Raw genomic sequence first — 217216 nt, 5'->3', positions numbered from 1 at the left:
CTCGGCGGCGGTGAGTACGCCGTCGTTGTTCTTGTCCAGGTACACCCAGATGTCGTGCCGGTTCACCCCGCCCGTGGTGATGGTCATGGGGTAATTGACCCCGACAATCAGCTCGGTGCGCTGCGTGCAGGTAAAATCCTGGTAGCCCGCGCTGCCATCGGCCGAGGTGTTGTCAATGGTATTGAGCCGAAAACGGGTGATGCCGTAGTTAGCGAAGTAGTTGATGGTCTGCGGGGTGCAGCTAGCAGTCAGCGGCACCGCGCCGTTGTACACAATGCTGGTGGCGGCGCTGGTGTTGGTGCCGGCCGCGTTGGTGGCTTGCAGCGTCACGGCGTAGGTGCCGGCCGTGGTGTAGCAGTGGTTGGGGCTTTGAGCGGTGCTGGTGGTGCCGTCGCCGAAGGTCCAGAGCCAGGAGGTGGGCAGGTTTTGGCTGGCATCGGTGAACTGCACGCAGCCCGTGCAGGTGGTGGTGCCGTTGGTGGTAAAGGCCGCCGCCGGTGCGCTCACGTTGGCCGCCAGGGTCACGCTGTAGTCTTCCGTTTGGGAGTACTGGGGCGTGGAGCAGGGCGTGGGAATGGTGCCGTTGGCAAAGTCGGCGGCCACGCGCAGGCGCAGGCGGGTGCCCAGGGTGGCCGTGGCGGGCGGCGTGATGATGCCCGTGTGCAGTTTCAGGTTGTCGGAGCTGAACACCAGGCTCGTTGTTGCCGGTGAAGGCCCCGTCGTTGTTGTAGTCTATCCAGACCCGCACGTTCTCCGCGGTGCCGTCGCTGGTGCGCACGCTGATGGCGTAGCTCTGGCCCACCACCAGGGCTGCGTTGGTGGTGCAGCTGTAGTTCTGGTAGCCGTCAATCTGGCCCGCGGTGCTTTTGTTGATGAGGTTGTTGCCCAGCGTTACGTTGAGGATGCCCATGTTGAAGGCCGCCGCCTGGGGGCTGCTGGCCCGGCCCGGGGTGCAGGTCGCTGCTACCGGGCAGGTCGCCGTCTGCGCCCGGACAGCCGATGGCAGCCCGAGTGCCAGCAAAACCGCCACAAAACCCGGTGCAATGCGGGCCCAAGAACGTAGGAGTGGGTTCATAGAATTTGCAAGGAGAAAACTATAGAATTCAGAGGATAAATGTAAGCAGGAAAGGCCGACAATACGGCCAAAATCAGGCATAATTATGTTTTAATCGGCTATTTGCCAGGGAGGTCTGCCTTCGTTCCGTTTTGCAACATGGCGTGAGCCGGAGTTAATGGCTGAGCTGCCACGGGGCTCAGGCGCTGCCGGCCCGCCGGATTCGTACTGCCGGGGCTTAATTTTGGCCCCGCTGCTTGCTTCACGCGCTGGCAAAGCGCTGCCAACTCCTCTTTTCTCCCGGCCATGTCCACTTCCACAGTTCTCATCACGGGCGGCACTTCCGGCATCGGCCGGGCGTGCGCCCTCGCATTTGGCCGCGCCGGCTACCAGGTGGCCTTCACGGGCCGCGACGAAGCCAAACTCGCCGATACCGCGCAGGCCCTGGCCGCCGCGGGCGTTGCCCACCTGGCCGTGCGGGCCGACGTGGGCGACGAAGCCGCGGCCGAGCGCGCCGTGCGCGAAACCGTGGCCCGCTTTGGCCGCCTCGACGTGCTGCTCAACAACGCGGGCATTTCCATGCGCGCCCGCTTCCAGGACGCCGACCTCGAGGTCATCAAGCGGCTCATGCAAACCAACTTTTTGGCACCGTTTTCACCACCAAATTTGCCTTGCCGCACCTGCTGGCTAGTAAGGGCAGCATCGTGGGCATCAGTAGCATAGCGGGCTACCGGGGCTTGCCGGGCCGCACCGGCTACTCGGCCTCCAAGTTTGCCATGAACGGCTTTCTCGAAGCCCTGCGCACGGAGCTGCTCGACCAGGGCGTGAACGTGCTCACGGCCGCGCCTGGCTTCACGGCTTCCAACATCCGGCAAGTAGCCCTGGCGGCTGACGGCTCGGCCCAGGGCGAATCGCCGCGCGACGAGGGCGCCATGATGAGCAGCGAAGCCGTGGCCGACGAAATCCTGAAAGCCGTGCAGCAGCGCCGCCGCACGCTCGTGCTCACCAGCCAGGGCAAGCTCACGGTGTTCCTCAACAAGTGGCTGCCCGGCCTCACCGACAAGCTCGTATTGAGCCATTTTCGCAAGGAGGAAAAAGGCGTGGATGTGGGGTAGCGGGGAAACCTCACCCCCGGCCCCTCTCCAAAAGAGAGGGGAGACTGACGTTAATCCAGTAAAAAAGCCCCAGCTCAATTGAGCTGGGGCTTTTTGCTTTTATCATTTATTGAGCTGCCGTGGCTCCCCTCTCTTTTGGAGAGGGGCCGGGGGTGAGGTGATTCAGCTCAATTTGTCTGCAGTGATGCTTTCTGAGCCAGCTTCACCGCTTCGTACATATCCACCACGCCGCCCGTGACGGAGAGCGTGGAGAAATCGACCAGCTTTTCGGTGCCGGGCACCTGGACTTTGGTGTGGTGCACCCGCGCCGACTGCATGATGATGCGCTTCAAATCGGCGGCCGAAAGCTTGGGGAAATACGCCTTGAGCACGGCGGCCACGCCGGCCGTCACGGGCGAGGCCATGCTGGTGCCGCTTTCGTTGCCGAAGGTGCTGCCGGGCAAGGTGTTGTAGATGGCCACACCGGGAGCAAACACGTCCACGGCTTTCTTGCTGTAGTTCGAGAAGTTGGCCGTGAGTGGGCGTTGTCGCGCGGGCCCGAAGCGCCGATGGTGAGCAGGTTCGGCACGGTCGTTTTGTTGATGTAGAACGAGGCCGGGTAGTTGTTGGTCACGTCGAGGTTGGCGTTCTCGTTGCCGGCGGCGTGCACCAGCAGCACGTTCTTGCTGGCGGCGTACTTGAAGGCCGCCTCCACGGCCTGGCGCTGGGGCGAGAATTCCTTGCCAAAGCTCATGTTAATAATCTGCGCGCCGTTGTCGACGGCGTAGCGAATGGCGTTGGCCACGTCCTTGTCGCGCTCGTCGCCATCGGGCACGGCCCGCACCGTCATGATGCGCACCACGTTGGGCGCGATGCCCTGCACGCCCAGGTTGTTTTCGCGCACCGCCGCAATGATGCCCGACACGTGGGTGCCGTGCATGGGGTCGGGGCCGTGAATGTCGTTGTTGCCGTAGTAGCGCTCGGTCAAATCGTTGGGGTTGTCCTTCACGATGTCGGCGCGCGGGTTAAACTTCAGGTTCAGCGAGTTTTCAATCATGCTGCGCTCTTGCTTCACGCCGGCGTTCAGCTCCTTGAGCAGGGCGTCGGCGTCGGTGGCGCCGGTCTGGCGCATCATCTCGAGCATGCCGGCCGTGGCCCGGCGCAGGTTGGGGTCGTCGGTTTTCACGTTGCGTAGCGCCGTGGTGTCCAGCACGGTTACGCCAAGGGCCTGCTTCATGCCTTCCACCATCTGGGTGATGGGGCCGGTCATGCTTTCCACCTGCTGGCTGCGCTCTGTTTCCTCCTTGAGGCGCGCGGTGTAGGCCTTCTCGGCTTTCACGTATAGAGCGTATGCGGCTTTGTCGGCGGGCTTCACGGTGGCGGCGGTTTTGCCTTTGAAGCGGGTGCGGCCGGCGGCCACAATGCGGGTCATTTCCAGGGTTTCGGCGTTGATGTTGCGGCCGTCGGCCCCACCCAGGAAGTTCCAGCCGTGCACGTCGTCGACGTAGCCGTTCTTATCGTCGTCGATGCCGTTGCGGGGAATCTCGCGGGGGTTAGTCCAGAGCATAGGCTTCAGGTCGACATGGGCCGTGTCAATGCCCGAGTCAATCACGGCCACGATTACAGCTTGGGGAGCCAGCGTCTGCAGCAGCTCCGAATAAGCGCGGCTGGCGCCCACGCCCGGCACTTTATCGAGGCGTGGGTCTTTCAAATACCACTGCGCCGCACTCAGGTCGCCCACCACCGGAGCGGGCTTGGCCACAGGCGCCGGCGGAGCCGTGGCAATGGGTTCGGGCGCCGCAGCAGGCGTCGGCGTGCTGATGGCGGTAGAAGCGGCCGTGGTAGTGGCCTGAGGCCGGCGAGCGCAGGAGGAAAGCAGCGTGGCCGCCAGCAGCACCGGTAGCGTGACGCGAGAGAGTGTTAATGTCATAGGAAATGAAAAAGCCGCTGGAGGCGACTGAGTAGCAAAGTAACGGGTGTCTGGGCTGAGAAACACCGGCGCGGCTAAAGACGTGCCGGGTGTTGTCATTGTTGCGCCGGGCCTGGGGCTGGGTGTTTATTTAGTTGCGCCCTAATGCTCGAAGCGCATTTCCAAAAGAGAAGGGGCACCGGTTATGGGCGAGTGTAGCGCGGACTTTGTAGTCCGCGTCCGGAACGGTCTTTATAAAACTAAGGCGGGGACGCGGACTACAAAGTCCGCGCTACAATTGTCCAACTCCCCAAGGAGAGGGACCGGGGGCGTGCGGTAGGGGTGAGGCTCCGGCGGCGGCGCTCTGCATGACTTTCCGGGGATTTTACTTGCCTTTTTGATGAGTTCTCTTGAGCCCGTCGGCTTTACTAACCCCTCCAGCCGGCGCTGCCGCTTGCCGTGCCCAGCGGGCAACCGGTAACTTCACGCCCGCAATCCGATTTATTTGCTCATGCGCCCCTCGTTCCGCTTCCTCGCCCTCGCGGCCTTGCTCACCGTTCACGGTTCCCTCATCACCGAAACCCAGGCCCAGACACCCAAAACCTACACTTCCTCGGAAATCCTGCTGGGCCTGAAGAAGCTTAACGTCCTCGGCTCGGTGCTCTACATAGCCGCTCACCCCGACGACGAAAATACGCGTCTGATTGCCTACATGGCCAACGAGCGCCTGCTCGAAACCGGCTACCTGAGCTGCACCCGCGGCGACGGCGGCCAGAACCTCATCGGCCCCGAGCTGCGCGAGGGCCTTGGCGTGATTCGCACGCAGGAGCTGCTCGCGGCCCGGCGCCTCGACGGCGGCCAGCAGTTCTTCACCCGCGCCAACGACTTCGGCTTCTCCAAAACCGCCGAGGAAACCTTCAAAATCTGGGACAAGGAGCAGGTGCTGGCCGACATGGTCTGGGTCATCCGCCAGCGCCGGCCCGACGTGTGCATCACCCGTTTCCCGCCCGATGCCCGCGCCGGCCACGGCCACCACACCGCCAGCGCCATGCTGGCCATCGAGGCGTTTGATGCCGCCGGCGACCCCAAACGCTTCCCTGAACAGCTCAAGTACGTGCAAGCCTGGCAGCCCAAGCGCCTGTTCTGGAACACCGGCAGCTTTTTCGTGAAGCCCGGCGAAGACATGAGCGGCTACCTCAAGCTTGATGCTGGCGGATACAACCCGCTGCTGGGCCAGAGCTACGGCGAAATCGCAGCCCGCAGCCGCTCTAACCACCGCAGCCAGGGCTTCGGCTCGGCCGCCACTCGGGGTGAGGCGCTGGAGTATTTCCAGCCGCTGAAAGGGGAGAAGGCACAGAAAGACCCATTCGAGGGCGTGGATATGAGCTGGAAACGGCTTGGCTCCGAGGGGGTCGCCATTGGTAAGCTGGTGGAAGGGGTGATTCGCAAATTTGATGCGAGCAATCCGTCTGCTTCCGTCGCCGACCTGCTGGAGGTTCGCAAGAAAATGGACACTTGGGGAGGGCTATACGGCACCAAGGGCCGCACCGAAAGACCCGGTTACGGGTGGATTCAGAGCAAACAGCAGCAGGTCGATGCGCTCATTCGGGCATGCTTGGGCTTGCACATGGAAGCTACTGCCGAGGCTGCCACCAGTGCGCAGGGAGAGTCGGTCAACATTGCCTTGCAGTTTCTGAACCGTTCGCGGGTAAGCGTTAGCATCATCCGGGCGTGGACGGATGGCATTTATAATGAGCCCCCTTCAACAAGGATTTGCAGCCAGAGCAGCCTTTCACGGCAAAGCTGGTCGTGCCGTTGAGCAAGCAAACGCCCGTATCGCAGCCCTACTGGTTGCGCGAGGCCGGGACGGCGGGCATGTACGCAGTGCCCGCGCAATTGATGCTGGCTCAACCCGATACGTCCGTTGCCCCTCGTGCTCGCGGCCTTGATTCGCGAAGTAAATTGAATTGGCCTGCAGTCGTTACCCGGCAGCAGGCTGATTGGGCAGCCCGAAAACCCGTCGTCGCCGGCGGTAAACGTGGAAGTAGCGGTGAAGGGGCAGCGGATAGGGTACCAAATACCCGTCCAGTACAAGCACACCGACCCTGTACTGGGCGAACTATATCAGCCGCTGGCCGTGGTGCCGCCCGTAATGGTGAACCTGCCGCCTGCCCGTTCCTACGTCTTCGCTGACAACCAGCCCAAGACCGTGCCCGTGACGCTCCGGGCCGGGCGCGCCGGGGTGAGCGGCAACCTGGCCTTGGCCCTGCCCACCGGCTGGAAGTGCGAGCCCGCCACCGTGCCTTTCACCCTCGCCAATAAGGACCAGGAGCTGACCGTGAACTTCCAGGTGCAGCCCAGCGCCAGTGCCGCCTCCGGCCACTCCGAGCTGCGCGCTACGGCTACCGTGGCCGGCCAGGCGTACAGCCGCGGCTTGCAGCCCATTGTATACCCGCACATTCCCACGCAGTACCTGTTCCCCGAGGCCGTGGCCCCGCTGGTGAAAGTCGACCTGAAGCGGCGCGGCCAGAACGTAGCCTACCTCATGGGCGCCGGCGACGAGGTGCCCGATGCTCTCCGCCAAATCGGCTACAACGTCACTATCATCGACCCGCACGACCTCACCGCCGCCCGACTCAAACCCTACGATGCCCTGGTGGTGGGCATCCGGGCCTACAACACCGTGGACCGCCTCAAAGCCCAGCAGCCCGAAATCCTCAAATACATCGAGGGCGGCGGCAACGTCATCGTGCAGTACACCGTGGCCAGGGGCACGGTGATGCCCGAAATCGGCCCCTATCCCATGAAGCTGAGCAACGACCGGGTGACCGTAGAAGACGCCCCCGTCACCTTCCTCAAGCCCAAGCACCAGCTGCTCAACTACCCCAACAAAATCACCGAGCAGGATTTTAAAGGCTGGGTGCAGGAGCAGGGCCTGTACTACCCCAGCTCCTGGGACCCCAAGTACCAGACCGTTATCAGCAGCCACGACCCTGGCGAGCCGGCCAAGGAAAGCGCCATCCTGGTCACGGACTACGGCAAGGGCCATTACATCTACACGGGCCTGTCGCTGTTTCGGGAGCTGCCCGCGGGCGTGCCTGGCGCGTTTCGGTTGATTACGAACATGATTTCCTACGGCAAAGAGCCGGCGCAATAAGACAACTGTAGCGTGGACTCTGCGAGTCCGCGTGTGTTGGAGAGTTCTTCTACGCGCGGACTCGCAGACTCCACGCTACACCCGGCCATCATACAGAGCGCAGCCGAAGCATCTCTACTTCCATACTAATTTGAATTAGTTGAACAGTAGGGATGCTTTCGCTGCGCTCTGCATGACGTTCTTTTGTGTTCAGATTATCCTTATCAGGCTTTTTTAGCCTCTCGCTTTACCACCGTGCTCACAGTAGAAAAAATCGGCGGCACTTCCATGACCGCCTTCGCCGATGTTCTCCAGAACATCATCTTTCACGGCCGCCAGGGCCAAGACTTATACAATCGCATTTTCGTGGTTTCGGCCTACGCCAACGTCACCAATTGGCTGCTGGAGAACAAGAAAACCGGCGCGCCCGGCGTGTACCACCGCATCACCCAGCACCAGGAGTTTAGCCAGGCGCTGCAGGAAGTCTCGGCCAAGCTCCAGGAGCTGAACAAGGCCTACGCGCCGCTGGGGCTGGACCTGGCCGTCGCCGATGCCTTCATTCAGCAGCGCATCAACCAGGCCCAGACCTACCTCGAAAGCCTGACCAATGTGCTGGCTTCCGGCTACGTCAACAGCACCAACATCCTGCAGGCGGCGCGCGAAATCCTGGCGTCCATCGGCGAGGCGCACTCGGCGTTCAACTCGGTGAATATCCTGCAAAACCGGGGCGTGCACGCCACCCTCGTCGACCTCAGCGGCTTCGACGACGCCCACCCGCTCACCATCGATGAGCGCATCAGGCAGGCCTTCGCGGGCATCGACTTTGCCAATACCATCTGCGTGGCCACCGGCTACACCAAGGGCACCGAAGGCATCATGCGGGAGTTCGACCGCGGCTATTCGGAAGTAACGTTCAGTAAGATTGCGGTGGCGGTGCGGCCCCAGGAAGCCATTATTCACAAGGAATACCACCTCTGCTCGGCCGACCCCAACCTAGTGGGCCTGGAGCAGTGCCGGCCCGTGGGCTTCACCAACTACGACGTGGCCGACCAGCTGGCCGACGTGGGCATGGAGGCCATTCACCCCAAGGCCTCGAAGCCGCTGGAGATAAACGCCATCGACCTGCGCATCAAAAACACGTTCGAGCCCGAGCACCCCGGCACGCTCATTACCCGCGACTACGTGTCGCCGCGCAAGCACATCGAAGTCATCACCGGCACCGACAAAGTGGTGCTCATCGACATCCACGACCCGCTGATGGTGGGCACGGCGGGCTTCGACCTGCACCTCATGCAGGTGTTTTTCGACCTGAACGTGAGCTACATCTTCAAGGCCACCAGCGCCAACAGCATCACGCTGCTCATCTGGCAAAAAGACCTCAAGCCCGAGCTCCTGGCCGAGCTGGAGGCCAAGTACGACAAGGTGACCATCGAAAATGCCGCCCTGGTCTGCCTCATCGGTTCCAACATTGACGAGCCTGGCTTGCTGGCCCGCGCCGCCGGCGCGCTGGCCGAGGAGGGAATTAATATTCGCAGCGCGGGTTTTGCCTTGCGTAAGGTGAATATTCAGTTCATCGTGGGGCGCGAAGATTACAAAGGCGCTATTGTGGCCTTAAACAAGGCATTGGGGCAATAAACCGGCCTTTTAATTGCACTGTCGCGACCCTTACGCCACCAGGTATTTAGCTCAATAAAGGTCCCCGAACCAAGCCATGACGCTCCGCCAGTTTCTGATTTTTTCGGCTCTTACGTTACTGGCTTGCTCGCTGCTGATTCCTTTTCTTGACCAACCGCTGGCGCTGTTTATCCACGCGTACCTGGGTTGGGCCGCGCCCTTCTTTGGGGCCCTCACCGCCGCGGCCGATGCCGTGCACGGCGCCCTGATGGTGCACCTGCTGGGCGTTCCCGTCCTGTTTCTGGGCTTGGGCCTGGCCTTTGCGGTGGGCCGCTATGGGCTCAAACAGCGCAGTGCCACACTCTTCCTCATCATCCTGCTCACCCACGAATTCAGCATGGTGCTGGCCAAAGTGCTAAAGGGCAGCGTGCTTCGCCTGCGGCCGGAGGTGCTGTTCGGGCCGGGCTACACGGGCACCGGGCTGTGGGCGAACGGGCCGCACAACGACTCTTTTCCCTCGACGCATACCGCCGTGTATTTCAGTTTGTTCTTCCCGCTGGCGGTGGCCTTTCCGCGGTGGCGGGTGCCGCTGCAGGTGCTGCCGGCGCTCATTGGCGTGGGCCGGCTGGTGCTGGGCGCCCACTACCTGAGCGACGTGTGGGCTTCGCTATGGCTGGTAGTGGCCTTCACGTTCCTGTTTGGGCTGTTGGGCCGGCCCAGGTCGGCCGCCGAAGAGCTGGCGGTGGAGCTGGGCCCCAACCCTTAAGGCCGATTACCGTTCAGTGGGCACCGGCGCGTATCGGCTGGCTCTGTACATGAAAATTACATCGTTTCTGGCGGGGGCTGTGCTGGCGCTGACGCTGGTCGCCTGCACCACCACCAGGCCCGTAGCCAACCCCAAGCTGCTGGTGTTGGGCCACGCCGGCTCGGGCTTTTTACGCCCATCAGCCCATTCAACTTCCGGCCGCCGAGCAGGCTGGCGCGGCATCCGCCACGCTTTGCGGCTGGGCGCCGATGGGGTCGAAGTAGACATTCAGCTCAGCCAGGACAGTGTGGTGATGCTGTACCACGACCAGAAGCTGGAAGACAACAGCACCGGCAAAGGCTGCGTGAGCCAGCTGCCGGCCGCCCAGCTGGTGCAGCTGCGCTACCGCGGCGGCTGGCCCTACGATTGGGTTCAGCACGAGCGGCCCATCACCTTCGACACGCTGCTGGCCCGCCTGAGCCGGCGCGGCCCCTTCCCGCGCCTGCACCTCGACCTGCACGAAGACGACCTCTGCCTGCCCGCCGGCCATCAGCAGGACCGCACGCCCGCCCTTCTGCGCCAGCTGGCCCAAAGCCTGCGCCGCTACCGCGTGCCCCCGCAGCAGGTGCTGCTGGTGACGCAGCAAGCCACCACGATTCCCTTGGCCCGCACTTTCCTGCCAGCTCTCCAAATCGGCCTCGAAATCGCCTCCGATGAATTTGAAGCCGGCCTGCGCCTTGCCAAAAATGCCAAGGTCCATACCGTGGTATTGGACGCGGCCCGCGTGACGCCAGCTCAATCTGCCGCTGCCCACGCCGCGGGCCTCTCCGTGGTGGTCTTCGGCGGGCGCTCCCCAAGGCCATCCGGCACCTGCTGGCCACTCAGCCCGACGAGGTGGAGGTCGACAACGTGAAGCGCCTGCTGATTATGCAGGGACGGCGGTAGTAGGAGGGAGCGTTCAAGCGCTTCAGAATAATGGTTCTGCCGTGATGCAGAGCGGGGCGACCAGTCGCCTCACCCCCGGCCCCTCTCCGGTGGAGAGGGAAGCCTGACGCTAACCACAGAAAAGCCCTGGCTCAATTTTGAGCCGGGGCTTTTAATTTGAAGTTGAGCTGAGCCTTGTGCCGTGGCTCCCCTCTCCACCGGAGAAGGGCCGGGGGAGGTGTCACCCGCCCATTCGCAGAGGTTCATAAACTGCTCTGGTATTGAGCTGGGAAATCCGCTGCAGCCCAATGCCGGGGCGTGTGTCTTTGTAATGAGTTTGAAAGGACGAAAGACTGAAACCTGTGAAGATGCTCCTGAGAAACAGGTCCCGCGGATAATAAACAAAAATTATGTAAATTATACAAGCTGAAGCTTCTGCCTGAAGGGCGGCGCTTAGAGCTTCGGGGCAACCAAGGGGCCCGGTGTGACTAGTTCCCTTGGCTGGCAAGTTGATGAACTGCTGCTTTTCGGCAAGAAATATTACACCTAACCCCTTTAAAGCCATGAACGACCAAACCGCATTAATTACTGGAGCATCGAGTGGCATCGGTTTCGAACTGGCCCGATGCTTCGCCCGCGACGATTATCGGGTAGTGCTGGTGGCCCGCCACCTCGACGAGCTCAAGGAAGCAGCCCGCCTGCTGCACCAGGAGTTCGAGGGCGTCGACATCGTGCTCCTGCCTTACGACCTGAGCCTGCCGGATGCACCGGCCCAGCTGTACGCCGAAACCACGGCGCGCGGCCTGCAGATTGACGCGCTGGCCAACGACGCCGGCTTTGGCGAAACCGGTTACTTCTCCGATACCGACATGGCCACCGAGCTGGCCATCATTCAGGTGAACGTGACTGCGCTGGTGCACCTCACCAAGCTTTACCTGCGCGATATGCTGGCCCGCAACGCCGGCCGGATTCTACAGGTAGGGTCGTTGGCGTCCTTCACGCCCAGCCCCTGCCAGGCCGTGTACGCCGCCACCAAAGCCTTTGTGCTCAGCTTCACCGAAGCCGTGCAGCACGAGCTGAAGCAGCAGAAATCGGCCGTAACCATGACCGTGCTGTGCCCGCCGCCCACCGATACCAACTTCTTCCAAGTGGCCCACGCCGAGAACACGCGCGCCGCCCAGCACACCGTGTCGGCCCGGGCGGTGGCCGAAGAAGGCTATGATGCCCTGATGGAAGGCGACGCCCGCAGCCTGCCCACCATGGCCGCCAAGGTCAACTTCTTCAGCAGCCTGGTGCTGCCCGATTCCATGTTGGCCACCATCATGAACAACCAGCTGCATCCGGCGCACAGGTAAGCCTTTTGGGGCTTGCCCGCAGCCCAAGCCGGCATAAAAAAGGCCGCAGCACTTATGCTGCGGCCTTTTTAGGCAAATAACCGGATGATTTCCTTCAGGTGAAAATCCGGCCCGAAATGCTTCCGGATTTACTTGCCGGCCTTCTTGGCCTGGGCAATCAGTTCCTCGTTCATCTTCACGTACTCGCCGTTGGCGGGCGTGGCGGCGAGGGCAGCTTTCTTAGAAGCCTCGGCGGCTTTGATGGCGCCGGCGTAGTCCTTCATTTTCAGGCGCATTTTGGCTTCCGAGTGCAGGTTCCAGTACTTGGCGTCGGTGGCGTTGGCTTTTTCCATCCAGGCCACGGCTTGCTTCGGGTCCTTGTTGTTGTCGGCGTAGTACACGGCCGCGGCGGCCAGGTCGCCGGCCGAAGGGTTGGCGTTCTTGGTGATTTTCTCGTCAATCTGCGCCATCACCTTGCTGTCGACGTCAGCGGTGATTTTGAATTTGGCGCCGGTGTTGCCCCATTCCATGGCCACGTTGGCGGTGCCGGGGGTGAGGTCCGTGAAGTTGATGGTAAAGCTCTCCACCTTGCCGGCCACTTTGTAGGGCTTCACGGTGAGGCGAGCCACGTCCTGGTCTTCTTTAAAGCCTTCCACATCGGCGCCTTGCTTCAGGCTCTTGTTCAGCACCACGGTCCACTCATTGGCGCGGGGAATGGTGTAGATGCCGTACTCGCCGGCGGGTACTTTCTTGCCATCAATGGTCACGTCATCCGAGAACTTGATGCTGGTGGTGGCGTTTGCGCCCGTGCGCCAGCGCTGGCCCAGGGGAGCCAGGGGCGTTTTTTCGCCAAACGCCGCGCGGCCTTTCAGGCTGGGGCGTGAGTAAACAATCGTCACATCGGTGAGACCGATGCGCTGCGTAACGGTGCTTTGGGGGCTGGCTGCAGGCGTCCGAATTTGGGCCTGGGCCGCCGGTGCCGCCAGCAGCGTAACGGCCGTAGCCAGGGTAGCGGTAAGATTCAGCAAGTGCTTGCTCATCAGAAGGGGAGGGAATTGGTGATGGGTTTGTGGGGCTAAAAATACGAAACCCGCGCCGGGGGCGCGGGTTTTGTTTTTCTGCATCGAGCTACAAGACCAACAAGCCGCTTACATAATTAATAAGAATGCATGCCGCTGCCTAGCTTCTTGCAATATTTTCCGCAGTATTTCAAGCTGTGAAGCGTGAGGTATGTAAAACCGGATTGATTCTTCCGAAGCATCCTTGTACACGAGCCGGATACAATTTCCAGTTCCGTTTGCCATACTTCTTAATGAGCCACCGTGAGTAATTCCGCCCTTATACTCAAGCGTTGCATCAATGACTTTTACGGTATGCAAGTCTATGTTGCGATGAGGCAGGGCAATGGTGTCAGGCTGAATTAGTACCTCTTGGTCATTGATTCTACGGCCGCTCTTTCCTGTGGCTATCCGAATTGCGAACCACAAGCAGGCGGCAAAGCCAAGTAGCACGCCTATTGGTTGCAAATCTGTGCCTAGCGAGTAGGCAAACTTGCTGAGAGTAAAACCAACGCCAAAAATGAAAATGCCCGTTAAGAATGCGTAAAACGCTATTTTATGAGACCTAGGTTCTTCTCCTACTGTATTAAAGCGGACTTCACTCGCTATCACGTTCGCGTGGCTCATTACGAATGCCTAAGGTAATAAAGTCCTGCATCCAGATGGTATGTATTAATTGGTGGGAACTACCAAATCTAGCTCAACTCAAACTGCAGTTTCAATAGGTTCGCATACAGCCCATTCTCGTTATCGGCCAGTTCCTCGTGCGAGCCTTGCTCTACGATGCGGCCGCCGTCAATCACCAGTATTTTATCCACCTTGCGAATCGTCGAAAGACGGTGAGCAATGATGATGGAGGTGCGGTCTTTCATCAACTCGTCCATGGCGCCTTGCACTAGTTTCTCCGACTCCGAATCGAGCGCGGAAGTGGCTTCGTCGAGCAGCAGGATGACGGGGTTTTTCAGGATGGCGCGGGCAATGGCCACGCGCTGGCGCTGCCCGCCCGAAAGCTTGATGCCACGCTCGCCCACCACCGTGTCGAGGCCTTCGGGGAAGGAGGCGATGAACTGCCAGGCATTGGCTTTGCGGGCGGCGGCAATGATTTCCTCATCGGTAGCCGCCGTATTTCCATAGGCAATGTTCTCGCGGATGCTGCCGCCGAAGAGCAGCGTTTCCTGGGGCACAATGCCGATGTGGCGGCGCAGCTCCGTGAGGTCGTACGAGCCGATGGGCCGGTCATCAATCAGGATTTCGCCGCCGCTGAGGTCGTAGAACTGCATCAGCAGCGACACGATGGTGCTTTTGCCGGCGCCGCTGGGGCCCACCAGGGCAATTTTTTCGCCCGCCGCAATTTCAAAGTTGATGTCCTGCAGCACCGGCAAATCGGGCCGGGTGGGGTAGGTGAACGCCACGTGGCGGTACTCGATGTCGCCGTGCAGCTGCAGGGGCGCCTGGCCCGCGGGCAGCGGCAGGTGGGTGGGCTCGCTCTTCTCATCCAGAATTTCCAGAATGCGCTCGGAGGCTCCCAATGTACTTTGCACCTTGCCGTAAAGCTCGCCCAAGCCGGCCACCGAGGCGCCGATAAACATGGTGTAGAGCGCAAACGAGGTGAGGTCGCCGATGGTCATCTGGCCCGACTGGGTGAGCGTGGCCGCCCGCCACAGCACCAGAATGATGCCGCCAAACAAGCCAATGATGACGAAGGAGACGAAGGCGCCGCGGTACAAATTGCTTTTTAGCGCCGCCCGCACGGTCTTGGAGAGCGAGGCAGTGTAGCGCCGGGTTTCAAACTGCTCGTTGGTAAACGCCTTCACGGTGTTGATGCCCTGCAGGGTTTCCTCCACGATGACGTTGGCCTTGGCCAGGCTCGTCCTGGGTGGTTTTGGCCAGCACCCGGATTTTGCGGCCAAACACCATGGCCAGCACCACAATGGGCGGAAACGTGGCCAGCATGAACAGCGACAGCTTCACCGACACCACCATGATGAACACAATGCCGGCCAGCAGCGTCGTAACCTGCCGGAACAGCTCGGCCAAAGTCAAGGAGAAGGTGTCCTGAATCTGGGCTACGTCCGAAGTAATGCGGGAGGTGATAGCACCCACCCGGTTTTTCTCGAAAAACGGAATGGGCAGCGACACAAACTTGGCGTAGAGCGCCTGCCGGATGTCGCGCACCGTGAACTCGCTAACGCGGGTAAAAAACCAGATGCGCCCAAACGAAAAGAGGCCCTGGCACACAATCACCCCAAAAAGCCCAATGGCAATGCGGTCGACGCCCACTATCATGCCGCCGGGCAGTATCACGGGCTTGCCGTTGGCCACGTCCACGAGCTTGCCGATTATCCACGGAAACATCATGGTGGTGGTGCTGCTAAGCAAGAGCAGCACCATGCCCACTATGAAATTGCCCTTGTAAGGCAGCACGTAGCGGAACACCCGCAGGGTACGCCGAAAGGCTTCTTTGGTGAGCTTGGGCTTGGGGACGTCGGCGCCGACATCGCCGCTGGTATTCAATCCACTACGAGCCATTCAATAAATAAAATCAGAGCCTTGCGCGGGCGCAGCTCTCACGAATAATAGTCTTAACGTCGGGGCTTGGGCTGAGGGCGGGCGTTTTGCTCCACCTTGATTGCGCCAGCGCCACCGAAGGGCACGGGTAACTGAATAAGCACGGCCAACGGGCGTCCGCGCCGCATGGCGGGCTGCCAGCCGGTCATCAGCGGCACCACGCGCAGGGCCTCGGCGTCGCACTCGGGCGAGAGCGACTTGGCCACCACGGGGTTGGTAATGGTTCCGTCGGCGTTCACCGTAGCCGTGACCAGCACGATGCCGCTAAGCTGCTTGACGCGCGCGGCCTCCGGATATTTTATGTTCTCCAGAAAAAACAGCCCAAGGGCCTGCTCTCCACCCGGGTACACCGGCGCGCGGTCGGGGCGGTTGGCGGCGGGGCGGGCCTGCACCTGCATCTGCCCGGGCTTGAGCACAATGGGAGCCTGAGCGGGAGCGGCCGGAGTCGGCTGCTGGGCCATAGCCACCGGAGCAGCCGCGAGCAGCAGCAAAAACGCGAAGAGTGTCTTGTTCATAAGTCGTTAAACCGCAGGTTGAGTTATCGGGTTCACGCCGGCGGGGCGCGAAATGGCGAGCAGGCCCAAGTACACCAAGGCCCCATTCAAAAGCAAGATTTCGAAGCCGAATTTGTAGCCGTTGAGCCACTCCACCGAGTGCGATACGATGAGCCAGGTGAGCAGCACGGCCGTGACGCAGGTGGGCAACACCAGCCGGTCGCGCAGGCTCCGCTTGGTGAGGATGCCAAACGCAAACAGTCCCAGCAGCGGCCCGTAGGTGAAGCCCGCCGCCTTGTACACGGCGTCAATCAGGCTCTGCTCGTTGATGACGCGGAAAATGAGGATGATGATAATCAGCACCACCGACCAGCCCAGGTGGGTGAGCTGGCGCAGCGTGGTCTGCCGCTTCTCGGGGTACTTGCTGATGTCGAGGAAATCGACGCAGAACGAGGTGGTCAGGGCCGTCAGAGCCGAGTCGGCCGAGGCGTAGGTCACGGCAATGATGCCCAGCACGAAAATGATGCCAGCTACGAGCGAAAACTGCGTGGTGGCCAGGAAGGGAAATACCTTGTCGGTATCGAGGGTGCCTTTGAGGTTGAGCAGTTGGGGCAGCTGCTCGAGCTTGAGGCCGCGGGCCTCGGCGTACTGGTACATCAGCACGCCTAGGGTGAGGAACAGGATGTTGACGCACACGATAACCGGCGTAAACCAGAACAGGTTTTTCTGGGCCTCGCCCAGGCTGCGGCAGCTCAGGTTTTTCTGCATGAGGTCCTGGTCGAGGCCGGTCATAACGATGGTGATGAACATGCCCGAGGCAAACTGCTTCCAGAAGAACTTATCGTCCCGGAAATCCGAGAAGTACACCTGCGACATGGGGCTGTCGGTGACCGCGGAGACGAGCTGCTTGAACGAGTAGTTCAGCGCATCCGACATGAAGTAGATGCTCAGGGCCACACAGCTGAGCATGGCCAGCGTCTGGAAAGTATCGGTCCACAGAATGGTTTTGAGGCCGCCCTTGAAGGTGTAGAGGTAGATGAACATGATGCTGACCACCACCGTCACCGAAAACGGCACGCCCATGGCATCGAACACGGCCAGCTGCAGCACGCCCGCCACCAGGTACAGCCGCAGGGCAGAGCCCAATGACCGGGAAATCAGGAAGAAAAGCGCGCCGGTCTTGTAGCTCCAGTAGCCAAAGCGCTGGTCGAGGTAAGTGTAGATGGACACCAGCCGCAGCCGGTAGTACAGCGGCATGAGCACCGTGCCAATGACTACATAGCCGGCCACAAACCCCAGCGCCACAGCCAGGTAGCTCCAGCTTTTGCCGTACACGTTGCCCGGCACCGAAATGAACGTGACGCCCGAGAGCGAGGTGCCAATCATGGCAAACGCCACCATGTACCACGGGGCGTTGCGGTTGGCTACAAAGAAACTTTCGCTCGTGGCCCCCGCGAGGTGAGGACGGCAATGACGATGAGAACGGCGAAGTAGCCCGCAACGAGGCTTAAAACTAGAGTTGGCGACATAAGGGGCAAAGGTAGCGCGCATAAGCGCTGCCGTGTACCATAGCAGTGGCCCAGCAGCGCAGGCTAATGCACGAGGCTTCGACCTGTAAGGAATAATCATGCCTATATTTCAGCCTCAAGGGTTTTGCTCAACCCCATGCCACCTGTTTCTACCATCTCTTTCCGGATGCGCTACCTCTTCAACCTGATTTTAGTGCTGTGCTGCAGCACGGCGGCATTTGGGCAAACCACTGCCGTAAACTTTCGAAGTGCGGCATGGGCGCAGGTGCTGGCCACGGCCAAAAAGGAGCACAAGCCCATTTTTTCTATGCGTGGTCGCCCAGCTGCGGCCCCTGCGTGGGGATGTCGCGCGATGTCTTTCCCGACAGCGCGGTGGCCCGTTATTATAACGCCCATTTTGTGAGCTACAAGGCCAATATCGACGAAGGCGAGGGCAAACTGCTGGCCGCCCGGTATGGCATTCAGTCGCTGCCCGCCTACCTGTACTTCACGGCCGAAGGCAAGCCGCTACACCGCAGCGGTAACGGCAAGCCCGCCGCGGAATTTATTCAGGATGGCAAGGATGCCCTCGACCCCAGCAAGGCCTATTTCGCCCTGAAAGACCGGTACGCTGCGGGAGACCGGACAGCACCTTTCCTGTACGCCTTCAGCAGCGCCCCGGGAATCATGCAGGAACAAGCGCTTCTTAACCAAGTAACGGGCGAGTACCTGAAAACCCAGAGTGCGAAGGAGATGACTTCCCGGAGAAACCTGGAATACGTCTTCAATCAGTACGTGGCTTACGAGTCGCCGGCGTCGCAGTATTTCCTGCAGCATCAGCCCGCCTTTGTGGCGCAGTTTGGGCAAGAGGCTGTAGCTAAGAAAAGCCGGAATATCATCAGCAATGCAGCCCATACCCTTGGTGAGAAGAATGACTTGGTTGGGCTGGGAAACCTGCAGAAATCAATTGCGCGGCTGCTGCCCACTCAGGCCAAGCAGTGGCAGGAACTTGCCCAAGTTCAGTACTTACTAAGGCAGCGCAACTGGCCGGCTTACGTTGATGCCACGCTTGCCTACGGGAAGGAGTTTGCTCCTCAGGACACTTACACCCTTTACGAGGCCACGGCCTTCCTCACGGCTTTTGTGAATGACAAAGCCCTGCTGGCCAAAGCCGACCCGATAATTCAGCAAGTCATTGCCGCCGAGAGAAGCGAGCTGAATCTGCTTACGAGAGCCAAACTGCTGCACAAGCTGGGCAAAGACACCGAAGCTGCTACCGTTGCAACCGAGGCCCTGGCATTGGCAACCAAAGCCGGCACAAGCCCCGAAGACGCCACTGCGCTTCTGGCAGAAATCAGGAAATAGGACCGGCTATTCCCAATCCTGCCAGCGCAGTACCTCGCCCACGGCCGGCGCGTGTAACTCGCCGCGCAGCATGCCGCCCGCTGCAATGTCGGTGAGCTGCCGTAGGGGTTCCGAAGCGGGCTCGTCGGATAGGCTGAAGGTGCCGTAGTGCATGGGCACCACGTGGCCGGCCCGCAGCACGTTGGCGGCCTTGGCGGCCTCGTGCGGGTTCACGTGGCTCTTGGCCATCATGTAGGCAGGCTTGTAGGCCCCAATGGGCATCAGCACAATGTCAACGGGCCCGAACTGTTTTTCGATGGCTTCGAAATGGTCGGCGTAGGAGGTATCGCCGGCAAAGTAGATGAGCTTGTCGGCGGCCCGAATCAGGAAGCTGCCCCAGAGCACGCGGTTCATGTCGGCCAGCCCGCGGCGGTGCCAGTGGGACGCGGGCAGGTAAACGATTTCCAGCGGCGCGTTGGGGCCCAGGTCGTATTGCTGCCACCAGCCGGCCTCCTGTACCGGCAGGGTGGGCGCCATGCCCTGCAGCAGCGGCGCCATGCGCAGCGACGTGAGCACCTGCATCTGCGGATTCTGTTGGGCCAGCAGCCGCAGGGATTTTTCGTCCAGGTGGTCGCGGTGGCCGTGCGAGAGCAGGAGGTAGTCGATGCCCCGCACCGCCTCGGGTTGGAATGGCAAGGGGTGGCGGTGGCGCAGCCCAATTGAGCTAAAAAGCACTGGGTCAAACAGGAGGGTTTTGCCCTGTACCCGCAGCAGGAAGCTGGCGTGCCCCAGCCACACCAGCAGGTCTTCGGTAGCCGAAAACGCGGCGTTGCAGTCTACTACGGCCGGAACCCAGGTGTCCTGCTTCTTTTCTTCCTTTTGCGGATTGGTGGAAAGCTGCCATTTCAGCACGTTGGCAAAGCTGGGCTTAAACAGGTCCTCGCCGTTGGCAAAGGCATCGCCGAAAAGCTTGTTGCCCGGGTAGCCCGGCCGCACGGTTGGCAGCTTGTCGTTGCGGAGGTAGGAAATCTTGGCCATGATAAGGAATTATAAAAATTGCCCGACCACGCGAGGCAATCGGGCAATTATACTCGTCGCGAGGCGGCTTGCGAGCACGAGTCGTCGAACGTCCTGCGCTTGGCTCATCAGACGATTTCGTTCAACGACGAGACGCAAAATATTGCGTCTCTACATCCGCCTGCTTTTCGCAGCTCATTTCGCGACGAGTATAGAAGAGTATAACAAGGTGAATTCAAACCGAGCGGGGCGGCATTAGTTCGCGGCCTGGCTCGCCAGCCAAGCTTCGCGCAGGGATTTTTGGGTGGGCGAGTACACCATCTTTTCCATGGTTTCAACCGGCTTCACCTGCACCACAGGGTCATCGGCGAGGATGAGCTGGGTGGTTTTTTCCAGGCCGCCGCGGGTTTTCACTTTCACAAACACCACGTCGCTGGGCGAGTGCTTGCGCAGGGCGCCCTCCAGGTCGGCGGCGCTTTTGATGGGTTTGCCATCGAGCACCAGAATCTGGTCGCCGCGGTCGATGCCGGCTTTGTAGAGGCCCGAGCCGATTTGCGTGTTGGCCGCCACCAGGCAGCGCCCCTGCTTGTCGAACTCCACCTGCCGGGATAGGGCCGGGCCTTGCGTGCGGCTGGGAACCAGGGCCAGGCCCGCCGCCAGCAAGCTCTCGCTGAAGCGGGGCTGCTCGTGGCCGTACACGTACTGCCGAAAGAAGCCGTTGGCAAACACCGTGTCCTTGCTGATTTCGCCCAGCACGCGCCGCAAATCCCTTACCGTGTACGGGTTAGCCGGCGCGTAGCCTTGCTGCTTGCTGCCGAACTGCTGCCATAGGGCCTGCATGTACTTGTCGAGCGTGGTGTTGTGATTCTGGCGCAGCTGCAGGTCGAGCACGAGGGCAATGCCGGCGCCTTGGTCGTAGTACGACAGGTAGGTATTGGCCGAGTTGAGCGGGTCGATGCTCGAGGCGGCATCCATAAACGCGGCGTAGCGGCTCATGTCGATGGGGGAGGCGAAGCGGGCGCCGGGGCTGTTCTGGCGCAGGTTCACCCAGCGGCCGATGTCGCCCCAGAATTCTTCGTCTTCAATCAGGCTGGGCCCGGCGCAGGGCCAGGCGCCCGTAGTATTGGGTAAAGCCCTCGGCCAGCCACAGCGCGTCGCTCATGTTGGCGCGCTGGAAGTCGAAGGGCTCGAGGTCTCGCGGGCGCAGGCGCTCCACGTTCCAGGCATGGAAAAACTCGTGGGCCGCCGTGCCCAGGTTGCGCGTGCCTTCTTCGGGGCGCAGCGAGCGGGGGCTGGTGAGCGAAGTGGAGTTGCGGTGCTCCATGCCGTCGCTGGTAGCCTGCGGCAGGTAGTTGGCAATGAAGGTGTAGCGCGCAAAGTCGAAGGTGGGCAACTCGCCGAACACGCCTTTTTCTTCCTTAACCATGCGCTGCACCTTCTTGGCGTAGGCATCAAGGTCGGCCGCCGGTCCCTGAAACAACACGGCCAGGCTCAATGGTCTGGTCGCCCTCGGGCCAGGTGCGCACCTGCTGCTCGCCCAGCGACACCGGGCTGTCCATGAGGTACTGCAGGTTGGGCGCCGTGAAAGTGTTTTTGTCGGCGCCGGCCCGGAGCTGGGTGGCCACTTTCCAGGTGGCGGGCAGGTCAAACTTCACCTCGGCGGGTCGGGCTTCCAGGCCCGTGGCGTAGCAGAGCGTGGCCGGGATGTTGAGGTGGGCATACTGCTGGTCGATGCCGGCGTAGGTGCCGTCGGTGTGGTCGCCGTACAGGGTGTAGCTAAACACTACCTTCCCATCGGGCCCGGGCGTTACGTCCCAGCCGTACTGGTCGGGCCGGTTGATGGACAGGGGGCGGTTGTTGCCATCGGTGGCCACCACATAGTACACGTTTTTGGCAAACTCGTGCAGGGAGTAGCGCCCCGGCGAGCGCGCCATGCGCACGTGCAGCGGCCCTTTCGGCAGCCCCGCAAACGTGGCCGTCACCCGGGCCTCGTGGTGCACCGCGTTGGGAAACGACACGGCGTATTGCACCGCCGGTCCCACCTCGGCCTTGGACTGGGCTTGAGCTAGAGGGGTGCCTAAAAAACAGACTGATAGAATGGTAGCCGTAACCAGCTTTTGCATGAGCAGGAAGAAAGTCGCAATGAATTTGCCAGCTGTGAAATTGAGCTGAATGTGAAAGCAAAGTTGCGGAGAACCTGCAACAAGAATAGCAAATTGAGCTGACAACAGGCCTCTACCAATGAAAAAGTTATGTTTTGCGCCTGCTGGGCTGAACCCCTGCTACGCAAGGCCGGTGGCGGAAGCTCCGACTTCGGTGAAAACGGCGGCTTCTATCGCCCCGCTATAAAACACACTGCTATGGGCCGGCTCCAGCCCCAGGCGAGCCAGAGCCGGGTGCAGGTCGGGCAGTTCCCGCGCCCGCAGGCCCGTGGTAAGTTGAAAAAACGCGTACATAGCCTGGAGCAAAGCCCGGCGCCAGCCGCGCCGGGCCGGCCGGAAATCGGCCAGCAGCCACGGCGCCCCCGGGCGCAGCGCCGCCCGCAGGCGGGCCAGCGCCGGCTCAATTTCCGGCAAAGCAATGCAGTCGAGCACAAAAAAAGTGATGATGCAATCGAAGCCCTCGGTTGGGCTGAGCGCCGCCTGGGTCCCGTGCCGAAACTCAACCTGGGCCACTGCCTGCGGGCAGTCCTGGCTCAACCGCTCGCGGGCCCGGACCAGCATGTTGGGCGATGCTTCCAGGTACAGCACGGTGGCCCGGGGACGGCGCTGCAGTACTTCCGTCAGCACCCAGCCCGTGCCCCCGCCCAGGATAAGCACGTGCGGAGTACCCTGGGGAAGGCCGTCTAGTGCGGCCCGCTGCGCCGCCTTCTGAGCCGGCCCAAACACGAGGCCCGCCAGCGCATCGTAGCACCACGCCACCCGGTCGAAACCGGTAGGCGGTTCGGTGTTGGCCGGGGGCAGGGGAGGGCTGGCAGACAGGTTAGGCATGCAGAAAAGCGGGGTGGCAAGAAAAAAATGCCTCGGCAAGTAACTGAAAAACAATCGCCGATGTGGCCTGAACTGGTCAAAACGCGAAAAAGATGCTGGGGGAGTTGCGCCGCTGCAAAATGGGCGTGTATCTTTGCACCATCAAAAGGCCCACTTCCTAACGGGAAGCGCGGTTTTTGGTCCACTGCATGCGCTTGTGGCGAAATTGGTAGACGCGCTGTCTTCAGGCGGCAGTTCCGCAAGGTGTGGGAGTTCGAGTCTCCCCGAGCGCACGTTCTAAAAAAGCCAGCCCCTGTGGGCTGGCTTTTTTGTTTTGCGTATTGGTGCTAGTCTTGTGCCTCTTTTCGTCTACTCTCTTCACCGGCAGCCCTGCCTATGAATCGCCTCACCGCCCGTTTGCTGGCCCTGATTAGCCTGCTGACTGTTGAAATTGTGCTGGGAGCAGTGTTGTTTGTGGCGGCGTTTGGAGTGTTTTTCTACTTGACCCGGGTCGTGTTTGTCGACAAGTCTCTGGCCCTCGATAACTGGGCTTCCGGCTTGATGGACGAGCTGCGCTACGCCATGCCGGGGCTCACCGGGCCCGTGCGGTTTGTTACTTTTTTGCGGCGATGCCGTTTCTGCTGCCCGCTGGTATTATTGGGCCGCTGCTGCTGCGCCGGGCCGGCTACCATCGCGAAGCCCTGGAGCTGGTGCTGGCCATGGGCGGCGGCATCCTGCTCAACCAGCTGCTGAAGGCGTATTTTGGCCGTCCCCGGCCCAGCAACGCCCTGCTCCAAACCCTGGGTTTGAGCTTTCCCAGCGGCCACGCCATGCTGGCCATGACCACCTACGGCTGCTTGGCCTGGCTGATGGCCAAGCACTTTGGCCGCCCCGGCTGGGTGGCGCCTCTGCTGCTTTGGGCCGGCCTGATTGGGCTGACGCGGGTGTACCTGCACGCCCACTACGCCACCGACGTGCTGGCTGGTTTTGCCGGTGGGATAGCGTGGCTCGTGGCCTGCCGGCTCGGTATTAAGCTTTTCTGGAAAGAGGAAAGAGAAGTGCTGGGGGATAGTGAAGAGGTAATGAGGTGATGAGGTGATGGGGTTGAAATGTGATGGAGAAAGGAAGCGATAAAGCAATGGGTAAAGCGGAACAAGCTTTTAACCTCATCACCTCATCACAGCTTCACTTGCACCCGGAGCGCAAGCAGGCCTTTCACGCCCTGCAGCTCTTCGAGCTCCAGCTCTTCCACGGTGTCTTCAAGCAGGCCGCGGTCTTGCAGGTAGTCGATGTATTCGTAGTATTCCACCGCCTCGCGGCTTTGGGCGTACACCAGCGCAATGGTACCGGGCTGCGTGAGGCGCTCGCCGGTACCCAGCACGGTGGCTTTGTCAATCCGCTTTTTGATGATTTCGTAGCGGATGTTGTACGCCCCGTCCACGTCGAACTGCCGCTCGTCTTGCCGGAAGCGAATGCTCAGCGACTGGCCGTGAATGAGGATGAGCTGCGTGGTTTCGAGCGGAACGGGCAGGCTTTCCTTGAGCGCGGCGGTGCGGCGCGTAATCTCTACCATGGTGAGCAGCTGCCACAGGCGCAGGTTCTTCAGAAATACCAGGTCAAACGGCTTGTTCTCGACCAGCGCCGCGCCCACGTAGATGTTGTACTCCACGCCGTCGGTCTTGTAGCGCTGGAAGTAGTGCGGAAACATGTGCTGCGCCTTTTCCTCCTCGTCGTCGAGAAAGTCGCTCACGGCGTCGTTGAGCGTGGTTACGCTGATTTCGAAGTCCTTGCGGCGCTTGTAGAGAATGCCCAGCTTGGGGTCGATGTTGTCCCAGTATTTGCCGATGACCGGCTGCAGCTCGGGCGTGTGCTTGGCCAGGTACTCAAACAACGGCTCTACTTCGCGGCTCAACGAGTCGTAAATGTTGGCCTCGTCGCCGGTCAGCATGCCTTCGCGGAGGCGTTTCAGGTTTTTCGTCACGTAGAACTTCAGCTCGTCCAGAATGGGCAGGTGCTGGTAGTCCGACGCTTTTTCAGGACCTTGTTGGCCAGGGTCAGGTGCTCAATCAAGTCGCCCTGAATGGCTTCGTTGCGGGCCGTGCTGCTGCCGCGGATGTCGCAGGAGCCGTGCAGCGGGTACACCTCCTCAAACACGATGGGCTCCATCTCAGCCGTGCGGTTGCCGGCATCAATCTGGCCGAGCAGGTTGCGGGCCGCGTCCATGAAGCGCCATTCCATGGTGGGGTGAATGGCCGTGAATTTCTCGCGGATTATGGAGTGAATGCGGGTCTGCAGGTCCTCGGCATTGCGCTTCACGGCCACGGCAAACAAGGGCAGGAATTGAGCCACTTTGTCGAGCGAAAACTCGTCGAGCCCGCCCACTTCCAGCGTGCCCAGCTCCAGCAGGCCCACCGTATCGTTGCCGTAGGGCAGCAAGGCCAGAATAGCCGAGTTGATGCCCAAGCCAATGATTTGCTCGCGCAGGTCCTCGGGGATGTCGGCCGTGGCCACGTTCTTGAGCACCAGCGGCTCGCGCTCGCGCAGCAGGCGCTCGTAGATGAGGCGGAAGCTGCTATCGGCCGACTGGTGCTGCACCTGCTTGGTGAGGAAGCTGTGGTTGATTTTGCGGCCAAAGTCCACAAAAGCGCGCTTCTTTTCATCGTAGGCCGCGATGCCCAGCTGCAGCGACGGCTGGGCAAACAGCACCCGCAGTTTCTCCTGAATCTGCTCGAAGCGGGCCGGCGTTTGCAGCACGTTGTGCTCGAGCAGGTCGTACTTCAGCTCCGACAGAATCTCCTGCTCGGTCACGTCCACGAGCTGGATGAGGTTGAAGCCTTCCAGCTCAAAATGCTCCGGCGGCAGCAGCTCCAGCCATAATTCGGCCTGCTGGCGGTTATGAATCAGCGCATCGAGCTGCTCCGGGGTGAGCACCGGTGGCTCGCCCACCACCTTCACCGTCACAAAATCAGAGTTGAAGCCCACGCCGTAGTGGCGGTACAGGCCCACCTGGTAGTCGGGCACCGTGAAGATGATGTTGCCCAGGGGCGGCAGGCTCGGCGCCGTACACCCGGTGCAGCACCAGGTGGTAGGCCATCAGGCCCATCTGGCGCTCCATGGCGGACAGGTCGATGTTCAGCGGCTGCTTGATGGTGCGGTCCTTGTTGAGCATCACCTCATCAAACAGCTTCGTGGAATAGAAGCAACGCCGCTGAAAAGGCCCCACCACGCCGCTGATGTCGGTGGCAAACGAGGCCGGCGGGAACACGGCCAGCATCAGGGTCTCAATAAGGTCGCAGCCGCCTTCCAGCGCCTTGAGGTCGGTGAGCGGCCCCCGCACCCACGGCGACTCCGCCACCTGGGCCGAGATGGCGCGGGCCAGCAGGGCCACGCCGTGGTTGCTGGCTTGCTCCCGCTTTTGCCAGTAGGCAATGAGCGGCTCAAGGCTGAGCGTGGAGCGAAACGGAAACAGCGAAGGCGCGGCCGCTTTGCGGGCGGCGGAGAGGGTCGGGGCAGCTAGCGGGAGTAGAGATTCAGCAGGCATAGGAACAAAAAACACGCGGGGCCGGCCATTCGTTGCAGCGCGGCGGGTACTATACGCCGGCGGCTACCGGCCCGGCTATTTGGTGAGTTCGATGGACTGCCTGGGCGCTTGCTTCAGGTCCACCACCAGCGCGCTGTCGGGCGTTGTGCTGTTGCGCCTGGCTCGGAGCGCAAATACCGTCTTGGCCGTGTTGGTGTAGCAGGTGCAGCAGCCGCTGCCGTCGAGGCTGCCGCGCAGCCGCACGCTGTCGATAACAAGCACGGTGGTGGGCACCGGCTTGCTTTTGGGCTTCGGCACCAGGTACTGAACCTCATAGCGGTAGCCGTTGAGCTTGGTGGTGCCGGCCTGGGCAAAAGGCGTGTTGTTGTTGATGACAATGGTGTCGCGAAACCGCGCCGCGGTCCGAATCAGCGTCACCGACTCGAACTTGTTGGTGGCCTGGTAGGGCAGGGGAGAGCGCTGAATAATGACCGTATCCGCCTCCGTTGAGCTAAACCCGCGGGCAAAATGCAGCCGAATGGCATCGGCCTCCTCGTCCTGGCAGTCGCAGACACTGTTGGCGCAGCAGCCGCTGAGCAGCAGCGCGAGCGTGAGGCAAAGCAGGGTAGAAAACCGGAAGGGCAGAAGGTGGGCCATAGGGAGCACAAAGGTAAGGCCCGCAGCACCTGCCACCCCGATACCGGGAGAGGCGAGGCACTACGGGCCGAACGAATACTGTAGAGGAATACGGGAACGGTGCCCGCGGCGGTTTAGCGGCTGCCCGTAACCACCGACGACGAAGGCAGTGTGGGGTTCTCGACGGTGCCGCCGGCCATCAGCAGCGGGCGCAGGCGGGCCGTGGCGGTGTCGAGCTGGGGCCGAATCTGGGCCATGGCGCCGCGCAGGGCAATGATGTCGGCCAGACGGGGCGCCGTGGTCTGGGAGTAGCCGTGGTACATGGCCACTTTCACCGCCGAAGTGCCGGTGCCCACATACGAGCCAATCAGGTTGCCGGCGGCGTCGCTCACCTGCACCTCCGCCTGCAGGGTGGTTTTGTACCACTCCAGCGGAATGCCCAGCACGGCCGGCAGCATAAACGTGACAACCTGAATGCCCTGCAGGCCGCGGCCCGTGCGCACGGTGCGCACCTTCTTCACTATCAGCTTGGCGTAGCCGAACGTGGCCGTGTCGGTGGGCTCGGTCAAGTTGGTCATGCACTCCTGCTGAAACAGCTTCAGGGGGTCTTCGGGCAGCGCGCCGTCGTTCATGGCCAGCGGGCCTTGGTCGGCCAGCACTTCCAGGGCCGGCAAACGGGTGGAGATGGCGGCCGAAGGAGTCCCTTTCATCATGGACTTTACCGACACGCAGGCAGGGGCTACCAGCAGGGCCGGGGCCAGTGCCAGTAGAGCGAGTTGACGAGTAAGTTTCATAGATGTAAGTTAATGAAGATTAGAGAAAAGGAAAAACGATAAGCGAAAAATGCTAAAAACCAGCGGGTAAGCCGGGCAATGCTGCAACGGAAGGCTAAAGTAGACAAGGCGGTTGGCACGCGGGCCTTTTTTCGGCGAATGGCGCGAAAAAACGTGGCCGAAGCTATATCTTGTTTGTTAATGCCCGGCTTTCTGATAGTCCGGGAGCACTTCTGGCACCAGCGTCGGGTCGGGCCCCTGGTAGTCGTCAATAAACTCGCCTTCCCAACGGGCCACCACCGCCGAGGCCAGGCAGTTGCCCAACACGTTCACGGCCGTGCGGGCCATGTCCATCAGGGCATCGATGCCCAGAATGATGAATACGGGCCAGGCCGGCAGGTTAAACGAGGCCACCGTGGCCAGCAGAATCACGAGCGAGGCCCGGGGCACGCCCGCCACGCCTTTGCTGGTGAGCATGAGGGTAAACACCATGAGCAGCTGCTGGCCGAAGGTGAGGGGCACGCCCGCCGCCTGAGCCACAAATACGGCTGCCAGCGACAGATACAGCGTGGTGCCGTCGAGGTTAAAGGAGTAGCCCGTGGGCATCACAAACGCCACAATGCGGCGCGGCACGCCAATGCTTTCCATGGCTTCCATGGCCCGCGGCAGGGCGGCCTCGCTGGAGGTGGTGGCAAAGGCAATGCTCACCGGCTCGGCCACGGCGGCAATGAAGCGGCGCAGCGGCACGCGCGCAATCAGGGCCACCGGCAGCAGCACCACCAGCACGAAGGCAATGAGCGCGCCGTAGAGCGTGAGCAGCAGGCTGGAAGGCATTGAACAGCGGCGCCAGGCCCATTTTGCCTACGGTGTAGGCCAGGGCCCCGCCCACGCCCAGGGGCGCCAGAAACATCACCACGTTGGTGAACTTAAACATCACCTCGCTCAGGCCCTCGCTCCAGGCCAGCATGGGCCGGCGAAACTTGTCGGGCGTCATGGCCAGGCCGATGCCGAAGATGATGGCGAAAATCACGACCTGCAGCACCTGCCCCTCGGCAATGGACTTGGCTATGTTTTCGGGGAAGATGTGCAGGATGATGTCCGATACCGTTTGGGGGGCGGCGGCCTGCAGCTTGTCGGCCTCGCCGGCGGCCTGGGTGATACCCACGCCGGCCTTGGTTAAGTTGATGGCCGCCAAGCCGATGAAAAGGGCAAACGTAGTTACCACCTCAAAGTATACCAGGGCTTTTATGCCCATGCGGCCCACCTGCTTCAGGTCGGAATGCCCGGCGATACCCACCACCAGCGTGCCGAATACCAGCGGCGCGATAATCGTCTTGACCAGCCGCAGGAAGGCGTCGCTCAGCACTTTCAGGCTCATGGCCACCTGGGGCGAGTCGTAGCCCAGGGCAATGCCCACCAGCATGTTGAACACTATCCAGAGCGTGAGCGAGCCGCGGCGGGACACGAACACCGCCAGCACCAGCAAGGCCAGCCAGCGGGCCGCCATGCCCAGCGACAGGGGCAGGGTGCCGGGCACGGCCAGCAGGTTGGTGCTATTCAGCAGCAGCACCACAAGGCCGGCGATAAAGGGCAGCAGGAAGAATATAATGGCGGGACGCGACTTCATCAGGCTATTAAATGGGAAACTTAGAAAAGGGGCGGGAACGAATTGCGGGCTTAAAGAACGGCAATATCCAGCCAGCAATTTTGCTCCGCCCGCCGCTGTAGGGGTTGAGCCAATAAAATTGCCGCGTTCAAGCCAGGCGAGTCGTATCCGAATCGGGCACCGGGCCTGCCCGGGGCGGCACCCATCGGCCAGCTGGAAGTTGAGCTAACCTTGACTTACAAGCGGCCCGCGTCGATAGGGAGGAGCCAGCAGGGTAGAAGTCCTTTGCACATTTGAGGTCGCTAGCGCTCAGGCCTGTAGCGACGAAAGCTTGCTCTCAGCTGTCCGATTTCGTAAGCAGGACGTAGGCTGTTCGGTTTTTGGCTGCATCTTCGGCCCTGCTCCGCCGGCCACCGGCCTTCCCATTTCCCTCATGCCCATTTGGTCGCTCACTTCCCAGCAACTGCAGCTGCGCTACGTCTGGAAAATTTCCCGCAACGCCTCCAGCACCAAAACCAATCTGCTTCTTAAGGTAGAGGGCCACGGCCACGCCGGCCTCGGCGAAGCCGCCCCCAACGTGCGCTACGGCGAAACCCCGGAATTGCTCGCCGAGCAGTTTGCCGGGCTGCAGGCCAACGGGCTGGCCGCGGTAGCCTCCTTGCCGGAGCTGGATGCGCTGCTCAGCGCGCACCCCGTGGCCCACGCCCTCAGCTTTGGCTTGGAGGCCGCCCTGGTGCAGTGGCTGGCCGCCCGCGCCGGGCAGCCGGTGTGGCAGTGGCTGGGCGTGCCGCGCCCGGCTGCCCGGGTGGCCACGGCGTTTTCGCTCCCCATCATGGCGCCCGGCGAGGTGAGCGCCTTTCTGCGCGAGCAGAACGCGACCCGCTTTGAGCTGCTCAAAATCAAGGTCAACCAAGCCGAGGGACTCGACTTGCTGCAGGAAGTAGGGCGGGTGCTGCCCAATCACGCCCTGCTGGTCGACGGCAACGAGACCTGGCCCGATGCCGACAGCGTGTTGCGCTTTCTGGAGCAAGCGGCCGCCCTGCCCGGCCTGAACCTGCGCTTTCTGGAGCAGCCGCTACCGGCCGCGCTGGCAGCTGACTACCGCTACCTGCGCCAGCGCAGCGCCGTGCCGCTGCTGGCCGATGAGTCGGTGACCGATACGGCCGACTTTGCCGACATCGCCCGGCAGTTTCACGGCGTGAACGTGAAACTCATGAAGGCCGGCGGCTTCCGGCGGGGAATTGAGCTGCTGCGAAGCACCCGCGCGCACGGACTGGTGCCCATGCTGGGCTGCATGGTAGAAACCACGGTGGGCATTGCGGGTGCACTACACATCAGCGCGCTGGCCGATGTGCACGACCTCGACGGCTTCCTTATTGTGAAGGACGAGCCGTTTGGGTTGGTAGGTGAGGAGGGCGGGAATCTCACCCTCCTCGATTAATAAGCTACCTGGTTATTTGGGCGCCACACCCGGCGCAAACGGCGCGTTGAGCTTGACATCGAGCCTGCTCGATTTGGGCGTCGAGGGCTTTGGTGTCTGGCAGGTCGGTGCGGCCCTGGCTCAATACCGTGATTTTCTGGTTCAGCAGCTCAATTTTTTTGTTGAGCAAGGACATCTGCATGGCCGGGTCGGCGTAGCCCGGACCGCGCTGCACGTAGGTTTTAAACTTGCCGCTCGGGCCATTGGGCGCACCGCCGCGAGCGGCTTCTGCGCTGCCTGGCGTGGCGAATACCACGCCGCCATCGGCCTTCACGTAGTCGCCTTCGCGCAGCGTAAACTTTTTGCCCTGGGGGTTCAGCTTGTCGGCCGGCAGCTCCACGATGCCGCTTTTGTAGTTGATTTTCACGCCGCTCTCCAGCTTCACGTTTTGGGTGAGGGGCGTAAGCTGCTTGCCTTCGCGGCGCATCACTTCGCCGTTTTTGAATACAAACTGGGTGCGAGCGGTGGTTTGCACGGGGAAGCCGCCGTCTTGGGCCGCGGCGTGGCGGGGGGCGGTGGCCAGGCAGCCAGCGGCCAGGAGCAGGAAAACAATGCGATGCATGGGGAAGGAATAAGAGAATGAGTTTGCGAGATTACGAGTTTCCGCGCAATAAGGTGGACAATGGCCCTAGGGCTCAAAGAATTTTCGAAAATAATCGGGAACCATGTTGCAACATTAAATGTACGTACATAAATTTGCATCCGATTCCACCGCTTACCATGCGCATCGAAGACGAAATCAAGCAGCCCATTTTCCGCGACGAGCACCAGAAGGCCCACATCAATCTGGTGTACACGGCCGGCTGGCTGCAGCTGCGCCAGGCGGCGGCGTTTAAGCCGTATGGCCTCACGCTGCCGCAGTTCAATATCCTGCGCATTCTGCGCGGCCAGCACCCGCTGCCGGCCACCGTGGCCCTGCTCATCGACCGCATGCTGGACAAAACCAGCAACGCCTCCCGCATCGTGGACCGCCTGGAAGAAAAGCAGGCCGTGACGCGCACCGTGTGCCCCGCCAACCGCCGGGCCGTCGACATCCGCATCACCAAAGCTGGCCTCGACCTGCTCGCCACCATCGAAGCCGCCGGCGTCATCGATGTCAACGGCCTCAGCCAATTGAGCGAAGCCGAAGTGCAGCAGCTCAACCTGTTACTTGACAAGATTCGCACGGAGGAATAACCTGCATGCGCCAAGCTTATTGAACCCGCCTTCTGGCACCATTCTTCGTTACGGCCCGCCGTAGCGCTTCTCAGATACTACTTACTTTTTCAATTTTCTTTTTCAGATGAAAAAATTCCTGTTGCCCGCCCTGTTTGCTGTTGCTGTCCTCGGCGCTGCGCCCGCTGCTTCGGCCCAAAAAAATAACAGCGTTAAAATGGCCACCAACGCGCCGGCCTTCAAGCTGCAGCCGCAGTGAGCACCCTGGGCTGGGACGGCAAAGCCGTAACGCACGGCCACAACGGCACCATGCAGTTCGCCGACGGCGAGTTGCTCGTGAAAGGCAATGCCATCGTGGGCGGCACCGTGACCGTGGACATGAAAACCATGAAAGCCACGGACATCACCGACCCGGCCGACCACACCAAGTTTGTGGGCCACATGAGCAGCGACGACTTCTTCGGCGTGGAGAAAAACCCCACCTCGACCTTCAAAATCGTGAGCGTAGCCCCCATCAAGGGTGCCGCCAAAGATGCCAACAACGCCACCATCACCGGCGACATGACCATCAAGGGCGTAACGCAGCGCCTGAGCTTCCCCGCCAAAGTGGGCGTGAAAGGCGGCGTAGCTGCTGCAACCGGCAAGATGACCATCGACCGCACCAAGTTCGGCCTGAAGTACGGCTCTAAGTCGTTCTTCGAGAGCATCGGCGACAAAGCCATCTACGACACCTTCGACCTGACCTTCAACGTCATCGCCAAGAAGGCTTAAGTTGCGATTGTCGGCATCTGTTGCAGAGCAGATGCAAAAACGAAAAGGCTCCGTCGGTACCGACGGAGCCTTTTCGTTTTTTCAAGGACTTGTATGTATTAGCGCGGGGGCACGGCAGGCGTTGCGCTTGGAAGCGCGGCGGCGGGTGCCGGGGAGTGGTAGCCGTACGCATTTCCAGGCGCAAGGGGGCAACGGCGGTTTCGCGCAGGCTTACAATGCCGTACACCGTTTCGCCGGGCTTTAGCGTACGGTTGGTGAGGTCGTGCGCTGCAAACTCTTTGCGCATGTTGGTATTGGCACTGCCGGCGCCGAGCATGTTGCCACCGGCAATGAACGGACCCAAAGGCAGGGTCGTGCCGCCGCTGACAGCGCCCGTCATGGGGTCAGTTTTCGCGCCGATTCGAGGATTGAGCAGTATATACAGCAAGTAAATAGCTACTCCCTGCTTCATGTCTTTCGCCGCGATTTCGCCGGGAATTGGCGTAATGGGCCGGTCGCCATACATCAGCACGAGGTCGCGCGAAAAATTTACTTCGCGGTCCCAGTTGTTGGTGACGCGCACGGCGGCCACGTGGTAGCCGCGCTTCGCTTCTTTTTTGACATATTTCTTGTTGCCGCCGTTCAGGCGCAACGCGTCAAACTGATACCCCATGTCCACGGGCCCGGAAGAAGGCGAGGAGATATAGGTAGCGATTTTATTGGGTCTGATTTGGCTGTAGGAGCCGGCACATCCCGTAGTGAAGGCCAGAACACCAGCCGCGCAACAGTGAATAAAACGTGTTGTCATAAATTGTTTTGTGGTAGAAAATGAGCAGCAAAGCTAGTGTGGAATATTGAATTCTTTCACTAATTCAAATTTCAAATTTCTGCTTTTGCTGCGGCTGTGCAATTGGCCAAGCACCTCATCTACCTCGGCCTTGTATTCGACCCACAGGTCTTCGTGCAGGTTCTTGAGAATCATGGCCGGCAGGCGAGCCGCCAGCCGGGCCGTGGCGTTGAAAAAGCCGTCGTACACGCTGTCGAACTGCCCGGAGTAGTTGTCGATGCACTGCCGCAGGATGTACACGAGCAAGTCCACCTCCACCTGCTTGTTTTTGGTGATACGGCGCGCCCGGGCTGCCTCCTGCACGCTCGCCCGCAGCGCCTTCACCAGGCTGCGGTTGAGCAAGCGCCCCGACACGGCCAGGTTAAAGGTTTCGTGGATGCGGTCGGCCGCTTCTTCCTGCACCTGGGCCAGGCTCACATCGGCCACCACTCGTAGCGAAACGTTTCGTACAATTCCGCGTCGCGGCGCACGGCCCGCAGGAGCAGCGCCTCTTTCTCGCTATCGGACAAGCGCTTAAGGGCTTTTTTGAAATCGGGGGAGGGTACGGGCATATTCTAGAATTATTTACAGCTTTATGTGTAAATATTTATGTCTTTGATAGACACGAGTTAGCAAAAGAAACGCAGGAGGTAAACAAAGGTTCGGGGTAAAATAAATAAGAACATTAGTAGCTTAAATGGGAAATATATTCTTATTTAGTGCTCTAAGTTCTGGTTTTTCTTAGAAAAGTTTTATTTTCAAACCTTCTACTTATTTTTTATGAAGCTTTTTTCCTCTCTACTTTGCTCCGTTGGGGCAACGGGTTTGGTCCTGCTAGCGGGCGCCACCGACGCGCAAGCGCAAACCGGCATCGGAACCCGAACGCCTGATGGCTCGGCGGCACTGGACATTACCAGTTCCAACAAGGGCTTGCTAATCCCGCGCGTGGCACTGCAAGGTGTCAATGATGGCCAGACGGTTCTCAATCCGGCAAATTCGTTGATGGTTTACAACACCAACTCAACAATTGCCGGCAAAGGGATTTATTATAATGCGGGGGAAAGTAATGCGCCGAATTGGGTGCGATTTATAAGTTCTGCTGCCCCCGTTGGGCTGGATTTCTGGCTCACGACCGGCAATGGTGGTACAACGGCAGGTACTCACTTCTTGGGCACTACCGATGCCCAGGACTTGGTCTTTAAGGTTAACTCCAAAGAGCGGTTCCGCATTAATGTGGGCGGGTCCTCAAACGGCACCTCTCTTTTAAGCTCAGACTTCGAAGTTAAAGGCAGAACAACACTGTCCGGGGATGTGAATGTGACAGGCAAAAATTCCATTACAACGTTGCGTAATACAAATATTGGAAATGATAGCGACAAAGCCACATTTACAGTCTATGGTGAGGCCATCATTACTGGGGCAACTGCAAACGGACAAAGTACCCCTGGAGCAGGGACTTTAACTGTGACCGGTGCCACTACCTTGAATAATACGTTGTCAGTAGTAGGTGTGCCTAAATTTAACGCCCTGGGAGGGACGGGTACTCGCGTAGTAGTAGCTGATAACCAGGGAAACTTAAGTACGCAAACAATTGCAGCCTCAGATTATGCTATCCAAAATCAGAGTGCAAGCATCCAAAATGCCAGCTTCAATATTAATGGGACAGGTAGGATTGGGTCTACACTGAATGTAATCGGCGCTACTACCTTGGCTGGTCTTTCTGCTGGCGCTAGCACGTTATCCACTCTAGGCGTAACAGGCAATGCTACAGTAGGTGGTACGCTTGGCGTGACAGGCAATACCACCCTAACTGGCCTCACAGCCGGCGCTACCACTCTGAATTCAGCTATTGTGAGCACCTCGCTTGGCGTAAGTGGCCCAACAACATTGAGTAGCACCCTGGGTGTATCCGGCAACACTAGCATGACTACGCTTGGTACCTCGGGCTTGGCTACGCTGAATTCGGCCCGGGTGACAACCCTAGGTGGTACGGGTATTAGATTAGTTGTAGCCGACGGCTCTGGCAACTTGAGCACGCAGACCGTTGCAGCGTCAGATTATTCTATCCTGAACCAGAACAGTAGTGTCCAGCCTGCCAACTTTAATATCAGCGGCTCAGGCCAAGTGGGTGGTGCGTTGGGCGTAGCAGGAGTCAGCACGCTAAACTCGGTGGGCGTAATCAACAACGCGACGGTGGGGGAACACTCGGCGTAACGGGCAATACCACCGTAGCTGGCATTACCACATTGAATGGTGCTACTACAGTTAACAACAATTTGGCCGTGACGGGCAATACCGGGCTGTTCACGCTCGGTACCTCGGGTTTGGCCACATTGAATACAGCCAAGGTGAACAACCTTACAGGAAATGGCAACCGCGTTGTAATAGCTGCCCCCGACGGTACATTGACTACTGCTATTTCGGCAGGTACCACGAACGAATTCGTTCAAAACCAAAACTTTAATGACCAGTCCGCTAGCTTCCGAGTAAACGGAACGGGACAGATTGGTGGTACCCTTAACGTAGGCGGCGGTACTACTCTCAATAATACCCTAAACGTGGCGGGTCAATCAACCTTTAATTCATTGACAGGTGAGGGTACTCGACTGGTAGTAGCTACCAACACTGGTCTTTTGGCTACCCAGCCTATTCCGGCACCCATCGATGCAATCTTGAACCGGAGTTCCCCTGAGCAAAGCGCTAATTTCAATATCAACGGCTCGGGCCGGGTGGGTGAGCTGACCGTGAACAGCTCCGCAACAATCAATGGCAACAGCACCGTAGCCGGCACTTTAGGGGTTTCCGGCGCGAGTACTCTCAATTCGCTAGGTGTTACTACTAGTGCTACGGTGGGCGGTCCACTGACGGTAACAGGCGTCACTACTTTGAATGGGGTCAATACCTTGAATGGCGCCACAACTGTTAACAATATTCTTGCGGTAACTGGCAACACCAGCCTGAGCACTGTAGGCACTTCCGGTCTGGCTACGTTGGGTTCGGCTCGGGTAGCAAATCTTAACGGGACAGGTAACCGCGTAGTACTTGCTACTGATAACGGCACGCTCGTTGTGGGCGGCGCATTTCCTGGCAGTGGTGACTTTATTTCCAATTCGGGCTCCGCAGCGGCCCCGGTATTCAATGTAAGCGCTGGTCAAATCACGGGTGATATTGGTGTTGGCGGTACCGCCACGTTGGCGGGGTTGACCGCTGGCGGTTCTACACTAGGGGCAACAACCCTCACCAGTACCCTAAACGTGATGGGTGAATCGACCTTTAATTCATTGATAGGCTCAGGTACCCGCCTAGTAGTGGCTAACAACGCTGGAACTTTGACTACCCAAGCATTGCCAGACCCAAATTCGGTGATAAAAAATGATGCCTCCAATCAACAAAACGCAAGCTTCTATATAAGCGGTTCGGGCCGGGTGGCTTCTACTATGGGTGTGGGCACAGAACTTACAGTAGGCACTACACTCAATGTAGCTGGTTTAAGCACGTTGGGCCAAGTAACGGCTGGTGCAACCTCGCTTGCTTCAGCTAATGTTTCTGGCGCTTTGATTACAAACACGTTGCAAACCAACACAACGAGCAGCTTGTTAGGCAATGTGGGGATTGGCACTGTTGCAGGCCCTGAGCGCCTTACTGTAGCTGGCAACGTTGTACCGAGCAGTGATGGAGATTATAATCTTGGTTCTGAAGGCACCGTTGCTAATACTGCGCTTTTACGGTGGAACAAGGTATTTACAGTTAACGGTACAGTTCAAACCTCCGACGCCCGCCTGAAAACCAATATCACCGGCCTGGGGTATGGCATGAGCACCGTAATGGCCCTGCGCCCCGTGCGCTACGCCTGGAAGAAGACCCCGAACCAGACCAACAAAATCGGCTTCATTGCCCAGGAGTTGCAGAAGGTAGTGCCTGAAGTGGTTTCCGTTGGTACCGATGCCAACCAGACCCTGGGCGTGAACTACGCCGAACTGGTGCCCGTGCTGGTGAAAGCCCTGCAGGAGCAGCAAGCCCAACTCGACACCATGCGCGGCCGGGCTGAGAAAGCTGAAGCTGCGGTGCAGTCGTTCGAGTCGCGCCTGCGGGCACTGGAGGCCGGCAGCACGGTGAATGCTACAGCTCAGGGCCAGCGCTAAGCGGTTTCATTTTATATGCAAACCAATATGGCCTATTTTGATTTTATGCGGCCGGGACGCTTAGCGGCGGCCCTGCTGCTCGGAGGCCTGGGGCTGGCTTCGGCCACTCAGGCCCAGACCCTCTATAACGGCTCAGGTGCCATCCTGGCCGTTGCCGATACTGTGTTGTATGTGCGCGGCGATGCAGCCGGCAAGGCCTTCGAAAACAACGGTACATTCAACCAGGGAGCTACTGCTACGGCCCGGCCCCGACTGTTTCTTGACGAAGGCGACCTGCTGAATACCGGTGCCTGGGAGCAAGGCATTGGCACGGTAGTCTTCAACGGGGCCAGCGGCACCCCGCGCAACCTGACACTGAACGGTGCCACGCTGCACCACCTGCGCATCGACAACCCCGCCGCAAACGCTAAGGCCGGGGGTAGTGCTCGGCTCAGATGGGCAGGCAGACGGCGTAGTACGAATGGTCAATGGCCATTTGCTCACCAGTACTTCTCCCACCACTGACTACCGCCTGCGTCTTACAGCAACGGGTAAGGTTTTCGGCGAATTGGATGCTTCCTACGTGAAAGGCTTCCTCGTGCAAGAACTCAATGTGGCCGCTACCAACTCCGATGTTAATTTCGGCGGTATGGGGTTTGTTCTGAATCCCGCAGGCCAAGCCTTTACCTTAGAAGTGGAGCGGCGTACTGGCCTCAACCGGCCTAATGTCACCTTCGGGCAAAACCCTATTCTCACCGGAAATCAAGGCATCGACCGCATCTGGAGCCTGAAAACGTCTACCCCACCTGCTACGCCCGTTACCCTGACCCTGTCGTGGCTGGCCGACAACGACCATGGCCTGGACTTCAGCACTCACCAGGCGCAGGTGTGGCGTAGCAGAGACAATGGTAAAACTTGGGAACGCCAAGGAGTGCCTCAGTCAGGCATCAATCGGGTAGTAACGGTGAGCACCACGCTGGTAGCCGATGCCTTGTACACGGTGAGCACCTACGAAGTGCCCCTGCCCGTGGAGCTCACGGCGTTTTCGGCCACGGCGCGCGAGCTGGACGCTGTGCTGAAATGGAGCACCGCTTCGGAGCGCAACAGTGCCTGGTTTGCCATTGAGCGCTCGCTGGATGGGAAAAGCTGGTCGGAAATCAGCCGCAAGGCCGCGGCGGGCAACAGCAGCGCTGCGCTATCCTACAGTGCCACCGACCTCGGGGCCGGGCGCAAGGCCGCAGCATTTTACTACCGCCTGCGCCAGATAGACGTGGATGGCACGGCCCACTACAGCGGCGTGCAGCACGTGCGGTTCAACAAAACCATTGTATTTGCGGTCGAAGCGTACCCCATCCCCATGCAGGCTTTCCTGACTGTGGACCTAGTGTCGCCGACTGCCGGCCCGCTGCAAATTGAGCTGTACGACATGACGGGTCGTCTGGTAATCAGCCAGAAGGAGGAAGCGCCCATGGGCAGCAGCCGGTACCAGGTAGATGTGCGGGCGCTGGCCACGGGCCACTACACCCTGCGCACGGTGCAAGGCACCCAGCAGATAACCCGCAAGGTGTTGCGCCTGTGAGCCGGAAGGACACCGTAGCTGGACAATAAATGCACCTTATTGAGCCCAGCGCCACCAAAAAGCCCTGCTGCCCCGAATGGGACGGCGGGGCTTTTTTCATTTGGAAAACATCAAGTCAACCGAAACGATTTGCGCCTCGCTGGGGTTTAAAAAAACGCTCATCAATCGCCCGTCTACCGCGTAAATTTGCCCTATGAATACCCGCCCACAAATTGAGCATGATGAGGAAGTACTGCTGCTCGAAGAAGAAGTTGAGCTGCGCAACCTCGTCGTGTACAACGACGAAGTCAACACCTTCGAGCACGTCATCAAAACCCTGATTGACGTGTGTGGCCACCAACCCGAGCAGGCCGAGCAATGCACCCTGCTCATCCACTACAAAGGCCAGTGCGCGGTCAAAATGGGCACTTACGAGGAACTGGAGCCGCTGTGCACCGCCATCCACGACCGCGGCATTTCGGCCGACGTGGTCTAGTTGTCAGTTGCTCGTTGTCAGTTGTCAGGTTGCACTGGCAATTCACAACCGTCGACTAACAACTGACAACCATCAACTAATAACCTGAATGGAGTTTCCCTCAAAATTGATTGAAAACGCCGTGGGCGAGTTGGCTCGGCTGCCCGGAATCGGCCGCAAAACGGCCCTGCGCCTGGCCCTGCACCTGCTCAAGGCCGAAATGGACACCACCGCATCGCTGGCCGAAGCCTTGGCCAAGATGCGCTTTGAAATAACCTACTGCCGCACCTGCCACAGCATTTCCGATGCCGAGGAGTGCGACATCTGCGCCAACAAGCTGCGCGACCACAGCCTGGTGTGCGTGGTATCGGACGTGCGCGACGTCATTGCCATCGAAAACACGGGCCAATACAAGGGCGTGTACCACGTGCTCGGCGGCGTGATTTCGCCCATCGAGGGCGTGGGTCCATCCGACCTGCACATTGATTCGCTGGTGGAGCGGGCAAGCACCGAAGACTCGGAAATCCGCGAAGTCATCCTAGCCATCAGCCCCACGATGGAGGGCGATACCACCGCTTTTTACCTCTCGCGACGCCTGCGCGACTTGCCCCATGTGCACATCAGCACCATTGCCCGCGGTATTCCCGTGGGCGGCGAGCTGGAGTACGCCGATGAAATCACGCTTGGCCGCAGCATCGTGGAGCGCCTGCGGCAGGCGCGTTAAGCCGCTGTTGCTTAGTTGCTCAGCCAGGTGAGTTGAGCGAGTTACAGATCTTATAAGTTGAAAAGCCCCGGCTCTGCCCAGAGTTGGGGCTTTTTGCTGGGGCTTAATCTGGGAGGGCTTGGAATCAGCAGATTTCGTCAGCTTATTTTTAAGGCCCAGGTTTCGTAACGAGAACCGTAATTTCGCCGGCTGTGGTGAAGCTCTCCGTCGTTATTGTCAATTACAACGTCTGCTATTTTTTAGAGCAGACGCTGCTGTCCGTTCGGCGGGCGGTGGAGAAACTGGCCCAACCGGTGGAGGTGTTTGTGGTCGACAATAATTCCGTCGACGGCTCGGTGGCCATGGTGCAGGCCCGCTTCCCGGAAGTACAGCTCATTGCCAACCGCGACAACCCCGGCTTTTCCAAGGCCAACAACCAAGCCCTGCGGCGCGCCACCGGCCAGTACCGCCTGCTGCTCAACCCCGATACCGTGGTGGAGGAAGACACCTTCCGGGCCTGTTGCGACTTCATGGACGCGCACCCCGACTGCGGCGGCCTGGGCGTGAAAATGCTCGACGGCCAGGGTCAATTCTTGCCCGAAAGCAAGCGGGCGCTGCCCACACCGGAGGTGGCTTTCTATAAGATGTTTGGCTTGGCGCGGCTCATGCCCAAGTCGCGCACCTTTGGGCGCTACCACCTGGGCTACCTCAGCCCCGAGGACACCCACGAGGTGGAGGTGCTCAGCGGCGCGTTTATGATGCTGCGCCAAACCGCCCTCAACCAGATTGGGCTGCTCGACGAGGACTACTTCATGTACGGCGAGGACATCGACCTCTCGCACCGCCTGCGGCAGGGCGGCTGGAAGAATTACTACTTCCCCGGCACGCGCATCATCCATTACAAGGGCGAAAGCACCAAGCGCACGAGCGTCAACTACGTGTTTGTGTTTTACCGGGCCATGGTCATTTTTGCCCGCAAGCACTTTGCCCCGGGCCGGGCCGGGCTGTTTTCGCTGCTGATAAACGCGGCCATCTGGCTGCGGGCCGGCGCCGCGGTGCTCGAGCGGCTGGCGGTGCGCGTGGCCCCGCTGCTGCTCGATGCCGGCCTGATTTGGGCCGGGATGTACGTGCTGAAATCCTACTGGGAAAACAACCACAAGTTTGTGCCCGGCGACTACCCGCCGCAATACATGACGGTGGCCGTGCCCGCCTACATCCTGGTGTGGCTCACGTCGGCGTACCTGAGTGGCGCTTACGACCCGCCGGTGAAAACCTCGCGGGTGGTGCGGGGCGTGTTTCTGGGCACGCTGCTGATTTCGGCGGCGTCGAATTTTCTGGACGCCTGGCGCTTCTCCAAGGCCCTGATTATTCTGGGAGGCGCCTGGGCGGTGGCCGCCATCGTGGGCCGGCACCTGCTGGCGCATTTCATCAAATACCGGGACTTGCGCCTGAGCGAGCACCGTCAGAAAACCATTGCCATCGTGGGCTCGGGGCCCGAAAGCCGCCGCGTGCGCCACCTGCTGGAAGCGGCAGGCGTGCAGGCCCGCGTGATTGGCCACGTAAGCGTGGCGCCCAAGCCGGCCGATACGCTGGTGCCGCCGGCGGCCATTCCCCTGCCCGTGCCGCCCCCGAAGAGCCGTTGGGCGAGCTGCGGCAGCTGGCCGATATCATCCGCCTCTACGCGCTCGATGAACTGATTTTCTGTGGCAAGGACCTGCCCGCCAGCCAAATCATCGCGCTGATGCTCAGCCTACCTACTGACCCGCCGGTGGCCTACAAAATCCTGCCCGAAGACAGCCAGTACATCATCGGTAGTAGCAGCAAGGACACGCCCGGCGACTATTATACCCTCGACATTGCCCTGAACCTCTACCAGCCCCAGCAGGCCCGGGCCAAGCGCCTGCTCGACGTGGTGAGCAGCTTGGGGCTGCTGCTGCTGGCGCCGCTGCTCATCTGGTCTCAACCCCAGAAAAATGGCTTCCTGCGCAACTGCCTGGCGGTGTTGCTGGGCAGCCGCACCTGGGTAGGCCTGCGCCATATGCCAAATGCCGCCCACGCCGTGCCCGCCGTGCTTTCACCCGCCGATGCGGCCGTGACGGCCTCGCCCCTGAACGAGGTGACCCGGCGGCGGCTAGAGCTGCTCTACGCCAAGGACTACGAGCCCAGCACCGATTTGAGCGTGCTCTGGCGCTGCTGGCGGCAATTGGGGCAGTAGCGGCGGCTTCGCAGGTCAGTTGAGCTAGGGTGTGTGGACAATCGCCGACCTTTGGGTGGTGCGACGCTATGAACTCAAAGATGCCGATTGGGCGCGATTAGCGCCCCTGTTGCCGGGCAAAGCCGGCGATGCCGGCCGCTCGGCGGCAGACAACCGCTTGTTTTTAAACGCCGTGCTCTGGATTGCCCGCAGCGGCGCGCCGTGGCGCGATTTGCCCGAGCGGTTCGGGCCGTGGAACTCCACGTACCGCCGCTTCCGCCGCTGGGCGCAGAAAGGCGTCTGGCAACGCGTATTCGAGGCCGTACAAGACCCGGACCTGGACTGGGCCATGCTCGATTCCACCAGCGTGCGGGCCCACCAGCACGCCGCGGGGCAAAAAAGCAGTGCCCTAGCCGAAGCGCTGGGCCGTTCGCGCGGCGGGTTCACCAGCAAGCTCCACGTCGTCGTAGACGCGCTGGGCAACCCGCTGCGCTTGCGGTTGACGCCTGGACAGCAGGCCGATTGCACCGTGGCCGCGGACTTGCTGGCCGGATTGGCGGTGGGGGCCGTGCTGGCCGACAAGGCCTACGACACCGATGCCCTCGTGGCCGGCTGCGCCCAAACCGGCGCGGCCCTCGTCGTGCCCAGCAAGCGCAGCCGGCGCGTGGCGCGGGTGCTGGACCGCAACCTCTACGCTGACCGCAACAAAGTCGAGCGCTTCTTCAACCGCCTCAAGCAGTACCGACGCCTGGCCACGCGCTATGAAAAAACGGGCGCCTCCTTTCTCGCTTTCGCGCATTGCGCCGCTACTCTCGTCTGGTTGCTCTAATTGTCCACACACCCTAGTTCGGCAATTTCTTAGGCCCTCGTCGATTGCACCGGGGGTAATGCCGTTATTGTTAATCGTTTGGCCGGCCCGGGTGTTTCTGCCTGCGCCGCATAGCCCGGGCCCTTACCTTTGCTTTCCATCCCACCGCTGCTGCCTTATGTCCACCACTGCTACACGCCCGCCCGCCTCACCGCTTTCCGACCGCCTGAAGGCCATGAACGAATCGGCCACCATTGCCATGGCCAAGAAGTGCCGGGAGCTCATTGCCAAAGGCTTCGACGTTATTAACCTCAGCTTTGGCGAGCCCGACTTTCAGACCCCGCAATACATCAAGGACGCCGCCAAGCAGGCGCTCGACGACGGCTTTACCTTTTACACGCCGGTGCCCGGCATACCGGAGCTGCGGCAGGCCATCTGCGACAAGTTCAAGCGCGACAATGAGCTCGAGTATCTGCCCAACCAGATTGTGGTGAGCACGGGCGCCAAGCAGTCCTTGGCCAATGCCGTGCTGAGCCTTGTGAACCCCGGCGACGAAGTCATCGTGTTTTCGCCCTACTGGGTGAGCTACGAGGAGATGGTAAAGCTGGCCGAGGGCACGTCGGTGCCACTGGTGGGTACGCTGGAAAACGAGTATAAAGTGACGGCCGCGCAACTCGAAGCCGCCATCACGGAGCGCACCAAGCTCATCATGTACTCGTCGCCCTGCAACCCCACCGGCGCGGTGTTTAACCGTCAGGAGCTGGGCGAAATCGCAGCCGTAATGGCCCGGCACCCGCACGTGTACGCTCTGGCCGACGAGATTTACGAGTACATCAACTTCGTGGGCGAGCACGTGAGCTTAGCTCAATTTCCGGAAGTAAGCGAGCGGGTAATTACCGTGAACGGCTTCTCGAAGGGCTACGCCATGACGGGCTGGCGCCTGGGCTACCTGGCGGCCCGCCCGGACATTGCCTCGGCCTGCGAGAAAATCCAGAGCCAGATAACGTCCGGTACCTGCTCCATCACCCAACGGGCCGGCCTGGCGGCCTTGCGCGGCGGCCGGGCCTCGGCCGATGAAATGGTGGAAGCCTACCGCCGCCGCCGCGATTTGGTGCTGGACATCGTGAAGGACATTCCCGGCTTCAAAACGCCCACGCCGAGCGGGGCCTTCTACATTTTCCCGGAAGTGTCGGCCTACTTCGGCCGCACCGCGCCCGACGGCAGCACCATCCACAACTCGCTGGACTTATCCATGTACCTGCTCAACGATGCGCTGGTATCGGCCGTGTCGGGCGATGCTTTTGGGGCGCCGGAGTGCATCCGCTTCAGCACCGCCGCGGCCGACGACAAGCTGGTGGAGGCGTTCCGGCGGGTAAAGGCGAGCTTAGCCAAGCTGTAGGCGCGTCGCGCGGTTGGCAACCAAGCTCCACCATTTAGCGGACGTTCTGGGATAGAACGCGCCGAGGCGCGTCCCTACCTTTGCACAATGTCTGTCGATTCCCTGCATACGCTTTTCGAAAACTTCAACAACCTGCGCGTCCTCATCATCGGGGATGTGATGGTGGACGCCTACGTGTGGGGCCGCTCGACGCGGCTTTCGCCCGAGGCGCCCGTGCCCATCGTGCACGTGGCCCGCACCGAGCAGCGCCTGGGCGGGGCCGCCAACGTGGCCCTGAACGTGCAGGCGCTGGGCGCCACGCCGCTGCTCTGCGCCGTAATCGGCACCGATGCGGGCGGCGACCAGCTCATTCAGCTGCTGCACGAGCGCAACCTGCTGGCCGACGGCATCATCCGCAGTGCCGAGCGGCCCACCACGGTCAAGCAGCGCATCCTGGCCCACGGCCAGCAGGCGCTCCGCATCGACTCCGAAGTAGAAACCGACCTCAGCAGCGAGGAGTCCACGCAGCTCCTGGCGGCCTACGACGACTTGCTGACCCGCGCCGATGTGGTGGTGTTTGAAGACTACGACAAGGGCGTGCTCAACGAAGCCATTATTGAGCAGTGCATTGCCCGGGCCCGGCAGCGCGGCATCCCCACGGTGGTCGACCCCAAGAAAAAGAACTTCCTGGCTTACCGGAATTGCACGCTCTTCAAGCCCAACCTAAAGGAGCTGCGCGAGGGCCTGAAGCTAGAGTTCGGCGACCCTGATTCCGACCGGCCCGGATTTGAAGCGGCCGTGTCGCGGCTGCGCGAGGTGCTGGAGCCCGAAACGGTGTTGGTGACCCTTTCCGAATACGGCGTATTTGCGCAGCGCGACAGCCAGAAAACCTATCTGCCGGCCCACCTGCGTACTATTTCGGACGTTTCGGGAGCCGGCGACACCGTGATAAGCATTGCTGCGCTATGCGTGGCCCTGGGCTGCCCGCCGGCCTTCACCGCCGCGCTGGCCAACCTGGGCGGCGGGCTGGTGTGCGAGCAGGTAGGCGTGGTGCCTGTGGAGAAACAGCTGCTGCTGCAAGAAGCGGTAGAAGCCGGCATTTAAAACCGAAACCGGCACATAAAACGAATGGCGCGGGATGCTCTCCTGCGCCATTCGTTTTATGTGCCGGTTTCGGTTTTAAGCCTTCTTTAAAAACTCGGTCTTCAGCACCATGGTGGAGCCACCGGCGCGGCCTTCTATCTCGCCGGGGCTGTTGGTGAGGCGGATGTTCTTGACCACCGTGCCGCGCTTGAGCGTCAGCGACGAGCCTTTCACTTTGAGGTCTTTGATGAGAGTGACTGAGTCGCCTTCGGCCAGGAGGGTGCCGTTGCTGTCTTTTACATCCATGAGGGGGTGGGAAGGGTATAAAGTTGAACTGCTTTAGCGGCGGAACAGCAGCAGATAGAGCAGGAATAAAACGGGCGAGAGGCTACTGATTGATATCAGCACGACCATGAAGGTTTCGATGCCAGAGCGCTCGGGCTTGCGCAGGTACCACCGCCACATAAAGAACAGCAGGCCCAGGAGTAGGGCCAGTGTAATGTAGAAGGCGGAGCCGAAGGTTGTAGCCATGGGTATTGATTGCTGCTTACCCGCGCCACGCCTTCACGGTATCCACAAACACGCGCACGTTATCCGGGTCGGTGTCGGGGTACACGCCGTGGCCGAGGTTGGCTATGTGGGGGCCGCCGGCAAACTTGCGGAGCATGGTTTCGGTGGCAGCTTTAATCTGCTCGCGGGTGCCGTAGAGGGCGCAGGGGTCGAGGTTGCCTTGCAGGGTCTTGTCGCCGGCATCGCGGCGCACCTGGGCGGGGTCCTGGTTCCAGTCGAGGCCGATGGTGCGGCAGGGCATGGCGGCGAACTCGGGCACGGCCCACCAGGCACCTTTGGCAAAGACCGTGACGGGCACTAGCGGGGCCAGCGCTTCGCAGATTTCGGCGATGTAGCGGCTAGAAAACTCGCGGTAATGGTCGGGCGGCAGGATGCCCGCCCAGGAATCGAATACCTGGACCACCTGGGCACCGGCAGCTACCTGGGCCTTGAGGTAGGCGATGGTCGTGGCCGTGATTTTCCCTAGGAGCTGGTGGGCCAGGGCGGGCTCGCGGTAGAGCATGCCGCGCGCTTTGCTGAAGGTTTTGGAGCCGTGGCCCTCCACCATGTACGCCAGAATGGTCCAGGGAGCGCCGGCGAATCCGATGAGCGGCACCCGGCCGTTGAGGGCGCGGTGGGTGATGCGGATGGCTTCGAGCACGTAGCCGAGGTGCTCTTCGGGGTCGGCGATGCGGAGCTTGGCCACGTCGGCGGCCGTTCTGATTACTTCCGGGAAGAGCGGGCCGCGGGCTTCCACCATCTCATAGGTCAGGCCCATGGCATCGGGCACCACCAGAATGTCGGAGAAGATGATGGCGGCGTCCACGTCGAGCGCATCGACGGGCTGGATGGTGACTTCGGCGGCCAGAGCGGGGTTTCTACCAGTTCTTTGAAGCCGGAGAGGCGGGCACGCAGGGCGCGGTATTCGGGAAGGATGCGGCCGGCCTGGCGCATCAGCCACACGGGCGTGCGCTCGGTGGCTTCGCCGCGAGCGGCACGGAGGAAAAGGTCGTTTTTCAGCATAAGCGAGGGCAAAGGTACACCGCTAGGTAGTCGAGTGTGTACCTGCCTAATCAAACTAAACCAGGCTCGGCATGCAGAGCGCAGCAGACCGCAGGTCGGCGTAGCCAGGCATCTTTACCGCTTCGATGTAGGAGCATTAATTACTTCCGAGGTAAAGATGCTGCGCTGCACTCTGCATGACGCTATTGATTTTTACCGCGTGAGCCCCGGAAACAGGGCTGCGATGGCCGAAGCAAAGAAGTTAACCCCAATGGCTAGCGTAATAAAGCCGATGATGCGCGCCATGGCCGCCATGCCGGGCTTGCCCAACACGCGGGTGAGCCGCAGCGAGAAGAGGAGGATGATGAAAGCCGCCAGCGCCACCAGCACAAACCCGGCGATGGTCATGGCTTTGTCGAGGTAAGTGGGGCGGATGAGGCCGATGCAAATGGCCATGGAGCCCGGCCCCGAGAGCATGGGCATGGCCAGCGGCGTGAAGCTGATGTCGTCCTTGTGCTTGCTTTCTTCGAGGGCGGCGGGACCCACCCGGTCGCGGTTGGCGCCGGGCGTGAGCAGGCTCGAACGCCGAGCGCATGAGCAGAATGCCGCCCGCGATGCGCAGATGCTGAATGTTGATGCCGAAAAAATTGAGAATGTACTGCCCGCCAAAAAAGGCCACGCTCAGGATGGCCACCATGTAGATGCAGGCCCGCAGCGCGGTGCGCGCCCGCTCCGAGGCCCGGTCGTCGGCCGTGAGGGTCAGAAAAACCGGCATCGCCCCAAACGGATTGACGATGGAAAACAAGGTGGTGAAGGTGGCGAGGAGAATTTCCATAGGTCGCAAAGGTAGGAGAAGGCAGGGGCTGGACGGAAAAGCCTTATTTTGCCGCTTCAACAGCGGAGTTTAGCTCTGCGCCGTATAAATCTCCGTTACTTCCCGCTTCCCACTCAATGATTCCTGACGCTACTGCCGGCAGCCCTTCGTCTAATTCCGACGATGACCGCCCCAACCTTGAAATACCTTTAGTCGGCATCATTATGGGGTCGAAATCGGATTTGCGGACCATGTCGGCCGCTTCCGATGTGCTCCGCCAGTTCGGCATCCCGTTCGAAATCACGCTGGTGTCGCCGCACCGCACGCCGCACCGCATGGTGGAATACGCCGAGAATGCCCGCAAGCGCGGCCTGCGCGTGCTCATTGCCGGTGGGGGCGGGGCTGCCCACCTGCCGGGCATGGTGGCGGCTTTTACCACGTTGCCCGTCATTGGCGTGCCCATCAACAGCACCCTTTCCATTCAGGGGCTGGATTCCATTCTGAGCATGATTCAGATGCCGACTGGTGTGCCCGTGGCCACGGTAGGCGTCGACAGTGCCGCCAACGCCGCCGTGCTGGCCACCCAGATGCTGGCCATTAACAATGCCCGCCTGACCGATGCGCTGGAAAAATACCGCATCACGCTCAAAGACCGGGTGATGCGCACCATCGAAGAGCTGCGGAAAGGCGGCTTTCAGGACGATGTATAATACTTTGCCCCGCCTCGATGTCTGATTTTCTTACCCTGTTTGTTACCGTTGGCCACTGGGTGGTGTGGCTGGTAGGCGGGCTGGCCATCGTGGCCACCCTCTTGCCGATTTTGCGCGAAACCGCGTGGTGGATTCGGGCGTTCGATTTCCCGCGTCTGCAAATTGTGGCCGGTCTGGTCCTGAGCTTTGCGGCGGCCCTGGCGCTGCCGGAAGAGCCGGGGTTTGGACGCACCTTTTTCACGGTGAGCCTGGGCGTAGCCCTGGTGTACCAGGCGTATCGCATCTGGCCCTACACGCCGCTGCACAGCCTGCAAGTGGTGGCCTCCAGCCGCCCCGCCGACGACAACGACAACCACATCAGCCTGATGGTGGCCAACGTGCTGATGTACAACCGCGATGCCTCGCGCCTGCTGGGCCACATCAACAAATTACAGCCCGATATCGTGCTGGCCGTGGAAACCGACGACTGGTGGTTGAGCCGCCGAGCGCATCGAAAAAACGTATACCTACACCTGCCACGCCCCGCTGCCCAACACCTACGGCATGCTGGTGTTTTCGCGGCTGCCGCTGCTGGAGCCGCAAATCCGGTACATTCTGGACAAGGAGATTCCCTCGTTCCACGGGTGCGTGGTGCTGCCCAACAAGGTGTCGGTTAACCTGCACTTTCTGCACCCCAAGCCGCCGGCGCCGCAGGAATCGAAGAGTAGTGCCAAACGCGATGCCGAGCTGCTGGTAGTAGGCAAGGTGATTCACCGCCAGGACGCCCGCCCCACCATCGTGGCCGGCGACCTCAACGACGTGGCGTGGTCGCACACGTCCGAGCTGTTTCGGCGCATTTCGCGCCTGCTCGACCCGCGCATCGGGCGGGGCATGCTGCCCACCTTCCACGCCGACCACAAGCTCCTGCGCTGGCCCCTGGACCACGTGTTTCACTCGGCCCACTTCCGCCTGCAGCGCCTGGAGCGGCTGGCCCACATCGGCTCCGACCATTTTCCCATCTACATCCGCCTTAGCTACGAGCCCAGCGGCTGGCACGAGCAGGAACGGGAGCTGGAAGTGGCCGACGCCGGCGACCACCAGGAAGCCGAAGAGAAAATAGAGGAAGGCGTGGCCGAAGCGGCCGACCCCAACGCCGATTAGCTCAATGGAGCTAAACCCAAAAGCGAGAAGCGGGGCTTCGCGTCCTTAGGATACCAGGAATAACGCTGGTGCCCAGGACGCGAAGCCCCCTTCTCGCTTTTTATTGGCGGCTAACTTTTAAACCGATGAGGCAGCTAGCGGCGGGCCGACTTGCCTGATTCGCGCTTGGCCGTCACCAGGTCAATGGTCTGGAAGTCGGTGGGCTGGCTCACCCGGCCCGAGGCGCTCACGTAGGTGGGGCGCACGCGCATGGTCAGGCGGCGGCCGCTGCCGGTAAAGTCGGCGAGGCCGGCGGCGAAGGCGGCGGGCGTGGAGCTGGCCGTCAGCTCCTTGGGCACGTTCATGTCGATGGCGATGGGCAGTGTCACGATTGCGCTCGACTCCAGCTCGGTGTTGGTGCCGGTTACGCCTTTAGTTAGCTCCTTGCCATCGAGCAGCACCTGGTAGTCGAGCTGCTTGAGCTGAATATTCTCCTGGCTGGAGTTGCGGGCGTACACGCGCATCCGCAGGCGCAGGGGCAGGTTGTTGGCTTGCTGCGCGGTTTGCAGCTTAGCTTGTTGGGCGGGGGTGAAGTCGCTGGCTTGGCGCACAAACAGTATGTCCTGGCCGCCGAGCTTGGCTTCGTCCATGAAGTTGAGCCGGAACTGCATCTGGTCGTAGGCAAGGTCCTCTTTGGCTTCGTTCGAGATGTTGCTCTTTTTGGAGCTGGGCGACTCTTTCACTTGTTCGCTCACGCTGCATTGGCTGGTGGCAAACAGCAGCGCACCAAAAGCAAGCGCCCGAATCGGAAATAAGTAGGAGGTTGGTTTCATAAGTAAAAAAGGCCTGGGGAGGGAGGCGAATGCCGCGCGAGCTATTACGGGCTGTAATCGGGCTTGCTTACGCGAAAGGGTTAATGTTGGGCTAAAAATAACGCTTCGCAAGGCGAATGCCCGAAAAGTAACCAAACTATCTGCTGCGGCTACTACTGGAAAGCTGCTTCCAGACAGGCCCCCCACTGCGGAAAAGCCCACAAAAAAGGCCGGAAGCTTACGCCTCCGGCCTTTTTTAGCTTAATCGGCAACCGATATTATTTGCCGTCTACTTCTTCGTAGTCGACGTCGGTTACGTGGTCGGCGGGCTGGCCCTGGCCGTTGCTGCCAGCACCTTGGCCGTCGCCGCCGGGGAAGCCCGCGCCGGGCTGGCCGGCTCCGCCGCCTTCGCCACCGCCAGCGGCGTACATCTCCTGCGAGGCAGCCTGCCAGGCGGTGTTGATGGCCTCCATGGCCGTGTCAATGCGGGCGAGGTCTTTGGCTTCGTGGGCCGATTTGAGGTCGGCCAGCGCGCCTTCGATGGCCGTTTTGTTGCCACCGCTCAGCTTCTCGCCGTACTCTTTCAGCTGCTTCTCGGTCTGGAAAATCATTGAGTCGGCGGCGTTCACCTTGCTGATGCGCTCGGTTTCGGCTTTGTCCGATTCGGCGTTGGCCGCGGCCTCGTCGCGCATGCGCTTGATGTCGGCTTCGCTCAGACCCGAGCTGGCTTCGATGCGGATTTTCTGCTCTTTGCCGGTGCCTTTGTCCTTGGCGGTTACGTTCAGGATGCCGTTGGCGTCGATGTCGAAGATTACCTCAATCTGCGGCACGCCACGGGGTGCGGGCGGGATGCTGTCGAGGTGGAACTTGCCGATGGTGCGGTTCTGAGCAGCCAGCGGACGCTCGCCCTGCAGCACGTGGATTTCTACCGAAGGCTGGTTGTCCGACGCCGTCGAGAAGGTCTCCGATTTCTTGGTCGGGATGGTCGTGTTCGACTCGATGAGCTTGGTCATCACGCCGCCCATGGTCTCGATGCCCAGCGACAGCGGGGTCACGTCGAGCAGCAGCACGTCCTTCACTTCGCCAGTGAGTACGCCGCCCTGGATGGCCGCGCCGATGGCAACCACTTCGTCGGGGTTCACGCCTTTCGAAGGCTTCTTGCCGAAGAACTTCTCCACTTCCTCCTGAATGCGGGGAATGCGGGTGGAGCCACCCACGAGGATAACCTCATTGATGTCCGAAGTCGACAGGCCAGCGTCTTGCAGGGCCTTCTTCACCGGCTCCATCGAGCGACGCACGAGGTCGTCGGCGAGCTGCTCAAACTTAGCGCGGCTCAACTTCACCACCAGGTGCTTGGGCCCGAGGCCGTAGCGGTGATGTAGGGCAGGTTGATTTCAGTTTCGGTCGAGCTCGACAGCTCAACTTTGGCTTTCTCGGAGGCTTCCTTCAGACGCTGCAGGGCCATGGGGTCCTTGCGCAGGTCGAGGCCTTCGTTTTCGCTGCTGAACTGGTCGGCCAGGAAGTTGATGATAACCTGGTCGAAGTCGTCGCCGCCGAGGTGGGTGTCACCGTTAGTGCTCAGTACTTCAAACACGCCATCGCCGAGCCTCGAGGATGGAGATGTCGAACGTACCACCGCCGAGGTCATACACGGCAATTTTCTGGTCCTTGTGCTTCTTGTCGAGGCCGTAAGCCAAGGCCGCGGCCGTGGGCTCGTTGATGATGCGCTTCACGTCGAGGCCGGCAATGGCACCGGCTTCTTTGGTGGCCTGGCGCTGGGCGTCGTTGAAGTAAGCCGGTACGGTGATAACGGCTTCGGTTACGGTAGTGCCCAGGTAATCCTCGGCGGTCTGCTTCATTTTCTGAAGCACCATGGCCGAAATCTCCTGCGGCGTGTAGTTGCGGTCGCCAATTTTCACGGCCACCGTGTTGTTGGCGCCGCCGAGTACCTCATAAGACACGTGCTTCTGCTCCGCCGTAACTTCGTTGAAGTGGCGGCCCATGAAGCGCTTGATGCTGGAAATCGTGTTTTTGGGGTTGGTAACGGCCTGGCGCTTGGCAGGGTCGCCCACCTTGCGCTCGCCCTTGCCCCCGTCGAGAAACGCAACGATGCTGGGGGTGGTGCGGCGGCCTTCGCTGTTGGGAATTACAACGGGTTCGTTGCCTTCCATTACGGCCACGCACGAGTTGGTGGTGCCGAGGTCAATGCCGATTATTTTGCCCATGTTTTTGGGTGTTGGTTAGTTAGGAGTGGAATGTCAGGTCAAGGCAGCTTTTCAGCCGCTACCAGGAGATTACAAGCAACGTACCAGCGTCGTTTCAATGACAGATTGTCACCGATTGGCGGCCAGCGCCCAGGTTATGCGACGCAGTGGCGCAAGGATTGCGGGCAGACGGATTTTTCCTGACAGGGGTGCAGGAGGCGGGAGTTGTTGAAGCTTCAGATTCAGCTCAAGCATCTTCAGGAAACTTAGCGCTTCAGAAAAGTCCGCACTGCTGCTTCCTTTTTGCCTATAATAGCATTTCAAGTACGGTCCGTGGCCCAGGGCGGCAAAGTCATGCAGAAGGGGGTAGAGACGCATACTTGCGTCTAGTCGTAGAACGATAACGCCCGAACAATTTTCAGACGGCGCGGACGCCGAGACGCAAGTATGCGTCTCTACATCGCTCGAAACGCCAAAAACTAAACCAGTCGCTATGGCTTCAGTGGGCGACGCGGTGCAGCTTGCGGCCCTTTATCGCCTTTCACAGCCACCGAACGATGCGCCGGGTTTTTGGTGGCCGAGAACTTGGCCTTCAGCTTCCGGGACTCTTCGGGCGTCAGCTCACGCCATTGGCCGGGTTCCAGGCCCGAGACTTCCAGGCTCGTCGATGCGGGCCCGGATGAGGCGCAGGCAGGGCAGGCCCACGGCCGCGCACATTTTGCGCACCTGGCGGTTCATGCCCTGCGAAATGGTGATTTGCAGCCAGCCTGGTGGGAATGCTGGCCCGAAACCGAATGGGCGTGCTGCGTTCCCAGAGGTCGGGGGCTCGGGCAGGGCGTTGGCTTGGGCCGGCGCGGTGCGGCCTTCTTTTATCTGCACGCCCTGCCGCAGCTGCTGCAGCGCTTCTTCCGAAACGGTGCCTTCTACCTGGGCCCAATAGGTTTTCGGGACTTTGAATTTGGGGTCGCTCAGGCGGTGCTGCAGGGCCTTGTCGTCGGTGAGTAGGAGCAGGCCTTCGCTGTCAAAATCGAGCCGCCCCACCGGGTATATGCCGGGTACGGGCACAAAATCCTTGAGCGTGGCGCGGCCGTGCTCGTCGGTAAACTGAGTGAGGACTTCGTAGGGCTTGTTGAGCAGAATGTAGCGCATGGGGGCAGATGATGGTAGGAACGCGCCATGGCGCGTTCAATCGTTGAACGGTAAAGGAGGGCGCGGAAGCAACCAGGCGCCGAACGCGCCTAGGCGCGTTGCTACTGCCACCAGCGAGAGCGTGGCAGCTCGGTGCCCAAAGTTACCGGTTCGCCCAGATGCGGGGTGGTGATGGGCTGCTGCAGGCGGGCAGCCTCGGCGGTGGCGCGCGTCACGGGCTCGTTCCAAGGGTGGTTGGCCTCGGTGAAAGCGCCCCAGTGTACGGGCAGCATCAGCTTGCTGCGCACATCGAGGGAAGCCTGCACGCTTTGCTCGGGCATCATGTGAATCTGGGCCCATTGCGTGTTGTATTGGCCGCACTCCATCAGGGCGAGGTCGAAGGGGCCGTGGGTGGCACCGATGGTGCGGAAGTGCGGCCCGTAGCCGCCGTCGCCGCTGTAAAAGACGCGCTTAGTGGCCGACTTCATCACCCACGAGCTCCACATGGTGGAGTTGCGGTTGGTGAGGCCGCGGCCAGAAAAATGGCGGCTGGGCGTGCACACCAGCGTGAGGCCGTCCACCCGGGCGCTGTCGCCCCAGTTCATCTCGGTGATGCGCTCCGGGGCCACGCCCCAGGCTCGCAGGTGTGGGCCGATGCCCAGCGGCACGTAGAAATGAGCCACTTTGCCTTTGATGCGCTGGATGGTTGGGTAATCGAGGTGGTCGTAGTGGTCGTGCGAAATCAGCACGGCGTCGATGGGCGGCAGCTTCTCGGCGCTGATGGGCAGGCTGGGGTTGTAGCGGTTCGGCGTAGCCCAATTTACTGGTCCCATTTGCACGCTCAGCATGGGGTCGAGCAGAATGTTCTTTCCCGCCAGCTCCACGAGGCTGGCCGAATGCCCAAACCACGTCACGCGCACCAACTCGGGCGATTTGCGCACGATGGTGAGCGAATCCAGCGGCTGCATGGGCAAGGGGACTTTGGGAGTCGCATTAGGAGATTTTGGAACAAAAACTTCCAGAGCACGCCCAAGGTGCTGCCGCCGGTCATTACCTCGGTGGGCACCAGATTCACAAACTCACCATCCCGATAATGCCCCGATTTGGCATATTCCTGCTTTTCGGCTGGGGTGGGCTTGCCACCAAACTCGGGGCTGATGCCGGTAAAAACTACTGCTGCGATTAGTGCCGCTGCAATCAGGCCGCTCGATGCCATGAGAAAATATCTTAGACGTTTGCTCATGAATGGGCGAGGGAGTTAGCATGGGCCAGCGCCACGATGTCGGGCACTTCGAGCACCGGCTTCGGGTAGCCTTGCTTCACGGCTTTCAGCATGGCAGTGCCCACTTCCTGCATCGTCGACACGTATTTGGGCATCAGCCGGCGCAAGATGGGGTAGAGCCAGTCCAAGTACTTATAGGCTTTCTGGGCATGGCGCTGGCCGGGCGTGGGGCGCATAAAGCCGGGTCGGAACATGTAAGCGGCCCGGAACGGCAGGCGCAGCAGCTCGTTTTCGGTTTGGCCCTTCACGCGGGCCCAGTGGCTGCGGCCGCGTTCGGTGCTGTCGGTGCCCGCGCCGGTCACGTAGCAAAACACCATATTGGGGTTCAGCCGCGCGAGCTTTTGGGCCACGGCCAGCGTGGTGTCGTGGGTGAAGTGGACGTAGCCTTCCTTGCTTATGCCCAGCGAGGAAATGCCCGCACAGTAAAAGCACGCATTGTACCCCATCAGCCTGGGCCTCAATGCCCGCCAGATTCTGGAAGTCGGGGACGAGCAGCTCCCGCACCTTCGGATGCGTCAGGCCGCTGGGCCGGCGACCCAGTACCAGCACTTCTTCCACATCAGGGTCGCGCAGGCATTCGAGCAGGACGCCTTCGCCTACCATGCCCGTGGCGCCAGTCAGTATGGCTTTGATTTTCATAAGCGGACGCGAGAAATAATATGATTGCGCAGGTAGTGACGCGCAGGCCGCGTTTCTACTTTGAGCAGGGTCGTTATTTCTCGCTTTTGGGTTGGAAAGCGCTGTTTCAAACCATCCTGCTGAGCCGAACGACATGCTGACGCAGGACTGTCATGCTGAGCGTAGCCGAAGCATCTCGCGTGTGGTAGTAACTCAATCGATTGAATTAGTTGTGCAAGCGAGATGCTTCGGCTACGCTCAGCATGACGGTCTATTAACAAGCATAATCAGCCCACCCGCTACACGCTGCCCGAATACTTCCGCACGGCCCACTCCACCGTCAGGAAAGCCAGAATTACGAAGAAAATCCACTTCAGATTGATTAAATCCTTGAGGTCTTCTTCGGCGGTGATAACCGGCTTGTAGTTGGCTTTCAGAATGTCCTGCGCCAAGCGGTCAAATTGAGCCGGGTAGTAGAGCCGCGAGCCGGTGCGGCGCGAAAGTTGAGCCAACAGGTTGTGGTCGGCTCGCGACTCCAGGGCTTCGAGCGGCTGCGACTGCACCAGCAGCTCGCCGGCATCCTGCTGGGGCTGGCCGCCGAGGGTGGCGCGGGCCTGGTATCGGTAGAGGCCGGCCGGCAGCGGGCCCAGGTGCAGGGGTGAGCCGTCGTCAGGGTTGGAGAAGCTGAAGCGGCGCACCTGCTTCTTTTCGTCGGTGAGGGTGAGGTCGATTTTCTGGTTGTAGAGGCGCTCGAACACCGCGTTGTAGGTTTCAGCGCCCAGCGTCACGTCGTCCTGGGTGCCGAAGCTTTCCTGCGTGGGGTACACGTCGAGGCGCTTTTTGTTGGCGTTTTGGGTGAGCAGGCTGCAGCGTGCGGATGATGAGCCGGTCGTAGGCTTCGGGCTTGTCGTCGTGCTCCACGGCTTCGCTCAGGCGCCACTGCCAGCTGCCATCAGTGAGGAGGGTGGCCTGGCGGCGTTCGGCCGGGCCACCAAAAACCAGCAGCGGCTTTTGGGTGGCCACGCGGCCCACGCGCTGCCACAGCGCGGCCTCGGCCCCGGCGCCCAGGCGCAGGTCGCCAAACGGAACTGGGGCGGGCGGGTACGCGGCGTAGCGCCGGGCGGCTTCTTCGTCGGTCGCGAAACGCGCAAAGCCGGGGTTGGGCAGCGGCGTAACTTCGTCGGTTTGGGCACCTCGGGCCTGGATGGTGAGGCCCGTGCCCAGGCCTGGTTGTAGGCCGGCAGGTCCGACTGCGCCCCAATGATGTAGAAAGCCGGCGTGCGCTTGGCTTTTACCTGGGCCAGAATTTCGTTGCCCAGGCCGCCCTGGGCGGGCAACTGGTGCAGGATAGCTACGTCAAAATCAGCCCCGGCCCGCAGCGGTGCCACGCCGGGCAGGGCCAGCGTCAGGTCAAAATTGTCGTTGGCCAGGATGGCGGCGCGCAGCGCCTTCAAATCGGGGTGGGGGGCGGCGCCGGCCAGCAGCACGCGCAGCTTGCCTTTCACAATTTCAATAAAAGCCGTGCGGGCGTTGTTCAGCTCTGTGAACTCACCGGGCTGGGGCACCACGCGCACCTCGTAGCGCCGCTTGCCGGGGGCCGGCGCCGTAATCTGGAACACGGCGCGCGCACGCCGGCGGCCGGCCGGCAGCGTCACGCGGCGGCTGTCGAGCACGCGGTTGCCCTCGCGCAGCTCAACCGTGGCGGTGCCGCCCGCAAAGCCCTCAAAGCCCAGGCTCGGCCTCCAGCGGAAACCGGTTGCCGCTGAAGGCGACGCGGTTGTAGGTGAGGCCGGTGAGGCGCAGGTCGCGCTTGGGCACGGTGTCGCCCACCGCTACGCTGTAGATGGGGAAGTTATAGTCGGAGTAAGCGGGGCTGCGGCCCTGGTTTACGAGGCCGTCGCTGAGCAGGACCACGCCGGCCAGGTTGCGCCCTTCGTAGGCGTCGCGGGTGGTGGCCAGCAGGCGGTCGAGGTCAGTGGCGGCGGCGCCAAAACGCAGCGAATCGAGCCGCGCCGCCCGCCAGGGGTAGGGGTGAGCGCGCGGGCTTCCACCGTGAAGCCCTTGCCGCGCAGCGTTTCGGCTAGGCGGGCCAGGCCGGTGCTGGCCTGGGATAATACGTTTTTGGGGGTGAAGAGCTCGACGGACTGCGAGTTATCGACCGCCAGGACCACGGTGGGCTGCTCGGTGCGCGTGGTGGTGGTCTTCACAAACGGGCCCAGCAGCAGGTAGCAAAGGAAGCTGACCACTGCGAAGCGCAAGGCGGCCAGCCCGTAGTTGAGCTGCCTGCTCCACGGCGCCTTTGCCGAGTATTGCAGGGCCGCGTAGCCGGCGCCCACGGCCAGGCACAGGAGAATAAGCCAGGGAGAATAGAGAGTGGTCAGCAAACGAAAGTCGGATAGAATCAGCGCTAAAGGTCGTCACCGGCCGCTAAGGTTGCAGGCCATGGTTCAACGGCGCAGCACCGTAACCAGGCTCGGGGCTGGTAAAGATGCTGACGGGTGAAATTACACTTTCTGACAACGGCAGGCGACTGCCGTACCGTTCTATCATTTTGGCTTGCACGGCGGGGTGGCTCAAATCAAAGTCACGCAGCTGTTGCAGCTTGCCAATTCGGCGATTAAGGCCCCGCTCGTACACTTTCCAGATTAGCTCCGAGCAATAAATCCGGTCGTCGGACCAGCCAAAATACAGGTCGTAGTTGTGCCCCAGCATCGGCCGGCCCGCGGCTTTAAGGCGGGCTAAAGCTGCGGGCGTCAGCGCCGTTTGGGCATCATGCAGCCGCTTGGTGACGAAGTGGCCTCCTTTGCCGCGGGCTATCCAATCGTCCAACGGCGTCAGCTTCACGGGCTGCACCGCTTCGAATACTTGCCATTGGCCATCTTGTTGATACAAAATGCCGCAGTGGCTGTATTGGGAATGTGTAGCCAATTGGATGGCCTGGCTCTGGGCCGATTGCGAGGTATGAAAAATCAGGTCGCCGTCGTGGAGCTGATGGACGAATGAATTTGATGCCTCTTGGTTGAATTGGGCTATGCGCCGCATCACAGCCTTTCCCTTGGCATAAGGAACATAGAAGTGCGCAAAGCCCAAGATTAGGAAGTATAGCGTAAGTAACCCCAACGCAAGCCAGATAATAATGCGAGTTGTCATTTTTGCTATCTGCACGTTCCTTGAAGACCTTACCTAATACTGGTGCTTTAGAAATGATAAACGTCCCAAAAAGCAGTGAATTGCTTAATGGGACGTTTTATTTGAATCACTAGGTTTTCCTTAGGTCAGCATGCCGCCATCTACCTGCAGCACCTGTCCGGTGATGTAAGCAGAATCGTCCGACGCCAGAAACGCCGTGGCTTTGGCTACGTCTTCCGGGGTGCCGCCGCGCTTGAGCGGGATGGCCTTGCGCCACTCGTCTACCTGCTTGGGGTCGAGGGCGTCGGTCATTTCGGTTTCGATAAAGCCCGGGGCAATTGCGTTGCAGCGGATGTTGCGCGAGCCCGGCTCCAGCGCCACCGACTTGGTGAAGCCGATGATGCCGGCCTTGCTGGCGGCGTAGTTGGCCTGCCCGGCATTGCCTTTGATGCCCACCACGCTGGTCATGTTGATGATGGAGCCGGCTTTGGCGCGCATCATGGGCTTGGTGGCGGCTTTGGTCAGGTTGAACACTGACTTGAGGTTGACGTTGAGCACGTTGTCCCACTGCTGCTCGCTCATGCGCATGAGCAGGCCGTCCTGCGTGATGCCGGCGTTGTTGACGAGGATGTCGAGCTTGCCGAAATCGGCCACCACGTCCTCAATCAGCTTTTCGGCCTGGGCGTAGTCGGAGGCGTCGGAGCGGTAGCCTTTGGCTTTGGTGCCGTGAGCCGAGAGCTCGGCTTCCAGGGCCTGGCCTTTTTCGACGGAGGAGAGATAGGTGAAGGCCACCTGGGCACCCAGTTGGGCAAAATGTGCCGCGATGGCGCGGCCAATTCCTTTGGAAGCGCCCGTTACGAGGGCCACTTTTCCGGTCAGCGTTTGAGTCATGGGGCGAAGGTAGGTATTCCAGCTGTTAGCTTTTAGCCGTTAGCTGTTGGCTTTTGGAGGTAGCTTGCAGGCCTGAAAAGCTAGCTTGATAAAGAAGCTAACAGCTAACAGCTATTAGCTAACAGCTTACGAAATGGATATTTGTATTTTGGGCGCGGGCCCCGGCGGGGCCACCGCCGCCCTGCACCTGGCCAACGCCGGCCAAACCTGTTTACTGCTTGACCGCGCCGCTTTCCCGCGCGACAAAGTTTGCGGCGATGCCCTCAGCGGCAAGGTATTGAGCGAGTTGAAGCGCATCGACGAAAAGCTGACCGGGCAGCTGGCCGCCGCGCCCATGCAGGTTCCGAGTTGGGGCATCGATTTCTTTGCGCCCAACGGCCGCCGCCTCGGCATCCCGTTCAAGCCCAAGTTCGACAAAGCCACCGACCGCGCCGCCGGCCACGTGGCCAAGCGCATTGATTTCGACAACTTCCTAGTGGAAGAAGTGCGCCAGCGGCCCGAAATTGACTTCCGCGAAAACGTGGACGTGGCCCGAACCGAGCGCACCGCCACCGGCTGGCAGCTGCTCGACAAAGCCGGCCGCGAAATAGCCACCTGCCGCATCTTGCTGGTGGCCAACGGGGCCCAATCGGAATTTGCCCGCAAAGTGGCCGGCCATGCCCTCGAGCCCGACCACCACTGTGCCGGCCTGCGCACCTACTACGATAAAGTAACCGGCCTGAGCCCCGACAACTTTATTGAGCTGCATTTCATCAAGGACTTCCTGCCCGGCTACCTCTGGGTGTTTCCCTTGCCCAACGGCCAGGCCAACGTGGGCGTGGGCATGCTCTCCAAAACGGTAGCCGCCAAAAAAATCAACCTCCGCCAGCGGCTCGATGAAATCCTGGCTACGCACCCCACGCTGGCCCCGCGCTTTGCCCAAGCCGAGCGGCTGGGCCCCGTGCGCGGCTTCGGCCTGCCGTTGGGCTCCAAGCGCCGCTCGCTGTCGGGGGCTAATTACATGCTGCTCGGGGATGCCGGCTCGCTCATCGACCCCTTCAGCGGCGAGGGGATATCGCACGCCATGGTGAGCGGGCGCCACGCGGCCATCTGGGCCGCCCAAGCCGTGGCCAAGGCCGATTTCAGCCCAGAATTTCTCAAGAACTACGACAAAGCGGTGTACAACCGCCTCGGCCAGGAGCTGCGCCTGAGTCGCGTGATGCAGCGGCTGCTCAACTTCCCCAGCCTGTTCAACATCGTGGCCAACCGCGCCGTGAACAACCCCACGCTGGCCGAAACCCTCTCCGCCATGTTCATGGATTTGGACTTGCGCGAGCGGCTGCGCCAGCCCAGCTTTTACTTCAAGCTGCTGTTTGGCGGGAAGTAGAAGTGCGTTGGGCTTAATAAAAACTGCGTCATGCTGAGCGAAGCGGCGGCACCTCACCCCCGGCCCCTCTCCCTAGGAGAGGGGAGCCACGGCACAAACTTCAGCTCAATTGCCAAAAACAGAAAGGCCCGGCTCAAGTGAGCCGGGCCTTTCTGTTCGATTGCATTACGTCAAGCTCCCCTCTCTTTTGGAGAGGGGCCGGGGGTGAGGTGCCCCGGTTGCGGCTCAAAAGGCAAGCGGGATGCTTCGGCTGCGCTCAGCATGACGCTCTTTTACGACTAATTTTTAGCTCAACTTCCCTAGCGCTTAGTAGCTGGGCGTGCCGCCGGCTTTGCGCCCGGCGTTTTGACGGGCTCTTTTCCTTCGTTTTTCACATATCGCCGGAGGCTCTTCGCAGCTTCGGGGTTGAGCTTGGTGGCCCGCTCCAGGTCGCGGCGCGCTTCGGGTAGCTTGTCAAACGATGAGTAGCTGATGCCCCGGTATTCCCACGCGTCGGCATAGGTGGAGTCGAGCTGGATAGCGCGGGTAAAATCGGCCACCGCGGGCTTGTATTGGTACATCTGCATCTTGGCCACGCCGCGGCCGAAGAAAGATTCTTTATCGTCGGGTCGGTACTTGAGGGCACCTGAAAAGTCCGAGGCAGCCGCTTTGTATTGCTTCATCATCAGGCGGTTTACGCCGCGGTTGTAGTACGCGTCGGGGTTGGTGCGCTCGTAGCGCAGAGCGGCCGTGTAGTCGGGGAGGGCTTCTGCGTATTTTTTGAGGTAGCTCTTGGCTTTGGCCCGCTGCAGGAGGGCCGTGGCGTTTTTGGGGTTGGCTTTCACGGCCGCTTCGGCGGTGGTCAGCATGGTGCGGTATTCCGCCGTGGTCATCTTCTTTTCCTTGGCCCGCTCGGCCGAGGCTACGGCGGCGCTGGGCACGGCGACAGGGGCCGCGGTGGCGGCCGCAGCATTGTCCACTACGTCCATGCCCTCCTTGGTGGCATCGGGTACGGGAGCGCCGGTCACTGTGGGGGTGGCGTGGTGGCATCGCTGGGGGTGCGCGCATCGGGAGCCGTGGCCGCGGCCCCGGTGGAATCAGGGCGCAGGGCACCCGTGGCGGTAGGCGCCTCGAGGGGCTGGCTCATGGCCGAGGGTTTCTCCTTCTCGGTAACGGTAGAGGCGCAGTTGGTTAGAAAGGCCAGCAGCCCAAGGGCGGCGAGGGGCGTGCGGAAAAGTGTTTTCATGGCGTGGGGTAGGGAAAGGCGGAGGCGGGTTGAGCTATAAGCCGGGGCTTATACGGTGCCCGAACAAGATTGGCTGCTGGGCCGCCCCTCGGGCCAACCCCAGCAGCAAGTTTCGGGCACGTGGGCCGGAATAGCCGCGCGGTACGGGGCCGCGGCTATCTTTGCCCCACAATGGGTGGGTCCCCCAGGCGGGCCCGGTGTACTTTTTCTTCCTGAGCATTTTATGGCATTGCAATTTGATTTGGTCGTGGTCGGCAGCGGCCCCGGCGGGTACGTGGCCGCCATCCGGGCGTCGCAATTGGGCTTGAAAGTGGGTGTTATCGAGCGTGAATCCCTCGGCGGAATCTGCCTCAACTGGGGCTGTATTCCCACCAAAGCGCTGCTCAAGTCGGCGCAGGTGTTCGAATACCTCAACCACGCCGCCGACTACGGCCTGAAAGCCGAGGGCGTGAGCTTCGACTTCGGCGCCGTGATTGGCCGCAGCCGCGGCGTGGCCGACGGCATGAGCAAGGGCATCAACTTCCTGTTCAAAAAGAATAAGATTGAAACCGTGATGGGCACCGGCAAAGTGCTGGCCCCCGGCAAAGTAGAAGTAACCAAGGCCGACGGCAGCAAAGAAACCGTGGAGGCCAAGAGCATCATCCTGGCCACCGGCGCCCGCTCGCGCGAGTTGCCCACCATGCCGGTTGACAACAAGAAAATCATCGGCTACCGCAAGGCCATGAGCATGGAGCAACTGCCCAAGCGCCTCGTGGTGGTGGGCTCGGGCGCCATCGGCGTCGAGTTTGCCTACTTCTACCGCACCATGGGTTCGGAAGTGACGGTGGTGGAATTCCTGCCCCGCATCGTGCCGGTAGAAGACGAGGAGGTGTCGCGCCAGATGGAGAAGTCGTTCCGCAAAATCGGCGTGAACGTGCTCACCAGCGCCGAAGTAACCAAAGTGGATACTGCTGGCGAAGGCTGCAAAGTGACCATCAAAACCGCCAAGGGCGAGCAGGTGATTGAGTGCGACGTGGTGCTAAGCGCCGTTGGCGTAACCACTAACCTCGAGAACATCGGCATCGAAGAGCTGGGCATCAAAGTAGAGCGCAGCCGCGTGATTGTCGACGACTTCTACCAGACCAACGTGCCCGGCATCTACGCCATCGGCGACATCGTGCCCGGCCCCGCGCTGGCCCACGTGGCCTCAGCCGAGGGCATCATTTGCGTTGAGAAAATCGCCGGCCACCACCCCGAGCCGCTCAACTACCAGAACATCCCCGGCTGTACCTACGCCTCGCCCGAAATTGCCAGCGTGGGCTACACCGAAGCCGAAGCCAAAGCCAAAGGCTACGATGTGCTGGTGGGCAAGTTCCCCTTCTCGGCCTCGGGCAAAGCCAGCGCCGCCGGTGCCAAAGACGGCTTCGTGAAAGTCATTTTCGACAAAAAATACGGCGAGTGGCTCGGTGCCCACATGATTGGCATGAACGTGACCGAGATGATTGCCGAAGTAGTAGTAGCCCGCAAGCTGGAAACCACCGGTATGGAAATCGTCAAGGCCGTGCACCCGCACCCTACCATGTCGGAAGCCATTATGGAAGCTGCCGCTGCCGCTTACGGCGAGGTGATTCACCTGTAAAGTTTCCACTGATATTCCTCAGTGAAAGACCTTCTCAATTTAATTGGGGAGGTCTTTTTCTTGCTTCAATATCTCAAGCACTTATGCATAAAATCTACATTCTTTTCGTATTTCTTTTCACAACTTTAACTGGCTGTGGAGTTAACGTTAGCGAGTCAGGAACTGATGCAGTCATGCAGGAATACGGCGGTAGCCTGATGGCTAAAGCTGGCGAAAATACTTTAACGGATACTTCGGCAGTGCAAGGCCGCTACGTAGAGTTGGAGCTTACCAATGATAAACTGGAAACGGTTTTTCCGAAGCTCAGCATCCCGGCTTCAAATTGTGCCTATCTGTTCTACCAAGCCGTCAGCCAGGCAGAGCGGGCCAAGTATGACTACATCAGAATCACTATCAAGGGCAAGGACAACAGCTACTCGCATTCATACCGGCTGAAGGAACTGGACACTGTAGAAATGGCTAAAAATAAGTTTGATGAAGTTGGACGACTACTTAAAAGCGAGAATTATGATGCCCTTCTCAATCAGCTGGATGTTAATTATTTTCCGCCAGCAGAATTCGGGAAAGTCAAACCGATGTTAGAGGAACTTGATAAGCAATTCGGCAGAACCGGCGGGTTCAAATTACAGGGCTTTGAATTCTTTGATTACGTCAATAACGGAGATAAACAACGCTTGCTAATGATGTACAGCTTGCTGACTAAGCAACGCAAGCAAGCCCTTGTTGCCTTGACGCTCAATACATCAGCTTCAATTACTGCTCCCAACATCGCCGGCCTCAAATTATAGTAGTTGATTCTGTTTTAGCATGGAAGGAAAGCACTTGAGTTGTCAAGTTTTCCTTGACAACTGAATTTTGAAAAAGCAATGTGCACATAATGCACATTGCCTGGTCTAGGTTGGGTATACTAATGGTTTCCCATGCGGCTGACCGATTACGCGCTTTGGGCCTGCATGCTGCTCATCGCAGAATGTAAGCCTGAGGAAAAAGCAACAATGGTAACGTTCGTAGTGAGTTAGAAGGTGTTTAGGCAGCAGCAAGTCTGTTATGCCGAGCGCAGCCAAGGCATCTCGCTCGCTTCGTTGAACTGATTTGATTACTGCTGCACGCGAGATGCCTCGGCTCCGCTCGGCATGACGTTCCTTTTGAAGTAGCCGACTTTCTAAACAGCCTGTTAGATTAATCAGGATAATTAATCAACATAACTAAAAAGGCTTCTGCAATATGCAGGAGCCTTTTTTAGCTCAAGCAGAGCTGAATTTCAGCTCACCCCAGTCTTATTCAATCTCCGATTTCTGCTTCTGAAACAGGGCCTGGCCGCGCAGCAGCACGCGCAGGCTCTTGCGCTTGAGCGAAATGTGGGGCGCCATTTTGCCGTCGTCTTCGAGGCGGTTTTTGTAGGCCGTCAGGATGTCGCGGTAGGAGATGACGCCGCTTACCAGCGCCTTGCTGCCGGGGCCGAGGACGGGCAGCACGTCCACGTTTTCGCGGGCCATGCGCTCCACGGCGGTGCGGAGGGTGTCGGTGGCCAGCACCGTGGAGGAGCGGGGCTGCAGCAGGGCGCTGATGGGCGCGTGCTCGTCGGCGTGCCAGCCGGCCAGGGCCACGGTGCTCACGATGCCGGCAAAAGACCCGTCGGGGTTTATTACTACCAGGTGCGGGCCGGTACGGTCGGGCTCACGCTCGGTCCATTCGCGCACTTCGCGGATGGTGTTGTCGGTGCTGATGGCCACCATGCCGTTTTGCAGCACGCGGGCCACGTTCACCTTGTCGAGCAGGTCGGGCTCGTAATCAACCGGCGTTTTCACGCCACGACGGGCAATTTTCTCGGTCATGATGGTATTGCCCATCAATAGAAACGACACCAGGTAGGCCCCGGTGCAGGCGCCCAGCAGCGGCAGCAGCGCCTGCGCCTGGCCGGTGGATTCTACCGCAAAAACGATGGAGGTGAGCAGCGCCCGCGAGGCACCTGCAAACATGGCGGCCATGCCCACCAGCGCGGCCAGCGGCAGCACAATGTCAGAAGCGGGGAAGAAGTGCTTGATGGCCACGCCCAGCAGCGCCCCCGTGGCCCCGCCAATGGTGAGCAGCGGCGCCAGCGTGCCGCCCGACGTACCGCTGCCCAGCGAAATGGCCCACGAAGCAAACTTGAGCAAACACAGCGACAGCAGCAAACTCAGCGGCGCATTGCCCGACAGCACGGTGGTGATGTTCTCATAGCCCACGCCCAGCGTGCGCGGCGCGAAGTAGCCGATGCCGCCCACGGCCAAGCCGCCCAGGGCCGGCCACCACGCCCAGTGAATGGGCAGCTTTTCGAAGCTGTCTTCGATGAAATACACGATTTTGGTGATGGCCACCGAAGCCAGCCCCACCAGCAGGCCGATGGCGCTGTAGGTGGCCAGCGCGCCGTTGCTCGGCGCGAGCAAGGCAGGCATTTCAAACACCGGGCCTGGCTCAAACAGCAAGTGGTGGCCCGCCGCGCCCGTGATGCACGCCAGGGCTACCGGCAGCAGCGAACGGGGCGAAAACTCAAACAGCAGCAGCTCAATGGCCAGAAACACCGCCGCGATGGGCGTGCCGAAAATGGCCGACATGCCGGCCGTGGCGCCGGCCGCCAGCAGCACTTTGCGCTCGTGGTGGGTGATGTTGATGAGCTGGCCCAACGTGGAGCCCAGCGCGCCGCCCGTGGCAATAATCGGCCCTTCGGCGCCAAACGGGCCGCCCGTGCCAATGGAAATGGCCGCCGACAGCGGCTTGAGGTACATAATCGACGGCTTGATGCGGCTCTGGTTGGTCAGAATCTGCTCCATGGCTTCGGGGATGCCGTGGCCGCGAATGGCCTTGGAGCCGTAAATGGCCATCAGGCTGACCAGCAGGCCGCCGATGGCTGGCATGGCAATTACCCAGAGGCCGAGGTGGTTGTTGGCCGGGCTGTGGTATTCCAGTGAAAAATCGCCGTAAAAAACCAGGTTGGTGACCAGGTCAATCAGGTAAACCAGCAGGCGGGCCACCAGGCTGATGGTGAGGGCCACCAGCACCGCCAGAGCCGAAATGCGCACCAGCCGTCGCTTGTCGGGCGCCACGCGGGGCCGCACGCCGTCGTCGGCTAAGGTAGAATCGAGGGAAGGGGCAATGGGAATGCCGGCATGCGCAAGCGTAGGGTGTTTCATAGCAGCGAAAAGAGAAATAAAGCCTGTTTCAGTACGGACAGGTACCGTGCTATACGAACTCAGCAAGAAGTAGATGAGTGCCCGCAGCGACCTTATTTAGGCAGTGCCATCACAGCTTCCTTGAAATTAAATTGAGGGAAAGATGCCTGGATGGCCGTGTCTATCTGGGATTTCTCATCAAGGAACTCCGGCTGGTTTTCATTGGCTAGGTTCCAGGTGCCCACGTAGTGCACCTTGCCGCTTTCAACCGTGAACTGGTAGCGGGTTGCGCGCAGCGGTGCATTGGGGGCTGGGGCAACGGGTTTGCGCAAGTGCTCGAAATGCGTGCGGTAGGGGCCCCAAACCTTATCGGGGTACGCGTAAATGTGCAAGGCGTAGCGTCCGGCGGGCAAGGCGTAGAAAAATCCGTTTTCGCGCCGCGATTTCATGGGAGGTTTTACGCCGATGGTTACCAATTTGTGAGTGGTGAGGTTTACGAGTTGCACAAACTCGCCCGTGCCCAGACTGTTGGTACTACCAAGGCGTTGCAAGCAGGTGCCGTAAATCATGCCCTGTCCTTTGGGCGCCGGCCATCGTTTGCTTTCCCAGCTTGGCTGTGGGAAAGCCGGCTTACGGTCGTAACGGCCCACGTCCAGCGAGTCGCCTGAGGGCTGGTCCAGCTTCTTGCCGCTGATGTTGAAATTCATGGGCGCCGTAAACAACACCGTCACGGGCCGACCGTTTTGGGTGCCGGGCTCCCACTGAATGGCCTCGAGGCGGTGGGCATTGCGCAGCACTTCCGCGTCTATGTCGGCCCGCAAGCCCTTCACAATCTTAATGTCCTGGGTTCGGCCCTGGGCATTCACGGCAAACGAGAAAAACACCTGGCCGGTGATGGCGTCGCGCAGCGCTTTGGGCGGATAATGCACGTCGGCGTTGATGAACTTCTTGAACCGCTGATAGGTCGGCATGGCACTGTCGGCGGGGGCCAGCACCGGGAAAACCGGCATTTTTTCGACGTAGGTGTAGCGCTTCGCGCCAACTGTGTCGGATGAGGCTGGGGCTTGAGCCAAAGCGCTGGCCCGGGCGAGGAGCAGCAGTCCGCAAATCAGCGTAGAAGTTAGGCGCATTATGCAGTTTTTGATGTGATGGATTGAATGAAAAGCCAGGGGCCTTAGTCCTGCACCGCCACCAGTGGCACTTCCGGCTCAGGCGCGGCTTTGGGCTTGCGGCTCACCAGCCATACGCCTAAGAAGATAAGCACGGCCTGGCCGGCCTTGCCCCAGGTGAGGTGGTCTTTGCCCAGACTCACGGCGATGAGCACGGCCAGCACCGGCTGCAGGTAGATGTACACGCCCAGCAGGGCAGGAGAGGCGTACTTCAGGGCCCAGTTATTGAGCAGATAAGCCAGGATGGTGAGGAAGACCACCATGTAGCCGATTTCCAGCCAGATGTACAGCGGAAAGTGGGCGTAGTCGGCCGTGAGGGCCTCGCGCCAGCCGAAGGGCACCGCAATGAAGACTCCCACCAGGAAAATGCGCGCGAGCACTGTGAAGGCGTGGTACTTGCGCATGAGCGGCTGCACCAGCACCAGGTACAGGCCGAATACGGTGGCGTTGAGCAGAATGAAAATATTGCCCAGCGTGGCGTGCGGGTAAATGGCCGCCTGTGCGTTGCGGCTCAAGATGAGCAGGCCGGCCCCGAAGGCGCCCACCGCGATGCCCAGCACGCGTGGCAACGTAATTTTCTCACTCAGCAATATGGCCGAAGCAATGACCACCACAATGGGCGCGATGGTTTGGAGCAAGGAGGCGCTGATGGGCGAAGTGAGATTTAGGCCCGAGAAAAACAGCAGGCTGGTTGACCCCGATGCCGCAGATGCCGCAGGCAATGGCGCGCAGGTTATCGGCCCGGCCCACGAGCTTGTCGTGCGGGGCCACGATGCGGTGGATGATGCCAAAAAACAGCGCCGCACCTACTATGCGCAGCGTAACGATGCCAAACGGCCCCATGTAGCGCGGCATCACGTCTTTCGACAGGCTGTAGTTGGCGGCGTAGATGAGGGCGACGAAAAACAACGCCCCGTGGACGCGGTAGGAATTGCGCATATAATTAATTCGGATAGCAACAGCGTGAACCCCCGGCGTGCAGGCGCCAACTTTGCGGTTCGCCCCTGCGCGCCGCTAGAACCCGTTTCAATGACAAACGTTCTGACAAGCGAACCGCAAAGGTCGCGCTACTAGCCGCGTCAATTCCCATGAACTCCCTTTTTCCCGACGAACCCGCCGCCTTCACCCCATCCCCCGGCCCCGGGCCCGATGCGCCCCTGGCTGAGCGCCAGCGCCCGCGCCGCCTGGCCGACTACGCCGGCCAGCAGCATTTGGTGGGCGAAACCGGCGTGCTGCGCCGCTACCTCAACTCGGGCCGGCTGCCCAGCCTCATCCTGTGGGGCCCGCCCGGCGTGGGCAAGACCACCCTGGCCCACCTGCTGGCTTCGGAGCTGAAACAGCCGTTTTCGGCGCTCTCGGCCATTAATGCGGGGGTGAAAGACGTGCGCGATGTGATTGAGAAAGCCAAGCGGCAGCGGGGCACAGTGCTGTTCATCGACGAGATTCACCGCTTCAGCAAGGCGCAGCAGGATGCGCTGCTGGGTGCGGTGGAAAACGGTACGGTGACCTTGATTGGAGCCACCACCGAAAATCCCTCGTTTGAGGTGATTCCGGCTTTGCTCTCGCGCTGCCAGGTGTACGTGCTGGAGCCGTTGAGCCCCGAAACGCTGCGCGAGCCTGGTGGCCAAGGCGTTGAAAGAAGACGAGGCGCTAAAGCAGAAAAAGGTGAAGCTGGCCGAAGACCACGCCCTTCTGGCCCTGAGCGGCGGCGACGCCCGCAAGCTGCTCAACCTGCTCGAAATAGTGGTGCAAAGCACGCCGCCCGACAAAAAAGGCGTCGTCACCGTGACGGATGCCGTGGTGCAGCAAGTGGCCCAGCGCCCGCTGGCCAAGTACGACAAGGGCGGCGAAATGCACTACGACGTCATTTCGGCCTTCATCAAGAGCATCCGCGGCTCCGACCCCAACGCCGCGCTCTACTACCTGGCCGTGATGCTGGAGGGCGGCGAAGACGTAAAGTTTATTGCCCGGCGCATGCTCATTCTGGCTTCCGAGGACATCGGCAACGCCAACCCCAACGCCCTGATGCTGGCCACGAGCCTGCTTTCAGGCCTGCACGGTCATCGGCCTGCCCGAGTCAGATTTGATTCTGGCCCAAACCGTGGTGTACCTGGCCACGTCGGTGAAGAGCAATGCCTCGTACCTGGCCATCCGGGCGGCGCAGGCCGAGGTGCAGGCCCACGGCGTGTACCCCGTGCCGGTGCCCCTGCGCAACGCCCCCACGCGCCTGATGAAGCAGCTCGGCTACGGCAAAGAATACGCCTACTCGCACAACGGCGAGGGCAACTTTGAAGAGCAGGAGTTTCTGCCCGAAGCTCTGAGCGGCACGCGTTTCTACGAGCCCGGGCAGAACCCGAGCGAGCAGAAAATTCAGGAGCGGCTGCGGGTTTGGTGGGGCGAAAAGTACGGGTATTAATAAAGTAGGGGCGGGGCGCTGGCGTCCTTACTTTTACAGACCTAACTTTTTGTATTCTGCGTCATGGGACAATTCTTTAAATACGTGCTGGCCACGCTGGTGGGCCTGGTGGCGTTCAGCTTCCTGTGCTTCTTGCTGCTGGCCGTCGTCATCGGCATCGCCAAGAGTGCCGGCGAGCGCAAGGAAATAGCGTCGAACTCGGTGCTGGAGCTCAAGCTCAACGAGCCGCTGTCGGAGCGGGGGCAGGGCGACAGGTTCCTGATTGGGGGCGGCTCAACGACGGGGCTCATCACTATTAAGGAGGCCATTCGCCGGGCCAAAACCGACGACGACATCAAGGGCATTCTGCTCAATCTGGACATTGTGCAGGGCGGCATGGCGTCGCTGGAAGAAGTGCGCAACGAGCTGCTCAACTTCAAGAAGTCGGGCAAGTTCATCGTGGCTTACCACGAAGTGTGCTCCGAGAAGAGCTTCTACCTCTCGTCGGTGGCCAATGAAATCTACCTGCACCCGCAGGGCACGCTCGAATTCAACGGCCTGAGCACGGAAGTGCTGTTTTACAAGCGGCTGTTCGATAAGGCCGGCATTGAGCCCTACATCTTCCGGGTGGGCTCGTTCAAAAGTGCGGTTGAGCCATTTTTCCGGGAAAACTTCTCCGATTCGGCCCGCTACCAGACCGTGTCGTTTCTCAACTCCATCAACGGCCACCTCATTCGGCAGGTCGCGGCTGCCCGCGGCATTGCCCCGGCCCGGCTCAAGGTCATCTCCGACTCGATGCTGGTGCACAACGCCCCCGACGCCCTGCGCCTGAAAATGGTGACCCGCCTCGGCTACTTCGACCAGGTGCAGGACTACATGCGCCGCAAGTTGGGCCTGGAGAAAAACAAGAAGCCCAGCGTGGTAAGCCTGGGCGACTACAGCGACGAAGACCGGGTGGATGAGAACGAGGGCAAGACCAGCGGCAACCGCATTGCCGTGATTTACGCCGAGGGCGACATCGTGACCGGCAAGGGCAGCGACGACAACATCGGCAGCACCAAATTTGCCGAGGCCATCCGCAAAGCGCGCCTCGACAACAAGGTGAAGGCCGTGGTGCTGCGCATCAACTCGCCCGGCGGCTCGTCGCTGGCTTCCGACATCATCTACCGCGAGGTGGTGCTCACCAAAAACGTGAAGCCCATCATCGCGTCGATGTCGGACGTGGCGGCTTCGGGCGGCTATTACATTGCCATGGCCTGCGATACCATCGTGGCCCACCCGAACACCATCACGGGCTCCATTGGCGTGTTTGGGGTGCTGCCCAACATTCAGCCGCTGCTGGCTAACAAGCTCGGTATTACCGTGGACCGCGTCACGACGGGCAAGTTCTCCGACCTGCCCACCATCACCCGGCCTCTCTCCGACTTTGAGAAGCGTACGCTGCAGCGCGAAGTCGACCACATCTACGCCGACTTTACCACCAAGGCCGCCCGGGGCCGCCACATGCCCGTCGAGCGCCTGCGCCGCCTGGCCTCGGGCCGCGTCTGGAGTGGCCTCGAAGCCAAAAACAACGGCCTGGTTGACGTGCTTGGCGACTACACCACGGCCCTGAAAATCGCGGCGGCCCGCGCCCACCTCAAAGCCGACGACTACCGCGTGCAGCGCCTGCCCCGGCGCAAGTCCAGCCTCGAAAACCTGCTCTCCATGATTGGCAGCGACGAAAACGAGGAGGCCCAAACCAAAGCCATGAAGGCCGAGCTCGGCCCCTGTACCCGGCCTATGCCCAGTACAAGCAGCTCATAAGCATGCGCGGCGTGCAGGCCCGGCTGCCGTATGAGCTCGACATCAAGTAGTTCGTTGGATTTTCTTTGTCATCCTGAATTCTGTCTGTCATCCTGAGTTTGCGCAGGACCTTGCCACGTTGGGGACCGGGCGTTCCCACTTGGTAAGGTCCTGCGCCGGCTCGGGATGACGTGTTTTAAAGCATTTCCTTCATGCAGCAGCTCCGCGAAGCCACCGCTTACATCCAGGCTCAATCCAATAATTTCCAGCCCCAGGCGGGCATTATCCTCGGTACCGGGCTGGGAGCTTTGGCCAAAGAGGTCGAAGTGGAGTACGAAATCAACTACGCCGACATCCCGCATTTCCCGCTCTCTACGGTGGAAAGCCACGCTGGCCGGCTGCTGCTGGGCCGCATGGGCGGCAAAAAGGTGGCCGTGCTGCAGGGCCGCTTTCACTATTACGAGGGCTATAGCATGCAGCAGGTGGTGATGCCCGTGCGCGTGCTGAAGCTGCTGGGAATCAGTCAGCTGATAGTGAGCAACGCCGCTGGCGGGCTCAACCCCGACTTCAACATCGCCGATTTGATGCTGATAGACGACCACATCAACCTGCAGCCCACCAACCCGCTCATCGGCCCCAATTACGACGAGCCTGGGCCCCCGCTTCCCGGACATGTTTGCGCCCTACGACGCCGGCCTGCTCGCCCGCGCCGAGGCCGCCGCCCAGGAGTTGGGCCAGGGCGCCAGCACGCGGCGCGGCGTGTACGCCAGCGTGCCCGGCCCCATGCTCGAAACCCCGGCCGAGTACCGCTACCTGCGCACCATCGGGGCCGATGCCGTGGGCATGAGCACGGTGCCCGAAGTCATTGCCGCCCGCCACGCGGGTTTGCCGGTGCTCGCCGTGTCGGTCATCACCGATTTGTGCGCGCCCGGCCACCTCAAGCCGGTGGTGCTGGCCGATATTTTCGCCGCCGCCGCCCTGGCCGAGCCCCGGCTCACGGCACTCATTCGGGCGGTGGTAGCTGGGCTGTAAAATGCTTGAGCTGTTTCGTAGCAGCTCAAGCGCCATCATCAAACATAAAAAAGGCCGTTGCACTCTGCAACGGCCTTTTTTATTGAATGCGACGAGCAGTTTAGGGTTGAGCTGAAAAACCCGTTCTTCAACTTTACCGTCCTTGTTGGTGAAGCTGTACCGAAACTCACTGGCAGTCAGAGTGACCAGCGTGTATTCGGCGCTGGCTCCTTTGTGGTCAATGACGTGCATCATCGTGCTGTTGTTCATCAGCATCCAGACGCCGTTGTACGTGGTGTTGTCGGCCAGGAGTTTTTGCGTGTAGGTGCCGTCGGTCCGGAAAGTGAGCGAATACTGGTCTTTGATGCCCGCGCCGCTGCTCGTCACCTGCCCGCCCTGCGTGATTTGGTCGAGCCGCCAGCTGCCTTTGGTGAGTTGAGCCGGCGAGATGCTCTGGGTTTGGGGCTGCGGCACGTCGTCCTTTTTGCAGTTGCCCAGGGTGAGCCCGGCAGCGACCAGTAACAACGGTAGAAAGCGTAAGCGGAAAAAGGGCATAAAATGGCGAAAAAGTGAAACGGGAAGCTTTCTGGTCTCTAACTGAGCGAAGGCGCTGCAAGAAACGACGGCAATAGGTAAGTATTGCCGATTGCCTCTATTTCACAATCTTCATGGCCCGCGTGTAGCTCAACACCGAAAAGATGCCGACACCGCCCTGCACGTTGCTGTAGATGGCCGAGGGCTGGGCAAAGGGGTTGCCGTTGGCATTGCGGGCGTCGCGCACCGATTCGCGAAAGCGGAAAAACGCAGCATCGGTGTGGTACAGCGTGGCCGTGACGGTATCGCCGCTGAGAAACCGGTAGGTGGTGCCCACCACAAACGGCTTGCCGTTGAGCAGCCGGTCTTCGAAGGAATTGTCGACTTCGGGCTCCTGCAAGAGGGCACCCTTGTCGGGGTTGCCTTTGTGCAGCTGCAGGCGGTAGCAGTCGTCGGGGGTGGGCGGGTCCCGGAAGCTGGTGAGGAAGTAGGCCTTGCGCTCGGCGCCGGTTTTGTCGTTGAACTTGTACTCCACCGAATCGATGGAAATGGGCGCGAGCATGGTGGTGGTGCCCGTGACGCGCCGGCCCTTGGTGTCGCGCACGTCCAGGGTAAAGACGTCGCCGGGGCGGGCCACCAGTGGGTCGCGCCCAATGTGGGTGTGGAATTTTATGCCCGAAGTAGTATCGGCCAGCGCGCTGTAATTCGGGTTGAAGGGCAGGGGCACCACCGTCCCGTTGGGCATGGTGAGGCTCACCGTAACATCGGAGGGCACTTGCGGCAACGCCGAGCTCAGGTACGGCACCGACGAGGTGACGGTGAGGCTGGGCGCCTTGCCCGGCTGTAGGTAGCACTCCACCACAAGGTCGGCGGAGTAGCTGGGCAGCACCACGTCGATGTCGTTTTGCAGGTTGCTGCAGCCGGCCAGCACCGGCAAGGCCAGGACGCACCCAATGATTTTACGAAAGGTCAGCATGAAGGAGGGGTCCAGCGAAGCGGTTGCCAAAACCAGCGCTAGAACCTGAAATTGTACGTGAGGGAGGGAATTACTGGGAACAGCGACACCTGCTTGGCCTTGAAGCCCACTGTGCGGCCGGTGGCTTTGTCTTCCACGGCTTCAAAAAACACGAAGTAGGCGTTGCGGCGGTTGTAGGCGTTGTAGATGCTCAGGGTCAGGTCCTGGTTGCGGCGGGAGCCGATTTTGTACACCGCGCCCAGGTCGAGGCGGTGGTAGGGGATGAGGCGGTACGAGTTGCGGTCTGGGTAAAGAGGCACCGGGCGCGGGTCGACGCCCACGCGCGAGCCCGGAATGTCCTGCATGCCAAAGCGGCCCAACGGCAGCGTGGTAAGATTGCCCGACGTGTAGATAAAGCTGGCCGTGAGGTTGATGCGGGCGCTGAGCTCGTGCAGCAGCACCGCCGTCAGGTTGTGGCGGCGGTCGTAGTTGGGGTGAAAGTCGCGGCCGTTGTTGACGCCGGCCGTGCCGCGCTGGGGCTGAAAATTGCGCCAGCTCCAGGCCAGCGTGTAGCCTACCCAGCCGGTGGTTTTGCCGGTTTTCTTTTCCAGGTACAGCTCGTTGCCGTAGCTCCAGCTTTTGCCAAAGATGAATTCGGCGTCCAGGCTCGGGGTTCACAAACAGCTGGGCGCCGTCGCGGAAATCCACCTGGTTGCGGCCCCACTTGTAGTACACCTCGTTGGTGAGCAGGTACTTGCCCTGGCCCAGCAGGAAGCTCGCGCCCGTGCTCACCTGCTGCGAGCGCTGGGGCTTCACCGACAGCCGCGACGGGTACCAGATGTCGGTGGGCAGCGAGGCCCCCGAGTTCGTGACCAGGTGCACGTATTGGTACATCTGGGCGTAGCTGGCCTTGAGCGTCGTGCGGTCGTTGAGGGAGTAGCGGGCGGAGCCGCGGGGCTCGAAGCCGCCGTACAGCTTCTGGCCGCTCCCGAAACCGGTCAGCCGCAGGCCGCCTTCGAGCCTGCAGCTTGTCGCTGGCTTTGTAGTTGTCGGAGGCGTAAAGCGCAGCCTCCTGGCCGAAGTAATGCACATCGGACCCGAAGTTGACGCGCCCGTCGCCGGAGTTGGCGTCGAGACGGCCCACGCCGAATTTGTGGTGGGTAAACTGGGCGCCGGCCTTGAGCACGTGCCGCTCGTCGGGCGTGTACTCGAAGTCGGTGCGGCCGGTGTAGTCGGTGATGCGCGAGCCCAGCGCAAAGCTGAACTGGTCGAGCCGGTTGGTGAGGTTGTACTTGTAATCGGACACCGAGACCGAGGTGTTGACAAACAGCTTGGGCGAAAAACGTGGTTCCAGCGCAGCGTGCCCACGGTATTGCCCCAGCTGAAATCAAAGTTGAACCCGCCCGGGCTGTTGAACCCGAACGTGTCGCGGCCCAGGTAGCCGGTCAGAAACACCTGGTCTTTCTCGCCGAGCGTGTAGTTGGCCTTGGCGTTGAAGTCGTAGAAATAGTAATCGGGAATGGGGCTGTAGTCCTCCTTGTTCTTGTTGGCCTCGTTGAGGGCCCGCGTGAAAATGTCGAAGTACGTGCGGCGGCCCGACACGATGAACGAGCCCTTGCCCTTGTTGATGGGCCCTTCGTAGGTGAGGCGCGACGAAATCAGCCCCACGCCGCCCGTGGCCACGTAGTGCTGCCGGTCGCCCTCGCGCAGCTTCACATCGACCACCGACGAGAGCCGCCCGCCAAATTGAGCCGGAAAGCCCGACTTGTACAGGTCCACCGACTGCACGGCATCGGAGTTGAATACCGAAAACAGCCCAAACAAGTGGTTGGGGTTGTAAACCAGGGCGTTGTCGAGCAGCACCAGGTTTTGGTCGGCCGAGCCGCCGCGCACAAACAGCCCACTCGTGCCCTCGCCGCCGCTCTGGATGCCCGGTTTCAGCTGCAGCGTTTTCAGAATGTCGACCTCGCCAAACAAGGCCGGCAGCAGCTTGGCCTCGCGGATGCTCACGCGCTCAACGCCCATTTGGGTAGTTTTGAGCTTCTCTTCCAGCGTCACGGCGCCCTGCACAACTACTTCGCCCAGCTCGTTGCCGCTCTCTTCCAACACAAAGTTGAGCCGCTGATTCCGGCTCAGGTTCAGGGCCCGGGCTATTTGCTGGTAGCCCACGAAGGCCACCACCAGGTCGTGCCGGCCCGCGGGCAGGAGCAAGGAAAAGTGGCCCAATGAGTCGGCGGCTGTGCCGGTATTCAGGGCCGGCACGGCCACGCTGGCGCCGGGCAGCACCTCGCCCCGGGCGCCCCGCACCGTGCCGCTCACCGTGTACCGGGCCACCTCCTGCGACCAGGCCAAGCGGGGCCAGCCCAGGCCTAACAATAAGACTATTAAATAGTAACGTGTAACAGAACCAGGAACCATGCGGCAGCAAACGAATAAGGCACAAAGGTAGCCTTATGCCCAACGCCCAGGCTTCCCGGATAGTTTTCGGGCGGCCCGGCTCTCTGCCGCGACGGTCGCCTTACGGTTTGCCAACAAATGGCTGTAGCGCCTGGGTAATCTGGGCCGCGGGCACCACGCCGGCCTGCCGCCACACGGGCTGTCCCTGGTGAAAGAGGATGAGCGTGGGAATGCTTTGCACGCGGTACTGCTGGGCCACCGCCTGATTGCGGTCCACGTCAATCTTGATGACGCGCAGCTTGCCGCCGTGCTGGGCCGCCACCTGCTCCAGGATGGGCGCCATGGTCTTGCAGGGCCCGCACCAGGTGGCATAAAAATCGACCAGCACGGGCATGCCGGGGCTGTTGATGAGTTCGGGAAAGGACTTGCGAGGCACGACAGAACAGAAAAAGTGAATAATAGCCGAAGTGGGGTAGCTGCTAAACGAAAAAGCCCGGCGCGTGGCCAGGCTTTTGTTCGCTTTGCTGCCGAAAAATAACAAACCGGCTATGTTCTACTTATTGATAACCGTGACGTCGTTGCCCACTTCGGGGAACACAAACCGGCCGCTTACGGCCTTGGTGCCCTTCACGCGGCACTCCCAGGTATAGCGGCCGGGGTAGCGGCGGCTGCCTCGCCGCCTTCGGTTTTGAAGTAGTTGGGGTCGGAAGGGTCGGTGGGGAAGAGCACGTCTATGCCGCTTTGGCCGGCTGCCAGGTCTTTCACCAGCAGGTAGTCTTTGCCCGTGCGCTCGCTGTGCACCACGAAAGTGGCCTGGTAGGGACCCAACTGGCCGTACTTATCCAGAATGCCCAGTTTGATGTGGGCCGTGGTGCTCACCATCCAGGTTTGGGAGTGCGCCGCGGGGCTGCACCCAGAAGCAAAAGGGCCACCAAGGCGCCTGCCACGCGGCCGGCTACAGAGGTCGGCTTAGATGAGGTAATCGGGGGTACAGTTGTCATCATGGGTGTAAATAGGGAAAATGATATGATACAAAGAGTAAATTAAGCTATGCAAGTAAGCTCAACACAGCCCAAGGTAGCGCTTTGCAAGCATATCAGCAACTTGCGATAAATAAATGGGGTTGATATAAAAAAATAACCGTCTCTTCCCATCGCCTCTGGTTTTAGCTTATGGCAAGGCAGCGCTCCCGGTCCGCCGAATGGCCACCCTCCGAATCTCCTCCCGCCGCTGGCCCGCAGTGCGGCCTTTGCGAGCGCGAAGTGCAGTCCACCTCCCGCCACCATCTGGTGCCCCGCGAAGAAGGTGGCAAATACGGCCCCACCGTGGAGCTGTGCCAGCCCTGCCACAGCAGCGTACACCGCTTCCTGAGCAACCGCGAGCCTGGCCCGGCTATACCCCACGGTAGAACTGTTGCGCTCGGCCGAGGAATTGCAGACCTATCTGCACTGGATTCGGCGCCAGCGCATCGAGCGCATCGCCAACCGGCGCGGCCGCCGCTGAATGCGTGGCTATTAAGCCGCTAAAGAGGCAATTAGAAACACCCCAATGCGACGGTGATGCAGAAGCGCAACGAACCGCAGTTCGACGAAGCCAAGCATCTTTTACCGCTTTGTTGTTACTGGCGTGTCATGCTGAGCCTGCCGAAGCATCTCGCGTGGGGTAGTAACTCAATCGTCTGTCATGCTGAGCCTGCGAAGCATCTTCTCACGGCTCAACGATTGGTTCTGACCTGATAAGATGCTTCGCAGGCTCAGCATGACAGACGATTGTTAAGTTCGTTGCGCGGTAGAAATGCTTCGTCAAGCGGACGCCAGATAAAGCATGACGGTTCTATACAATAGAAAAACAAGCCCTACAGCCCAATAACCCGAATTGAACTGACGCCGCCTGCGCCTTTGCGCACGCTGATTTGGGTGCTGACCCGTTCTTTCAGGGCTTCGACGTGGGAGATGATGCCGATGGTTTTGCCCGTGCCTTGCAGCATTTCCAGGGCCGTGAGGGCTACGTCCAGCGCGTCGGGGTCGAGGGTACCGAAGCCTTCGTCAATGAATAGAGTGTCAATCTGGGTCTTGCGGCCGGCCAATTCGCTCAGCCCCAGGGCCAGGGCCAGGCTCACCAGGAAGCTTTCGCCGCCCGAGAGCGAGTTCATGGAGCGGGTACTGCCGGCCTGGTACTCGTCCACGATGAGCAGGTCGAGGTGCTCGTCGGGGTTGCGCAGGATGCGGTAGCGGTCGGTGAGGCGGGTGAGGTGGCGGTTGGCCAAATCCACGAGGCGGGCCAGGGTGAGGCCCTGGGCAAACTCGCTGAACTTCTTGCCATCGGCCGAGCCGATGACTTCGGCCAGGCCGCGCCAGCGGCGGGCTTCCTGCTGCTGCTGCTCGAGGGCGCTGGCCAGGGCGGCGTGCCGCTCCAGTCCCTGGCGGTGGCTGTTGAGGCGCTCCTGCCGCTGGCCCAGGCTGCTGGTTGATGGCCGCGAGGTGCTCGCGGTTGGTCTGGAGCTGGCTGGCGATGGTTTCGGCGGGCTCGGCGCTAAGGGCTTTCCCTCTTCGGCGTGAAGCTGCTGGGCTACTTCAGTGAGGGAGTGCTGGGCGGCGGCCACGGCTTGGTCGTGCTGCGTGAGCTGCTGCGAGAGGCGCTGGGCCACGTCATCGGGGAGCAGGCGCTCGGCCAGGGCGGTGGGGGCGGGGGAAGGCCGGCGGTGCGCAAGTCGGCCACCAGTGCCGCGTAGCGCGTGTCGCGGGTCTGGGCTTGGTGGGCCGCATCCTGCTCGCGTTGGCGCAGCTGGCTTTCGGCGTTGGCGAGGGCAGTTTCGTGCTTTTGTAGCTGCTGGTCGGCTAGCGTGAGCTGCTGCTCGGCGCGTTCGGTGGCGGCCTCCGGCTGGGCGCGGGCGGCGGCTACGTCGGGGCCGGCAAACAGCTCTTCGCGCTGCTGCTTTTGCGCCTTAATTTCCTCGTGCTGGCTCAGGAGCGTGGCTTTGCGCGCCTGCAGCCACTGGTGCAGGCTCGTCGCGTTTTTCCTGCTGTTCCACCAAAACGGCCTCGGCCGTGGCAATGTCTTTTTCAACCGTGCCCTGGGCATCCTTCCGGCGCTGAAACTCTGCGCCCAGGTCCTTAAGCTGCTTGACCAGCGCCGGTCCGTTTTCCCCATCGAAAGCCAAGCCAAAGCTGCTGCAGAAGCTGGCGATTTGGTCCCGCATGAGGGGCTGGCGTTCCTGGGCATCGGCTAGGCGCGTGCGCAGGCTGGTGGCCTCGGTGGTCAGCTCCTGGTGCTGCGCGGCTGCCTGCTGCACGCGGGTCTCGGCGTTGTTAAGCGCCAGATTAAGCGTGTTCTTCTGCTGGTCGAAGTCGCGCAGTTGCTGCCTCAACGCCCGAACCCGGTCGGGGAATTCCGCTTCTTCTGCCTCGCTGAGCTGGCCTTGGTCGACAGCTCCGGGCAAAACTTGCCCACCATTATCCTCCAGCACACTGGTCAGGGCCTGCACTTTGTTTAGGCGGGCATTGAGCTGGCGAATGCGTTGGGCCATTTCCTCTTCCCGTTCCTGGTCGGCCTGTACCGATTCGGCACTCACGCCCAGGGCGCCGGCCGCGTAAGGATGCTCCACGGCCCCGCAGAGCGGGCAGGGCTCGCCGGCGGTGAGGTGCTGGCGCGCTTCCTCGTGGTTGAGGATGAGGTGATGGGCCTGCAGCAGGCGGCGTAGGTCGTGGTGGGCGAGTTCCTGGTCGGCGTAGTGCTGGCGCAGGGCCAGGGTGTGGAAGTGCAGGCGCGTAAGCCACTGGTCGCGGTGGGTGGTGGCTTCCAGCTGCTTGTCGCCGATGGCGGCCAACTGCTCGGTGGCCGCGCTGGCATCCAGGCGGCCCTGTTGGGCTGCGGTATCGGCCGCGGACAGGCGCAGGGCAAGGGATTTTTCGGCTTTCAGAAGCTCGCCCAGCTCGGTTCGCAGGTGCTCCCAGTCTTGCAGGCTGCCAGTGAGGTCGGGCAGGGCTTCATTCAATTCTGCCAGGGGCAAATGGCGGTTGAGCCACTCCCGCACTTGGCCCAATTGCTGGTGGAGCTCGTGCAGACGGGCCTTGGCGGCGTCAATATCCGCTTTCAGCTGCTTGCACTGGTCGTTTTTCTGGTCGTACTCCTGCTTGTCTTTGCCCAACTGCTGAGCAGCGGCCTGCACCAGCAAGTCGAGCTTTTCGGCTTCGCGCAGACGGGGCTCCTGCTCCCGGCGAGTGGCTGCGGCGGATTCACGCGCCGTGGCCGCGGTGATGCGCGCGGTACGGGCCGTAGCCAATGCCGACTGGAGCTCCGGCAGCTGCTTGCGAAGCTGCTCCATTTCTACGCCCAGGCGCTGGTGCTGCTCGTCGGCCTGGCGCAGCAGGGCCCAGGGCGTCTGGAAGGGGAGGGCCTGCTCGTGCCGGGCCACGCGCTGGCGCACCGGCGTGAGAGTTTCGGCCTCGGCCGTAAGTTGGTGAAGGCGCGACTGGCTGCGCTGCTGCTGCCCGGCCAGCTCTTCGAGGCGGCGGCGCCAGGTCTGGGCTTCGGTCAGGCGCTGCTGCTCGGCGGTGGCGGTTTGCACGTGGCGGCCCAATTCCTGTACGTCGGCTTCCAGCTCGGCTACTTCATCGGCACTGAGCAGGGTCACGCCGGCCAGGCCCAGGCGCAGCGTTTCTACTTGCTGGGTTTCCTGCTTGGCGCGCTCGTAGGCGGCTTTCGAGATGTCGGAATACTTGCGGGTGTCAGTCAGCTTTTCCAGCTGGGCCCGTTCGCCGGCCGAAGACTTCAGGAACTTTGTGAACTCGCCCTGCGCCAGCAACACCGAGCGCAGAAACTGCCGGTACTCCAGGCCGCTAAGCTCGGCTACCTTGGCCGGCACGCGCGACTTATAGGTTTCCAGAAACGGCCAGGTTTCTTCGCCATCCACGAATTTCTGCTCGCTGAGCTCCATTTTGGAGTCCTGCAAGGGGTTTTCGGGGCGCCGGCGGCCGCGGTGCTGGCCCCACTTGGCCCGGTACACTTTGCCGCTGGCTTGAAACTCTACTTCAGCCCAGCTCTCGCCGGTGCCGTGGCTCATCACTTGTTCGGGGCCGCTGCCGTCGTGGCGCGGCACCTGCCCGTAGAGCGCCAGCGTGATGGCGTCGAGAATGGTGGTTTTGCCCGCGCCCGTCGGCCCGGTGATGGCAAACAGGCCCGCATCGGAAAGGGGCTGTTGCCGAAATCGACCTCGTGCTCGCCGCGCAGGGAGTTCAGGTTAAAGAAACGGACGCGGAGAATCTTCATGCGTGGGGCATTCCTTCCAATAGTTCGTCAAATGCCGCCAGCAGGCTCGGCACGCCCGGCCTCGGGCTCGCTTTCCAGCCGTTGGGCAAATACCTGCCGCTCAGTAAAATCGTGCAGGCTGGGGGTGAGGGGCTCCTCGTTGTCGGTCGTGTCGCCCAGGGGCCGCAGCTTCACCAGCCGCAGGTGGCGACGGGCCAACACTTCCACCTGCTTGCGGTCGAGCTCCTGAATAACTTTCAGCAGCGCCTCGGCTACTTCCAGCTGGGTCAGTTCGGAGCGCACCTCCACATCAACCCAGGCGGGCAGCAGGTAGCCGGTGTTGTCGTAGGCCACCAGCAGCGCCACCACTTCATCGAGGCCCCCATGAAAGCGCAGCAGCCGGCGCGTGCCCGGCACGGCCAGTGCCGTGAGTGTGCCTAGCTTGCCAGCGGCAAAATCCAGCAGCAATACCTCCTTGCCGTGGTCAATTTCAGAAAACGACAGCGCGATGGGCGAACCCGAGTAGCGGATGTGCTCGCGCCCGCCCACGCGCTGCGGCCGGTGCAAGTGCCCCAGCGCCACGTAGTCGAATATCTCCGGAAAATGCTCAGCCGTTACCTGGCCTAGGTTGCCCACGTGAATGGTGCGCTCCGAATCGGAGGGCGCCGCGCCGGCAGCGTACAGGTGGCCGGTGGCCAGCACGGGCAAGCCTTGGGACTTGAGCTGCCACACGTGCTCCACTTCGGCCACGCGGGCGTAATGGTCAGCAATGCCCTGCTTGAGGCGGGCTTCGCGCTCCTCGGCGGTTTCGCCGGGCACGGAGAGGCGCACGTCGCGGTCGCGCAGGAAGGGCACGGCGCAAATCACCAGCCCGGGCTGGCCGGCGGCGTTGTTGAGCACCAGCACTTGGTCTTCGAAACAGTCGGGCACGCAACCCACCACGTGCACCCGCAGGTGGCGCAGCAGCCGCGCCGGGGCGTTGAGGGTGGCGGGGGAGTCGTGGTTGCCGCCCACCACCACGATGTCGCGGCAGTCGGTGGCCTGCATCTGCAGTAGGAAGTCGTAGTACAGCTCCAGCGCCTGGTTAGAGGGCGAGCCGCTGTCGAAAACGTCGCCGGCAATCACCAGGATTTCTACGCGCTGCTCGCGCACCGTGGCCACCAGCCAGTTCAGGAAATGGCGGTGTTCGTCGGTGCGCTCGTGGCCGCTGATGAAGCGCTGGCCGAGGTGCCAATCGGCGGTGTGAAGGACGCGCATAGGGTAGAGTTAATCTCAAAGATACCTAGGCGACGAGGAATGAAAAAAGCTCCCTTAACGACGTCAAGCAGCTTACAGCTTGAATTAAAAGGCAGTCCACCCAGAATAATTACCGAAAGGTGACGCCTACCAATTCACAAGACCAAAATCTGTAACCAGTCGACAAACTTCTCCCTTGACGTCGTATCCGATGTAGGTAGCATAACAGCCATCGCCGAAACCAGTAGGGAAAGTAGCCAGGTTATGCTGGTCAAAATCGTGAACAAACCCTTTGAACCCGTTCAATTCGGCTTTTTTAAGAAAGACGTATTCCCAGTCTTGTTGGCTTTTAGCGGCGAAAGTGCGGTTAGCATTTTTATCGATGAAAATGCCGGAACCCCCGTCTACTCCGTAGCAATAAATCGTTGAATCTTTCATGGAGACAGGGTTTTGACCAGGCTCGAGCGCTGGGTCCCAACGGACAACTGCTTTGTTTGAGAAAAGTATTCGGCTGAATGCCACCCGCTCATCGTTGTCCCATCGGGCCAGTGCCAATTGTACCGCAAACTGCCCGATGGGAAACTTTTGCGAAAAGGCAACCCCGTCATGCATTGCAATTGGGTCACAGGCAATTATTTGGCCGGATTCAATTTTTAATTTCCCAATTTCATCAACCCGGAAGCTGATGCTGTCATGGTGTGAAATAGCTTGAGTGTTTTGATGATAAGCAGCTTCGAATATTTTAGGGAATGCAGCTCCCACGAATTGGGTTTTAATAATAGCTGCGGCTGTATCTGGTTTAATTAATTGTCCAGTGGTTTCGGTAGATACTGGCTGTACTAGCTGCTGATAGCTCTTTTGGTAGGAATAGCCGCTGAGCAATGCGGCAGTTAGAAGTGTGTAAAAAACAATTTCACTTTGCCGCATAATTAGGATAGTGTATGGCCAGGATAGAAGTAAGAAAGTGATAGATACAAAAAGAGGGCGGAAGTCTTGGTTTCAAAACGTCCGCCCTCTTTTTTGTAGAGGTATTATCTAATGCACCTCCTGCTTCTGAAACTCCGTGATAGCATCGCCTAAGTCCAGTACTTCCACGCCGGGTAGGGCCTGCTGCAGGATGCTAGCGCCAGCCGCCGAGCGGTAGCCTCCAGCGCAGTGCACCAGCACCGGCTTGTCGGTGGGCACTTCGTGGGCGCGCTCGCGCAGCTCAGGCAGCGGGATGAGCAGGGCGTTTTCGAACACCGGGACCTTGGCTTCGGCGTGGTTGCGGATGTCCACGATGGTGAAGCGTTCGGGGTGCTCGCGCACTTGGGCTACGTCGACGGCGGGCGAGGTGACGGGCAATGCCAACGGGGCCAGCATGGCGCCTTTGATGTTGCCCTCGTAGCCGATTTTGGCGGTTTTGCGCACCACGGTGTCCAGTGCAATCTGCGTGTCGGCGAGGAGGTAGTACGGCTCCGTGGGGCCCACTACCGACCCCAGCCAAGTTTCGAATTTGCCGCCGTCCTGCAGGTTGATGGCGCCCGGGAAATGACCGGCGCGGAACCTGGCCGCCGGCCGGGTGTCGATGATGAGCACGCCCGGCTCCAGTGTGGCCGTGCTACTCAGGTTGGGCACGGCCCGGATGCTGTCTTCGAAGCTCGGGGCGCCCTGCTTGTTCAGCTTCACGTCGTGCCCGAAGTACTTGGGCACAAACGGCTGGTCTTCGAGCAGCACCCGGATAAACTCGTCCTGCGACATGGGCTGCAGGGCGTAGTTCGTTTTTAGCTCTTTGGCGATGGTGCTGTCGAGGTCGGTGCTGGTGGTTTTGCCGCAGAGCGAGCCGGGGCCGTGCGCGGGGTACACGCGGGTGCTGCCCGGCAGGGTCATCAGCTTGTTACGGGTGCTTCTGTAAAGTTGGGCGGCCAACTCCTGGCGCTTGTGGCCGCCCACGGCTTCGTCCTCGCGCAGGTCGGGCCGGCCCACATCGCCCACAAATAGGGTGTCGCCGGTGAACACGGCGCGGCTTTGGGCCATGTCGTCCATGAGCAGGATGCTGATGCTGTCGGGCGAGTGACCGGGGGTGTTGATGGCGTGCAGCTCCACGTTGCCGAGCGAAATGCGGTCGCCGTCGTCGAAGGCTTTGTGCGGGTACTTGGCGCCCACCAGCTTGCTGCAGTAGATGGTGGCCTCGGTTTCTTCGGCAATTTCCAGGTGCGATGACACAAAATCGGCGTGCGGGTGGGTCTCAATCACTGCTATGATGTCGGCCTCGTGCTCGTCGGCAAAATCGTAGTAGGGCTGGGGGTCGCGGCCCGGGTCGATGATGGCGACCTGGCGGCCGCAGCGCACGGCGTAGCTGGCGTGGGCCAGGCCCTTGTCGTAAAACTGTTGGATTTGCACGGCCGAGGCCGTGCTACTGGGGAGGGGAGGCATTGCGGAAGGCTTTTTGGCTGAAATGAGAGCCGGGTGGTGAAGCCAAATATAAGCAGGCCGCGCAAAGCCATGTTTTGTCCAGCTTAGCCGGACGCACGAAAAAGCCCCAGCCCAATTGGGCTGGGGCTTTCGACCTCGGCAGTGAGCTACGGGAGCTTACGCTTTGGCTTTCATCTTCATTTTGCCTCCCTGGCCTTTGCCGTGGCCGCGGTGCTCTTGCTTGAGCTGGGCGAATTTGGTGTACTGGTCAGCCGTGAGAATGGACTTGAGCTGAGCTTCGTAGCGCTGGTGCGCGGCTTTCTTCTCGGGGCGGCCGGCCTTTTTATCCGTGCCGTACTTGGCTTTGAAAGCGGCGGTTTCCTGCTGGCGCGCCAGCAAAAGCTGCTCTACGCGGGCTTCCTGGTCGGCGGTCAGGCCTAGTTCCTTGGCCATTTTGCTGGCCTGGTGGTCGGCTTTCTGGGCGGGGGTCTTGTGTTGCTTGGCTTTGTGCGCCTTCCGAACGGTGGTGCTGGCGGCGGGGGTGGTTTGGGCGAAGCTGGTGCCGGCGGTAGTGAAGGCCAAAGCAGCGAGCAGAATCAGGGTCTTTTTCATGAAGGGAGAGGAAAAGAAAGTGCGCGGTTTTTAGTGAAGAGTCTGGCAGCAGCGGCGCCAGGTAAAGTTGCTTGCCAGGGTATTTGCAAGCGGTATGCCAGTAATAAGGCCCGGCCGGCCAATGCCCGAATGAGTCGATGGAAGAGCCTATCTCATCTATAAAACCGGCAGATTATTCCTTCAATAACTGTGGGCCCGGCGCTCAATTGCCTTAGCTCAACTTTGCAAAACTGAGCTGTGAGGCCGGTTGGAATCAGAAAACCAGAACTGGTTAAAACATGACCAGACTGCACAGCGTCGTACGCCAAGCAAGCGGGACAGAGACCAGAAACGGCGGCGTAGCGAATTTGCTGCCTATATTTCGGGCCTGTAGCTGCCTCTGGCGTTGATTTTTATTGCCGAGGGGCCCGGTAGTTCTGTTCTTAACCGTCTTTTTATTTCACACTTCTTCCTTCTTTAACCTTAACAAATGGCAAGTATTTTCGCCAAAAAACCATTGGCCGTGCTCTTGGGCGAGGCTAATTCGACCGGGCACGGCACCCTGAAGCGGACGCTGGGCGCGGGCAACCTCGTGGCCCTGGGCGTGGGCGCCATCATCGGGGCGGGCCTGTTTGTGCGCACCGCCGCGGCGGCCGCGCAGGCTTCGGGCCCGGGTGTTACCCTGGCCTTTATCGTGGCCGCCATCGGCTGCGTGTTCGCGGGCCTGTGCTACGCCGAGTTCGCCGCCATGATTCCCATTGCGGGCTCGGCCTACACCTACGCCTACACCACCATGGGCGAGTTTGTGGCCTGGGTTATCGGCTGGGCCCTCATCATGGAGTACGCCCTGGGCGCGGCTACCGTCAGCATTGCCTGGAGCGAGTACCTCAACAAGCTGCTGGAAGTCTTTGGCACCAGTATACCGTACAACCTCAGCCACTCGCCCTTCGAAAGCGCTGTGGTAAACGGCGTAACCGAGCACGGCCTCATCAACCTGCCCGCCTTGCTGGTAATCGTGGCCCTGAGCCTGCTGCTGGTAAAAGGCACGCAGGAATCGGCCCTGTTCAACGCCGTAGTCGTGGTGCTGAAAGTGGTTATCGTGTTGGTGTTCATCGCAGTGGGCTGGCAGTTCATCGACCCCGCCAACCACACGCCGTACCTGATTCCCGAGAACGCCGAGCCCGTGAAAAACGCCGCCGGCGACGTGGTGCGCAGCTACACCGAGTGGAACAAGCACGGCGTGGGCGGTATCCTGGGCGGGGCAGCCATCGTGTTCTTCGCCTTCATCGGTTTCGACGCGGTAAGTACTGCTGCTCAAGAGGCCAAGAACCCCAAGCGCGACATGCCCATCGGCATCCTGGGCTCGCTGGCAATCTGCACGGTCCTCTACATCCTGTTCGGCCACGTGCTGACGGGGGTAGCCAACTGGCGCGAATTTGCCGACCCAGCTCTGGGTGGCGAAGCTTCGGTGACCTACGCCATCAAGGCGCACATGCCCGGCTACGAGTGGATGGGCACGGCCGTAACAGTCGCCATTCTGCTCGGCTTCTCGTCGGTAATGCTCGTGATGCTCATGGGCCAGAGCCGCGTGTTCTACTCCATGGCTAAAGACGGCCTCATGCCGAAAGCCTTCTCGGACCTGCACCCCGTTTCAACACGCCCTACAAATCCAACCTGATTCTGATGGTGTTCGTGGGCTTGTTCGCGGCCTTTGTGCCCGGCTCGCTCGCCGGCGACTTGACCTCCTTTGGTACCCTGCTGGCCTTCGTGCTCGTGAGCTTGGGTGTGTGGATTATGCGCCGCTCCGACCCCGACCAGCCCCGGCCGTTCCGCTCGCCGCTCTCGTCGCCCAGCTTCCCGCTGGTACCCGTGATGGGCGCGCTCATCTGCCTGCTGCTGATTGTGGCCCTCGACGCCTTCACCCTGAAGGTGGCCATGGGCTGGATGCTGCTCGGCTTCATCGTGTATTTCCTCTACGGCAAGCGCAACTCCCTGCTCCAGAAGGGTGTGGTAGTGGTGCCCACCGAAATGGAAGAAGCCGCCTTCATTACGCCTGACAAGGACAACCTGTAGTAGTTGAGCCACCTGCTTTGCTCTTAACAAAAGCCCCACCGGTGACTACCGGTGGGGCTTTTGTTTTGAACTCTTACTCGTTAGCCCAATTAAAGAAAACAGGCGTCATGCTTTAGCTGGCGTCCGCTTGTCGAAACATCTCGCCCGGAACCTCACCCCCGGCCCCTCTCCAAAAGAGAGGGGTGCCATGGCGGCGGAAATGTAGCGTGGACTTTTAGTCCGCGCCTGAACGGTATAAAGTTGAGCGCCACGCGGACTAAAAGTCCACGCTACAGTCGTCAGGCTCCCCTCTCTTTTGGAGAGGGGCCGGGGGTGAGGTTCTGAGCAAGATGCTTCGATAAGTCCAGCATGACCGGCTTTATACTGCTTTTTCTATTGGTATGCCCTTTAACTGGCCGCCTTTACCTCGCTTTTCAGCTTGAGCACCTTGTCGCCGTTTTCCTGCACTATCACCAGGGCGGGGTCGTCGGGTGAGCCGTTGCGGTGGATTTCGGAGCCTTTGATGGTGCGCGAAATTGGCTCTTTGTGCAGCGATTCAATCTTGCCAGTGGCCGTGCCAGTGCCGTATTTCCAGGTGACTTTCGTGCCTTTGCGCATGGGAAATGAAGGGGGTAAGCGTGATAACTGGGGGTGGGTTTTTATTTCTTACTGCCGATTGAGCTGAACCGTTGTCGGTCCGCGGGTTGCGGCGCTACATTTGAGGAATAAGCGGGAACCGGGCCGGTTGGTTTGGGCTATTTCTGCAAGCCTTGCATATTCCTTTTTGCGTGAAAATTTCTACTCAGAAACTGTCGCTGAGCGCGGCGTTGGCCCTTGTGGGCCCGGCGGCCCTGGCCCAGCCCGGTACCTACCCGCGCAACGGCGTGTACGACCAGCGGCCGGGCGTGTTTGCCTTCACCCACGCCACGCTCTTTACCGATTATAAAACCCAAATCAACGACGCCACGCTCCTGATTCGGGACGGCAAAGTGGTGGCCGCGGGCCCCGCCGCCAAGGTGAAAATTCCGACGGGCGCCGTGGTGCAAGACGTGCGCGGCAAGTTCATTTACCCCGGCTTCGTGGACGTGTTCACGAGCTACGGCGTGCCCGACGTGAAGGCGCCCGAGCGCCAGGGCCGCCGCGTGCCCCCGCAGTTCGACACCCAAAAGACCGGCGCCTACAACTGGAACCAGGCCATTCACCCCGAAGTGAACGCCGCCGAGCAGTTCAAGGTAAACAACGAGCAGGCCGGTGCCTACCGCGCCTTGGGCTTCGGGGCGGTGCTCACGCAGCAGGCCGACGGCATCATGCGCGGCACCGCGGCCCTGGTTAGCCTGAACACCAACCGCAAGGAAAACGAGGTGATGCTGCTGGAAAAGGCCGCCTCCGGGCTGTCCTTTGACAAAGGCAGCAGCACCAGGACCCCGGCTCGCTGATGGGCAGCATCGCGCTGCTGCGCCAAACCTACCTCGACGCCCAGTGGAACCAGCGCAACCCGCGCCGCGAGCAGAACCTGTCGCTGCAGGCCCTGAGCCAGCAGAAAGGGCTGCCGGCCATCTTCCAGGCCAGCGACAAGCTCTCGGCCTTGCGGGCCGATAAGGTGGGCGACGAGGCCGGCCAGCAGTACATCATCAAGGGGCGCGGCGACGAATACCAGCGCCTCAACGACCTGAAAGCCACAGGCGCCACCTTTGTGCTGGCCCTCAACTACCCCGATGCCTACAACGTGGAGGACGTGTACGACGCCCTGCGCATCCCGCTCGAAGACCTGAAGCATTGGGAGCTGGCGCCCGCCAACGCTGCCAAATTGAGCCAGGCCGGCGTGCCGTTTGTGCTCACCGCCGCCGACCTCAAGGACAAGAAGAAGTTCCTGCCCAACCTGCGCAAAGCCGTTCAGTACGGCCTGAGCGAGCAAGCCGCGCTTCAGGCCCTCACCGAAACCCCCGCCCGCCTGCTCCGGGCCCAGGACCGCATCGGCGCCCTGAAGCCGGGCATGGAAGCCAACTTCGTGGTGTGCTCGGCCCGCTTCCTGGCCGACGACAACGTGCTGCTTGACAACTGGGTGCAGGGTGAGCGTTACCAGCTGAGCACCGTGCCCGCCGACTACCGCGGCGTGTACACCCTCAAAATCGGCGAGCAGCCCGAAGGCCGGTTCCTGCTTCAGGGTAAGCCCGAGGCGCCGGAACTGAAAATTGTGCCCACCGCCGGCGACACCATCCGCGGCAACGTGACCGTGACCAGCGACCTGGCCACGGTGGTTTTTAACCCCAGCGACAAGCAGAAAGGTAAAAGGGGGAAATCTGCCGACAACTCAACCCTCAACCCTCAAAACTCAACCCTTTCCACCGGCTCCGTTCGCCTCAGCGGCTACTACACGCAGGAGGGCCGGGTGTTCCAGGGCGATGGCCTGCTGGCCGACGGCACGCCCGTGAAATGGCGCGCCGCCCGCCTGGAAGAAGCCAGCCGCGCCGCCAAGCGCGACTCGGCCAAGGTGACCCCGCCGCCGGTGCTGGGCAGCGTGATTTTCCCCTTCGCCGCCTACGGCCGCACGGAGTTTCCCAGCCAGCAGCCCACCCTCATCAAAAACACCACGGTGTGGACCAGCGAGGCCGACGGCAAGCTCGAAAACACCGACGTGTTGCTGGTGAACGGCAAAATCTCGAAAATCGGCAAGGGCCTGGCCCTGCCCAAGGGCGGCCGTAGCATCGACGGCACGGGCAAACACCTCTCGCCCGGCATCATCGACGAGCACTCGCACATTGCCGTGGCCGGCGGCGTGAACGAAGGCACCCAGGCCGTGACCAGCGAAGTGCGCGTGAGCGACGTGGTTGATAACGAGGACGTGGGCATCTACCGCGACCTGGCCGGTGGCGTGGTGGCGGCGCAGCTCCTGCACGGCTCTGCCAACCCCATCGGTGGGCAGTCGGCCTTGATTAAGATGCGCTGGGGCGCCACCCCTGAAGACATGAAAATTGCCGGCGCGCCGGGCTTCATCAAGTTTGCCCTGGGCGAAAACGTGAAGCAAAGCAACTGGGGCGAGCTCAACGTGCTGCGCTTCCCGCAGACACGTATGGGCACTGAGCAAGTGTTTGTGGACGCCTTCACCCGGGCCAAGGAATACGAAAAGGACCTAGCCGCTTACAACAAGCTCGGCAAGGGCAAGCAAAACAAGACCGAAGGCCCGCGCCGCGACCTGGAGCTGGACGCGCTGGTCGAAATCATGAACCGGCAGCGCTTCATCACCTGCCACAGCTACGTGCAGAGCGAGATAAACATGCTGCTGGGCGTGGCCGACCGCATGGGCTTCAAGGTAAACACCTTCACCCACATTCTGGAAGGCTACAAAGTGGCCGACAAGATGAAGGCCCACGGCGCCAACGCCAGCACTTTCTCGGACTGGTGGGCTTACAAAAACGAAGTGCGCGACGCCATTCCCTACAACGCCGCCATCATGACCCGGGCGGGGCTGAACGTGGCCATTAACTCCGACGATGCCGAAATGAGCCGCCGCCTGAATCAGGAAGCGGCCAAAACCGTGAAGTACGGCGGCCTAACGGAGGAAGAGGCTCTGCGCCTGGTGACCATCAACCCGGCCAAGATGCTGCACCTCGATGACAAGATGGGCTCCATCAAGGAAGGCAAGGACGCCGACGTGGTGCTCTGGACCGACAACCCCTGAGCGTCTACGCCCGGCCCGAATACACCTTCGTGGACGGCCGCGAGATGTTCAGCCTCACCGCCGACGCGGCTTTGCGGGGCGAAATCCAGAAGGAGCGGCAGCGCATTGTGCAGGCCATGCTCACGGCCAAAAAGGCGGCGCGCCCACCCAGTCGGCCCCGAGCAAAGCGCAGGGCCTGTGGCACTGCGACACCCTGGGCCAGGAAAAAGAACTAGCTGAATAACGAATCCTATGCGCATTTCCTTAACTCTCGCTCTGGCTAGTTCCGCCTTCGCTGCCTTCTCGCAGGTGCCCACCCCGGCGCTGCCCCAGGCCCGGCCCATGCTCATCACGGGCGCTACGCTGCACGTCGGCAACGGCACGGTGGTGCCCAACGCCACGGTGGCCTTCGACAAAGGCCGCCTCACGTACGCGGGCCCCGCCGCGGGCTTCACCCAGGACCGAGCCGGCTACGAGACCATCGACGCGGCCGGGCAGCAGCTGTACCCGGGCCTGATTGTGCCCAACACCACGCTGGGCCTGACCGAAGTAGAATCTGTGCGGGCCACCGTGGACGAGCAGGAGGTGGGCACGCTGAACCCCAACGTGCGCGCCATTATCGCCTACAACACCGACTCCGACATCATGCCCACCGTGCGCACCAACGGCGTGCTGCTGGCCCAGCCCACCCCGCGAGGCGGCCTGCTCTCGGGCCAAAGCAGCGTGGTGCAGGCTCGACGCCTGGAACTGGCAGGACGCCGTGGTGCGGGCCGACGAAGGCCAGCACCTCACCTGGCCCCAGATGGTGTTCCGGCTCAACCCCGCCGAAGACGCCGCCGCCCTGGACCGCCGCCAGAAAGCCCGCGAAGCCCAGGCTGCGCGACCTCGAGCAGCTCTTCGGCGAAGCCAATGCCTACCGCCAGCTGCCCGCCGGCCGCCGGGAAAACCTGCGCCTGGCTTCCCTGGCCGGCATTTTCGACGGCTCCAAAACCCTGTACCTGCACGCCGACTACGGCAAGGAAATCATCGAATCGGTGCGCTTTGCCCGCCGCATGGGCGTGCAGAAGCTGGCCGTGGTAGGCGCCCGCGACGCCTGGATGGCGCTGGACTTCCTGAAGCAGAACGACGTGAGCGTGGTGGTATCGCGCATTCACGCCCTGCCCCGCCGCGACGCCGACGACTACGACCAGCCCTACAAACTGCCCGCGCAGCTGCAAGCCGCAGGCGTGCGCTTCTGCCTCGACTACCAGGGTGGCCAGGAAACGGCCGGCTCGCGCAACCTGGCTTTTGTGGCCGGCACCGCCGCCGCATTCGGTCTCACCAAAGAGCAGGCCCTGACGGCCGTAACCCTTACCACTGCCCAGATTATGGGCATCGACAAGGACTACGGCACGCTGGAAGCGGGCAAAAGCGCCACGCTGGTGCTCAGCAAAGGTGACCTGCTCGACATGCGCACCAACGCCGTATCGCAGGCCTTCATCGACGGCCGCAGCATCTCGCTGGAGAACAAGCAGACGTATCTGGAGAAGAAGTTCCGCAGCAAGTACGGGCAGGTGAACGGGGCAAACTAGGACCAGTTGGGCTGGGCCGAAGCAGTTGATTTGGCCTTGTGGGGTTTAACCAGAACAGCACTTTTCGCTTTTCCGCCGTTCTTTGCATCGTTCACCCACGCGCTTTTGTTTTTGCGCCCCGCTGATGCTTCGATTGCTTTCCTTTTTCCTGCTGCTCCCGTTTTTAGCGCAATCCCAGGCTTCCTTCGTGCCCGATGAGCGGGTGTATTATGGTCTGATTAACCGCGGCAGTGGGCGCAGCCTCGACGTGGCCAGCGCCAGCACGGCGAGCGGGACCGTCGCGGTGCAGTGGGAATTTACGCATTCCCCGAGCCAGCAGTGGCGGTTTGTGCCGCTGCGGGCCGGCAGCGAATACTACCGCATCGAGGCCCGCCATAGCGCTCAGTGCCTGACGGTTAGCAAGGCCGGCGAAAACATGGCCCTGGTGCAGCGCCCCTTCCAGGGCAGCGCCGAGCAGCAGTGGCGCCTCGTGCCCGCCGGCCCGGCCGGCAGCTTCCAACTCGAGAACAAGAGCGAAGCCCGCTGCGCCGCCCTGGCCGCGGCCGACAAGTTTAATGGCACGGCGGTGCTGGCGCAGAAAGGCAACGGCCGCGCCAGCCAGCAGTGGCGCCTGTTTCAGCTGCGGCTGAACTTGGTGGAAGGACCTTCGCCTTTTGGCCCCCGCAGCCGTTGCCGGGCTCGGTGAATACGCCTGGCAATGAGCTTCATCCGGTGCTGAGCCCCGATGGCAATACGCTGTATTTTGCCCGCACCAAGTTTGCCGGCAACACCGAAGGCAGCACCGATTCCGGCGATGCCTGGATGAGCCGGAGCCCCAACAAGGGCCAGACGTGGAATACTCCCGACCGCCTCGACGCCATTAATACCCAGCAGAATAATGAAGTGGTAGCGGCCGCGGGGCCCGAGGGCAACACGCTCTTTGTGCGCGGCACTTATGACGCGGCTGGCTTTCGCGACGAGGGGTTGAGCAAGGCAAGCCGGGCAGCTGCCACGAGCGGCCCAACGAAAGGCTTCAGGCCGGATGCCGTGCGAGTGGCTAATTACTACACCGCCGTGCCGGGCTCGGGGTTTTTCATCAGCAAAGACGAGAAAATACTCTTGCTCTCGCTGGAGCGCGGCGACTCCGAAGGTGGCAACGACTTGTACGTGAGCCGGCCCGATGGCAGCGGCGGCTACACCGAGCCCACCACCCTGGGCCCGGTTCTGAACTCGCCCGGTTTTGATTTCGCGCCTTGGCTGGCGCCGGATGGCAAAACCCTGTATTTTGCTTCCTACGGCCACATGGGCTACGGCTCGGCCGATATTTTTATGAGCAAGCGCCTCGATGAGAGCTGGAGCCGGTGGAGCGAGCCCCGCAACCTGGGCTCGGCGTTGAACGGCCCCGGTTTCAACGCCTATTTCTGCCTGACACCCGACGGCAAAACTGCCTATTACTCCTCCTCGGCCACGGCCAATGCCACCAAGGATATCTGGCGCACCGGCCGCGCCGTGCCGGCCGACTCATTGCCCGCCGCCCCGGTAGCAGCCGTGACGGAGGCCTCGCCCCGGGCCTTTTTGAGTGGCCGCGTGCTCGATTCCCGCACCAAGCAGCCCGTGCCCGGCGCCATCGTGAAAGCCAACCTGCTGGCCAATGCCGCCGGGGTGCAGTTCAACGCCACCAGCCGGGCCGATAACACCGGCGGCTACCAGATGTCGCTGCTGCCGGGCAAGTACTACCTCTCGGCCAATGGGGGAGGCTTTCTCACAGTGGGCGACACGCTGATTGCCAGCGGATCGCCGCGCCGCGACTTGCTGCTGCTGCCCGCGGCCGTGGGTGCCAAACTCGACCTGCCCAGCATCATTTTTGCCCAGGGCAAAGCCGGGCTGCTGGGCTCGTCCTACACCGAGCTCAACCGCCTGGCCATTGCCCTACAAGCCAGCCCAGGAACCGAAGTACGCCTCGAAGGCCACACCGACAACGTGGGCCCGGCCGATAAAAACCAGCAGCTTTCCGAAGACCGGGTGGCCGAAGTGAAGCGCTACCTCGTGGGCCGCGGCGTCGATGAAAAGCGCATCACCACCGTGGGCTTTGGCGGCACCAAACCCAAGTTCTCGAACGAGCGGGAGGAAACGCGCCGGCTCAACCGGCGCGTTGAGCTGGTGATTGTAAAGTAAACACGACGTTGGACTGGCTGCGTGTTGCTGCGCGGTCAGGCTGGCCGGGGCGCAGTTGTCCTATTCTTGGGCCGGCGCCAAATGAATCCATCCAGCACGTAGTGGGTGGCTTGCGGCAGCGCCAGCAGCGGCACCAGCCACATTAGCAGGGAAGGTCTGGCCACCGTAGGCAGTTGCTGAAACCAACCAAAGGCCGAGCCGTGCTCACGCCACACGAGCCCGTCCCACAGCCCTTCTTCTAAATAGGCAAACAGCACAACCACGACCAAGAACACCGCCAGACCATATTGGCCAGCCCAGGCGCCGCGGCGCCTGGGTGCGGGGCCTGCTTCGCGGTAGGGCCGCCATTCCACACCAGCGCGAGGTAGGGAATGCCGTGAGATACCACGTTGAGCAAGGTAAAGGCCAGGTCGCCGTTGAACCAGACAATGCCGGCGTACCACGAAATGAGGGTGCCGCTCAGGAGCAGGTTGCGGGGGACGTTCAGGGTGCGCGTGCGGTACCAGAGCAGGGTTTCGCGGCAGGAGTAGGCCACAATCAGCCCCACGTATGCTACAGTGGCCAGCTGCCTTCCCGCCGCCCAATCGTACTGCACAAACTCGCCCTCGACAAACCAGGTGAAGTTGCGGCCCGGGGAGAGGTGCCAGTAAAGCAGCGGATAAATGGTGGCGTAATAAATGAGCGCCGTGGCCAGCCAGCTGCCCCGGGCCGGCGCTTCGTGCCGGCCGTAGAGCCGCAAAAACCCATACTGCTGCCGGATGAAATGAAACACCGCCAGGTAGGCCAGCGCCCGCCAGAATACCAGGCCGCCCAGGCTGTGTAGCGCGACCCCGGCGGCGTAGCAGCCCACCGGCACCACCCACAGCAGCGTGCGGCGCTGCTGCCGGCGCAGCGGGTCGAAATAAGTCTGGAAAAGGGTGCCGTAGACATGGGCCACGTCGATTAATACCACCAAGCCCACCCACGCCAGCAGGGGCATCTGGGCGGTGCTGCGGTAGGGCGCGGGCAGGGCCAGCACGAGCAGCAGCGCCAGAAACGGCGGCGCCAGAATCAGCAGGCCGTCGTAGCGGGCCGAGCGAATCCAGGGTTGAGCTGGGGAATGCAAATCGGGCATCAGCTTACTTTTTCCTTCGTGGCCAGGATTTCCTGAGCTGCCCGAATGCCCTGGTAGAAGCCTTCTTCGAAAATAGAGATGCCGCTGAAGTCTGTGTGCGCGAAGAAAATACGGTTGCGCAGGGGCTGCCGGGCGGCTGCTCGGGCGGGGCCCCACAGCAGGCCCGGCGTGGGCGCTACCATGCCGTGGCCCCATACCCATAGGTCGGCCGCCTGGATGTAGGGCGTCACGCCGGGGTGGTAGGTTTCCAGCTCGGCCACCACGCGGGGCAGCCAGTCGGCGTAAGAGGTTTGGTAGGCGCGGCGCCGGGCGGGGCCGGGGGCTTCGTCGGTGAGGGGCCAGTAGAGGGTGATGACTTTGGGGCGGCCAGCTTCTTGCCGCAGCCCTTGCTGGTTGGCGTTGATGTAGCCCAGCGAGGCGCTGCCGTAGCGCACGTTGTCCCAGCTCAGGGGGCGTCCGGGGCCCTGGGGCAGGCCTTCCACGGTGAGGTTGGCGATGAGCCAGGGGCGTGGTGCAGGGCGCCGGGTGGCAGCAAGGCGTGCCCGGGCACCTGGGCCAACAGGCGGTGCGCAATGTGCTGGGGCATGGCCAGCAGCACTTGCCGGGCCCGCACGCGGGTGCTTAGTAGGGTGGCTACGTCGTAGGTCAACACCTCCACGCCGGCGGCCGTTTCGCGCAGGTCGTAGGCCAGGGTGCCCTTATGCAGCGGCGCATCTACCTGGCGACGCAGGTGCTCTGTCAGGAAGTTGTTGCCTTCGGGCCAGGTCAGGACGTCGGCGCCGGTGGCGTTGTGGGCGCGGCCCTTCCGGCTGGCGAAGTAGTGCAAGCCGGCCCAGGCCGATACCTGGGCGGCGGTGGCTCCATAATCGTCGCGGCAGGCATAGTCCAGGTACCAGCGCAGGGCCGGGGCGGTGAAGTTTTCACGAACCAGGTAATCGGCAAAAGATATCTGGTCGAGCCTGGCGGTACTCGGGGTCGGCCGAGGCTTGGTCGAGGGGAATGCGAAAAGCGTCGCGGCCGTCGCTTCCCTGGGCTGATTTTAGGGTTTCAATCAGCTTGAAAAAGCGCGCAAACTGCTCCTGCTCGGCGGGAGCCAGGCCCAGGGCCGGCACCAGTCCATCCTGCCAGTGGCCGTTGATATTGAGCCGTTCTTCGGGGTCGTGGCAGAGGTGGTAGTCGCTGTAGATGGGCAGGCCGCTGGGCGCGTAGCCGGTAAGCGTGCCGGTTTCCTGCAGGAAGTCCAGCAGGCTCGCGATTGCGCACATCGGGCACGGGTAGGTAGTGGGCGCCCCAAGGGTAAGCCGAGGTGGAGTTGCTCCCCGCCGCGGCATTGCCACCGGTTTGGCCAGCTAGCTCCACGAGTAGCGTATTGGGTTGCCCGTGGCGGTGCAGCCAGCGCCGCGCCGCCAGCCCCGACACGCCGCCGCCGATAATAAGAACCTCCGTGTCTAGCGTGCGGGTGGGAGCGGGGATTCGGCTGGGGTCGCGCAGCAAGTGGCCGGTAGCCGCATCGGGGCCCCACAGCTGCCCTTTGATATGGGCCAGGGAGTGGCCCGGTTCGCAGCCCGGTAGCGCGGGCAGAAGCAGCGCACTGGTGAGCGCGGCGCCGGTTTGGCGCAAAAAGGTGCGGCGGGATTTCACAGTTATAGTAAATACGCTCCTAAAAACTAGTGCACATAAGGACCCCAATCCTCTTCGAAGTACCGCACCAGGGCCTGGTTATTGAGCTGATTGACTTCGGTGGGCACTTCGCTCATGTCCGGAGGAAGCGCAGCATGTCGTGAATGGTGGCGGGGGTGATGTACCGCAGCCCTGCGGGCAGCGGGCCAGCGTCGCCCCGCCACTGCGCGTCGGGGCCGGCCAGCACGAAGCCCCATTCTCCAAATGAAGGCACGTAGAGGTGGTAAGGAATGGTGTGCAGCCCAACGGCCGACAAGGTGTGCGCCACGCACCAAAACGACTGGCGCGCCAGGTACGGAGAGGTGCTTTGTACCACCATGCGCCCGCCGGGCGCCAAGCGCTTGACCAGCGCCGTGTAAAAAGCCGCCGAGTACAGCTTGCCGATGGAGTAGTTGCCCGGGTCGGGGAAGTCGACAATGATGGCGTCGTAGCGGGCGGTGTCTTCCCGCACCCACTGGTAGGCATCGGCGTTCAGTACCTGCACTTTGGGCGAGAGCAGTGCCTTTTTGTTGAGGCCCAGCAGCAGCTCGTTGTGCTGGAACAGCTGGGTCATGCCGGGGTCCAGGTCGACCAGGCGGATGCTGCGCAGGAGCGGGTATTTCAGGAGCTCGCGCACGGCCAGGCCATCGCCGCCGCCCAGCACCAGCACGCGGCGGGCCTGGGGCAAGGCCTGCAGCAAGGGGTGCACAAGCGCCTCGTGGTAGCGGTACTCGTCGGCGGAGCTGAACTGCAGGTTGCCGTTGAGAAACAGGCGTAGCTCGCGTGGGTTGCGGGTGAGCACAATGCGCTGGTAGGGCGTGGTTTTCGAGTAGATAACCTGGTCCTGAAAAGCCAGGGTTTCGGTGTAGGCCAGCAGCTTATTGGCAAAGCCGAAGAGCACGCCCAGCCCAACAAGTGCCACGGCAATGCCCGTAGCAAACCGGCGCCGGTACGGCCGCGTTTCCGGGAACCGGGCCAGCACGATGCCCGCCACCGCCAGGTTGAGCGCCCCAAACAGGAGGGAGGTGCGAATCAGGCCCAGCCTGGGGCACCAGCACCAAGGGGAATATCAGCGAGGCCAGCAGCGCGCCGATGTAGTCGAACGTGAACACCCGCGCCACCAAATCCTTGAACGGGAAGCGGTGCTCAAGTATGCGCATGAGCAGCGGGATTTCCAGCCCCACGAGCACGCCCGTGAGGCCCACCAGCGCATAGAGCAGCAGCCGAAACGAGGCCACGTACTCGAAGGACAGGAACAAAACCGGGGCCATGCAGCCGCCCACCAGCCCCACGAGTATTTCGAGGCGGATAAACCAGCGCAGCAGCGGCCCGTCCAGAAACTTGGACAGCCACGAGCCGATGCCCATGGCAAAGAGGTAGGCCCCGATGATGGTCGAAAACTGCGTCACCGAGTCGCCCAAGAGGTAGGAGGCCAGGGTGCCGGCAATCAGGCTCGTAGATGAGCCCGCACGTGGCAATCACGGCCACCGCCACTAGCAGCAGCCCCGGCGGCTGGGGATTGGGCGGGCTATCGGCTGCGGGTGGGGCCGGTGGGGCTACCAGCAAACCGGGCTCACCCATGAATGGCCGCGCTGATGATAAGGGCCATCGACAGCATAAACGCCGCGCCCAGGATGGCCAGCGCGTTGTTATGGTCTTCCAGAATTTCCTTGCGCAGGGTGCCAGGCGTCAGCTTGTTGAAGAGGTAAAAGCTGATGACCAGAATGACGATGCCGAGCAGCGAGTACACAATGGAGGCGGTTAACGCCTTGGGGTTGAGGTATTCCATAGGAAGCCGGATGGGGTTACTTGTGGTAGAATCGTGCATGCCCCGACGAGCCTGCGCCCGCCCGAGCCGTTGCTCAGGGTTTCGGTGCTCTCGTTGTCGTCGCCGAGCAGGCGGGTGCCGGTGTAGCCGCCCCACACAAACCAGCCCAGCGGCAGCAGCATGAGCAGTGCATAGAGGCGCAGGGGGCGCACCGTATCTAGTAAAAATTCAAACATCGAAAAGTGTCGAGAAAAATCTGGTAAACAAGGGTTTAAGAAGAGGTTGGCCCAAAGTCGCTCTCTTCCCAGCGCCGGGTTTCGTAACTGCTCTGGCGCCACACCTGGACTATTGGATAAATGAATAGCAAGCCCAGCACCAGCCAGAAATTGCCCCACAAGCCCGGGTTGGCTTCCACGGTGGCTACAATGGTAGGGGCCGCGGGGCCGGCTTCGGAAAAGGGGTAGAAGTTGAGGTGATAGCGGCCCGCCGGCACGGCCGAGAGCATGGCGCTGGCGTTGCGGCTGCCTTCGGTCCAGCTTTCGCCGCTTTCCACGCCCGAATAAAATTCGATGTTTTTGGTGAACTCAAAGCCCTGGCCCGTTTGCTCGTTCACGAGGCTCACCGGCAGCTCCAGCCATTGGTTGCTGAGGGTGGTGTTGAAGTCAATTTCCAGGGCCGCCGGATGGTCAAGAGTGAACGACGGTGACACAATAACCCGCCCCGTGCCAGGCGTAGCCGAAGCGGTGGTGTCGGCCACTACCGAGAGGGTTTCACTGAGCAGTATCTCGCTTGGGTGCCGCGCCAACAGCACAAATTGAAGCAAAAGCAGCAGGGTGGCGGCCACAGCGGTCAGGGTTGTGAGGGCCGACAGATTATGCACCGGGTTGGGCTGCACGGCGCCCACTCCTCCGGGTAGGGTAGGTCCGCGGGCTCCAGGCCGAAGGCGGCGGCTACTTCGCTGCGGTCTACGTGTTGGGCGCGGTACCACTCCACCACTTTGCCGCGCTGCTCCTGCACCAGCATCCGCGGCGGGTTGATGTACTCCGATACGGTAATGTCTTTATCGCTCTCGATGTCCCAATTGAACTCGCCAACGGCCCACAAGACCTGCGACTGGTAGCGGTTGTACAGCTTGAAATCAGATAGCTGAAAGTCGGCTTCCTGGTCCGAAAACAGGCCGCTGCCGGTTGAGCTGTTGCTGGGAGCCGCCTGTATCAGCGTCCAGTGCCCGTGAAATTGAGCTAGCTGTGCATACTCGCCGGTTTCGGGAGCATACAGCTGGTATTCGGTCCAGCGGTATCGTACGGCCTTGCTTTCGCACCGAATGGCCGACCCCACCACGCGCCAGAGCTGCCCCCGAGCACCGCCAGCTTCCCAAGTGGAATAATGGGCGCTTCCGCTGGCACTTGTTTATAATTGCCAAACACCTTCGGGCTCTCCTCGCCCGAATACCGGAAGTAGGCGTGGCACTGCGGGCAGGCGTAGTACTCGCTGCCTTCCACATCATAATACGTAATGCTGATGCCGCACTCGGGGCAGTTGAGTTGCGCCGATTCGGGCACAGGAGGCGTGGCGTCGCTCATCGGCGCACTTCGGTTTTGGTGTGCTCGGTGCCTTCGAAGAAAGCCAGCGTGGCCGCATAAATGCCGCGCACCGCAGCCGAGTTGTCGCGCCGGAAATTCGACAGAAACACGTCGAAGGTCGCCAGGCCGTATTCCGGCCAGGTGTGAATGCTCAGGTGCGACTCAGTGAGGGCCAGCACGGCCGTGAAGCCACCGGCGCCGGTTTCGTCGCCCGCAAACACGTGGTATGCTTCGCCCACTTTCTCCAGGTTGAAGGCCAGCACCTGCGCGTCGAAGAAGGTGCGGCAGGCCTCGGCGTTGCGCAGGGCCGCGGCCGGGGCGGCAAAAGTGGCCAGAATATGCAGGCCAGGAGTATAAAGGGGCATGTGCAGGGCAGGAGCGGGGTAACGCGGCGGCAAGATAGTTGGCGCCGCGGCTTGTTGCTGAGCCGCACCCGCCCGGCGAGTAACTTCAACCGCAAATCCGGCGTTGAGCTGAATTCTAAAAATCTGGCCCAACTCACCCCGCGCTTTATGACGGCCACCGTCCTTTCCGAAAACCGCATTCCCGGCCTGCCCTCGGCTTCGGGAATTGAGCTGATTGGTCCCGTGGCCTACGTCATCAGCGACGATGCGCCCTTTGTGTACCTGCTCGACGCGGCCACGCTGGCCCTGCTGGCCCAGGTGAAGCTTTTCGAAAGCACGGAGTTCGGCACCGGCCGCATCCCCAAAAGCACCAAGCCCGACCTGGAAGCCCTCACGGCCCTGACCTGGCCCAACGGCCAGGCCGGCGTGCTGGCATTGGGCTCGGGCAGCACGCCTTCGCGCGAAACGGGCTGGTTTGTGCCGGTGTCGGGCGGGGCGCCGCATGCCGTGCCGTTGGGCCCGCTCTATGCGTTGTTACGTAACAGATTGCCGGCCGGCGATGTGCTCAATATCGAAGCGGCCGCCACCACGGCCACCGAGCTGCTGCTGTTTCAGCGCACCGTGGGGCATGCCAATGGCGCGCTGCTGTTTCGGCTGCCGCTGGCCGCCACGCTGCAATTTCTCTCGGGCGGGGAGGGGCGCCGGTGGTCGCGGCGCCGCAGCAGTTTCCGGTGCCCATCATCAATGGGCGGCCGGGCGGCTTCTCGGGCGCCACGTTCACCGAAGGGCGCCTGTTTGTGACGGCTTCGGTGGAAGACACCGCCGACGCGGTGCTCGACGGCGAAGTGCTGGGCTCCTTTGTAAGCGTGGTGGACCTGGCCAGCCACGCCGCCACGTTTGTGCGCCTGGCCTGGGCCGATGGCCGGGCCTACCGGGGCAAAGTAGAAGGGCTAGCGGTGCGCCGCACGCTGGGCGCCGGCCGCTGGGAGCTGCTGCTGGTGACCGACGACGATGCCGGTGGCAGCACGGCCGTAGTAGCCGAGCTAGCGCTGGGATAGCAGGCGGCTGGAATTACGGCAGCTGGGTTAGCCACAGCACGGCTTCGGCCTCGTCCTCAAACATCCGAAAAGTAAAAGCTTCGTGCTGGGAGTCGTTCATGACGAGGTTGAGCGAGAGGCGGGCAAAAACGTCGCTCGGGATAACCACGGCGCCAAAGAGCGCCTGACCAATGCTTTCGCTCCGGGCCAGCCAAAACTCCCGAATCCAGTTGCGCTCCTCGTCGGTGAAGGGCGACAAAAGGCGCTGGTCGGCCAGCATCTTGTTCCAGCCATGCCGGCGAAGCAGCTGGCTGGTATGCGTAAGGAAAGCCTGGAAAGTAGTAAAATCCCGCGGGCCGGCGGCATACTGAACCAATGCATAGCCGTGGGGATGTTCAATTAGTCGTCCTACTGAATTTTCGAAATAAATACGCATTATGAGAAATTATATACTTGTAATTAATTGGTTTTTAGCTCAATATTGACCCTGATGTTTGAATTTTCAACTGACAAAGGATGCGCCCCTATGCGAGGCAGTGAGGGCTGAAGTTATAAATAAAGTGCTGTTCCTGAATCGTGATGTAAATTTGCTAATTCCGAGGCAATATTCACGCTGCGCCTCTACCATTTCTCTATGAGCCCGCTGCCCGTTGCAAAGGAGACGCTTTATTTTGAAAGCGCGTCCGGCAAACTTTTTCATCATCCGTCGGGCTATGTGCGGCTTGCGTGGAGCGCCGAGCGCACCTCCATCGAGAACATCAAGGCTTTCTACGAGCAGGTGCTGGCGCTGCTGCTCAATTCGGGTGCCCACAAAATACTGTCGGACCACGGGCACCGGTCGCCCCTGACGGGCCCGGCCCAGCAGTGGATTATCGAAAACTGGATTCCGCGGGCCATGAGCCAGGCCCGGACACGCCACTGCGCCATTGTGGAAGGTGCCAACCCCTTGCACCGCCTCTCCACCCAGTCGGTGGTGGCCGCCGCCCCCAGCGGCTTCGTCATGCAGCGCTTCGCGACCATCGAAGCCGCCCAGGCCTGGTTAAACGCCCTCCGGGCATAGCCTGCGGCCGTGCCCATTGGCCGGAAACACTTCGAGCAAAGGATTTCTTTACGAAGAAAAAGAATAAATAAAACGGGGGTTGTTTGGACGAAAGCGTGGGTTTTGCCGCATTTTTGTGTGCTTCCCCGGTTCTCGTACGTATCCTGTTCGGACAGTTGGCCGTAGAAAGGCTTCGCCTTTATAGCTATCCGTTACTCGAATATTTATTCCGAATCCTTTGCCGACCACTCAAGTGCTGCGCGAGCAGATTGCCCAACGTATGCACCAGGAACTGGCGGCACTGGCCAGTTATGCAGAAAAGCAGCTCCAGGAAATTCCGAAACCGCTGCTACCGCCCAGGCCGGTGCTACCACCGACCACCTACAGCAGCACATCCTGGCCCTGGCCAATGCGGTGCTTATGAACAGCCCGGCCCTGTTTGAGGCCCACTTGCTGCAGATGAGCCAGCAGGCTGGGCCAGGAGGCCGTAGTAGAGCACGTGGGCGCGTTGCGCCAGGCGCTGCTGCTGCGCCTGAGCGTGGGCGAATACGTGGTGGCCGCCAGCATGCTGAGCACTGGGCTGAACGTGCTGAGCTCGGCAGAAACGGCCAGCCCCAGCCCTTCGGTGGAAGAAGCGCCCGAGTCACCCACCACCAGCCGGTTTTCTGCCCTGGCCGCCGACTACCTGTCGCTGCTGCTGTCGGCCGACCGCCCCGCGGCGCAGCGCCTGCTCCTGGCCGAGGCGGAGGCTGGCACCGACGTGCGCGACCTCTACCTGCGCGTACTGCAGCCCACCCAGCGCGAAGTGGGCAACCTCTGGCACAGCGGTACCATCAGCGTTGCCGAGGAGCATTATTGCACCGCCGCCACCGCCGGCCTCATGGCCCAGGCGCAGCCGTATTTCCAGGGCACCCCGCGCAACGGGCGGCGCCTGCTGGCCGCCTGCGTGGCCGGCGACCTCCATACCCTGGGCTTGCAAATGGTAGCCGATTTCCTGGAGTACGAGGGCTGGGAAGTGAGCTACCTGGGCGCCAGTACCCCCTGGATAGCATCCAGAGCATGATTGCGGAGCACAACATTGACCTGCTGCTCACCGCTGCCTCTATGCCGCACCACGTGCCCTTGCTGCGCGACCTGGTGTCGGCCCTGCGCCGCGACCCGGCCACCCAGCACGTGCGTGTGCTGGTGGGCGGGCGCCCGTTCTCCCGCACTGCCGACCTGTGGGAAACCACCGGCGCCGATGCCTGGGCAGCCAATGCTGAAGAAGCCGTGGCCGTGGTGCGCGGCCTCTTCCAGGGCGAGGAAAAGGATGCGCGAACGCAGGAGAACAAGGCCGGGGCTTAACCGCCGGGGGCGGTGGCTGGCGCTTGCTATTCCACCGCCATCTGGTTGCTCCGGGCTTTGGCCTTTTTGGCCCGGGGGCCTTCTTCGTCGCCCAGCAGCAGGCCCCATGGTTTCAGGGCCGGCACGCGGTCGAAGATGATTTTCAGAATGGCAATAACCGGCAGGGCCAGGAACATGCCCGCCACGCCCCCGATGGCATTGCCCACCAGCACGCCCACAATGGCCACCAGCGCGTTGACCTTGATTTTGGAGGCCACAATGCGCGGGATGAGGAAGTGGTTGTCGACGAACTGAATCAGCATGTAGGCCGCCACCACGGCAATGGCCGGCCCGTAGCCGTCCTGGGTAACAAAGGCCATGAGCGTGGGCAAGGCAATGGCAATGAGGCCGCCGATGTAGGGAATGAAGTTGAGCAGCGCGCCCAGCACGCCCAGCAACAAGGCATACGGCACGCCAATGATGAGCAGCGCCGTGGTGTTGAGCGTGGCCACGATGCTGGCCTCGATGAGCAGGCCCACCATGTAGCTCCGGATGGTGGCTTTGCTTTCGTGCAGCACCTCGGCCACGCCGCTATCCTGCCCGCGGCCCGAAAACACCTGGGTCAGAAAGTCGACCAGCCGCTGCTGGTACAGGAAAAACAGGAAGATGTACACCGGCACCAGCGTGGCCACCACCAGCAGGCTCGATACCATGGCGAGCGTGCTGCCCAGCAGCGCCGAGGCCCGGTTGCCGGCCTCGTTCAGGGCCGTTCGCAGCTTCTCGTCGCTCACGCCAAACCGGTGTTGCAGCCACTGGTGCACCTGCTCGGTGGCCTGGGCAAACTTGGCTTTGAACAGCGGCATCTCGCTGGACAACTGTGCCGCCTGCAGGTAGATGAAATACATCAAACCCAGCAGGGAGGCCACGCCCAGCACCACCGTCAGCGTGATGGCCAACAGCCTGGGCACCTTGTGCCGCAGCAGCCACTGCTCCACCGGGTGGAGCATGATGGCGAAGATGGCCGCAAAAAACAGCGGAAAGATGATGTCGCTGGCAATGTGGATGGTGAACACCACCAGCGCCAGGCCCAGCAACACCAGCGGCACCTTCACATAAAGCGGAAACTGGAGTTCACGGGGGCGCTGGTCGTAGGGGTCGAGCATAGAATGGGCCGTGAGCTGAGAGGCGGTGGAGAAAGCCCGCCGCGCTGCGAATGCATTGTAAGACAGAAGCCTTGATTTTGGGCTCACTTACGGCAACAGAACGGCCATGTTGTCTGCTCGCGGTTGGCTCAACGGGCTTGTGGTTCTACAAAACAGTCCAGGCACCCTACCGTGAGCTACCGGGTAAAGTCTTCCACCACTTGCAGAAACATGGGCGAGGGCACCTCGGCAGTTTGGCCCGTGGGGGTGAGCTGGCCGGTTTGCGCGTCGACGCGGAAGGTGACTATGCTGTTAGAGTTCTGATTGGCCACCAGCAGCAGGCGGCCCGAGGGGTCGAGCGTGAAGTTGCGGGGCGTTTTGCCCTGGGTGTCCACGTCCTGCACCGGTGTGAGCTTGCCGCCGGCCTCGATGGCAAAAACGGCAATGCTGTTGTGGCCCCGATTGGAAGCGTAGAGAAAGCGGCCATTGGGCGACACGTGAATGTCGGCGCAGGAATTGGGCCCTTCGTACCCGGCCGGCAGCGCCGACAAGGTCTGCAGCTCGCTGAACCGGCCCGCCGCCGCATCATACGATAAGGCCGTAATGGTCGAGTTCAGCTCGTTGATTAAGTAAGCCTGCCGGCCGTTGGGGGAGAAGGTGAGGTGGCGCGGCCCGGCCCCGGGCTGGGCGGTAAACGCCGGCTCGGGCAGGCGTGTGGCGGCCCCGGGCGGCGCTGAGGCGGTAGCCGTACACGCGGTCGGTGCCCAGGTTCACGGCGAAGGCGTACGCATTGGCCGGGTCAGCTAGAAAGCAGTGCGCGTGCGGGCCGCTCTGGTTTTGTGGGGGCCGCTGCCCTCGTGTTGGTCGGTGGCAGCGGGGGCGCCTGGCCGTTGGCGGTCACGGGCAGCAGGCTCACGTTGCCGCTCACGTAGTTGGCCACCAGCGCGGCTTTCCCGCTGCGGTCGAGGCTGATGTAGCAGGGCGACGCGCCGGCAGAAGGCTGCTCGTTGAGCAGGGTGAGGCTGCCGGTGCGCCGGTCCACCGCAAAAGCGCTGACGCCCCCGCTTTTGGCGCCCCGAAACGTCTGGGTTTCGTTCACGGCGTACAGGAAGCGGTGCGCCGGGTCCATGGTCAGGTACGTGGGGTTGGCACCGCCGCGCTGGGCACTCACGCGGGTGAGGGCTCCGGTAGCAGGGGAGAGGCGGTAGAGAAAAATGGTGGGTTCCTGCTCCGAGGCCACGTTCGTGCCCACGTACACGAAGTAGTCCTGCGCATTTTGGCTGCCCGCTGGCCGTGCGCAGCCGGCCATAATTGCCACTGTAGCCACTCCAAAACCAAGAGTCAAAAGGGAGCATGAGCGGATAGCTTTGAGCATTGGGAGCAGGAAGAAAGGGTTGAGCTGCAAATGTGCAACAATCCGCAAGTTGAGCCGAAGCCTGAAAAGCCAAAAGCCCCAAGCGCTGCTTCTGTTGCCAGAAATCGAGCGCTTGGGGCTTCGGTTAAGTTTTGTACCCAGAGCCGGGGTACTGATTTGCTCGATGAATCAGGTAGTTAGCCCCCGTTGTTAAATGGGTGTTAAATCCTGACGCCCAGCATCTCGAGGTAGCGGGGCTGCAGCAGGCTCGCCGCTGCCGGCCAGGCTCGTGCACGTAGACCTTCCCGTCCTCGCTGTCGCGCAGGTGCGCCCAGCACCGCAGCCCGCAGGCCTCGAGCAGCGAGAGGCGCCCGCCGTTCTCGTCGACCACGCTCAGCGCGCCGGTGTGGTAGGCCCGGTGGAGCGAGTCCAGGTGGCGGGCGTTAGTTGGTAAGGTCTGTCCCATATTTCTTCTTGTAAGCGCTGAGCTCCTGCATCGCCTGGATGAGCTGCTCCTGCGTGAGCATGAGTTTGTCGCGGCACAGACTCAATTCCTGCGAGAGCGGCGAGGGCTCCTCGTTGACCAGGCTGACGATGCCGGCGGGAATGTCCTTGAAGACCTGGGAGAAGTCGTAGTTCAGCTCCTTGCCAATGGCGAGGATGCGGTCAAACGACATCTCGGGGTTGCTGAAGTCGATGTAGAGCTGGGCCCTCGAAATATTTATTTTCTGGGCCAGCCGGGTCACGGATATACCGCTCTCCTGCACCACTTTCTTGACTATTTCTCCGCGTGAGGCCATTGCCCGACAAAATTGTGCAATGGAATGTCCAGTGGGGTTTACAAAATTTACTAGGGAGTAGTTGCTATTGTCCATATTACTTGACACTTTTGTCTAGCTAAAACGTAAGAGTAGGTAGCTACTTCTTAATTATAGGTAGCTACTAGACAAATAGCAGGCCACTACACCCCCAATTGCCATGTACATTAAAAATAATCTAAATAAAATCCTCACCGAGCTGGGCATCCAAAAAATGGTGCCCACCGAGCAGGTTCGTGCCGAGCATTTGGGCGGCATGACGGTGCACCGCTTCAATAAGTTGCTGCACAACACCGGCCCCAACGCCCTGGAAAAGGGCGAAGAGCAGCTGCTGCTCAACTGGCTCACTTTCCTGACGGGCCGGCCGAAAGAATCCTTCCAGCTGATGGAAGAGGCACCCCTAGCCGAGGAGGGCCAGCCATGCTAGTCGACGGCGTGCTCATCCTCTATACCTCGGACCCCACCTCGGGTCCCATGCGCACGCTGGTGGCGCAGATGCAGGCCCAGGGCCGCGAGGTTTTCCTCAAGCCCCTGACCCAGGCTCGAGGTCAAAAAGAAAGCCCACGTGACGCCCGCCCTGCAAGGGTCGCTGGCCCGGCTTTCCCCCAACTGATTTTTCCGCTTACCCTACTAAACGTTCAAACCATGTCAACCAAATCCAAAACCAAGCTTCTGGGGAGATTATTGCGCTCCTGCAGGAAATGGCCCGTTGCACGGCCGACATCGAGCGCCTGACCGGCATTAGCCGCTCAGTCAAAAAGCGCGAAGCCCGCGAGCTGGCCGAAACCCTTCACAACCGGATGAAGGAGGCCAAGTACTTCCGCCACCAGGAGCTGATGTACATCAAGTACCTGAGCCCGGAGCGCATCGAGGTGGTGTTTTCACCCGACTGCCTCAGCTTCGAAGCATTCAACAGCCGCTGGATGGACACCATCTGCGACAGTGTGATTGTTAGCCAGCCCGAATATCAGGAGGCCGTAACCAGCGTGCTGGAGGGAAACAAGGAGGTGTGCTGTGGCTAATTGGATTCAAACCCACGCCGGCCACGCCTTTGACCCCTTCGCGCCGGACCAGGACAAGATTTGCATCAAGGACATCGCCCACGCCCTGAGCAACATCTGCCGCTTTACCGGCCACACCAATCAGTATTACTCGGTCGCCCAGCATTGCGTGGAAGTCGCCACGCGGGTGCCGATGGTCTACCAGCCCTGGGCGCTGCTGCATGACGCCAGCGAAGCCTACCTCTGCGACATCGCCCGGCCGCTGAAGCAAAAGCCGGAGTTCAAATTCTACCGGGACGCCGAGGATGTATTGCAGACCGCCATTTATAAGCGCTTCGGCCTGGTGGAAGGCGCCACGCCCTTTGCCACGGATATCGTGAAAAACATGGACCTGCGGGTGCTGCTGCTCGAAAAGCGGCTCCTGCTGGGTCGTTGCGAAAAGGAGTGGGACGACCACAGCCTCGCTCACGTGGAGCCGGCGATGCACCGCGTCAGCTGGCGCCCGCTCTCTGCTCTGGCTGCCGAGCGCGAATTCCTCAACTGCTACTACCTCATGTTCGAGGGCGCCGCGGAGGGGCATTTGGGATGAGCAAGCCCACTCAATTGACCCAGGTGCTGCGCGTGGTGGGCATGGCCCTCTACAAATTCTTCGGAGGCGCCCCGCTATGCTAGCCACCGAGCAATACGCCCAAAACGAGCGCGCCCCGCTCTTCCCACTTTCTTCTCGCTTTCGCATGAACATCAAGAACCACAATTGCACCGTGCCGAGCATGAATTCGGCCGCGGCCATTGAGAAGCTGCTGGTAGAAGCCGGCGCTACGTCGGTCAGCAAATGGTACGAAGGGCAAGAGCTGCAGGGCTTCCTGTTTCAGATTCGTCTGAACGGGGCCAACCTGGTGTTCCGCCTGCCGGCCAACGTGAACATCGTGGCGGGCCGGCTGCTGCAGACGGTGAAGAACCCCGATGCCAGCATGCGCACCAGCCTGCAGGCCCAGGCTGCCCGCACCGCGTGGCGCACCCTGCACGAATGGGTAGAAGCCCAGGTCGACATGATTCGCCTGGGGCAAGTGGACCTGCTGCAAATATTCCTGCCTTACAACTACAGCCAGGACCAAAATCGCAGCTACTACGACTACGTGAAGGCAGGCGCCGTGCAATTGCTGGCAGCCTGATTTTTTCCTTTTGATAACGACTTTTCTAATGAAAGCTACCAGCACTCCTGCGCTCACCCTGCCGCAATTCAACGCGGCAAACATTAACCTGGCCACCCTGGGCCTGAACCCGGCCAACCCCGCCGAGGACCGCGTGAGCGATGCACTGGCCCCCTGCGCCGCAGCATCCCCATCAAGGCCACCAAAAGCCCGGTGAGCATCCGGCAGACCATGCCGGGCCTCAACGCGGCCGATGCCAAAGAATTAGCCCAGTGCATTGTCAACAGCCAGCTGGCCGAGGGCATCGGCATTGAGGGCAAGAAGGTGGCCCTGGAAGTGGCCGTGCGCCTGGCTGACCTGCTCGATGCTTACCACGGCTACCACGACATGATGGACGCGGTACCGCTCGACCTGAGCAACCCGGCCGACTACGTGGACGCCCGCACCTGGGCCGCGACGCCGGGCCACGTGAAGAAGTTGGTGGAGCAATACGCCCTGGCCGAGCGCACCAGCAGCATGCGGCACATCAATCAGGAAATTGCCAACCTGACGGCCATGCTCGACCAGGTCGACCGCATCGGTGGCACCGCCCTGGAGTTGTTTGAGCGCCGCCGCATGCAGCGCGAAGGCATCCGTCCCAAAGCAATCGATAAGGCCATCGCGGAAATGAAAGCCGATGGGCGCATTCCGGTGAAGAAGGAAGGAGGGGAAACGGTATGATTGAGCGTCCTATCCTCTTTAGCAGTGCCATGGCCTATGCGGCTCATGCCGGCACCAAAACCCAAACGCGGCGAATCATCAAGCCGCAGCCCATTATCGATAATGATTCCGGCTTTGTTTTCGATGGCAAGCACCGCGAATCCTACCGGAATGACTTATTCCATGCTGATTGGCGGGAAAAGTTCATCAAGGATTGGTGCCCCTATGGCCAGGTAGGCGACCGGCTCTGGGTGCGCGAGTCGTTGTTTTGGTCGGAGCATGAAGATGGCTGGTGCTATCAGGCCGACAACAGCCAGCTGATGCTGGAGCAGTTGACTGCCAGAATCCTGCTGACACCAAAGCCGTGCATTCCGTCCATCCACATGCCTCGGGAAGCAAGCCGGACGCAACTGGAAATCGTGTCGATTCGCATTGAGCGTTTGCATGAAATCAGCCTCAAGGATGCCGCCCGCGAAGGCATGCGCTTTGATTATCACAGCTGCCGCTGGTACGACTATAAGAACCAGCACTGGGGCAATGACATCTACAGCGATGACCCGGCCGAGCCGCCATTTACGGCGCTGCATTCCTTCAAAACGCTGTGGGACCACATTAATGGCGCTTGTGCCTGGGGACAGAATCCATGGGTGTGGGCAGTGGAGTTCAAGAAGATTGAGGAAGAGGAGGCCAGCGAGTAGCCATGCCGGTGGATTACTCGAAGTACCACCCGGACTGGCCCGCTATCAGCCATCAGATTCGGGTGGAGCGCGCCGGCAACCGGTGCGAGTGGTGCAAGGCCCCGAACGGCGAGAACGTCGCTCGGGGCCAGGGCCACAACGCCAACACCTACATGCTCATGGACGGGCAGGTGTTCAACGCCACCACCGGGGAGCCGCAAGGCATGGCCCGCGGCAGCGAATACAACGTCCGGAAAGTGGTCAAAATCATCATCACGGTCGCCCACCTCGACCACGACGAAGAAAACCACCACGCGCCATTGGAGCGGCTTGCGGCCCTCTGCCAGCGCTGCCACCTCAACTACGACCGCCGGGATAACATCCGGCGGCGCTTTCACAAGGGCCAGTTCGCCCTCGACCTCTGATTCGCTCCTTTATGCTCCTTTCGGACTCAACAATTGACCAGGTACGGCAGCTCGATATCGTTGCCGTAGTGCAGCACTACGTGGTGCTGAAATCCCGCGGGCACAAGCACGAAGCGCCGTGCCCGTTTCACAATGAAAAAGCCCTTCCTTTCACGTAAACCCGGGCAAGGGCATCTTTAAATGCTTTGGCTGCGGCGCGGCCGGCGACGGTATCGGCTTCGTGATGAAGCACCAGAACCTGGACTTCATCGAGGCGGTGAAGGAAACGGCCGGCATCCACGGCATCCAGCTCGAGTATCAAAGCATGACGCCCGAGGCCCAGGCCATCGCCGAGCAGGAGCAGCGCAACCGCGAGTCCATGCGCATCGTGCTGGCCTACGCCATGAGCTACTTCGCCGGCACCAAGCTGCCCGACCGCTGGGCCGAAAGCCGCAAGCTCAAGCAGCCGGTGCGCGACCAGTTCCAGCCTGGGCTACGCCGAGGACCGCCGCGACGGCTTTTACCAGGACGCGCTGCGCAACGGCTTCTCGGCCGACGTGCTGGTGCAGGCCGGCCTGGTGCGCAAAAAGGAAGTGGACGGGCAGGCCCCGAAGTTCTACGACGTGTTTCAGGACCGGGTGATGTTCCCCATCCGCGACGTGCGCGGCCGGGTCATCGCCTTCACCGGACGCCTGGTCACCGAGCCCGCCGCCGATGCCAGCTATAAGCCGGGGAAGTACGTCAACAGCCCCGATACCGTGTGGGTGAAGGGCGACAACCTCTACGGTCTGGACCTGGCTGCCGAGCCCATTCGCAAGGAGAAGTTCGCCTACCTGATGGAAGGCAACGTCGACGTGATGCAGTTCCACCAGTGGTCGATGGCCAACGCCGTGGCGCCCTGTGGCACAGCGCTTACTGATAATCAGATAAAGCTGCTGAAGCGCTACACCGACCACGTGGTGGTGGTGCCCGACAACGACCCCGCCGGCATCAAGGCCCTGCACAAGAACGCGCCTGCTCATCGCCGCCGGCTTCCGGGTCGACGTGCTGCTGCCCGAGCCCGGCCTCGACCCGGACGACATGCTCAAGCGCAAGATTCACAGCGAGGCCGACCTCGAGGCCTGGCAGCGCAAAACCCAGTCGTACATCGCCGGGGCGTTGCTGGCCGAGTGCGAGAAGGACGCCTCGCTCGGTGGCCACGACAAGGCCGCGGCCATCGGGCGCATGGGCGAAGTGCTCGAGCCTCATCGAGAACGACACCCTGCGCCAGGTATTCTACGGCGACGTGGCCGAGCGCTGGCCCGACTTCAAGCGGGGCTACAAACTGGTGAAGCGGGGCCAGGACGGGCTGGATAAGAAGGCCCTGGAGGCGTTGGGCGACAACCGCTCGGCCTACTTCGACTTCGGCTTTTTTGAGAAGGAGGGCTGCTTTTATTGCTACAACAAGAAGATGGAGGCGCGCATCTGCAACTTCACCTTCAGCATCCAGTACTTCGTGCTCTCGTCGAACGAGCCCAAGTACGTGTGCCACTTCGTGAACTGCTTCGGCACGTCGCGCACCATGGCCGTGACCACCGACGACTTCACGAGCGTGGCCACCTTCAAAAGTGCGTGGCCCGGCTGGGCAACTTCATCTTCGAGGGCAACGACGAGCAGCTGAACCTGCTCAAGATTAAGCTTTTTCACGGCGTAGCCGAAGCGGTGCAGCCCCGCACCATGCTCTACAACCCGAGCGGCGACTTTACCACCTTCGCCAACGGCCTGCTCTTCAACAACCAGTTTTTTCAGGCCGACCGCTACGGCATGGTGAAGCTCGAGCGGCCGGTGGCCAGCTACGAGGATCTGGTTGAGCTGCGGGGCGAGTCGCACATCGACGTGGCCGGCACCGAGCACGTGCTGCAGTCGGCCGAGAAGCTGGCCGGCAAGCTGGGCCAGTCCGCGCTGGAGCATCTGCTGGCCGAGGGCAAGGTCAAGCACCTGGCGCATTACTTTCTGCCCTTTGCCAGCACGCTCAAGCTCACCGACGACGACGACGACAACTACGAAAATGAGCGCCGCTTCCGGCTCAACCTCAAAGCCGAGGCCATCACCTTCGAGGCCTGGAGCGCCCTGATGCAGCGGGCCTACGGCTCGAACAGCATGGTCCTGGTGAGCTTCTACCTGGCCACGCTGTTCCGCGACATCATCTACAAGGCCAACGGCAACTACTTCCCGCTGCTGCACCTCTACGGCCTGCGGGGCTCGGGCAAGTCGAAAGCCGCCGAGGCCCTGATATCGTGCTTCGGCCAGTTTTCAGAAGAGACGGCCGTGCGCCTGGCCGGCGGCGCCACCGCCACCGGCATCCAGCGCTACATGAGCACGGCCCGCAACTCGCTGATGATGCTTGACGAGTACAAGAACTACCTGCCCATGCCCACCATTGAATTGCTCAAGGGCATCGCCAACGGCACCGGCAAGCTGATGGGCCGCGCCACCGGCGGCAACGAAACCAAGAGCCTGCGCCCGCTCTCCTCGGCCGTGGTCTGCGGCCAGGACCTGCCCACCCGCGACCCGGCCCTGCTCAGCCGCTCGGTGGTGCTCGAATTCTCGGAAGAGATGAAGCGCCACAACGACCGCGCGGCCTACGACCAGCTGCGGGGCCTGCAGGACAGCGGCGCCGTGGTGCACGTGACGAGGGAGATGCTGCAGCACCGCCCGGCCATGGCCGCTTACCGCCGCCGGGAGCCCGAGGTAACCCGCAAAATCCGGGTGCACTGCCAGGAGGTGCTCGGCATCGAGGACCCCGAGGACCGCACCATTCAGAATGCCACCACGCTGTACACCACGGCCCAGATACTGTCCGAAGCCGGCGTGAAGCTGCCCTTCGCGCTGGAGGACTTGTTCGAGAAGCTGATGGAGCGGATTGAGGAGGTGATTCAGATTCAGCACACCAGCGACGACGTGGAGCAGTACTTCATGGTGCTCGGCAGCATGGTGGGCCGCGAAATCATGGAAGGGCGCCACTTCAAAATCTGGAAGGAAGAGGACGGCATCACCAAGCTGTTCCTGCGGGTACGCCAGGTGCATCCGCTCTACCTGCAGGCAGCCGCCCGGCAGGGCATCGAGGCGCTTTCGGCCGCGACCATCCGCAGCTACCTCACCAAGTCGCGCTTCTACCTCGAGGACCGGGCCAAGGGCGTGAGCTTCGCCGAGGAAGCCAACAAGACCAGCGCCATGGTCTTCAACTACGACCGCATGCGCGACGACGGCGTGGAGCTGGCCACTAAGGAGAAGATTGACGACATGCTGGCCGCCGACGACGACAGCCGGCGCCTGGTGCACAAGACGCCCATCCGCGGCAACGCCGAGCAGCCTGGTGCAGTCCTGGCTCGATGCACAGCCCTCCGATACCGCGCTGGCCGTGTCGGCCGCGCTGCGCCTGTTCAACGAGGATAAGACGCCGGAGCTATCGGAGAAGAATTTCCGGGAGTGCCTCCTGAGCTACGCCGAGAACCGGAACCAGCACGACCTGGAGTTCAACACCGACATGGACCGCTTCAAACTCAAAATGCCTTTTTAATACTGAACCATTCACCTGTTAAGTCTTTCACAATGAACCCTACTTTGAATCCAGAAATCACTTTTAATAATCAGCTCATTCGCTGCGAATGCACTGGCACCTGTACTGGCCACAATATCACCTATCACTCGGGTGTGACATCGGTGGTAGGCACGGTTTCCTTCGGGCCGGCTCAAGAAGTAACTGAGCTAAATGAAGCTTGGAAGAACATGCGACACATTGCCGTTGGCATGCGGCGTACCGCTGCCGATGCGCTAGGCCTGTGGGAAGGTGAGGCCGGCCCGCTCAGCGAGGAAGACCAGTTAGAGGTAAAGAAGCTGCTTCAGGAAATCTGCGATACCACCTGGCCTATCCCTGGCTTTACCAGCTAGGGAAGGGAGGAAATAGATAGTTTTTAAGAAGGGCCTTTCGGGGCCCTTTTTTATGCCCAATCGGGTTTCGGCGGCAGGTGTGTTTTAGCTGGGGATATATAAATGATAATTATTTTCCTCTTTCCCCTAATGCAATAAGTTATATTATTAATCTATTGTGGATAAGTTGTTTATATTTTTAAACAACGGTAAAGTACCGGGGAAAACGGGGGAAATCGGGGGAAAAAAGGGGAAACACCAATTTTTGAGGGGAAAAAAGCGGGGGAAAACTCCCCAAAACGGCTCCTGTTTCCCCCTTTTTCCCCCGATTCTCAGCGTTTCCCCAGGCCTCAAAAGGCTTATCATGCTGATTACTAGTAGTGTGGGGAAAACAGCAGGGGGAAACCATTTTGAGAGGGTCCCGCCAAATTCAACACCGGCTCCTGACCACTCCCAACGCCCGCGGCCCCAGAAGGCCGGTCCTGCTAGCACCGTGCTTCTGGGTGGGGTGACGCGGCCCAGCGCTCCCCAAACCCATCAATCCAAATCTATAGACAGTATTGTTGAATTTATTAGACAAATATGTCTGTTTCCAGCATTGGAATAACTAAATTGCTATGTCTTTAGACTAGCCCCGCTTTTCCCTGCATGACAGACGCTTACGCTCCTCCTCAAGCCTCGCTTATACCCACTTCTTCGTCCTTTGCCCCGGTGGCCACCCGCGCTAGGTTTGATTACGCTAAGCCCGCGTTATCAGTGAAGAGAATCGACTTCCCGGTCAAACCCCACCTGCTGAAGTATTTGCAGGTCCACCTCAAGCTGGCCCGCCTCGACGAGGACCCGCTTCGGCTCGAGGACTACGTGCTCTCGAAAACCAACCGGTTTGGTTTCGCCCTCAACCAGCTGCTGCGCAAGCCGGCCAAGAGCGCGCGCCACGAAAGCAGCATCGAGGAGTGCACCGTCGCCCTGGGCGTGGACCTGCGCAATTTCAACTTCGCCTACTACGACCTGCTGCAGGGCAAGCTTTCGGCTTACTGCATTTTTCAGTTCAACGACTTTGTCGACGACATCTTCCGGGAGGAGCTCTACTGGTGGGTGCGCCAGCACCACCAGCGCCGGGCCACCATCAAGGACGCCATCCGCTCCTTCATGGTCTTCTACGACGTGACCGAGGACGACCTTTCCTACGAGACCCTGCGCAAGGCCGTGCAGCGCAACGCCGACCTGGCGCCCCGAAAAAAACTGCTTCCAAAAACAGCGATTTTTCGGTGAAACTGTCCCAAAAAGTAGGCGAAGTGTCTCAGAAAAAGGGCGTTAAGTCCCAAAAAGTGGGCGTTATGTCCCAAAAGGCTACGTTTGCGGCTGTGCGTCAAACACTTATGGAGCTGCCATTGCCGCTCTTTGATACCCAATTCTTCTATGCCGAGCACTAAGAACTACGAGCCTGCGCAACGTCGAGCAGACCCCGGACGACAACCTCGGCGGGGTCGAGGCCCTGTGGTACACCCGCGCGGCCGACGTGCTCAACTTCCCGGCCACCGGCGACCTGGTCATTGCCCACAACCTGCAGCTGCGCGAAGGTGCCTTCTGGTACCAGCCTGGTGAGCATCCGCGCCACGGTGGGCTACAAGCAAACGCCGAAAGGGCTGGGCCGGCACGGCGACGTGCACCAGCAGCGCTCGTGGGCACCCTGGCCCGCCACACCGCCGAACTCGCCGCCGGCCTCGAGGCGCTGGAAGGGCAGGAGCTCGTCGCCCTCTACCGCGACCACAACGGCCAGGTGCAGCTGGTGGGCACGCCCGAGCAGCCGCTGAGCTGGAAGGACAGCTACGACAGCGGCCTGGTCACGGGGCGCCGCAACAATTACGACTGGACCCTGGCCGGGGAGACCCCGCGTCGGGCGCGGCCCTACCTGGGAAGCTGGGACGTCTCGGCCAAGGGCCTGGAGACCGGCCTGGTGCTGCAGGGCGGCTCCGGCGGCTCCGTGGAAATCCGCGACCGCGCCGGCAACCTCATGGCCCGGGTCGATGCGGGCCACACTGTGGTGCTGCGCAGTGGCTTCCGGGTTGCCTTCACCATTTCATAAATTCTTTACTCTTTCCTCATGCCCGACGCCACCGCCGCGCTGCTGCAGCCCTTCCTGGAAAAGTGGCGCCTCAAGTTTGCCGACAACGAATACCAGAACATCACCGAGGCCACGTTCCGGGAGTTCTCCGAAGACATTGACCGCACGTTTGTGCAGTCGCTCACCGACCTCGAGGACCTGGGGGCACACCCACTCACCCCGCTGGTGCTGCCCATGGCGGTGCGGCAGGGCGCCTGGTACATCACGGGTACCGGCATCTGGGAAGCTAAGTCGGCGTTCACAGCCCAGAGCGCGCCGGCCGCCGGCACCTGGTGGCTTAACGTGGCCATGTTCACCGGCGAGTTGCCGCCAGCCACCATGCTCACGGCCGCATCCATCTCGGACGCCACCGCCGCCGGCCGCGCCATGCTCAAGGCCGCGGATGCCGCAGCCCAGTTGCAGCTGGTCGATTCGTTTGTTGTTGCCGCCAATTCACAGGGGGGACTCATCCAGCTTTCACCCGGGCTTATGGGCCCCAGGGGGCGCTGATCTGGCTGTTAAAGACGGTCGCCAGCCTCAGCAGCGCCCAGGTAGTGAAAGCGCCGGCCGCGCCCAGCGATGGTCAGGTGAACGATATCGGGGACACTTTCAGCTTCGTGCCTAATCCGCTGTTTCCCTTGTTTGCCCAGTACAAAGTGAACGGGCTGCCTGGGGTCGTGGGTCCAGTGTACCTGGACGCTACCAACAGCTATCCGCAGGGGGACGCATCTACCTGAAGGTGGTTGGGCCGGTGCTTAAAAACGGGCTGGCCGTTTACGTGGCTGGCTCCGGCAACATGCCCGACGGCGTCCCACTCACCAACTCCGAAGCCTTTACAGGTGTGGCGCCCGACGCCACGGCCAGCGTCACGCCCGATGCGCCTTTCCCCAGCTTCGACCCCTCCACGCGCATCCTGACTGCTCAGCATGCGCTGGGTACCTCAGAGCTGGAGGTGAATTACCTCGGGGGCACCTACCAGCTCTATGCGGCCATCAGTGTGGACGACAATGCCCACGGCCCCGGTCAGTGGAAGTTCCGCGTCAAAGCTGCTGCGGGTCGCCTGGCCAGCGGCATGGCTGATAGTCCCAACATTCCGGCCAAGACAGTAACCACCACCCCCACGGGCACGGCTGATTTTGCGCCTGCCGATTTTTCTACTTCTGATTTCAAAACCCTTTAATTCCTGTTTATAATGGCAACCGCAGCGCGTAACAGCCTCAACATCTCCCTGCTCAGTCTATTTGGCTCTGGCACCAGCATCACGGCCGAAGAACTGCGCCTGGGCCTGTCCTCCATCCTCGACTACGCCGAAACCTTGGGCGGCACCAGCGCCGGCTCCGGCGCGGTAGTTCGGCCTTTTACACCCACCCTGGCCTTTGACAGCCACGAGGTGTACATGTCAGTGGTTCAGGCCGGCCCGATAAACTTCAGCATCGCCGGCACTGGCAACGTGGATAACGCCACCATCACCGTATTGGTGAAAACCGATGGCACGCCGGTCACCTTTGACGGGAGTGTCAACGGCGGCGCCAAATTCGTAGTGCAGGGCTACCCGGATACGAGCCAGTACCTCCTGCTCACCTTCTACAACCCTACCGCCGACCTTTCGGTGCGGACCCTGGTCAACGTGACTTCGGTGCCCAAGTTTGGCGTAGCGGTCGTCGTGGGCCAGCCCACCAACTTCGCCGCCAGCCTGACCAGCTCCGGCGCGGTGTCGCTGGCGTGGAGTGCCGGGGCCAACGCCACGAACTACGTTCTGGAGCGCGCCACTAACTCGGCCTTCAGCACCGGCCTGGTTACCGTGTACTCGGGCAGCACCACCCAATACACCGACACTACGGTGGGGGCGTCCACCACGTATTTCTACCGCGTAAAGAGCCAAGCCGCCGGGGCTTCGGATTCCGCTTACACGCTCTTACAAGGCGGCTCCATTCAAAGCGGGGCCAATCCGCAGAACGACGTGCCCAAGTACTACCAGTTTAACGGGGCTGCGCAAAATCTCACTGTGGCCAGCGCCTCGGACTTTGACTTTGCCTCCTCGGCTTTCAGCACCTTGTTTTGGGTGAAGGTGCCGGCTCAGGGCAATTACCTGAGCTTGGGACGCAGCCTGGACGAGGCCAATGGGCGGCGCTGGGACGTGGCCGTGGCGCACAAGGCCAGCGGCCAGAAAACCATCGCGGTGTACTTCGGAGACCAGGCCACCAGTGGCGGGTACGCCTACTACGAAACTGACACCATTGCGACCCTGACCAACTTTACCCGCGTGGCTGTCACGCATGACGGCATAGGGGGCATAAAAGTCTACGTAAACGGGACCCTGGCCACCGGCACCTTTACCCCGGCCCCGGCGGCTTTGCCTCCACTAAAACGGGCGGCACCTTCCGCGTTGGTCCGGTGGCCATTGGCTCCGACCACGCCTACCAGCAATCGACTGGCGCGGGTCTGGACGTGCTGGCCTTCGCAAATAGGGTGTTAACGCCGGCCGAAATCACCGAAGATTTCAACAGCGGCGTGCGTAACACCATGGCCGGCGTGAGCTTCATCAACGCCGTGATGGCCGACTGGAACTTCAACGGCAACCTGCTCGACAGCGTGGGCATTCACCACGCCACGGCCGCCACACCTACTTACGTTGCTTACTAGTGAGAAACCGCGCCCTCTACCCCGCGCCGTTCTCCGGCAAAGTGATTGACAAAGGCAACTTCTACCCCTCGGCCGTGCGAACGGCCGAGGTTGCCCAATACGAAGCGTACACGCACGGCGCGTTGATATGCTGGAACATGACGACCTACTACGGCGGGGACTGGGGCCTGGCCCTGAACCAAGCCGGCGGCGTGCCGGCCCCCGCACCATGTTCAACCCCCAAAACTTGGACGTGGACACCTGGATGCGCAAGCTCAAAGACCTGGGTTTTCAGTACGCCATTTTGACGATACAGGAAGAGTACGGCTTTGAAATATTCCCTCACCCGGTACCCCGCAACTTCGCTCCGGTCAACATGGCCAGTGGCCCGAACGGCAGCAACTTCGTCAGCCCGCGCTACCCCGATGGGCCCTACAATGTGCGCCCTGGCACGGCCGACAATAACATCCTGGACAAGTTTCTGGCGGCCTGCAAAAAGTATGGCATTGCGCCGGGCTTTTACATGAATGAAATCGGCAACATCGAAGTCTTCAACGGCCAGTTCAATTACAACAACAACGCCCTGGCCAGCCATCCCCGCTACGACGAGTGGATAGACTACCAGTGCCGGCTCATCCAGTACGTGCTCATGCGCTGGCCCGTGCCCATTTTGTGGATGGACAAGGGCACAGGCTCCACGGCAAAAATGAGCCAGGCGACCTACAACGCCGCCAAGGCCATCAACCCCAAAGTTGTAATCATCGGCAACCACGCCGGGGAAAACGAGTTTTCGTCCGAGCGCTTCCCCTACGACGTGGGCAGCACAGAGCAGTACGCTCTGCCGCCGTTTGGCAACAACACGGCCTACCTTTCCACCACCCGGAATTACGGTGGGCAGAGCTACTACGTGGGCCAGGAATTCGTGCTGACGCCCTACTCCACCCCGGCCGGCCACCAGTGGTACAACTACGACGAACTTTGCCCGCTGCAATGGCCCAGCCCGCCACGGCCGCCCTTGCTCACACCCTCCGCGCCGGCTGACTTTCAAGCCACGGTGAACCTGGGCAAGCAGGCCCAGCGGCCGATTCTGGTGGACATCATCATCGACCGCTACGGCACCATCGTGCAGCAGACGCTCGACTACATGGCGCAAATCAACTTCGCTCGCTAATGGACCAGTTCCGCCTCCTGCTTTTTGGCTGCAGCCTGTACGCGGCGCTGGCGCACCCGCTCGATGGGCTCGGCCACACCGCGCACCAGGACGGCGGCAAACACCAGAGAACTGCCGACAAACACCGGCACCAGCCAGGAAGCCGGCAGGCCCATGGCGCCGAGCACGTAGGGCACGAGCAGCAGCACCAGCACGTGGCCAATGTAGAGCGGGTAGGAAAGCTCCCCCACGGCGGCATCAAGCCGGTGGCGCTTGGTGAGGTGGAATACCAAGGGCAGGCCCACTACAAAGAAGCCGTAGTACGCCAGGCGCTTGCTCAGCCCGCCCGGCAGCCAGCCGTAGGCCAGGGTGAAGCCCACCAGCCCGGCCAGGGCCAGAACGGGCAGCCACTTGGGCAAAGACTGGAATGGAACCCGTCCGTAGGCTCGGTAGGCGAGGGCCCCGGCCAGAAAGAACGCCACTCGGTAGGGAAGAAGCGGTAACTCCACGGGTCGCTGGCAAACCCTTGCTGCACCAGGGCAACGCGCAGGCCCACGCTGCAGAGCAGGAGCACGGCCAGCGGCAGGGTGCGGCATCGCATCAGGGCCGGGGCCAGCAGGTAGAACATGATTTCCAGGCTCAGGCTCCAGGCCTGGTGCACAAACAGCAGGTTCCACAGCTGTGGCTGGGTGTGCAGAAAGTCGGGCGTGAAGAAGAATCGGCCGGTGCTTGGGTTCAAACCCAGAAACAGCAGCACGTCCTGGCCGAGGATAAACAGGTTGGCCCAGACCAGGGCGAGGCTCCCGCTCCAGCCGAGTGCCGGTCCAAACGCCTGCCAGTCCGCCAGCTTGGGTGGGAGGGCTCCCAGGGCCAGCAGGGTGAAGCTGACGCCCAGCGTCAGGGCGAGCACCACCCAGTAGACGGGGAAAAGCCGCAGCAGCCGGTTGGAAATAAACAGACCGTAGGTGCCGGGTCCATACTTGCCGCTGAGGACCAGGGCCATGTAAAAGCCCGAAATCATGAAGAAGGCCTGCACGGCGATTTCGCCGCCCACCGCCTGAAACCCGAACAGCGGACCCGAATGCGCCACCAATACGGACAGCGCCAATAGTAATCGAAGTATTCCCATACGGCAAAGGTCGCGTACCCAAAGGAAAGCCCCGCCCCATCCGGCGGGGCTTTTTCGTGTCCTTTTTCCAGGTTTGGGCTGCGGGCAGCTTTGCATCAATCAATCCTGAAAGATGCTCGCACTCGTCTCCCGCTTATCCGCTTCGCCCTGGGCCATTTCCCTGGAGCACGCGCAGTCCTACATGCCCCTGCTGGCCGGGCTGCTGAGTGGCAGTGCCCCGCTGCCCACCGGCCAGAACCTGGCCGAGCCTGCGCGCCGCGGCAGCCCCGTCCGACTACAACGTGAGCGTGGTGGGGACGTCAGGCATTGTGGCCTATGGAGCCCGGCAGCAGGCCGGGAGTGGGGCCACCGGCGGCACAGACGACGGCATCATCGTGCGGGTGATGGGCCTCTCGGGTCCCCTGATGAAGGCCGACCAGGAGTGCGGCCCGCGCGGGCTGATGTCGCTGGCCAATGACCTCCAGCGCGCCGCCAAAGACACCGACATCTCATCGGTTTTGATGAAAATTGACTCGCCCGGTGGCCAGGTATTCGGCTCCCAGAGCGTGGTCGACGGCGTGAAAGCCTGCCAGGCGGCCGGCAAACCCGTGGTCGCCTTGTGCGAGGACGGGCTGATGTGCTCAGCCGCTTACTGGATCGGCTCCGCAGCCGACACCATCATCGCCACGCACGAGACGTGCACCATCGGCAGCATCGGCGTGATGGCCAGTTGGATGGACACCAAGCCCTACTTCGAGAAGATGGGCGTCAAGTTCCACGAGGTGTACGCCGAGCAGAGCACCCAGAAGAATGCGGACTTCGCCGCGGCCGGCGCGGGCGACTACTCGGGCGTGCAGGCCAACCTCACCTCGATTGCCGCCGGCTTCCTGGCCACCGTGAAAGCCAACCGTGGCAGCCGGCTCGACGCCAAGCTCTTCGAAAAGTCCGGCGCCTCGGCCGGCAAAACCTTCTTCGCCAGCCAGGCCGGCGACATCGGCCTCATCGACGCCCTCGGCTCCTTTCAGGATGCCCTGGGCGAATGCGTGCGCCTGGTTCAAGCCCGCCGCTCTTAGTTCAACCCATTTTTTCCATTCATACCATGAAGCTTTTTCAAAAGAATCCCCCGCGCTGACCCTCGGCGCCGCCATGCTGGCGCTGGTGGGCAAAGACGCCATTTCGGCGGAGGAGGCCATTGCCGCCAACACCGAGTTGGCCGAGGCCGGCATCAAAGGTGCCCAGCTGATTAACGAGGCGACGTTTACGGAGCTGACCGAGAAGGCCGGCCGCGTGGACACCGCGGAGCAGGCGGCTACCGAAGCCCAGGAAACCATCACTGCCACCACCGAAGCCCTCACGGCTGCCGGTGTGGACTCAGTTTCGGCCCTCGTGGCTGAGCGCGACGCCTACAAGGTGAAGGCCGACAAGTACGATCTGAAGCCCGGCGCCTCACACAGCGCTGCAGTGTTGCCCGCCGGCACGAGCGACGTCGAGAAAGGCGAGCCCGATGCCCACCAGGAGGCCATCGACTCCCTGCCCCACAACAAGGCACTGAGCGGTCACCCCCTCTTCGGCTAAGCCTTTAGCCATCCCCACCAACAGTTTTCAACGGGCTGATTAAGCCTCTCATTCCACCCTTTTACTAGTTTAGTTATGTCGATGAACATTGCTGACATCATCACCGAGTACGGTAACTACTACCGCGACGGTGGTCAGAACGTGCAGCGCTTGCTGCGTCGCCCGTACATCTCCTCGCAGACCGAGGCCCTGTTCGGTTTGCTGCCCACGGACGACACGTCGTACCAGATGGCCCAAACCCGCCTGAGCCGCATCCTGCAGCCGTTCCAAAAGGGCTGGACCCCGCTGGGTACCCTCACCGCCACGCCCATCCTGCTTCAGCAGTTCCCTTTCAAGGTTGACTTGGAAGAGACGCCTGACCAGCTCGAGGCGACCTGGCTCGGCTTCCTGGCCGACAACAACCTGGACCGCGCCCAGTGGCCCTTCGTGCGCTACCTCGTAGAGGAGCACGTGTACAGCCAGATGGACGAGGATTACGAGCCTGAACGAAATTTATTTCGGTAAGGCCGTAGCACCCACCGCCGGCACTGCCGGTGCCGCTGGTACGGGCATGGATGGCATCCGCATCCAAATCAACCGCGCCGTGGCCGCCGGCAAAATCACCCCGCAGGTGCTGGGTGCCATGCCGACCGACATCGAAGCTGCCTGCGACTACGTGGAAGCATTCGTGGAAGGCTTCAGCCAGCGCTACCAGGGCGTGGCCATGGAAATTGCCATGAACCCCACCCTGGCCCGCCGCTACGCCAAGGGCCGCGCCAAGAAGTACGGTGCGGACACCAACGCCACGGCTCCCAAGCCCATCATCGCCGGCAACGGCACGGAGCCTGGTGCGCATCCCGGTGGAGTTCACCGGCCACTCGGTGGTAGGTCTGCCCTCGATGGGCAGCTCAGCGAAAATCTGGGCTACGCCTGCTTCGAACCGCAAGCGCCTGACCAAGAAGACGGCCAACACCCGCACTGTGCGCATCGAAAGCGCCAAGCGCCAGGTGGCCATTTTCACGGACTTCTACAAAGGCGTGGGTTTCCCGCTCCTGGAGGCCGTGTTCACCAACGACCAGGACCTAGCTACTGTCTAAGTCCACTGGGCCTCCCCACTTCGGTAGGGAGGCCCAAACTGGTTAGTTAAATGCAGGAAGAGAAAGAATTAAGTCGTTTTCAAGAATCTAAATTCAGCCCCAACATGGCCGCAAAAGTAGAACTGACGCCCGAGCAGAAAATCGAGCAACTGGAAAAGCAACTCGCCGCCATCACGGCCGAGTCGGAGGCGAAAGACGCCATCATCGAAGGCCAGACCGAGCAATTGGCGGCTGCCGAAATTCAAGGTGCTGGCTCGCTGCCGGTCCTCACCCACGACAAGAAGCGCTACCAGGTACTCGCCGGCCAGTTCACGGTCGAGGGCAAGCTGGTGAAGGCCGAAGACCTGAAAACCGATAAGAGCCTGGTGGAAAGCCTGCTTAAGTCGGGTTCGGGCATCCTCGTTCTCCTCGAGGAGAAAACCGAGGCTAAGGCGTAGGGGTCGGCCCTGCGTTTCAATCAATTACTCACGGTTTCATCAACTATTCAATGAATACGTTCGAACTGAACAACCTCGAAGGCCCCGATGGTGCTGACAACACGCCCGGCCTGCTCGGCTACGTGCTGACCGCGCTGGAGTCGGACTTCGAAACCATCGCCAAGGCGCCGAAAACCGGCGTAGCCCCTGGCGACACGGCGCGCATCATCACCGACCACACCTTCAAACCCGGCAAGGGCTGGACCAAGCAGTACATCACGCTCGACTCGAACCAGGCTCAAGGCGGACATCGTCGGCGAGCGCGACGGCCGCGGCGTGAAGGTGACCTTCGAAGGCTTTCACCCCGGCAACAAGGCCAAGGCCCTGGAATTCGCCCGCGTGGTGAAAAACCTCGGCCTCATCATGCTGGTGCCGGATGCCGATGGCACCTACCTGCAGGTGGGCGCCGAAGGCCTGCCGGTAGAGCTGGCTCCGAGCTACGACTCGGGCAAGCTCTCGAGCGGCCGTCGTGGCTTCATCGTGAAAGGTGAGGCGTATGCCAACGGTCTTTACATCTACGAAGGTGATGTATTGATGAAGCCGGCTGCGGCCTAAGCGCGATGGCGAAGGAACTTCACCACTCACGCCCGAGGTCGCCGCCAAGTACCGCGCCTCCATCGTACCTACCCGAATAGTGATTCAACGCCTGGGACGCACGATAGACCTGTGCACGCTCACGCTGGCCGAAGCGGATGAGTTGGTGAAAGACCCGAAGTTCACCTACTTAATCCCGCGACGAAAACGAAAGCCGGCGGCGAAATCGAAGTAAGGGTGAACTCAGGGAAAAGGCCCCGGTGCATGGCGCATCGGGGCCTTTTTACGTCCTTTTATCCCGTGGCAGGCGCCGGCAACTTCGGGGCATGGAACTAGCAGCAATCACCGCCTGGCTGGCCTCGGCCCGGCCCTTCGCCCAGGGCGTGGCCCTCTACGCGCAGGTGGGCCCCAGCAAAACCTACCAGAAGCTATTCAGCCTGGGCGAGAACGACTACAGCCGGAAGGTGCTCGAGCGTGAGCTGCAGGACCTAGTAGGGGAGGCGCAGGCGGAAGTGGTGGAGCTGAAGCTGCCACTGCCCACTCCGGAGCCACCGGCCACTGAGCGACATCCATGTCGGCTAGTGGCCCATGACGCTGCGCCGGCCCTGGCCGATGTCCGCCGGCAGCTCAAAGCCGTGCGCGACGAGCGCAGCCACACGCACCCGCACCTGACGGCCCCGCGCGCCGGCAAAAAGCCCGGTACACCGCGGCCTATCGCATCCTGGAGCTAACGGAGCAGGAGATGAAGCTGAAGGAGGCCGAAGCCCACGTGCTCGAGCACGGCCGCCTGCCCGGCCCCGTGGCCTCGGCCGAGGTGACCGACGCCGGCGAGCTGCGCCAGCGCCTGACCAACCTGCTCAGCAAGCGCTCCAAGCTCCGCAAGAACCCCGCCCGCGCCGATGACCTGGCTGCGGCCGAGGCCGAAATCACCCTTATCCGCTCAAAACTTAACCCCCAACCCCATGAGTAATTCGCTGCCCTCCGTTAGCAGCCTGCCCGCCGCTGACCAGGTGGTGCTTCCGTCCTCGACGGCGGTGGAGCGCATTTTCGCGGCCTACCACGACGAGCAGGGCCCGGGACTGGCCGGCCTTACGCGCGCCGACCAGCTGGTGCACAGCCAGCTCGAGGCCGCGTATGGGCTTATCCTGAACTACCACTCCTTTGAGATGGCCTGGCCGCTGCTGGCCAAGCAATTCTCCATCAGCCGGGCCACGTGCTACCGGCGCCTGCGCGACGCCCAGAACCTGTTTGGCGACGTCAAAAAGGTGAAAAAGGAAGGCCGGCGGGCCGTGCTGCTTGAGTTTGCCCGCAAGCTGATTCAGCTGTGCCTCACCATGCGGCCCCCGGACGTGAAAGGGGCCCTGAACGCCATGAAGTTCGAGGCCAACGTCTCGGGCCTGCTGCGGGCCGATGCCGCCGGCGAGAACGAGGGCAGCAGCAGCGGCAACACGTCCTACAACATCCACCTGAGCGTGGAGGGCCGCAAAACGCGCGTGCTCGACCTGAGCAAGCTCGATGACATCTCCGATGCCGATTTCGAGCTGGTCAACGAGGCCGTGCAGCAAAACGTGTTCGGGGCGGACGCCATGCAGGTGATGCTGGCCGAAACCAGTGGAAAGGAGGTCCCGGGTGGTAATCGTTGACCAGGTCAAACTTTCGTTTAACCAGCCCCCTGCGCTACGTCACCGCCCGCCGCAAAAAGGAGGGCGTGAGCGTCTGGGGCCGCGGCACCGGCAAGTCGTCGATTATCGCCTGGGACATTCACCAAATCGTGTCGACCATGCCCCGCGCCTGCTGGGTCATCGTCGGCTCGACCTATAAGCAGGTGCTCACCCGGACGCTGCCTTCCACCGTGGCCAGCCTCGAGCGTTTGGGCTACCGCCTGAACCGGGATTACTACATCGGCCGCAAGCCGCCGCCCACGCTTAACTGGGACCGGCCGTTTGAAGGGCCGCTGAGCTACGACCACTTCATCATTTTCAAGAACGGCACCGGTTTCCACCTGGTGTCGCTCGATGCCGGCGGCTCGGCCTCGCGGGGTCTGAACGTGGACGGCTTTATCGGCGACGAGGCCCTGCTCTTCGACAAGCAGAAGCTCGATGCCGACTTGTCGGCCACCAACCGCGGCAACGGCCAGTATTTCGGCAAAAACCCGATGCACCACGGGGTATTCCTGTTTTCGTCGATGCCCTGGGGCGATAACGGCCGCTGGCTGCTCGATAAGTCGAAGTACTACGAGGACGAGGGCATTGACCTGGTGGCGCGCCAAAACGAGCTGATTGACGCTCAGGTGCGCTTCCTGGACGCCAAAACCGACGAGGAAAAGCTCGAAATCTGGAAAATCGAGGTGCTGAAGCTGATGCGGGAGGTTAGCTACTTCCCCTCGGTCAAGGACAAGGGCACCTTCTACTCGGAGGCCAATGCCTTCGACAACATCCACAACCTGGGGCTGCAGTACCTGCTCGACCAGCGGCGCTTCATGACGGACTTCACCTTCCTGATTGAGATGATGAACCGCCGGCCTACGACCGTAGAGGGTGGTTTCTACCCGCAGCTCAACCAGGCCCGCCACGTGGTGGAGTGCGCTGATGACAACTTCGTGCTGGGCCTGGAGTTCAACCTGCAGAAGCTGGGCCAGCACGATAGTCGCATGGACAGCGACTGCCGTTCCCATAAGCCCCTGCGAATATCCGTGGACTGGGGCGCCGAAATCACCACCATGGTCGTCGGGCAGCCCCATCCGGATAAGGGGAGTACCGCTTCCTCAAGGGCTTTCACGTCAAGCACCCGGCCTTCATCGATGAGCCTGGTGGATGACGTGACCACCTACTATGGCCATCACCTGAAGCGGGAGATTGAACTACTACCCGATAGTGAGCGGGGCGACTCCCGTCGTGAGGATAGTAAGTACACCCTCAACCAGTCCCTGATCAATGCCTTCCATAAGAAGGGATGGAAGGTTCGTAGGATGAACATCGGGCGCGCCCCGGACCATGCTACCCGCTACCTCCTGGCCCAGAAGCTGCTGGCCGAGCGCGACCCCAAGCTCACGCGCATCCGCTTCAACAAGGTCAACTGCAAGGACGTGGTCACGGCCATGCTGCTGGCCCCAGTAGGCCAGGATGCCAAGGGCAACATCAAGAAGATTAAGAAGAGCGAGGGCAAGAAGAGCTTCCCGCAGGAGCATGCGACGCACTACACCGACAACGTCGACCAGCATCTGCTCAGCGTCGGTACCGACGTGGTGAATGCCGGCGTCGACTTCAGCATGCTCACCATCGTGAGCAGCTAGGCCCGGGCATCACTCGGTCACCACTCGGACACCAGCCCCGACCTCACCGGTCGGGGCTTTTTGTTTGTAGCGCTCGACGAAGCCAAAAGGGGAAACCTGGGCAGATATCCCCGAGGCGCCCCCCGGCAACTGCCAAACTGCGACAGTGCAAGCAGGGGTCTTCTGCTCGACTCGTGAGACTCTAAAACGCCGTCGCACCCCAAAACTCGGCCCGCGCGCTGGAAACGCCATAGACAGTGAGATTGGCTTTTTGTGCCTTTTCGGGGCAGAAAACGCGGTTTTGTGTCCTTTTTCCTGCCTCGGTGCGCGTGCTACTTCGTGGCACCAATGGAACCAGCTACGATTCGATTAAAAGATGCCCTTGACCTATTAGACGGCCCCGCTCCCGTGGCCGTGAAGTGGGTGAAGTGCGACCGCCGCCGGAAAACGGGCGGCGATATCGGCGTGCTGCCGGCCGCGCGCATCGGCCGCGGCACCCGCCAGGCCGCCGCCGAGCCTGCGCCGGCCCCGGCCCGGTGAAGAATCCGACGCGGCCCGCGCCGACGTCGCCGCCGACGGCCAGGTGCCGGTGCCGAAAGACCCGTCCCACTGGCGCAACGCCACCCGCAACCTGGTCGATACCCGCACCGGCGCCCTAGTCAAAATTCACATTTACCTGCTCACGCACGTCGCGGGGCGCAAAGTCTACATCTAATGACGCAACTCGTATTCTCCGGCAACGGCATGGCCTACCACCGCGGCCTCGGCGCCATGGTTCGGCTCAACGGCGCCGTCGGTGCCGCCGGCCCGAGCAAGGGCGGGGCGACCGGCCCCGTTGGTGGCGCCATCCCCACGGCGCCCGTGGACAAGGCCGGCATCAGCAACGTCGTGGCGCCCTGGGGCGACAACAACGACTTCCCGCAGCAGGTGATGGCCGAAATCGCCAAGAGCACCATCGTCGGCCCGGTGCTGGACTGGAAAACCCGCGCCGTGTACGGCAAGGGCATCATCTACGGCAAGGTCATCGGCTTCAAGCCGGACGGCTCGGAGATATTTCAGCGCGTGAACGACAACGTGGTGAAGGAGTTTTTCCGCAAATCCAACCTGGCGCGCTTCGGTTTCGAGGGCTTGCAGGGCCTGCACTACTTCGCCAATGCCTTCCCGGAGTTGATTCTGAGCAACGACCGCAGCCAGATCACCAGCCTCTGCATCCAGGACACGGCCTTCTGCCGCTACTCGGCGCAGCAAGCCGGCCAGGCCGTGCCGCAGAACGTGTACATCAGCGCCAACTGGCCCGAGGCCAAGCCGAACGACGGCTTCACCACCACGGTCCCGGTGCTCGACCCCTACTACGGCGCGGCCGAAGCCCTGCGCAACGACACCCGCGGCTTCAAATACATCTACCCGCTCTCGCTGCCCAGCCCCGGCCAGGCCCTGTACCAGGCTGGCGGCGTGGAACCCCATCCGCAAGTCGGGCTGGCTCGACGTGGCCCAGGCCATCCCCGAGTTCAAGAAGCAGCTGTTCATCAACCAGCTTTCCATCAAGTACCTCATCGAGGCCGACGTGCGCTACTGGGAGTGGAAGTACCCGGACTGGAGCGAGAAGAAAGAGGGCGACCGCAAGCAGCTCATCAGCGAGGAGCTGGATGCCTTCGAGAAGACGATGAGCGGCACCAACGGCGCCGGCAAGTCCATCCTGTCGGTGACCATGCCCGACCCGAACGGCGGCAGCCCCATCAGCGTGTTCAAAATCACGCCCATCGACGACAAAATCAAGTCGGGCCTGTACGTGGAGGACTCGCAGGAAGCTTCGTCCCACATCTACACCGCCCTGCAGGTGGACCCCACACTCAGCGGCATCAGCCCCGGCAAGGGCATGGGCGCCGGCTCCGGGTCCGACAAGCGCGTGGCCGGCAACCTCTTTGTCAACACCCACAGCTTCCACCAGGACCTGATTCTCGAAGTGCTCAACCTGGTGCGCGACTACAACGGCTGGGACCCCGAGTTGGAGTTCCGCTTCCTGAACCCCGAAATCAACACGCTCGACAAGCCTGCCGAGTCCACGCCTAAAACCGACGCCTAATGTCACTGCTCAACACCATCGCCGAGCTGAAGGACTTCGTGAGCCTGGACGCCAACGAAATCCCCCGCCATCGAGCAGGAACTGCGCACGGTGGAAAACACCACCGTGCGCACGCTGCTGGGCCCCGGCTTGTACGACTGGCTCGAGGCATCCTACCTGGCCCCGGACTTTGACCGCACCGATGCCAACAGCCTGGCTGCCGAACTACTGCGCTTGGTGCAGGCCCCCATCGCCCGCCTCGGCACCGCCGCCGGCCTGGCCGGGCACCAGGTCAGCATCAGCGGCACCGGTGTGCACATCATGACCACGGAAACGAGCAAGACCGCGTTTCAGTGGCAGGTGAATCAGCTGCGCGCCACGCTCGAGCGTCGCGGCCAGAGCGACCTGGACACCCTGCTGCAATGGCTCGAAGACCACCGCGAGGTGTCGGTGCCGCTGCAGGGCTGGGCCGGGTCAGCTGCCGGCCAGCGCCACCGCCGGGAGCTGTTCACCCACACCCTCGACTTTCAGGAGTACGAGAACATCTCGGCTTCGCGCCCCGTGTTCCTGGGCCTGGGCCCGGTGCGCCGCCGGCTCGAGTCGTTTGAGGTGGGCCGCGTGCTCGGAGCCGACTTCCTGCAGGAGCTACGCGACCAGGTGCGCACCCGCACCCTCACGTCGGACAATGAAAACCTGCTCCGCACCTACGTGTACCCCGCGCTGGCCAGCCTGACCATCGGGCACGCCATTCCCGAGCTGGGCCTCAAGCTGGCCGGCGACGGCATCGAGCTCACCATTGCCCGCGTCGACGACGCCAACGCCAAGGAAGCCGACGCCGGCCTGGACCAGCTGCTCCGCAACAAGATGAACGAGGCGCTGATGACTGGCGCCCGCCACCTGCGCCGGCTCACCACCTACCTCGATAGCACGGCCTCGGCCAGCCGCTTCGCCACCTACTTCGGCTCCAGCGCTTACACCAAGCCGGCGCCCGCTGAACCCCGCAACCTCCCCACCACCCGCGTTTACCGGCTCTTTTAATGGAATTATTCTTCAAGGTTCTGACGGCGCTGGGCGTGGTGGCAGGCATTTACAACATGTACACCTCCCGCACGCACGCCCAGCAGCAGCAGACGAAGGAGCGGGTGGATGCGGCGCTGAAGCTGGGCCTCGAAAACCAGAAAGAAATCAAGCACCTGCAGGAGAAAATGGACCTGCGGGAGGAGGCCACGAAAGAAAAGCTCGAGAAAATCGGCAATGACGTGGGCTTTGTCCGCGACCTGTTCACCAAGTGGCTGCTGGACACGGCCCGAAAACCGCAATAATTCATACGCTCATGGCTATTCCGCACTACATCCGCCGCGCTACCGCCGGCCTGGTCATCACCGGCTTCATCTTTTTGCTGCTGCCGCCGGCCCTGCGCCTCATCGACCCCACCGCCGCCGGCTTCAACGTCGACGTGCTCAACGCCCTGGGTCTGGCAGCCATCCTGGGCACCGGCACGCTGCACATGGGGCTGTACGCCTACGAGAAGTTCTTTCCCCGCTTCAAAGACTACCAGGCCGAGTGCCTGGAGAGCGAAGGCAAGCTCTTCGAAAACCTCACCGACGAACTCCGGGCCCCGCTCTACGACGAGGCCAACATTTATCCCAACCGCCTGGCGCAGCTCGTCGAGCGCCGCAAAGTTGCCCAATTCATTTTCCTTATCCGATGCGTCAGATTATCCTTCTGCTTGGTTTCCTTGGCCTACTTGCTGTACCTGGTCGCGCACATGCTGACGCTGGCGATGACCGCCGTGCCGGGCTCCGTGCCCGCATTGTAGCCGAAGCCCGCAAGCTGGTCGGCATCCGGGAGGTCGGCTACAACCGCGGCCCCCAAGTGGAGGCCCTCATCCGGGAGGCCGGCGGCCGGCCCGGCGACGCATGGTGCTCGTGGACCGTGGTGGCCGTGATGCGCCGGGCCGGGCTGCTCGTGCCGCGCTTCGGCGCCGCCCGGTCCTGGTTTGACAAGGCCCACACCATCTGGCGCGGTGCACCGGTGGCCGGCCGCGCCCCCTGCTCCGGGCGACGTGCTCGGCTACACCTGGGGCCGGCCGGCCATCTGCCACGTCGAAACTCTCATTCTGTGGGGCGCCGGCCCCGCCTGCCGGGCCGTGGGCGGCAACACCGGCGGGGGAGGGGCCCTGCAGCGCGACGGCGAGGGCGTGCATGAAAACTGGCGGCTCAAGCGCATGGTCGCGGCCGTGGCCAACGTCGTCGACAACCCCAAATACTAAGTCATTTTCTCATTTCACTTTTAAGTAAAAACCATGAAATCCTTTACCCTTATCGCCGTTGCCCTGCTGGCCATCGGCTTCACCGGCATCCTCGTCGACTACACGCCGAATCAGCCGGCCACCCTCGTGAGCTACCTCTCCTGCGTGCCCCTGGCCGTGGGCGTGATCGGGCTCGTGGTCGCCGGCATCGTCAACCGCAGCAAGTAGTGCTGCTGCTCCATGCCAGCTGGCTGTTGGTGCTGGCCTTCGTCGCGAAGGCCAGCATCGACACGCTCACCCACCAAGCCGGCAACAACATCTTCGAAAGCTGGGGCCCCTGGTTTGATGCCCGCACCAGCCTGGCTCAACAAGTATGCGCCGGGCTCCTGGCAGGCCGGCGCCAAGCGGCCCCGGTTCTGGCTGAGCACGACGGTGCTCGTGTTCGTCACCGACTTCTGGCACTTCGCCGACTCACTCTACCTGACGGCATACCTCGTGGGTGCCATGATGCTCGGCGCCGCGCTGGCCAGCGAAAGCTACCAGGTGTGGGCACTGGCCATCCTCGCCGTGAAAGCCGGCGGAGGCGGCGTATTTGAAGGCAGTTACTTTTTATTCCGAATCAAGAAATGAGCCGGCTCCTGTTGTTGTTAGTTGTCAGTTGTCAGTTGCTGGTGAGCAGCTGCGCCCGCGAGACCTGGCGGGCGCCCATGGCCTTGCCCAGTGACTCGGTGCCGCCGCCCACCGTGCTCCAGGCCAAGAAGGTGACCTTCGAAGGGCCCGTCACCTTCACCACCCAGACCGGCGCCGGCCACGTGGCCACCTCGGCAGCCACCGATAACACCAAGGCGGGGCAGAAGCGCGGCACCGCGGCGACCGGCGCCGGCAGTGATGCCAGCAGCAAGCAGGCGGGTACGGCCTGGTGGGTGTTCGGACTCTTCCTGCTGGGCGGGGCCGTCCTCGGGTTTTGGGTGCGGGGCAAACTTCCCGCGGTGCCCTTGCTCTAACGCTGTATATTTGTGGGCCAGCACGGCGGGAGTTGGGTAGTCGCAAGGCCCCAGCCTCTTGAACGTGGTAGTAGCTCCCGACGCGCTGAGCACCCTTACCAGCCCGCCCGCACCCAGTGCCGGCGGGCTGTTTCTTTTCTTACATTTGCAGGGCAAACACTTCTGGAGATACTACCACGTTCGCCCCGGCCGTCAGAAAACGGCCGGGGAGTAGAGGAGGAGCGTGACCTCCATGCTTTGGGCGAACGGCCCAGAAGTGTTTGCAGCGATTTCCCCGGCTTGCTCGACTACAATTATGGCTAAACCTAAAAGTGCCGTGCCCATTGGCTTCGGCCGCAATCCGTTTGAGGACGACGCGCCAACCGATGAGGAGTCGAAACCGGCTGCAGAAGAGAAACAGCTGGAGCCACCGCTGGCCGAGCCGGTGTTTATGGACACCGTGGTGATGTACGAGTTGTTCAAGCGCTACAATGTTCCCCCGCTCATGCCGGTGAGCGCCTTTGAAATGCAGCTGGTGCAGATTATCGGCGGCCTCGAGAAGCGCATCCGCGAACTCGACCCGGACTTATAAAATCTATCCTTTCGTGTAAAGGATAATTGGCCGTTACTATAATTTGTCCACCGCAGCTAAACGAGCAGCCTTCCTCTGAACCATCCCCCGATAGGGGCCGAAACCCTCGACTGGCCTTGCCACCGCTCTTGTATGGCGGTGTGATGTTAGTGCCGACCTGTGCGAACACCTGCAATAGCTAAGCAGGAAGGCCCCGCTGATATACCCCCGCGCAACCCGGAATCATTCGACCGGGCCCATTGAGGCGCAGAATGACTAAGCCCCGCTCCACCCGGCGGGGCTTTTTTGTGTCCTTTTCTACCGTGGCAGGGTCCGGCAATTTCGGGGCATGGAAACCCTACAAATCGGTGCTAAGGTTAAAAAGGTGCCCTCGACCTGGAATGAGATGAGCCGCAGGCGCTGCTGGCCATCCTGGCGCTCTTGCACAATCCCATTCAGCATGCCGGCTCCCGCCTCGAGTGGCTGGCCATCCTGACAGGCTTTCCCCTCATTGTGCTCACCGGGCTGCCGGCCGACGTGCTGGCCCAGCTGCTGCCGCTGGTGAATTTCCTCACCTCCGAGGACCACCTGCTCACGGCGCGCTGCTGCCCACCCTGCGCATCCCGGGTCGGCACCGCACCGAGCCCACCGCCACCTGGCACGGCCCGCGCGCCCACCTGAGCAACGTCACCTTCGGCGAGTTCATCTTCGCCGACACCTTCTTCGTGCAGTACGCCCTGCACCGCCGGCCCGAGCACCTGGACAAGTTCATCGCCGTGCTCTACCGGCCCGGCAAGCGCAACCCCAACCCGGAAAGTGCCGACTGGAACGGCGACGTGCGCGTCCCTTTCAACGAGCACCGCCTGGAGTTCCGCACCCGCCTGCTCTCGGGCGTGCACAACGACCTCGAGAAGCTGGCCGTGCTCACCTGGTACCGCGGCTGCCGCGCCCGCCTGGCCGTGGAGTTTCCCGATGTATTCGCCGAAGCGGAGGAAACCACCGCTGGCCCGCAAAAGGCCCCTCAGTGGGAGCGGGTGCTGCGCAAGCTTTCCGGCGGCGCCTTCGGCCCGGTGCAGCAAACCGCGGCCCAGCCCCTGCGCCTCATCCTGGCCGACATGCAGGATGCCGCCGTCGATTTCCAACGCCTCAAGTCCCAAAATCCCTCGTAATGCGCAATTCCGAATACGCGGCCCTGTTCAAGGGCCTGGCCACGACGCACCATCGCATCCGTCACCGCGACGACTCGCCCCGCTTTGCCCGCATCATCGTCTCGGTGGACCCGCTGCAGAAGCAGATGGACCTACTGGAGATGCAGACCACCCTGCTCGGGCGCCACCAAGCCCAATGCCGGCGAGCAGGTGCTGGTGCTCGAAAGCCTGCAGACGCAGTTTGCCGACAACAACGGCGACAACTACACCCGCCAGTGCCGGGGTGCCTTCTTTCTGCTCGAGCAGAAAGCGGCCGGCGTGGATGCCTGGGAAATCCTGGACCGCACCGAGCTCTCGGGCGAAGAAATGATGGCCGCCGCCCGCCACGAGTACGAGAACAACCTGAAAATACGCTGGCCCATCGGCTCGATTCTGGCCGACGCCGTGGGCCCGCTGCACGACGGCACCTGGTACGGGACCCGCTTCGACTTTGAAATCATCGCGCCCGCCAATGCCGGCCTGAAATACAATCCCGCCGCTTTTAATCAGTAACCGATGCTCATCCCCCTTAAGTTAATCTGGACCAGCACCGGCACCTTCGGCGACCGCGACTACGACCAGTCGTATGGCGAGACCTTTGCCGCGTCCCGCTCGGACTTTGACACCGTCACCCGGGTGCCGGTGCGCGTGCCCTTTCCCCTCGGCGGCGACTATACCTACGACCAGGGCAGCGGCTCCACCATGGACCCGCCCCAGGACTACAGCCGCCCCACCACCGAGGAGTTCTTTGTCTACGTGAACGGCCCCAACCGCCTGGGCTACTTCCACGACGGCAACGGCGGCGTGACCACCGTGTCGACCACGCTCGTGCTCACCTCGCAAGTGGTGGGCTGCACCTGCTACGGCGACAGCTCGGGCGACATCCTGGTGCAAACCAGCGGCATGGACGGCCCCTTCACCTACCTCTGGGAGGATGGGGCGACCACCCTCAACCGCAGCCTGGTCAAAGCCGGCACCTACCGCCTGGCCGTCACCGACGTGCCCAGCGGCGCCATCGCCCGGGCCACCATCCTGGTGGGCTCTAACCCGGAGCTGGTGGTGGTCATCGAGAAAGCCGGCGGCGACGTGACCCTGCAGGTGAGCGGGGGCACCGGCGTGTACACCTACCTGTGGGACGACGGCAGTACCAGCCGCACCCGCACCGACCTGCCTTCGGGCCCGCACTCGTGCGTCATCACCGACATCCTGGGCTGCACCAAGGAAGTCCAGCCTGGTGGTCAACCTCGACCAGTTTTTCTGGTCGCGCAACCCCATCACCCTGGCCCTGGACGCCGGCAGCGCCTACCGCCAGGATCCCACCACCAAGCCCCACCTCTCGTTTTTGTGCGAGGTCTGGATTGAAAAGGACTACCTGAGCGGCGACTTTGAGCAGGTGGGCAGTGTGCTCGAGCAGCCGGCCGACCGCGAGGGCCGCACCGTGTTTGAAGTGCAGGCCCTGCTCGACGTGTTCCTGCGCCACCACGTGCCGCCGGTTGGCGCCACCAACCTGATGCGGGCCGACCCCATGTTCCGGCGCTTCTACCTCAAGCACGCCGAAAGCTTCGGCGAGCCACCGGTGCGCTCGGGCACGGCCGAACTGCTGCAGAACTACGTGGTACTGGGCGGACTCAGCTTTTTCGAGGCCCGCAGCGGTACCTTCTTCGACACCTACCAGTCGGCCGTGATGCCCTTCCTGACGTGGGAGCCGCCCATTAAAACGGCGCTGCCCGACCAGCCCGAATACCTGTACTACCTGGTGCGCGATGCCAGCAACGGCATGCGCTTTCAAATGCGGGTTACCTACACCGATGGCACCAGCGAGCCCATCAACCTGGGCGGCCCGGACGACGTGCTGCTGCACGAGGTGTACTGCCGGGCGGTCGGCTACCAGGCCCTGGGCCTCGCCGCCATCGCCGGCACCAAGCGGGTAGCCTACTGGGAAGTGTTCGTGACCGGCGGCGACGAGGTGACCGTGCTCAGCGAGGTGCGCCGCTACGTCCTCGACGAGCGCCACTACCCCAAGCGCCGCTACTTCCTGTTTGCTACTTCGCTCGGCGGCATGGCCACCTATGCCGCCACCGGCGAGGCCATGCTCGACGTGGAAGTGAGCGGCGAGGAAGCCGCCCGGACGCTCACCCACGACTACGACCCGCTGCTGGGCGACACGGAGGTGCAAACCCGGGTGCTGCGTGACGTCATCAAGGTGGCCAGCGGCCCGCGTACCCGCGCCCAGATGCTGGCCTCCAAAGACTTCTTTCTTTCCCGGCGCGTGCTGCTGCTCGATAACGGGCGCTGGGTGCCCGGCTACGTGAAAGCCAAGAACAGCAGCATCCTCGACGAGAGCAAAACCCTGCTCACCCAGGAGTTCGAGTTCTACCCGCCGGCCGAGCAGCTCTACACGCCCCAGCTCGGCGCCGGCCAGGTCAATTACGCCGGCCCGCTGGGTCCTGGCCTTAACTCTTCTTTCTAGCACTGATGATAGGACTTAAAGTCGCCAAAGGGTGGCTGGTGCTGGCGCCGGGCTCCATCTCCATGCAGATTAACAGCCCGCTGTTCAGCACGGAGGCGGTGCCCGGTACCATCTCCTATCCCTTCGGGCTGCCCTTCGAAGGCAACCTCGAGCAGCTCAACTTTCCGCACGTGCGCGCCGAGCAGGGGAGCGGGTGCTGCCCGAGCCGGTGGAATTCTACATCGACGGGCAGCTGCGCTGGGTGGGCGCCCTGGTGTACCTGGACTGCGACGAGGAGAAGCGCATGTTCTCCTACAACTTCGTGGCCGACGCCGCCGACCTGCAAAGCCGCATCGATGGCGTCTCGCTCACCAGCCTCGAGCCTGGGCCGGGTGCCCCTGGTGCTCGGCACCAGCGAGGCCGACTACGCGCTGCCCTGCCTGCGCAACGCCGGCTTCTACGGCGACAAGGCCACTGACTACTGCGGCGTGGTGAACTACTACAACGGCACCTACGACCTGAAGCCCGGCGGCAAGCACAGCCCCGCGGTGCCGTTCCTGCGCTTCATTCCCCTGCTGCGGCGCGTGCTCGGCGCCGTGGGCTACGCGCTGAGCGGCCCCTGGCTCGACGAGCCCGAAGCCCAGGCCCTGATTATCTACTCCGACCGGGCCGTGGAAAACGCCGATGGCAGCCTGCCGGCCGACTTCGCCGTCAACCGCCACGTGCCCGACATCACCATCGCCGACTTGCTCGTGGATGCGCAGAAGTTTTTCGGCCTGGCGTACAGCTTTCACCCGGTGCGCCGCGAACTATCCATCCGGGCGCTGCGCGACGTCATCACCGATAGCCAGTACCGCGAGCGCGTGGGTGGGAAGAGCCGCACCACGGCCGTGACCCAGACCGGCTTCGTGCTGAAGATGGCGCTCGAGGACGACGAGCTAAACAAGACCCTCGACACCGCCGGGTGCAGCTGCGCGTGGGCGCCGGCCAGCAGACCATCAGCACCGGCGCCGGCACGCTGCACGTGGTGAGCGAGCAGGATGCCAACGACCCGGGCAGCCGCGAGTGGCTGCTGCCGGCGGTGCTGGCCAAGGGCGCCTCGCTGGCCTACGAAGTGGGCGACGACAGCCGCTGCGGCCTGCGCTTTCTCTTCGACCGGGGCCTATGCAACGACAGCTTCCGGCAGACCTACCCGCTGGCCACCTGGGGCAACCTGGACTTTTTGGGCGACCGCGTGGGGGAGAGCAGCTTGCACTGGGACGGCGAGGCCGGCTTGTACGCCACCTGGCACCGCGAGTGGCTGGCCTTCCTGGACCGGGCCACGAGCAAGGAGTGCACCATGCAGTTCCGGGTGGCCGACCTGCTCACGCTCGATGCGGCCCGCAAGGAGATGGTCAGCCACCGCAAGTACTTGTGGGAGCAGGTGTCGCTCACGCTCAAAACCACCGGCAGCCAGCTGGAAACGGCTGACTTCACCTATCGCTACACCCGCTTATGAGCACGGAGCTGAACCCCGAAGCCGACCAGCTGGCGCTGGCCAACAAGTGGCTCGACATCACGGTCGAGCGCTTCGTCGAAAACATGCTCAAGCTGCGCATCACCGACACGCGCACGCTGCTGGGCAGCTTCCAAAAGCAGGTTGTCGGTGCGGCCAGTGGCCGGCTGCAGATGCGCCTGAGCTATGCCCTGTATGGCCAGTTCGTGGACATGGGCGTGGGCCGCGGCATGGGCAAGGGCGTGAAAAAGGCCGACGACGGCTACGACCGGATTCGCAAAACCCGGGGCCAGCCTGCGCCGCCACACCCGCAAGCCCCGCAACTGGTACTCGCGGGAGATGTCCCACCAAACCAAGCGCCTCTCCGAACTCATGCTGGACCTGTACGGGACGGTCCTCATTGCCAAAGTTGCCAACACCATCCCCGGCGAAACCACTATTAACTTTTAAGGTAAGTCCTCATGGCATCCAATACCGAACAACGGGAAGTTGAAATAAAACTCAACGCCGAGCAGGCCAACGCCAGCATCAAAGACATGGCCGCGGGCGTGGCCCTGATGAACAATCAGCTGGCCAAGATGACCCAGGACGACCCGCGCCGGCAGCAGCTGCAGCGCGACTTTCAGGTGCTGACCCAGCGCGTGGGCGCGGCCCGCGCGGAAATGAAAACTTACGTGCAAACGGAGGAGGAAGTGCGCGCGGCCACTGAGAAGCTCAATAAGGAAAACCAGCAGGTGATTCTCAACGGGCAGAAGCTCAACTCCTCTTATAAGGACATGAAGGCCTCGGCGGCGCAGGCTCGAAAAGCAGCTGCATGAAATGAACAGCGACGCCCCTGGCCGCAAGAAGATGCTCGACGACTACCACGCCCTGCAGACCCGCATTGCCGGCGTGAGCACCGAGATGAAAGGCGCCACCGCCGGTACCAGCTTTCTCAAGCAGGGCTTCGCAAACGCCTTCGCAATGTTCACCGGAGGCGGCATCCTGGCGCTGGTCTCGCAGCTCTTCAGTTTCCTGTCCAGTGCCAAGGAAGAATTCATGGGCAGCGCCAAGGCCTCGGCCGACCTCGAGGCCACGCTGCACGCCACCAAGAATGCCGCCGGCCTGACGGCTGCGGAAATTACCAAAATCGGGGAGGCCCGCGCCAAAGTCACCTTGTTCGACGACGACGAGACCAACCGGGCCAGCGCCATGCTGCTCACGTTCAAGAACGTGAAGAAGGGCGTGTTCGAGGAGGCCATTCCTGCCATTCAGGACCTGGCCACCAAGATGGCCGGCGACGGCCCGGCCGACATGAAAGGCGCCAGCATCCAGCTGGGCAAGGCCCTGAACGACCCCATCAAGGGCATCACGGCCCTGACCCGCGTGGGCGTGACGTTTACCGAGCAGCAGAAGGAGCAGATTGCGGCCATGGTGAAGGCCGGCGACACCGCCGGGGCGCAGAAGCTGATTCTGGCCGAGCTGAACTCCGAGTTTGGCGGGGCGGCCGAGGCCGCGCGCAAAGCCGGTGGCGGCATGGCCACGCTCAGCATGCGCTGGGGCGAGATGAAGGAAACCGTGGGCAGCTTCGTGAGCGAGGGCCTGACCAAGCTCAGCGACTGGCTGGGCCGGGTGCTCGACAAGTGCCAGCCCGTGGTGGACATCTTCGTTTCGGTGGGCGAGGAGCCTGGGCCACATGTACAGCGAAATGGCCGACGTCATCGACGGCCTGGGCATCTTCGCTTCCAACGGCGACTCGGCCAGCACCGCGGCCAAGTTCCTGGCCGGCGCCGTGACCTTTCTGCTGGCGCCCTTTCGCCTGCTCATCCGGGTCACCACGGCCATCGTCGACGGCTTCATCGACCTCTATAATAAGAGTGAGCTGGTGCGGGGCGTGCTCGGCGGCCTGGGCGCGCTGGTGGGCAGCGTGTTCAAAACCATTGCCGACGACACCCTGAAGATTCTCGGCGGCGTGGGCGACGTGCTGGTGGGCATCTTCACCCTGGACAAGGATAAAATCATCAAGGGCCTGAAGTCGACCCTCGAGGCCACCGCCGACGTGGCGCTGGAGAGTGGCAACCGCGCGGCCAAGGCGTTTTACGACGGCTACCAGTCGAACAAAAACAACAAGATTGTGCGCCGGGTCAGCGTGTCGACCAGCGAAACCAGCTCCGGCGGGGGCGGAGGCCTGGGCACGGCGGCCAGCAACGGCGAGGAGGAAGCCGACGAGTCGGCCAAGGATAAGAAGGCCCGCGAGAGTGCCGAGAAGAAAGCCCAGGCCGCGCGCGACAAAGCCGACCGGGAGCGGCAGAAGGAGATGATTGCCTGGATTAAGGCGGAGGGCAACCTGCTGGAGTACCGCAACTCGCTGCGCAGCCGGCTCGAGCAGAAGGGCACCACCGACGCCATGCGCCGGCAGGAGGAGGAGCGGCAGAAGCTGTTCGACGAAGCCACGAAAAAGTAAACGCGCTGACCGCTCTCGAGGCCGACTACACCGAGCAGGTCGCCGCCATCGTGGCCGACCGTGACCTGCGCCTGCGCGAGCTCTGGGCCAAGCACGCCGAGGAAGAGGAGAAGCGCCGGCAGGACGACATCGACAAGAAGATTGCCCAGTCGAATGCCGACGCCGAGGTGCTCGTGGCGCAGGCCGAGCTTGACCTGGCCAACGGCGTGCTCACCGAGCAGCAGTACCAGGACGCCATCTACGCCGTGAAGCAGGCCGCGATGCAGCGGGAGCTGGATTTGATTCAGCAGCAGGTGGGCCAGGAGTCGGTGGCGTGGAAGAAGCTGCACGCCGATAAAATCAAGGACGAGGCCGACCACACCAAAAAGGTGAAGGGTGAAAAAGCCAGCCTCTCGGAGTTCAACAAGAAGATGACGGAGGTGGATAAATTCCTCAACTCCGAAAACGTGAAGTTCCTCGAGGAGAGCCTGGGCAAGCAGACGGTGGCCTTCAAAGTATTCTCCGTCGCCAAAAAAGCCATGGCCGTGCACAACATCGGCCTGGCCCTGGTGGAGGAAATTCAGGACTACTGGAAAACCGCCGCCGGCTACGGCCCGGTCGCCGGCCCGATTTACGGCATCGGCATGAGCGGGCTGGCCACGCTGCGCGCCGGCATGGCCGTGGCCAAGATTGCGGGCTTCGCCAAGGGCGGCGCCACCGGCGACGGCGGCGTGGTACCGGGGGCGAATGTGGGCATGCTGAGCATGCTCGGCATGAGCGTCGGTTCCAACGGCAAGCTCAGCGACGGCAGCGGGTTTGAGGTGGCCGGCCTGGTGCACAAAAACGAGTACGTGATTCCGGAGTGGATGCGGGCCGACCCCGAGGTGCTGCAGGTGGAAGGCTGGCTCGAGCGGCGCCGGCTGCAGGGCTACGCCCAGGGCGGGGCCACGAGCGACGGCGGCAGCCAGGCCGCGGCCGAGGAGCAGGCTGTGGGCAACCGGGCCGGGGCGGCGAGTGAGCAGCGCCTGGTGCAGGTGCTGGAAAATCTGGACCGCCGGCTGCAGGGCGTGGAGCAGTGGGCCACCACCCTCGAAGTCGTGCAGGATTTGTTCGGCCTGGACCGCGACCTGGACAAACTCAAGAAGGTGAAGGCCGCGTCGGAAATCCGGCCGAAATAGCCCTCCAATTAAGGGTGTAAAAATCGACCCCGAAAAACGGCCCTGGCGGGTGGTTTTTCGGGGTCTGTTTTTCCCTCCAATAAAGAGACCATTATTGGAGTAGATTTGACGAATACTTTTTCTACTTCACCCGCTCACTAATGATTAAGACTGTACATAAACTCGACTTCGGTACTAGTGTAAAACTTCGTGAAGGAACTGAGCCTTCAGGTATCCTTTACAGGCTGCCCAACCGAAGGGTACAGATTACTCTCAATGATGATGATTCGGTGACTATTCATTTTAAACGGTTGCTTTCCTTGGAGGAGGCAGCCGAGGAGGTGAAGCCAGGTGAAGTAAGGATGGGGCGGGTGCTATTCAATAGACTCAAATTGAGCATGGATGCCTTTTCCTGCATGACTGACTTCATGAGATTTGTTGAGACTACTGGGGAGAAGCCAAAGAAGATTGACAGGACACCTATAACTAGAAAGATTAAAGCAGGATGAGGGTAGCCATTTACGCCCGCGTGTCGACCAAAGACAAAGGACAGACCACCGACAACCAGCTGCCCGACCTGCGGAGCTATGCCCAGGTTCACGGGTGGAGTATATATAAGGAGTACTCGGAAGAGGAGTCCGGTGGTGGCACGGCCAAGCGCACCCAGTTCCAGCAGCTGTTCGCCGATGCCCACCAGCGCAAGTTTGACCTGGTGTTGTTCTGGAGCCTGGACCGCTTCAGCCGGGAAGGTGCGCTGGCCACGCTGCAGCACCTCAACCAGGCTCGAGCAGTGGGGCGTGGGCTTCCGTTCTTTCACCGAGCAGTACCTGGATTCGACCGGGCTGTTCAAGGATGCCATCATTTCCATCCTGGCGCTCATTGCCAAGCAGGAGCGGGTGCGCCTAAGCGAACGCACCAAAGCCGGCATGGCCCGCACCAAGGCCAAGGGCACCGTGCTCGGGGCACCGACCAAAAGCCAGGAGTTGATTAGACAGGTGCTGCTAATGAAAGGGGAGGGCAAGTCGAATGGCGCCATTGCCCGTGCCTGCAACATCTCGCCGAGCACCGTGGCCAAGTACCTAGCCGCATAGTTTTCGTGTCCTTTTGAGCAGATAGTGAAAATGGAATCTTTGAGTCCTCAATCACCCATTCACACCCTAACTGCTCACACGCATGAAAGGAATTTTGCTGATGCTCTTTGCGAGCATTTGCCTGCTGCTGGCTAACGCCACTAGCCAGGCGCACCCCAGACCGGACCACCCGGCCCACGCCACGGAGTTTGTTGACTCGGTGGCCATTCCCCAACCAGCGATGCTAATCGTTGCCGACTCGGTGAGCTACCGCCTGGTGGCCACCGGCGCGCAGCAGGCCCGCGACATCGAGCGACCTGCTGGCGGCACCACCGCCCGGGTTCCGGCGGCCGTCGTGGTCGCGCCTCCCAATCGGAAGGACTCGCTAAGCCAGGGAAATAGCATGACGTTATCGGAAGCCAAACGACAATTACGACCGGACCCGGGCCGACAACGCAAAGGCTATAATTATCGCTAGTGACTTTATACTAGTGGACTGATATGAAAAATCCCGACTGCAAAGCCGGGATTTTTCATTTTTAAAGTGCCCGGTTGGTATGAATTCGGGCATTACGCCAAAGAATTATATAAATCCCCTAGCTAAACAGTAGTTTAGTATGGACGAATTTTTTCTCTCAGCGTTGGAAAGCCGCAAACACTTTTCCTTCCACTATTATGAACGCAACTGCTACCACTACCGAGCCGGCCGTTTTACCCGACGTCTCTGCTGCCATGGAAAGGTTCTATGGTTTGAACGATGATTTGGACGCCGTGCAGGCCACCAATCGCCGGGTCTTATTTGAGTTTTTACGCACGAAACCTTCCTTATCCGTTGGGGAGATTGACACCTTGGAGACCATCTCGGAGTTGCTGGCAGATTTGTCCATCGCCAAACGACGAACGGCCTGCTCCTAAAGAAAAGCCCCGCCCACCAGCGGGGCTTTTTTATGGGCGGCACCGGTCCACCGCAGATTATAGGCTAATATAATTAGGTTATAGGGGCCTATTATTGCTAAGTAAGTTAGTAAAAGGTTGTACTTTGCTCTCCGAAACGAGGTGCTGCGGGGCGTTTAAGGCGTTACAACTCTACCGTATAAATCCGTAACACCCTCTATAGTTAGCTTTTATTCTTTCCATCTCTACTATGACGACTGCTGCCGTGGATGCTTCCTGCCCTACCATTACCCCCGCCCTGAAAGCGGTGGAGAAATTCTATGCCCTTATCGACGATGCCCACGTACCGGCCCAGGTATGCCGGCGGGTCTTCTTTGAGTTCCTGCGCACCCAGCCCGTGGGCCTGACGCCCGACGAGGTCGACACCTGGTGGGCCATCAGCGAGCTACTGGCCGAGCTGGAGCAGGCCCGCGCCGGGAAGCTCGCCGCCTAACTCCCAAAAAAGCCCCAGCTGCGCCTGGGGCTTTTCTTATGCCGCTTCGTCGAGGGCGTTGAGGTGGTCGATGGCGGCGCGCTTCATGTCGTTGTCGACGTGCACGTATTTCATCGTGGTGGTGATTTTGGCGTGGTCGAGCAGCTTCTGCAGCACTTCCAGTTTGCCGCCCCGCCGCATGAACTCGGTGGCAAACGTCTCCCGGCCGGCGTGGTGGTGCAGCCGCGACTCGATGTCGAGGGTTTTGCCGATGGCGCACAGTACCCGGTTGGAGTACTGGTCGGTGTAGTTGTAAAATCCCGTCTGCTCCTCTTCCTCCTGGGCATCCTGCAGGTAGCGCAGGGCCTTGCGGGTGAGCGGCAGCATCATTTCCCGCAGCGTTTTCGAGTAGGTTTTCTGGGCCTTGAAGGTGAGCTCGTAGTTCTCGATGGTGCACTGGCCGATTTGCTTCAGGTCGCCCAGGCGCAGCGAGGACGAGCAGCTGAAGAGAAACTTGCAGAGCACCCGCCGGTGCACCGTGCGCGGGCCGCACAGCTTATAGTAAGCTTCGAGCTTTTCCAGCTCGGCCGGCTTGAGGGCCTTCCACTTGCCGGGCTCGTCGCGGTTTTTGAAATCCTGGTAGGGGTCCTCGAACTTCATCCGGTCCTTCCGGGCCAGGGCCAGGTAGGTTTTTACATCCTTGTGCCGGCCCCAGCGGGTGTTCAGGCTCTTGATGTATTTCTTTAAGTACGCGTCGAATTCATCGGCGAAGTCGGTGGTGAGCGTGTTGAACGGGATGCTGGGCCGGAAGGCGTAGAGGGCGTTGAAGGTGCTGAAGTGATTTTTGCGGGTCACGTCGCTGATTTTCTCCTTGCGGTGGCGCTCGATAATCTTGGCCCGGAAGTAGGCGATGAAGTCGTTCTTGCTGCCCTCGGTGGCGAAGTCGCGCTTGAAGCGGTCGAGGGTGAGCACCTCCTTGCTCAGACGCCAGGTCACGAAGATGTCGTTGGCCTTGGCCAGGGCCTGGCCGATGAGCAGGTTGTGGTCGCGGGCCCGCGCCTCGAGCTGGGCCCCGGTGCCGCCGGCCAGGCCGACGGCCACCGCCACGCTGGCTTTGTAGGTCTCGCTGCGCCGGGCCGGTGGGAGGAAGTCAGGCAGCGACCGGCCTCCTCGTCGAACAGCTCCGGCGGCCACTCAACTCGAGGTTCATCTGCCAAATGGCGGTGCCGATGATGATTTGCAGGCGAATCGCACAGGTGCCATCCTGCCGGACCGGGTACCGCAATTTGATTTTACCAGAGTAGTTCACTGTTAAATCGATTTTACCACTGTTAAATGGTTGTGAAATGGTAAATGCAGAAAGCCGAAAAACGGCCCCCCTGAATTGCTCAGAGAGGCCGTTTTTCGGCTGTTTGACCCGTTTTGAGGCGGGAGATTTACAAAAAAGTACCCAGAGCCGGAGTCGAACCGGCACACCTTGCGGTATTGGTGTTTGAGACCAACGCGTCTACCGGTTCCGCCATCTGGGCAAATTCAGAACATTTCCGCTCTGCCGGTATCAGGAGCGGGCTGCAAAGGTAGCAACTTGCTGCTGTATGCGCAACAGATACCGCTTTTTTAGGTAGTAGGTGCGGATTTGCTGCAGGGCGGCCGGCCGGTGGTCACTCGGTAAGCCTTCATAGCCAGCCAATACGGGCTCAATGCCGGCGTCCAGCGTGTCGGCCAGCGCCTGCACTTCGGCGGCTACCTGGGCCACGGCGGCCGGGTCGGGGGCGGTTTCCAGGTCCATGAGCCTGCTCGTTCAGGTCCATCATGTCCATCAGGAAATCGGGCGGCAGCTGCTCCTGCTTGCCTTCCTCGAGCAAGCCGTGCTGGCGCAGGATGTAGGCCATGCGCTTGTCGGGGTCGGCCAGGGTGCGGTAGGCGTCGGTGTTGAGGGTAGCCTGGTGCAGCATGTCGGCCTGGTTTTCGGCCGAGGAAGTGGCGTGAAAATCGGGGTGGGTTTCGCGGCTTTTGGCGTAGTACTGGCGCTTCAGGGCCGCGTCGTCGGGGTGGAAGGATTCGGGCAGGCCGTAGAAAGCAAAGTAGTCGGGAGACATGGGCAGGGCGAGGGCAGCAGGATTCGTATAAAGACAACAGTACGGCTACAACACCGGAGTAACCGAAAAGGCTACCGGCGTCGCGGCAAAAAGCCGCTTCGTAGCCGGCCATACTTCCCCGAAAAGGGTGGATTTGCGGTAGTTGTCGAGCGCCGCGGCATCGTCCCAGTGGCTGTAGGTGCAGTAGACGGCGGGGTTGTCGGCATCCTGCCACAGTTCGAGGTGGCGGCAGCCCGGCTGCTGCCGGATGCGGTTTTCGGATGCCTGGAATAGGGCGAGAAAAGCCGGCACCTGTTCGGGCCCGAAGGTCATGCGAACAACGCGAATGAGCATAGAAGGCAATTAAGAAAAATTGGGCTGGATAGGTTGGCTGCAACGGTTACTACGGTGCAGCCAACTCATATTCGGAAGCACCCGTAAAGGTCAGCCACACATCGTATACATTCTTACGCCTCCATTTTCATGAAACGACTTTCATTTCGCCTCATCGCCCTGTCCTTCGTGGCCAGTGGCCTGCTGCTGAGCAGCTGCAACAGCCAGCCCACCGCCACCGAAGCCGACAAAACCGCGACCGTAATTCCCAAAGAAGTTACCGCAGCTTCGGACAGCACCGCTACTGCCGTCTCGGCCGACAGCGCCAATGCGGCTGCCGGCACCACGACCTCCGGAAAGTAGCGCCGGAGAAATTGAGCTACCGACAAGTGAAAAAGCCAGGCTTCTCTAATCGAGGCCTGGCTTTTTTGTCGAGCGGAAGCCACACTTCAGCTCAATTGGGATGCGTTGGATGAGAGTAATGGGCCTGGGAACTTGAAGCAGCGAGAAGCTGGAGCGGCGGGAGCAATTATGAATAAACAAAACAATTTCGGGCGGTGAAATGCTATATAAAAACGACATAGTACTAACATCTGGTTCTTCCAGCCGTAAAGCCCCTCTAACCAATCCTTCTAGCCTTAAAACCAAACACTTTCATGAAATTCCTTTCCTTCTCTTCATCTGCCTCGGCCTGGCTGGCTGCCCCAGCCCTGGCCGGAGGCCTACTGCTCGGCGGTTGCAATAGCCAGCCGACAGCCACCGAAACCGACAAAACTACTACCGTCGAATCCGGTGAAACCAATGCAGCTTCGGACAGCGCCGCGACCACGGCCAATGCCGCCGGTACCACCGCTAGCGCCGTGAAGCCCACCGGCCCCAAGCCCGCCTGGGGCCCCAACCTCAAGCCGGAGATGCAGGCCGTGATTGAGCAGTTCATGAGCTTCAAGAACAAGCCCCTGCCCCAGCTCACGGCTGTCCAGGCCCGCAAGCAGCCCAGCGCCGCCGACGCGGCCATGAAGCAGATGCGCGTCAGCAACATTCCCACGCCGCCCCTGAACTGCGACACTGCCAGCAAAACGCTCATGCCCGGTGTGAAAGCGCGCATCTACACGCCCAAAGGCGGCGCGGCCCCGTACCCGGTTATCGTGTACTACCACGGCGGCGGCTGGGTAATTGCCACCAACGACACCTACGCGGCCTCGGCCCAGGCCTTGTGCGAGAAGGTGGGCGCCGTGGTGGTGTCGGTGGAGTACCGCAAAGGCCCGGAGCATAAATTCCCGACAGCCCACGACGACGCTTTCGCCGCTTATCAATACGTGCTGAAGAACGCCGCGAGCATCAAGGGCGACCCCAACAAGGTGGCCGTAGCCGGCGAAAGCGCCGGGGGCGGCCTGGCCTGCGCCGTGAGCATGCTGGCCCGCGACCGCAAAGTGGCCCTGCCCAAGTACCAGGCTCCTCGTGTACCCCATTGCGGGCTACGACCAGAACACGCCTTCCTACCAGGCCAGCACGGCCGGCTACCTGCCCCTCGACAAAGCCGGCATGGGCTGGTTTTTCAAAAACTACCTGCGCACCCCCGCCGATGGCAAAGACCCCCGCGTGAACCTGGTGGCCGCTAACCTGAAAGGCCTGCCCGCCACCACCATCATCGCCGCCGACTACGACCCGCTCAAGAGCGAAGGCAAGACCCTGGCCGACAAGCTCACCGCCGCCGGCGTAAAAGTCAACTACAAGCTCTACGAAGGCACCACCCACGAATTCTTCGGCATGGCCGCCGTAGTGCCCGAAGCCAAAGACGCCCAGGGCGTAGCCACAGACGACTTGAAAGGCGCCCTGAAATAGTCAACTATTAATTCCAGAAAAACGAAAAGTCCTGGCTCAATTGAGCCGGGGCTTTTCGTTTTTACTTGGTACGTTGAGCCGTTATTCTACTGGAAAGCGCACGTCTACCTGCGAGTCGAAATGCAGGCCCAGCAGTTCCGAGGCATTGCCCTGGCAGATGCCCAGGCACAGGCAGCCCTGGCTGTTGAACACGGCCACGGCCTCGCCGGGCGGCACGGCCGAAAAATGCGGGTGTAATTCTTTTATCACGTCGCGGCCGAAGTGCACGGCAAAGTCGCGGCCGTGGCCCACGGCATCCACCGCCGTGCGCGAAATGTTGGTGACGAGGTTGCCGTAGTGGTCCACGTGGGCCACGTGCCCGGTGATGCGGTGGTCCTGCAGGCGCAGCTGGCGGTTGTTGAGCCTGGTGGAAGGTGCTGACGAGGGGCCCGATGCTGGCGAGCGGAGCACCCTGAGCCAGGGCCACGGCGGCAGGCAGCAGCACGTCGCGGGTAGGCGAGGGTCACGGCCGCGGGCAGGGCCGCCAGCTCCTCGGGGGCGCCGTTGGTGAGCAGGGCCAGAATGCCGTTGTCGCCGGCCACGAAGTAGTGGCCTTCAAACAGGGCGGCCTGCCAGCCTGGCTCGGGGCCCGCGCCGTGGTCATCGACGCCGATGACGTGCACCGTGCCGGGCGGGAAGTCCCGAAATACGGATTGGAGAACGTGAACGGCGTGCGCGATGTTGAAGGGTTCGACGCCGTGGCTGATGTCGACCACGGTCGTGCTCGGAGCCAGCTGCAGCAGTCGTGCTTTCAGCGCGGCCACGTAGTGGTCGCGGTAGCCAAAATCTGTCAGCAGTGTTATCAACCCCATGCCCGCGTTCCGTAGTTTTTCGTAGTATTGTTCATTCGCCCGAACCGGGGCAAAAGTAGCCGGTTTGGGGCGAAAACGGGCTGTTTTTTGTCACCCTTCTTCTTTCCCCTCTCTTCCAACTTGGTCGAAAAAATCATCATCCTCGAAAACATGTCTTTGGTCGATTTCCTCGGCCCCGACAACCAAAATATTCGCATGCTGGCTGCGGCCTTTCCCGGGTCGAAAATCATCAGCCGGGGCAATGAAATCAAAATCCAGGGCCAGACGGAAGTCATTGCCCGCATCAACGACCTGCTTTCTTCGCTTATTGAGCACTACCACCAGTACGGTCAGATTACCGACAAGACCGTGAACCAATACCTCTCCGCCACCAGCGAGGAGGCCGAAGGCCGGGTGCTGGCCGCCTCGCCCGACGTTATTCTGTTTGGCGCCAAGGGCGGCGTTATCAAAGCCAAGACCGCCAACCAGCAGAAGCTCGTCGACACGGTAATGGCCCACGACCTGACGTTTACGCTGGGCCCCGCCGGCACGGGCAAAACCTACATTTCGGTGGCCCTGGCCGTGCGCGCGCTCAAAAACAAGGAGGTGAAGAAAATCATCATCTCGCGCCCCGTGGTGGAAGCCGGCGAAAGCCTGGGTTTCCTGCCCGGCGACATGAAGGAGAAGGTAGACCCCTACCTGCGCCCGATTTACGACGCCCTGGAAGACATGATTCCGGCCGAAAAGCTGAAGTTTTTTCAGGAAAACAAAATCATCGAAATCGCCCCGCTGGCCTACATGCGCGGCCGCACGCTGAATAATGCCTTTGTGCTGCTCGACGAGGCCCAGAACACCACGCCGAGCCAGATTAAGATGTTCCTGACCCGTATGGGCCCCACGGCCAAGGTGATGGTGAATGGCGACCGCAGCCAGATTGACTTGCCCACCCGCCAGAAATCGGGCCTGATGCAGGCCATGGACATCCTCAAGAACGTGCCCGGCATCGGCTACGTCGAGATGACGTCGGAAGACGTGGTGCGTCACCGCCTGGTAAAGGAAATCGTGGAGGCGTACGACAAGTACGACACCGAAGAAATGAGTCGCCAGGCCCAGCAAAACGGCACCCAGCGCCGCGACGAGCGGCACGAAAAGCGCCTGCGCGAGCAAGGCATGCTCGACGCAGCCCCGGGTGAGGTAGAAGCTGAGCTGCCCGTGAACCAGGAGCAGCCCCTGTAGTCCCCAATTGCTGTTAATTTCAACGTCCGTCATCCTGAGCGCAGCGAAGGACCTTATTACGGCTGAACAATTGTCGTTCAAGCTGATAAGGTCTCTCGTTGTGCTCAGGATGACAAATTTTTAACCCCTCCGCCTTATGTCTGCAACTGCCTACCGCATCACCGACCTGCGTGACCTCGACGCTGCCTTTACCATTCGCGAAAAAGTATTTCAGCAGGAGCAAGGCGTGCCCGCCTCCAAAGAGCACGACGAGCACGACCGCACCGATGCCCGCCACTACCTGGCCCGCGCTGCCGATGGCACGCCCGCCGGCGCCGCCCGCTGGCGCCAAACCGACAACGGCGTGAAGCTGGAGCGCTTTGCGGTGCTATCTGATTTCCGCAACCAGGAGATTGGTGCCGCGCTGCTTCACGCCGTGCTGACCGACGTTAAAGCCGAGATTCCCGACGCGGAAGTGTATTTGAATGCGCAGCGCGCGCCGTTCCGTTCTACGAGCGGCACGGCTTCCGGAAAGAAGGTGAGATGTTCGAGGAGGCTAATATCCAGCACTATAAAATGGTGCTGGGGTAGCGGGTTAGCTCAACCCGTGGAACCTCACCCCCGTCCCCTCTCCAAAAGAGAGGGGAGCCAAGGCACAGGGGTTAGCTTAATTTCAAGATAGCAAGGCCCGGCTCAATTGAGCCGGGCCTTTTCATTCGATTACTATAACGTCAGGCACCCCTCTCTTTTGGAGAGGGGCCGGGGTGAGGTCCCGGACGTGCAGTAACAAAAAACACTCTCCGCTACCCCAGCAACGCTGGGCGCTGCGTGATTTCGTGGTAGCAGATGTGCGCTCGGCTGAAGTAATGGAACACCATGCTTTTGCGGGTTTGCGCTTTGTCCAGGTGAGGCTCGCCGCCGTGCATGAGGTTGGCGTGCCAGATGAAAACATCGCCTTTGCGGGCCAGGAAAATCTGCTTCTCAAGGCCGGTCTCGGCAATCTTGCGGGCAATGGTGGCCTCGTACTGGGTGTACTCTTTGTCGCCGTTGAGCCAGGAGGTGCCTTCGTTGGCGTAGTCAGCGTTGAGGTAGTACGGCAGGCGGTGGCTGCCGGGGTAGTAGTGCAGGGGGCCGTTGTCGGGGGTGATGTCTTCCAGGGCCACCCATGCGGCTGCCAAACCGCCCAGCGGAAATGTGCTCATGTGAATGCTGTCGGAGTGCGTACGCTGCTCGCTGCCTTTCAGGAAGTTGATGCTCTGAAACAGTGTGGCTTCGTGCCCGAGCAAGGCCGCGACCAGTGCCCGCAGCGCGCCTTCCCCGGCCGCACGGATACGCGCCGATTTCCGGAAGGCAAACATGAACTTGTTGCGGTAGCGCAGATTGACCTGCTTGCTGGCAACGAGGCCGGCCAGCTCCTGATTGATGCCATCGACTGCTTCGGCGGGGAAAAAGCCGGGCAGAATGGCAAACCCGTTGTCTTCAAAGGCTAGCAGGCTGGCCTGGCTTTCGGGCGGTAAAGCAAGGAAGGCGGCACTGCCGGCCAGCCGTGCGGCCAGGGGCGGTACCGGCGGCAGGCCGGCAGCGGGCGGCAGGTGCGCAAAGTCGCGACTGCTGATGGGCGAGAAGTAGCGCTTGTTTAGCCCAAGCCGCTGGTACAGCGCCTGGTTGTGCACCAGCTTGCGCCGCTGGAACACGTTGTAGACGGAGTAGCTGAGCTTGAGGCGGCGCAGGAGGGAAAGCATGGGCAGCGGCACTGTTTGAAGTGCCAAGATAGCGCCGAGCCGAATCTGTAAGCAGAACCGTCAGGCCAAATGCCGATGGGCCATAAGCAACTTGAGCCAAGGAAAGCACCTTAGCAGCACCAGCGCTACCCAAATAAACGACTTCGGCCCACCAGACGGCTCAAGGCCGGAAAGGCATCCGGAATTGAGTTAGAAGCTGTCTGGTTTTTTGGTCTTTGAAACCAGGTAGAGCCGCAACATTTTGCGTCTCGTCGTTGAGCGATGTTGTGCTAACGGCGCGAATGCCGAGACGCAAAATGTTGCGTCGCTACCTCGTTCCAGCAAACTCAAACAGGAGCTTATTAGCCTTTTTTGAAAAGACGCTGGAATAGCTTACGACCCAGCCAGATAGGAAAGAACAGCACTTTCAGCGGCCAGGAACCGGAAAGTAGGCTGCCGGACCGTTTGTGAAGCGGGGTGAAGTCGTAGGTGCGGGTGTGCCGCCGCGACTTGGGCCGCGATTTTGCGGGCTTCAGAACGCTGGTGGAAGCAGCGGGGTACCGGAAACGGGTCCCTCCACAGTTCAAGCAGTAGCTGAACACGCCAGCCCTACGCTGACCGCACTGAAAACAAAGCACAACAGTAGGGGCGGAAGTCAAAATATCCAAAATCACTAGTACGCTGAGCTAAAGGCTGTAGCAACCGTAACAAAGATTATTTGGAATACTGCCTGGTGCAAAGGCCAAGAAATTCTTTTTCTTTGGCATAATTACCTACCCTATTTCTATCTACCGTGCCTCGTTTAACTCCCCCACTACACACGGCCTTGCGCGAGGCCGTCGCGGCCCGTTTTGGGCAGTCGCTGCGCTACCCCAGCCACTGCGATGCCCTCGAGGCCGAACTGCAGAAAGCCGCGGGCTCCGGTGGGCGGCGCATAAGCCCCAGTACGCTGCGCCGCTTTTTTGGGCTGGTAGAAAAGGAAGGCGGCTTCCACCTTTACACCCTCGACACGCTGGCGCGCTACGCCGGCCACGCCGATTTTGAGGCCTTTGGAGAAGCCGTGTCGGCCCTTGTGCGCACGAAAACCCCGAGCGCGCCCACCGATATTCCCGAGCTGCTGGCCATGGACCGGCTGGCCCACCCGGAGCGCCTGCTGCTGGGCTACTTTCTGGGCCGCGTCACGCGGCCGGCCACGCCCGACGGTCCCGCCACGGACCTGGCTCTGCGGCTGGCCGCCCACCCCGCCGGGCAGGAGTTTTTCGTCGAATCGTTTGTGGACCTGGCTTACCTCAACGGCGCTTACGGCGAAGTAGTGGCCGAATACCTGCGCCACAAGACCACGGCGCAAGCCCGCCTGTTTGGGCACGCGGTGCTGTTTCTGGGCGAATTTCTGGCGGAAGATGAAGCCGCTTGGCGCGCACGGCTGGCGCACCTGCGGGCCCTGCCGGTGCCGGCCGACACCCACGCGTTTCCGCGGGGCCGGCGGGCTCTGGCCGAAATAATGGCGACTTGGCATGATGCCCCCGACCGGCGGGTGCCCGCTTCGCTGCTGGCTCGCTTGCAGGCCGATGCGGCGGCGGTTCCCCGGGTCATGATGCCGGTGCAGGCGCTGCCCGCTTTCTACAACATGTTTCCGGCGGGCTACTACTTCTTTGTGGCCGCAGCGCTCTTCCTGACCAGTGAGTTTGAGGCGCTGCTAGCGTGGCTGGAGTTCACCGCGGCCGAATTTCCCGAACTGGCGACGCTGGAGCACAACGTATACAACGAGCTGCTGCGAGCCTACCGGGCCGTGGCCCTGCTGCGCACCGGCCGCGACACCCCGGGCTTTGTGCGGTCGGCCTTTCTGTTTAGTCTGGAAACCCACACGTGGCTCCTGGACTACTACCAGGTGCATATCTGGCTGGTGGAGCTGCATTTTGCCCTTGTGGCCGGGGACTCCGCCGCCGTGGAAGTGTTGCAAAACCAGATAAGCGACTTCGCTGCTTCCCATCGAATGCCTTTTTTAAGCGGGTGGCACAAAGCATTGAGGAAAAGACTGCTGCAATGGCATAAGTTGAGCTAATCGCAGGGACAGGTGTGAAGTGCTTGCTGCCGGAAAGCGTTAGGAGAAAGTGCGTTGCTTTGCGAAAGCCTACATTGCCAGCTCAATATATTCTTCTTCTTCCGCCTTCTGCCATCTGTGATAACCTGGGCTAGCTTTCCCTTTGTGCGGTACACCCCGCGCTGATTGCCGGCATTGTGGCCTGCCTCTACTTCGGCGAGAGCTGGCCCGAGCGTGGCCCTACGCGGCGGCCCTGACCGTACTGGCAGCCGGGTTTATTTATTGGGCCGTGGGCCAGCGCCGGCCCGCCGCCACCGATGCGTCCGGCACGCTGGCCTTGCTGGCGGTAGCCGTGCTCGGGGCCGCACTCACGCAGCGTGCTACCGAAAGCCGCCGGGCCGACCACCTTTACCGTTTTGCCGAGCAGGTGGAGTCCTACCAGGCCGTGGTCGACGACTACGTGGTGGTGCGGGCCGCCACCTATGCCACCACGCTGCGGGTGCAGGCCGTGCGCGTGGCCGGCCGCTGGCGCCGGGCCACCGGCGGGGTGCGGGTGTCGCTGCCGCGGGTGGCCAGCATAGCCCAACCCGGCTACGGCGAAGTGTGGCTCATTCGGGGCCATCCCGACCCCAGCAAAGCCCCGCTCAACCCCGGCGAGTTCGACTACCGCCGCTACCTGGAATACCGGCAGGTGTACCACCAGCAGTACATCCACCCCGACCAGTACCGGGTGCTGCGGGTGGAGCCGCCCAACGTGCTGGTGGCCCTCAGCATGCGGGCGGCCGCGCAGGCTCGACGGCGTTTTTCGGCACTACATCAAGGCCCGGCGCGAGTATGCCATTGCTTCGGCGCTGGTGCTGGGCATCAAGGACGACGTGGATGTGGCCACCAAGCAGGCCTACACCGCTACCGGCACCACGCACATTATGGCGGTGTCGGGCCTGCAGGTGGGGCTGCTGTTCGCGGCCATGTCGTGGCTGCTGGGCGTGCTGTTTGGGCGGGTGCGCGGGTTCCGCATCTGGTCGGCGCTGGTAGGGCTGGCCGTTATCTGGAGCTACGCGTTTCTCACGGGCTTGTCGGCGTCGGTGCTGCGGGCCACGGTCATGTTCACGTTCGTGATTCTGGGCAAGGCCACCGGCCGGCAGGACATGATATTCAACACGCTGGGCGTGGCTGCCTTTGCGCTCCTGGTGTTCAACCCGTTTCTGGTGGCCGATGTCGGCTTTCAGCTGTCTTTTCTGGCGGTGCTCAGCATCGTGTACCTACAGCCGCGCATCGTGCGCTGGTTCGATCTGGAAGGCTACTTCTATGCCCGGCGCCGGCCCTGGCAGCCCCAGGCGGTGCAGTGGGGCTGGCGCGGCAGCGGCTGGTTTCTCACGCTGGTGTGGCAGGCCACGGCGCTGTCGTTGGCGGCGCAGATGGCCACGTTTGGGCTGGGGCTGTTTTATTTCCATCAGTTCCCGCTCAGCTTTTTGTTTTCCAACCTCGTGGCCGTGCCCATTTCGAGCGGCGCGGTGTACGTGGGGCTGGCCTTGCTGGGGCTGAAAGGCTTGGCTGCTGCGCTTAGCGCCGTGCTGCCGGCCGGCGCCGAGGGGTGGCTCGATTTGTTGCCCCGGTTCGTGGCCTGGGTGTTCGAGGGCATGGTGTGGGCTTTTAATGAATTTATCTTCTGGGTGAGCCGCGTGATGTCCGGCTGGGTAATTCGCGAAATCCACGTGACGGCCCTGCAAACCGTGCTGCTTTTTGGGCTGATTGGGGCGCTGCTGGCCTGGGCCAACACCCGCCGCCTGGGCTGGCTGCGGTGGTCGGCGGGCCTGCTGCTGGTGTATGCGGGCACGCGGATAGCGGAGGCCCGGGCCGTGGCGCCCACCGAAGAATTCATCGTGTACAGCATTCCGCGCCGTTCGGCAGTGGGCTTCTGGCGGGGCGCGGCGGCCGAGTTTGTGACGCCCGACTCGCTGGCCCTCACCGAAACCGAGCGCACCTACCGCTTGCTGCCCGGCCTCATTCAGCGCCAGGCCAAGCACCCGAGGTATTCGGTGGGCTGGCGCGGCAGCGCCATTCCCGTCCGGCGCCTCGCCGACCCCGACAGCGCCAGCGACCGGCTGTTCCTGAAGCCAGGCCCCGTGGTACTGGCCCAGTGGCGCGGCCTGCGCATCGGGTTTGTGTCCAACAGCATTTCAACGGCCATCCGGCCCACGCCCCTCGATGTGCTGGTGCTGCGCCGCAACGCCCGCCTCAGGCCCGAGACGGTGGCGGCCGTATTTGGCCCACAGGTGCGGGTGGTGTTCGACTCGTCGTGCAAGATTTGGTACGTGGCCCGGCAGGATTCCAGCCTGCGGGCGCACGGCTTCCGCACCTGGGACGTCACGGCGCAGGGCGCGTTTCGGTGCCGGCCGCCCCTGGCCCGGCAGTAGGGCACGCCTGGTTTCGCATTGCTACAGTTAAGCTGTTTTTCGGCTCAATTTTCTGTGGGGACTGAAGTTTTCGGGCTCGGCCCATCAAACCGTATATGCCAGTACCCGACCACTTTCGGCAGTGTGGTAACTCGGCTGGCCGGGTAAAATAATCCGCCGGCAAAAAATTTGCGTTAATTGCCTTGAGGGATGCCACTGTTTCACCACGGTGCACCTCTTTGAAATACCCTTCGCCCGCGCTGTTCCCGCCTCCCATGGAAAATTTACTTACTCCCGAACTCGAAGCCCTGCGCTACATCCGCTACGAAGCCCAGGACCGCATCGGCTACATCACCCTCAACCGGCCCGACAAGCGCAACGCCCTGAACGCCGACGTGGTAACCGAGCTCAAGCACGCGTTCGACTTTGCCGAAGCCGATGAGGCGGCCAAGGTAATTGTGCTGCGCGCGGCCGGCGACGTGTTCTGCGCCGGCGCCGACCTGGCCTATATTCAGGACCTGCAGGGCTTTGGCTACACCGACAACCTGGAAGACAGCACCCACCTCATGCAGCTCTTCCACCAGATTTATACCCTCAAGAAAGTCGTGATTGGGCAGGTGCAGGGCCACGCCCTGGCCGGCGGCTGCGGCCTGGCGGCCATCTGCGACCTCACCTTTGCCGTGCCCGAGGCCAAGTTTGGCTACACCGAAGTGAAGATTGGGTTCATTCCGGCCATTGTGAGCGTGTTTTTGCTGCGCAAAATAGGGGAGGCCCGCACCAAGCAGCTGCTGCTCAGCGGCGACGTGATTTCGGCCCAGACGGCCCTCGACATGGGCCTGATTACCTTCCTCTCGACCAAAGAAGAGCTGGCCGGCACCGTGCACGCCTATGCCCAGCGCCTGTGCCGCGAAAACTCGGGCCATAGCATGGAAGTAACCAAGGAAATGCTGGCCCGCCTGCCCGAGCCTGGCCTTGGAAGACGGACTGCGCTACGCCGCCCAGCGCAACGCCGAAGCCCGCGGCTCGGAAGACTGCCGCAAGGGCATCGCGGCCTTCCTGAGCAAGGAGAAGATTAGCTGGTAGCGGGAAAACTCGTTTATTAGTAGCCCCATAAACCAGAACGCCGTTCTGCTCTCCAAATTGGCGGGAGCAGAGCGGCGTTTCGGCGTCCTTTCCAAACAACGCTTTCCTGCTCCGGTTACTTTCGCATGACAATACTGGCCGCCGCTGGCATCACCCTCACCACCTTTGCCTTCATGGAATTTTGGGCCTGGTTCATGCACAAGTTTGTGCAGCACGGGCCGCTCTGGGTACTGCACCGCTCGCACCACGTGCGGCACCCGCACCCGGTGGAGCGCAACGACCTGTTCTTTCTCATTTACGGCGGCATTTCGGCGGCCCTGCTCATTACCGGCGACGATGGCGGGCGCTGGTGGTTCTGGGTGGGCGTGGGCATTGCGGCCTACGGCACCGTTTATTTTTTCGTGCACGACGTGCTGATTCACGGCCGGCTGCGCTTCTGGAAAAAATCGAAGAATACCTACCTGCGGGCCTTGAACATGGCCCACAAAACCCACCACAAAACCAGCGGGCGCGACGGCTCGGCCGAATTTGGCCTGCTCTGGGTATCGCCCAGGTACCTGCACTGGCCCGCCAACAAGCCGCAAACAAAAAGGAGAAGAACCGCAGCGTTGTGGAATAGTCAGGGGTAGTAGTTGCCTCAAACAATTAGTGGCTATCCGCTTTATACTTTCTTCTGAGTCCTTGTTTCTACTATAAAATGGGCCAATTCTCCATCAGCGACCTGGAGCAGCTTTCGGGCATCAAGGCGCACACCATCCGGATGTGGGAGCAGCGCTACGGCCTGCTGCGGCCGGTGCGTACGGCCACCAACATCCGCCTGTACTGCGACGAGGACCTGCGCCGCCTGCTCAACGTGACCACGCTCTGCGGCCGGGGCATGCGCATTTCGAAGGTGGCTCAACTCAGCGACGCCGACATGCAGGCCGCCGTGCTGGCCTGCGGCAACGACGCCCACGACTACCACCTGCAAGTGAATGCCCTGCTGGCGGCCATGCTCACCTTCGACGAGGTTCGCATCAACCAGCTGTTTGACGAAGCCACCAGCACCCTGGGCTTCGAAAACATGATGCTGCACGTGGCCTACCCGCTGCTGCAGCGCATTGGGCTGATGTGGCTGGCCGGCACCATGAACCTGTCGCAGGAGCACCTGCTCTCGCACCTGCTGCGCCAGAAGCTGCTCGCCGCCACCGATGCGCTGCCGGCCCTGGGCTCGACCGGGACGCGGCGTTGGCTGTTGTTTTTGCCCGAACACGAGCTCCACGTGGCGCTGCTGTTCATGAACTACGCGCTGCGGGCCGGGGCCAGCACACCTTGTACCTGGGCCAGAACATGCCCATCAAGGAGCTGAGCATGGTGTGCGAATTCTACCACCCCGATGCCTTGGTGACGGTGCTCACCACCCAGCCCGAGCGCACGCGCATCGGGGAGTTTGCCCAGGAGCTGCAGCAGCTGTGCCCCGCCGGCCGGGTGGTGCTCTACGGCAACCTGGCCCGCCAGGAAGGGCTGGTTTTGCCGCCCAATTTTGTGGCCCCGCCGCTGATGACGGATTTTATGGCCATGATTACAGAAAATAATTTGGCGCCGGCCACGGCCTAAAGCCCCACCGCGGGCGGCAATCCGCTGGCCGTTCGTGCCCGTAAATGCGTTCGTTCCCCGAGGAAATCCGGCCATTCAGCAAGTGCGTGGCCGGGGGCGTAGCCCTACCTTTTAGCTTACCGCGTCAACCAGTGAAAATAGCCCGGGCCGGTGAAATTTCTTTTGGTGGCCGTGGCCTAATTCGGTTTAAGCTCGTATATTTGTTTAACAATCGGCCACGAAAAGCTAAACAGCATGACTTCGCTAGAATTCACCTCGCAAGTGCAGAAAATTTCGCTCACCCTCCGGCCCGCCGCCATGAATTTGACGCGAGACGCTGATGACGCCAAGGATTTGGTGCAGGAAACCCTCCTGAAGGCCCTGCTCAACAAAGACAAGTTTAAAGCCGGTACCAACCTGAAGGCGTGGTTGTATACCATCATGCGCAACACCTTCATCAACAACTACAACAAGATAACCAAGCGCAGCTCCAACATCGATTCGACGGAGTATTTCCAGTATTTCAACACCGACCAGAACTACATCACCCACAACGGCGCCACGTCGGATTTTGTGGTGCGCGACATCAACGAGGCCATTGCCGGCCTGGGCACCGACTACCGCACGCCGTTCATGATGTACTACATCGGCTACAAGTACATGGAGATTGCTGAGAAGCTGCAAATCCCCATCGGCACCGTGAAAAACCGCATTCACATTGCCCGCAAGGAGCTCAAATCGGCTCTGCAGGTGTATGCGCCGGTAGGCGCCTCGGCTGCTGATACCTCCGAAACAGTTGAGGACTAACCTTTTTGCCTGAACACCTTGGCCGCCGGCCTTGCTGCCGCACCCGCGGCGCGGGGCCGGCGGTTTACTTTGTACCGGGTTGATCAAAAGATGCTGCCGTTTAATAACGAACGTCATCCGAAAAAGAACGTCATGCCGAGCAGAGCCGAGGCATCTCGCTCACGCCGGCTGTCATGCTGAGCTTGCGAAGCATCTTTACCACGAGAGCAATACCAATCGTCTGTCATGCTGATGAAGGAAGCATCTTCTCATCGTCAGACGGCTCGTTAGGGCGTGATAAGATGCTTCGTAAGCTGAGCATGACAGACGATTGGTTCACTACCCCATTCGAGATGCCTCGGCTCCGCTCGGCATGACGCTTAAACCGAACTTTTAATATCTCCACTTGCAGAAGGATACCTCCAAACACGCCATCGTTATCGGCGCCGGCTTTGCCGGGCTGGCCGCGGCCACATCGCTGGCGCAGGCCGGCTGGCGCGTCACGGTGCTCGAAAAACGAGAGTGCCGGCGGCCGCGCCCGCGTGTTTCGCGCTCAGGGATTCACCTTCGACATGGGCCCGAGCCTGGTACTGGATGCCCGACGTGTTTGACAAGTACTTCGCCCGCTTTGGCAAGAAAGTGGCTGACTACTACGAGTTGCAGCGGCTCGACCCGTCGTACCAGGTGATTTTCAAAGGGCCCGAAGCCGTGGACATCCCGGCTAAAATGAGTGAGCTGCGCGACCTGTTCGAGCGTTTCGAGCCCGGCAGCGCCGCCCGGCTCGATGATTTTCTCAAGCAGGCCGCCTACAAATACGAGGTGGGCATCAACCGCCTGGTGTACGCACCCAGCCGCTCGCTATTCGAGTTTGCCGACCCCAAGCTGCTCGTGGACATGGTGCGGATGGACGTGCTGCAAAGCATGCACAAGCACGTACGCCGCTTCTTCAAAGACCCGCGACTGCTGGAGCTGGTGGAGTTTCCCATCCTGTTTCTGGGGGCCACTTCCGAGAACACGCCCGCGCTGTACTCGCTCATGAACTATGCCGATTTGGCGCTGGGCACCTGGTACCCGAAAGGAGGGATGCACAAGATTGTGGAAGGCATGGTGCGCCTGGCCGAGGAAATGGGCGTGGAAATCCGCTGTAATGAGGAGGTAAAGGAAATCGTGGTGGAGCAGGGCAGGAGCACCGGCGTGCGCACGGCCACCGGCTTTTTCGCGGCCGATGCCGTGGTAGCCGGCGCCGACTACCACCACATCGAGCAGGAAGTGTTGCAGCCAGAGTACCGCCACTACGACGAGAAGTACTGGGACTCGCGCACCATGGCGCCCTCCTCGCTGCTGTTCTACTTAGGTGTGAACAAGAAGCTCGACAAGCTGCGGCACCACAACCTGTTCTTCGACGAGGATTTCAACCAGCACTCCCGCGAGATATACGAGCAGCCGCAGTGGCCCAGCCGGCCGCTGTTCTACGCCTCGGTGCCCAGCAAAACTGACCCTACGGTAGCGCCCGCAGGCCAGGAAAACCTGTTCCTGCTCATTCCCGTGGCCACCAACCTCACGGACGACGAAGCCACCCGCGAGCGGTACTACGATATGCTGATGGACCGGCTGGAACAGCATTGCGGCCACAGCATCCGCGACGCGGTGGTCTTCAAGCGCAGCTACGCCCACCGCGACTTCACCTCCGACTATCACAGCTACAAAGGCAACGCCTACGGTTTAGCTAATACCCTCAAGCAAACGGCCATCCTGAAGCCAAATTTGAAGAGCAAAAAAATCAGTAATTTGTATTTCACCGGTCAGCTTACCGTGCCCGGGCCGGGCGTGCCGCCGTCGCTGATTTCCGGGCAGGTAGTGGCGGCAGAGGTGATAAAAGAAAATTAATAATGAAGAGTGAGGAATGAAGAATTGCTGACCCAGTAATTCTTCCTTCTTCCTTCCTCATCCTTCATTCCTCATTCAATGATGGACCACGTTAAACTATTCACCGACACCAGCCTGGCGTGCAGCAAGCTCATCACGGGGCGCTACAGCACCTCGTTCACGCTGGGCATCCGCACGCTCGACCCTAAGCTGCACCTGCCGGTGTATGCCGTGTATGGGTTTGTGCGCTGGGCCGACGAAATAGTGGACACGTTCCATGACCACGACAAGGCCGCGCTGCTGGCCGACTTTCGCCGCCAAACCTACGAGGCCCTGGACACCGGCCTGAGCTTCAACCCGGTGCTGCATTCCTTCCAGCACGTGGTGCGCCAGTACGGCATCGACCGCGAGTTCATTGAGGCCTTTTTGCACAGCATGGCCCTGGATTTGGAAGACCAGAACTATCACCCCGGCTTGTACAACGAGTACATCTACGGCTCGGCCGAAGTAGTGGGGCTGATGTGCCTGCGCATCTTCTGCGACGGCGACGATGCGATGTTTGAGCGGCTGCGCGGGCCGGCCCGGCGGCTGGGCGCCGCGTTTCAGAAGGTGAACTTCCTGCGCGACATCCGGTCCGACTACGAGGAGCGGGGCCGCGTGTACTTTCCCGGCGTGGTGTACCAGCGCTTCAACGACGCCACCAAGCACGAAATCGAGGCTGATATCAAGGCCGATTTTGAGGCTGCCTACGAGGGCATTGTGCAGCTGCCGCGCTGCGCCAAGCTGGGCGTGTACCTGGCGTACGTCTACTACCTCAAGCTCTTTTATAAAATAAAGAAGCTGCCGGCGGCCCGGATTTTGGGCGAGCGGGTGCGGGTGCCCGACAACACCAAAATCCTGCTACTGTTGGGTTCCTACTTCCGGTACCGCTTATCGCGCATTTGAGCATTTTTTGAGCACGGCTTTTGCCCAAGGGCAAGGCACTACTGTTGTGCTCCGTAATTTTGCCCATATGAAGATTATTAGTCTGCTATTGTTATTTGGTACCGTTAACGCTGGGCCGGCGTCTTTGGCCGCCGACTTACGTATGGGTGAAAAGCCCACGGGCAGCCCTGTTTGGTACGACGCCGTTGCCACGGCCCCCGCGCCAGGCAAAATTTCTTCATCCATTCCAGTAAAAACCAACGTGTCTTCTCCTTACCACCCCACCATTCTTCGCCGCCACTACGAGCAAGCCGCTGCCGACAAAACCGCCGGCGAGAAATTCTACAAGCTGCTGGCCGACTACAACGACGACGACGCCCTGGTGCTGGGCTACAAAGGAGCCGCCGAGGCCATCCGCGCCCGCGACGCTTCCATGTTCAACAAAATGACTTACGTGCAGGATGCGGCGCGCACGTTTGAGCAGGCCGTGGGCCTCGACCCCAAAAACCCCGAAATCCGCTTCCTGCGCTTTTCCGTGGAAAGCAACTTGCCGGCCTTTCTGGGCCTGAGCAAGCACGTGGACGAAGACAAGGAGCTGCTACTCAACGCCGCCCTCAGCCACCCCAAGTCTGGGCTTGATGCGGAGGCTTTCCGCACGGTGCGCAACTTTTTGGTGGAGCGCGGGCACGTGAGCGACGAGCAGGCCCAGCGCCTGAGCAAGGTAGCCGAGTAAACCAGCCCCATGTTAGGCTCTTGAGCCTGGCCAGACTGAGAGCTGCCCACTGAATAGAGATTCGCGGAGGAAGGAAAAATTACCTCCTATTCTTTATATTTGGACACGGCCCGCTCGTATCTGGCCGGAAATACTCGGGCGTAGCAGCTTAGGCCCTTGAGTTGGCTGCTCGAATTGGGGCGATGCCACAGCCTTGCTGGCTGCAGCAATGCTCCACAGCAACGCGGCGGCAGCGCAAGTAGCTCAGTGGTTTAAAGGATTTCAAGCCTTTTAAAAATCTAAGCCCTGCCACGCCCACGTATTTTCGGAAGGACAGTCTACTTTTCGCAACCTTGCGGGTGGGTTGCCGGTTACCTTGGCCTATGCCGAAATTGTCGCTCAGCGTCCGAATCGACCCCAACTCCGGCTTCTGCTTTGGGGTGATATACGCCATTCAAATGGCTGAAGACTTGCTTGATGAGCAGGGCTACCTGTACTGCTTGGGCGATATCGTGCACAACGACGAGGAAGTGCAGCGCCTGGAAGCCCGCGGCCTGCGCATTATCTGCCACGACAAGCTGGCCGAGCTGCGCGACGAAGCCGTGCTCATCCGGGCCCACGGCGAGCCGCCGGCCACCTACCAGATGGCCATGGAAAACAACCTGACCCTGATTGATGCCAGCTGCCCGGTGGTGCTTAAGCTGCAAAACCGCATCAAGACCAGCTACGACAAAAAGGAGCAGATTTTCATTTACGGCAAGCACGGCCACGCCGAAGTACTGGGCCTCCTGGGCCAGACCAGCGGCAACGCCGTGGTGTTCGAAAACCTCGACGAGCCTGCTCCGCCACGAGCTGCCCGACAACATCACGCTCTACAGCCAGACCACCAAAAGCACGAACAGCTTTTACAACATCAAGAACGAGCTGGAGGGGCGCGGCTACCAGGTGAACGCCAACGACACGATTTGCCGGCAGGTGAGCAACCGCGACAAGGACCTGCGCCGCTTCGCCGCGCAGTTCGACCAGATTGTGTTCGTATCGGGCACCAAAAGCTCCAACGGCAAGGTACTCTACCACGTGTGCCTGGAAACCAACCCGCAAACGCACTTCATCTCCAACGTGGGCGAAATTGAGCCGGAGTGGTTCCAGCCGGGGCAGTCGGTGGGCATTTGCGGGGCCACCAGCACGCCCATGTGGCTGATGGAGCAGGTGCGCGACCGGCTGCTAAATTTGTAGAAACCGCCCCGCGCGCTGCCATGGAGATTACGGATTTGCCTTTTGGGGTTACGAATTGGGCCGAAGTTGCCGGGGAAAACCACGCCGGTACCACCGGCAGTGCCACCTGGCGAACCCGGCAGTTTGGGCCGGTGCGTGTGCGCATGGTGCAGTACAGCCCCGGCTACCTCGCCGACCACTGGTGCCAGAAAGGACATTTTCTATTGGTAGTAAACGGTGAGCTAACCACGGAGCTTGAAGATGGCCGCCAATTTATTCTTACGCCCGGCATGAGCTACCAGGTGGCCGATGGGGCCGAGGCACACCGCAGCAGTACCGCTGTAGGCGCCACCATTTTCGTAGTCGACTAATGCCCATTGCCGCTCCCTCGTCCGCCGTTGTTGCATCCCGCCGCGTGGCCCCGCGCCGCTGGGGACGAAGGGCGTGGCCGTGGCGGCAACGGTGTTTGTGAGTTGGGCGGCGCTGCTCACCTTCCTGCTGGCGTTTTATGAGCCCAACTGGCGCAGTCCGGCGCCCTACTTGCTCGCGCTGCTCCAAATGCACCTCTACACGGGCCTGTTTATCACGGCGCATGACGCCATGCACGGGCTCGTGAGCACCAACAAGCGGCTCAACAACACCATTGGCACTATTGCGGCTGGCTTGTTTGCCTACAACTGGTTTCCCGGCCAACTGCCCAAGCACCACGCCCATCACCGCCACGTGGGCACCCACGACGACCCCGACTTTCACGATGGCAAGCACCCCGGGTTCCTACCATGGTTCCTGCGCTTTGCCTGGAACTACGTGACCTGGTGGCAGGTGGCCCTAATGGCCATCACCTACAACGTGCTCAAGCTGTGGTTTCCACAGGCCAATGTCATTGCCTTCTGGATGGTACCGGCTATCCTGGCCACGCTGCAGCTGTTCTTCTTCGGGACCTACCTACCGCACCGGGGCGAACACGACCCGGAGAACCCGCACAAGTCGCGCAGCCAGTTTCGGCACCACGTGTGGGCCTTCGTGAGCTGCTACTTTTTTGGGTACCACTACGAGCACCACGACCAGCCGTATCTGCCCTGGTGGCGCTTATGGCAGGCAAAAGGGTGAATGAACCACGGATTGGCGCGGATTTTAACGGATTCCACGGATTTTGTAGACGGCGTGAATCGTCTCTAATCCGAAATCTGGAAACAAGAAAGGGCACTGCATAGAGTGGCCTTTCTTGTTTATGCGCGAAGATTAATCGGCTACAAAATCCGTGCAATCCGTTAAAATCCGCGCCAATCCGTGGTCTGGATTAATGAACCTTGTTGGTCTTCTTGCAGCAATCGGGCAGGCGGTTGTAGGCCCGGGCTTCGGCTAGCTGGTCGTCGGCGTCGTACCCGGTTTTCTGCACGGCACTGCGCAAGGCGGCGGGCGTGGTTTTGTCAGGCTTGTACATGATGGTCAGCATTTGGGTGGACACGTCCAGCACGGCGCTTTGCACGCCTTTTTCGTAGGCCATGCTTTTTTCGATGCGGGCCTTGCACATGTCGCACACGGCCGAGGTCTTGAATTGGGCTGTGGCGCCAGTGGCCGAGCCGGCGACTTTGGGTTGCGCAGCGGGCGTGGCGGGTGCCTGGGCGTTTGAGCTGAAGCTGAGCAAAGCAAACAGCGGGAGAGCGAGCAGGAATTTCATGATGGGGAATTAGCAGATGTTGGTTGGGAGCAGCTATAACAAAATTGCGGCCGCAAAAAGTTGAGCGGTTGGGAGCCGCTTGCTACTCGATGCGGTAGCGCAGGCCGGCGTAGGTGAGGCGGCCATAAACCGGGCCCCACACCATGGCCGCGTCGAAATTAGGGCCGAAGGGCGCAAACGCACTTTCAATGGGGTTGGCCTGCCGGTAGTTGGTCAGGTTTTCGACGCCCGCGTACAGCTCCAGCCGCTTAAAAGCCCGCGTGACCTGGGCATTGAGCAAGGCGTAGCGGGGGGCAACTTCGGGTTTATAGTCCTGCCCGGAGCCGTGCAGGTGGTCGCTGGCGATGTGTGCCAGGGGCGCTGCCCGTACCACTGCACCGTGAAGTCGCCCCGCCATTTGTCGAAGGCGCTGGCGTAGCCCAGGTTCACAAACGCCCGGTGGGCGGGGGTGAGGGCTTGGGCAGAAGGCTGCCTTCGTACGTGGTGCGCACGTCGAGGTATTTGTAGGCGCCCTTCACTTGCAGACCCTTCAGCGGCTCAACTTGCAGCTCGCCCTGCAGGCTGCGGGCAAATGACCGGCCGCCGGGCGCGAGGTTCCCGATGATGACGTAGCGGGACTCGCTGTACATATCGGCCACCACCTGGTTGTCGAATTCCGTGTGGTAGTAATCAACCACAAACGTCGCCGGTCGGCTCAGCAGCGTGAAGTACTGCGTGGCGCTGCCCCCACGTTCCACGCCCGCTCGGGCCGCAGGTTGTTGCCGATGCGGAACTGCCGCGCGCTGGCCAGCATGGCGGCATTGTCGGCGATGGGGTTGGCCACGCGGAAGCCCCGGCCGGCGGCCACGCGCAGCACGGTGTTCTTGGCGGCGTCGTACTTCACGTTCAGGCGCGGCGTCACCTGCCAGCCGTAGAGGTTGTGGCGGTCGGCGCGCAGGCCGGCCACGAAGGTGAGGTTGCGGCTGTTCTGATAGGTGTACTCGGCAAAGGCACCGGGCACCTGCTCCCGGCGGTTGCGGTGCTCGTTGGCGTAGCGTTGGGCCGGCGTTTCGGTGAGGTCGTTGTAGCCCTGCCGGAAAACCTCGCGGTAGTCGTCGTACAGGAAACTCAGGCCAGCGCGGTACACGTGGGCCGTGTTGCCGAGCACGCTCTGAAAAAGCAGGGTGGCCAGGCCCGTGCGCTGCGTGCCATCGTAGGTGCGGGGACTGGTGGCCGGTACGGCCGAGTAGGCTGGGCTATACGCCGAAGTAAAATCGTGGTCGGTCCCGCTGAGCAACAGGCCTAGGCTCTGGAACGGGCGGGTGGGCCAGGTGTAGGAAGTCTTGGCGTAGCCGGTGTAGCGGGTGGTGGCCTGCGTGGTGCCGTAGTGCTGGAAGTAGGCGTCGGCTGCGCCCGTATCGCGGAAGCCCACCTGGCCGCCCTGGCGGGTTTCGCGCAAGGCGCCCAGCCCAACTTCGCTCACAAGGCCGGTGCCCGAAATGTACTTCCACTTATTGAACGCGTTGAACTGCGTGGCCAAAGGCAAGTCTAGAAACTTGTCGTCGTTCCGGTCCACGCGGTTGCCCAGGTGGTCGGAGTGCAGTAGCAGCACCGTGCTCCACTTGGGGTTTATGCGGGCCGAAGCGTTCAGGTTGACATCGAGCTTGCCCAAGTCGTTGCCGTAGATGTTGAACAGCAGCTGATCTGTTTTGTCGGGCTCTTTCAACTTCACGTTCACCTGCCCCGAAATGGCCTCGTAGCCGTTCACCACCGAGCCCGTGCCCTTGATAATCTCAATGCTCTCAATCCAGGGTCCGGCCAGATAGCCGAGCCGGTAGGGAGCGGCCAGCCCACGCAGGGCGGGCTGGTTGTCCACGGTGAGGAGCGAGTAGCTGCCGTCCAGCCCCAGCAGCTGAATCTGCTTGGCCCCCGACACCGCGTCGGAGGTCGTTACCTCTACCGAGGCGTTGGTTTCGAAGCTTTCGGCCAGGTTGCAGCAGGCCGATTTGGTCAGGTCGCGGGCCGATATCACCTGCACGTTGGCCGGCGTGATGGACGAGTACGCGGGCCCACGGGCTGTCACGGTTACCTCGCCCAGCTCCTGACCAGCCCGCAGCGCCACGCGGAGGTAGGGGCGCCGGTGGTGGGCACGGCCACCGTATCAGCGCCGTAGCCCAGGGCCTGCACCACCAGCCGCGATGCCGCACGGGCAGGCCGAGCCAACGTAAAGCGACCTCCCGCATCGGAAATGGCGGTAGTGGTTGGGGCTCCTGCCTCGGCGGCATCAAGTAGCCAGCGCACCACGGCGCCGGGTAGGGGAGTGGCCTTGCCGGCCTCGGTGACTTCGCCCCGCACCGGGGCAATGGTGGCCGACTGTGCCCCGACAATGCCGGGCCGCAGCCACCCCAATAAGAACGTAAAAAATGCAAGCAGCGGGAATCCCCGCGAATAGTAGTCATGGCGTCTGGTAGCTAGATGGTTCTGGAAGTATTGCCGTTGAAAGCAACGGCTGCTCAGCCACGCGCAATCACGCCGTGGCCCGTTCCAGAATATCTAAACCATGAGGGTGCAGACCAGGGCCAGTAGCCCGCGCCCGCCCGGTGGGGGAGGCGAAGCATCGGCGGCAAACCAGCGCGGCTCAACATCTGCGTGCGCTACCACCAGGGCTTGCCCCGGCCACACCTGCTTGGGCACCCAGGCCAGCAGCAATGGGGCCGGCACCGGAACCTTCGCCGCCAGCTTGTGCACCGGCGTCGCGACCTTGTGCAGGTGGCTGCTGAAGTCACAGCATTCATCATCGGCCCCGGCTAAGCTGGGTGCCTGCAAACCCTGGCAACCTACCAAGGTGACCTGGCTCAATACCGATATTTCCACTTTGCTGCGCCCGCTCATCCGGCAGGTTTGCCGCTGCACGGTGAGGCCCACCGAGGCGGCCAGCACCAGCACAGCCATTAGCAGGCTGACGAAACGACGGAAGGGAGAATGGCGTGACATTGCGAACACAAAGGTACGACTCAGGCCCGGTGGGTAGGATTCAAATCTAGGCACCGGAGGTACGAAATCGGGGAAGAAAACTATCCGTGTCAGGTCTATTGGCTTCCGTGGAAGCTCCTCGTAACTTCGGTATAGTCAGGAAGGGCCCGCTCAATCTTCTCTTTTGCTGCATTTGAAATCAGCTCAGAAAGGGCCCCTGAGGATAGATAAAGGGCAGTATTGGATTAGTGGTAGGAAATGGTAAATCGTGGTTGGTTTTTGAAAGCCTTCCCGTACATTTGCTAATACCGTCCACCTTTCCTTTGGCGGTGTCTGCCCATGAACCTGCTATCCGGCGAATACGAATGCAAGCTTGACCCGAAGGGGCGGCTTGTGCTGCCGGCCAAAGTCAAGGGCAATCTACCGGAAGAGTCGGGGAGCCACTGGTGCTGGTGCGCGGCTTCGAGCCATGCCTCGTACTATACCCCCGTTCGGCCTGGCGCGTGATTCACGAGAAGGTGATGGCCCTGGACGAATTCAACGAAGAGTACCGCCACTTTCAGCGCAACTTCTTCCGGGGAATGACTGAAGTGGAGCTTGATACCATTAACCGTTTCATGCTACCCCGCAGCATGTTACGCTATGCCGGCATCGAGAAGGAAGCTATTATCGTTGGCTTAGGCAACCGCTGCGAAATCTGGGACCCCAACCGCTACGATGAGTTCCTGATTAAGGACCAGCAGAGCTTTAGTAAGTTGGCGCAAAAGTTTTTATCAGTTGAAACCCCGTCGCTAGGCGGAGCCCTTGCGTGAGCGACTACACCAACGATACCGCCTACCACCGGCCCGTGATGCTGGCCCAATGCCTGGCCGCACTCGACCTGCAGCCCGACGGCCGCTACGTCGACGTGACGTTCGGTGGGGGAGGGCACTCGGCCCGCATTCTGGAAAAGCTCACTACCGGCCACCTCTACAGTTTTGACCAGGATGCGGACGCTGAAGCCGAGGCAGAAAAGTTAACTGGCCCTCAATTTACTTTTGTAAAGGCGAATTTCCGCGATTTAGCATCTGAATTACAGCGTCTTGGTACTTTGCCGGTAGACGGGCTGCTTGCCGACCTGGGCGTAAGCTCGCACCAGTTCGATACGCCGGAAAGGGGCTTTTCGACCCGGTTCGACGGGCCGCTGGACATGCGCATGGACCCCGACGGCCCCCTTACCGCCGCCGATATTCTCAACGATTACAAGGAAGCCGACCTGCACCGCATCTTCGGGATGTACGGCGAGGTAACCAATGCCCGCACCCTGGCCCACACGGTGGTCACGGCCCGCCGCGGCCGGCGCCTCGAAACCATCGCGGAGCTCAAGCAGGCCATTCAGCCTTGCACGCCCCGTGGCAAGGAAAACAAGTACCTGGCCCAGGTATTTCAGGCCCTGCGCATCGAGGTAAACCAGGAAATGCAGGCCCTGCAGGAGATGCTGCTGCAAACCGCCGAGGTGCTGCGGCCGGGCGGCCGGCTGGTGGTGCTCAGCTACCATTCCTTGGAAGACCGGCTGGTGAAAAATTTTATTGGGAAGGGCAAGTTTTTTGGGGCAGTCGAAAAAGACTTCTTTGGCAATGAAAGCAAGCCATTTGAGGCCGTGAACCGCAAGCCGGAAGAGGCCGACCCCGCCGAAGTCGCTTTAAATAGCCGAGCTCGGAGTGCTAAATTGCGGGTTGCGATTCGAAACGAGTGAACCAGCCAGGAAGGCAGTTGAGCTGATTTTATCAGGCAATGTCATGTCCTTCAGCAGCTTGTTCTTTGCAAACCGCTTATTTCAATACGTGTAAACAGCTTTTCTGAGATTCCAGCCTGTGGCCACCAATACGATTAGACCCACCGACAGCCCGCGCCGGGCCAATGTGCCCCGCGAAATTCCCGCGCCGGCTCCTGAGGTGATGCCCGTAGCGGAGGAGGTTGAAGAAGCTCCCGCGCCTGCACCAGCCCCGGAAATGCGTCCCCGGAAACCGCGGCCTGAAACTCGCCCCGAACCGCGCCCTAAGAGTTCGTGGAGCCTGTTTTCGCTGCTCGACCGGGTGACGAGCGTGGACGGGCTGTTCCGGGAAGGCCTGCCGGTGCGCTACCTGCCGCACCTGCTGTTTGTGATGCTGCTCACGCTGCTTTACATCGGCAACACGCACTACGGCAACCGCATGAACCGCAGCATTCACCGCCTCAAGCAGGAAACCGAGGACCTGCGGGCCGACTACACCACGCTGAAATCTGACTACATGGAAGCCAGCAAACAGAGTGAAGTAGCCCGCAAGGTGGCCGCCTTCGGGCTGGTGGAAAGCTCCTCGCCGCCCTTCCGCATCTCGGTGCCCGCCGGCCACCTCGACGCGGCCGAGCTGGAGCTGATGCCCGTGCTAACGGCCGATACCCTGGCCGCCCGGGCCGCCCGCGACTCGGCTGCAGCCTTCGAGAAAGAGCAGGCGGCCCGCCGCAACCGCGTGGAAGCCGATGGAAACAGCGATGAAGTGGGGCCGGAAATCATTGCCCCGCCACATCCATTGGACGGCGATACGGCTGATATAGAAGCTCCTGCCGCCCGCCCGGTACCTAACCGGCGGTCTGCTTCCACCAATCCCAGAGTTGCTCAAACTGCAAAAGCCAGGCCCGCGGCAAGTAAGCCCAACAGCAGGAATAAGGCACAAAAAAGCACAAGGCAGCCCAAGGCGAAAGCAGCAGGCAAGCAAGCCGTTAGAACTAAGACACGATGAAAGGCAGTGTTAAGAAGTCCATAGTCACGCGGGTGCGGCTGGCCTTTCTGGGGGTCGCCGTTTTCTCGTGTGCCATCTTTTGGAAAGCCACCAAGATTCAAATCCAGGAAGGCAGCCGCTGGCGGGCCCTGGAGCAGGAGCGGCGCATCAGCTACCAGCCGGTACCCGCTACCCGTGGCAATATCTACTCTGATAACGAGAGCATTATGGCTACTTCGCTGCCCTTCTACCGGGTGGCGTGGGACCCGGGCGTGGTCGAAGATGCCGTGTTTCGGGCTGGCGTAGACTCGCTGGCCTGGCATCTGTCGCACTTCTTTGGCGACCGCAGCGTGCAGGAATACCGCCGCCGGCTCATCAATGCCCGCGACCCGAAGCGGCCGCCGGTGCGCTACATTCGGCTCAACTCACGGCAAATCAACTTCCAGGAAAAGAAGCTGATGGCCAACTGGCCCATCTTCCGGGCCAAGCGCAACCGCGGCGGGGCCATTTTTGAGAAGGTGGACAAGCGCTTCCGGCCCTTTGGCGGGCTGGCGCAGCGCACCATCGGCTTCGTAAATGAGGATAAGCACGGAGCGGGACTGGAGTACACCTTCGAGCAAAGCTTGGCAGGCAAGGCCGGCGAAGCTTTGTTTGAGCGGGTGCCCGGCGGCATCAAGCCCGTGTACGACGGCACCGAAATCAAGCCCCAGCCCGGCTATGACGTCAAGACGACCCTCGACATCAACCTGCAGGACGTGGCCGAGAATGCCTTGTATAAGTCCTTGGTAGATAACAATGCCCAGTACGGCTGCGTGATTTTGATGGAGGTGGCTACCGGCGAAATCAAGGCCGTGGCCAACTTGGGCAAGGCCTCGGACGACACATACAAGGAGGATTATAACTACGCCTTTGCCGACCAGGGCCGTACCGAGCCAGGCTCCACGTTTAAGCTGGCGTCGATGATGGCCTTGTTTGAGGCGCGGCCCAATATTGAGCTAGATGACATCGTAGACACCGGCAACGGCCGCATGTACGTGGGCGGAGCCGTGAAGTCGGACTCGCACGGCTATGGCCGCATCACGGTGCAGCAGGTGTTCGAGAAGTCGAGCAACATCGGCGTGGCCAAACTTGTGGACAAGTACTTCGCCGGCAATCCCACCGAGTACACCGATTACCTGAAAAAATTCGGCCTGGACAAACCCTTGGGCTTCCAGATGGCGGGTGAAGCCAAGCCCTACGTGAAGGACCCCACCGACCGCAGGCGGAGCCGCACCTCGCTCACCACCATGAGCATCGGCTACGAGCTTAAGCTCGCGCCGCTGCAAACGCTGGCACTTTACAACGCCATCGCCAACGGCGGCGTGAAGGTGCAGCCGCTCATCGTGAAGGAAATCAAGCAGGCCGACCAGGTGCTGCAGCGCAACGAGACCAAGGTCCTGAACCCCAAAATCTGCTCCGATGCCACGTTGGCTAAGGTGAAGGCGATGATGGAAGGGGTGGTGTCGGAGGGCACGGCCCGCGGCATCAAACCCAAGGACTACACCATTGCTGGCAAAACCGGCACGGCCTGGAAGTTCAAAAACGGCCAGTATACCAAAACCTATTCGACCAGCTTCTGCGGCTACTTCCCGGCCGACAAGCCCAAGTACAGCTGCATTGTGGTGGTGGACTCGCCACGCAACGGCCGCATCTACGGCGCCGATGTAGCCGCGCCGGTATTTCGCGAAGTCGCCGATAAGTGCATGGCCCGCGACCTGCTCAGCCAGCGCCCCCTGCTGGCCAAAGCCCGCCTGAACAAGAGCCGCGTGCCGCAGGTGCGCGCCGGCATGCAGGATGAACTGGCCCTGGTCTGCCAGAAGCTGGGCCTGGCCGGCAAGACCCAGGCCACCGGCGGCGAGGAGTGGGTACGCGCCGCTTCCGATACGGCGTTTCATGCCCGCACGGTGGCGTTGGTGGTGAACCCCGTACGCCCCGGGCGGGTGCCGCAGGTGAGCGGCCTCACCCTGCGCGACGCCCTGTATCTACTGGAAAACCGGGGCCTGCACGTGCGAGCCGTGGGTACGGGCCGGGTGCGCGAGCAGTCGCTGCCGGTGGGCTCGCCCATCAAGCGCGGCGACCTTATTACTCTCACGCTGGTGGACTCGGGCCCGCGCCTGGCCGCCCCCCAGGCCCTGCCCGAACCGGAACATACCGACCTGGCCGAAAACAAGCTCTTGACCCCCGCCGACCCGGAGCCCCTGGCCAAGAAACTGGTTGCTAAACCCAGTGCCTCCGCCGCCAAAACCTCGTCGGCTGCCCGTGCGAAACCGGCTGGCTCAACTACGAAGGCCACCAAGCCAACGGAAACCACCGCAAGTAAAAACGCGGCCAAAGCCAAGGCTTCGACTACTAATTCTACCCCCAAGAACACTAAAAAGCCGGCCGCTCCAGCGAAGACTAACGTTCGCCGCGCTTAAATCCTGTGAATTTCAGGTAGTTTTAGCTCAACGCCGGCCTGTTTGCCGCATCCTCCTTTGATGATTTCTCTGCCGCTCTTTTCCTTACTGACTGACGTGACTGTGCTCTCCCAGCACGGCCCCACCGACGTGGCCATTACGGCGCTTACCCTCGATTCGCGCGAGGCGGGGCCGGGCGTGGCATTCTGTGCCCTGCGCGGCACCGCTACCGACGGCCACAAGTACATCGAAACCGCCGTAGCGCAAGGTCTGTCGGCCGTGGTGTGCGAAGAGCTGCCGGCCGTGCTCAACCCCGCCACGTCGTACGTGGTAGTAGCTGACAGCGCCGTGGCCCTGGCGCACATGGCCGCGGCATTTTACGGCCATCCGTCGCGGCAGCTGCAGCTCATCGGCATCACTGGGACTAACGGCAAAACCACCTGCGCCACGCTCCTGCATAAGCTCTTGCGCGAGTTGGGCTACCACTGCGGTTTGCTCAGCACAGTGCAAAACCAGATTGACGAGGAAGTTATTCCGTCCACCCACACCACGCCCGACGCCATTCGTCTGAATGCGCTGCTGGCGCGTATGGTGGCAGCCGGCTGTACCCACGCCTGCATGGAAGTGAGCAGCCACGCCGTGGCCCAGCACCGCATCACGGGCCTGCGCTTTGCGGGGGCGTGTTCACTAACCTTACCCACGACCACCTCGACTACCACGGCACTTTCGATAACTACCTGAAGGCCAAGAAAGGCTTTTTCGATGCGCTGCCCAAGTCGGCCTTCGCCCTCACCAACGCCGACGACAAGCGAGGCCCGGTGATGCTGCAAAACACCGCCGCCCGCCGCACTACCTATTCGCTGCGCGGGGCCGCCAACTTCCGCGCCAAGCTGATTGCCAACGAAGTGCACGGCCTGCACCTGGAGATAGACGGCCGCGAAATCCTGTTCCGCCTCATCGGCGTGTTCAATGCCTACAACCTGCTGGCCGTGTACGGCGCGGCCGTGCTGCTGGGCGAAGACCCCACCGAGGTGCTCACCATCCTCTCGGGCCTGACCACCGCGCCCGGCCGGTTTGAGCCAGTGGTGTCTGAGAAGCAGGGTATTACCGGCATCGTGGACTATGCCCACACGCCCGACGCGCTGGAAAACGTGCTGCAAACCCTGCACGAAATCCGCCAGCCCAGCCAGCAGATTATCACGGTAGTGGGCTGCGGCGGCAACCGCGACGCGGCCAAGCGCCCCATCATGGCCAACCTGGCTGCGCGCCTTTCCAACAAAGTCATTCTAACGGCCGACAACCCCCGCTTCGAAGACCCCAACGACATCCTGGCCCAGATGCAGGCCGGCGTCACGGCCCCCGACTCGGCCAAAGTCCTCACCGTGGCCGACCGGCGCGAAGCCATTCGCAAAGCCGTTGAGCTGGCTGGGGCCAACGACATCGTGCTGGTGGCGGGCAAGGGCCACGAAACCTACCAGGAAATCCGCGGCGTGAAAGCCCCGTTCGACGACAAACTGATTTTAACCGAAGTTTTTGCTGCCTTGGGCAAGTAATCGCCTGACGCTAACCGTAACTGAATGCTTTTTTACCTCTTCCGCTACCTCCACGAGCATTACCACCTGCCCGGCATCGGGGTGTTTCAATACACCACCTTCCGCGCCGGCTTGGCCGTGGTTATTTCCCTGCTTATCGCCCTCATGTTTGGCCACCGCCTCATCCGGGTGCTGCAAAAAAAGCAAGTAGGGGAGAGCATTCGCGACCTCGGCCTGCAGGGCCAGGTCGAGAAAAAGGCACGCCGACTATGGGAGGCCTCATTATCATCCTGGCCATTCTGGTGCCCGTCATTCTGCTGTGCCGGCTGCGCAACATCTACATCATCCTCATGATTTTGAGCACGGTGTGGCTCGGGCTGATTGGGTTTCTGGACGACTACATCAAGGTGTTTCGCAAGAACAAGGAGGGCCTGAGCGGGCGGTTTAAGGTGCTGGGCCAGGTTGGGCTGGGCATCACGGTGGGCTGGGTGCTGTTTTACAGCGGCGAGGTAACCGTGCGCGAATACCTGCTGCCCAACGGCCAGTTCTCGGCCATCGAAGCCACCAAGACCTTCAAGGACGTGCACCTCATGATTACGACGGTGCCGTTTATGAAGAACAACGAGCTCAACTACGGCGACTTGTTTGCCACGGCCGGCACGTTCTTCAACGGCCTCTACGGCTTCCTGTACATCCCCATCGTCATCTTCCTGATTACGGCCGTGAGCAATGGCGCCAACATCACCGACGGCCTCGACGGCCTGGCGGCTGGCACCTCGGCCATCATCGGCCTGACGCTGGCCATCTTCGCTTTCGTGAGCGGCAACGCCCTGCTGGCCGACTACCTGGACGTGATGTTCATCCCGGACTCCGGCGAGCCTGGTTATTTTCTGTACGGCCTTCGTGGGGGCGTGCATCGGCTTTTTGTGGTACAACAGCTACCCGGCGCAGGTCTTTATGGGCGACACGGGCTCGCTGGCCTTGGGCGGCATCATCGCGGTGCTGGCCCTCATCGTGCGCAAGGAGCTGCTGATTCCGGTTTTGTGCGGCGTGTTCCTGATTGAGAACCTGTCGGTTATCGTGCAGGTCAGCTACTTCAAGTACACTCGGAAGAAATACGGGGAGGGCCGGCGCCTGCTGCGCATGTCGCCGCTGCACCACCATTACCAGAAGTTGGGCTACCACGAATCCAAAATCGTGTCGCGCTTCTGGATTGTAGGCATCATGCTGGCCGTCATCACCTTGGTTACCTTGAAACTACGCTAAACAACGCCTGTCATCCTGAGCGGAGCGAAGGACCTTATCACGGTCGCGCCGCTTATTGACTGTAACGTGATAAGATGCTTCCTTCGTCAGCATGACAGCTAAAACAAACATTGTAATTCTCGGAGCGGCCGAAAGCGGCGTGGGCGCGGCCCTGTTGGCGCAGGCCAAAGGCCATGGCGTGTTTGTCTCGGACCGCGGCGCGATTCAGGCTGACTACAAGGAAAAGCTGACCCAGGCCGGTATTCCTTTTGAAGAAAACCAGCACACGCTCGAGCGCATTCTGCAGGCCGACGAAGTCGTGAAAAGCCCCGGCATTCCCGAAAAAGCGCCCGTCATTCAGGCGCTGCGGGAGAAGAAAATCCCCATCATCTCGGAGATTGAGTTTGCCGGCCGCTATACCAAGGCCAAGTGTATCTGCATCACGGGCACCAACGGCAAAACCACCACCACGCTGCTCACCTACCACTTGCTCAAGAGTGCCGGCCTGAACGTAGGGCTGGCCGGCAACGTGGGCTACAGCCTGGCCGAGCAGGTCATTGCCGATGCGCACGACTACTACGTGGTGGAGCTGAGCAGCTTTCAGCTCGACGATACCCACACATTTCAGCCCTGGGTTGCGGTGTTGCTCAACATCACGCCCGACCACCTGGACCGCTACGGCTATTCGCTTGAGAGCTATGCCCAGTCCAAGCTGCGCATTGCCCGCAACCTGGACAGCGAAGGCAGCTTCATCTATAATATAGATGATGAGGTGACGGGCCGCTACTTCCAGTCGGCGTTTCTGCAAACGCACCTGCTGCCATTCAGCCTGCACAACCAGCCCGAGGTGCACCTGGCCGGCTACTACACCAGCGAAGACCAGCTTTGTACCAACCTCACCGCCGGCATCGACAAGCGCGAAGACCAGCCGGTCAGCACCGCCAATTCGCCGCTCATCGGCCAGCACAACCGCCAGAACACCCTAGCCGCCGTTCTGGTGGCCCGCGTGGCCGGCCTGAGCACCGAGCAGATTGAAGCGGCCCTGGCCACGTTCCAAAACGCCGACCACCGCCTGCAGCCCGTGGGCGACATCAACGGCGCGCGCTTCATCAACGACAGCAAGGCCACCAATGTGGAAGCTGCCTGGTATGCCCTCGACGGCATCAAGCAGCCCATCATCTGGATTGCCGGCGGCACCGACAAAGGCAACGACTACAGCAGCCTGCTCGGCCTGGCTCAGAATCGGGTAAAAGCCCTCATCTGCCTGGGTATCGACAACGCCAAGCTCCGCGCGGCCTTCGACGGCGTGGTACCCCACGTGGAAGAAACCCAGAGCATGGCCGACGCCGTGCAGCGGGCGGCTGCCCTCGCCGCCCCCGGCGACGTGGTGCTGCTCTCGCCCTGCTGCGCCAGCTTCGACTTATTCAAAAACTACGAAGACCGGGGCCGGCAATTCGCAGCCGCGGTGCAAGCCTTAGGGGAGTCGGTGCAGGGGTAAACTATACCTTGCTGGCTTACCGACCTCATTTATTCTATAATACACTCATTTAGAAATTGTAGCACATGGAACCCTCCAGAAACTGGCTGCAACGCAACCTCAAAGGCGACCCCATTCTGTGGGCCATTGTGCTGCTGTTCTCTTTTATCAGCATCGCCGTGGTGTACTCGGCTACCGGCACGCTGGCCTACAAGAAGATGGACGGCAACACCGAACACTTCCTCTTCAAGCACACCGCCCTGATTCTCGTTGGGCTGGGCTTTATGTGGGCGGCTCACCGCATCGACTACCGCTATTATTCGCGGCTGGCGCTTTACGCCCTGCTTGTATCGGTGCCGCTGCTGCTGTTCACGTATCTAATGGGCTCGAACATCAACGAAGCTTCGCGCTGGCTCACCATCCCGGTGATTAACCAGACGTTCCAGCCCTCGGACCTGGCCAAGTTGGCGTTGATTTCGCACCTGGCCAGCATGTTGAGCCGGCGGCAGCAGCACCTGGGGGATTTCTGGACGACGCTCTTTCCGGTAATGCTGTGGGTGGGTATCATATGCGGCCTTATCATCCTGAGTAACGCTTCCACCGCGTTGCTGCTGTTTGCCACCTGCCTGCTGTTGATGTTCATTGGCCGCGTGCCGCTACGCCAAATGGCCGTAATGCTGGCCATCGGGGTGGTAGTGGGCGGCGCGGGCCTGGCTTCCGGCCAGCGCGGCAAAACCGTGATGTCCCGTATTGAGAACTTCAGCAACCCCAATAAGAAGGTGCCATTCCAGTTGGAGCACAGCTACATCGCCATTGCCACCGGCGGCATTGCCGGCAAGGGCCCCGGCAAAAGCACCGAGCGCAACATCCTGCCGCACCCGTATTCCGACTTTATCTACGCCATTATCATCGAAGAATATGGCCTGCTGGGCGGGGGCGTGGTGCTGCTGCTCTACCTGGCCTTCCTGTATCGAGGGCTGAAAACGGTAATGAACAGCTACGGCGCGTTCGGCGGTCTGCTCTCGGCCGGGCTCAGTTTTAGTTTGGTCTTGCAGGCCTTGGTGAACATGGGCGTGGCCGTGGGGCTGGGCCCCATCACCGGCCTGCCGCTGCCCCTGCTAAGCATGGGCGGCACCTCGCTCATCTTCACGGGCATCAGCATCGGCATCATCCTGGCCGTGAGCCGCGGCGAGCGCGAAGTGCGCCCCATGACCGGCGAGCCCGACGACACGGCCCGCATCCCCAGCAAGCGCGCGGCCTACGCGTAGTGGCAATTATCAACTATCGGGTAGCAATTAACAGGGAGGCGATAAACTGGCGTAAAGCGTAGCCAACGCAGCTTATTTGCCCAACCTTAGACCTCGCGACACCTTATTTCACCTCGCGAAACTTCGCGCGAAATGCCAGATACTTCACCTCTTCGCGTCATCATCAGCGGCGGCGGCACCGGCGGGCACATCTTCCCGGCCGTGGCCATTGCCAACGAACTGCGCCACCGCCTGCCCGACACCGAAATCCTGTTCGTGGGCGCCAACGGCCGCATGGAAATGACGCGCGTGCCCGAGGCGGGCTACAAAATCGTGGGCCTCGACATCACCGGCCTGCAGCGCCGGCTTACGCCCCAAAACCTGATGTTTCCGATGCGGGTGCTGCGCTCCGTGCGCAAGGCCCGCAAGCTCATTGAGGAATTCCGGCCCGATGTGGTGGTAGGAGTGGGGGCTATGCCTCGGCCCCGGTGCTGCTGGCCGCTACTTCGCGCGGCATTCCTTCGCTTATTCAGGAGCAGAACTCTTACGCCGGCCTGGTGAACAAGCTGCTGGCCAAGCGGGTGAGCCGCATTTGCGTGGCTTACGATGGCATGCAGAAGTTCTTCCCCAAAGATAAGATTGTGGTGACCGGCAACCCCGTGCGCACCGAAATAGCCGAAGGCAACCGCGCCGAGGCGCTCGAATTCTTCGGCCTGGACCCCGCCAAGAAAACCCTGCTGGTTATCGGGGGTAGCCTGGGCGCCCGCACCCTTAACCTGGCCACGGCCGCGGCCCTGCCGCGCCTGCGCGAGGCCGGGGTGCAACTGCTCTGGCAAACCGGCAAGCTCTATTTCCCCGAAGCCCAAAAGCAAGCTGCGCCTTACCAGGACGCCCACTTGCAGGCCCTGGAATTTATCAAACGCATGGATTTGGCCTACGCCGCGGCCGACGTAGTGGTGAGCCGGGCGGGGGCTTTGTCGGTATCGGAGCTCTGCCTCACGGGCAAAGCCAGCATCCTGGTGCCCTCGCCCAACGTGGCCGAAGACCACCAGACCAAAAACGCCCTGGCCTTGGTGGGCAAAGGTGCCGCCGTGCTCATCACCGACGAGCACGCCAAGGGTCGCCTCTACGACGAAGCCCTGCGCCTGCTTGGCGATACCGAGCGCCAGCAGCAGCTCAGCACCCGCGTGCGCGAGCGGCCCGGCCCCAGGCCACCACGACCATCGTGGACGAGCTGTTGAAATTGATTCCCCGCCAGCATTCGTATGCGCCGGGGCCCATTGTGTAATTAGCAGTTGATTTGGAGCAGTTTCCTTACGTTTTCTTTCTCGGTATTGGCGGCATTGGCATGTCGGCTCTGGCGCGCTGGTTCCAGGCCAACGGCCACCGGGTGAGCGGCTACGACAAAACCGGAACGCCGCTCACGCAGGCGCTGGCGGCCGAGGGCATCGCCGTTCATTACGAAGACGCCGTGGCCAACATTCCGGCTGAAGTGCGCGAGCACCGGGAGCAGACGCTGGTGGTGCTCACGCCCGCCATTCCGGCCGAGAGCGTGGAGTGGGCCTGGCTGCGGGCCGAGGGCTACGACATTCGCAAGCGCAGCCAGGTGCTGGGCGTGCTCACGCAAGGCCGCTACACCATTGCGGTGGCGGGCACCCACGGCAAAACCACCACCAGCAGCATGGTGGCCCACTTGCTGCACCACGCCGGCCTCGACGTGGGCGCCTTCCTGGGCGGTATCGCCGTGAACTTAGGCAGCAACCTGCTGCTGCCGACTACCCCGGAAGCGCCCATTGTGGTAGAAGCCGACGAGTACGACCGCAGCTTTCTGACGCTGTTTCCCGACGTGGCCATCGTGACCAGCACCGACGCCGACCACCTCGACATCTACGGCGACCAAAACGCGCTGATAGAATCGTTCCGGCAATTTGTGGGGCAGATAAAGCCCGGCGGTACGCTGCTCATCAATCACACCGCCGACCGGAGCGTGGCCGAAGCGGTACCGGCCGGTACCACCGTCATCCGCTATGGCCTCTCGGCCGAGCAGGGACCTGAGCTGTTTGCCGCGAATATCACGGCCGAAGGCCACCAGTTTCATTTCGATTTGCACGGCCCGCAAGGCACCATCAACAACCTGGAATTGGCCGTGCCCGGCTACCACAACGTGGAAAACATGCTGGCCGCGGCGGCAGTGGCACAAATTCAGGGTGCGGCCGAAGAAAAATTGCGCGCTGCCGTGGCCGCTTATCGGGGTGTAAAACGCCGTTTTGAGTTCGTGGTGACGGCCGGGCAAAACGTTTATCTCGACGATTATGCCCACCATCCACGCGAAATAGAGGCTTTTCTGCGTTCTGTGCGGGCCCTGTATCCGGGCAAGCGCCTGCGGGTGATTTTTCAGCCCCACCTGTTTACCCGCACCCGCGACTTTGCCTCAGGTTTTTCTAAGAGCTTAAGTATTGCAGATGAGGTATTTTTGTTAGATATTTACCCAGCCCGAGAAAAGCCGATACCAGGAATTACTTCGGAAATTCTATTATCGGACATCACGGCCCCCACCAAAGCCATTCAAACCAAAGAGCAAGTACTGAAAGCCGCGAAAACCGACGACTCATTTGATGTTTTAGCCACAGTAGGAGCAGGGGATATTGACACCTTGGTCCCGCAATTAAAACTGATTTTGACGGAGCGTTGGAAATAGCTCAATTAATTAAAATGTCTGCCCCTTTTTCCTCTTTCAGTCACTCCGTTACCCCGTTGCTTTTTGGAACGTACCGTTAGAAACCTTTTAGTGGCCGCGGCCTGCCTACTGGTACTAGGCGGCCTCGGTGTCTTCGCCGCGATGCGCCAGGCCACGCGCCCGGTCGGCGAAGTGTCGGTGAACATCGCCAACGAATTCGACAACTTTTTCATCAGCGAGCGGGGCGTCACAGCCTTGCTCACCAAAGGCGGCGCCGAGCCCGTGCTGGGCACTCTGCCCGAGGGCCCGCGCCTGCGCCAGCTCGAAAGCCGGCTGCTTGCGCATCCCTTCGTGCGCGAGGCCCAGGTATACCGCGACCTGGCCGGCAACCTGCACGCCGACGTGCGCCAGAACCGCCCCATCGCGCGCCTCACCCATTCCGACACCCGCCTCGACACCTACGTGGACGCGGAAGGCCACACCCTGCCGCTTTCGCCGCTGTTTACGGCCCGCGTGGCCACGGTGGCGCGGCCCAGCGGGGCCAGCCTGCCAAGTGCATTTTTCCGGGACAGCACCGGTCAGCGCTACCTCGAGTTTTTGCGGTACGTCGACGAGCACGAATTCTGGAAAGCGCAGGTCTCGGAGGTCTTTATTGAGCCAAGCGGCAAGCTGTCCTTCACCCAGCAGGTGGGCGACCAGCGCATCGAATTCGGGCAGCCCGAAAATATTTCCGAGAAATTCGCCAAGCTTATGGTATTTTACCGGCAAATTCCGTCAGTTTTGGGATGGGATACTTACCACCGTGTAAACGTGGAATACCAAAATCAAATTATCTGCGAATAGTAATTCGCTGAATCATAGGCCGTAAGGCTTGAAATCTTTCAATTCCCAACCCCAGCTTCCTTCACGCTCGCCAGCACCGCACCTATGCAACAAGACAAAATCGTCGTCGGGCTCGACATTGGCACCACAAAAATCTGCGCCCTGGTGGGCCGCAAAAATGAATTCGGTAAACTGGAAATCCTGGGCATGGGCAAAGCTGTGTCGGAGGGCGTTTCGCGGGGCATCGTGCTCAATATTGACAAAACCGTCGACGCCATTAAACGGGCGATTCGGCAGGCCGAAGAACAGTCCGGAATTAGCATTGGATTGGTAAACGTGGGCATCGCCGGCCAGCACATCAAGAGCCTGCAGCACAACGGCAGCATCACGCGCAACTCGCACGACACCATCGGGCCGGACGACGTGAACCGCCTCACGCAGGACATGTACCGCCTTGTGACCCAGCCCGGCTCGCAAATCATCCACGTGATGCCGCAGGACTATAAGGTGGACTACGAGGAAGGCATTGCCGACCCCGTGGGCTACGAAGGCGTGCGCCTGGAAGGCAACTTCCACATCATCACGGCGCAGAGCACCGCCATCAACAACATCAACAAGTGCGTGACCAAAGCCGGGCTGGAAATTGCCGACCTGATTCTGGAACCGCTGGCCAGCTCCATGTCCATCCTCTCCGAAGAGGAGAAGGAGGCGGGCGTGGCCCTGATTGATATCGGAGGCGGCACCACCGACCTGGCGGTGTTCAAAGACGGCATCATCCGCCATGCGGCAGTACTGCCGTTCGGTGGCAACATCATCACGCAGGACATCAAAGCCGGCTGCAACGTGGCGCCCGGCCAGGCTGAGCAGCTGAAAGTGAAATTCGGCAAGGCCATCGCCGGCGAAGCTTCCGATTACGAAATCGTGAGCATCCCCGGCCTGCCCAACCGCCCGCCCAAGGAAGTGTCGCTCAAGAACCTGGCGTACATCATTGAGGCCCGCATGTCGGAAATCATGGAGCTGGTGTATGCCGAAATCTACCGCATGGGCCTGCACGACAAGCTGTCGGCCGGCATCGTGCTCACGGGCGGCGGCTCGCAGCTCCAGAACCTGGAGCAGCTCACCGAGTACATCACTGGTCTGGATACCCGCATCGGCTACCCCAACCAGCACCTCGGCAAGAGCCGCATTGAGGCGGTGAAGTCGCCGATGTACGCCACCACCGTGGGCCTGGTGCTCTCGGGCTACCACTCGCTCGACGAGCGCAACAACTCGCGTGCGCCCTACGAGCAGGAAGAGCAGGTGATTCCCGCTTACTACGCCCCGCAGGCGGTAGCGCCGGTTGCTGCAGCGCCTGCGCCAGTAGAAACGCGGGCTTACGTGCCCGCAGCCCCCGCTCCGGCGCCGGCCCCCGTGCCCGCCAAACCCAAGGAGCCCGGCGCTGCCAGCCGTTTCTTCAAGGACATCATCACCCGCACCAAAGGGCTGCTGATTGACGATTACGACGATAAATCCTATTAATCAATACGCAAGTTGATTGTTGGTTGCTGGTTGGTAGCGGGCGGGTAAGTTACTCGCAAGCGAAAATCAGCAACCAACTATTAGCAATCAACCTATCGACTTTATGAATTACAAATTCGACATTCCTGCCCAGAACAAGTCCATCATCAAGGTGATTGGCGTGGGGGTGGTGGCTCCAATGCCGTGAAGCACATGCACAAGCAGGGCATCAAGGACGTGGAGTTTATTATTTGCAACACCGACCACCAGGCCCTGCAAAGCTCCACGGTGCCCAACAAGCTCCAGATAGGAGTGGACCTGACCGAAGGCCTCGGCGCGGGCGCCAAGCCGGAGCGCGGCCGCCAGGCGGCTGTGGAAAGCAAGGAGCAGATTCGTGACTTGCTCAACCAGGGCACCAAAATGCTGTTCATCACGGCGGGAATGGGCGGTGGTACCGGCACGGGGCGGCCCCGGTAATTGCGCAGGTAGCGCAGGAGCTGGGCATCCTCACGGTGGGCATCGTGACGGCGCCGTTCATGTTTGAGGGTAAGAAGAAACGCCTGCAGGCCGAAGAAGGCATTAAGGCCCTGAGCGAGCACTGCGACACGGTGCTGGTGATTCTCAACGACAAGCTGCCGCAGATTTACGGCAACCTCACGATGGGCGCCGCCTTTGCCAAGGCCGACACCGTGCTGACCACGGCTGCCAAGTCCATCGCCGAAATCATCACCGTAACGGCTGATGTGAACGTGGACTTTGAAGACGTGAAAACGGTGATGAAGGACAGCGGTGCCGCCGTAATGGGCAGCAGCGTGACCGATGGCGAAAACCGCGCCCGCCGCGCCGCCGAGGAAGCCCTGAACTCGCCGCTGCTCAACAACACCGACATTCACGGGGCCCAGCGCATTCTGCTATCCATCATGTCGGGGGCTGAGCACGAGCCTGGAAATGGACGAGCTGACCGAAATCACCGAGTACATCCAGGAAAAAGCGGGCCAGGACGCGGAAATGATTTTCGGCCACGGCATCGACGAGTCGCTGGGCCAAAGCATCCGCGTGACGGTAATTGCCACGGGTTTTGCCCGTGATGCGCATTCCATCAACACCCCGGGCTCTGGTAGCGCCGACGCAGCTCCGGCCGCTCCCGTAGCCGCCGCACCGGTAGAAACGGCTCCTGCGCCCGTAGCCCAGGCTGCCCCGGTAGCCAGCAGCCCAACGGCACCGTTCGTGCCCAGCTTTGGTAGCTCCGCTCCCGAGCCGGCCCGCGTAACGTTTAATCTGGACGGTCCTTCGGCGCACAATGCGCCGCCATTGGCAGGCATTCCTGCCAGTGCCCCTACGGAGCCCGTGCTCACGTCGAGTGCCTCGGCCGCACCGGCGCCTCAGCCTGCGCCCGAAGGCCGGTCCCGCCCAGCCATGGATGCTCAGGCGCTGGAGCGTCGCCGCCGCTTGCAGGAATTGAGCAATGGCCTGCCACCCGAAGCCGTGAGCCAGTACGACACGCCCGCCTACCTGCGCCGCCAGGTGAAGCTGGAAAATGTTGAGCCCAGGCTCACTCAGAATATCTCACGGTTTAATTTGTCGGATGATAATGAGCCTGCTCGGAGATAACCGGTTTCTGCATGACAATGTGGACTAGGTTTCAACCTAATTATTAAACCAAAAAGCGCCGCTGCTGATTAATTCAGCAGCGGCGCTTTTTGGTTGGCAATGTTTTGGCGTTTGGCGAAGGAGCTGATTTATAAACGCTAAGCTGCCTGCCAGCATTGAATTGGAAACGAAGCGCAAAACTTCATTTAAGCACTAAACCTGCATTTTGCGAAACGCATGTTATGTGCTGCCCTTCTTTCAGTCGTTGTTGTAATAGGTTTGTTCAAATGTTTTAAAACCGTTTTGTTTACCTTCTTCGTGTCCCCAAAAATATTTTGTCTTATTACCTAATGTGTCATATTCAAAACCATACCACTCTAAGCATTTCCCGTTGCTGTCTTTTCTAATATAAAAAGTAGGATTTTTGTTACTGTCATAAACAGTTTTTTCTGTCTTAACGAATGAACCATTTAGAATGAATTTCCAAATCCTTTTTTGTTCATGATATTCATATAGATGGTTTTCTTTCTCATTTCCATTTTCGTCAGTTATTAGTTTTTCTATTAGCCGGTTTTCTTGGTCAAACTTTTTTAAATGAATTTCATAAAGTTTGTCATCGCTATTATATCTTTTTTCGGAATGGTCAAGCAAATTCTCTAACGTTTTATGAATAATATCCCCGTTTTCATCCTTATCAAGCCAAATTTTCAAATTGCTTTCAGGGTCAATTGAAATTTCTGTCCAATCCCAAATCTTGCCTTCAGCAGTTTTTTCAATTGTTTTTATTTGGTTGTTATTGTTGTCGTATGTGTATTCAAAAATTGGCGGTGGTCTAAATTAGTGTGAGGTTATAATTGTCAATGACAATTTTGATTCGGGCCGTGTGCATTTCTAGCTTTTTGCTGAAGGAGCAAGACTTGCGCACGAGCACGCCGCAGCGCTGGCGCAAGGAGCAATTGACGGCTTCGACGATGCTCGTGCCGCCGTCGCCCTTGGGGCAGCGGCGGTGCTGCCAGCGCGGCAGCACGTCCGCGTAGGCGGGGAACAGGTCGGTGAAGTACCAGCAACGCCGGCGGTAGCGGCCCGGCAGCGCTTGCCACAAGCGCCGGGCCGTGGCCGCGTCCCGGCGGCCCAGTACCCAGGCCACGACGCGCCGGCTGGCGCGCTCGACGGCCAGCCAGAGCCACGCCTTGCGCTTTTTGCGGCCCACAAACGTCCACATCTCATCGAGCTCAAGTGCCTCCCAGCACTTTCGTTGCTCCTTTTTCGGGCGCAGACGCAGCAAGGGCGGCCCGGGCTGCCGGGCTTTTTTGCTAGCTTGGCCACCGTCATGCGCGAGACACCCGTGGCCCGCACGATGCTGCGCTGCGAGTTGCGCTCCACCAGCAGCTTTTCCACCTGCGCGTAGCGGGCCGCCCGCGCAGGACCAGCCGGGTGCAGGTATCCCTGGTAGGCGCACGCTTTGCACTGGTACTTGGCGCGGCCTCCGCTGCTGCCGTTCTTGCGCACTTGGTCGCTGGCGCACCGCCCGCATAATTGGCTCGTGAGTATCATAACCCCATTACGTTAATCACACCCAGTTAGACCACCACCCAAAAATTACTTGAATTTCATTGTCGTCCGAAAACACGTAGGTCCTGATGCAGTTTCCATTTTCATCGTACTCAGATGTCTTGTAGAAACTTCGACTACCATTATTGTCCTTATAGTCTTGCCTTATAACTTGGCCAATGTTATTATACACGAATTCCTCAATCGAAATTATCTTACCGTTTCCATCCTTTAATATTTCAGATTTCAACTTCAACTGTTTCGTCTTTTAGGGTTGCATATAACGCTTGGGGTGCCGCTGCTGCCAAAGTACATCAGTAGCGGCAATCTATTCTAATACGCAGTATGAATTGTGGCAAGCACCCCAATCAGGGCAGAATTGCGCTATTCGGCAGGCTTGTGCACAGCTTTCGGTGTGGTGCTTCTAGCTGGCCGCAGCCACCTTCCAGCCGGTTCCTCTACCAATCGATACACCACATAAGACACCACCTGCACCGCCACTAATTGCAGCAGCCAAAAGCCCGGCAGCCGCTCATATATCCAAAACGATAACGGCCCGGCGTGCAGTAAGTAAAACGCATAAGAGCTACGGCCCAACTTCTGAAACAAGCTGCCGCTGAGCAGCTGCCGAAACCAGGAATGCTCGCTGAGTAAGCCTGCAAAGAGCAAGCCCCGGCAGCGGGGAGGCCCAGCAGATTGAGGACGAGGGTGAGCGGATGCTCTGCATTATGGTATTCGGCTTGCGCGAAGCTAATGGCAGCTGTTACGGCTATCCAGAGCACGATGCCCCCGGCCGTGCGCCAATAGCCAGCCGGCCAGCCCAACCGGCCCGATTGGTAGCGGCCTGCCAGCCACACACCGATGAAGAACTCCATGCTATGGCCCAGGAAGGTGTAGCTGAGCATAAAGGGGTACGACCCGAACAGCCCGTGCCATTGCAGCGGGGCGAGCAGGGCCACCAGCGCCGCACCCAGCGCCAGCAACAGCAGCGGCTGCAGCCATAGCGCCAGCCCGCGGGCCCGCAGGCCCAGCAGCAGCGGCGCGGCCAGGTAAAAGCATTCGAGCAGCGTGAGCGACCAGGCCTGCCCAATGCCGCTGAACTTGTATTCGTCGAAAAAGCCGCGCAGCAGCGACAGATTAAGCAGCAGTTGGGCCAGTGTGACTTGCGGCGAGTGCCAGCGCCAGAGCAGCGCAAACGTGGCCAGCGTCAGCAGCGCGTACAGGGGATAGATGCGCGCCAGTCGGCTCTGCAGGTAGCGCCGCCAGCCGCCGCGGGGCCGGAAGCTGCCCGTGCCGGTGTCGTAGCGCAGGGCAATGAGAAAGCCGCTGAGCAGCAGCAGCAGCGGCAGCCCGTGCGACTCGTCGACGAAATAATGCAGGGCGCGCCCCAGGCCCGCGGCAGGCCTGGGCCCGAGCGGGTAATGGTTGAAAAAGACCAACCACGCCGCAATGGCCCGCAGCCCCGTGAGGGCCGGCAGGTAGCCGCTGGCGGGCTGACGGCCCGGCGTAGTGCCCGCAGCTATAGAAGCAGAAGGTTCGGCGACGGGCATAGGCGGCGGAAGTGGGGGGACGTTAGTTACAAGTGGAAGTCTACAGGGCTACAAAAAGAACGTCATGCTGAGCTTGCCGAAGCATCTTGACCGCGCAACTAATTCAATTTAGTATTGCGGTCGAGATGCTTCGGCAAGCTCAGCATGACGTTCTTAGTAAAGTATAGCAGTGCAACTTGGCGTTAGCCCACGGTGTGGTACACGGCCTGCACGTCTTCGTCGTCTTCGAACTTTTCGATGATGGTCATTACCTCTTCCAGCTGCTCGTCGCTGAGCGCGACGGTGGTGTTGGGCACGCGCTGCAGGTTTACGCTCAGCACGTGGCGGCCTTGGGCTTCGAGGGCTTTCTGCATCTGGCCGAAGTCGGTGAAGGCCGTTTCTACCACGATGTACTTGTGCTCGGCGCCGTGCTCGTCTTCTTCGGCCGTTTCGTACACGTCTTCAGCGCCAAAATCAATGAGTTCCAGCTCAAGCTCGTCGCGGTCGAGACCTTCGGCGGCCAGCTTGAAGACGCCCTTGCGGGTGAAGGTGTAATCGGAGGAGCCGGCGGTGCCCAGCGTGCCCTCGTTGCGGTTGAAGATGAGGCGTACGTTGCTGACGGTGCGGGTGGGGTTGTCGGTAGCGGTTTCGATGACCACGGCAATGCCGTGGGGCAGGTAGCCTTCGTATACCACTTCCTGGTAGTCTTTTTCCTCCTTGCTGCTGGCGCGCTTGATGGCGGCTTCCACCCGGTCTTTGGGCATGTTCACGCCTTTGGCGTTTTGCATGGCGGCGCGCAGGCGGGCGTTGGTATCGGGGTTGGGGCCGTTTTCTTTCACAGCCATCACAATTTCCTTCCCGATGCGGGTAAAGTCTTTCGACATTTTATCCCACCGCTTCATTTTGCGGCCTTTGCGAAATTCGAATGCGCGTCCCATGTACTGTGACTGAGTAATTGAGTGAATGAGTAAAGGCACAGGCTTGTGCTGCGCCGGCTCCGCGAAAACGATTTCCACGAAACGGGCCGCAAGTTAGCCAGAAGGGGCGGGGGCAGCCAAATGCCGCGCAAGCGCCGCGCTAGGAGCGCTGCTTTTTCACCGATTTCACCCGGCCAGAAGCCTTGGGAGCCGCGGGAGCCGCTTTCGTTTCGGCTGCATCCAGCTCATACACGCCTTTGTTGCCGGCCGGGTAGCCGATAATGGTCAGGGTGAGGTGCTTGCTGGCGGGGTTGAACCGGAACGTGCCGCGCTGCACGTCCGAGCCCTTCAGGTCGGTGAAGGCAAACCGGATGCTGTCGCCGGCCAGGACAAAACGGCCGGTCTGGTTGAAGTAGTGCGGGCCGCTGGGCGCCACTATGCTCAGGCGCTTTTCGTACGTGCCATCGGCCCGCAGGATGAGGGAGCCGCCCACGCCGCGCACCGCCGTGGGCGGGGCGGTGCTGGTGTTGTCGTACACGGTGTAGGCCGTGTAGTGATAGGTATTGTAGAAGGAGGGCAGCGGCGGGGCGGCCTGAGCCCGCGCCACTTGCGGGAGCAACGGTGCTATCAGCAAACCGGTGAAGACAATTAAGGTGCGCTTGGAGGTAGAAACGGCCACGGGATTTCTGAGCTAAAACGGGCAAATGCCACAGGCGGCGAAGATACGGCCGGCTTGTGCGTGTGAAGGCTGATTCAGGGGCATAACAAAGACAGTGCCCGGTCCTGCATTGGGCACGGTTCGCCGGACAAGCTCCAGCGCGCTAGCTGTTCCAGCGACAAAGGAAGCCATTGGACACTTTGCACCGTATTGCGTTGGGAACATAGAGCGTATCCGCACAGGCAATAAAATGAAACGTCATGCTTTGTCAGGCGTCCGCCGACCTTCGTTTCGACCAGCGGCCGTCAGATAAAGCATGACGACCTATTGGGATAGGCTCTTACCTAAAAACAGGTTGTGAACTTGTGCCGCAGCCCTGCACAATATCCGCCGCCGTCTTGTTCTTTTGAGTGCTCACTAAACCCTTCCTGCCATGCCTGCTTTTCTACGCGACCTCATCCGCCCCGCCGCCGAGCAGCCCGCCGCCGACGTTTGCCTTGTGGGCCTGCCCCTGGACTACGGCACCGTACTGGAAGGTGGCCGGGGCGGCGCAATCGGGGCGCCCAACGCCATTCGCCGGGAGCTGTGGCGCTACCACAAAACCTACAACCTAGAGCACGGCGTGAGCCTGGAGCACCTGCGCATTGCCGATGCGGGCAACCTGGACCTGAGCCAGCCCGACCACGTGCGCAACCACGACCACATCCGGGAACAGCTGGGCCGGCTGCTGCGGCAGTACCCGCGCGTAGTGGTGCTGGGCGGCTCGCACGATGGCTCCTATTCCACGGTGCGGGGGCTGTTCGACGCCAGCGATGGCAAGGCCGTGGGCGGCATCAACCTCGATGCCCACGCCGATGTGAAAGACAAAACCGAAATCAGCAGCGGCACGCCCTTTGGCAAGCTGCTGCGCGAAAAGTTTGTGGCGGGCCCACAGTTCACCGAAATCGGCCTGCATTCCAACCTGAACACCAAAGAAGACATCGATTTCCTCAACCAGCAGGATGCGTACATCGTGCCGCTGGGCCATGTGCAGCGCGACGGCATGGAGCTTTACATGAGCCGCGCCCTCAATTGCGCCATCAAAGTCGGCCCAACCTTCGTGAGCTTCGACCTGGACGGCTGTGCCGAGGCGTTTGCCCCGGCCGTATCGGCCCCCAGCGCCGATGGGTTTACGCCCCGTCAGGCCACTGAAGCGGCTTTTATGGCCGGCAGCAAGGAAGAGGTGCGCCTCTTTGAAGTAGTTGAGCTGAACCCCAACTACGACCGCGACAACCAGACCGCCCGCCTAGCCGCCACCATCATCACCGCTTTTTTAACGGGCATCGCGGCTTCCAAACAGAAGTAGGCGGGCCGGCTAGCTGCCTACCCCGCTGCGATAATGCTGCGCTTGCGAAGCGTAAGACGCCGGCCTTGGTTTCCGGCTGCGCCGGCGGCCCCCGGTGAGCAGCCACGCGACCCCTGCCGCCAGCACACTGGCTCCAATGACTGCTGCTTGCATGGGCAGTCGGTCTTTGGGCGCTAGGGGCAGATGCTCCACGCCGTTGGCATTGGTGCGCGCGGCCTCGTGCACGTAGCGGCCGTGGGCGGGCACGGGGTAGTTGTTGGCCTCGTGCAGGCCCGCGGCGGCTTCAGGACCTATGATAACCGGGCCGTGGCCGCAGCCAATGGCTTTGGGCTCCAGCCCGGCCAGCAGCTGCACGGAGCGCCGCGCGGCTTCCCAATCGTAGTTGAAGGGCGTGCCGGCCCGGCTGATTTTGGGCCGGCCCAACAGCACGGCCGGCACCGAGTCGTGGTGGCAGGTGGCAAAGGCATCGGCCCCGATGAGGACGCGGTCGGCTTCGCGGAAGAAGGCCAGGCGGCCGGGTGCGTGGCCCGGCACGTGCAGCCAGCGCCAATTCATGAGGTAAGGCGTTGAGGGGTCGTCCACATCCAGGCCCTGCACCCGCTCGCCCAGGTTGGGGACCTGAGCCGGAAAAAGCGGCTCATGAAGGCCAGCGACCCGCCCACGGTGGGGTCGCGCGGTGGGTACAGCGCCTGGCCGGTGAGGTAGGGCAGCTCCAGCGGGTGGGCAACAACGGGCACGTTCCAGTGGTCGGCCAGCTCTTTGGCCGAGCCCAGATGGTCGAGGTGGCCGTGGGTGAGCAGGATGGCTTCGGGGTGGCTGCCGGGGTAAAATAGCTTGTCGGCCGCGGCAATGATGGTTTTGGCGCTGCCCGGCAGGCCGGTGTCAATCAGCACCCATTCGCCGGGCGTGCCGGTTTCCACAAAATACACGTTGACAAAGCGCTGAATGCGCAGCTGGGTGACGCCGGCGGCTAGAGTATCCATGGGGCAAGGGATTGGAGATTGGGAAAGGAGGAAATAGACATACGGCGATTTCAGCAGAAAGGGGAAGGAATTGCGCGTCTGCTCTTCGCTGCTGCTACTCTGCTGATAGAGTAGCGTGAGGAGCCGTTCCGTCGTGCGGAGATTGCCGAAGCAGCTCTAGCTCAATACTATTTAAATCGGCTGTCATGCTGAGCAGAGCGAAGCATGTTGTCGCCGTTGAACGAATCGTTGAGGCGTGATAAGATGCTTCGCTCTGCTCAGCATGACAGAGGGCGCGAAGAAATCACCGCCAGCCGTTGAGTATTGAGCTGAATAAAATAAAACTATGTGCCTGTAACGAATCCCAAATTGGCCGGTAATCCAATCATAAGTCGCCAAAGCGCTTTCGCTTCTTAGACTCAATTTCCTTCTTCAACCCAACCCTATGAACCCCATGAAAACCCTTCTTTCTGCATTCGCCTTCGCTTGTGTCACCCTTCCGGCCGTGGCCCAGACCAGCACCGAGCCCCAATTTAAAATGAGCTGTGACGAAGGCAACTGGTCACGCAACAGCTCCGAAAACAAGCGCTTCTGCGAAACCCGCGACCTGACCATGACCGCGCCGGCCGGGCAGCCGCTTACCATTAGCGGCGGGGCCAACGGCGGCATTGCCGTGCACGGCTGGTCGGGCCCGAATGTGCGCATCCGCGCCAAGGTGCAGAGCTGGGCCAATTCCGAGGCCGAGGCCCAAAAGCGGGTGAAAGAAGTCACCATCAGCACGGCCAACAACAGCTTGCAAGCCACAGCCCCCGGCCAGGACGAGCACTACAGCGTCAGCTACGAAATATTCGTGCCCCGCCAAACCGCCCTGGTGCTGAACACCGTGAACGGCGGCATCAGCCTCGATAATCTCCAGTCCGACATCCGGTTTAAAGCCGTCAACGGCGGCGTGTCGCTGGTTAGCCTGGGCGGCAATGTAACCGGCCAGACCGTGAACGGCGGCTTGAATATTACGCTGTCAGGCAAGAAGTGGGAAGGGAAAGGCCTCGACGTGGAAACCACCAACGGCGGCATTCACTGGATGCTGCCCCAGGACTATTCGGCTCAATTATCGACCAGCACCAACATGGGCACCATTCGCACGAGCATGCCCGTCACCAAATCCGGTTTTATGCGCAAGGAGCTGGTTACCAGCCTCGGCAAAGGCGGTGCCCCGGTGAAGGCCGTGACGACCAACGGCGGCATCAGCGTAATGCAGGGCCGCGACTAAAGGCATATGCCACTAGGCAGGCAGAACGTTCTACTACGGTTTCTGGTAGAAGTTCATTCCAAGTATACCGTCATGCTGAGCTTGTCGAAGCATCGCGACCGCACAACTAATTGATTTTAGTGCAGCGGTCGCGATGCTTCGACAAGCTCAGCATGACGTTCTGTTTTCATACTATGAGATTTCATACTATGAGACTTGGCTCAACTCAGCAGGCGCAGCTGAAATCGGGGTAGTCTTCATAGCCGGGGGCGGGCTGGTCATCGAGGCGGATGATGTGGTCGAGCCGGATTTCCTCGCCCGATTTCAGCTGCAGGTATTCAACTTTGTCCTGCACGAAAAACGTGGCAATTACGCCTGAGTCCAGGCAGAGCTGGCGCAGGTCGTTGAAGTACTGCAGGTGCACGTGGCGCCGCTGCGTGGCGGCCGCTTCCAGGCTCGTCGTAGAAGTGGCAGCCGATGGGTTGATAGTCGGTGCTCATGATTGCGGGATAAAGTAAAACCAAGGAACCGGGCCCGAAGCGCCACTTGCCTTGCCTTCTACGATGACGCGTGGGAGATGGCAGCTCCGTTTCGATAGGCGGCGCAGCTACCTTCGCTGCTACTTACGCCTTCACGCACCGTTCGATGCCCAAAGTTCTCGATAATAGCCAACGGCACCGCTACGCCGTTCTTTTTCAGTGGATAGTAGTTGGCGTCACGGTTATTTCGATGGCTTCGGAAGTATCACAATACTTTCTGCTCCGAAAAATGGCTGCCGGCATCGAGGTGACGGACGCGGAGAGCGAGGCCAGCGACTGGTATCAGCAGGTCATTGGCAGCACACAACTTGTGCTGATGCTAATGGCATTTATTGCACTGGTGCTGTGGGCCTATCGGGCCTACGAAAACCTGCATCGGTTACATAAATCTCCGGAGCCGCGTCATTCGGAAGGAGCCGCCGGTTGGGGCTGGTTTATCCCCATTATTAGCTTCTGGTACCCTTATCAGGTAATGAAAGACATCTGGTATCTCACCCAGCGCTACAGTCAATCAAATGATTATCATGACTATGAGCGCAGCGACAACGTGATAGGAGGGTGGTGGGCCTTGCGCATCTTCACCATTTTTGCCAGCCGAGGGCTCAGTGCACCAACCCAGGGCACCACTACCATCGCGCAGATTCAGGAGTACATGGTGTTTTTGCTGTGCATGGACGTGCTGCATATCTGGTACGCGCTGGCAACGGTTTACCTGCTGAAGAAATTTCGGCCGTTTGAGCAGCGGTTGGCGGCCCGGTTTGCCAACGATGAGCCGGAAAACGCCGAGGAGTTGCCGGCAGCCCCAGCCCCTTTGTAAAGTTCAGAAAAAGAAGCCCATGGACAGGCCGGTACGGATTGGTTGGTAAATGAAAGGCAGGAGGGAAGAAGGCCGCGAACGCCTTTATCTGCCCTTTTCCTAACTTGCCGCGCCACCCAACCCACCTGCCATTCATGACACCCACTCCTTCCCAAACCGCTGAGCTCAACCTCGAAGCCAATTCCCTCTCTACCGCGACCGGCGCCGCCCCGTCAAAGCCCGACGGCAAGCGCCCGATGTACCACGAGTTCAAGCCCACCGAAATCGTGCGGGCCGCCCACGGCACCACCCTGCGCTGCAAAACCTGGGAGGCCGAAGCGGCCCTGCGCATGCTGGAAAACAACATCGACCCGGACGTGAGCCTGGTGTACGACGAGCGATAGTGTATGGCGGCGCCGGACGCGCCGCCCGCAACTGGAAAGAGTACCAAACCATCGTAAAGACCCTGAAGGAGCTGGAGGCCGACGAAACCATGCTCGTGCAGAGCGGCAAGGCCGTTGGCGTACTCAAAACCTGGTCCCATGCCCCGCGCGTGCTCATTGCCAACAGCAACCTCGTGCCCGCCTGGAGCACCCAGGAATACTTCGACGAGGCTCGACCGCATGGGCCTGATGATGTACGGCCAGATGACGGCCGGCTCGTGGATTTACATCGCCACCCAGGGCATTTTGCAGGGCACTTATGAAACCTTTGCCGCTATGGCCGACCAGCATTTTGGTGGCACCCTGCGCGGCACCATCACCGTCACGGCCGGCCTGGGCGGGATGAGCGGGGCCCAGCCCCTGGCCGTGACCATGAACGACGGCGTCTGCCTCGTAATTGAGCCGATTGACGAGCGGGTGAAGCAGAAAGTGCGCGAAGGCTACGTAGACGAGCAGGCCCGCGACCTCGCCCACGCCCTGGAGCTCTGCGAGCAGGCCAAAGCCGAGGGCCGGCCCTGGTCGGTGGGCCTCACGGGCAACGCCGCCACCGTGCTGCCCCAGTTGCTCGAGCGCAGCTTCCAGGCCGACATCGTGACCGACCAAACCTCGGCCCACGACCTGATGGACTACATTCCCGAAGGCGAAATAGACACGGTGCTGGCCCTGCGCGCCAGCAACCCCGACGAGTTTAAGAAGCAGGCTCTGAAGTCAATCGTGAAGCACGTAGAGGCCATTCTGGAGATGCAGCGCCGCGGCACCATCGCCGTGGACTACGGCAACAACCTGCGCGGCCAGGCCGAAAAAGGCGGCCTGCAGGTGCGTGACGAGCACGGCCAGTTTCTGTACCCCGGCTTTGTGCCCGGCTACATCCGGCCGCTATTCTGCGAAGGTAAAGGGCCGTTCCGTTGGGCGGCTCTCAGCGGCGACCCGCAGGATATTCTGCGCATCGACCGCGCCCTGCTCGAAACCTTCCCCGACAACAAACTCCTGGCCCGCTGGATTCAGAAGGCTCAGGCCAAAGTGCCCTTCATCGGCCTGCCCGCGCGGGTGTGCTGGCTCGGCTACGGCGAGCGCGAGAAGTTCGGCCTCGTCATCAACGACCTTGTGGCGCGGGGCGAAGTATCGGCCCCCATCGTCATCGGCCGCGACCACCTCGACTGCGGTTCCGTGGCCTCGCCCAACCGCGAAACCGAAGGCATGAAAGACGGCTCCGACGCCGTGGCCGACTGGCCCCTGCTCAATGCCCTGGCCAACTGCGCCAGCGGCGCCGACTGGGTAAGCCTGCACAACGGCGGCGGCGTGGGCATCGGCAACTCCACCCACTCCGGCATGGTGATAGTGGCCACCGGCACCCCGAAAAAGCCGAACGCCTGAAACGCGTGCTCACCACCGACCCCGGCATGGGCATCTTCCGCCACGCCGATGCGGGGAGCCTGGCTCAGGACGTGGCGCGCGAGCGCGGGGCGAAGATTCCGGGCCTGAAGTAATTATAAAAATTGGTTATAACCTTCTGAATAAGAACGAAAATGAACAAGGAAAAGCTCGAAAGAATCAAGAGTGCTGGAAAGTATTTTATTGAAAATTTCGATTATTTTAAGAAAAACGGCGAGGACTTATTATTCGAAGGGGAGAGTGAAGATTTTGATGACTTTGATGTCATGCATTTTTGTTTTCCAGGCGAAAATGATTCTCGCCCAATAGATGTGAGCTATGTTTTAGATATAATGGACGAGTTGCCAAGTCTAAAAATTATTAATAATGGAAGAGTAAAAACTATTCGGAGAACATGTCAGGTGGTTTCAGTTAGGGACCATGACCAAGAACATGCTATTAGATACTATCATGACTTAAAGGTTATACTTCCTAATGGTACGACTTTAGATATTATTGAAGACTCATTCTTTATTGGTTTAACTGCAACAAAATTAGGTGCTTTTGATACGCATTGGGGCGTTATGTCACCATATATAGTACTTGAAGTTGATTATGGCAATGCCCAAAATGTGCTGAGTGACCAGGACGAAGAAGCACTGATTACGTCTTACTTATTCGAAGTTGCAGATAGTTGTAATGTAGCTGTGTCATTTGCTGAAATCCAATTTCCATTCGGTGATATAAATGAGTGGGAAGCGCAAATGGAAAAGGCTAAAGTAAATGGCCTGAAAGGTATTGAAGTGTATAATGCTGTAATGAGTGTATTTATATCCGCTGTTCAAATTGATGAGCCCGACCTAAAGTTGCTTAATTTTTATAAAGTCCTTGAATATTTTGCACCTATAGTGGTCAATATCGAGGCAAATGAGTTGTTGAGGAAAAAACTTGATTTATACAGATACCAACAGGTTGATGGTGATTATATAAATTCAATATTTGAAATAGGTAAAACTTATAGTAATAAATTTAGGGACGAAGACCTAGTAAGAGCAACATTCGATAAGTGTTTCGATTTTGTCGGTTTATTTAATATGCTTCCAGAGTCAATTATACAACGAGTTAAAAAAGAAATTAAAGTAAATAAGATTGACTCGTCTTTAGACTTACTAAAACTTCAAACAGCTATAAATATGGTTGCTAGAGCTATTTATGCAACTAGAAATCAAGTTGTTCATTCAAAATCAAATTTTGATGTAAATGGGAGTGAATGCCCTTCTAAAGATATTGTTCAATTAAATGTATTTATGAAAAAGGCCGCTTCTCAGGCTATTAGATGGTACAACAGACTTCCGGAGCACTTGAAACGGGAGGTGGTTAGTCGTGGATAATGCTCAATAATAGCTTGAGTTTAGCACAGTCTAACCCAAGCTATTATTGAGCTTTTTCCCAACTGGCGCGAGATTAGCGCAGCGTAACTCGCGACCAAACTTGATGTGGAGGCTGCGCCTCCACTGACGCGCTGCGGCAAGGCAACACCGCGCGACTAGGGCGGTCGGGCAAGCCGTTCTATTGCGAGGCGCAGCCTCGCCCTAAGGGTGAGCACGAGATACGCTGCGCTAAAATTGCTCCAGTTGGGCTACACTTGTCTCGAGATGACGTTGGCTGCGAATGCCGTTTCCATGATGCTAGCTTGTCACCCCCGAAACTACGCTACCCCCACGTCGTAAAGCAGGCCGGGCATTATCCCGAACTGCAACAACGATGAGCCAGCAAAACCAAGCAAAAACGTACCCGCCTCTGCGCGGAGGCAAAGGCCCCGGTTTGCGGGGCAGCACTCCCCGGCGCGGGTTGAGCAGCAAGGCAAAAACGGCCATCATCATCGTGGCGGTTGGGCTGCTGGGCGGGGCCGGGCTGGGCCTGCTCATGGCTCCCTCAGATGACGAGGCTCGTAGCCCGGATTCGGAATTGATTGTGGACCCATCCCCGGCCAGCAGCAAGGAATCCGCTAAACCTGCAGAACCAGCAGCCCCAAAAGAGACTGCCGTGGCCGAGCCCGTAGGCCAGCAGCCCGGGCAGGGCCGCCGCTACCAGGTGATAGTAGGAACGGCTTATTTCTTCGACGCGCCCCAGCAGTCGACCCCCAACGGCAAATACCTGCGCCGGGGCGACGTATTCTACGGCGAGGGCGAGTTGAACGGCTTCGTAAAATCCGGTTTTGTAAACCCCGACGGCACCCGCAGTACGGGGTGGCTCAAGTCCCAGGAGCTCAAGCGGCTCTCGGAAAGCCCCGCGCCCCGGGTGGTCCGGACCCCCAAGCCTCGTCCTGCAGCCCCACCCGCCGTGCCCAACGACTACAGTACGGCGGCCCCCGCTGCGAAAAGCGCCCCCGTGGAGCGGGCTGCGCCCTCCCGCAGCGGCCAAACGGCCGTGGTGCAGGCGGCGCGCTCGTACTTCTACGACTCGCCCGACCTCAGCACGCCCCGCAAGGCCCACTGCGTGCGCGGCGACAAAGTGCGGCTCGGGGAAACGCGCGGCGATGCCGTGTACGTCACGTTCACCAACTGGGAAAAAGTGACAACCACCGGCTGGATGCGAAAAGATGCGCTGGGCATTTAGCTCAATTTGCTGGGGCTCCCGGTGCAGCATGGCAGCAAAGCCACTTGGGCAGGCAAAATAACGACCCGGAGGGCGGTGCCATGGCCACGCAGCAGGCAGCGGGGCCAGGTTTTCGTACCGTTTGGCCCAACGAAAAGAGCCTTGAAGTCCTGAATTTGCGTGTTTGTTGAGCTCTGCTCCGTAGTGCCCGCGCTGGGATGGGGCAAGTACGCAGCGGTGCAAAACGGCAGCGCGGCGGTGCCGGTCCGGTCCCGCTGCCTGCCAGTGATTTAGTGCGCGAGAGCCAGTAGTTAGCTCAATTAAGTGCAAGTATGACCGCAGTGCACAGGGTATATGGAACCCTGTTTTTGACCTTGTCAATGCAATAAAGTACCGCTCAGCTTAGCGGGTGCTTGCGGCATAAGTGATAATAATATTTGTTATATTTATGAAATGCCGGGGCCCGGCGTTGCACACGCCGGCGGCCGGGCTCAAGCGTAGTAAAGTCCCGAAACTGCCCACATTATGACCTGTGACTGCCACAAGCTGGTGGAGGTGCCCGTAGCGGGGGCCCGCCTGACCGGAGAGCTCATTATTCCAAGCGGCGCGCGGACGCTGGTGATTTTCTCGCACGGCAGCGGCAGCAGCCGGCTCAGCTCTCGCAATACCTACGTGGCCGAAGTGCTGCACGAGCACAGCATCGGCACTTTCCTGTTCGACCTGCTGACTCCCGAGGAAGACGCCGAGTATGCCAACCGGTTTGATATTCCGCTGCTGACCGACCGGCTGGTGGCGGCCACCGATTACCTCGACACTCTGCCGCGGGCTTCCGGCCTCACCTTTGGCTACTTTGGGGCCAGCACCGGCGCGGCCTCGGCGCTGGGCGCGGCGGCCCGCCGGCCCGAGCGCGTGCTGGCCGTGGTATCGCGCGGCGGCCGGCCCGACCTCACCGGCCCGGGCCTCTCGCACGTGCAGGCGGCCACGCTGCTCATCGTGGGCGGGCTCGATGCCGAGGTGCTGGCCCTCAACCGCCAGGCCATGGACGCGATGACGTGTACCAAGTACTTGGCCGTGGTGCCCGGCGCCACCCACCTGTTTGAGGAAACCGGCACCCTCCAGCAGGCCGCCGACCTGGCCGCCGCCTGGTTTAGCCGGTACCTGCAGCCCATCCCCCAAACGGCCTCCTAGCCCGCCCGCGCCATGTTCCGGAACCGCCACGATGCCGCCCTGCGCCTGGCCCAATACCTCGAAAAATACCGGGGCGAAGACGGCATTGTGCTGGCCATTCCGCGGGGCGGCGTGCCCATTGGCTACGTCATTGCCCAGCACCTCGGCTTTCCGCTGGAGGTCGCGCTTTCCAAGAAAATAGGCCATCCCGGCAACAGCGAATTTGCCATTGGCGCGGTGTCGCTCGACAGCGTGGCCGTGGACGAGCGGGCCGCCGCTACCGTGCCGGCCGAGTACATTCAGGAGCAGGTGGCGCGCATTCAGGCCAAGCTGCGCGACAACTTTCGCGCGTTCATGGGCGGGCAGCCGCCCACCCCGCTCAAAGGCAAAACGGTCATCCTGGTCGACGACGGCATTGCCACCGGCAACACCATCCTGAGTTTGGTGCAGGCCATTCGCAAAAGCCAGCCGGCCCGGCTGGTGGTGGCAGTGCCCGTGGCACCCCCGCACGCTCAACGCCGCCTGGGCCCGCTCGTCGATGAGTTTGTGTGCCCGCTGCTGCCTCCCGATTTTGCGGCCGTGGGCCAATTCTACCAGGAATTCAGTCAGGTAGACGACGAAGAAGTCATTCGGCTGCTGCGCGAAAACGCGGCCACCGTTTACCACGCCAGCGGTGCCGTAAACCACGGCGGCCGCATGAAAGAGTAGGGAGCCGGGAATCGGCGGGCGAGGCCGGTAGTGGGAAGGGCGGGTTGAGCCGTTGGGGTGTCGTTTTCGTACAATACGGCACTGCCGGCTCGCACAAGGCCGGCGGTTACCGGTACCACCTTTTCTGCGTTCCTATGAAGCTTTTTTCTCTCTCATTCTTTCCGGAACCCTGTTTCTGGCCCCAGCTCCCGCGGCCACTGCCCAACAGGCGCCGTCGCCTTACCACACCAGCCTGTTCAAGGACGGCGCCATTACCACCGGCCTGACGGTTTTAAGCGTGACGGGCTTGTACCTGGTGCAGCAAAAAAGCGGCCTGAGCGACGATGAGCTGGCGGCGCTCGACCGCAACGACGTGCCCAAAATAGACCGCTTTGTGGCGGGCAAGTACAGCGAAAGTGCCCAGCTCACCAGCGACCTGCTGTGCTACCCCACTCTATTGATTGCGCCGGGCCTGCTGGCCCTCAACCCCGCCGCGCGCGGCCGCTACGGCCAGGTAGCGGCCCTATACCTGGAAACCATGCTCGCCACCGATGCCCTGTTCACGATGAGCGTGGGCACCGTGTCGCGCAACCGGCCCTACCTCTACGGCACGGAGGGTGGCAGCGCCCGCACCGGCAAGATTGCCACCAACTCGTTTTTTGCCGGCCACACGGCCCACACCGCCACGGCCACGTTTTTTGCCGCCAAAGTCTTCCACGATTTCAACCCCGACTCGCCGGCCCAACCCTTCATCTGGGGAGCGGCTGCCGTCGTGCCAGCCGCCGTGGCTTATTACCGCATCGAGGCGGGCAAGCACTTTCTCACCGACAACCTGCTGGGCTATGTCGTGGGCAGCAGCATCGGCGTCCTGGTGCCGCAACTGCACAAAACCAGCGGGGGCGGGGCCTTTCGCTGCTGCCCATGCAGGGGCTCAACGCGAACGGCTTTGCCTACAGCGGCCTGCTGCTCACCAAGCGCCTGTAGCCCGAGCCCGGCCACGGGCTTGTGCGGCCGTCACTTGTTGGCGAAGGCAGGATTGTGCTGATATTCGACGGCCGGAATATTCCGCGTGTACCCATCGGTTTTGCTTCATGAATCCTGCCCATGCCGCCCTGAACCGGGAGCTGTGGAATGCCCGCACGCGCCACCACCTGGCCTCGGATTTTTACGCCGTGGAGGCCTTCAAAGCCGGGGCCTCGTCGCTGAAAAATATTGAGCTGAATTTGCTGGGCGATGTGGCCGGGCTGCGTATCCTGCACCTGCAGTGCCACTTTGGGCAAGACACCTTGTCGCTCGCGCGGATGGGAGCCTGGGTAACGGGCGTCGATTTTTCGGAAGAAGCCATTGCCGCCGCGCGCCGCCTCAGCGCCGAGCCTGGGCGTGGCGGCCGAGTTCATTTGCTGCGACGTGCACGGCTGCCCGCGTACCTGCCCGATGCCCAATTCGATGTGGTGTTCACCAGCTACGGCGTGCTGACGTGGCTGCCCGACCTCACGGCCTGGGCCGGGCTGGTGGCCCGCTACCTGCGGCCCGGCGGCCGGCTGGTACTGGCCGAGTTTCACCCCGTGGTGTGGATGTACAGCGACGATTTCACGCGCTTGCAGTACAGCTACTTCCGGCGCGCGCCCATCGTCGAAACCGAGGTGGGCACCTACGCCGACCGCACCGCCGCGCTCACGCACCAGTCCGTTACCTGGAACCACGCCCTGAGCGAGGTCATCGGCAGCTTGCTGGGCCAGGGGCTGCGGCTGGATGATTTTCAGGAATACGACTTTTCTCCCTACGACTTTGTGCCGCCGCACGCCCAGCCCGTGGGCGACGGCACGTTCCGGATTGGGGCGCTGGGCGATGGCGTGCCCCTGGTGTTTTCGGTGGTGGCAACCCGCCCTTAGCCGCTTACTTTCGTGCATGCAGTCAGCCAGTACCGTATTTATGGTCCGCCCGGCGCGGTTTTCCTTCAATGAGGAAACGGCCGTTTCCAACCACTTTCAGCAGGCCATTGCCGGGCTGCAGGAGGCGCAGGTGCAGGCCCGGGCCTTTGCCGAGTTTGATGCCGCGGTGGCTTCGCTGCGGGCCCACGGCGTGCAGGTGCTGGTGTTCGACGACACGGCCGCCCCCGCCAAGCCCGACGCCGTGTTTCCCAACAACTGGGTGAGTTTGCACGCCGACGGCACCGCCATTCTGTACCCTTTGTGCGCCCCCAACCGCCGCCCCGAGCGCCGGCGCGACATCGTGGCGGCCTTCCAAGCGCAGTTTAACGTGACGGAGGTGCTCGATTTATCGGCTCACGAGCAGGAGGGAAGGTTCCTGGAAGGCACCGGCAGCATTATTTTCGACCACGAGCACTGCGTAGCCTACGCCGGCCTCTCGCCCCGCACCGATGCCGGCCTACTGGCCGAAGTGGCCGCCCGGTTGGGCTACCAGCCGGTCGCGTTTCGGGCCCAGGACGCGGCGGGCCACGCCATCTACCACACCAATGTGATGATGTGCGTGGGCGCCGGCTTTGCCGTGGTGTCCCTGGAAAGCATTGCCGATGCCGCCGAGCAGGCTGCGGTGGTGGCGTCGCTCACGGCCACAGGCCACGAAATAGTAGACATCTCGCTGGCTCAAGTCGCGCACTTTTGCGGCAACATGCTTACCCTGCAGCCGACTACCGGCCGCGAGCCTGCTGGTGATGTCGCAAAGCGCCTGTACGGCCCTGACTGCGGCCCAGAAGCATACGCTGGAGCGCTACTGCGAGCTGCTGCCGCTGGCTATTACCACCATCGAAACCATTGGGGGCGGCAGCGCCCGCTGCATGCTGGCCGAGGTATTTTTGCCAGCCGCTGTGCAGTAGAAAGGGGTTCTAGAAATTGAGCTGGGGCTTACTTAACGGGGGCGCTGCTTACCGTGCCCGTGGCTTTGTCGACCTCAAACCGGGCGCGATTGGGCATGCGCTGCGCCCAGTCGGTGCGGGGCACCAGCACCTGCCAACTGGCGTCGTTGTCGTTCACGCGGGCCGAGTCGAGCACGTACAAATCGGCGTTGGGCTGGCTTTGCAGGTAGCGGCCGACGGCCGTGCGGGCATCGGCCGCCGTGAGCGCGGCGGCCGGGGGCGGTGAGGTAGTCTGGCCCGAAGCATCGGCGGCGGAGCGGGTTTGCTGGCAGCTGGCGAGCAGCAGCGCGGCGCAGAGCAGAGAGGCGAGGCGGTGGAGCATGTCGCAAAGCTAAGGGAGCCGCGGGGCCGGGCTTGCGGCTACAGCTTTTCGCCGCAGCGCCAGCAAAACTCAGCGTCGGGCCGGTGCTCGGTGGCCTGGCACACGTGGCAAATCACCTGCTTGAAAGGAGCCGGGGTCGCCTTCGCGCCCAGGGGCCCCGCGACCATTTGGGCTGAAACAATGCCCGTGGGCACCGCGATGATGGCGTAGCCCAGAATCATGAGCGCCGAGGCCAGCGTCTGGCCCAGTACCGAGACGGGCGAGATGTCGCCGTAGCCCACCGTCGTGACCGTGACAATGGCCCAATACACGCTCTTAGGAATGCTAGTGAAGCCGTTTTGCCCGCCTTCGACCACGTACATCAGCGTGCCCACCACCACGGTGAGCATGAGCACGGCCGTGAGAAACACCATGATTTTGAAGCGGCTGGCCTTGAGGGCATTCACAATGAATTCGCCCTCGCCCACAAACTGGCCCAACTTGAAAATCCGGAAGATGCGTAGCAGCCGCAGCGTGCGGATGGCCACCAGCGAGTGGCTGCCCGTGAAGGCCAGGGCCGCCAAAGTCGGCACGCTGGACAGAAAATCAATAATACCCAACCAGCTGAAGGCGTAGGCCAAGGGCCGGCGCACCACCACCAGCCGGGCCAAGTACTCGATGACAAACACCACGGTAAAAAACCATTCGAACGCCCGCAGCACCTGCCCGTACCGCGCATTAATGGTGTGCACGCTATCGAGCATTACGGCGCCCACGCTCAGTATAATGGCTATCAGCAGCACGACGTCGAACATCCGCCCGGCGCGGGTATCCGCCTCGAAAATGACGCTGTAGGCATTGCGCTTCCACTGCGGAGCCGTATCGCGGGGGCGAGCTTCCATAGATTATCCGGGTATTTAAATCCCCTCTTCTTACGCAGGCGGCCTGGGAATGGGCTAGGGTGTGTGGACAATCGCCGACCTTTGGGTGGTGCGACGCTATGAACTCAAAGATGCCGATTGGGCGCGATTAGCGCCCCTGTTGCCGGGCAAAGCCGGCGATGCCGGCCGCTCGGCGGCAGACAACCGCTTGTTTTTAAACGCCGTGCTCTGGATTGCCCGCAGCGGCGCGCCGTGGCGCGATTTGCCCGAGCGGTTCGGGCCGTGGAACTCCACGTACCGCCGCTTCCGCCGCTGGGCGCAGAAAGGCGTCTGGCAACGCGTATTCGAGGCCGTACAAGACCCGGACCTGGACTGGGCCATGCTCGATTCCACCAGCGTGCGGGCCCACCAGCACGCCGCGGGGCAAAAAAGCAGTGCCCTAGCCGAAGCGCTGGGCCGTTCGCGCGGCGGGTTCACCAGCAAGCTCCACGTCGTCGTAGACGCGCTGGGCAACCCGCTGCGCTTGCGGTTGACGCCTGGACAGCAGGCCGATTGCACCGTGGCCGCGGACTTGCTGGCCGGATTGGCGGTGGGGGCCGTGCTGGCCGACAAGGCCTACGACACCGATGCCCTCGTGGCCGGCTGCGCCCAAACCGGCGCGGCCCTCGTCGTGCCCAGCAAGCGCAGCCGGCGCGTGGCGCGGGTGCTGGACCGCAACCTCTACGCTGACCGCAACAAAGTCGAGCGCTTCTTCAACCGCCTCAAGCAGTACCGACGCCTGGCCACGCGCTATGAAAAAACGGGCGCCTCCTTTCTCGCTTTCGCGCATTGCGCCGCTACTCTCGTCTGGTTGCTCTAATTGTCCACACACCCTAGTGCGCCGGGCTACGCCTCCTGCGGGGCGAGCAGGGCGGGGCTTTCGAGCAGGCGGGCGCCCTTGCTTTGCAAATCGGCGAGCGCGGCCCGGAACCCGTCGGCGCTGATGGGCCGGGTGGCGTCGGTGATGAGGGTGGTGGCAAAGCCCTCGGCTAGCGAATCCAGGGCCGAAAAATACACGCAGTAGTCGCCGGCCAGGCCGGCCAGGTACACCTCCGTGATGCCGCGGCCGCGCAGGTAGTCGGCCAGGCCGGTGGCTTTGCGGTGGCCGTTGTCGTGAAAGGCGCTGTACGAGTCGATTTCGGGGGCAGTGCCCTTGCGGAAAATGGCTTCGACGCGGTGCGTTTCCAGGTCGGGGTGCAGGCTGGCGCCGGGCGTTTCCTGCAGGCAGTGGTCGGGCCAGAGCGTCTGGGGCAAGCCGTGCAGCTCAATCTGGTCGCAGGCAGACCGGTCGGCGTGGCTGCTGGCAAAGCTGTGGTGGCCGGCCGGGTGCCAGTCCTGGGAGGCCACCACCAGGTCAAACTGCGGCTGCAAGGCATTGACCAGCGGGATGATGGCGTCACCATCGGGCACGGCCAGCCGGCCGCCGGGCACAAAATCGTTTTGAATATCGATGAGCAACAGGGCATTCATTCGGGAAAGGTCGAGCAGAAGTAGGGCAAACCAAGCATAGTGCCGGGGGTTACGTCTACGCAGCTACCCATTATTCCTCCAACATTCCTCCTCATGCCCCAGCTTCAGAATCAGATTGTCCTCGTTACCGGGCCTACGTCCGGCATTGGCAAAGTCACGGCCACGGCGCTGGCCCGCATGGGCGCCCACGTGGTGCTGCTGGCCCGCAACGCCGAAAAAGCCGAAGCCGCCCGGCGCGAAATTCAGGCCGCAGCCGGGCACGACCGAGTCGACGTGCTGCTGGCCGACCTGGCCGACCTCGGGAAGGTGCGCCGGGCCGCGGCCGAGTTCCACGCCCGCTACCCGCGGCTCGACGTGCTGGTGAACAACGCGGGGCTGATTTTTGGCGCCCAGCGCCAGCTTTCCGTCGACGGCCACGAGCCTGGGGCTGGCCACCAACCACCTGGGCCCCTTTCTGCTCACGGCCCTGCTGCTGGAGAAGCTGCGCGCCAGCCCGCGGCCCGCGTCGTCAACCTCGCGTCGATGGCCTACAAGTACGCCAAGCCTAATCTGGCTGATATTCAATCGGAACGCAGCTACAGCGCGGCGCGAGTGTACGGCAACACCAAGCTCTACAACATCATGTTCACGCAGGAGCTGGCGCGCCGCCTGCGGGCCCACGGCATTGGCAACGTTACGACCAATGCCCTGCACCCGGGCGTGGTGGCCACCAGCTTCGGCGACAGCGCCGGGGGCTGGCTGGGCAAGCTCACGCAGGCTGGCGCGCCCATTTATGATTTCGGTGGAGAAAGGGGCGGAAACGAGCATTTTTCTGGCCTCGGCGCCCGAGGTAGCCGCCATCAGCGGGGGCTTTTTTGACAAGAAGAAAGCCGAGCCCGTGAAGCACCCTTTCAACACCGCCGACCATGCCCGCCAGCTCTGGAAGCTGAGCGAGCAGCTCACCGAAACGTCCTTTTTGGCGTAATTAGGGCTTCAATTCCTCCCGCCGTCTTTGCCTGCCCATGCCCAGCTCCGCCGTTGACCTTGCCGCCTACACCGCCCGGGTGGGCTACGAGGGCCCCCTCACGCACTCGCTCGAAACCCTCGTGGGGCTGCACCGGGCCCAGGCGTTCAGCATCCCCTTCGAGAACCTCGACATTCATCTCAACCGGCCCATCGGCCTCGACCCGGCCAGCCTGGAGCAGAAGCTGGTGCACGAGCAGCGCGGCGGCTACTGCTACGAACTCAACGGCCTGTTTCGGCTGGTGCTGCAGCAGCTGGGCTTTGCGGTGACGTGCCTGGTGGGGCGCAACCTGCTGGCCGGGCCCCGCTGCGGCCCCGCGCGCACCAGGTGCTGCTGGTGGAGGTAGCCGGGCAGCCGTGGCTGATCGACCTGGGCTTTGGCACCAACGGCCTCGTTGAGCCAATTCCGCTGGTGGCGGGCCCCGAGCACCGGCAGTTCTTCGACACCTACCGCCTGCAGGCCGCCCCCAACCACAACTACCACCTGCAGCTGCATATGCAGGGCGCGTGGCAAAGCCTCTACACCTTCACCCTGGACGAGGCCCAGCCCAGCGACTTCCAGATGATGAACTTCTACTACTCCCAGTCGCCCGATTCGCCCTTTCGCAAGCAGCGCATCACCACCCTCGCCGCGCCCGATTTCCGGGTGAGCTTGGTGGATAAGGAGCTAAAAATCAGGCGGCCCGATGGCAGCGTCAGCGCCACCACTTTAGTTGATGCCGCGGAACTCGAGCAGGCGTTGGAAAGCCATTTTGGACTTCGGCTGCCCGCGCCGCTGCCTATTTAGCCGGGGCGGGGTCGGCGGCGTTCAGGATGGCGGCCCAGTCAGCTTCGGTTTTGGGGTTTTGCTTGCTGGCGGCAGCTTTTAGAGCGGCGGCCAGGGCCGGCGCGGCGGCCTGCAGGGGCCTGAGGCTCAGTTTTACGGGCAGCAGCTGGGCTTCCGGCGTGCGCAGGTAGTACACGGTTTTGTCTTCAATCTCGTCGTAGCGGCGGTCACTGCTGTAGGCGCCCTGGAAGTCGGCTTTCTTCAGGGACTTCACGTAGTGCTTGAGCAGGGTGTAGCGGCCCTCGTGCAGCACTTCCACGTAGTCGGGGCGGTTTTTGGCCAGAGGAGCTTCTTCGAAGCGCCGAAACGTGCGCTGCCGGCCCAGGCCCTGCGCAAAGCCCGGCTCCAGCAGCACAAACTGCACCACGCGGCGGTCGTCCAGCTGCAAAGAATCGTTGGGGCGCTCCACCGTGCGCATCAGCAGGCGTTGTTCCAGCACGTCGTACTTCAGGGGCACGGCCGCCAGGGGAATCTTATTATTCAGCGTAATCCGGGCCGGCAGCCAGCGGTTGTCAACGTACGGCGACCCAATCAGGCCATAGCTGCTGCCTCGCGGCACGACAGCCGGGGCTCCCGCTGCCAACGCCGCCAGGTTGGCCTGCGCGGCAGTTCCTTCCTGGCCCAGGTTGGCTATCTGGGCGTGGCTGGGAGCAGCGCCGGCTAGCAGCAGGCCCAGCAGCGAAAGTTGACGGAGATTCATCGCGAAAAGAAACGTGGAAAGGTGATAATCACGGTGAATATAGCTTCTTTTTCAAATTGAAACGCATTCACCTCTGCTCATGAAATTTCTCCAAAAGCTGAATAAAGCCGGCCCGAAACCGGAAGTTGAGCTAAGCCGACGCCTCCGTGCTCTTTTGCAGTGCGCGCCACTCGTCTTCCAGAATGCCCATCTCGATGAGGGTCCAGTAGTCATCGCCGTGCTTCACCACGTCGCGCAGCACGCCTTCCTGCTGGAAGCCGGCTTTGAGGTAGCATTTGATGGCGGCCTGGTTGAAGTCGTACACGCCCAGGCTGATGCGGTGTAGTTTTAAGTCTTCAAATCCGATGCGCAGCAGAGCCTTCACCATGCCTTGGCAGATGCCCCGCCGGCGCTCGGTGGTGTTGCCCACCAGCACCCGCGTGATGCGCCCGGCGCGGTCGCGCAGGCTGATGCCGCCCAAGGAGATGTGGCCCACCGTGATGCCCGTTTTCGAGTCTACCGCTTTGTAAACAAACACGTTCGGGTCTTTCATGTCGTTGGAGCCTTCCACGTACCACGCCAGGCCCGACTCGGTGAGCGGAAACGAGAACATGGAGCCGCTCCATTCTTTCATCAGCCGTTCTTCGTTTACCCAGTCCATTAGTTGGCTGAAATCGGCGGGGCCGAAGGGTTCAAGTGTAATCATAAAAAACGCGAATCTGCAAAAAGCCAACCTATGAATAAGCTCGAAAGTTAAGGCACGCCCGGGGCTCTTGGTTCAACCATCGGGCCCGCGGGCTTGTTAACTGCTTACTTTTTCCACCTGTCCTTTCCTTTCATGAACTTATCCAACAATACCGTTTTGCTTACCGGCGGTGCTTCCGGCATTGGGCTGGCCCTGGCCGCGCGCTTTTTGCAGGCCGGTAGCGAAGTAATTATCTGCGGCCGTCGCGCCGACAAGCTAGCCGAGGCTCAGGCCCAACACCCCGGCCTGCGCATCCGCGTGTGCGACGTAGCCAATGCCTCGGAGCGAATTGAGTGGTGCGTTGGGCCACGGTCGAATTTCCCCACCTGAACGTGCTGGTGAACAACGCCGGCATCCAAAACCGCCTGCAGCTGGCCGACGATGCCGAGGACTGGGAAAGCCGCCGCCAGGAAATCGTCATCAACGTGGAAGCGCCCATGCACCTGGCCACGCTCCTGATTCCGCACCTGCGGCAGCAGCCCCACTCGGCCATTATCAACGTGACTTCCGGCCTCTCGTTTGCGCCGGCCGCGTTTGCGCCCATCTACAGCGCTACCAAGGCGGCGCTGCATTCCTTCACGCTTTCGCTCCGCCACCAGGCGGCGCCCACGGGCATCGAAGTGCTCGAGATTGTGCCGCCGGCGGTGAACACCGACCTGGGCGGCGTGGGCCTGCACACCTTCGGCGTGCCGGTCGATGACTTTGCCGATTCCGTCATGGCTCGCCTGGCCGCGGGCGAGCAGGAGGTAGGCTACGGCACCTCGGAGCAGGCCCGCCTGGCTTCCCGCGCCGAACTGGACGAGCGGTTCCGGCTGATGAATAAGCGCTAGGAGAGTGGACCTTAGCTAAACAAGAACGTCATGCTGTGCTTGTCAAAGCGTCTTGCCCGATGGAACCTCACCCCCGGCCCCTCTCCAAAAGAGAGGGGAGCCACGGCACAAGGGGTAGCTCAATTAATAAAAGCAAAAAGGCCCGGCTCACTTGAGCCGGGCTTTTTGCTTGGTAACGAATGGCACCCCTCTCTTTTGGAGAGGGGCCGGGGGTGAGGTTTCAGCGAGCGAGATGCCTCGCTTCGCTCAGCATGACGGCCTTTTATCACCGGTTCAATTTTCCAACTTCAGCGCCTGGCGGCTGCGCTCGCGCACCTGGGCCGTCAGGGCGGCATCATCCGCCAGGTGCTGGCCGAAGGAGGGCACCAGCTCCCGGAAGCGGGCTTGCCACTCGGGGGAAGCGGCCCGCTCGGGAAAACACTTTTGCACCAAATCGAGCATGATGGCCACGGCCGTGCTCGCGCCGGGCGAGGCCCCCAGCAAGGCGGCAATGGAGCCATCGGCTGCCGTCACCATCTCAGTGCCGAACTCCAGTACGCCACCTTTCTTCTTGTCTTTTTTGATGACCTGCACGCGCTGGCCGGCCACTTCCAGCTGCCAGTCGTCGGGGTTGGCATTGGGGTAGTACTCGCGCAGGGCGGCGGTGCGCTCTTCCGGCGACTGCAGCACCTGCCCGATGAGGTATTTGGTCAGGCCGAG

250 protein-coding genes, 2 tRNA genes and 25 pseudogenes (2 of these 277 running past the window's edge) are annotated in these 217216 nt (G+C 61.2%); 165 read left to right on the top strand and 112 right to left on the bottom strand.

Annotated elements, in window-relative coordinates; all coding sequences use genetic code 11:
* On the bottom strand, positions 1 to 690 hold the 5' portion of the coding sequence (locus ACFQT0_RS20315) for a PKD domain-containing protein (protein WP_380204946.1). The gene continues 522 nt to the left of window position 1, outside the view; 690 of the gene's 1212 nt are visible here — the first part of the coding sequence; it begins with the start codon at positions 688 to 690; its stop codon lies off the left edge, out of view.
* 670 nt (positions 691 to 1360) lie between these two features.
* Here ACFQT0_RS20315 and ACFQT0_RS20310 point away from each other — a divergent pair.
* A pseudogene (locus ACFQT0_RS20310) lies at positions 1361 to 2169 on the top strand (SDR family oxidoreductase).
* 167 nt (positions 2170 to 2336) lie between these two features.
* Here the strand turns inward: ACFQT0_RS20310 and ACFQT0_RS20305 are convergent.
* Both ACFQT0_RS20305 and ACFQT0_RS20300 read right to left on the bottom strand, forming a co-directional pair.
* Entirely contained in the window at positions 2337 to 2630 is a 294-nt protein-coding gene (locus tag ACFQT0_RS20305; protein ID WP_380204945.1) for a S8 family serine peptidase, read from the bottom strand.
* Entirely contained in the window at positions 2558 to 4078 is a 1521-nt protein-coding gene (locus ACFQT0_RS20300) for a S8 family serine peptidase (protein ID WP_380204944.1), read from the bottom strand. The genes ACFQT0_RS20305 and ACFQT0_RS20300 overlap by 73 nt, the downstream gene beginning before the upstream one ends.
* A 490-nt stretch (positions 4079 to 4568) precedes the next feature.
* On the opposite strand from ACFQT0_RS20300, the gene ACFQT0_RS20295 reads away from it, so the two are divergent.
* The 6 genes from ACFQT0_RS20295 to ACFQT0_RS20270 all read left to right on the top strand — a co-directional run bounded on the left by ACFQT0_RS20295 (position 4569) and on the right by ACFQT0_RS20270 (position 11831).
* Positions 4569 to 5876, top strand: coding sequence for a PIG-L deacetylase family protein (locus ACFQT0_RS20295; RefSeq protein WP_380206088.1), 1308 nt, complete (start codon positions 4569 to 4571; stop codon positions 5874 to 5876).
* A 219-nt stretch (positions 5877 to 6095) separates the two neighbouring features.
* Positions 6096 to 7214: an NEW3 domain-containing protein gene (locus ACFQT0_RS20290; protein WP_380204943.1), complete on the top strand. Its 1119-nt coding sequence runs from the start codon at positions 6096 to 6098 to the stop codon at positions 7212 to 7214.
* 234 nt (positions 7215 to 7448) lie between these two features.
* Positions 7449 to 8828, top strand: coding sequence for an aspartate kinase (locus tag ACFQT0_RS20285; RefSeq protein WP_380204942.1), 1380 nt, complete (start codon positions 7449 to 7451; stop codon positions 8826 to 8828).
* A 76-nt stretch (positions 8829 to 8904) separates the two neighbouring features.
* The gene (locus tag ACFQT0_RS20280; protein WP_380204941.1) at positions 8905 to 9573 is read left to right on the top strand and encodes a phosphatase PAP2 family protein; all 669 of its coding nucleotides are present in this window, start codon (positions 8905 to 8907) and stop codon (positions 9571 to 9573) included.
* 49 nt (positions 9574 to 9622) lie between these two features.
* Positions 9623 to 10465 carry a glycerophosphodiester phosphodiesterase gene (locus ACFQT0_RS20275; RefSeq protein WP_380204940.1) on the top strand — a complete coding sequence of 281 codons (843 nt, stop codon included), beginning with the start codon at positions 9623 to 9625 and terminating at the stop codon, positions 10463 to 10465.
* Positions 10466 to 11039: 574 nt separating this feature from the next.
* A complete protein-coding gene (locus ACFQT0_RS20270; protein ID WP_380204939.1) occupies positions 11040 to 11831 on the top strand; it encodes an SDR family NAD(P)-dependent oxidoreductase in 792 nt (263 codons plus the stop codon).
* Between the two features lie 128 nt (positions 11832 to 11959).
* Here the strand turns inward: ACFQT0_RS20270 and ACFQT0_RS20265 are convergent, their stop codons facing one another.
* The 5 genes and pseudogenes from ACFQT0_RS20265 to ACFQT0_RS20245 form a co-directional block, all read right to left on the bottom strand.
* A complete protein-coding gene (locus ACFQT0_RS20265) occupies positions 11960 to 12850 on the bottom strand; it encodes a DUF2911 domain-containing protein (protein WP_380204938.1) in 891 nt (296 codons plus the stop codon).
* A 108-nt stretch (positions 12851 to 12958) separates the two neighbouring features.
* Positions 12959 to 13495 carry a hypothetical protein gene (locus tag ACFQT0_RS20260; RefSeq protein WP_380204937.1) on the bottom strand — a complete coding sequence of 179 codons (537 nt, stop codon included), beginning with the start codon at positions 13493 to 13495 and terminating at the stop codon, positions 12959 to 12961.
* 68 nt (positions 13496 to 13563) lie between these two features.
* A pseudogene (locus ACFQT0_RS20255) lies at positions 13564 to 15397 on the bottom strand (ABC transporter ATP-binding protein).
* 53 nt (positions 15398 to 15450) lie between these two features.
* Positions 15451 to 15951, bottom strand: a complete 501-nt coding sequence (locus tag ACFQT0_RS20250; RefSeq protein ID WP_380204936.1) for an energy transducer TonB — start codon at positions 15949 to 15951, stop codon at positions 15451 to 15453.
* Positions 15952 to 15957: 6 nt separating this feature from the next.
* Positions 15958 to 17331 (bottom strand): sodium:solute symporter, encoded by a 1374-nt coding sequence (locus ACFQT0_RS20245; protein WP_380204935.1) that lies wholly within the window; start codon positions 17329 to 17331, stop codon positions 15958 to 15960.
* Between the two features lie 383 nt (positions 17332 to 17714).
* Between ACFQT0_RS20245 and ACFQT0_RS20240 the strand changes: the two genes are divergently transcribed.
* A complete protein-coding gene (locus tag ACFQT0_RS20240; protein ID WP_380206087.1) occupies positions 17715 to 18803 on the top strand; it encodes a thioredoxin fold domain-containing protein in 1089 nt (362 codons plus the stop codon).
* Between the two features lie 6 nt (positions 18804 to 18809).
* Here ACFQT0_RS20240 and ACFQT0_RS20235 read toward each other — a convergent pair whose 3' ends face one another.
* The 5 genes from ACFQT0_RS20235 to ACFQT0_RS20215 all read right to left on the bottom strand — a co-directional run bounded on the left by ACFQT0_RS20235 (position 18810) and on the right by ACFQT0_RS20215 (position 22789).
* Positions 18810 to 19820: an MBL fold metallo-hydrolase gene (locus ACFQT0_RS20235; protein ID WP_380204934.1), complete on the bottom strand. Its 1011-nt coding sequence runs from the start codon at positions 19818 to 19820 to the stop codon at positions 18810 to 18812.
* 234 nt (positions 19821 to 20054) lie between these two features.
* Entirely contained in the window at positions 20055 to 20846 is a 792-nt protein-coding gene (locus ACFQT0_RS20230) for a PDZ domain-containing protein (protein ID WP_380204933.1), read from the bottom strand.
* 34 nt (positions 20847 to 20880) lie between these two features.
* On the bottom strand, positions 20881 to 21279 hold the full coding sequence (locus ACFQT0_RS20225; protein WP_380204932.1) for a M61 family metallopeptidase: 399 nt from the start codon (positions 21277 to 21279) through the stop codon (positions 20881 to 20883).
* The gene (locus ACFQT0_RS20220) at positions 21251 to 21922 is read right to left on the bottom strand and encodes a M61 family metallopeptidase (protein WP_380204931.1); all 672 of its coding nucleotides are present in this window, start codon (positions 21920 to 21922) and stop codon (positions 21251 to 21253) included. Before ACFQT0_RS20220 ends, ACFQT0_RS20225 begins: the two co-directional genes overlap by 29 nt.
* Before the next feature lie 159 nt (positions 21923 to 22081).
* Complete coding sequence (locus tag ACFQT0_RS20215) at positions 22082 to 22789, bottom strand: class I SAM-dependent methyltransferase (protein ID WP_380204930.1); 708 nt, start codon at positions 22787 to 22789, stop codon at positions 22082 to 22084.
* A 190-nt stretch (positions 22790 to 22979) separates the two neighbouring features.
* Between ACFQT0_RS20215 and ACFQT0_RS20210 the strand changes: the two genes are divergently transcribed.
* From ACFQT0_RS20210 to ACFQT0_RS20200, 3 genes are all read left to right on the top strand, one after another.
* Positions 22980 to 23061: transfer RNA gene (locus ACFQT0_RS20210), tRNA-Leu, on the top strand.
* Between the two features lie 103 nt (positions 23062 to 23164).
* Positions 23165 to 23521, top strand: a complete 357-nt coding sequence (locus ACFQT0_RS20205) for a hypothetical protein (RefSeq protein WP_380204929.1) — start codon at positions 23165 to 23167, stop codon at positions 23519 to 23521.
* On the top strand, positions 23407 to 23859 hold the full coding sequence (locus ACFQT0_RS20200) for a phosphatase PAP2 family protein (protein WP_380206086.1): 453 nt from the start codon (positions 23407 to 23409) through the stop codon (positions 23857 to 23859). Before ACFQT0_RS20205 ends, ACFQT0_RS20200 begins: the two co-directional genes overlap by 115 nt.
* Before the next feature lie 86 nt (positions 23860 to 23945).
* Here ACFQT0_RS20200 and ACFQT0_RS20195 read toward each other — a convergent pair whose 3' ends face one another.
* The 7 genes and pseudogenes from ACFQT0_RS20195 to ACFQT0_RS20165 form a co-directional block, all read right to left on the bottom strand.
* On the bottom strand, positions 23946 to 24749 hold the full coding sequence (locus ACFQT0_RS20195; RefSeq protein WP_380204928.1) for a hypothetical protein: 804 nt from the start codon (positions 24747 to 24749) through the stop codon (positions 23946 to 23948).
* Positions 24750 to 24757: 8 nt separating this feature from the next.
* A complete protein-coding gene (locus tag ACFQT0_RS20190; RefSeq protein WP_380204927.1) occupies positions 24758 to 25789 on the bottom strand; it encodes a hypothetical protein in 1032 nt (343 codons plus the stop codon).
* A complete protein-coding gene (locus ACFQT0_RS20185; protein WP_380204926.1) occupies positions 25734 to 26309 on the bottom strand; it encodes a hypothetical protein in 576 nt (191 codons plus the stop codon). Before ACFQT0_RS20185 ends, ACFQT0_RS20190 begins: the two co-directional genes overlap by 56 nt.
* Before the next feature lie 75 nt (positions 26310 to 26384).
* Positions 26385 to 26945, bottom strand: a complete 561-nt coding sequence (locus ACFQT0_RS20180; protein WP_380204925.1) for a hypothetical protein — start codon at positions 26943 to 26945, stop codon at positions 26385 to 26387.
* A gap of 113 nt (positions 26946 to 27058) precedes the next feature.
* Positions 27059 to 27718: a hypothetical protein gene (locus ACFQT0_RS20175; protein WP_380204924.1), complete on the bottom strand. Its 660-nt coding sequence runs from the start codon at positions 27716 to 27718 to the stop codon at positions 27059 to 27061.
* Positions 27719 to 27895: 177 nt separating this feature from the next.
* A complete protein-coding gene (locus ACFQT0_RS20170; protein ID WP_380204923.1) occupies positions 27896 to 28531 on the bottom strand; it encodes a dicarboxylate/amino acid:cation symporter in 636 nt (211 codons plus the stop codon).
* A gap of 55 nt (positions 28532 to 28586) precedes the next feature.
* A pseudogene (locus ACFQT0_RS20165) lies at positions 28587 to 29120 on the bottom strand (dicarboxylate/amino acid:cation symporter); the annotation flags it as partial.
* 616 nt (positions 29121 to 29736) lie between these two features.
* Here ACFQT0_RS20165 and ACFQT0_RS20160 point away from each other — a divergent pair.
* On the top strand, positions 29737 to 30744 hold the full coding sequence (locus ACFQT0_RS20160) for an enolase C-terminal domain-like protein (protein WP_380204922.1): 1008 nt from the start codon (positions 29737 to 29739) through the stop codon (positions 30742 to 30744).
* Between the two features lie 4 nt (positions 30745 to 30748).
* On the opposite strand, the gene ACFQT0_RS20155 is transcribed toward ACFQT0_RS20160, so the two are convergent.
* Positions 30749 to 31345, bottom strand: coding sequence for a DUF6799 domain-containing protein (locus tag ACFQT0_RS20155; protein ID WP_380204921.1), 597 nt, complete (start codon positions 31343 to 31345; stop codon positions 30749 to 30751).
* Between the two features lie 158 nt (positions 31346 to 31503).
* Here ACFQT0_RS20155 and ACFQT0_RS20150 point away from each other — a divergent pair, with 158 nt between their 5' ends.
* The 3 genes from ACFQT0_RS20150 (at position 31504) to ACFQT0_RS20140 (ending at position 32709) form a co-directional block, all read left to right on the top strand.
* Positions 31504 to 31959 (top strand): MarR family winged helix-turn-helix transcriptional regulator, encoded by a 456-nt coding sequence (locus tag ACFQT0_RS20150; RefSeq protein ID WP_380204920.1) that lies wholly within the window; start codon positions 31504 to 31506, stop codon positions 31957 to 31959.
* A 106-nt stretch (positions 31960 to 32065) separates the two neighbouring features.
* Positions 32066 to 32197 (top strand): hypothetical protein, encoded by a 132-nt coding sequence (locus ACFQT0_RS20145; protein WP_380204919.1) that lies wholly within the window; start codon positions 32066 to 32068, stop codon positions 32195 to 32197.
* Positions 32194 to 32709 (top strand): YceI family protein, encoded by a 516-nt coding sequence (locus ACFQT0_RS20140; RefSeq protein WP_380204918.1) that lies wholly within the window; start codon positions 32194 to 32196, stop codon positions 32707 to 32709. The genes ACFQT0_RS20145 and ACFQT0_RS20140 overlap by 4 nt, the downstream gene beginning before the upstream one ends.
* Here ACFQT0_RS20140 and ACFQT0_RS20135 read toward each other — a convergent pair.
* From ACFQT0_RS20135 to ACFQT0_RS20125, 3 genes are all read right to left on the bottom strand, one after another.
* Positions 32690 to 33367: a hypothetical protein gene (locus ACFQT0_RS20135; RefSeq protein WP_380204917.1), complete on the bottom strand. Its 678-nt coding sequence runs from the start codon at positions 33365 to 33367 to the stop codon at positions 32690 to 32692. The genes ACFQT0_RS20140 and ACFQT0_RS20135 overlap by 20 nt on opposite strands.
* Positions 33368 to 33529: 162 nt before the next feature.
* Entirely contained in the window at positions 33530 to 33961 is a 432-nt protein-coding gene (locus tag ACFQT0_RS20130; RefSeq protein ID WP_380204916.1) for a hypothetical protein, read from the bottom strand.
* Positions 33949 to 34086 carry a hypothetical protein gene (locus tag ACFQT0_RS20125; protein WP_380204915.1) on the bottom strand — a complete coding sequence of 46 codons (138 nt, stop codon included), beginning with the start codon at positions 34084 to 34086 and terminating at the stop codon, positions 33949 to 33951. Before ACFQT0_RS20125 ends, ACFQT0_RS20130 begins: the two co-directional genes overlap by 13 nt.
* Before the next feature lie 208 nt (positions 34087 to 34294).
* Here ACFQT0_RS20125 and ACFQT0_RS20120 point away from each other — a divergent pair, with 208 nt between their 5' ends.
* The 11 genes from ACFQT0_RS20120 to ACFQT0_RS20070 all read left to right on the top strand — a co-directional run bounded on the left by ACFQT0_RS20120 (position 34295) and on the right by ACFQT0_RS20070 (position 45855).
* Positions 34295 to 35728 carry a hypothetical protein gene (locus ACFQT0_RS20120; RefSeq protein WP_380204914.1) on the top strand — a complete coding sequence of 478 codons (1434 nt, stop codon included), beginning with the start codon at positions 34295 to 34297 and terminating at the stop codon, positions 35726 to 35728.
* A gap of 32 nt (positions 35729 to 35760) precedes the next feature.
* The gene (locus tag ACFQT0_RS20115; protein WP_380204913.1) at positions 35761 to 37656 is read left to right on the top strand and encodes a tail fiber domain-containing protein; all 1896 of its coding nucleotides are present in this window, start codon (positions 35761 to 35763) and stop codon (positions 37654 to 37656) included.
* 45 nt (positions 37657 to 37701) lie between these two features.
* Positions 37702 to 38160: a hypothetical protein gene (locus tag ACFQT0_RS20110; RefSeq protein WP_380204912.1), complete on the top strand. Its 459-nt coding sequence runs from the start codon at positions 37702 to 37704 to the stop codon at positions 38158 to 38160.
* Positions 38161 to 38218: 58 nt separating this feature from the next.
* A complete protein-coding gene (locus tag ACFQT0_RS20105; RefSeq protein WP_380204911.1) occupies positions 38219 to 39214 on the top strand; it encodes a T9SS type A sorting domain-containing protein in 996 nt (331 codons plus the stop codon).
* Between the two features lie 193 nt (positions 39215 to 39407).
* Positions 39408 to 39689 (top strand): ATP-dependent Clp protease adaptor ClpS, encoded by a 282-nt coding sequence (locus tag ACFQT0_RS20100; RefSeq protein ID WP_380204910.1) that lies wholly within the window; start codon positions 39408 to 39410, stop codon positions 39687 to 39689.
* Positions 39690 to 39777: 88 nt separating this feature from the next.
* Positions 39778 to 40392, top strand: coding sequence for a recombination mediator RecR (recR, locus tag ACFQT0_RS20095; protein WP_380204909.1), 615 nt, complete (start codon positions 39778 to 39780; stop codon positions 40390 to 40392).
* A gap of 191 nt (positions 40393 to 40583) precedes the next feature.
* Complete coding sequence (locus tag ACFQT0_RS20090) at positions 40584 to 42068, top strand: glycosyltransferase family 2 protein (protein WP_380204908.1); 1485 nt, start codon at positions 40584 to 40586, stop codon at positions 42066 to 42068.
* Complete coding sequence (locus tag ACFQT0_RS20085; RefSeq protein ID WP_380204907.1) at positions 42011 to 42586, top strand: hypothetical protein; 576 nt, start codon at positions 42011 to 42013, stop codon at positions 42584 to 42586. The genes ACFQT0_RS20090 and ACFQT0_RS20085 overlap by 58 nt, the downstream gene beginning before the upstream one ends.
* Before the next feature lie 58 nt (positions 42587 to 42644).
* On the top strand, positions 42645 to 43394 hold the full coding sequence (locus tag ACFQT0_RS20080) for an IS5 family transposase (RefSeq protein ID WP_380200245.1): 750 nt from the start codon (positions 42645 to 42647) through the stop codon (positions 43392 to 43394).
* A 157-nt stretch (positions 43395 to 43551) separates the two neighbouring features.
* A complete protein-coding gene (locus tag ACFQT0_RS20075) occupies positions 43552 to 44772 on the top strand; it encodes a pyridoxal phosphate-dependent aminotransferase (protein ID WP_380204906.1) in 1221 nt (406 codons plus the stop codon).
* A gap of 87 nt (positions 44773 to 44859) precedes the next feature.
* Complete coding sequence (locus ACFQT0_RS20070) at positions 44860 to 45855, top strand: bifunctional heptose 7-phosphate kinase/heptose 1-phosphate adenyltransferase (protein WP_380204905.1); 996 nt, start codon at positions 44860 to 44862, stop codon at positions 45853 to 45855.
* Between the two features lie 75 nt (positions 45856 to 45930).
* On the opposite strand, the gene ACFQT0_RS20065 is transcribed toward ACFQT0_RS20070, so the two are convergent.
* The 5 genes and pseudogenes from ACFQT0_RS20065 to ACFQT0_RS20045 form a co-directional block, all read right to left on the bottom strand.
* Positions 45931 to 46140, bottom strand: coding sequence for a zinc ribbon domain-containing protein YjdM (locus ACFQT0_RS20065; protein WP_380204904.1), 210 nt, complete (start codon positions 46138 to 46140; stop codon positions 45931 to 45933).
* Positions 46141 to 46173: 33 nt separating this feature from the next.
* A complete protein-coding gene (locus ACFQT0_RS20060; RefSeq protein ID WP_380204903.1) occupies positions 46174 to 46365 on the bottom strand; it encodes a hypothetical protein in 192 nt (63 codons plus the stop codon).
* Positions 46366 to 46381: 16 nt separating this feature from the next.
* Positions 46382 to 47406, bottom strand: a pseudogene (gene hemE / locus ACFQT0_RS20055) (uroporphyrinogen decarboxylase).
* Positions 47407 to 47598: 192 nt separating this feature from the next.
* Entirely contained in the window at positions 47599 to 47931 is a 333-nt protein-coding gene (locus ACFQT0_RS20050) for a MarC family protein (protein ID WP_380204902.1), read from the bottom strand.
* Between the two features lie 91 nt (positions 47932 to 48022).
* Positions 48023 to 48160: pseudogene (locus ACFQT0_RS20045) on the bottom strand (MarC family protein); the annotation flags it as partial.
* A 263-nt stretch (positions 48161 to 48423) separates the two neighbouring features.
* Between ACFQT0_RS20045 and purE the strand changes: the two are divergent.
* The 3 genes from purE to ACFQT0_RS20030 all read left to right on the top strand — a co-directional run bounded on the left by purE (position 48424) and on the right by ACFQT0_RS20030 (position 50049).
* Positions 48424 to 48909 carry a 5-(carboxyamino)imidazole ribonucleotide mutase gene (gene purE, locus ACFQT0_RS20040; protein ID WP_380204901.1) on the top strand — a complete coding sequence of 162 codons (486 nt, stop codon included), beginning with the start codon at positions 48424 to 48426 and terminating at the stop codon, positions 48907 to 48909.
* Positions 48910 to 48971: 62 nt separating this feature from the next.
* On the top strand, positions 48972 to 49565 hold the full coding sequence (locus tag ACFQT0_RS20035) for a hypothetical protein (RefSeq protein WP_380204900.1): 594 nt from the start codon (positions 48972 to 48974) through the stop codon (positions 49563 to 49565).
* Complete coding sequence (locus ACFQT0_RS20030; protein ID WP_380204899.1) at positions 49453 to 50049, top strand: endonuclease/exonuclease/phosphatase family protein; 597 nt, start codon at positions 49453 to 49455, stop codon at positions 50047 to 50049. Before ACFQT0_RS20035 ends, ACFQT0_RS20030 begins: the two co-directional genes overlap by 113 nt.
* 134 nt (positions 50050 to 50183) lie before the next feature.
* Here the strand turns inward: ACFQT0_RS20030 and ACFQT0_RS20025 are convergent, their stop codons facing one another.
* The 5 genes and pseudogenes from ACFQT0_RS20025 to ACFQT0_RS20005 all read right to left on the bottom strand — a co-directional run bounded on the left by ACFQT0_RS20025 (position 50184) and on the right by ACFQT0_RS20005 (position 55900).
* Complete coding sequence (locus ACFQT0_RS20025; protein ID WP_380204898.1) at positions 50184 to 50861, bottom strand: hypothetical protein; 678 nt, start codon at positions 50859 to 50861, stop codon at positions 50184 to 50186.
* A 257-nt stretch (positions 50862 to 51118) separates the two neighbouring features.
* Positions 51119 to 53065, bottom strand: a pseudogene (gene dnaK / locus ACFQT0_RS20020) (molecular chaperone DnaK).
* Between the two features lie 600 nt (positions 53066 to 53665).
* Complete coding sequence (locus ACFQT0_RS20015; RefSeq protein WP_380204897.1) at positions 53666 to 54193, bottom strand: pseudouridine synthase; 528 nt, start codon at positions 54191 to 54193, stop codon at positions 53666 to 53668.
* Positions 54194 to 54294: 101 nt separating this feature from the next.
* On the bottom strand, positions 54295 to 55140 hold the full coding sequence (locus ACFQT0_RS20010) for an MBL fold metallo-hydrolase (protein WP_380204896.1): 846 nt from the start codon (positions 55138 to 55140) through the stop codon (positions 54295 to 54297).
* 271 nt (positions 55141 to 55411) lie between these two features.
* Positions 55412 to 55900, bottom strand: a complete 489-nt coding sequence (locus ACFQT0_RS20005; protein ID WP_380204895.1) for an epimerase — start codon at positions 55898 to 55900, stop codon at positions 55412 to 55414.
* Here ACFQT0_RS20005 and ACFQT0_RS20000 point away from each other — a divergent pair.
* Complete coding sequence (locus tag ACFQT0_RS20000) at positions 55890 to 56117, top strand: hypothetical protein (RefSeq protein ID WP_380204894.1); 228 nt, start codon at positions 55890 to 55892, stop codon at positions 56115 to 56117. The two genes, ACFQT0_RS20005 and ACFQT0_RS20000, sit on opposite strands and share 11 nt — an antisense overlap.
* 254 nt (positions 56118 to 56371) lie before the next feature.
* On the opposite strand, the gene ACFQT0_RS19995 is transcribed toward ACFQT0_RS20000, so the two are convergent.
* From ACFQT0_RS19995 to fabG, 7 genes are all read right to left on the bottom strand, one after another.
* Positions 56372 to 56899, bottom strand: a complete 528-nt coding sequence (locus ACFQT0_RS19995; protein ID WP_380204893.1) for a hypothetical protein — start codon at positions 56897 to 56899, stop codon at positions 56372 to 56374.
* Positions 56844 to 56993, bottom strand: a complete 150-nt coding sequence (locus ACFQT0_RS19990) for a hypothetical protein (protein ID WP_380204892.1) — start codon at positions 56991 to 56993, stop codon at positions 56844 to 56846. Before ACFQT0_RS19990 ends, ACFQT0_RS19995 begins: the two co-directional genes overlap by 56 nt.
* Before the next feature lie 8 nt (positions 56994 to 57001).
* Positions 57002 to 57745: a hypothetical protein gene (locus tag ACFQT0_RS19985; protein WP_380204891.1), complete on the bottom strand. Its 744-nt coding sequence runs from the start codon at positions 57743 to 57745 to the stop codon at positions 57002 to 57004.
* 49 nt (positions 57746 to 57794) lie between these two features.
* Entirely contained in the window at positions 57795 to 57986 is a 192-nt protein-coding gene (locus ACFQT0_RS19980) for a hypothetical protein (RefSeq protein ID WP_380204890.1), read from the bottom strand.
* Positions 57959 to 58456 (bottom strand): hypothetical protein, encoded by a 498-nt coding sequence (locus ACFQT0_RS19975; RefSeq protein WP_380204889.1) that lies wholly within the window; start codon positions 58454 to 58456, stop codon positions 57959 to 57961. The genes ACFQT0_RS19980 and ACFQT0_RS19975 overlap by 28 nt, the downstream gene beginning before the upstream one ends.
* 43 nt (positions 58457 to 58499) lie before the next feature.
* Positions 58500 to 59237, bottom strand: coding sequence for a YiiX family permuted papain-like enzyme (locus ACFQT0_RS19970; protein WP_380204888.1), 738 nt, complete (start codon positions 59235 to 59237; stop codon positions 58500 to 58502).
* 105 nt (positions 59238 to 59342) lie between these two features.
* Complete coding sequence (gene fabG / locus ACFQT0_RS19965) at positions 59343 to 60092, bottom strand: 3-oxoacyl-[acyl-carrier-protein] reductase (protein ID WP_380204887.1); 750 nt, start codon at positions 60090 to 60092, stop codon at positions 59343 to 59345.
* Positions 60093 to 60225: 133 nt separating this feature from the next.
* Between fabG and ACFQT0_RS19960 the strand changes: the two genes are divergently transcribed.
* The gene (locus ACFQT0_RS19960) at positions 60226 to 61458 is read left to right on the top strand and encodes a geranylgeranyl reductase family protein (protein ID WP_380204886.1); all 1233 of its coding nucleotides are present in this window, start codon (positions 60226 to 60228) and stop codon (positions 61456 to 61458) included.
* A gap of 299 nt (positions 61459 to 61757) precedes the next feature.
* On the opposite strand, the gene ACFQT0_RS19955 is transcribed toward ACFQT0_RS19960, so the two are convergent.
* Together ACFQT0_RS19955 and ACFQT0_RS19950 are read right to left on the bottom strand one after the other, a co-directional pair.
* A complete protein-coding gene (locus tag ACFQT0_RS19955; protein WP_380204885.1) occupies positions 61758 to 62465 on the bottom strand; it encodes a tetratricopeptide repeat protein in 708 nt (235 codons plus the stop codon).
* The gene (locus ACFQT0_RS19950; protein ID WP_380204884.1) at positions 62462 to 62683 is read right to left on the bottom strand and encodes a hypothetical protein; all 222 of its coding nucleotides are present in this window, start codon (positions 62681 to 62683) and stop codon (positions 62462 to 62464) included. Before ACFQT0_RS19950 ends, ACFQT0_RS19955 begins: the two co-directional genes overlap by 4 nt.
* A gap of 223 nt (positions 62684 to 62906) precedes the next feature.
* Here ACFQT0_RS19950 and lpdA point away from each other — a divergent pair, with 223 nt between their 5' ends.
* Entirely contained in the window at positions 62907 to 64301 is a 1395-nt protein-coding gene (gene lpdA / locus ACFQT0_RS19945) for a dihydrolipoyl dehydrogenase (protein ID WP_380204883.1), read from the top strand.
* 83 nt (positions 64302 to 64384) lie between these two features.
* Positions 64385 to 65089 (top strand): hypothetical protein, encoded by a 705-nt coding sequence (locus ACFQT0_RS19940; protein WP_380204882.1) that lies wholly within the window; start codon positions 64385 to 64387, stop codon positions 65087 to 65089.
* Between the two features lie 489 nt (positions 65090 to 65578).
* On the opposite strand, the gene ACFQT0_RS19935 is transcribed toward ACFQT0_RS19940, so the two are convergent.
* The 3 genes from ACFQT0_RS19935 to ACFQT0_RS19925 all read right to left on the bottom strand — a co-directional run bounded on the left by ACFQT0_RS19935 (position 65579) and on the right by ACFQT0_RS19925 (position 69425).
* Positions 65579 to 67471: a chloride channel protein gene (locus ACFQT0_RS19935; RefSeq protein WP_380204881.1), complete on the bottom strand. Its 1893-nt coding sequence runs from the start codon at positions 67469 to 67471 to the stop codon at positions 65579 to 65581.
* A gap of 92 nt (positions 67472 to 67563) precedes the next feature.
* Positions 67564 to 68580 (bottom strand): energy transducer TonB, encoded by a 1017-nt coding sequence (locus tag ACFQT0_RS19930; RefSeq protein WP_380204880.1) that lies wholly within the window; start codon positions 68578 to 68580, stop codon positions 67564 to 67566.
* Between the two features lie 44 nt (positions 68581 to 68624).
* Complete coding sequence (locus tag ACFQT0_RS19925) at positions 68625 to 69425, bottom strand: DMT family transporter (RefSeq protein ID WP_449272076.1); 801 nt, start codon at positions 69423 to 69425, stop codon at positions 68625 to 68627.
* Between the two features lie 282 nt (positions 69426 to 69707).
* On the opposite strand from ACFQT0_RS19925, the pseudogene ACFQT0_RS19915 reads away from it, so the two are divergent.
* The 4 genes and pseudogenes from ACFQT0_RS19915 (at position 69708) to ACFQT0_RS19900 (ending at position 74329) form a co-directional block, all read left to right on the top strand.
* Positions 69708 to 71035 (top strand): annotated as a pseudogene (locus tag ACFQT0_RS19915) (replication-associated recombination protein A).
* 63 nt (positions 71036 to 71098) lie between these two features.
* Complete coding sequence (gene sppA, locus ACFQT0_RS19910; protein WP_380204878.1) at positions 71099 to 72817, top strand: signal peptide peptidase SppA; 1719 nt, start codon at positions 71099 to 71101, stop codon at positions 72815 to 72817.
* A 305-nt stretch (positions 72818 to 73122) separates the two neighbouring features.
* Positions 73123 to 73828, top strand: a pseudogene (locus ACFQT0_RS19905) (purine-nucleoside phosphorylase).
* 57 nt (positions 73829 to 73885) lie between these two features.
* Positions 73886 to 74329: a hypothetical protein gene (locus tag ACFQT0_RS19900; RefSeq protein WP_380204877.1), complete on the top strand. Its 444-nt coding sequence runs from the start codon at positions 73886 to 73888 to the stop codon at positions 74327 to 74329.
* 130 nt (positions 74330 to 74459) lie between these two features.
* Here ACFQT0_RS19900 and ACFQT0_RS19895 read toward each other — a convergent pair whose 3' ends face one another.
* The 5 genes from ACFQT0_RS19895 to ACFQT0_RS19875 form a co-directional block, all read right to left on the bottom strand.
* Entirely contained in the window at positions 74460 to 75317 is an 858-nt protein-coding gene (locus tag ACFQT0_RS19895; protein ID WP_380204876.1) for a DUF4249 domain-containing protein, read from the bottom strand.
* Positions 75318 to 75355: 38 nt separating this feature from the next.
* On the bottom strand, positions 75356 to 75550 hold the full coding sequence (locus tag ACFQT0_RS19890) for a hypothetical protein (RefSeq protein ID WP_380204875.1): 195 nt from the start codon (positions 75548 to 75550) through the stop codon (positions 75356 to 75358).
* Positions 75459 to 77648 carry a TonB-dependent receptor gene (locus tag ACFQT0_RS19885; protein WP_380204874.1) on the bottom strand — a complete coding sequence of 730 codons (2190 nt, stop codon included), beginning with the start codon at positions 77646 to 77648 and terminating at the stop codon, positions 75459 to 75461. Before ACFQT0_RS19885 ends, ACFQT0_RS19890 begins: the two co-directional genes overlap by 92 nt.
* A 166-nt stretch (positions 77649 to 77814) precedes the next feature.
* Entirely contained in the window at positions 77815 to 78129 is a 315-nt protein-coding gene (gene trxA / locus ACFQT0_RS19880; RefSeq protein WP_380204873.1) for a thioredoxin, read from the bottom strand.
* Positions 78130 to 78320: 191 nt separating this feature from the next.
* Entirely contained in the window at positions 78321 to 78575 is a 255-nt protein-coding gene (locus tag ACFQT0_RS19875) for a hypothetical protein (protein WP_380204872.1), read from the bottom strand.
* Positions 78576 to 78955: 380 nt separating this feature from the next.
* Here ACFQT0_RS19875 and ACFQT0_RS19870 point away from each other — a divergent pair, with 380 nt between their 5' ends.
* Complete coding sequence (locus tag ACFQT0_RS19870) at positions 78956 to 79219, top strand: hypothetical protein (RefSeq protein WP_380204871.1); 264 nt, start codon at positions 78956 to 78958, stop codon at positions 79217 to 79219.
* Positions 79220 to 79548: 329 nt separating this feature from the next.
* Here ACFQT0_RS19870 and ACFQT0_RS19865 read toward each other — a convergent pair whose 3' ends face one another.
* The 7 genes and pseudogenes from ACFQT0_RS19865 to ACFQT0_RS19835 all read right to left on the bottom strand — a co-directional run bounded on the left by ACFQT0_RS19865 (position 79549) and on the right by ACFQT0_RS19835 (position 87182).
* Positions 79549 to 80340, bottom strand: coding sequence for an SbcC/MukB-like Walker B domain-containing protein (locus ACFQT0_RS19865; RefSeq protein ID WP_380204870.1), 792 nt, complete (start codon positions 80338 to 80340; stop codon positions 79549 to 79551).
* Positions 80262 to 80759, bottom strand: a complete 498-nt coding sequence (locus ACFQT0_RS19860) for a hypothetical protein (RefSeq protein ID WP_380204869.1) — start codon at positions 80757 to 80759, stop codon at positions 80262 to 80264. Before ACFQT0_RS19860 ends, ACFQT0_RS19865 begins: the two co-directional genes overlap by 79 nt.
* A gap of 1642 nt (positions 80760 to 82401) precedes the next feature.
* Positions 82402 to 82860 (bottom strand): annotated as a pseudogene (locus tag ACFQT0_RS19855) (AAA family ATPase); the annotation flags it as partial.
* Between the two features lie 128 nt (positions 82861 to 82988).
* Entirely contained in the window at positions 82989 to 84197 is a 1209-nt protein-coding gene (gene sbcD, locus ACFQT0_RS19850; protein WP_380204868.1) for an exonuclease subunit SbcD, read from the bottom strand.
* Between the two features lie 126 nt (positions 84198 to 84323).
* Complete coding sequence (locus tag ACFQT0_RS19845) at positions 84324 to 85103, bottom strand: DUF4241 domain-containing protein (protein ID WP_380204867.1); 780 nt, start codon at positions 85101 to 85103, stop codon at positions 84324 to 84326.
* Between the two features lie 108 nt (positions 85104 to 85211).
* Positions 85212 to 86591, bottom strand: a complete 1380-nt coding sequence (locus ACFQT0_RS19840) for an MBL fold metallo-hydrolase (RefSeq protein WP_380204866.1) — start codon at positions 86589 to 86591, stop codon at positions 85212 to 85214.
* 156 nt (positions 86592 to 86747) lie between these two features.
* Positions 86748 to 87182, bottom strand: coding sequence for a hypothetical protein (locus ACFQT0_RS19835; protein ID WP_380204865.1), 435 nt, complete (start codon positions 87180 to 87182; stop codon positions 86748 to 86750).
* Between the two features lie 502 nt (positions 87183 to 87684).
* On the opposite strand from ACFQT0_RS19835, the gene ACFQT0_RS19830 reads away from it, so the two are divergent.
* Positions 87685 to 88839 carry an amino acid permease gene (locus ACFQT0_RS19830; protein WP_380204864.1) on the top strand — a complete coding sequence of 385 codons (1155 nt, stop codon included), beginning with the start codon at positions 87685 to 87687 and terminating at the stop codon, positions 88837 to 88839.
* A gap of 5 nt (positions 88840 to 88844) precedes the next feature.
* Positions 88845 to 89234 (top strand): amino acid permease C-terminal domain-containing protein, encoded by a 390-nt coding sequence (locus ACFQT0_RS19825; RefSeq protein WP_380204863.1) that lies wholly within the window; start codon positions 88845 to 88847, stop codon positions 89232 to 89234.
* Between the two features lie 387 nt (positions 89235 to 89621).
* Here ACFQT0_RS19825 and ACFQT0_RS19820 read toward each other — a convergent pair whose 3' ends face one another.
* Positions 89622 to 89831 (bottom strand): hypervirulence associated TUDOR domain-containing protein, encoded by a 210-nt coding sequence (locus ACFQT0_RS19820; protein ID WP_380204862.1) that lies wholly within the window; start codon positions 89829 to 89831, stop codon positions 89622 to 89624.
* Between the two features lie 170 nt (positions 89832 to 90001).
* Here ACFQT0_RS19820 and ACFQT0_RS19815 point away from each other — a divergent pair, with 170 nt between their 5' ends.
* The 7 genes from ACFQT0_RS19815 (at position 90002) to ACFQT0_RS19785 (ending at position 96596) form a co-directional block, all read left to right on the top strand.
* On the top strand, positions 90002 to 90649 hold the full coding sequence (locus ACFQT0_RS19815; RefSeq protein ID WP_380204861.1) for a hypothetical protein: 648 nt from the start codon (positions 90002 to 90004) through the stop codon (positions 90647 to 90649).
* Positions 90649 to 92892, top strand: coding sequence for an amidohydrolase family protein (locus ACFQT0_RS19810; protein ID WP_380204860.1), 2244 nt, complete (start codon positions 90649 to 90651; stop codon positions 92890 to 92892). Before ACFQT0_RS19815 ends, ACFQT0_RS19810 begins: the two co-directional genes overlap by 1 nt.
* A 29-nt stretch (positions 92893 to 92921) precedes the next feature.
* Positions 92922 to 93107 carry a hypothetical protein gene (locus tag ACFQT0_RS19805; RefSeq protein WP_380204859.1) on the top strand — a complete coding sequence of 62 codons (186 nt, stop codon included), beginning with the start codon at positions 92922 to 92924 and terminating at the stop codon, positions 93105 to 93107.
* Between the two features lie 73 nt (positions 93108 to 93180).
* A complete protein-coding gene (locus tag ACFQT0_RS19800) occupies positions 93181 to 93951 on the top strand; it encodes a hypothetical protein (protein WP_380204858.1) in 771 nt (256 codons plus the stop codon).
* The gene (locus tag ACFQT0_RS19795; RefSeq protein ID WP_380204857.1) at positions 93906 to 94442 is read left to right on the top strand and encodes an amidohydrolase family protein; all 537 of its coding nucleotides are present in this window, start codon (positions 93906 to 93908) and stop codon (positions 94440 to 94442) included. Before ACFQT0_RS19800 ends, ACFQT0_RS19795 begins: the two co-directional genes overlap by 46 nt.
* Before the next feature lie 124 nt (positions 94443 to 94566).
* The gene (locus tag ACFQT0_RS19790) at positions 94567 to 95127 is read left to right on the top strand and encodes an RICIN domain-containing protein (protein ID WP_380204856.1); all 561 of its coding nucleotides are present in this window, start codon (positions 94567 to 94569) and stop codon (positions 95125 to 95127) included.
* Positions 95124 to 96596, top strand: coding sequence for an OmpA family protein (locus ACFQT0_RS19785; RefSeq protein WP_380204855.1), 1473 nt, complete (start codon positions 95124 to 95126; stop codon positions 96594 to 96596). The genes ACFQT0_RS19790 and ACFQT0_RS19785 overlap by 4 nt, the downstream gene beginning before the upstream one ends.
* A 35-nt stretch (positions 96597 to 96631) precedes the next feature.
* Here the strand turns inward: ACFQT0_RS19785 and ACFQT0_RS19780 are convergent, their stop codons facing one another.
* The 13 genes and pseudogenes from ACFQT0_RS19780 to ACFQT0_RS19720 all read right to left on the bottom strand — a co-directional run bounded on the left by ACFQT0_RS19780 (position 96632) and on the right by ACFQT0_RS19720 (position 103085).
* Positions 96632 to 96760: a hypothetical protein gene (locus ACFQT0_RS19780; protein ID WP_380204854.1), complete on the bottom strand. Its 129-nt coding sequence runs from the start codon at positions 96758 to 96760 to the stop codon at positions 96632 to 96634.
* Between the two features lie 74 nt (positions 96761 to 96834).
* The gene (locus ACFQT0_RS19775; protein WP_380204853.1) at positions 96835 to 97710 is read right to left on the bottom strand and encodes a hypothetical protein; all 876 of its coding nucleotides are present in this window, start codon (positions 97708 to 97710) and stop codon (positions 96835 to 96837) included.
* The gene (locus ACFQT0_RS19770; RefSeq protein ID WP_380204852.1) at positions 97710 to 98192 is read right to left on the bottom strand and encodes a hypothetical protein; all 483 of its coding nucleotides are present in this window, start codon (positions 98190 to 98192) and stop codon (positions 97710 to 97712) included. Before ACFQT0_RS19770 ends, ACFQT0_RS19775 begins: the two co-directional genes overlap by 1 nt.
* Positions 98156 to 98536 carry a hypothetical protein gene (locus ACFQT0_RS19765; protein ID WP_380204851.1) on the bottom strand — a complete coding sequence of 127 codons (381 nt, stop codon included), beginning with the start codon at positions 98534 to 98536 and terminating at the stop codon, positions 98156 to 98158. The genes ACFQT0_RS19770 and ACFQT0_RS19765 overlap by 37 nt, the downstream gene beginning before the upstream one ends.
* 94 nt (positions 98537 to 98630) lie before the next feature.
* Positions 98631 to 98975, bottom strand: coding sequence for a hypothetical protein (locus ACFQT0_RS19760; RefSeq protein WP_380206182.1), 345 nt, complete (start codon positions 98973 to 98975; stop codon positions 98631 to 98633).
* A gap of 64 nt (positions 98976 to 99039) precedes the next feature.
* Positions 99040 to 99129 (bottom strand): annotated as a pseudogene (locus tag ACFQT0_RS19755) (hypothetical protein); the annotation flags it as partial.
* 334 nt (positions 99130 to 99463) lie between these two features.
* Positions 99464 to 100363, bottom strand: a complete 900-nt coding sequence (locus ACFQT0_RS19750; RefSeq protein WP_380204850.1) for a spermine/spermidine synthase domain-containing protein — start codon at positions 100361 to 100363, stop codon at positions 99464 to 99466.
* Positions 100248 to 100847, bottom strand: coding sequence for a hypothetical protein (locus ACFQT0_RS19745; protein ID WP_380204849.1), 600 nt, complete (start codon positions 100845 to 100847; stop codon positions 100248 to 100250). The genes ACFQT0_RS19750 and ACFQT0_RS19745 overlap by 116 nt, the downstream gene beginning before the upstream one ends.
* Positions 100848 to 100942: 95 nt before the next feature.
* Positions 100943 to 101158 carry a DUF350 domain-containing protein gene (locus tag ACFQT0_RS19740; protein ID WP_380204848.1) on the bottom strand — a complete coding sequence of 72 codons (216 nt, stop codon included), beginning with the start codon at positions 101156 to 101158 and terminating at the stop codon, positions 100943 to 100945.
* A complete protein-coding gene (locus ACFQT0_RS19735; RefSeq protein ID WP_380204847.1) occupies positions 101131 to 101373 on the bottom strand; it encodes a hypothetical protein in 243 nt (80 codons plus the stop codon). Before ACFQT0_RS19735 ends, ACFQT0_RS19740 begins: the two co-directional genes overlap by 28 nt.
* Before the next feature lie 35 nt (positions 101374 to 101408).
* Positions 101409 to 102041, bottom strand: a complete 633-nt coding sequence (locus tag ACFQT0_RS19730) for a hypothetical protein (protein ID WP_380204846.1) — start codon at positions 102039 to 102041, stop codon at positions 101409 to 101411.
* A pseudogene (locus ACFQT0_RS19725) lies at positions 101987 to 102487 on the bottom strand (DUF4178 domain-containing protein); the annotation flags it as partial. The pseudogene ACFQT0_RS19725 and the gene ACFQT0_RS19730, both read right to left, overlap by 55 nt.
* 229 nt (positions 102488 to 102716) lie before the next feature.
* On the bottom strand, positions 102717 to 103085 hold the full coding sequence (locus ACFQT0_RS19720; protein ID WP_380204845.1) for an S-adenosylmethionine decarboxylase family protein: 369 nt from the start codon (positions 103083 to 103085) through the stop codon (positions 102717 to 102719).
* Between ACFQT0_RS19720 and ACFQT0_RS19715 the strand changes: the two are divergent.
* A pseudogene (locus tag ACFQT0_RS19715) lies at positions 103059 to 104063 on the top strand (DUF6929 family protein); the annotation flags it as partial. The gene ACFQT0_RS19720 and the pseudogene ACFQT0_RS19715 overlap by 27 nt on opposite strands.
* Positions 104064 to 104135: 72 nt before the next feature.
* Here ACFQT0_RS19715 and ACFQT0_RS19710 read toward each other — a convergent pair.
* Positions 104136 to 104477: a hypothetical protein gene (locus tag ACFQT0_RS19710; protein ID WP_380204844.1), complete on the bottom strand. Its 342-nt coding sequence runs from the start codon at positions 104475 to 104477 to the stop codon at positions 104136 to 104138.
* A 258-nt stretch (positions 104478 to 104735) separates the two neighbouring features.
* Here ACFQT0_RS19710 and ACFQT0_RS19705 point away from each other — a divergent pair, with 258 nt between their 5' ends.
* Positions 104736 to 105161: a hypothetical protein gene (locus tag ACFQT0_RS19705; RefSeq protein WP_380204843.1), complete on the top strand. Its 426-nt coding sequence runs from the start codon at positions 104736 to 104738 to the stop codon at positions 105159 to 105161.
* A 360-nt stretch (positions 105162 to 105521) separates the two neighbouring features.
* On the opposite strand, the gene ACFQT0_RS19700 is transcribed toward ACFQT0_RS19705, so the two are convergent.
* On the bottom strand, positions 105522 to 105707 hold the full coding sequence (locus tag ACFQT0_RS19700) for a hypothetical protein (RefSeq protein WP_380204842.1): 186 nt from the start codon (positions 105705 to 105707) through the stop codon (positions 105522 to 105524).
* On the opposite strand from ACFQT0_RS19700, the gene ACFQT0_RS19695 reads away from it, so the two are divergent.
* Positions 105679 to 106203, top strand: coding sequence for a cobalamin B12-binding domain-containing protein (locus ACFQT0_RS19695; protein ID WP_380204841.1), 525 nt, complete (start codon positions 105679 to 105681; stop codon positions 106201 to 106203). The genes ACFQT0_RS19700 and ACFQT0_RS19695 overlap by 29 nt on opposite strands.
* A complete protein-coding gene (locus tag ACFQT0_RS19690; protein ID WP_380204840.1) occupies positions 106200 to 106484 on the top strand; it encodes a hypothetical protein in 285 nt (94 codons plus the stop codon). The genes ACFQT0_RS19695 and ACFQT0_RS19690 overlap by 4 nt, the downstream gene beginning before the upstream one ends.
* A 26-nt stretch (positions 106485 to 106510) precedes the next feature.
* On the opposite strand, the gene ACFQT0_RS19685 is transcribed toward ACFQT0_RS19690, so the two are convergent.
* The 5 genes from ACFQT0_RS19685 to ACFQT0_RS19665 form a co-directional block, all read right to left on the bottom strand.
* Positions 106511 to 107626 carry an AI-2E family transporter gene (locus tag ACFQT0_RS19685; RefSeq protein ID WP_380204839.1) on the bottom strand — a complete coding sequence of 372 codons (1116 nt, stop codon included), beginning with the start codon at positions 107624 to 107626 and terminating at the stop codon, positions 106511 to 106513.
* Positions 107627 to 107802: 176 nt separating this feature from the next.
* Positions 107803 to 108315 (bottom strand): lactonase family protein, encoded by a 513-nt coding sequence (locus ACFQT0_RS19680; protein WP_380206084.1) that lies wholly within the window; start codon positions 108313 to 108315, stop codon positions 107803 to 107805.
* 89 nt (positions 108316 to 108404) lie between these two features.
* Positions 108405 to 108932, bottom strand: coding sequence for a lactonase family protein (locus ACFQT0_RS19675; protein ID WP_380204838.1), 528 nt, complete (start codon positions 108930 to 108932; stop codon positions 108405 to 108407).
* A gap of 172 nt (positions 108933 to 109104) precedes the next feature.
* Positions 109105 to 109425: a hypothetical protein gene (locus tag ACFQT0_RS19670; RefSeq protein ID WP_380204837.1), complete on the bottom strand. Its 321-nt coding sequence runs from the start codon at positions 109423 to 109425 to the stop codon at positions 109105 to 109107.
* Positions 109403 to 109759 carry a helix-turn-helix domain-containing protein gene (locus ACFQT0_RS19665; protein ID WP_380204836.1) on the bottom strand — a complete coding sequence of 119 codons (357 nt, stop codon included), beginning with the start codon at positions 109757 to 109759 and terminating at the stop codon, positions 109403 to 109405. Before ACFQT0_RS19665 ends, ACFQT0_RS19670 begins: the two co-directional genes overlap by 23 nt.
* Positions 109760 to 109937: 178 nt before the next feature.
* On the opposite strand from ACFQT0_RS19665, the gene ACFQT0_RS19660 reads away from it, so the two are divergent.
* The 24 genes and pseudogenes from ACFQT0_RS19660 to ACFQT0_RS19545 all read left to right on the top strand — a co-directional run bounded on the left by ACFQT0_RS19660 (position 109938) and on the right by ACFQT0_RS19545 (position 123515).
* Entirely contained in the window at positions 109938 to 110204 is a 267-nt protein-coding gene (locus ACFQT0_RS19660; RefSeq protein ID WP_380204835.1) for a hypothetical protein, read from the top strand.
* Entirely contained in the window at positions 110198 to 110512 is a 315-nt protein-coding gene (locus tag ACFQT0_RS19655) for a hypothetical protein (RefSeq protein WP_380204834.1), read from the top strand. The genes ACFQT0_RS19660 and ACFQT0_RS19655 overlap by 7 nt, the downstream gene beginning before the upstream one ends.
* A complete protein-coding gene (locus ACFQT0_RS19650) occupies positions 110479 to 110799 on the top strand; it encodes a hypothetical protein (protein WP_380204833.1) in 321 nt (106 codons plus the stop codon). Before ACFQT0_RS19655 ends, ACFQT0_RS19650 begins: the two co-directional genes overlap by 34 nt.
* Positions 110792 to 111367 carry a hypothetical protein gene (locus ACFQT0_RS19645; RefSeq protein WP_380204832.1) on the top strand — a complete coding sequence of 192 codons (576 nt, stop codon included), beginning with the start codon at positions 110792 to 110794 and terminating at the stop codon, positions 111365 to 111367. Before ACFQT0_RS19650 ends, ACFQT0_RS19645 begins: the two co-directional genes overlap by 8 nt.
* Positions 111368 to 111443: 76 nt before the next feature.
* Complete coding sequence (locus ACFQT0_RS19640; protein WP_380204831.1) at positions 111444 to 111950, top strand: hypothetical protein; 507 nt, start codon at positions 111444 to 111446, stop codon at positions 111948 to 111950.
* A gap of 28 nt (positions 111951 to 111978) precedes the next feature.
* Positions 111979 to 112146: a hypothetical protein gene (locus tag ACFQT0_RS19635; RefSeq protein ID WP_380204830.1), complete on the top strand. Its 168-nt coding sequence runs from the start codon at positions 111979 to 111981 to the stop codon at positions 112144 to 112146.
* Positions 112143 to 112649 (top strand): hypothetical protein, encoded by a 507-nt coding sequence (locus ACFQT0_RS19630; protein ID WP_380204829.1) that lies wholly within the window; start codon positions 112143 to 112145, stop codon positions 112647 to 112649. Before ACFQT0_RS19635 ends, ACFQT0_RS19630 begins: the two co-directional genes overlap by 4 nt.
* A 29-nt stretch (positions 112650 to 112678) precedes the next feature.
* Positions 112679 to 113326: a hypothetical protein gene (locus tag ACFQT0_RS19625; protein ID WP_380204828.1), complete on the top strand. Its 648-nt coding sequence runs from the start codon at positions 112679 to 112681 to the stop codon at positions 113324 to 113326.
* A gap of 2 nt (positions 113327 to 113328) precedes the next feature.
* Positions 113329 to 113730 carry a hypothetical protein gene (locus ACFQT0_RS19620; RefSeq protein WP_380204827.1) on the top strand — a complete coding sequence of 134 codons (402 nt, stop codon included), beginning with the start codon at positions 113329 to 113331 and terminating at the stop codon, positions 113728 to 113730.
* A gap of 11 nt (positions 113731 to 113741) precedes the next feature.
* Positions 113742 to 113971: pseudogene (locus ACFQT0_RS19615) on the top strand (CHC2 zinc finger domain-containing protein); the annotation flags it as partial.
* Between the two features lie 226 nt (positions 113972 to 114197).
* A complete protein-coding gene (locus tag ACFQT0_RS19610) occupies positions 114198 to 115040 on the top strand; it encodes a toprim domain-containing protein (protein ID WP_380206083.1) in 843 nt (280 codons plus the stop codon).
* Positions 114995 to 115369 (top strand): hypothetical protein, encoded by a 375-nt coding sequence (locus ACFQT0_RS19605; protein ID WP_380204826.1) that lies wholly within the window; start codon positions 114995 to 114997, stop codon positions 115367 to 115369. Before ACFQT0_RS19610 ends, ACFQT0_RS19605 begins: the two co-directional genes overlap by 46 nt.
* On the top strand, positions 115321 to 117144 hold the full coding sequence (locus ACFQT0_RS19600; RefSeq protein ID WP_380204825.1) for a DUF927 domain-containing protein: 1824 nt from the start codon (positions 115321 to 115323) through the stop codon (positions 117142 to 117144). Before ACFQT0_RS19605 ends, ACFQT0_RS19600 begins: the two co-directional genes overlap by 49 nt.
* Positions 117110 to 117268, top strand: coding sequence for a hypothetical protein (locus tag ACFQT0_RS19595; protein ID WP_380204824.1), 159 nt, complete (start codon positions 117110 to 117112; stop codon positions 117266 to 117268). The genes ACFQT0_RS19600 and ACFQT0_RS19595 overlap by 35 nt, the downstream gene beginning before the upstream one ends.
* 32 nt (positions 117269 to 117300) lie before the next feature.
* Positions 117301 to 117639, top strand: a complete 339-nt coding sequence (locus tag ACFQT0_RS19590) for a hypothetical protein (protein WP_380204823.1) — start codon at positions 117301 to 117303, stop codon at positions 117637 to 117639.
* A gap of 780 nt (positions 117640 to 118419) precedes the next feature.
* Positions 118420 to 118890, top strand: a complete 471-nt coding sequence (locus ACFQT0_RS19585; protein WP_380204822.1) for a hypothetical protein — start codon at positions 118420 to 118422, stop codon at positions 118888 to 118890.
* Positions 118891 to 119137: 247 nt separating this feature from the next.
* Complete coding sequence (locus tag ACFQT0_RS19580) at positions 119138 to 119704, top strand: hypothetical protein (protein ID WP_380204821.1); 567 nt, start codon at positions 119138 to 119140, stop codon at positions 119702 to 119704.
* Positions 119705 to 119722: 18 nt separating this feature from the next.
* The gene (locus ACFQT0_RS19575) at positions 119723 to 120232 is read left to right on the top strand and encodes a hypothetical protein (protein WP_380204820.1); all 510 of its coding nucleotides are present in this window, start codon (positions 119723 to 119725) and stop codon (positions 120230 to 120232) included.
* Positions 120233 to 120309: 77 nt separating this feature from the next.
* Positions 120310 to 120459, top strand: coding sequence for a hypothetical protein (locus ACFQT0_RS19570; RefSeq protein ID WP_380204819.1), 150 nt, complete (start codon positions 120310 to 120312; stop codon positions 120457 to 120459).
* A gap of 41 nt (positions 120460 to 120500) precedes the next feature.
* Positions 120501 to 120902, top strand: coding sequence for a hypothetical protein (locus ACFQT0_RS19565; protein ID WP_380204818.1), 402 nt, complete (start codon positions 120501 to 120503; stop codon positions 120900 to 120902).
* A 12-nt stretch (positions 120903 to 120914) separates the two neighbouring features.
* The gene (locus tag ACFQT0_RS19560) at positions 120915 to 122198 is read left to right on the top strand and encodes a hypothetical protein (protein WP_380204817.1); all 1284 of its coding nucleotides are present in this window, start codon (positions 120915 to 120917) and stop codon (positions 122196 to 122198) included.
* Positions 122192 to 122365, top strand: a complete 174-nt coding sequence (locus ACFQT0_RS19555) for a hypothetical protein (protein WP_380204816.1) — start codon at positions 122192 to 122194, stop codon at positions 122363 to 122365. The genes ACFQT0_RS19560 and ACFQT0_RS19555 overlap by 7 nt, the downstream gene beginning before the upstream one ends.
* Positions 122365 to 122652, top strand: a complete 288-nt coding sequence (locus ACFQT0_RS19550; protein ID WP_380204815.1) for a hypothetical protein — start codon at positions 122365 to 122367, stop codon at positions 122650 to 122652. The genes ACFQT0_RS19555 and ACFQT0_RS19550 overlap by 1 nt, the downstream gene beginning before the upstream one ends.
* The gene (locus tag ACFQT0_RS19545; RefSeq protein WP_380204814.1) at positions 122574 to 123515 is read left to right on the top strand and encodes an alpha-L-fucosidase; all 942 of its coding nucleotides are present in this window, start codon (positions 122574 to 122576) and stop codon (positions 123513 to 123515) included. Before ACFQT0_RS19550 ends, ACFQT0_RS19545 begins: the two co-directional genes overlap by 79 nt.
* Here the strand turns inward: ACFQT0_RS19545 and ACFQT0_RS19540 are convergent.
* Both ACFQT0_RS19540 and ACFQT0_RS19535 read right to left on the bottom strand, forming a co-directional pair.
* The gene (locus tag ACFQT0_RS19540) at positions 123512 to 123874 is read right to left on the bottom strand and encodes a hypothetical protein (RefSeq protein ID WP_380204813.1); all 363 of its coding nucleotides are present in this window, start codon (positions 123872 to 123874) and stop codon (positions 123512 to 123514) included. The two genes, ACFQT0_RS19545 and ACFQT0_RS19540, sit on opposite strands and share 4 nt — an antisense overlap.
* On the bottom strand, positions 123832 to 124623 hold the full coding sequence (locus ACFQT0_RS19535; RefSeq protein ID WP_380204812.1) for an acyltransferase family protein: 792 nt from the start codon (positions 124621 to 124623) through the stop codon (positions 123832 to 123834). The genes ACFQT0_RS19540 and ACFQT0_RS19535 overlap by 43 nt, the downstream gene beginning before the upstream one ends.
* A gap of 206 nt (positions 124624 to 124829) precedes the next feature.
* Between ACFQT0_RS19535 and ACFQT0_RS19530 the strand changes: the two genes are divergently transcribed.
* The 5 genes from ACFQT0_RS19530 to ACFQT0_RS19510 all read left to right on the top strand — a co-directional run bounded on the left by ACFQT0_RS19530 (position 124830) and on the right by ACFQT0_RS19510 (position 127690).
* Positions 124830 to 125675, top strand: a complete 846-nt coding sequence (locus ACFQT0_RS19530; protein WP_380204811.1) for a S49 family peptidase — start codon at positions 124830 to 124832, stop codon at positions 125673 to 125675.
* A 73-nt stretch (positions 125676 to 125748) separates the two neighbouring features.
* Positions 125749 to 126177 (top strand): hypothetical protein, encoded by a 429-nt coding sequence (locus ACFQT0_RS19525; RefSeq protein ID WP_380204810.1) that lies wholly within the window; start codon positions 125749 to 125751, stop codon positions 126175 to 126177.
* Positions 126178 to 126258: 81 nt separating this feature from the next.
* Complete coding sequence (locus ACFQT0_RS19520; protein ID WP_380204809.1) at positions 126259 to 126681, top strand: hypothetical protein; 423 nt, start codon at positions 126259 to 126261, stop codon at positions 126679 to 126681.
* A gap of 46 nt (positions 126682 to 126727) precedes the next feature.
* Positions 126728 to 127303, top strand: coding sequence for a hypothetical protein (locus tag ACFQT0_RS19515; protein WP_380204808.1), 576 nt, complete (start codon positions 126728 to 126730; stop codon positions 127301 to 127303).
* Between the two features lie 54 nt (positions 127304 to 127357).
* Entirely contained in the window at positions 127358 to 127690 is a 333-nt protein-coding gene (locus ACFQT0_RS19510) for a hypothetical protein (protein WP_380204807.1), read from the top strand.
* Between the two features lie 118 nt (positions 127691 to 127808).
* Here ACFQT0_RS19510 and ACFQT0_RS19505 read toward each other — a convergent pair whose 3' ends face one another.
* A complete protein-coding gene (locus ACFQT0_RS19505; protein ID WP_380204806.1) occupies positions 127809 to 127946 on the bottom strand; it encodes a hypothetical protein in 138 nt (45 codons plus the stop codon).
* A gap of 59 nt (positions 127947 to 128005) precedes the next feature.
* Here ACFQT0_RS19505 and ACFQT0_RS19500 point away from each other — a divergent pair, with 59 nt between their 5' ends.
* The 8 genes from ACFQT0_RS19500 (at position 128006) to ACFQT0_RS19465 (ending at position 132249) form a co-directional block, all read left to right on the top strand.
* Entirely contained in the window at positions 128006 to 128284 is a 279-nt protein-coding gene (locus ACFQT0_RS19500; RefSeq protein WP_380204805.1) for a hypothetical protein, read from the top strand.
* Between the two features lie 79 nt (positions 128285 to 128363).
* Entirely contained in the window at positions 128364 to 128498 is a 135-nt protein-coding gene (locus ACFQT0_RS19495; RefSeq protein ID WP_380204804.1) for a hypothetical protein, read from the top strand.
* A gap of 91 nt (positions 128499 to 128589) precedes the next feature.
* Positions 128590 to 128994 carry a hypothetical protein gene (locus ACFQT0_RS19490; RefSeq protein WP_380204803.1) on the top strand — a complete coding sequence of 135 codons (405 nt, stop codon included), beginning with the start codon at positions 128590 to 128592 and terminating at the stop codon, positions 128992 to 128994.
* Positions 128995 to 129005: 11 nt separating this feature from the next.
* Positions 129006 to 129233, top strand: a complete 228-nt coding sequence (locus ACFQT0_RS19485) for a hypothetical protein (protein ID WP_380204802.1) — start codon at positions 129006 to 129008, stop codon at positions 129231 to 129233.
* Positions 129226 to 129906, top strand: a complete 681-nt coding sequence (locus tag ACFQT0_RS19480; RefSeq protein ID WP_380204801.1) for a hypothetical protein — start codon at positions 129226 to 129228, stop codon at positions 129904 to 129906. Before ACFQT0_RS19485 ends, ACFQT0_RS19480 begins: the two co-directional genes overlap by 8 nt.
* Positions 129903 to 131555, top strand: coding sequence for a hypothetical protein (locus ACFQT0_RS19475; protein ID WP_380204800.1), 1653 nt, complete (start codon positions 129903 to 129905; stop codon positions 131553 to 131555). The genes ACFQT0_RS19480 and ACFQT0_RS19475 overlap by 4 nt, the downstream gene beginning before the upstream one ends.
* 387 nt (positions 131556 to 131942) lie before the next feature.
* Positions 131943 to 132074: a hypothetical protein gene (locus ACFQT0_RS19470; RefSeq protein WP_380204799.1), complete on the top strand. Its 132-nt coding sequence runs from the start codon at positions 131943 to 131945 to the stop codon at positions 132072 to 132074.
* Between the two features lie 43 nt (positions 132075 to 132117).
* Complete coding sequence (locus ACFQT0_RS19465) at positions 132118 to 132249, top strand: hypothetical protein (RefSeq protein ID WP_380204798.1); 132 nt, start codon at positions 132118 to 132120, stop codon at positions 132247 to 132249.
* Here the strand turns inward: ACFQT0_RS19465 and ACFQT0_RS19460 are convergent.
* Positions 132246 to 133034, bottom strand: a complete 789-nt coding sequence (locus ACFQT0_RS19460; protein WP_380204797.1) for a hypothetical protein — start codon at positions 133032 to 133034, stop codon at positions 132246 to 132248. The two genes, ACFQT0_RS19465 and ACFQT0_RS19460, sit on opposite strands and share 4 nt — an antisense overlap.
* Between ACFQT0_RS19460 and ACFQT0_RS19455 the strand changes: the two genes are divergently transcribed.
* The 27 genes and pseudogenes from ACFQT0_RS19455 to ACFQT0_RS19325 all read left to right on the top strand — a co-directional run bounded on the left by ACFQT0_RS19455 (position 133021) and on the right by ACFQT0_RS19325 (position 148568).
* Complete coding sequence (locus ACFQT0_RS19455; protein WP_380204796.1) at positions 133021 to 133617, top strand: hypothetical protein; 597 nt, start codon at positions 133021 to 133023, stop codon at positions 133615 to 133617. The genes ACFQT0_RS19460 and ACFQT0_RS19455 overlap by 14 nt on opposite strands.
* A gap of 90 nt (positions 133618 to 133707) precedes the next feature.
* Positions 133708 to 134634: a DUF6712 family protein gene (locus ACFQT0_RS19450; RefSeq protein ID WP_380204795.1), complete on the top strand. Its 927-nt coding sequence runs from the start codon at positions 133708 to 133710 to the stop codon at positions 134632 to 134634.
* Positions 134634 to 134918 carry a hypothetical protein gene (locus ACFQT0_RS19445; protein ID WP_380204794.1) on the top strand — a complete coding sequence of 95 codons (285 nt, stop codon included), beginning with the start codon at positions 134634 to 134636 and terminating at the stop codon, positions 134916 to 134918. The genes ACFQT0_RS19450 and ACFQT0_RS19445 overlap by 1 nt, the downstream gene beginning before the upstream one ends.
* Before the next feature lie 11 nt (positions 134919 to 134929).
* Entirely contained in the window at positions 134930 to 135415 is a 486-nt protein-coding gene (locus tag ACFQT0_RS19440) for a hypothetical protein (RefSeq protein WP_380204793.1), read from the top strand.
* Positions 135416 to 135622: 207 nt separating this feature from the next.
* Positions 135623 to 135868 carry a hypothetical protein gene (locus ACFQT0_RS19435; RefSeq protein ID WP_380204792.1) on the top strand — a complete coding sequence of 82 codons (246 nt, stop codon included), beginning with the start codon at positions 135623 to 135625 and terminating at the stop codon, positions 135866 to 135868.
* Between the two features lie 33 nt (positions 135869 to 135901).
* Positions 135902 to 136075 (top strand): hypothetical protein, encoded by a 174-nt coding sequence (locus ACFQT0_RS19430; protein ID WP_380204791.1) that lies wholly within the window; start codon positions 135902 to 135904, stop codon positions 136073 to 136075.
* A 117-nt stretch (positions 136076 to 136192) separates the two neighbouring features.
* Complete coding sequence (locus ACFQT0_RS19425) at positions 136193 to 136477, top strand: hypothetical protein (protein WP_380204790.1); 285 nt, start codon at positions 136193 to 136195, stop codon at positions 136475 to 136477.
* A complete protein-coding gene (locus ACFQT0_RS19420) occupies positions 136474 to 136851 on the top strand; it encodes a hypothetical protein (protein ID WP_380204789.1) in 378 nt (125 codons plus the stop codon). Before ACFQT0_RS19425 ends, ACFQT0_RS19420 begins: the two co-directional genes overlap by 4 nt.
* Positions 136852 to 137146: 295 nt before the next feature.
* A complete protein-coding gene (locus tag ACFQT0_RS19415) occupies positions 137147 to 137422 on the top strand; it encodes a hypothetical protein (protein ID WP_380204788.1) in 276 nt (91 codons plus the stop codon).
* A gap of 420 nt (positions 137423 to 137842) precedes the next feature.
* Positions 137843 to 138082: a hypothetical protein gene (locus tag ACFQT0_RS19410; RefSeq protein ID WP_380204787.1), complete on the top strand. Its 240-nt coding sequence runs from the start codon at positions 137843 to 137845 to the stop codon at positions 138080 to 138082.
* A 44-nt stretch (positions 138083 to 138126) separates the two neighbouring features.
* Positions 138127 to 138570 (top strand): hypothetical protein, encoded by a 444-nt coding sequence (locus ACFQT0_RS19405; protein ID WP_380204786.1) that lies wholly within the window; start codon positions 138127 to 138129, stop codon positions 138568 to 138570.
* A gap of 84 nt (positions 138571 to 138654) precedes the next feature.
* Positions 138655 to 139101, top strand: a complete 447-nt coding sequence (locus ACFQT0_RS19400) for a hypothetical protein (RefSeq protein ID WP_380204785.1) — start codon at positions 138655 to 138657, stop codon at positions 139099 to 139101.
* Positions 139102 to 139104: 3 nt separating this feature from the next.
* Positions 139105 to 139950 (top strand): SprB repeat-containing protein, encoded by an 846-nt coding sequence (locus ACFQT0_RS19395; RefSeq protein ID WP_380204784.1) that lies wholly within the window; start codon positions 139105 to 139107, stop codon positions 139948 to 139950.
* A gap of 1301 nt (positions 139951 to 141251) precedes the next feature.
* On the top strand, positions 141252 to 141515 hold the full coding sequence (locus tag ACFQT0_RS19390) for a hypothetical protein (protein WP_380204783.1): 264 nt from the start codon (positions 141252 to 141254) through the stop codon (positions 141513 to 141515).
* Positions 141430 to 142068, top strand: a complete 639-nt coding sequence (locus ACFQT0_RS19385; RefSeq protein WP_380204782.1) for a hypothetical protein — start codon at positions 141430 to 141432, stop codon at positions 142066 to 142068. Before ACFQT0_RS19390 ends, ACFQT0_RS19385 begins: the two co-directional genes overlap by 86 nt.
* On the top strand, positions 142002 to 142535 hold the full coding sequence (locus ACFQT0_RS19380) for a hypothetical protein (protein ID WP_380204781.1): 534 nt from the start codon (positions 142002 to 142004) through the stop codon (positions 142533 to 142535). Before ACFQT0_RS19385 ends, ACFQT0_RS19380 begins: the two co-directional genes overlap by 67 nt.
* Positions 142532 to 142975 carry a hypothetical protein gene (locus ACFQT0_RS19375; RefSeq protein ID WP_380204780.1) on the top strand — a complete coding sequence of 148 codons (444 nt, stop codon included), beginning with the start codon at positions 142532 to 142534 and terminating at the stop codon, positions 142973 to 142975. The genes ACFQT0_RS19380 and ACFQT0_RS19375 overlap by 4 nt, the downstream gene beginning before the upstream one ends.
* An 18-nt stretch (positions 142976 to 142993) precedes the next feature.
* Positions 142994 to 143350, top strand: coding sequence for a hypothetical protein (locus tag ACFQT0_RS19370; protein WP_380204779.1), 357 nt, complete (start codon positions 142994 to 142996; stop codon positions 143348 to 143350).
* A gap of 1 nt (position 143351) precedes the next feature.
* Positions 143352 to 144383 carry a hypothetical protein gene (locus ACFQT0_RS19365; RefSeq protein WP_380204778.1) on the top strand — a complete coding sequence of 344 codons (1032 nt, stop codon included), beginning with the start codon at positions 143352 to 143354 and terminating at the stop codon, positions 144381 to 144383.
* Positions 144304 to 144975 (top strand): hypothetical protein, encoded by a 672-nt coding sequence (locus tag ACFQT0_RS19360; protein WP_380204777.1) that lies wholly within the window; start codon positions 144304 to 144306, stop codon positions 144973 to 144975. The genes ACFQT0_RS19365 and ACFQT0_RS19360 overlap by 80 nt, the downstream gene beginning before the upstream one ends.
* Before the next feature lie 50 nt (positions 144976 to 145025).
* The gene (locus ACFQT0_RS19355; RefSeq protein WP_380204776.1) at positions 145026 to 146132 is read left to right on the top strand and encodes a hypothetical protein; all 1107 of its coding nucleotides are present in this window, start codon (positions 145026 to 145028) and stop codon (positions 146130 to 146132) included.
* 140 nt (positions 146133 to 146272) lie between these two features.
* Positions 146273 to 146620: a hypothetical protein gene (locus ACFQT0_RS19350; RefSeq protein WP_380204775.1), complete on the top strand. Its 348-nt coding sequence runs from the start codon at positions 146273 to 146275 to the stop codon at positions 146618 to 146620.
* A pseudogene (locus ACFQT0_RS19345) lies at positions 146617 to 146847 on the top strand (recombinase family protein); the annotation flags it as partial. The gene ACFQT0_RS19350 and the pseudogene ACFQT0_RS19345, both read left to right, overlap by 4 nt.
* A gap of 61 nt (positions 146848 to 146908) precedes the next feature.
* On the top strand, positions 146909 to 147202 hold the full coding sequence (locus ACFQT0_RS19340; RefSeq protein ID WP_380204774.1) for a LuxR C-terminal-related transcriptional regulator: 294 nt from the start codon (positions 146909 to 146911) through the stop codon (positions 147200 to 147202).
* An 82-nt stretch (positions 147203 to 147284) separates the two neighbouring features.
* Entirely contained in the window at positions 147285 to 147659 is a 375-nt protein-coding gene (locus ACFQT0_RS19335) for a hypothetical protein (protein ID WP_380204773.1), read from the top strand.
* A gap of 197 nt (positions 147660 to 147856) precedes the next feature.
* On the top strand, positions 147857 to 148096 hold the full coding sequence (locus ACFQT0_RS19330; RefSeq protein WP_380204772.1) for a hypothetical protein: 240 nt from the start codon (positions 147857 to 147859) through the stop codon (positions 148094 to 148096).
* Between the two features lie 229 nt (positions 148097 to 148325).
* The gene (locus ACFQT0_RS19325; RefSeq protein ID WP_380204771.1) at positions 148326 to 148568 is read left to right on the top strand and encodes a hypothetical protein; all 243 of its coding nucleotides are present in this window, start codon (positions 148326 to 148328) and stop codon (positions 148566 to 148568) included.
* A 36-nt stretch (positions 148569 to 148604) separates the two neighbouring features.
* On the opposite strand, the gene ACFQT0_RS19320 is transcribed toward ACFQT0_RS19325, so the two are convergent.
* From ACFQT0_RS19320 to ACFQT0_RS19300, 5 genes are all read right to left on the bottom strand, one after another.
* The gene (locus ACFQT0_RS19320) at positions 148605 to 149741 is read right to left on the bottom strand and encodes a site-specific integrase (protein ID WP_380204770.1); all 1137 of its coding nucleotides are present in this window, start codon (positions 149739 to 149741) and stop codon (positions 148605 to 148607) included.
* Between the two features lie 253 nt (positions 149742 to 149994).
* Positions 149995 to 150076 (bottom strand) — tRNA-Leu (locus tag ACFQT0_RS19315).
* Between the two features lie 29 nt (positions 150077 to 150105).
* Positions 150106 to 150303: a hypothetical protein gene (locus ACFQT0_RS19310; protein ID WP_380204769.1), complete on the bottom strand. Its 198-nt coding sequence runs from the start codon at positions 150301 to 150303 to the stop codon at positions 150106 to 150108.
* Complete coding sequence (locus ACFQT0_RS19305) at positions 150245 to 150646, bottom strand: hypothetical protein (RefSeq protein ID WP_380204768.1); 402 nt, start codon at positions 150644 to 150646, stop codon at positions 150245 to 150247. The genes ACFQT0_RS19310 and ACFQT0_RS19305 overlap by 59 nt, the downstream gene beginning before the upstream one ends.
* Positions 150647 to 150691: 45 nt before the next feature.
* Positions 150692 to 150979 carry a putative quinol monooxygenase gene (locus ACFQT0_RS19300; RefSeq protein ID WP_380204767.1) on the bottom strand — a complete coding sequence of 96 codons (288 nt, stop codon included), beginning with the start codon at positions 150977 to 150979 and terminating at the stop codon, positions 150692 to 150694.
* Between the two features lie 129 nt (positions 150980 to 151108).
* On the opposite strand from ACFQT0_RS19300, the gene ACFQT0_RS19295 reads away from it, so the two are divergent.
* From ACFQT0_RS19295 to ACFQT0_RS19285, 3 genes are all read left to right on the top strand, one after another.
* Positions 151109 to 151321, top strand: coding sequence for a hypothetical protein (locus ACFQT0_RS19295; RefSeq protein ID WP_380204766.1), 213 nt, complete (start codon positions 151109 to 151111; stop codon positions 151319 to 151321).
* A 293-nt stretch (positions 151322 to 151614) separates the two neighbouring features.
* The gene (locus ACFQT0_RS19290) at positions 151615 to 152577 is read left to right on the top strand and encodes an alpha/beta hydrolase (protein ID WP_380204765.1); all 963 of its coding nucleotides are present in this window, start codon (positions 151615 to 151617) and stop codon (positions 152575 to 152577) included.
* Positions 152480 to 152800: an alpha/beta hydrolase fold domain-containing protein gene (locus ACFQT0_RS19285; protein ID WP_380206082.1), complete on the top strand. Its 321-nt coding sequence runs from the start codon at positions 152480 to 152482 to the stop codon at positions 152798 to 152800. Before ACFQT0_RS19290 ends, ACFQT0_RS19285 begins: the two co-directional genes overlap by 98 nt.
* An 81-nt stretch (positions 152801 to 152881) precedes the next feature.
* On the opposite strand, the gene ACFQT0_RS19280 is transcribed toward ACFQT0_RS19285, so the two are convergent.
* Both ACFQT0_RS19280 and ACFQT0_RS19275 read right to left on the bottom strand, forming a co-directional pair.
* Positions 152882 to 153100: an SAM hydroxide adenosyltransferase gene (locus ACFQT0_RS19280; RefSeq protein ID WP_380204764.1), complete on the bottom strand. Its 219-nt coding sequence runs from the start codon at positions 153098 to 153100 to the stop codon at positions 152882 to 152884.
* The gene (locus ACFQT0_RS19275; protein ID WP_380204763.1) at positions 153046 to 153645 is read right to left on the bottom strand and encodes an SAM-dependent chlorinase/fluorinase; all 600 of its coding nucleotides are present in this window, start codon (positions 153643 to 153645) and stop codon (positions 153046 to 153048) included. Before ACFQT0_RS19275 ends, ACFQT0_RS19280 begins: the two co-directional genes overlap by 55 nt.
* 126 nt (positions 153646 to 153771) lie before the next feature.
* Here ACFQT0_RS19275 and ACFQT0_RS19270 point away from each other — a divergent pair, with 126 nt between their 5' ends.
* On the top strand, positions 153772 to 154866 hold the full coding sequence (locus tag ACFQT0_RS19270; RefSeq protein WP_380204762.1) for a PhoH family protein: 1095 nt from the start codon (positions 153772 to 153774) through the stop codon (positions 154864 to 154866).
* 136 nt (positions 154867 to 155002) lie between these two features.
* On the top strand, positions 155003 to 155527 hold the full coding sequence (locus ACFQT0_RS19265; protein WP_449272075.1) for a GNAT family N-acetyltransferase: 525 nt from the start codon (positions 155003 to 155005) through the stop codon (positions 155525 to 155527).
* A gap of 121 nt (positions 155528 to 155648) precedes the next feature.
* On the opposite strand, the gene ACFQT0_RS19260 is transcribed toward ACFQT0_RS19265, so the two are convergent.
* Positions 155649 to 156587, bottom strand: coding sequence for a phytanoyl-CoA dioxygenase family protein (locus ACFQT0_RS19260; RefSeq protein WP_380204761.1), 939 nt, complete (start codon positions 156585 to 156587; stop codon positions 155649 to 155651).
* A gap of 772 nt (positions 156588 to 157359) precedes the next feature.
* On the opposite strand from ACFQT0_RS19260, the gene ACFQT0_RS19255 reads away from it, so the two are divergent.
* From ACFQT0_RS19255 to ACFQT0_RS19190, 14 genes and pseudogenes are all read left to right on the top strand, one after another.
* Positions 157360 to 158628: a hypothetical protein gene (locus ACFQT0_RS19255; protein ID WP_380204760.1), complete on the top strand. Its 1269-nt coding sequence runs from the start codon at positions 157360 to 157362 to the stop codon at positions 158626 to 158628.
* A 268-nt stretch (positions 158629 to 158896) separates the two neighbouring features.
* Positions 158897 to 159262: pseudogene (locus ACFQT0_RS19250) on the top strand (DUF4131 domain-containing protein); the annotation flags it as partial.
* A 199-nt stretch (positions 159263 to 159461) separates the two neighbouring features.
* Positions 159462 to 161024, top strand: coding sequence for a ComEC/Rec2 family competence protein (locus tag ACFQT0_RS19245; RefSeq protein WP_380204759.1), 1563 nt, complete (start codon positions 159462 to 159464; stop codon positions 161022 to 161024).
* A 254-nt stretch (positions 161025 to 161278) separates the two neighbouring features.
* Positions 161279 to 162086, top strand: a pseudogene (locus tag ACFQT0_RS19240) (enoyl-CoA hydratase/isomerase family protein).
* Positions 162087 to 162211: 125 nt separating this feature from the next.
* The gene (locus ACFQT0_RS19235) at positions 162212 to 162715 is read left to right on the top strand and encodes a fatty acid hydroxylase (RefSeq protein ID WP_380204758.1); all 504 of its coding nucleotides are present in this window, start codon (positions 162212 to 162214) and stop codon (positions 162713 to 162715) included.
* Between the two features lie 68 nt (positions 162716 to 162783).
* Positions 162784 to 163434 carry a MerR family transcriptional regulator gene (locus ACFQT0_RS19230; RefSeq protein WP_380204757.1) on the top strand — a complete coding sequence of 217 codons (651 nt, stop codon included), beginning with the start codon at positions 162784 to 162786 and terminating at the stop codon, positions 163432 to 163434.
* Positions 163398 to 163682: a hypothetical protein gene (locus ACFQT0_RS19225; RefSeq protein ID WP_380204756.1), complete on the top strand. Its 285-nt coding sequence runs from the start codon at positions 163398 to 163400 to the stop codon at positions 163680 to 163682. The genes ACFQT0_RS19230 and ACFQT0_RS19225 overlap by 37 nt, the downstream gene beginning before the upstream one ends.
* Positions 163683 to 163916: 234 nt before the next feature.
* Positions 163917 to 164468: a sigma-70 family RNA polymerase sigma factor gene (locus ACFQT0_RS19220; RefSeq protein ID WP_380204755.1), complete on the top strand. Its 552-nt coding sequence runs from the start codon at positions 163917 to 163919 to the stop codon at positions 164466 to 164468.
* Between the two features lie 412 nt (positions 164469 to 164880).
* Positions 164881 to 166334: pseudogene (locus tag ACFQT0_RS19215) on the top strand (phytoene desaturase family protein).
* 81 nt (positions 166335 to 166415) lie between these two features.
* On the top strand, positions 166416 to 167258 hold the full coding sequence (locus tag ACFQT0_RS19210) for a phytoene/squalene synthase family protein (RefSeq protein ID WP_380206081.1): 843 nt from the start codon (positions 166416 to 166418) through the stop codon (positions 167256 to 167258).
* 142 nt (positions 167259 to 167400) lie between these two features.
* Positions 167401 to 167970 carry a hypothetical protein gene (locus tag ACFQT0_RS19205; RefSeq protein ID WP_380204754.1) on the top strand — a complete coding sequence of 190 codons (570 nt, stop codon included), beginning with the start codon at positions 167401 to 167403 and terminating at the stop codon, positions 167968 to 167970.
* A 362-nt stretch (positions 167971 to 168332) separates the two neighbouring features.
* Positions 168333 to 169185, top strand: a pseudogene (locus tag ACFQT0_RS19200) (4-hydroxy-3-methylbut-2-enyl diphosphate reductase).
* 20 nt (positions 169186 to 169205) lie between these two features.
* Positions 169206 to 169535, top strand: coding sequence for a DHCW motif cupin fold protein (locus tag ACFQT0_RS19195; RefSeq protein ID WP_380204753.1), 330 nt, complete (start codon positions 169206 to 169208; stop codon positions 169533 to 169535).
* 73 nt (positions 169536 to 169608) lie between these two features.
* On the top strand, positions 169609 to 170274 hold the full coding sequence (locus ACFQT0_RS19190) for a fatty acid desaturase (RefSeq protein ID WP_380204752.1): 666 nt from the start codon (positions 169609 to 169611) through the stop codon (positions 170272 to 170274).
* A 190-nt stretch (positions 170275 to 170464) separates the two neighbouring features.
* On the opposite strand, the gene ACFQT0_RS19185 is transcribed toward ACFQT0_RS19190, so the two are convergent.
* From ACFQT0_RS19185 to ACFQT0_RS19160, 6 genes are all read right to left on the bottom strand, one after another.
* Complete coding sequence (locus ACFQT0_RS19185) at positions 170465 to 170845, bottom strand: heavy-metal-associated domain-containing protein (RefSeq protein WP_380204751.1); 381 nt, start codon at positions 170843 to 170845, stop codon at positions 170465 to 170467.
* 82 nt (positions 170846 to 170927) lie between these two features.
* A complete protein-coding gene (locus tag ACFQT0_RS19180; RefSeq protein ID WP_380204750.1) occupies positions 170928 to 171242 on the bottom strand; it encodes a hypothetical protein in 315 nt (104 codons plus the stop codon).
* Between the two features lie 28 nt (positions 171243 to 171270).
* On the bottom strand, positions 171271 to 171582 hold the full coding sequence (locus ACFQT0_RS19175) for a hypothetical protein (protein ID WP_380204749.1): 312 nt from the start codon (positions 171580 to 171582) through the stop codon (positions 171271 to 171273).
* Complete coding sequence (locus ACFQT0_RS19170; protein ID WP_380204748.1) at positions 171540 to 172946, bottom strand: TonB-dependent receptor plug domain-containing protein; 1407 nt, start codon at positions 172944 to 172946, stop codon at positions 171540 to 171542. The genes ACFQT0_RS19175 and ACFQT0_RS19170 overlap by 43 nt, the downstream gene beginning before the upstream one ends.
* A complete protein-coding gene (locus tag ACFQT0_RS19165) occupies positions 172910 to 173233 on the bottom strand; it encodes a hypothetical protein (protein WP_380204747.1) in 324 nt (107 codons plus the stop codon). The genes ACFQT0_RS19170 and ACFQT0_RS19165 overlap by 37 nt, the downstream gene beginning before the upstream one ends.
* 144 nt (positions 173234 to 173377) lie before the next feature.
* Positions 173378 to 173818: a hypothetical protein gene (locus ACFQT0_RS19160; protein WP_380204746.1), complete on the bottom strand. Its 441-nt coding sequence runs from the start codon at positions 173816 to 173818 to the stop codon at positions 173378 to 173380.
* A gap of 318 nt (positions 173819 to 174136) precedes the next feature.
* Between ACFQT0_RS19160 and mraZ the strand changes: the two are divergent.
* The 13 genes and pseudogenes from mraZ (at position 174137) to ftsZ (ending at position 191078) form a co-directional block, all read left to right on the top strand.
* Positions 174137 to 174609 (top strand): annotated as a pseudogene (mraZ, locus tag ACFQT0_RS19155) (division/cell wall cluster transcriptional repressor MraZ).
* Positions 174606 to 175532: a 16S rRNA (cytosine(1402)-N(4))-methyltransferase RsmH gene (gene rsmH, locus ACFQT0_RS19150; RefSeq protein WP_380204745.1), complete on the top strand. Its 927-nt coding sequence runs from the start codon at positions 174606 to 174608 to the stop codon at positions 175530 to 175532. Before mraZ ends, rsmH begins: the two are co-directional and overlap by 4 nt.
* 118 nt (positions 175533 to 175650) lie before the next feature.
* Positions 175651 to 176556, top strand: a complete 906-nt coding sequence (locus ACFQT0_RS19145) for an FtsL-like putative cell division protein (RefSeq protein WP_380204744.1) — start codon at positions 175651 to 175653, stop codon at positions 176554 to 176556.
* A complete protein-coding gene (locus ACFQT0_RS19140) occupies positions 176553 to 178991 on the top strand; it encodes a penicillin-binding protein (protein WP_380204743.1) in 2439 nt (812 codons plus the stop codon). Before ACFQT0_RS19145 ends, ACFQT0_RS19140 begins: the two co-directional genes overlap by 4 nt.
* 60 nt (positions 178992 to 179051) lie before the next feature.
* Positions 179052 to 180523 (top strand): annotated as a pseudogene (locus ACFQT0_RS19135) (UDP-N-acetylmuramoyl-L-alanyl-D-glutamate--2,6-diaminopimelate ligase).
* Positions 180524 to 180547: 24 nt separating this feature from the next.
* Positions 180548 to 181768, top strand: a pseudogene (gene mraY / locus ACFQT0_RS19130) (phospho-N-acetylmuramoyl-pentapeptide-transferase).
* A 91-nt stretch (positions 181769 to 181859) separates the two neighbouring features.
* Entirely contained in the window at positions 181860 to 183245 is a 1386-nt protein-coding gene (gene murD / locus ACFQT0_RS19125) for a UDP-N-acetylmuramoyl-L-alanine--D-glutamate ligase (RefSeq protein ID WP_380204742.1), read from the top strand.
* 65 nt (positions 183246 to 183310) lie between these two features.
* A complete protein-coding gene (locus tag ACFQT0_RS19120) occupies positions 183311 to 184492 on the top strand; it encodes an FtsW/RodA/SpoVE family cell cycle protein (RefSeq protein WP_380204741.1) in 1182 nt (393 codons plus the stop codon).
* 132 nt (positions 184493 to 184624) lie between these two features.
* Positions 184625 to 185759 (top strand): annotated as a pseudogene (gene murG, locus ACFQT0_RS19115) (undecaprenyldiphospho-muramoylpentapeptide beta-N-acetylglucosaminyltransferase).
* A 12-nt stretch (positions 185760 to 185771) separates the two neighbouring features.
* Complete coding sequence (gene murC / locus ACFQT0_RS19110; protein WP_380204740.1) at positions 185772 to 187169, top strand: UDP-N-acetylmuramate--L-alanine ligase; 1398 nt, start codon at positions 185772 to 185774, stop codon at positions 187167 to 187169.
* A gap of 90 nt (positions 187170 to 187259) precedes the next feature.
* The gene (locus tag ACFQT0_RS19105; RefSeq protein ID WP_380204739.1) at positions 187260 to 187991 is read left to right on the top strand and encodes a cell division protein FtsQ/DivIB; all 732 of its coding nucleotides are present in this window, start codon (positions 187260 to 187262) and stop codon (positions 187989 to 187991) included.
* A gap of 84 nt (positions 187992 to 188075) precedes the next feature.
* A complete protein-coding gene (gene ftsA / locus ACFQT0_RS19100; RefSeq protein WP_380204738.1) occupies positions 188076 to 189488 on the top strand; it encodes a cell division protein FtsA in 1413 nt (470 codons plus the stop codon).
* Positions 189489 to 189591: 103 nt separating this feature from the next.
* Positions 189592 to 191078, top strand: a pseudogene (ftsZ, locus tag ACFQT0_RS19095) (cell division protein FtsZ).
* A gap of 237 nt (positions 191079 to 191315) precedes the next feature.
* On the opposite strand, the gene ACFQT0_RS19090 reads toward ftsZ, so the two are convergent.
* The 6 genes and pseudogenes from ACFQT0_RS19090 to ACFQT0_RS19070 form a co-directional block, all read right to left on the bottom strand.
* Positions 191316 to 191768 carry a hypothetical protein gene (locus ACFQT0_RS19090; protein ID WP_380204737.1) on the bottom strand — a complete coding sequence of 151 codons (453 nt, stop codon included), beginning with the start codon at positions 191766 to 191768 and terminating at the stop codon, positions 191316 to 191318.
* Between the two features lie 121 nt (positions 191769 to 191889).
* The gene (locus ACFQT0_RS19085; protein WP_380204736.1) at positions 191890 to 192342 is read right to left on the bottom strand and encodes an IS1 family transposase; all 453 of its coding nucleotides are present in this window, start codon (positions 192340 to 192342) and stop codon (positions 191890 to 191892) included.
* A gap of 200 nt (positions 192343 to 192542) precedes the next feature.
* Positions 192543 to 192611, bottom strand: a pseudogene (locus tag ACFQT0_RS31710) (hypothetical protein); the annotation flags it as partial.
* A gap of 497 nt (positions 192612 to 193108) precedes the next feature.
* A complete protein-coding gene (locus ACFQT0_RS19080; protein WP_380204735.1) occupies positions 193109 to 194158 on the bottom strand; it encodes an acyltransferase family protein in 1050 nt (349 codons plus the stop codon).
* A gap of 182 nt (positions 194159 to 194340) precedes the next feature.
* Positions 194341 to 195075 carry a YebC/PmpR family DNA-binding transcriptional regulator gene (locus tag ACFQT0_RS19075; protein WP_380204734.1) on the bottom strand — a complete coding sequence of 245 codons (735 nt, stop codon included), beginning with the start codon at positions 195073 to 195075 and terminating at the stop codon, positions 194341 to 194343.
* A 139-nt stretch (positions 195076 to 195214) separates the two neighbouring features.
* Positions 195215 to 195733: a hypothetical protein gene (locus tag ACFQT0_RS19070; protein WP_380204733.1), complete on the bottom strand. Its 519-nt coding sequence runs from the start codon at positions 195731 to 195733 to the stop codon at positions 195215 to 195217.
* A gap of 412 nt (positions 195734 to 196145) precedes the next feature.
* Between ACFQT0_RS19070 and ACFQT0_RS19065 the strand changes: the two genes are divergently transcribed.
* Entirely contained in the window at positions 196146 to 197057 is a 912-nt protein-coding gene (locus ACFQT0_RS19065; RefSeq protein ID WP_380204732.1) for an arginase family protein, read from the top strand.
* Between the two features lie 9 nt (positions 197058 to 197066).
* Here ACFQT0_RS19065 and ACFQT0_RS19060 read toward each other — a convergent pair whose 3' ends face one another.
* Together ACFQT0_RS19060 and ACFQT0_RS19055 are read right to left on the bottom strand one after the other, a co-directional pair.
* Positions 197067 to 197654, bottom strand: coding sequence for an MBL fold metallo-hydrolase (locus ACFQT0_RS19060; RefSeq protein ID WP_380204731.1), 588 nt, complete (start codon positions 197652 to 197654; stop codon positions 197067 to 197069).
* Positions 197609 to 198040, bottom strand: a complete 432-nt coding sequence (locus tag ACFQT0_RS19055) for an MBL fold metallo-hydrolase (RefSeq protein WP_380204730.1) — start codon at positions 198038 to 198040, stop codon at positions 197609 to 197611. Before ACFQT0_RS19055 ends, ACFQT0_RS19060 begins: the two co-directional genes overlap by 46 nt.
* 484 nt (positions 198041 to 198524) lie before the next feature.
* Between ACFQT0_RS19055 and ACFQT0_RS19050 the strand changes: the two genes are divergently transcribed.
* The gene (locus ACFQT0_RS19050; RefSeq protein WP_380204729.1) at positions 198525 to 199289 is read left to right on the top strand and encodes a DUF4097 family beta strand repeat-containing protein; all 765 of its coding nucleotides are present in this window, start codon (positions 198525 to 198527) and stop codon (positions 199287 to 199289) included.
* A gap of 205 nt (positions 199290 to 199494) precedes the next feature.
* Here the strand turns inward: ACFQT0_RS19050 and ACFQT0_RS19045 are convergent, their stop codons facing one another.
* Positions 199495 to 199692, bottom strand: a complete 198-nt coding sequence (locus ACFQT0_RS19045) for a hypothetical protein (protein WP_380204728.1) — start codon at positions 199690 to 199692, stop codon at positions 199495 to 199497.
* Between the two features lie 221 nt (positions 199693 to 199913).
* On the opposite strand from ACFQT0_RS19045, the gene ACFQT0_RS19040 reads away from it, so the two are divergent.
* The 11 genes from ACFQT0_RS19040 (at position 199914) to ACFQT0_RS18990 (ending at position 209725) form a co-directional block, all read left to right on the top strand.
* The gene (locus tag ACFQT0_RS19040; protein WP_380204727.1) at positions 199914 to 200624 is read left to right on the top strand and encodes a DUF4328 domain-containing protein; all 711 of its coding nucleotides are present in this window, start codon (positions 199914 to 199916) and stop codon (positions 200622 to 200624) included.
* A 134-nt stretch (positions 200625 to 200758) separates the two neighbouring features.
* On the top strand, positions 200759 to 201007 hold the full coding sequence (locus ACFQT0_RS19035) for a hypothetical protein (protein ID WP_380204726.1): 249 nt from the start codon (positions 200759 to 200761) through the stop codon (positions 201005 to 201007).
* On the top strand, positions 201007 to 201309 hold the full coding sequence (locus tag ACFQT0_RS19030) for a hypothetical protein (RefSeq protein WP_380204725.1): 303 nt from the start codon (positions 201007 to 201009) through the stop codon (positions 201307 to 201309). The genes ACFQT0_RS19035 and ACFQT0_RS19030 overlap by 1 nt, the downstream gene beginning before the upstream one ends.
* A complete protein-coding gene (hutU, locus tag ACFQT0_RS19025; protein ID WP_380204724.1) occupies positions 201227 to 202420 on the top strand; it encodes a urocanate hydratase in 1194 nt (397 codons plus the stop codon). Before ACFQT0_RS19030 ends, hutU begins: the two co-directional genes overlap by 83 nt.
* A gap of 152 nt (positions 202421 to 202572) precedes the next feature.
* Positions 202573 to 203808, top strand: a complete 1236-nt coding sequence (locus ACFQT0_RS19020) for a hypothetical protein (protein WP_380204723.1) — start codon at positions 202573 to 202575, stop codon at positions 203806 to 203808.
* A 373-nt stretch (positions 203809 to 204181) separates the two neighbouring features.
* Positions 204182 to 205036 carry a hypothetical protein gene (locus ACFQT0_RS19015; protein ID WP_380204722.1) on the top strand — a complete coding sequence of 285 codons (855 nt, stop codon included), beginning with the start codon at positions 204182 to 204184 and terminating at the stop codon, positions 205034 to 205036.
* A 504-nt stretch (positions 205037 to 205540) separates the two neighbouring features.
* Positions 205541 to 206203 carry a dienelactone hydrolase family protein gene (locus ACFQT0_RS19010; RefSeq protein WP_380204721.1) on the top strand — a complete coding sequence of 221 codons (663 nt, stop codon included), beginning with the start codon at positions 205541 to 205543 and terminating at the stop codon, positions 206201 to 206203.
* Positions 206204 to 206215: 12 nt separating this feature from the next.
* Positions 206216 to 206890: a phosphoribosyltransferase gene (locus tag ACFQT0_RS19005; protein ID WP_380204720.1), complete on the top strand. Its 675-nt coding sequence runs from the start codon at positions 206216 to 206218 to the stop codon at positions 206888 to 206890.
* A 277-nt stretch (positions 206891 to 207167) separates the two neighbouring features.
* Positions 207168 to 207914, top strand: a complete 747-nt coding sequence (locus ACFQT0_RS19000) for a phosphatase PAP2 family protein (RefSeq protein ID WP_380204719.1) — start codon at positions 207168 to 207170, stop codon at positions 207912 to 207914.
* A 46-nt stretch (positions 207915 to 207960) separates the two neighbouring features.
* Complete coding sequence (locus ACFQT0_RS18995) at positions 207961 to 208761, top strand: class I SAM-dependent methyltransferase (RefSeq protein WP_380204718.1); 801 nt, start codon at positions 207961 to 207963, stop codon at positions 208759 to 208761.
* Between the two features lie 16 nt (positions 208762 to 208777).
* On the top strand, positions 208778 to 209725 hold the full coding sequence (locus tag ACFQT0_RS18990) for an arginine deiminase-related protein (RefSeq protein WP_449272074.1): 948 nt from the start codon (positions 208778 to 208780) through the stop codon (positions 209723 to 209725).
* An 8-nt stretch (positions 209726 to 209733) separates the two neighbouring features.
* Here ACFQT0_RS18990 and ACFQT0_RS18980 read toward each other — a convergent pair whose 3' ends face one another.
* Both ACFQT0_RS18980 and ACFQT0_RS18975 read right to left on the bottom strand, forming a co-directional pair.
* Entirely contained in the window at positions 209734 to 210066 is a 333-nt protein-coding gene (locus ACFQT0_RS18980) for a hypothetical protein (protein WP_380204717.1), read from the bottom strand.
* A 38-nt stretch (positions 210067 to 210104) separates the two neighbouring features.
* Positions 210105 to 210947, bottom strand: coding sequence for an ion transporter (locus ACFQT0_RS18975; RefSeq protein ID WP_380204716.1), 843 nt, complete (start codon positions 210945 to 210947; stop codon positions 210105 to 210107).
* Positions 210948 to 211035: 88 nt separating this feature from the next.
* Between ACFQT0_RS18975 and ACFQT0_RS18970 the strand changes: the two genes are divergently transcribed.
* Positions 211036 to 211785, top strand: coding sequence for an IS5 family transposase (locus ACFQT0_RS18970; protein ID WP_380200245.1), 750 nt, complete (start codon positions 211036 to 211038; stop codon positions 211783 to 211785).
* Positions 211786 to 211811: 26 nt separating this feature from the next.
* On the opposite strand, the gene pncA is transcribed toward ACFQT0_RS18970, so the two are convergent.
* Positions 211812 to 212435, bottom strand: a complete 624-nt coding sequence (gene pncA / locus ACFQT0_RS18965) for a bifunctional nicotinamidase/pyrazinamidase (RefSeq protein ID WP_380204715.1) — start codon at positions 212433 to 212435, stop codon at positions 211812 to 211814.
* Between the two features lie 93 nt (positions 212436 to 212528).
* On the opposite strand from pncA, the gene ACFQT0_RS18960 reads away from it, so the two are divergent.
* Positions 212529 to 213293 carry an SDR family NAD(P)-dependent oxidoreductase gene (locus tag ACFQT0_RS18960; protein WP_380204714.1) on the top strand — a complete coding sequence of 255 codons (765 nt, stop codon included), beginning with the start codon at positions 212529 to 212531 and terminating at the stop codon, positions 213291 to 213293.
* Positions 213294 to 213436: 143 nt separating this feature from the next.
* A pseudogene (locus ACFQT0_RS18955) lies at positions 213437 to 214224 on the top strand (arylamine N-acetyltransferase family protein).
* Here the strand turns inward: ACFQT0_RS18955 and ACFQT0_RS18950 are convergent.
* Entirely contained in the window at positions 214217 to 214963 is a 747-nt protein-coding gene (locus ACFQT0_RS18950; RefSeq protein WP_380204713.1) for a hypothetical protein, read from the bottom strand. The pseudogene ACFQT0_RS18955 and the gene ACFQT0_RS18950 overlap by 8 nt on opposite strands.
* 130 nt (positions 214964 to 215093) lie before the next feature.
* Positions 215094 to 215648, bottom strand: coding sequence for a GNAT family N-acetyltransferase (locus ACFQT0_RS18945; protein WP_380204712.1), 555 nt, complete (start codon positions 215646 to 215648; stop codon positions 215094 to 215096).
* A gap of 132 nt (positions 215649 to 215780) precedes the next feature.
* On the opposite strand from ACFQT0_RS18945, the gene ACFQT0_RS18940 reads away from it, so the two are divergent.
* Both ACFQT0_RS18940 and ACFQT0_RS18935 read left to right on the top strand, forming a co-directional pair.
* Positions 215781 to 216017, top strand: coding sequence for an SDR family NAD(P)-dependent oxidoreductase (locus ACFQT0_RS18940; protein ID WP_380204711.1), 237 nt, complete (start codon positions 215781 to 215783; stop codon positions 216015 to 216017).
* Positions 215984 to 216517 (top strand): SDR family oxidoreductase, encoded by a 534-nt coding sequence (locus tag ACFQT0_RS18935; protein ID WP_380204710.1) that lies wholly within the window; start codon positions 215984 to 215986, stop codon positions 216515 to 216517. The genes ACFQT0_RS18940 and ACFQT0_RS18935 overlap by 34 nt, the downstream gene beginning before the upstream one ends.
* Positions 216518 to 216790: 273 nt before the next feature.
* Here ACFQT0_RS18935 and ACFQT0_RS18930 read toward each other — a convergent pair whose 3' ends face one another.
* Positions 216791 to 217216, bottom strand: the end of a protein-coding gene (locus tag ACFQT0_RS18930) for a malate:quinone oxidoreductase (RefSeq protein ID WP_380204709.1). The gene runs 1080 nt beyond the window's last position; the window shows 426 of its 1506 coding nt (coding positions 1081-1506); the start codon falls outside the window, past its right edge — the gene reads right to left on this strand; its stop codon occupies positions 216791 to 216793.

Origin of the sequence: Hymenobacter humi (genome assembly GCF_042665855.1) — a bacterium.
GTDB classification, from domain to species: Bacteria; Bacteroidota; Bacteroidia; order Cytophagales; family Hymenobacteraceae; genus Hymenobacter; species Hymenobacter humi.
The sequence above is the reverse complement of the archived record's forward strand: the minus strand, read 5'-3'. Positions and strand labels throughout refer to the sequence as shown.

What these genes read in the sequence shown, in the direction of transcription:
- ACFQT0_RS19670 (WP_380204837.1), bottom strand. Translation starts at nt 109,425, where the DNA reads ATGGGACAGACCTTACCAACTAACGCCCGCCACCTGGACTCGCTCCAC.
- ACFQT0_RS20025 (WP_380204898.1), bottom strand. Translation starts at nt 50,861, where the DNA reads ATGAAACCAACCTCCTACTTATTTCCGATTCGGGCGCTTGCTTTTGGT.
- ACFQT0_RS19230 (WP_380204757.1), top strand. Translation starts at nt 162,784, where the DNA reads ATGGGCCAATTCTCCATCAGCGACCTGGAGCAGCTTTCGGGCATCAAG.
- ACFQT0_RS20215 (WP_380204930.1), bottom strand. Translation starts at nt 22,789, where the DNA reads ATGCCTAACCTGTCTGCCAGCCCTCCCCTGCCCCCGGCCAACACCGAA.
- ACFQT0_RS19665 (WP_380204836.1), bottom strand. Translation starts at nt 109,759, where the DNA reads ATGGCCTCACGCGGAGAAATAGTCAAGAAAGTGGTGCAGGAGAGCGGT.
- ACFQT0_RS19825 (WP_380204863.1), top strand. Translation starts at nt 88,845, where the DNA reads ATGGTGTTCGTGGGCTTGTTCGCGGCCTTTGTGCCCGGCTCGCTCGCC.
- ACFQT0_RS20030 (WP_380204899.1), top strand. Translation starts at nt 49,453, where the DNA reads ATGCTGGTGTTTTCGCGGCTGCCGCTGCTGGAGCCGCAAATCCGGTAC.
- ACFQT0_RS19440 (WP_380204793.1), top strand. Translation starts at nt 134,930, where the DNA reads ATGGCTATTCCGCACTACATCCGCCGCGCTACCGCCGGCCTGGTCATC.
- ACFQT0_RS20180 (WP_380204925.1), bottom strand. Translation starts at nt 26,945, where the DNA reads ATGGCCCACCTTCTGCCCTTCCGGTTTTCTACCCTGCTTTGCCTCACG.
- ACFQT0_RS19840 (WP_380204866.1), bottom strand. Translation starts at nt 86,591, where the DNA reads ATGCCTCCCCTCCCCAGTAGCACGGCCTCGGCCGTGCAAATCCAACAG.
- ACFQT0_RS19700 (WP_380204842.1), bottom strand. Translation starts at nt 105,707, where the DNA reads ATGCTGGCGGCCACCACGTATTCGCCCACGCTCAGGCGCAGCAGCAGC.
- ACFQT0_RS19120 (WP_380204741.1), top strand. Translation starts at nt 183,311, where the DNA reads ATGGAACCCTCCAGAAACTGGCTGCAACGCAACCTCAAAGGCGACCCC.
- lpdA (WP_380204883.1), top strand. Translation starts at nt 62,907, where the DNA reads ATGGCATTGCAATTTGATTTGGTCGTGGTCGGCAGCGGCCCCGGCGGG.
- ACFQT0_RS19015 (WP_380204722.1), top strand. Translation starts at nt 204,182, where the DNA reads ATGAGCCAGCAAAACCAAGCAAAAACGTACCCGCCTCTGCGCGGAGGC.
- ACFQT0_RS19560 (WP_380204817.1), top strand. Translation starts at nt 120,915, where the DNA reads ATGGCAACCGCAGCGCGTAACAGCCTCAACATCTCCCTGCTCAGTCTA.
- ACFQT0_RS19740 (WP_380204848.1), bottom strand. Translation starts at nt 101,158, where the DNA reads ATGGAATACCTCAACCCCAAGGCGTTAACCGCCTCCATTGTGTACTCG.
- ACFQT0_RS20145 (WP_380204919.1), top strand. Translation starts at nt 32,066, where the DNA reads ATGAAAAAATTCCTGTTGCCCGCCCTGTTTGCTGTTGCTGTCCTCGGC.
- ACFQT0_RS19420 (WP_380204789.1), top strand. Translation starts at nt 136,474, where the DNA reads ATGAGCCGGCTCCTGTTGTTGTTAGTTGTCAGTTGTCAGTTGCTGGTG.
- ACFQT0_RS20070 (WP_380204905.1), top strand. Translation starts at nt 44,860, where the DNA reads ATGTCTGTCGATTCCCTGCATACGCTTTTCGAAAACTTCAACAACCTG.
- ACFQT0_RS19330 (WP_380204772.1), top strand. Translation starts at nt 147,857, where the DNA reads ATGAACGCAACTGCTACCACTACCGAGCCGGCCGTTTTACCCGACGTC.
- ACFQT0_RS19490 (WP_380204803.1), top strand. Translation starts at nt 128,590, where the DNA reads ATGGAACTAGCAGCAATCACCGCCTGGCTGGCCTCGGCCCGGCCCTTC.
- ACFQT0_RS19160 (WP_380204746.1), bottom strand. Translation starts at nt 173,818, where the DNA reads ATGTCACGCCATTCTCCCTTCCGTCGTTTCGTCAGCCTGCTAATGGCT.
- ACFQT0_RS19845 (WP_380204867.1), bottom strand. Translation starts at nt 85,103, where the DNA reads ATGCGGCAAAGTGAAATTGTTTTTTACACACTTCTAACTGCCGCATTG.
- ACFQT0_RS19950 (WP_380204884.1), bottom strand. Translation starts at nt 62,683, where the DNA reads ATGAAAACACTTTTCCGCACGCCCCTCGCCGCCCTTGGGCTGCTGGCC.
- ACFQT0_RS19370 (WP_380204779.1), top strand. Translation starts at nt 142,994, where the DNA reads ATGGCATCCAATACCGAACAACGGGAAGTTGAAATAAAACTCAACGCC.
- pncA (WP_380204715.1), bottom strand. Translation starts at nt 212,435, where the DNA reads ATGAATGCCCTGTTGCTCATCGATATTCAAAACGATTTTGTGCCCGGC.
- ACFQT0_RS19305 (WP_380204768.1), bottom strand. Translation starts at nt 150,646, where the DNA reads ATGTCTCCCGACTACTTTGCTTTCTACGGCCTGCCCGAATCCTTCCAC.
- ACFQT0_RS20280 (WP_380204941.1), top strand. Translation starts at nt 8,905, where the DNA reads ATGACGCTCCGCCAGTTTCTGATTTTTTCGGCTCTTACGTTACTGGCT.
- ACFQT0_RS20015 (WP_380204897.1), bottom strand. Translation starts at nt 54,193, where the DNA reads ATGCGCTACATTCTGCTCAACAAGCCCTACGAAGTCCTCACTCAGTTT.
- ACFQT0_RS19940 (WP_380204882.1), top strand. Translation starts at nt 64,385, where the DNA reads ATGCATAAAATCTACATTCTTTTCGTATTTCTTTTCACAACTTTAACT.
- ACFQT0_RS20005 (WP_380204895.1), bottom strand. Translation starts at nt 55,900, where the DNA reads ATGGGGTACAATGCGTGCTTTTACTGTGCGGGCATTTCCTCGCTGGGC.
- ACFQT0_RS20160 (WP_380204922.1), top strand. Translation starts at nt 29,737, where the DNA reads ATGCCCATTTGGTCGCTCACTTCCCAGCAACTGCAGCTGCGCTACGTC.
- ACFQT0_RS20010 (WP_380204896.1), bottom strand. Translation starts at nt 55,140, where the DNA reads ATGCAGCCGCTGGATTCGCTCACCATCGTGCGCAAATCGCCCGAGTTG.
- ACFQT0_RS19335 (WP_380204773.1), top strand. Translation starts at nt 147,285, where the DNA reads ATGAAAGGAATTTTGCTGATGCTCTTTGCGAGCATTTGCCTGCTGCTG.
- ACFQT0_RS18990 (WP_449272074.1), top strand. Translation starts at nt 208,778, where the DNA reads ATGCAGTCAGCCAGTACCGTATTTATGGTCCGCCCGGCGCGGTTTTCC.
- ACFQT0_RS20295 (WP_380206088.1), top strand. Translation starts at nt 4,569, where the DNA reads ATGCGCCCCTCGTTCCGCTTCCTCGCCCTCGCGGCCTTGCTCACCGTT.
- ACFQT0_RS19720 (WP_380204845.1), bottom strand. Translation starts at nt 103,085, where the DNA reads ATGCCCCTTTATACTCCTGGCCTGCATATTCTGGCCACTTTTGCCGCC.
- ACFQT0_RS19005 (WP_380204720.1), top strand. Translation starts at nt 206,216, where the DNA reads ATGTTCCGGAACCGCCACGATGCCGCCCTGCGCCTGGCCCAATACCTC.
- ACFQT0_RS20100 (WP_380204910.1), top strand. Translation starts at nt 39,408, where the DNA reads ATGAATACCCGCCCACAAATTGAGCATGATGAGGAAGTACTGCTGCTC.
- ACFQT0_RS19220 (WP_380204755.1), top strand. Translation starts at nt 163,917, where the DNA reads ATGACTTCGCTAGAATTCACCTCGCAAGTGCAGAAAATTTCGCTCACC.
- ACFQT0_RS20060 (WP_380204903.1), bottom strand. Translation starts at nt 46,365, where the DNA reads ATGGCTACAACCTTCGGCTCCGCCTTCTACATTACACTGGCCCTACTC.
- ACFQT0_RS19485 (WP_380204802.1), top strand. Translation starts at nt 129,006, where the DNA reads ATGAAGCTGAAGGAGGCCGAAGCCCACGTGCTCGAGCACGGCCGCCTG.
- ACFQT0_RS19505 (WP_380204806.1), bottom strand. Translation starts at nt 127,946, where the DNA reads ATGTACTGCTTGGTCCAGCCCTTGCCGGGTTTGAAGGTGTGGTCGGTG.
- ACFQT0_RS19460 (WP_380204797.1), bottom strand. Translation starts at nt 133,034, where the DNA reads ATGGCCTGGGCCACGTCGAGCCAGCCCGACTTGCGGATGGGGTTCCAC.
- ACFQT0_RS19735 (WP_380204847.1), bottom strand. Translation starts at nt 101,373, where the DNA reads ATGTTTGAATTTTTACTAGATACGGTGCGCCCCCTGCGCCTCTATGCA.
- ACFQT0_RS20300 (WP_380204944.1), bottom strand. Translation starts at nt 4,078, where the DNA reads ATGACATTAACACTCTCTCGCGTCACGCTACCGGTGCTGCTGGCGGCC.
- ACFQT0_RS20170 (WP_380204923.1), bottom strand. Translation starts at nt 28,531, where the DNA reads ATGCCTTCCAGCCTGCTGCTCACGCTCTACGGCGCGCTCATTGCCTTC.
- ACFQT0_RS19035 (WP_380204726.1), top strand. Translation starts at nt 200,759, where the DNA reads ATGACACCCACTCCTTCCCAAACCGCTGAGCTCAACCTCGAAGCCAAT.
- ACFQT0_RS19020 (WP_380204723.1), top strand. Translation starts at nt 202,573, where the DNA reads ATGAACAAGGAAAAGCTCGAAAGAATCAAGAGTGCTGGAAAGTATTTT.
- ACFQT0_RS19430 (WP_380204791.1), top strand. Translation starts at nt 135,902, where the DNA reads ATGAAATCCTTTACCCTTATCGCCGTTGCCCTGCTGGCCATCGGCTTC.
- ACFQT0_RS20065 (WP_380204904.1), bottom strand. Translation starts at nt 46,140, where the DNA reads ATGGATGTAAAAGACAGCAACGGCACCCTCCTGGCCGAAGGCGACTCA.
- ACFQT0_RS19820 (WP_380204862.1), bottom strand. Translation starts at nt 89,831, where the DNA reads ATGCGCAAAGGCACGAAAGTCACCTGGAAATACGGCACTGGCACGGCC.
- ACFQT0_RS19935 (WP_380204881.1), bottom strand. Translation starts at nt 67,471, where the DNA reads ATGAAACACCCTACGCTTGCGCATGCCGGCATTCCCATTGCCCCTTCC.
- ACFQT0_RS18960 (WP_380204714.1), top strand. Translation starts at nt 212,529, where the DNA reads ATGCCCCAGCTTCAGAATCAGATTGTCCTCGTTACCGGGCCTACGTCC.
- ACFQT0_RS19325 (WP_380204771.1), top strand. Translation starts at nt 148,326, where the DNA reads ATGACGACTGCTGCCGTGGATGCTTCCTGCCCTACCATTACCCCCGCC.
- ACFQT0_RS19525 (WP_380204810.1), top strand. Translation starts at nt 125,749, where the DNA reads ATGCTGGCGCTGGTGGGCAAAGACGCCATTTCGGCGGAGGAGGCCATT.
- ACFQT0_RS19010 (WP_380204721.1), top strand. Translation starts at nt 205,541, where the DNA reads ATGACCTGTGACTGCCACAAGCTGGTGGAGGTGCCCGTAGCGGGGGCC.
- ACFQT0_RS19260 (WP_380204761.1), bottom strand. Translation starts at nt 156,587, where the DNA reads ATGCTTTCCCTCCTGCGCCGCCTCAAGCTCAGCTACTCCGTCTACAAC.
- ACFQT0_RS19185 (WP_380204751.1), bottom strand. Translation starts at nt 170,845, where the DNA reads ATGAAATTCCTGCTCGCTCTCCCGCTGTTTGCTTTGCTCAGCTTCAGC.
- ACFQT0_RS19930 (WP_380204880.1), bottom strand. Translation starts at nt 68,580, where the DNA reads ATGCGCCTAACTTCTACGCTGATTTGCGGACTGCTGCTCCTCGCCCGG.
- ACFQT0_RS20075 (WP_380204906.1), top strand. Translation starts at nt 43,552, where the DNA reads ATGTCCACCACTGCTACACGCCCGCCCGCCTCACCGCTTTCCGACCGC.
- ACFQT0_RS19510 (WP_380204807.1), top strand. Translation starts at nt 127,358, where the DNA reads ATGGCCGCAAAAGTAGAACTGACGCCCGAGCAGAAAATCGAGCAACTG.
- ACFQT0_RS20175 (WP_380204924.1), bottom strand. Translation starts at nt 27,718, where the DNA reads ATGAAACTTACTCGTCAACTCGCTCTACTGGCACTGGCCCCGGCCCTG.
- ACFQT0_RS19065 (WP_380204732.1), top strand. Translation starts at nt 196,146, where the DNA reads ATGCCTGCTTTTCTACGCGACCTCATCCGCCCCGCCGCCGAGCAGCCC.
- ACFQT0_RS20185 (WP_380204926.1), bottom strand. Translation starts at nt 26,309, where the DNA reads ATGCCTGCTGAATCTCTACTCCCGCTAGCTGCCCCGACCCTCTCCGCC.
- ACFQT0_RS19650 (WP_380204833.1), top strand. Translation starts at nt 110,479, where the DNA reads ATGGCCCGTTGCACGGCCGACATCGAGCGCCTGACCGGCATTAGCCGC.
- ACFQT0_RS19205 (WP_380204754.1), top strand. Translation starts at nt 167,401, where the DNA reads ATGGGTGAAAAGCCCACGGGCAGCCCTGTTTGGTACGACGCCGTTGCC.
- ACFQT0_RS19810 (WP_380204860.1), top strand. Translation starts at nt 90,649, where the DNA reads ATGGGCAGCATCGCGCTGCTGCGCCAAACCTACCTCGACGCCCAGTGG.
- ACFQT0_RS19685 (WP_380204839.1), bottom strand. Translation starts at nt 107,626, where the DNA reads ATGCTCGACCCCTACGACCAGCGCCCCCGTGAACTCCAGTTTCCGCTT.
- ACFQT0_RS20205 (WP_380204929.1), top strand. Translation starts at nt 23,165, where the DNA reads ATGAATCGCCTCACCGCCCGTTTGCTGGCCCTGATTAGCCTGCTGACT.
- ACFQT0_RS19635 (WP_380204830.1), top strand. Translation starts at nt 111,979, where the DNA reads ATGAAAGCTACCAGCACTCCTGCGCTCACCCTGCCGCAATTCAACGCG.
- ACFQT0_RS19895 (WP_380204876.1), bottom strand. Translation starts at nt 75,317, where the DNA reads ATGCTGACCTTTCGTAAAATCATTGGGTGCGTCCTGGCCTTGCCGGTG.
- ACFQT0_RS19480 (WP_380204801.1), top strand. Translation starts at nt 129,226, where the DNA reads ATGAGTAATTCGCTGCCCTCCGTTAGCAGCCTGCCCGCCGCTGACCAG.
- ACFQT0_RS19195 (WP_380204753.1), top strand. Translation starts at nt 169,206, where the DNA reads ATGGAGATTACGGATTTGCCTTTTGGGGTTACGAATTGGGCCGAAGTT.
- ACFQT0_RS18945 (WP_380204712.1), bottom strand. Translation starts at nt 215,648, where the DNA reads ATGATTACACTTGAACCCTTCGGCCCCGCCGATTTCAGCCAACTAATG.
- ACFQT0_RS19375 (WP_380204780.1), top strand. Translation starts at nt 142,532, where the DNA reads ATGAGCACGGAGCTGAACCCCGAAGCCGACCAGCTGGCGCTGGCCAAC.
- ACFQT0_RS19620 (WP_380204827.1), top strand. Translation starts at nt 113,329, where the DNA reads ATGCCGGTGGATTACTCGAAGTACCACCCGGACTGGCCCGCTATCAGC.
- ACFQT0_RS19660 (WP_380204835.1), top strand. Translation starts at nt 109,938, where the DNA reads ATGTACATTAAAAATAATCTAAATAAAATCCTCACCGAGCTGGGCATC.
- ACFQT0_RS19590 (WP_380204823.1), top strand. Translation starts at nt 117,301, where the DNA reads ATGAACCCTACTTTGAATCCAGAAATCACTTTTAATAATCAGCTCATT.
- ACFQT0_RS19520 (WP_380204809.1), top strand. Translation starts at nt 126,259, where the DNA reads ATGAACATTGCTGACATCATCACCGAGTACGGTAACTACTACCGCGAC.
- ACFQT0_RS20125 (WP_380204915.1), bottom strand. Translation starts at nt 34,086, where the DNA reads ATGCCCGTACCCTCCCCCGATTTCAAAAAAGCCCTTAAGCGCTTGTCC.
- ACFQT0_RS19875 (WP_380204872.1), bottom strand. Translation starts at nt 78,575, where the DNA reads ATGGTGAGCACCACGGCCCACATCAAACTGGGCATTCTGGATAAGTAC.
- ACFQT0_RS19350 (WP_380204775.1), top strand. Translation starts at nt 146,273, where the DNA reads ATGATTAAGACTGTACATAAACTCGACTTCGGTACTAGTGTAAAACTT.
- ACFQT0_RS19300 (WP_380204767.1), bottom strand. Translation starts at nt 150,979, where the DNA reads ATGCTCATTCGCGTTGTTCGCATGACCTTCGGGCCCGAACAGGTGCCG.
- ACFQT0_RS19705 (WP_380204843.1), top strand. Translation starts at nt 104,736, where the DNA reads ATGAGCCCGCTGCCCGTTGCAAAGGAGACGCTTTATTTTGAAAGCGCG.
- ACFQT0_RS20110 (WP_380204912.1), top strand. Translation starts at nt 37,702, where the DNA reads ATGCGGCCGGGACGCTTAGCGGCGGCCCTGCTGCTCGGAGGCCTGGGG.
- ACFQT0_RS19210 (WP_380206081.1), top strand. Translation starts at nt 166,416, where the DNA reads ATGGACCACGTTAAACTATTCACCGACACCAGCCTGGCGTGCAGCAAG.
- ACFQT0_RS19535 (WP_380204812.1), bottom strand. Translation starts at nt 124,623, where the DNA reads ATGGGAATACTTCGATTACTATTGGCGCTGTCCGTATTGGTGGCGCAT.
- ACFQT0_RS19290 (WP_380204765.1), top strand. Translation starts at nt 151,615, where the DNA reads ATGAAATTCCTTTCCTTCTCTTCATCTGCCTCGGCCTGGCTGGCTGCC.
- ACFQT0_RS19515 (WP_380204808.1), top strand. Translation starts at nt 126,728, where the DNA reads ATGGATGGCATCCGCATCCAAATCAACCGCGCCGTGGCCGCCGGCAAA.
- ACFQT0_RS18940 (WP_380204711.1), top strand. Translation starts at nt 215,781, where the DNA reads ATGAACTTATCCAACAATACCGTTTTGCTTACCGGCGGTGCTTCCGGC.
- ACFQT0_RS20245 (WP_380204935.1), bottom strand. Translation starts at nt 17,331, where the DNA reads ATGGTGGCGTTTGCCATGATTGGCACCTCGCTCTCGGGCGTCACGTTC.
- ACFQT0_RS19265 (WP_449272075.1), top strand. Translation starts at nt 155,003, where the DNA reads ATGTCTGCAACTGCCTACCGCATCACCGACCTGCGTGACCTCGACGCT.
- ACFQT0_RS20270 (WP_380204939.1), top strand. Translation starts at nt 11,040, where the DNA reads ATGAACGACCAAACCGCATTAATTACTGGAGCATCGAGTGGCATCGGT.
- murD (WP_380204742.1), top strand. Translation starts at nt 181,860, where the DNA reads ATGACAGCTAAAACAAACATTGTAATTCTCGGAGCGGCCGAAAGCGGC.
- ACFQT0_RS19395 (WP_380204784.1), top strand. Translation starts at nt 139,105, where the DNA reads ATGCTCATCCCCCTTAAGTTAATCTGGACCAGCACCGGCACCTTCGGC.
- ACFQT0_RS18950 (WP_380204713.1), bottom strand. Translation starts at nt 214,963, where the DNA reads ATGAATCTCCGTCAACTTTCGCTGCTGGGCCTGCTGCTAGCCGGCGCT.
- ACFQT0_RS19445 (WP_380204794.1), top strand. Translation starts at nt 134,634, where the DNA reads ATGGAATTATTCTTCAAGGTTCTGACGGCGCTGGGCGTGGTGGCAGGC.
- ACFQT0_RS20240 (WP_380206087.1), top strand. Translation starts at nt 17,715, where the DNA reads ATGGGCGCAGGTGCTGGCCACGGCCAAAAAGGAGCACAAGCCCATTTT.
- ACFQT0_RS19545 (WP_380204814.1), top strand. Translation starts at nt 122,574, where the DNA reads ATGTTCAACCCCCAAAACTTGGACGTGGACACCTGGATGCGCAAGCTC.
- ACFQT0_RS20260 (WP_380204937.1), bottom strand. Translation starts at nt 13,495, where the DNA reads ATGAGCCACGCGAACGTGATAGCGAGTGAAGTCCGCTTTAATACAGTA.
- hutU (WP_380204724.1), top strand. Translation starts at nt 201,227, where the DNA reads ATGGGCCTGATGATGTACGGCCAGATGACGGCCGGCTCGTGGATTTAC.
- ACFQT0_RS19055 (WP_380204730.1), bottom strand. Translation starts at nt 198,040, where the DNA reads ATGGATACTCTAGCCGCCGGCGTCACCCAGCTGCGCATTCAGCGCTTT.
- fabG (WP_380204887.1), bottom strand. Translation starts at nt 60,092, where the DNA reads ATGACTCAAACGCTGACCGGAAAAGTGGCCCTCGTAACGGGCGCTTCC.
- ACFQT0_RS19235 (WP_380204758.1), top strand. Translation starts at nt 162,212, where the DNA reads ATGACAATACTGGCCGCCGCTGGCATCACCCTCACCACCTTTGCCTTC.
- purE (WP_380204901.1), top strand. Translation starts at nt 48,424, where the DNA reads ATGGGGTCGAAATCGGATTTGCGGACCATGTCGGCCGCTTCCGATGTG.
- ACFQT0_RS20155 (WP_380204921.1), bottom strand. Translation starts at nt 31,345, where the DNA reads ATGCATCGCATTGTTTTCCTGCTCCTGGCCGCTGGCTGCCTGGCCACC.
- ACFQT0_RS19040 (WP_380204727.1), top strand. Translation starts at nt 199,914, where the DNA reads ATGCCCAAAGTTCTCGATAATAGCCAACGGCACCGCTACGCCGTTCTT.
- ACFQT0_RS19140 (WP_380204743.1), top strand. Translation starts at nt 176,553, where the DNA reads ATGAAAGGCAGTGTTAAGAAGTCCATAGTCACGCGGGTGCGGCTGGCC.
- ACFQT0_RS19835 (WP_380204865.1), bottom strand. Translation starts at nt 87,182, where the DNA reads ATGAAAAAGACCCTGATTCTGCTCGCTGCTTTGGCCTTCACTACCGCC.
- ACFQT0_RS19365 (WP_380204778.1), top strand. Translation starts at nt 143,352, where the DNA reads ATGAACAGCGACGCCCCTGGCCGCAAGAAGATGCTCGACGACTACCAC.
- ACFQT0_RS20150 (WP_380204920.1), top strand. Translation starts at nt 31,504, where the DNA reads ATGCGCATCGAAGACGAAATCAAGCAGCCCATTTTCCGCGACGAGCAC.
- ACFQT0_RS20250 (WP_380204936.1), bottom strand. Translation starts at nt 15,951, where the DNA reads ATGAACAAGACACTCTTCGCGTTTTTGCTGCTGCTCGCGGCTGCTCCG.
- ACFQT0_RS19640 (WP_380204831.1), top strand. Translation starts at nt 111,444, where the DNA reads ATGCTAGCCACCGAGCAATACGCCCAAAACGAGCGCGCCCCGCTCTTC.
- recR (WP_380204909.1), top strand. Translation starts at nt 39,778, where the DNA reads ATGGAGTTTCCCTCAAAATTGATTGAAAACGCCGTGGGCGAGTTGGCT.
- ACFQT0_RS19960 (WP_380204886.1), top strand. Translation starts at nt 60,226, where the DNA reads ATGGATATTTGTATTTTGGGCGCGGGCCCCGGCGGGGCCACCGCCGCC.
- ACFQT0_RS19295 (WP_380204766.1), top strand. Translation starts at nt 151,109, where the DNA reads ATGAAACGACTTTCATTTCGCCTCATCGCCCTGTCCTTCGTGGCCAGT.
- ACFQT0_RS19180 (WP_380204750.1), bottom strand. Translation starts at nt 171,242, where the DNA reads ATGGCGGGGCGACTTCACGGTGCAGTGGTACGGGCAGCGCCCCTGGCA.
- ACFQT0_RS19790 (WP_380204856.1), top strand. Translation starts at nt 94,567, where the DNA reads ATGCTTCGATTGCTTTCCTTTTTCCTGCTGCTCCCGTTTTTAGCGCAA.
- sppA (WP_380204878.1), top strand. Translation starts at nt 71,099, where the DNA reads ATGGGACAATTCTTTAAATACGTGCTGGCCACGCTGGTGGGCCTGGTG.
- ACFQT0_RS19575 (WP_380204820.1), top strand. Translation starts at nt 119,723, where the DNA reads ATGCCCGACGCCACCGCCGCGCTGCTGCAGCCCTTCCTGGAAAAGTGG.
- ACFQT0_RS20265 (WP_380204938.1), bottom strand. Translation starts at nt 12,850, where the DNA reads ATGAGCAAGCACTTGCTGAATCTTACCGCTACCCTGGCTACGGCCGTT.
- ACFQT0_RS19655 (WP_380204834.1), top strand. Translation starts at nt 110,198, where the DNA reads ATGCTAGTCGACGGCGTGCTCATCCTCTATACCTCGGACCCCACCTCG.
- ACFQT0_RS19760 (WP_380206182.1), bottom strand. Translation starts at nt 98,975, where the DNA reads ATGTGCGCAATCGCGAGCCTGCTGGACTTCCTGCAGGAAACCGGCACG.
- ACFQT0_RS20235 (WP_380204934.1), bottom strand. Translation starts at nt 19,820, where the DNA reads ATGGCCAAGATTTCCTACCTCCGCAACGACAAGCTGCCAACCGTGCGG.
- ACFQT0_RS19075 (WP_380204734.1), bottom strand. Translation starts at nt 195,075, where the DNA reads ATGGGACGCGCATTCGAATTTCGCAAAGGCCGCAAAATGAAGCGGTGG.
- ACFQT0_RS19775 (WP_380204853.1), bottom strand. Translation starts at nt 97,710, where the DNA reads ATGCCCGATTTGCATTCCCCAGCTCAACCCTGGATTCGCTCGGCCCGC.
- ACFQT0_RS18995 (WP_380204718.1), top strand. Translation starts at nt 207,961, where the DNA reads ATGAATCCTGCCCATGCCGCCCTGAACCGGGAGCTGTGGAATGCCCGC.
- ACFQT0_RS19080 (WP_380204735.1), bottom strand. Translation starts at nt 194,158, where the DNA reads ATGCCCGTCGCCGAACCTTCTGCTTCTATAGCTGCGGGCACTACGCCG.
- sbcD (WP_380204868.1), bottom strand. Translation starts at nt 84,197, where the DNA reads ATGCGCGTCCTTCACACCGCCGATTGGCACCTCGGCCAGCGCTTCATC.
- ftsA (WP_380204738.1), top strand. Translation starts at nt 188,076, where the DNA reads ATGCAACAAGACAAAATCGTCGTCGGGCTCGACATTGGCACCACAAAA.
- ACFQT0_RS19425 (WP_380204790.1), top strand. Translation starts at nt 136,193, where the DNA reads ATGCCCGCACCAGCCTGGCTCAACAAGTATGCGCCGGGCTCCTGGCAG.
- ACFQT0_RS18975 (WP_380204716.1), bottom strand. Translation starts at nt 210,947, where the DNA reads ATGGAAGCTCGCCCCCGCGATACGGCTCCGCAGTGGAAGCGCAATGCC.
- ACFQT0_RS18980 (WP_380204717.1), bottom strand. Translation starts at nt 210,066, where the DNA reads ATGCTCCACCGCCTCGCCTCTCTGCTCTGCGCCGCGCTGCTGCTCGCC.
- ACFQT0_RS19415 (WP_380204788.1), top strand. Translation starts at nt 137,147, where the DNA reads ATGGCTAAACCTAAAAGTGCCGTGCCCATTGGCTTCGGCCGCAATCCG.
- ACFQT0_RS20120 (WP_380204914.1), top strand. Translation starts at nt 34,295, where the DNA reads ATGAAGCTTTTTTCCTCTCTACTTTGCTCCGTTGGGGCAACGGGTTTG.
- ACFQT0_RS19625 (WP_380204828.1), top strand. Translation starts at nt 112,679, where the DNA reads ATGGCCTATGCGGCTCATGCCGGCACCAAAACCCAAACGCGGCGAATC.
- ACFQT0_RS20275 (WP_380204940.1), top strand. Translation starts at nt 9,623, where the DNA reads ATGAAAATTACATCGTTTCTGGCGGGGGCTGTGCTGGCGCTGACGCTG.
- ACFQT0_RS19690 (WP_380204840.1), top strand. Translation starts at nt 106,200, where the DNA reads ATGATTGCGGAGCACAACATTGACCTGCTGCTCACCGCTGCCTCTATG.
- ACFQT0_RS20220 (WP_380204931.1), bottom strand. Translation starts at nt 21,922, where the DNA reads ATGCAAAAGCTGGTTACGGCTACCATTCTATCAGTCTGTTTTTTAGGC.